Source organism: Arthrobacter sp. UKPF54-2 (assembly GCF_007858535.1).
Lineage (GTDB): Bacteria > Actinomycetota > Actinomycetes > Actinomycetales > Micrococcaceae > Arthrobacter.
In genome coordinates, this window is record NZ_CP040174.1 from 1,248,908 (window position 1) to 1,474,675 (window position 225,768).

Annotated in this window: 205 protein-coding genes, 1 tRNA gene, 6 rRNA genes, 1 pseudogene and 2 riboswitches (2 of these 215 only partly in view); of the genes and pseudogenes, 122 read left to right on the top strand and 91 right to left on the bottom strand. The window is 67.9% G+C overall.

The features are described 5' to 3' along the window. Positions 1-87, top strand: partial view of a DMT family transporter gene (locus E7Y32_RS05625; protein ID WP_146338264.1) — the final stretch only. Its footprint begins 864 nt before the window's first position; the window shows 87 of its 951 coding nt (coding positions 865-951); its start codon lies beyond the left edge, outside the window; its stop codon occupies positions 85-87. A 54-nt stretch (positions 88-141) separates the two neighbouring features. Here E7Y32_RS05625 and E7Y32_RS05630 read toward each other — a convergent pair whose 3' ends face one another. From E7Y32_RS05630 to E7Y32_RS05655, 6 genes are all read right to left on the bottom strand, one after another. After that, positions 142-408, bottom strand: coding sequence for a hypothetical protein (locus E7Y32_RS05630; RefSeq protein ID WP_146336263.1), 267 nt, complete (start codon positions 406-408; stop codon positions 142-144). A 136-nt stretch (positions 409-544) separates the two neighbouring features. Next, positions 545-2,812, bottom strand: coding sequence for a cation-translocating P-type ATPase (locus E7Y32_RS05635; RefSeq protein ID WP_146336264.1), 2,268 nt, complete (start codon positions 2,810-2,812; stop codon positions 545-547). Positions 2,813-2,864: 52 nt separating this feature from the next. Then, positions 2,865-3,095 (bottom strand): heavy-metal-associated domain-containing protein, encoded by a 231-nt coding sequence (locus E7Y32_RS05640; protein ID WP_146336265.1) that lies wholly within the window; start codon positions 3,093-3,095, stop codon positions 2,865-2,867. 64 nt (positions 3,096-3,159) lie between these two features. Beyond that, a complete protein-coding gene (locus tag E7Y32_RS05645; RefSeq protein WP_146336266.1) occupies positions 3,160-3,507 on the bottom strand; it encodes a metal-sensitive transcriptional regulator in 348 nt (115 codons plus the stop codon). Positions 3,508-3,713: 206 nt separating this feature from the next. After that, positions 3,714-3,869 (bottom strand): hypothetical protein, encoded by a 156-nt coding sequence (locus tag E7Y32_RS05650; RefSeq protein ID WP_261382549.1) that lies wholly within the window; start codon positions 3,867-3,869, stop codon positions 3,714-3,716. Positions 3,870-3,928: 59 nt separating this feature from the next. Continuing rightward, complete coding sequence (locus E7Y32_RS05655) at positions 3,929-4,438, bottom strand: universal stress protein (RefSeq protein ID WP_146336267.1); 510 nt, start codon at positions 4,436-4,438, stop codon at positions 3,929-3,931. A gap of 112 nt (positions 4,439-4,550) precedes the next feature. On the opposite strand from E7Y32_RS05655, the gene E7Y32_RS05660 reads away from it, so the two are divergent. From E7Y32_RS05660 to E7Y32_RS05670, 3 genes are read left to right on the top strand one after another with little or no spacing between them, the layout of a single operon-like run. Further along, entirely contained in the window at positions 4,551-4,751 is a 201-nt protein-coding gene (locus E7Y32_RS05660; protein ID WP_146336268.1) for a hypothetical protein, read from the top strand. A 50-nt stretch (positions 4,752-4,801) separates the two neighbouring features. After that, the gene (locus E7Y32_RS05665; protein ID WP_146336269.1) at positions 4,802-5,953 is read left to right on the top strand and encodes a sialidase family protein; all 1,152 of its coding nucleotides are present in this window, start codon (positions 4,802-4,804) and stop codon (positions 5,951-5,953) included. A 9-nt stretch (positions 5,954-5,962) separates the two neighbouring features. Beyond that, positions 5,963-6,250, top strand: coding sequence for a MoaD/ThiS family protein (locus E7Y32_RS05670; protein WP_146336270.1), 288 nt, complete (start codon positions 5,963-5,965; stop codon positions 6,248-6,250). A gap of 4 nt (positions 6,251-6,254) precedes the next feature. Here the strand turns inward: E7Y32_RS05670 and E7Y32_RS05675 are convergent, their stop codons facing one another. Continuing rightward, positions 6,255-6,491: a hypothetical protein gene (locus E7Y32_RS05675; RefSeq protein WP_146336271.1), complete on the bottom strand. Its 237-nt coding sequence runs from the start codon at positions 6,489-6,491 to the stop codon at positions 6,255-6,257. A 198-nt stretch (positions 6,492-6,689) separates the two neighbouring features. On the opposite strand from E7Y32_RS05675, the gene E7Y32_RS05680 reads away from it, so the two are divergent. After that, positions 6,690-7,781, top strand: a complete 1,092-nt coding sequence (locus E7Y32_RS05680; RefSeq protein WP_146336272.1) for an ATP-dependent DNA ligase — start codon at positions 6,690-6,692, stop codon at positions 7,779-7,781. A 153-nt stretch (positions 7,782-7,934) separates the two neighbouring features. On the opposite strand, the gene E7Y32_RS05685 is transcribed toward E7Y32_RS05680, so the two are convergent. After that, positions 7,935-9,254: an MFS transporter gene (locus E7Y32_RS05685; protein ID WP_146336273.1), complete on the bottom strand. Its 1,320-nt coding sequence runs from the start codon at positions 9,252-9,254 to the stop codon at positions 7,935-7,937. 396 nt (positions 9,255-9,650) lie between these two features. Here E7Y32_RS05685 and E7Y32_RS05690 point away from each other — a divergent pair, with 396 nt between their 5' ends. The 12 genes from E7Y32_RS05690 to E7Y32_RS05745 all read left to right on the top strand — a co-directional run bounded on the left by E7Y32_RS05690 (position 9,651) and on the right by E7Y32_RS05745 (position 21,137). Continuing rightward, the gene (locus E7Y32_RS05690) at positions 9,651-10,391 is read left to right on the top strand and encodes an IclR family transcriptional regulator (RefSeq protein WP_146338266.1); all 741 of its coding nucleotides are present in this window, start codon (positions 9,651-9,653) and stop codon (positions 10,389-10,391) included. 128 nt (positions 10,392-10,519) lie between these two features. Further along, positions 10,520-11,401, top strand: coding sequence for a shikimate dehydrogenase (locus E7Y32_RS05695; protein ID WP_146336274.1), 882 nt, complete (start codon positions 10,520-10,522; stop codon positions 11,399-11,401). Further along, the gene (locus E7Y32_RS05700; protein WP_146336275.1) at positions 11,401-13,323 is read left to right on the top strand and encodes a bifunctional sugar phosphate isomerase/epimerase/4-hydroxyphenylpyruvate dioxygenase family protein; all 1,923 of its coding nucleotides are present in this window, start codon (positions 11,401-11,403) and stop codon (positions 13,321-13,323) included. The genes E7Y32_RS05695 and E7Y32_RS05700 overlap by 1 nt, the downstream gene beginning before the upstream one ends. Before the next feature lie 49 nt (positions 13,324-13,372). Continuing rightward, positions 13,373-14,281: a protocatechuate 3,4-dioxygenase subunit beta gene (gene pcaH / locus E7Y32_RS05705; protein ID WP_222433455.1), complete on the top strand. Its 909-nt coding sequence runs from the start codon at positions 13,373-13,375 to the stop codon at positions 14,279-14,281. Then, the gene (gene pcaG / locus E7Y32_RS05710; RefSeq protein WP_146336276.1) at positions 14,274-14,855 is read left to right on the top strand and encodes a protocatechuate 3,4-dioxygenase subunit alpha; all 582 of its coding nucleotides are present in this window, start codon (positions 14,274-14,276) and stop codon (positions 14,853-14,855) included. The genes pcaH and pcaG overlap by 8 nt, the downstream gene beginning before the upstream one ends. After that, on the top strand, positions 14,852-16,354 hold the full coding sequence (locus E7Y32_RS05715) for a lyase family protein (RefSeq protein ID WP_146336277.1): 1,503 nt from the start codon (positions 14,852-14,854) through the stop codon (positions 16,352-16,354). Before pcaG ends, E7Y32_RS05715 begins: the two co-directional genes overlap by 4 nt. After that, on the top strand, positions 16,347-17,165 hold the full coding sequence (locus tag E7Y32_RS05720; protein ID WP_146336278.1) for an alpha/beta fold hydrolase: 819 nt from the start codon (positions 16,347-16,349) through the stop codon (positions 17,163-17,165). Before E7Y32_RS05715 ends, E7Y32_RS05720 begins: the two co-directional genes overlap by 8 nt. 20 nt (positions 17,166-17,185) lie before the next feature. Further along, complete coding sequence (pcaC, locus tag E7Y32_RS05725; RefSeq protein ID WP_146336279.1) at positions 17,186-17,620, top strand: 4-carboxymuconolactone decarboxylase; 435 nt, start codon at positions 17,186-17,188, stop codon at positions 17,618-17,620. A gap of 82 nt (positions 17,621-17,702) precedes the next feature. Beyond that, entirely contained in the window at positions 17,703-18,944 is a 1,242-nt protein-coding gene (locus E7Y32_RS05730) for a thiolase family protein (protein ID WP_146338269.1), read from the top strand. A gap of 3 nt (positions 18,945-18,947) precedes the next feature. After that, the gene (locus E7Y32_RS05735) at positions 18,948-19,607 is read left to right on the top strand and encodes a 3-oxoacid CoA-transferase subunit A (protein ID WP_146336280.1); all 660 of its coding nucleotides are present in this window, start codon (positions 18,948-18,950) and stop codon (positions 19,605-19,607) included. Between the two features lies 1 nt (position 19,608). After that, complete coding sequence (locus E7Y32_RS05740) at positions 19,609-20,295, top strand: 3-oxoacid CoA-transferase subunit B (RefSeq protein ID WP_146336281.1); 687 nt, start codon at positions 19,609-19,611, stop codon at positions 20,293-20,295. A gap of 26 nt (positions 20,296-20,321) precedes the next feature. Continuing rightward, positions 20,322-21,137 (top strand): IclR family transcriptional regulator C-terminal domain-containing protein, encoded by an 816-nt coding sequence (locus tag E7Y32_RS05745; protein WP_146336282.1) that lies wholly within the window; start codon positions 20,322-20,324, stop codon positions 21,135-21,137. 34 nt (positions 21,138-21,171) lie between these two features. Here E7Y32_RS05745 and E7Y32_RS05750 read toward each other — a convergent pair whose 3' ends face one another. Next, positions 21,172-21,804: a hypothetical protein gene (locus tag E7Y32_RS05750; protein ID WP_146336283.1), complete on the bottom strand. Its 633-nt coding sequence runs from the start codon at positions 21,802-21,804 to the stop codon at positions 21,172-21,174. 210 nt (positions 21,805-22,014) lie between these two features. Between E7Y32_RS05750 and E7Y32_RS05755 the strand changes: the two genes are divergently transcribed. Then, positions 22,015-22,974: a diacylglycerol kinase family protein gene (locus E7Y32_RS05755; protein ID WP_146336284.1), complete on the top strand. Its 960-nt coding sequence runs from the start codon at positions 22,015-22,017 to the stop codon at positions 22,972-22,974. Here the strand turns inward: E7Y32_RS05755 and E7Y32_RS05760 are convergent. Together E7Y32_RS05760 and mscL are read right to left on the bottom strand one after the other, a co-directional pair. Continuing rightward, a complete protein-coding gene (locus tag E7Y32_RS05760; protein WP_146336285.1) occupies positions 22,971-23,822 on the bottom strand; it encodes an amino acid-binding protein in 852 nt (283 codons plus the stop codon). The genes E7Y32_RS05755 and E7Y32_RS05760 overlap by 4 nt on opposite strands. Positions 23,823-23,909: 87 nt before the next feature. After that, positions 23,910-24,404 (bottom strand): large conductance mechanosensitive channel protein MscL, encoded by a 495-nt coding sequence (gene mscL, locus E7Y32_RS05765; protein ID WP_146336286.1) that lies wholly within the window; start codon positions 24,402-24,404, stop codon positions 23,910-23,912. A gap of 211 nt (positions 24,405-24,615) precedes the next feature. On the opposite strand from mscL, the gene E7Y32_RS05770 reads away from it, so the two are divergent. The 4 genes from E7Y32_RS05770 to E7Y32_RS05785 all read left to right on the top strand — a co-directional run bounded on the left by E7Y32_RS05770 (position 24,616) and on the right by E7Y32_RS05785 (position 28,259). Then, a complete protein-coding gene (locus tag E7Y32_RS05770) occupies positions 24,616-25,659 on the top strand; it encodes an FUSC family protein (protein ID WP_146338271.1) in 1,044 nt (347 codons plus the stop codon). Between the two features lie 36 nt (positions 25,660-25,695). Further along, positions 25,696-26,475 carry an IclR family transcriptional regulator gene (locus tag E7Y32_RS05775; protein ID WP_146336287.1) on the top strand — a complete coding sequence of 260 codons (780 nt, stop codon included), beginning with the start codon at positions 25,696-25,698 and terminating at the stop codon, positions 26,473-26,475. A 93-nt stretch (positions 26,476-26,568) separates the two neighbouring features. Then, positions 26,569-27,759, top strand: coding sequence for a 4-hydroxybenzoate 3-monooxygenase (locus E7Y32_RS05780; RefSeq protein ID WP_146336288.1), 1,191 nt, complete (start codon positions 26,569-26,571; stop codon positions 27,757-27,759). 107 nt (positions 27,760-27,866) lie between these two features. After that, positions 27,867-28,259 carry a nuclear transport factor 2 family protein gene (locus E7Y32_RS05785; RefSeq protein WP_146336289.1) on the top strand — a complete coding sequence of 131 codons (393 nt, stop codon included), beginning with the start codon at positions 27,867-27,869 and terminating at the stop codon, positions 28,257-28,259. Between the two features lie 16 nt (positions 28,260-28,275). On the opposite strand, the gene E7Y32_RS05790 is transcribed toward E7Y32_RS05785, so the two are convergent. The 8 genes from E7Y32_RS05790 to purB form a co-directional block, all read right to left on the bottom strand. Then, positions 28,276-30,048 carry an iron ABC transporter permease gene (locus tag E7Y32_RS05790; protein WP_146338273.1) on the bottom strand — a complete coding sequence of 591 codons (1,773 nt, stop codon included), beginning with the start codon at positions 30,046-30,048 and terminating at the stop codon, positions 28,276-28,278. Between the two features lie 35 nt (positions 30,049-30,083). Beyond that, positions 30,084-31,148 carry an ABC transporter ATP-binding protein gene (locus tag E7Y32_RS05795; protein WP_146336290.1) on the bottom strand — a complete coding sequence of 355 codons (1,065 nt, stop codon included), beginning with the start codon at positions 31,146-31,148 and terminating at the stop codon, positions 30,084-30,086. Between the two features lie 112 nt (positions 31,149-31,260). Then, a complete protein-coding gene (locus tag E7Y32_RS05800) occupies positions 31,261-32,343 on the bottom strand; it encodes an extracellular solute-binding protein (RefSeq protein ID WP_395940450.1) in 1,083 nt (360 codons plus the stop codon). A gap of 226 nt (positions 32,344-32,569) precedes the next feature. Continuing rightward, entirely contained in the window at positions 32,570-33,757 is a 1,188-nt protein-coding gene (locus E7Y32_RS05805; RefSeq protein ID WP_261382550.1) for an alkaline phosphatase family protein, read from the bottom strand. Between the two features lie 94 nt (positions 33,758-33,851). After that, a complete protein-coding gene (locus tag E7Y32_RS05810; RefSeq protein WP_146336292.1) occupies positions 33,852-34,355 on the bottom strand; it encodes a GNAT family N-acetyltransferase in 504 nt (167 codons plus the stop codon). A 116-nt stretch (positions 34,356-34,471) separates the two neighbouring features. After that, a complete protein-coding gene (locus E7Y32_RS05815; protein ID WP_146336293.1) occupies positions 34,472-35,140 on the bottom strand; it encodes a histidine phosphatase family protein in 669 nt (222 codons plus the stop codon). A 65-nt stretch (positions 35,141-35,205) separates the two neighbouring features. Then, positions 35,206-36,099 carry an endonuclease/exonuclease/phosphatase family protein gene (locus tag E7Y32_RS05820; protein ID WP_222433456.1) on the bottom strand — a complete coding sequence of 298 codons (894 nt, stop codon included), beginning with the start codon at positions 36,097-36,099 and terminating at the stop codon, positions 35,206-35,208. A gap of 110 nt (positions 36,100-36,209) precedes the next feature. Then, positions 36,210-37,652 (bottom strand): adenylosuccinate lyase, encoded by a 1,443-nt coding sequence (purB, locus tag E7Y32_RS05825; RefSeq protein WP_146336294.1) that lies wholly within the window; start codon positions 37,650-37,652, stop codon positions 36,210-36,212. Between the two features lie 202 nt (positions 37,653-37,854). Between purB and E7Y32_RS05830 the strand changes: the two genes are divergently transcribed. Continuing rightward, the gene (locus tag E7Y32_RS05830) at positions 37,855-38,151 is read left to right on the top strand and encodes a hypothetical protein (protein WP_146336295.1); all 297 of its coding nucleotides are present in this window, start codon (positions 37,855-37,857) and stop codon (positions 38,149-38,151) included. Beyond that, on the top strand, positions 38,151-39,569 hold the full coding sequence (locus E7Y32_RS05835; protein WP_146336296.1) for a hypothetical protein: 1,419 nt from the start codon (positions 38,151-38,153) through the stop codon (positions 39,567-39,569). The genes E7Y32_RS05830 and E7Y32_RS05835 overlap by 1 nt, the downstream gene beginning before the upstream one ends. Before the next feature lie 8 nt (positions 39,570-39,577). On the opposite strand, the gene E7Y32_RS05840 is transcribed toward E7Y32_RS05835, so the two are convergent. Then, positions 39,578-40,006 (bottom strand): phage holin family protein, encoded by a 429-nt coding sequence (locus tag E7Y32_RS05840; protein WP_146336297.1) that lies wholly within the window; start codon positions 40,004-40,006, stop codon positions 39,578-39,580. A 59-nt stretch (positions 40,007-40,065) separates the two neighbouring features. On the opposite strand from E7Y32_RS05840, the gene E7Y32_RS05845 reads away from it, so the two are divergent. The 11 genes from E7Y32_RS05845 to E7Y32_RS05895 all read left to right on the top strand — a co-directional run bounded on the left by E7Y32_RS05845 (position 40,066) and on the right by E7Y32_RS05895 (position 51,639). Beyond that, positions 40,066-41,184, top strand: a complete 1,119-nt coding sequence (locus E7Y32_RS05845) for a histidinol-phosphate transaminase (RefSeq protein WP_186467053.1) — start codon at positions 40,066-40,068, stop codon at positions 41,182-41,184. A gap of 147 nt (positions 41,185-41,331) precedes the next feature. After that, positions 41,332-42,579: a pyruvate dehydrogenase (acetyl-transferring) E1 component subunit alpha gene (gene pdhA, locus E7Y32_RS05850; RefSeq protein WP_146336299.1), complete on the top strand. Its 1,248-nt coding sequence runs from the start codon at positions 41,332-41,334 to the stop codon at positions 42,577-42,579. Further along, positions 42,579-43,559: an alpha-ketoacid dehydrogenase subunit beta gene (locus tag E7Y32_RS05855; protein WP_146336300.1), complete on the top strand. Its 981-nt coding sequence runs from the start codon at positions 42,579-42,581 to the stop codon at positions 43,557-43,559. The genes pdhA and E7Y32_RS05855 overlap by 1 nt, the downstream gene beginning before the upstream one ends. Positions 43,560-43,570: 11 nt before the next feature. Next, on the top strand, positions 43,571-45,115 hold the full coding sequence (locus E7Y32_RS05860) for a dihydrolipoamide acetyltransferase family protein (protein ID WP_146336301.1): 1,545 nt from the start codon (positions 43,571-43,573) through the stop codon (positions 45,113-45,115). 147 nt (positions 45,116-45,262) lie between these two features. After that, on the top strand, positions 45,263-46,171 hold the full coding sequence (locus E7Y32_RS05865; RefSeq protein WP_146336302.1) for a LysR substrate-binding domain-containing protein: 909 nt from the start codon (positions 45,263-45,265) through the stop codon (positions 46,169-46,171). Beyond that, complete coding sequence (locus E7Y32_RS05870) at positions 46,161-47,261, top strand: mandelate racemase/muconate lactonizing enzyme family protein (protein WP_146336303.1); 1,101 nt, start codon at positions 46,161-46,163, stop codon at positions 47,259-47,261. The genes E7Y32_RS05865 and E7Y32_RS05870 overlap by 11 nt, the downstream gene beginning before the upstream one ends. 53 nt (positions 47,262-47,314) lie before the next feature. Further along, positions 47,315-47,593: a muconolactone Delta-isomerase gene (gene catC, locus E7Y32_RS05875; protein WP_146336304.1), complete on the top strand. Its 279-nt coding sequence runs from the start codon at positions 47,315-47,317 to the stop codon at positions 47,591-47,593. A 173-nt stretch (positions 47,594-47,766) separates the two neighbouring features. Continuing rightward, positions 47,767-48,615 carry a catechol 1,2-dioxygenase gene (gene catA, locus E7Y32_RS05880; protein WP_146336305.1) on the top strand — a complete coding sequence of 283 codons (849 nt, stop codon included), beginning with the start codon at positions 47,767-47,769 and terminating at the stop codon, positions 48,613-48,615. Between the two features lie 164 nt (positions 48,616-48,779). Then, positions 48,780-50,144: an MFS transporter gene (locus E7Y32_RS05885; protein WP_222433457.1), complete on the top strand. Its 1,365-nt coding sequence runs from the start codon at positions 48,780-48,782 to the stop codon at positions 50,142-50,144. 109 nt (positions 50,145-50,253) lie between these two features. Next, complete coding sequence (locus E7Y32_RS05890) at positions 50,254-51,027, top strand: 1,6-dihydroxycyclohexa-2,4-diene-1-carboxylate dehydrogenase (protein WP_146336306.1); 774 nt, start codon at positions 50,254-50,256, stop codon at positions 51,025-51,027. Positions 51,028-51,066: 39 nt separating this feature from the next. Then, positions 51,067-51,639 carry a flavin reductase family protein gene (locus E7Y32_RS05895; protein WP_146336307.1) on the top strand — a complete coding sequence of 191 codons (573 nt, stop codon included), beginning with the start codon at positions 51,067-51,069 and terminating at the stop codon, positions 51,637-51,639. A gap of 17 nt (positions 51,640-51,656) precedes the next feature. Here the strand turns inward: E7Y32_RS05895 and E7Y32_RS05900 are convergent, their stop codons facing one another. Then, a complete protein-coding gene (locus tag E7Y32_RS05900) occupies positions 51,657-51,995 on the bottom strand; it encodes a hypothetical protein (protein WP_146336308.1) in 339 nt (112 codons plus the stop codon). 228 nt (positions 51,996-52,223) lie between these two features. Between E7Y32_RS05900 and E7Y32_RS05905 the strand changes: the two genes are divergently transcribed. Next, positions 52,224-53,825 (top strand): AMP-binding protein, encoded by a 1,602-nt coding sequence (locus E7Y32_RS05905; RefSeq protein WP_146336309.1) that lies wholly within the window; start codon positions 52,224-52,226, stop codon positions 53,823-53,825. 19 nt (positions 53,826-53,844) lie between these two features. Here the strand turns inward: E7Y32_RS05905 and E7Y32_RS05910 are convergent, their stop codons facing one another. The 3 genes from E7Y32_RS05910 to E7Y32_RS05920 all read right to left on the bottom strand — a co-directional run bounded on the left by E7Y32_RS05910 (position 53,845) and on the right by E7Y32_RS05920 (position 56,322). Then, positions 53,845-54,276, bottom strand: a complete 432-nt coding sequence (locus E7Y32_RS05910; RefSeq protein WP_146336310.1) for a universal stress protein — start codon at positions 54,274-54,276, stop codon at positions 53,845-53,847. A 64-nt stretch (positions 54,277-54,340) separates the two neighbouring features. Then, positions 54,341-55,633, bottom strand: a complete 1,293-nt coding sequence (locus tag E7Y32_RS05915; RefSeq protein ID WP_146336311.1) for a PLP-dependent aminotransferase family protein — start codon at positions 55,631-55,633, stop codon at positions 54,341-54,343. Between the two features lie 125 nt (positions 55,634-55,758). Continuing rightward, positions 55,759-56,322 carry an NAD(P)H-dependent oxidoreductase gene (locus E7Y32_RS05920; protein ID WP_146336312.1) on the bottom strand — a complete coding sequence of 188 codons (564 nt, stop codon included), beginning with the start codon at positions 56,320-56,322 and terminating at the stop codon, positions 55,759-55,761. A gap of 124 nt (positions 56,323-56,446) precedes the next feature. Between E7Y32_RS05920 and E7Y32_RS05925 the strand changes: the two genes are divergently transcribed. The 6 genes from E7Y32_RS05925 (at position 56,447) to E7Y32_RS05950 (ending at position 64,613) form a co-directional block, all read left to right on the top strand. Continuing rightward, positions 56,447-57,094 carry a TetR/AcrR family transcriptional regulator gene (locus E7Y32_RS05925; RefSeq protein ID WP_395940441.1) on the top strand — a complete coding sequence of 216 codons (648 nt, stop codon included), beginning with the start codon at positions 56,447-56,449 and terminating at the stop codon, positions 57,092-57,094. A 369-nt stretch (positions 57,095-57,463) separates the two neighbouring features. Next, a complete protein-coding gene (locus E7Y32_RS05930) occupies positions 57,464-58,450 on the top strand; it encodes an ABC transporter permease (protein ID WP_146336314.1) in 987 nt (328 codons plus the stop codon). 2 nt (positions 58,451-58,452) lie between these two features. Beyond that, positions 58,453-59,418 carry an ABC transporter permease gene (locus E7Y32_RS05935; protein WP_146336315.1) on the top strand — a complete coding sequence of 322 codons (966 nt, stop codon included), beginning with the start codon at positions 58,453-58,455 and terminating at the stop codon, positions 59,416-59,418. Further along, positions 59,415-61,631 (top strand): ABC transporter ATP-binding protein, encoded by a 2,217-nt coding sequence (locus tag E7Y32_RS05940; protein ID WP_146336316.1) that lies wholly within the window; start codon positions 59,415-59,417, stop codon positions 61,629-61,631. Before E7Y32_RS05935 ends, E7Y32_RS05940 begins: the two co-directional genes overlap by 4 nt. Before the next feature lie 49 nt (positions 61,632-61,680). Further along, positions 61,681-63,393 (top strand): ABC transporter family substrate-binding protein, encoded by a 1,713-nt coding sequence (locus E7Y32_RS05945; RefSeq protein WP_146336317.1) that lies wholly within the window; start codon positions 61,681-61,683, stop codon positions 63,391-63,393. A 134-nt stretch (positions 63,394-63,527) separates the two neighbouring features. Continuing rightward, on the top strand, positions 63,528-64,613 hold the full coding sequence (locus E7Y32_RS05950; protein WP_146336318.1) for a Gfo/Idh/MocA family oxidoreductase: 1,086 nt from the start codon (positions 63,528-63,530) through the stop codon (positions 64,611-64,613). Positions 64,614-64,691: 78 nt separating this feature from the next. Here E7Y32_RS05950 and ald read toward each other — a convergent pair whose 3' ends face one another. Continuing rightward, positions 64,692-65,810, bottom strand: a complete 1,119-nt coding sequence (gene ald, locus E7Y32_RS05955) for an alanine dehydrogenase (RefSeq protein WP_146336319.1) — start codon at positions 65,808-65,810, stop codon at positions 64,692-64,694. A gap of 244 nt (positions 65,811-66,054) precedes the next feature. Here ald and E7Y32_RS05960 point away from each other — a divergent pair, with 244 nt between their 5' ends. Beyond that, positions 66,055-67,275: a CdaR family transcriptional regulator gene (locus E7Y32_RS05960; RefSeq protein ID WP_146336320.1), complete on the top strand. Its 1,221-nt coding sequence runs from the start codon at positions 66,055-66,057 to the stop codon at positions 67,273-67,275. A 12-nt stretch (positions 67,276-67,287) separates the two neighbouring features. On the opposite strand, the gene E7Y32_RS05965 is transcribed toward E7Y32_RS05960, so the two are convergent. The 3 genes from E7Y32_RS05965 to ptsP all read right to left on the bottom strand — a co-directional run bounded on the left by E7Y32_RS05965 (position 67,288) and on the right by ptsP (position 69,805). Next, complete coding sequence (locus E7Y32_RS05965; protein ID WP_146336321.1) at positions 67,288-67,557, bottom strand: hypothetical protein; 270 nt, start codon at positions 67,555-67,557, stop codon at positions 67,288-67,290. Between the two features lie 74 nt (positions 67,558-67,631). Beyond that, positions 67,632-68,078, bottom strand: coding sequence for a helix-turn-helix domain-containing protein (locus E7Y32_RS05970; protein ID WP_146336322.1), 447 nt, complete (start codon positions 68,076-68,078; stop codon positions 67,632-67,634). Positions 68,079-68,119: 41 nt separating this feature from the next. Beyond that, positions 68,120-69,805, bottom strand: a complete 1,686-nt coding sequence (gene ptsP / locus E7Y32_RS05975) for a phosphoenolpyruvate--protein phosphotransferase (protein ID WP_146336323.1) — start codon at positions 69,803-69,805, stop codon at positions 68,120-68,122. Positions 69,806-69,895: 90 nt separating this feature from the next. Between ptsP and E7Y32_RS05980 the strand changes: the two genes are divergently transcribed. Genes E7Y32_RS05980 through E7Y32_RS05990 form a run of 3 tightly spaced genes read left to right on the top strand, consistent with a single transcriptional unit; the run spans position 69,896 to position 73,809 of the window. After that, positions 69,896-70,624 carry a TetR/AcrR family transcriptional regulator gene (locus tag E7Y32_RS05980; RefSeq protein WP_146336324.1) on the top strand — a complete coding sequence of 243 codons (729 nt, stop codon included), beginning with the start codon at positions 69,896-69,898 and terminating at the stop codon, positions 70,622-70,624. A 57-nt stretch (positions 70,625-70,681) separates the two neighbouring features. Continuing rightward, entirely contained in the window at positions 70,682-72,661 is a 1,980-nt protein-coding gene (locus E7Y32_RS05985) for a PTS mannitol transporter subunit IICBA (RefSeq protein ID WP_146336325.1), read from the top strand. Next, complete coding sequence (locus tag E7Y32_RS05990; protein ID WP_146336326.1) at positions 72,661-73,809, top strand: mannitol-1-phosphate 5-dehydrogenase; 1,149 nt, start codon at positions 72,661-72,663, stop codon at positions 73,807-73,809. Before E7Y32_RS05985 ends, E7Y32_RS05990 begins: the two co-directional genes overlap by 1 nt. Positions 73,810-74,002: 193 nt before the next feature. Here the strand turns inward: E7Y32_RS05990 and E7Y32_RS05995 are convergent, their stop codons facing one another. Then, complete coding sequence (locus E7Y32_RS05995) at positions 74,003-75,466, bottom strand: amino acid permease (protein WP_146336327.1); 1,464 nt, start codon at positions 75,464-75,466, stop codon at positions 74,003-74,005. A gap of 232 nt (positions 75,467-75,698) precedes the next feature. Between E7Y32_RS05995 and E7Y32_RS16385 the strand changes: the two are divergent. From E7Y32_RS16385 to E7Y32_RS06010, 3 genes and pseudogenes are all read left to right on the top strand, one after another. Beyond that, a pseudogene (locus tag E7Y32_RS16385) lies at positions 75,699-75,809 on the top strand (GNAT family N-acetyltransferase); the annotation flags it as partial. A gap of 59 nt (positions 75,810-75,868) precedes the next feature. Further along, positions 75,869-76,330 carry a MarR family winged helix-turn-helix transcriptional regulator gene (locus E7Y32_RS06005; RefSeq protein WP_146336328.1) on the top strand — a complete coding sequence of 154 codons (462 nt, stop codon included), beginning with the start codon at positions 75,869-75,871 and terminating at the stop codon, positions 76,328-76,330. Between the two features lie 68 nt (positions 76,331-76,398). Continuing rightward, positions 76,399-77,625: an MFS transporter gene (locus E7Y32_RS06010; protein WP_146336329.1), complete on the top strand. Its 1,227-nt coding sequence runs from the start codon at positions 76,399-76,401 to the stop codon at positions 77,623-77,625. 74 nt (positions 77,626-77,699) lie between these two features. Here the strand turns inward: E7Y32_RS06010 and E7Y32_RS06015 are convergent, their stop codons facing one another. The 3 genes from E7Y32_RS06015 to rraA all read right to left on the bottom strand — a co-directional run bounded on the left by E7Y32_RS06015 (position 77,700) and on the right by rraA (position 81,621). Next, complete coding sequence (locus tag E7Y32_RS06015; RefSeq protein ID WP_146336330.1) at positions 77,700-79,139, bottom strand: sugar porter family MFS transporter; 1,440 nt, start codon at positions 79,137-79,139, stop codon at positions 77,700-77,702. A gap of 186 nt (positions 79,140-79,325) precedes the next feature. After that, a complete protein-coding gene (locus E7Y32_RS06020) occupies positions 79,326-80,978 on the bottom strand; it encodes an MDR family MFS transporter (RefSeq protein WP_146336331.1) in 1,653 nt (550 codons plus the stop codon). A 148-nt stretch (positions 80,979-81,126) separates the two neighbouring features. Next, the gene (rraA, locus tag E7Y32_RS06025; protein WP_261382553.1) at positions 81,127-81,621 is read right to left on the bottom strand and encodes a ribonuclease E activity regulator RraA; all 495 of its coding nucleotides are present in this window, start codon (positions 81,619-81,621) and stop codon (positions 81,127-81,129) included. 103 nt (positions 81,622-81,724) lie between these two features. Here rraA and E7Y32_RS06030 point away from each other — a divergent pair, with 103 nt between their 5' ends. The 4 genes from E7Y32_RS06030 (at position 81,725) to E7Y32_RS06045 (ending at position 85,716) form a co-directional block, all read left to right on the top strand. Beyond that, positions 81,725-82,990, top strand: a complete 1,266-nt coding sequence (locus E7Y32_RS06030) for an MFS transporter (RefSeq protein WP_146336333.1) — start codon at positions 81,725-81,727, stop codon at positions 82,988-82,990. 126 nt (positions 82,991-83,116) lie between these two features. Continuing rightward, on the top strand, positions 83,117-83,704 hold the full coding sequence (locus E7Y32_RS06035) for a TetR/AcrR family transcriptional regulator (protein ID WP_146336334.1): 588 nt from the start codon (positions 83,117-83,119) through the stop codon (positions 83,702-83,704). Positions 83,705-83,933: 229 nt separating this feature from the next. Then, positions 83,934-85,157 carry an NADP-dependent malic enzyme gene (locus E7Y32_RS06040; protein ID WP_395940442.1) on the top strand — a complete coding sequence of 408 codons (1,224 nt, stop codon included), beginning with the start codon at positions 83,934-83,936 and terminating at the stop codon, positions 85,155-85,157. 58 nt (positions 85,158-85,215) lie between these two features. Further along, positions 85,216-85,716, top strand: coding sequence for a DUF456 domain-containing protein (locus tag E7Y32_RS06045; protein WP_146336335.1), 501 nt, complete (start codon positions 85,216-85,218; stop codon positions 85,714-85,716). Positions 85,717-85,844: 128 nt separating this feature from the next. On the opposite strand, the gene E7Y32_RS06050 is transcribed toward E7Y32_RS06045, so the two are convergent. Beyond that, positions 85,845-86,519, bottom strand: coding sequence for a LysE family translocator (locus E7Y32_RS06050; RefSeq protein WP_146336336.1), 675 nt, complete (start codon positions 86,517-86,519; stop codon positions 85,845-85,847). A 105-nt stretch (positions 86,520-86,624) separates the two neighbouring features. Here E7Y32_RS06050 and E7Y32_RS06055 point away from each other — a divergent pair, with 105 nt between their 5' ends. After that, complete coding sequence (locus E7Y32_RS06055) at positions 86,625-87,080, top strand: Lrp/AsnC family transcriptional regulator (protein WP_146336337.1); 456 nt, start codon at positions 86,625-86,627, stop codon at positions 87,078-87,080. A gap of 12 nt (positions 87,081-87,092) precedes the next feature. Here the strand turns inward: E7Y32_RS06055 and E7Y32_RS06060 are convergent, their stop codons facing one another. Beyond that, positions 87,093-87,551, bottom strand: coding sequence for an Lrp/AsnC family transcriptional regulator (locus E7Y32_RS06060; RefSeq protein WP_186372297.1), 459 nt, complete (start codon positions 87,549-87,551; stop codon positions 87,093-87,095). Positions 87,552-87,879: 328 nt separating this feature from the next. Between E7Y32_RS06060 and gluQRS the strand changes: the two genes are divergently transcribed. After that, positions 87,880-88,776 (top strand): tRNA glutamyl-Q(34) synthetase GluQRS, encoded by an 897-nt coding sequence (gene gluQRS / locus E7Y32_RS06065; protein WP_146336338.1) that lies wholly within the window; start codon positions 87,880-87,882, stop codon positions 88,774-88,776. A 9-nt stretch (positions 88,777-88,785) separates the two neighbouring features. After that, a complete protein-coding gene (locus E7Y32_RS06070) occupies positions 88,786-89,397 on the top strand; it encodes an HD domain-containing protein (protein WP_146336339.1) in 612 nt (203 codons plus the stop codon). Between the two features lie 14 nt (positions 89,398-89,411). On the opposite strand, the gene E7Y32_RS06075 is transcribed toward E7Y32_RS06070, so the two are convergent. The 6 genes from E7Y32_RS06075 to E7Y32_RS06100 all read right to left on the bottom strand — a co-directional run bounded on the left by E7Y32_RS06075 (position 89,412) and on the right by E7Y32_RS06100 (position 94,625). Beyond that, a complete protein-coding gene (locus E7Y32_RS06075) occupies positions 89,412-90,728 on the bottom strand; it encodes an ATP-binding protein (protein ID WP_146336340.1) in 1,317 nt (438 codons plus the stop codon). Positions 90,729-90,840: 112 nt separating this feature from the next. Then, on the bottom strand, positions 90,841-91,443 hold the full coding sequence (locus E7Y32_RS06080; RefSeq protein WP_186467054.1) for a DUF305 domain-containing protein: 603 nt from the start codon (positions 91,441-91,443) through the stop codon (positions 90,841-90,843). A gap of 111 nt (positions 91,444-91,554) precedes the next feature. Further along, positions 91,555-92,031 (bottom strand): hypothetical protein, encoded by a 477-nt coding sequence (locus E7Y32_RS06085; RefSeq protein WP_146336341.1) that lies wholly within the window; start codon positions 92,029-92,031, stop codon positions 91,555-91,557. A gap of 89 nt (positions 92,032-92,120) precedes the next feature. Then, complete coding sequence (locus E7Y32_RS06090; RefSeq protein WP_146336342.1) at positions 92,121-93,077, bottom strand: L-lactate dehydrogenase; 957 nt, start codon at positions 93,075-93,077, stop codon at positions 92,121-92,123. 21 nt (positions 93,078-93,098) lie between these two features. Next, the gene (locus tag E7Y32_RS06095) at positions 93,099-93,842 is read right to left on the bottom strand and encodes a glucose 1-dehydrogenase (protein ID WP_146336343.1); all 744 of its coding nucleotides are present in this window, start codon (positions 93,840-93,842) and stop codon (positions 93,099-93,101) included. Positions 93,843-94,007: 165 nt separating this feature from the next. Continuing rightward, entirely contained in the window at positions 94,008-94,625 is a 618-nt protein-coding gene (locus E7Y32_RS06100) for a uracil-DNA glycosylase (RefSeq protein WP_146336344.1), read from the bottom strand. A gap of 444 nt (positions 94,626-95,069) precedes the next feature. Between E7Y32_RS06100 and E7Y32_RS06105 the strand changes: the two genes are divergently transcribed. After that, entirely contained in the window at positions 95,070-96,200 is a 1,131-nt protein-coding gene (locus tag E7Y32_RS06105; protein ID WP_261382595.1) for an IS1249 family transposase, read from the top strand. A 102-nt stretch (positions 96,201-96,302) separates the two neighbouring features. Here the strand turns inward: E7Y32_RS06105 and E7Y32_RS06110 are convergent, their stop codons facing one another. Continuing rightward, a complete protein-coding gene (locus E7Y32_RS06110; RefSeq protein ID WP_261382604.1) occupies positions 96,303-97,553 on the bottom strand; it encodes an HNH endonuclease signature motif containing protein in 1,251 nt (416 codons plus the stop codon). Between the two features lie 249 nt (positions 97,554-97,802). On the opposite strand from E7Y32_RS06110, the gene E7Y32_RS06115 reads away from it, so the two are divergent. After that, positions 97,803-98,351 carry a hypothetical protein gene (locus tag E7Y32_RS06115; protein WP_146336346.1) on the top strand — a complete coding sequence of 183 codons (549 nt, stop codon included), beginning with the start codon at positions 97,803-97,805 and terminating at the stop codon, positions 98,349-98,351. A 48-nt stretch (positions 98,352-98,399) separates the two neighbouring features. On the opposite strand, the gene E7Y32_RS06120 is transcribed toward E7Y32_RS06115, so the two are convergent. Then, a complete protein-coding gene (locus E7Y32_RS06120) occupies positions 98,400-99,932 on the bottom strand; it encodes an amidohydrolase (protein WP_146336347.1) in 1,533 nt (510 codons plus the stop codon). 354 nt (positions 99,933-100,286) lie between these two features. Here E7Y32_RS06120 and E7Y32_RS06125 point away from each other — a divergent pair, with 354 nt between their 5' ends. The 5 genes from E7Y32_RS06125 to E7Y32_RS06145 all read left to right on the top strand — a co-directional run bounded on the left by E7Y32_RS06125 (position 100,287) and on the right by E7Y32_RS06145 (position 104,773). Beyond that, positions 100,287-100,667, top strand: coding sequence for a hypothetical protein (locus tag E7Y32_RS06125; protein WP_146336348.1), 381 nt, complete (start codon positions 100,287-100,289; stop codon positions 100,665-100,667). Further along, complete coding sequence (locus E7Y32_RS06130; RefSeq protein WP_146336349.1) at positions 100,664-101,719, top strand: zinc-dependent alcohol dehydrogenase family protein; 1,056 nt, start codon at positions 100,664-100,666, stop codon at positions 101,717-101,719. The genes E7Y32_RS06125 and E7Y32_RS06130 overlap by 4 nt, the downstream gene beginning before the upstream one ends. After that, the gene (locus E7Y32_RS06135; RefSeq protein WP_146336350.1) at positions 101,716-102,165 is read left to right on the top strand and encodes a flavodoxin domain-containing protein; all 450 of its coding nucleotides are present in this window, start codon (positions 101,716-101,718) and stop codon (positions 102,163-102,165) included. Before E7Y32_RS06130 ends, E7Y32_RS06135 begins: the two co-directional genes overlap by 4 nt. Then, complete coding sequence (locus E7Y32_RS06140; protein ID WP_146336351.1) at positions 102,162-103,898, top strand: DUF4389 domain-containing protein; 1,737 nt, start codon at positions 102,162-102,164, stop codon at positions 103,896-103,898. The genes E7Y32_RS06135 and E7Y32_RS06140 overlap by 4 nt, the downstream gene beginning before the upstream one ends. Positions 103,899-103,993: 95 nt before the next feature. After that, the gene (locus E7Y32_RS06145; protein ID WP_146336352.1) at positions 103,994-104,773 is read left to right on the top strand and encodes an SDR family NAD(P)-dependent oxidoreductase; all 780 of its coding nucleotides are present in this window, start codon (positions 103,994-103,996) and stop codon (positions 104,771-104,773) included. A 6-nt stretch (positions 104,774-104,779) separates the two neighbouring features. Here the strand turns inward: E7Y32_RS06145 and E7Y32_RS06150 are convergent, their stop codons facing one another. From E7Y32_RS06150 to E7Y32_RS06165, 4 genes are all read right to left on the bottom strand, one after another. Next, a complete protein-coding gene (locus E7Y32_RS06150; RefSeq protein WP_146336353.1) occupies positions 104,780-105,439 on the bottom strand; it encodes a GntR family transcriptional regulator in 660 nt (219 codons plus the stop codon). Positions 105,440-105,560: 121 nt separating this feature from the next. After that, on the bottom strand, positions 105,561-106,553 hold the full coding sequence (locus E7Y32_RS06155) for a transketolase family protein (RefSeq protein WP_146336354.1): 993 nt from the start codon (positions 106,551-106,553) through the stop codon (positions 105,561-105,563). After that, entirely contained in the window at positions 106,550-107,359 is an 810-nt protein-coding gene (locus E7Y32_RS06160; RefSeq protein WP_395940451.1) for a transketolase, read from the bottom strand. Before E7Y32_RS06160 ends, E7Y32_RS06155 begins: the two co-directional genes overlap by 4 nt. Before the next feature lie 160 nt (positions 107,360-107,519). Continuing rightward, positions 107,520-108,857 carry an MFS transporter gene (locus E7Y32_RS06165; protein WP_146336356.1) on the bottom strand — a complete coding sequence of 446 codons (1,338 nt, stop codon included), beginning with the start codon at positions 108,855-108,857 and terminating at the stop codon, positions 107,520-107,522. A 193-nt stretch (positions 108,858-109,050) separates the two neighbouring features. Between E7Y32_RS06165 and E7Y32_RS06170 the strand changes: the two genes are divergently transcribed. From E7Y32_RS06170 to E7Y32_RS06185, 4 genes are read left to right on the top strand one after another with little or no spacing between them, the layout of a single operon-like run. After that, positions 109,051-109,875 (top strand): sugar phosphate isomerase/epimerase, encoded by an 825-nt coding sequence (locus E7Y32_RS06170; RefSeq protein WP_146338286.1) that lies wholly within the window; start codon positions 109,051-109,053, stop codon positions 109,873-109,875. 37 nt (positions 109,876-109,912) lie between these two features. Next, complete coding sequence (locus E7Y32_RS06175) at positions 109,913-110,689, top strand: SDR family NAD(P)-dependent oxidoreductase (protein ID WP_146336357.1); 777 nt, start codon at positions 109,913-109,915, stop codon at positions 110,687-110,689. 44 nt (positions 110,690-110,733) lie between these two features. Beyond that, positions 110,734-112,476 (top strand): dihydroxyacetone kinase family protein, encoded by a 1,743-nt coding sequence (locus E7Y32_RS06180; RefSeq protein ID WP_146336358.1) that lies wholly within the window; start codon positions 110,734-110,736, stop codon positions 112,474-112,476. Beyond that, the gene (locus E7Y32_RS06185; RefSeq protein ID WP_315897990.1) at positions 112,473-112,955 is read left to right on the top strand and encodes an RpiB/LacA/LacB family sugar-phosphate isomerase; all 483 of its coding nucleotides are present in this window, start codon (positions 112,473-112,475) and stop codon (positions 112,953-112,955) included. The genes E7Y32_RS06180 and E7Y32_RS06185 overlap by 4 nt, the downstream gene beginning before the upstream one ends. 7 nt (positions 112,956-112,962) lie before the next feature. On the opposite strand, the gene E7Y32_RS06190 is transcribed toward E7Y32_RS06185, so the two are convergent. The 4 genes from E7Y32_RS06190 to E7Y32_RS06205 all read right to left on the bottom strand — a co-directional run bounded on the left by E7Y32_RS06190 (position 112,963) and on the right by E7Y32_RS06205 (position 116,677). Then, positions 112,963-114,060, bottom strand: coding sequence for a sulfite oxidase (locus E7Y32_RS06190; protein WP_146338291.1), 1,098 nt, complete (start codon positions 114,058-114,060; stop codon positions 112,963-112,965). A gap of 156 nt (positions 114,061-114,216) precedes the next feature. Next, positions 114,217-115,071, bottom strand: coding sequence for an SDR family oxidoreductase (locus tag E7Y32_RS06195; RefSeq protein WP_146336359.1), 855 nt, complete (start codon positions 115,069-115,071; stop codon positions 114,217-114,219). Between the two features lie 3 nt (positions 115,072-115,074). Continuing rightward, the gene (locus E7Y32_RS06200) at positions 115,075-116,079 is read right to left on the bottom strand and encodes an aldo/keto reductase family protein (protein ID WP_146336360.1); all 1,005 of its coding nucleotides are present in this window, start codon (positions 116,077-116,079) and stop codon (positions 115,075-115,077) included. Between the two features lie 40 nt (positions 116,080-116,119). Then, complete coding sequence (locus tag E7Y32_RS06205) at positions 116,120-116,677, bottom strand: hypothetical protein (protein ID WP_146336361.1); 558 nt, start codon at positions 116,675-116,677, stop codon at positions 116,120-116,122. Between the two features lie 174 nt (positions 116,678-116,851). On the opposite strand from E7Y32_RS06205, the gene E7Y32_RS06210 reads away from it, so the two are divergent. Next, positions 116,852-117,280, top strand: a complete 429-nt coding sequence (locus E7Y32_RS06210; RefSeq protein WP_146336362.1) for a YchJ family protein — start codon at positions 116,852-116,854, stop codon at positions 117,278-117,280. Here the strand turns inward: E7Y32_RS06210 and E7Y32_RS06215 are convergent. The 4 genes from E7Y32_RS06215 to E7Y32_RS06230 all read right to left on the bottom strand — a co-directional run bounded on the left by E7Y32_RS06215 (position 117,277) and on the right by E7Y32_RS06230 (position 121,313). After that, positions 117,277-118,161, bottom strand: a complete 885-nt coding sequence (locus E7Y32_RS06215; RefSeq protein WP_146336363.1) for a TIGR04086 family membrane protein — start codon at positions 118,159-118,161, stop codon at positions 117,277-117,279. The two genes, E7Y32_RS06210 and E7Y32_RS06215, sit on opposite strands and share 4 nt — an antisense overlap. Positions 118,162-118,327: 166 nt before the next feature. Then, positions 118,328-120,328, bottom strand: coding sequence for an acyl-CoA dehydrogenase family protein (locus E7Y32_RS06220; protein ID WP_146336364.1), 2,001 nt, complete (start codon positions 120,326-120,328; stop codon positions 118,328-118,330). Between the two features lie 64 nt (positions 120,329-120,392). Further along, entirely contained in the window at positions 120,393-120,707 is a 315-nt protein-coding gene (locus E7Y32_RS06225) for a hypothetical protein (RefSeq protein ID WP_146336365.1), read from the bottom strand. A gap of 216 nt (positions 120,708-120,923) precedes the next feature. Next, a complete protein-coding gene (locus E7Y32_RS06230; RefSeq protein WP_146336366.1) occupies positions 120,924-121,313 on the bottom strand; it encodes a PepSY domain-containing protein in 390 nt (129 codons plus the stop codon). A 152-nt stretch (positions 121,314-121,465) separates the two neighbouring features. On the opposite strand from E7Y32_RS06230, the gene E7Y32_RS06235 reads away from it, so the two are divergent. From E7Y32_RS06235 to E7Y32_RS06250, 4 genes are all read left to right on the top strand, one after another. After that, complete coding sequence (locus tag E7Y32_RS06235; protein WP_146336367.1) at positions 121,466-122,914, top strand: DUF3375 family protein; 1,449 nt, start codon at positions 121,466-121,468, stop codon at positions 122,912-122,914. A gap of 2 nt (positions 122,915-122,916) precedes the next feature. Continuing rightward, on the top strand, positions 122,917-123,732 hold the full coding sequence (locus E7Y32_RS06240; protein WP_146336368.1) for a DUF4194 domain-containing protein: 816 nt from the start codon (positions 122,917-122,919) through the stop codon (positions 123,730-123,732). Continuing rightward, positions 123,729-127,208 carry an ATP-binding protein gene (locus tag E7Y32_RS06245; RefSeq protein ID WP_146336369.1) on the top strand — a complete coding sequence of 1,160 codons (3,480 nt, stop codon included), beginning with the start codon at positions 123,729-123,731 and terminating at the stop codon, positions 127,206-127,208. The genes E7Y32_RS06240 and E7Y32_RS06245 overlap by 4 nt, the downstream gene beginning before the upstream one ends. 86 nt (positions 127,209-127,294) lie before the next feature. After that, complete coding sequence (locus E7Y32_RS06250; RefSeq protein WP_261382554.1) at positions 127,295-128,119, top strand: SGNH/GDSL hydrolase family protein; 825 nt, start codon at positions 127,295-127,297, stop codon at positions 128,117-128,119. Between the two features lies 1 nt (position 128,120). On the opposite strand, the gene E7Y32_RS06255 is transcribed toward E7Y32_RS06250, so the two are convergent. After that, positions 128,121-128,408 carry a YciI family protein gene (locus tag E7Y32_RS06255; protein ID WP_146336370.1) on the bottom strand — a complete coding sequence of 96 codons (288 nt, stop codon included), beginning with the start codon at positions 128,406-128,408 and terminating at the stop codon, positions 128,121-128,123. A 103-nt stretch (positions 128,409-128,511) separates the two neighbouring features. Between E7Y32_RS06255 and E7Y32_RS06260 the strand changes: the two genes are divergently transcribed. The 3 genes from E7Y32_RS06260 (at position 128,512) to E7Y32_RS06270 (ending at position 131,260) form a co-directional block, all read left to right on the top strand. After that, positions 128,512-129,006: a MarR family winged helix-turn-helix transcriptional regulator gene (locus tag E7Y32_RS06260; protein ID WP_146336371.1), complete on the top strand. Its 495-nt coding sequence runs from the start codon at positions 128,512-128,514 to the stop codon at positions 129,004-129,006. Between the two features lie 72 nt (positions 129,007-129,078). After that, entirely contained in the window at positions 129,079-129,840 is a 762-nt protein-coding gene (locus E7Y32_RS06265) for an SGNH/GDSL hydrolase family protein (RefSeq protein WP_146336372.1), read from the top strand. 19 nt (positions 129,841-129,859) lie between these two features. Continuing rightward, entirely contained in the window at positions 129,860-131,260 is a 1,401-nt protein-coding gene (locus E7Y32_RS06270) for a GH1 family beta-glucosidase (RefSeq protein ID WP_146336373.1), read from the top strand. A gap of 39 nt (positions 131,261-131,299) precedes the next feature. Here the strand turns inward: E7Y32_RS06270 and E7Y32_RS06275 are convergent, their stop codons facing one another. From E7Y32_RS06275 to E7Y32_RS06285, 3 genes are read right to left on the bottom strand one after another with little or no spacing between them, the layout of a single operon-like run. Further along, positions 131,300-132,106, bottom strand: a complete 807-nt coding sequence (locus E7Y32_RS06275) for an FAD:protein FMN transferase (RefSeq protein ID WP_261382555.1) — start codon at positions 132,104-132,106, stop codon at positions 131,300-131,302. Continuing rightward, positions 132,090-132,629 (bottom strand): FMN-binding protein, encoded by a 540-nt coding sequence (locus E7Y32_RS06280; protein ID WP_146336374.1) that lies wholly within the window; start codon positions 132,627-132,629, stop codon positions 132,090-132,092. The genes E7Y32_RS06275 and E7Y32_RS06280 overlap by 17 nt, the downstream gene beginning before the upstream one ends. Continuing rightward, positions 132,626-133,978 carry a ferredoxin reductase family protein gene (locus E7Y32_RS06285; protein WP_261382556.1) on the bottom strand — a complete coding sequence of 451 codons (1,353 nt, stop codon included), beginning with the start codon at positions 133,976-133,978 and terminating at the stop codon, positions 132,626-132,628. Before E7Y32_RS06285 ends, E7Y32_RS06280 begins: the two co-directional genes overlap by 4 nt. Before the next feature lie 559 nt (positions 133,979-134,537). Here E7Y32_RS06285 and rpmB point away from each other — a divergent pair. The 6 genes from rpmB to rrf (E7Y32_RS06315) all read left to right on the top strand — a co-directional run bounded on the left by rpmB (position 134,538) and on the right by rrf (E7Y32_RS06315) (position 141,423). Continuing rightward, positions 134,538-134,774, top strand: a complete 237-nt coding sequence (gene rpmB / locus E7Y32_RS06290) for a 50S ribosomal protein L28 (protein ID WP_011693744.1) — start codon at positions 134,538-134,540, stop codon at positions 134,772-134,774. After that, a complete protein-coding gene (rpmG, locus tag E7Y32_RS06295) occupies positions 134,774-134,941 on the top strand; it encodes a 50S ribosomal protein L33 (RefSeq protein ID WP_056737121.1) in 168 nt (55 codons plus the stop codon). The genes rpmB and rpmG overlap by 1 nt, the downstream gene beginning before the upstream one ends. A 4-nt stretch (positions 134,942-134,945) precedes the next feature. After that, entirely contained in the window at positions 134,946-135,251 is a 306-nt protein-coding gene (gene rpsN / locus E7Y32_RS06300; RefSeq protein WP_043485315.1) for a 30S ribosomal protein S14, read from the top strand. Positions 135,252-135,898: 647 nt separating this feature from the next. Then, a 16S ribosomal RNA gene (locus tag E7Y32_RS06305) occupies positions 135,899-137,424 on the top strand. 535 nt (positions 137,425-137,959) lie between these two features. Continuing rightward, positions 137,960-141,093, top strand: a 23S ribosomal RNA gene (locus tag E7Y32_RS06310). 213 nt (positions 141,094-141,306) lie between these two features. Further along, positions 141,307-141,423 (top strand): 5S ribosomal RNA (gene rrf, locus E7Y32_RS06315). Together the 16S, 23S and 5S rRNA genes form the textbook arrangement of a ribosomal RNA operon. Before the next feature lie 393 nt (positions 141,424-141,816). Here the strand turns inward: rrf (E7Y32_RS06315) and E7Y32_RS06320 are convergent. Continuing rightward, on the bottom strand, positions 141,817-144,117 hold the full coding sequence (locus tag E7Y32_RS06320) for an HAD-IC family P-type ATPase (protein ID WP_261382557.1): 2,301 nt from the start codon (positions 144,115-144,117) through the stop codon (positions 141,817-141,819). 762 nt (positions 144,118-144,879) lie between these two features. On the opposite strand from E7Y32_RS06320, the gene E7Y32_RS06325 reads away from it, so the two are divergent. The 7 genes from E7Y32_RS06325 to E7Y32_RS06355 all read left to right on the top strand — a co-directional run bounded on the left by E7Y32_RS06325 (position 144,880) and on the right by E7Y32_RS06355 (position 155,945). Continuing rightward, positions 144,880-146,405 (top strand): 16S ribosomal RNA (locus tag E7Y32_RS06325). A gap of 536 nt (positions 146,406-146,941) precedes the next feature. Continuing rightward, positions 146,942-150,075: ribosomal RNA gene (locus E7Y32_RS06330) — 23S ribosomal RNA — on the top strand. 213 nt (positions 150,076-150,288) lie between these two features. Next, positions 150,289-150,404 (top strand): 5S ribosomal RNA (gene rrf, locus E7Y32_RS06335). A 331-nt stretch (positions 150,405-150,735) separates the two neighbouring features. Next, complete coding sequence (locus E7Y32_RS06340; protein ID WP_011776355.1) at positions 150,736-151,023, top strand: HU family DNA-binding protein; 288 nt, start codon at positions 150,736-150,738, stop codon at positions 151,021-151,023. Between the two features lie 110 nt (positions 151,024-151,133). Beyond that, positions 151,134-153,272, top strand: a complete 2,139-nt coding sequence (locus tag E7Y32_RS06345; protein WP_146336377.1) for a cytochrome c oxidase assembly protein — start codon at positions 151,134-151,136, stop codon at positions 153,270-153,272. Beyond that, positions 153,272-155,254 carry an NHL domain-containing thioredoxin family protein gene (locus E7Y32_RS06350; protein WP_146336378.1) on the top strand — a complete coding sequence of 661 codons (1,983 nt, stop codon included), beginning with the start codon at positions 153,272-153,274 and terminating at the stop codon, positions 155,252-155,254. Before E7Y32_RS06345 ends, E7Y32_RS06350 begins: the two co-directional genes overlap by 1 nt. 373 nt (positions 155,255-155,627) lie before the next feature. After that, positions 155,628-155,945 carry an endonuclease domain-containing protein gene (locus tag E7Y32_RS06355; RefSeq protein WP_261382558.1) on the top strand — a complete coding sequence of 106 codons (318 nt, stop codon included), beginning with the start codon at positions 155,628-155,630 and terminating at the stop codon, positions 155,943-155,945. A 137-nt stretch (positions 155,946-156,082) separates the two neighbouring features. On the opposite strand, the gene E7Y32_RS06360 is transcribed toward E7Y32_RS06355, so the two are convergent. The 4 genes from E7Y32_RS06360 to E7Y32_RS06375 all read right to left on the bottom strand — a co-directional run bounded on the left by E7Y32_RS06360 (position 156,083) and on the right by E7Y32_RS06375 (position 160,599). Further along, positions 156,083-157,075 carry a hypothetical protein gene (locus tag E7Y32_RS06360; protein WP_146336379.1) on the bottom strand — a complete coding sequence of 331 codons (993 nt, stop codon included), beginning with the start codon at positions 157,073-157,075 and terminating at the stop codon, positions 156,083-156,085. A 106-nt stretch (positions 157,076-157,181) separates the two neighbouring features. Continuing rightward, on the bottom strand, positions 157,182-158,882 hold the full coding sequence (locus E7Y32_RS06365) for a helicase HerA-like domain-containing protein (protein ID WP_146336380.1): 1,701 nt from the start codon (positions 158,880-158,882) through the stop codon (positions 157,182-157,184). 86 nt (positions 158,883-158,968) lie between these two features. Next, on the bottom strand, positions 158,969-159,670 hold the full coding sequence (locus tag E7Y32_RS06370; RefSeq protein WP_146336381.1) for a type 1 glutamine amidotransferase domain-containing protein: 702 nt from the start codon (positions 159,668-159,670) through the stop codon (positions 158,969-158,971). 59 nt (positions 159,671-159,729) lie between these two features. After that, a complete protein-coding gene (locus E7Y32_RS06375; protein WP_146336382.1) occupies positions 159,730-160,599 on the bottom strand; it encodes an aldo/keto reductase in 870 nt (289 codons plus the stop codon). Positions 160,600-160,777: 178 nt separating this feature from the next. Here E7Y32_RS06375 and E7Y32_RS06380 point away from each other — a divergent pair, with 178 nt between their 5' ends. After that, entirely contained in the window at positions 160,778-161,782 is a 1,005-nt protein-coding gene (locus tag E7Y32_RS06380; protein WP_146336383.1) for an LLM class flavin-dependent oxidoreductase, read from the top strand. Positions 161,783-161,870: 88 nt separating this feature from the next. Further along, positions 161,871-163,208 (top strand): hypothetical protein, encoded by a 1,338-nt coding sequence (locus E7Y32_RS06385; RefSeq protein WP_146336384.1) that lies wholly within the window; start codon positions 161,871-161,873, stop codon positions 163,206-163,208. Between the two features lie 9 nt (positions 163,209-163,217). On the opposite strand, the gene E7Y32_RS06390 is transcribed toward E7Y32_RS06385, so the two are convergent. The 4 genes from E7Y32_RS06390 to E7Y32_RS06405 form a co-directional block, all read right to left on the bottom strand. Continuing rightward, positions 163,218-164,363 carry a DUF1524 domain-containing protein gene (locus E7Y32_RS06390; protein WP_222433458.1) on the bottom strand — a complete coding sequence of 382 codons (1,146 nt, stop codon included), beginning with the start codon at positions 164,361-164,363 and terminating at the stop codon, positions 163,218-163,220. 121 nt (positions 164,364-164,484) lie between these two features. Then, positions 164,485-165,411 carry an AEC family transporter gene (locus E7Y32_RS06395; RefSeq protein WP_146336385.1) on the bottom strand — a complete coding sequence of 309 codons (927 nt, stop codon included), beginning with the start codon at positions 165,409-165,411 and terminating at the stop codon, positions 164,485-164,487. A gap of 10 nt (positions 165,412-165,421) precedes the next feature. Next, positions 165,422-165,850, bottom strand: coding sequence for an aspartate 1-decarboxylase (panD, locus tag E7Y32_RS06400; protein WP_186467055.1), 429 nt, complete (start codon positions 165,848-165,850; stop codon positions 165,422-165,424). 117 nt (positions 165,851-165,967) lie between these two features. After that, positions 165,968-166,876: a LysR substrate-binding domain-containing protein gene (locus tag E7Y32_RS06405; RefSeq protein WP_146338299.1), complete on the bottom strand. Its 909-nt coding sequence runs from the start codon at positions 166,874-166,876 to the stop codon at positions 165,968-165,970. Positions 166,877-167,018: 142 nt separating this feature from the next. Between E7Y32_RS06405 and E7Y32_RS06410 the strand changes: the two genes are divergently transcribed. Both E7Y32_RS06410 and E7Y32_RS06415 read left to right on the top strand, forming a co-directional pair. Further along, on the top strand, positions 167,019-168,482 hold the full coding sequence (locus tag E7Y32_RS06410) for an amino acid permease (RefSeq protein WP_146336387.1): 1,464 nt from the start codon (positions 167,019-167,021) through the stop codon (positions 168,480-168,482). Between the two features lie 253 nt (positions 168,483-168,735). Beyond that, entirely contained in the window at positions 168,736-172,266 is a 3,531-nt protein-coding gene (locus E7Y32_RS06415; RefSeq protein WP_186467056.1) for a bifunctional proline dehydrogenase/L-glutamate gamma-semialdehyde dehydrogenase, read from the top strand. Between the two features lie 89 nt (positions 172,267-172,355). Here E7Y32_RS06415 and E7Y32_RS06420 read toward each other — a convergent pair whose 3' ends face one another. After that, positions 172,356-172,640 carry a hypothetical protein gene (locus tag E7Y32_RS06420; protein ID WP_261382559.1) on the bottom strand — a complete coding sequence of 95 codons (285 nt, stop codon included), beginning with the start codon at positions 172,638-172,640 and terminating at the stop codon, positions 172,356-172,358. A 352-nt stretch (positions 172,641-172,992) separates the two neighbouring features. Further along, on the bottom strand, positions 172,993-173,847 hold the full coding sequence (locus tag E7Y32_RS06425) for a LysR substrate-binding domain-containing protein (RefSeq protein ID WP_146336389.1): 855 nt from the start codon (positions 173,845-173,847) through the stop codon (positions 172,993-172,995). A gap of 155 nt (positions 173,848-174,002) precedes the next feature. Here E7Y32_RS06425 and E7Y32_RS06430 point away from each other — a divergent pair, with 155 nt between their 5' ends. Further along, the gene (locus E7Y32_RS06430; RefSeq protein ID WP_186467057.1) at positions 174,003-175,439 is read left to right on the top strand and encodes an MFS transporter; all 1,437 of its coding nucleotides are present in this window, start codon (positions 174,003-174,005) and stop codon (positions 175,437-175,439) included. On the opposite strand, the gene E7Y32_RS06435 is transcribed toward E7Y32_RS06430, so the two are convergent. The 3 genes from E7Y32_RS06435 to E7Y32_RS06440 form a co-directional block, all read right to left on the bottom strand. Further along, positions 175,436-176,596 carry a N(5)-(carboxyethyl)ornithine synthase gene (locus E7Y32_RS06435; protein WP_146336390.1) on the bottom strand — a complete coding sequence of 387 codons (1,161 nt, stop codon included), beginning with the start codon at positions 176,594-176,596 and terminating at the stop codon, positions 175,436-175,438. The two genes, E7Y32_RS06430 and E7Y32_RS06435, sit on opposite strands and share 4 nt — an antisense overlap. Then, positions 176,593-176,742 (bottom strand): hypothetical protein, encoded by a 150-nt coding sequence (locus E7Y32_RS16265; RefSeq protein WP_186372181.1) that lies wholly within the window; start codon positions 176,740-176,742, stop codon positions 176,593-176,595. The genes E7Y32_RS06435 and E7Y32_RS16265 overlap by 4 nt, the downstream gene beginning before the upstream one ends. A 94-nt stretch (positions 176,743-176,836) precedes the next feature. After that, a tRNA-Gly gene (locus tag E7Y32_RS06440) sits at positions 176,837-176,910 on the bottom strand. 408 nt (positions 176,911-177,318) lie between these two features. On the opposite strand from E7Y32_RS06440, the gene E7Y32_RS06445 reads away from it, so the two are divergent. Beyond that, on the top strand, positions 177,319-178,896 hold the full coding sequence (locus tag E7Y32_RS06445; protein ID WP_146336391.1) for a sugar transferase: 1,578 nt from the start codon (positions 177,319-177,321) through the stop codon (positions 178,894-178,896). Positions 178,897-178,940: 44 nt separating this feature from the next. Then, positions 178,941-179,516, top strand: a complete 576-nt coding sequence (gene dcd, locus E7Y32_RS06450) for a dCTP deaminase (RefSeq protein ID WP_146336392.1) — start codon at positions 178,941-178,943, stop codon at positions 179,514-179,516. Positions 179,517-179,528: 12 nt separating this feature from the next. On the opposite strand, the gene E7Y32_RS06455 is transcribed toward dcd, so the two are convergent. From E7Y32_RS06455 to E7Y32_RS06465, 3 genes are read right to left on the bottom strand one after another with little or no spacing between them, the layout of a single operon-like run. Beyond that, positions 179,529-180,725 carry a cation:proton antiporter gene (locus E7Y32_RS06455; protein WP_146336393.1) on the bottom strand — a complete coding sequence of 399 codons (1,197 nt, stop codon included), beginning with the start codon at positions 180,723-180,725 and terminating at the stop codon, positions 179,529-179,531. Between the two features lie 5 nt (positions 180,726-180,730). Further along, positions 180,731-181,213, bottom strand: coding sequence for a cation:proton antiporter regulatory subunit (locus E7Y32_RS06460; RefSeq protein WP_146336394.1), 483 nt, complete (start codon positions 181,211-181,213; stop codon positions 180,731-180,733). Positions 181,214-181,251: 38 nt separating this feature from the next. Then, complete coding sequence (locus tag E7Y32_RS06465; RefSeq protein ID WP_146336395.1) at positions 181,252-182,652, bottom strand: MFS transporter; 1,401 nt, start codon at positions 182,650-182,652, stop codon at positions 181,252-181,254. 175 nt (positions 182,653-182,827) lie between these two features. Between E7Y32_RS06465 and E7Y32_RS06470 the strand changes: the two genes are divergently transcribed. Genes E7Y32_RS06470 through mnhG form a run of 6 tightly spaced genes read left to right on the top strand, consistent with a single transcriptional unit; the run spans position 182,828 to position 189,208 of the window. Further along, positions 182,828-185,857, top strand: a complete 3,030-nt coding sequence (locus tag E7Y32_RS06470) for a Na+/H+ antiporter subunit A (RefSeq protein ID WP_146336396.1) — start codon at positions 182,828-182,830, stop codon at positions 185,855-185,857. Beyond that, positions 185,854-186,396 carry a Na(+)/H(+) antiporter subunit C gene (locus E7Y32_RS06475; protein ID WP_146336397.1) on the top strand — a complete coding sequence of 181 codons (543 nt, stop codon included), beginning with the start codon at positions 185,854-185,856 and terminating at the stop codon, positions 186,394-186,396. Before E7Y32_RS06470 ends, E7Y32_RS06475 begins: the two co-directional genes overlap by 4 nt. Next, positions 186,393-188,003 carry a Na+/H+ antiporter subunit D gene (locus E7Y32_RS06480; RefSeq protein WP_146336398.1) on the top strand — a complete coding sequence of 537 codons (1,611 nt, stop codon included), beginning with the start codon at positions 186,393-186,395 and terminating at the stop codon, positions 188,001-188,003. The genes E7Y32_RS06475 and E7Y32_RS06480 overlap by 4 nt, the downstream gene beginning before the upstream one ends. Further along, on the top strand, positions 188,000-188,545 hold the full coding sequence (locus tag E7Y32_RS06485; protein ID WP_146336399.1) for a Na+/H+ antiporter subunit E: 546 nt from the start codon (positions 188,000-188,002) through the stop codon (positions 188,543-188,545). The genes E7Y32_RS06480 and E7Y32_RS06485 overlap by 4 nt, the downstream gene beginning before the upstream one ends. Next, positions 188,542-188,820: a monovalent cation/H+ antiporter complex subunit F gene (locus E7Y32_RS06490; RefSeq protein ID WP_146336400.1), complete on the top strand. Its 279-nt coding sequence runs from the start codon at positions 188,542-188,544 to the stop codon at positions 188,818-188,820. Before E7Y32_RS06485 ends, E7Y32_RS06490 begins: the two co-directional genes overlap by 4 nt. Then, on the top strand, positions 188,810-189,208 hold the full coding sequence (gene mnhG, locus E7Y32_RS06495; RefSeq protein ID WP_146336401.1) for a monovalent cation/H(+) antiporter subunit G: 399 nt from the start codon (positions 188,810-188,812) through the stop codon (positions 189,206-189,208). Before E7Y32_RS06490 ends, mnhG begins: the two co-directional genes overlap by 11 nt. Positions 189,209-189,245: 37 nt before the next feature. Here the strand turns inward: mnhG and E7Y32_RS06500 are convergent, their stop codons facing one another. Further along, on the bottom strand, positions 189,246-189,509 hold the full coding sequence (locus E7Y32_RS06500) for a DUF4235 domain-containing protein (RefSeq protein WP_146336402.1): 264 nt from the start codon (positions 189,507-189,509) through the stop codon (positions 189,246-189,248). 41 nt (positions 189,510-189,550) lie between these two features. Further along, positions 189,551-190,099 (bottom strand): heme-degrading domain-containing protein, encoded by a 549-nt coding sequence (locus E7Y32_RS06505; protein ID WP_146336403.1) that lies wholly within the window; start codon positions 190,097-190,099, stop codon positions 189,551-189,553. 78 nt (positions 190,100-190,177) lie between these two features. Then, a riboswitch (TPP riboswitch) is annotated at positions 190,178-190,318 on the top strand. A 67-nt stretch (positions 190,319-190,385) separates the two neighbouring features. On the opposite strand from E7Y32_RS06505, the gene E7Y32_RS06510 reads away from it, so the two are divergent. The 5 genes from E7Y32_RS06510 to E7Y32_RS06530 all read left to right on the top strand — a co-directional run bounded on the left by E7Y32_RS06510 (position 190,386) and on the right by E7Y32_RS06530 (position 196,374). Next, complete coding sequence (locus E7Y32_RS06510) at positions 190,386-191,018, top strand: ECF transporter S component (protein ID WP_146336404.1); 633 nt, start codon at positions 190,386-190,388, stop codon at positions 191,016-191,018. Between the two features lie 13 nt (positions 191,019-191,031). Further along, positions 191,032-192,642, top strand: coding sequence for an ABC transporter ATP-binding protein (locus E7Y32_RS06515; RefSeq protein ID WP_146336405.1), 1,611 nt, complete (start codon positions 191,032-191,034; stop codon positions 192,640-192,642). After that, positions 192,639-193,442 carry an energy-coupling factor transporter transmembrane protein EcfT gene (locus E7Y32_RS06520; protein ID WP_146336406.1) on the top strand — a complete coding sequence of 268 codons (804 nt, stop codon included), beginning with the start codon at positions 192,639-192,641 and terminating at the stop codon, positions 193,440-193,442. The genes E7Y32_RS06515 and E7Y32_RS06520 overlap by 4 nt, the downstream gene beginning before the upstream one ends. Positions 193,443-193,569: 127 nt before the next feature. Then, positions 193,570-195,093: a UDP-N-acetylglucosamine 1-carboxyvinyltransferase gene (locus tag E7Y32_RS06525; RefSeq protein ID WP_146336407.1), complete on the top strand. Its 1,524-nt coding sequence runs from the start codon at positions 193,570-193,572 to the stop codon at positions 195,091-195,093. A 63-nt stretch (positions 195,094-195,156) separates the two neighbouring features. Then, entirely contained in the window at positions 195,157-196,374 is a 1,218-nt protein-coding gene (locus E7Y32_RS06530; RefSeq protein ID WP_146336408.1) for a glutamate--cysteine ligase, read from the top strand. On the opposite strand, the gene E7Y32_RS06535 is transcribed toward E7Y32_RS06530, so the two are convergent. The 4 genes from E7Y32_RS06535 to E7Y32_RS06550 form a co-directional block, all read right to left on the bottom strand. Beyond that, positions 196,371-197,579, bottom strand: coding sequence for an O-succinylhomoserine sulfhydrylase (locus tag E7Y32_RS06535; protein ID WP_146336409.1), 1,209 nt, complete (start codon positions 197,577-197,579; stop codon positions 196,371-196,373). The genes E7Y32_RS06530 and E7Y32_RS06535 overlap by 4 nt on opposite strands. Continuing rightward, positions 197,580-197,990 (bottom strand): rhodanese-like domain-containing protein, encoded by a 411-nt coding sequence (locus E7Y32_RS06540; RefSeq protein WP_146336410.1) that lies wholly within the window; start codon positions 197,988-197,990, stop codon positions 197,580-197,582. Then, complete coding sequence (locus E7Y32_RS06545) at positions 197,987-198,271, bottom strand: DUF1737 domain-containing protein (protein ID WP_146336411.1); 285 nt, start codon at positions 198,269-198,271, stop codon at positions 197,987-197,989. The genes E7Y32_RS06540 and E7Y32_RS06545 overlap by 4 nt, the downstream gene beginning before the upstream one ends. Before the next feature lie 37 nt (positions 198,272-198,308). Continuing rightward, positions 198,309-198,422, bottom strand: a riboswitch (SAM riboswitch). Positions 198,423-198,507: 85 nt separating this feature from the next. Beyond that, a complete protein-coding gene (locus E7Y32_RS06550; RefSeq protein ID WP_146336412.1) occupies positions 198,508-199,464 on the bottom strand; it encodes an aminodeoxychorismate lyase in 957 nt (318 codons plus the stop codon). Positions 199,465-199,557: 93 nt separating this feature from the next. On the opposite strand from E7Y32_RS06550, the gene cls reads away from it, so the two are divergent. Beyond that, positions 199,558-201,033, top strand: a complete 1,476-nt coding sequence (cls, locus tag E7Y32_RS06555) for a cardiolipin synthase (protein ID WP_186467059.1) — start codon at positions 199,558-199,560, stop codon at positions 201,031-201,033. Between the two features lie 41 nt (positions 201,034-201,074). Here the strand turns inward: cls and pabB are convergent, their stop codons facing one another. Then, positions 201,075-203,120 carry an aminodeoxychorismate synthase component I gene (gene pabB, locus E7Y32_RS06560; RefSeq protein WP_146336413.1) on the bottom strand — a complete coding sequence of 682 codons (2,046 nt, stop codon included), beginning with the start codon at positions 203,118-203,120 and terminating at the stop codon, positions 201,075-201,077. After that, positions 203,117-203,653 (bottom strand): low molecular weight protein-tyrosine-phosphatase, encoded by a 537-nt coding sequence (locus E7Y32_RS06565; protein WP_146336414.1) that lies wholly within the window; start codon positions 203,651-203,653, stop codon positions 203,117-203,119. Before E7Y32_RS06565 ends, pabB begins: the two co-directional genes overlap by 4 nt. Positions 203,654-203,783: 130 nt before the next feature. Here E7Y32_RS06565 and E7Y32_RS06570 point away from each other — a divergent pair, with 130 nt between their 5' ends. Next, positions 203,784-204,812 carry a S1C family serine protease gene (locus tag E7Y32_RS06570; RefSeq protein WP_186467060.1) on the top strand — a complete coding sequence of 343 codons (1,029 nt, stop codon included), beginning with the start codon at positions 203,784-203,786 and terminating at the stop codon, positions 204,810-204,812. Here E7Y32_RS06570 and E7Y32_RS06575 read toward each other — a convergent pair. Further along, complete coding sequence (locus E7Y32_RS06575; protein ID WP_146336416.1) at positions 204,809-205,285, bottom strand: MarR family winged helix-turn-helix transcriptional regulator; 477 nt, start codon at positions 205,283-205,285, stop codon at positions 204,809-204,811. The genes E7Y32_RS06570 and E7Y32_RS06575 overlap by 4 nt on opposite strands. A 122-nt stretch (positions 205,286-205,407) precedes the next feature. Between E7Y32_RS06575 and E7Y32_RS06580 the strand changes: the two genes are divergently transcribed. The 6 genes from E7Y32_RS06580 to E7Y32_RS06605 all read left to right on the top strand — a co-directional run bounded on the left by E7Y32_RS06580 (position 205,408) and on the right by E7Y32_RS06605 (position 212,017). Further along, positions 205,408-206,343, top strand: a complete 936-nt coding sequence (locus tag E7Y32_RS06580; RefSeq protein ID WP_146336417.1) for an SDR family NAD(P)-dependent oxidoreductase — start codon at positions 205,408-205,410, stop codon at positions 206,341-206,343. Between the two features lies 1 nt (position 206,344). After that, complete coding sequence (locus E7Y32_RS06585) at positions 206,345-207,238, top strand: amidohydrolase family protein (protein WP_146336418.1); 894 nt, start codon at positions 206,345-206,347, stop codon at positions 207,236-207,238. Between the two features lies 1 nt (position 207,239). After that, positions 207,240-208,466, top strand: coding sequence for an acyl-CoA dehydrogenase family protein (locus E7Y32_RS06590; RefSeq protein WP_146336419.1), 1,227 nt, complete (start codon positions 207,240-207,242; stop codon positions 208,464-208,466). 64 nt (positions 208,467-208,530) lie between these two features. Beyond that, positions 208,531-208,986: a MaoC family dehydratase gene (locus E7Y32_RS06595; RefSeq protein WP_146336420.1), complete on the top strand. Its 456-nt coding sequence runs from the start codon at positions 208,531-208,533 to the stop codon at positions 208,984-208,986. 34 nt (positions 208,987-209,020) lie between these two features. Further along, positions 209,021-210,367: an MFS transporter gene (locus tag E7Y32_RS06600; protein ID WP_146336421.1), complete on the top strand. Its 1,347-nt coding sequence runs from the start codon at positions 209,021-209,023 to the stop codon at positions 210,365-210,367. Between the two features lie 42 nt (positions 210,368-210,409). Next, a complete protein-coding gene (locus tag E7Y32_RS06605) occupies positions 210,410-212,017 on the top strand; it encodes a long-chain fatty acid--CoA ligase (protein ID WP_146336422.1) in 1,608 nt (535 codons plus the stop codon). Positions 212,018-212,054: 37 nt separating this feature from the next. Here the strand turns inward: E7Y32_RS06605 and E7Y32_RS06610 are convergent, their stop codons facing one another. The 3 genes from E7Y32_RS06610 to E7Y32_RS06620 all read right to left on the bottom strand — a co-directional run bounded on the left by E7Y32_RS06610 (position 212,055) and on the right by E7Y32_RS06620 (position 213,892). Further along, positions 212,055-212,678, bottom strand: a complete 624-nt coding sequence (locus E7Y32_RS06610; protein WP_146336423.1) for a LysE family transporter — start codon at positions 212,676-212,678, stop codon at positions 212,055-212,057. A 71-nt stretch (positions 212,679-212,749) separates the two neighbouring features. Next, positions 212,750-213,301, bottom strand: a complete 552-nt coding sequence (locus E7Y32_RS06615; RefSeq protein WP_146336424.1) for a dihydrofolate reductase family protein — start codon at positions 213,299-213,301, stop codon at positions 212,750-212,752. Between the two features lie 129 nt (positions 213,302-213,430). Continuing rightward, on the bottom strand, positions 213,431-213,892 hold the full coding sequence (locus E7Y32_RS06620; protein ID WP_146336425.1) for a hypothetical protein: 462 nt from the start codon (positions 213,890-213,892) through the stop codon (positions 213,431-213,433). Between the two features lie 376 nt (positions 213,893-214,268). Between E7Y32_RS06620 and E7Y32_RS06625 the strand changes: the two genes are divergently transcribed. After that, the gene (locus E7Y32_RS06625) at positions 214,269-214,853 is read left to right on the top strand and encodes a PKD domain-containing protein (protein ID WP_146336426.1); all 585 of its coding nucleotides are present in this window, start codon (positions 214,269-214,271) and stop codon (positions 214,851-214,853) included. Positions 214,854-214,878: 25 nt separating this feature from the next. Here the strand turns inward: E7Y32_RS06625 and E7Y32_RS06630 are convergent, their stop codons facing one another. Together E7Y32_RS06630 and E7Y32_RS06635 are read right to left on the bottom strand one after the other, a co-directional pair. Further along, positions 214,879-215,694 (bottom strand): methyltransferase domain-containing protein, encoded by an 816-nt coding sequence (locus E7Y32_RS06630; protein ID WP_146336427.1) that lies wholly within the window; start codon positions 215,692-215,694, stop codon positions 214,879-214,881. A 29-nt stretch (positions 215,695-215,723) separates the two neighbouring features. Further along, entirely contained in the window at positions 215,724-216,215 is a 492-nt protein-coding gene (locus E7Y32_RS06635; protein ID WP_146336428.1) for a MarR family winged helix-turn-helix transcriptional regulator, read from the bottom strand. 173 nt (positions 216,216-216,388) lie between these two features. Between E7Y32_RS06635 and E7Y32_RS06640 the strand changes: the two genes are divergently transcribed. Beyond that, the gene (locus tag E7Y32_RS06640) at positions 216,389-218,596 is read left to right on the top strand and encodes an MMPL family transporter (protein WP_146336429.1); all 2,208 of its coding nucleotides are present in this window, start codon (positions 216,389-216,391) and stop codon (positions 218,594-218,596) included. A 52-nt stretch (positions 218,597-218,648) separates the two neighbouring features. Here E7Y32_RS06640 and E7Y32_RS06645 read toward each other — a convergent pair whose 3' ends face one another. Next, positions 218,649-219,572 (bottom strand): NAD-dependent epimerase/dehydratase family protein, encoded by a 924-nt coding sequence (locus tag E7Y32_RS06645; RefSeq protein WP_146338307.1) that lies wholly within the window; start codon positions 219,570-219,572, stop codon positions 218,649-218,651. 171 nt (positions 219,573-219,743) lie between these two features. On the opposite strand from E7Y32_RS06645, the gene E7Y32_RS06650 reads away from it, so the two are divergent. The 6 genes from E7Y32_RS06650 (at position 219,744) to E7Y32_RS06675 (ending at position 225,625) form a co-directional block, all read left to right on the top strand. Then, positions 219,744-220,487, top strand: coding sequence for a TetR/AcrR family transcriptional regulator (locus E7Y32_RS06650; RefSeq protein ID WP_146336430.1), 744 nt, complete (start codon positions 219,744-219,746; stop codon positions 220,485-220,487). A gap of 116 nt (positions 220,488-220,603) precedes the next feature. After that, on the top strand, positions 220,604-221,050 hold the full coding sequence (locus E7Y32_RS06655) for a hypothetical protein (protein WP_186467061.1): 447 nt from the start codon (positions 220,604-220,606) through the stop codon (positions 221,048-221,050). A gap of 329 nt (positions 221,051-221,379) precedes the next feature. After that, positions 221,380-223,239 (top strand): molecular chaperone DnaK, encoded by a 1,860-nt coding sequence (gene dnaK / locus E7Y32_RS06660; RefSeq protein ID WP_146336431.1) that lies wholly within the window; start codon positions 221,380-221,382, stop codon positions 223,237-223,239. 2 nt (positions 223,240-223,241) lie between these two features. After that, complete coding sequence (locus tag E7Y32_RS06665) at positions 223,242-223,886, top strand: nucleotide exchange factor GrpE (protein WP_146336432.1); 645 nt, start codon at positions 223,242-223,244, stop codon at positions 223,884-223,886. Positions 223,887-224,208: 322 nt separating this feature from the next. Next, positions 224,209-225,189 (top strand): DnaJ C-terminal domain-containing protein, encoded by a 981-nt coding sequence (locus E7Y32_RS06670; protein WP_186467062.1) that lies wholly within the window; start codon positions 224,209-224,211, stop codon positions 225,187-225,189. Between the two features lie 10 nt (positions 225,190-225,199). After that, entirely contained in the window at positions 225,200-225,625 is a 426-nt protein-coding gene (locus E7Y32_RS06675) for a heat shock protein transcriptional repressor HspR (RefSeq protein ID WP_146336433.1), read from the top strand. A 28-nt stretch (positions 225,626-225,653) separates the two neighbouring features. On the opposite strand, the gene E7Y32_RS06680 is transcribed toward E7Y32_RS06675, so the two are convergent. After that, positions 225,654-225,768 carry the end of an HpcH/HpaI aldolase/citrate lyase family protein gene (locus E7Y32_RS06680; RefSeq protein ID WP_186467063.1) on the bottom strand. The gene runs 701 nt beyond the window's last position, so 115 of the gene's 816 nt are visible here — the last part of the coding sequence; the start codon falls outside the window, past its right edge; its stop codon occupies positions 225,654-225,656.

Genomic DNA, 225,768 nt, shown 5'->3' on the forward strand with positions numbered 1-225,768 from the left:
GTGCTGGTCCGGCTGGACGAACTGCGGCGCCCGGCCGCGCTGCCGGCGGAACTGGACCACGCCAACGACGTCGAGCCCGTCCCTTAAACGCAACGGCCCGGACGCGAGGTGCGTCCGGGCCGTCCGTGCGAGCTCCTGGGCCTAGCGGGAAGAAGCGCTCTCCTGGTCGGCGGCGTTGCGCGTGGCCTGCTGGCCCGCTTGCTGCAGGGCCTGGGAAACCCGGGTCAGGGCCGCGGTGTGCTCGCCGTTCCACTCGTTGCGGAACTTCTCCGCGTCCGGGCCCTTCCAGTCGGTTCCGGCCAGGACCTTGGTCAGCAGCGACTTCTGGTTGGCGATCTCCTGCGAACCGGCCTGCAGCTTCGACCCAAGAGTCTTGAGCTGAGCAACGTCTGCACCCCAAATAGCCATTCGAAAAATCTCCTTAGTTCACCGGACCCGAACCCTGTCGGCGTCCCCAGCGGCCCCCGGCTGCTCCGGAAGATCCATTGCCAAGAACCTACCCTGCCGCGCAAAACACTGTCGATGGGCAGCCCTGCCCATCAGGCTACTTGCCGAAGCTGCGCAGCCGCAGCGAGTTGGCCACCACCAGCACGGAGCTCGCCGCCATCGCCGCGCCCGCAATCATCGGGTTGAGCAGGCCAAGCGCGGCCACCGGGATGCCGACAGCGTTGTAGAAGAAGGCCCAGAACAAGTTGGTTTTGATCGTTGCCAGGGTTCGGCGGGACAGTTCGATAGCCTGCCCGACCTGTCCCAGCTCGTTGCCCATCACGGTCAGGTCAGCGGCCTCGATAGCGACGTCCGTGCCGGAGCCCATGGCGATCCCCAGATCCGCCTGCGCCAGGGCCGCGGCGTCGTTGACGCCGTCGCCGGCCATCGCCACGGTGGCCCCTGCGGCCTGCAGGGCCCGTACCGCGTCCACCTTGCCCTCCGGCAGCACCCCCGCGAAGACGTCCTCGGCCGGGATGCCGACGGCGGCGGCAACCTGGCCCGCCACCGCGGCGTTGTCGCCGGTCAGCAGGATGGGCCGCAGCCCCAGTTCGCGGAGCCGCGCGATGGCCGCCGCGGAGCCGGGCTTCAGCGTGTCCCGGAGGCTGATGATGCCGGCCGGTTCCCCGTCCACGGCCACCCAGACGGCGGTGGCTCCGGCGTCCTCCGCGGCGGCCAGAGCGGCCTGCTGCGGGCCGGAGACGGCGACGCCGTTCTCCTTCAACCAGCCGGACCGGCCCACCGTGACGAGGCGGCCGTCCACACTGCCGCGGACACCGCCGCCCGGCGCGGAGTGGAAGCCGGTGACGGCGGGCAGCTCGGCGGCGCCGCCGTCGCTCTGCCGGCTGGCAGCGAGTGCCGCCGCCGCGATGGCCCGGGCGACGGGATGCTCGGAGGCGGCCTCCGCCGCGCCGGCAAGCCGCAGGACGTCGCTTTCGCTAAAGGGGGCGAAGGCGCGGGTGCCGTCCACGGCGAGGTGGCCGGTGGTGACGGTGCCGGTCTTGTCCAGCAGGATGGTGTCCACGGTGCGGGTGTCCTCGAGCACCTGCGGGCCCTTGATCAGGATGCCCATCTGTGCTCCGCGGCCGGTCCCGGTGAGCAGGCCGACCGGGGTGGCCAGACCGAGCGCGCACGGGCAGGCGATGACCAGCACGGCGACGGCGGCGGTGAAAGCGGCGCGGAGCTCGGCGTCGTTGACGGCTGGACCGGCCGCGAGCAGCCAGGCGCCGAAGGTGGCCACGGCGATGGCGAGGACCACGGGGACGAAGACGGCGCTGATCCTGTCCGCCAGCCGGGCGATCGGCGCCTTCCCGGACTGCGCCTGGGAGACCAGCCGGCCCATCTGGGCGAGGGTGGTGTCTGCGCCCACCCGGGTGGCACGGACCAGGATCCGCCCGGAGGTGTTGATCGTGGCGCCGGTGACCGGGCTGTCCGGCCCGACCTCCACCGGCACCGATTCCCCGGTGACGAGCGAGGCGTCCACGGCGGACGTACCCTCGACCACCATCCCGTCGGTGGCGATCTTCTCGCCGGGCCGCACGACCAGGACGTCCCCGACCCGGAGCTTGTCCGCGGGCACCTTGAACTCCAGGCCGTCCCGCAGCACGGCCGCGTCCTTGGCGCCCAGGTCCAGCAGGGCCTTGAGCGCGTCGCCGGCCTTCTGTTTGGCGTTGGCCTCCAGGTAGCGGCCTAACAGCAGGAAGGTGGTGACGACGGAGGCGACCTCGAAGTACAGTCCGCCGGAGCCCATGCCTTCCATGCCCGGGTGCTCGGTGAGGCGGGGATCGGCCAGCAGCTGCCACGCCGAGAAAGCGTAGGCGGCCGTGACTCCGAGTGAGACGAGCGTGTCCATGGTGGAGGACAGGTGCCGGGCGTTCACGGCGGCGGCCCGGTGGAACGGCCACGCCGCCCAGCTGACCACGGGCAACGCCAGGGCACCGGCCACCCAGCCCCAGTTCGGGAACTGGAAGGCCGGGAACATCGAGATTAGGAACACCGGGACGGTCAGGACGGCCGCGGCCGCCAGCCGGGGCCCCAGCGCCGTCGCCGGGCTCGCGGCCGGCGCTTCGGCTGCCGCGTCCCGTGGAGTCTTGAGGGTGGCCTTGTAGCCGGCCGCGTTCACGGTGGCGGTGATTTGCTCGTCCGTGATGCCCGCCGGAACGGTGACCCGGGCGGACTCCAGCGGCAGGTTGACCGAGGCGGTGACGCCGTCGAGCTTTCCGAGCTTGCGTTCGACCCGGCCCACACAGGAGGCGCAGGTCATGCCCTCGATGTCGAGTTCAATCACCCGGCTCCCGGGCTGGTCCAGCAGTTGCGCGTTGCTCACGGTATGTCCCCCTTCGGTCCTGCTCGGTAAGAAGTGCTGCCCGGCGGCGGGCTCAGGCCTCGTTCGCGACCACCAGGTAGCCGGCTTCGGCGACCGCTTCGCCGATCTCGGCGGGCGAGAGCGGCTTGTCCGAGGTGATCGTCACGGTGGAGACGCCGCCGGCGTTCAGGTCGACGTCGACGCTTTCGACGCCGGCCAGCGCCTCGAGTTCCTCGGAGACGGAGGACACGCAGTGCCCGCAGGTCATGCCGGATACCTCAACGGTGGTGGAAACGGTGCTCATGGCTTGCTCCTTGGTGGGGGCCTGGGGGTTGCCCAGCCCGATGGTGTGGTGAGTGGTGTTGCCGCTACCGCAGCAGGCGCCCGATGGCATCGGTGGCCTCCTTCACTTTGAAGTCGATGGCTTCAGCCCGAAGTTCCGGATCCGGCTCCGCGGCCGCACCGACCACGCAGTGGCCGATGTGCTCTTCCACCAGCCCGAGGCTGACGGCGTGCAGGGCCTTGGTGACCGCGGCGACCTGGGTCAGGATGTCGATGCAGTACTTGTCCTCATCGACCATCCGGGCGATGCCGCGGACCTGGCCCTCGATCCGTTTGAGCCGCTTGAGGTAGGCATCCTTGTTGGCGGAGTAGCCGTGCTGCTGGGACTCGGTGTCGTCCAGGGCGGCCGTGGCGGAGGCTTCGGACTCGTTCATGTCCTCAACATATACCCCCTAGGGGTATCTGGCAAGTACCCTCCGGGGGTATCACGGACGGTCCCGGAAATTAAAGAGCTCCGGAGTGCGTTATTGGGGGATACGCACTCCGGAGCAGCTATGGGGTAGGGGGTTTTCCACCTACGAATTAAACCTTACTTGGCGGTAGCGACGATGCGCCAGCACCTCGAATAACTACTTTCGCTTTATTTTCCCGTGCCCGGCCTGGACCCGGATTGCGGGGAGACCGGCCCCTCGGCGGACAGCTGGGCGGCGTGGAAATCGAAGTGGTCAACCGGGTAGGCGTAGACGTCGGCCAGCGACATCCTGGCGCGGAAAAACGGATCCCAGCGCTCGGTCAAAGCGGCCGGAGCTGTCAAAGGCTCCGGAGAGTCCGGGGCGGCCTTCGGGAACGGCGGGGTCAGCTTCCACGGCGGGAGCTGCCCGGTCCGCCGGACCGGGCAGGGACGATCAGGATGGGCCGGTCCTGATGGTGGCTCAGCCAGGCGGCCACCGAGCCGTTCAGGGCGGCGGTGATCCGGTGCCCCAGCCCGGGTTCCGGGGTGCCCACCACAATCATGGCCGCGGCGGCGTCCGCCGCCAGCCGCCCGAGCGCCCGGGCCGGATCCCCCGCCAGGGTCCGCAGGCTCCATTCGACGCCGGGGCCGTCGCAGACGGCGGCAATCTCGGTCCGCAGGCGTTCCGTCTGTGCACGGATTTCCTCGTTGTCCGCCTCGGGATGCAGCGAGAGCCGGTGGGCCGAGCGGGCCGGATCCCACTCCACCAGGTAGCTGGCCTCGTCGACGAACGCGCAGACCAGCGGTGCGGCAAGGACGCGGGCCAGTTCCACGGCGGTTTCGAGCACCTCCGGCGACCGTCCGGGGAGGACACCGACGACCAGCGGTGCGTGGGGCGTGCGCTCTGCGGGCATAGCCCATTCTTGCCCCCGGCGGGGCTGCCCGGCTAGGGCCATCCTGCCCGAGGCAGCCCTTGATCGGCTCCGCCGCCGGGCCTACGGTTGAAGGACAGGGGAGGCGGGCAGCATGGACATCTATATGTGGTGGCTGGACCTGGACCTGGCCAGCAAGGAGTGGCTGCGGGAGAACCTGCGCGCTGCCGAGTTGCCGCTGCCGGTGCTGCAGGGCATCGCCGAGGCCGGCGGACCGCACCCGGACCGGGCCACCGGGGTGCTGAGCGCCGCCGACTGGGACTTCGTAGAGACCCAGTCCGAGTTCGTCGACTGACCCGGGCAAAACCATTGCGGCGGTCCGGCCGGGGTGGTTGCATGTAGGGCATGGCTACCGCAGAGAGTTACCTCCTGGCGATTGGAACCAAAAAAGGCCTGTGGCTGGCAACCAGCCCGGACCGCCAAAACTGGGCCCTGTCCGGCCCGCACTTCCTGATGAGCGAGATCCCCAGCATCGGCATCGACACCCGCGGCGGCCGGACGCGGATCCTGGTCGGGGTCCGCTCGGAGCACTGGGGCCCAACGGTGTTCCACTCCGACGACCTCGGCGACACCTGGCACGAGCCGGAAAACGGCGCCATCCGCTTCCCCGAGGGCACCGACGCCGCGCTGGAGCGGGTCTGGCAGATCCATCCCGACGCCGAGTCCCGCCCCGGCGTCGTCTGGGCCGGCTGCGAGCCGATTTCGGTCTGGAAGTCCACCGACGGCGGTGAGCACTTCGAACTCAACCGCGGCTTGTGGGACCACCCGCACCGCAGCGAATGGGGGGCCGGCTACGGCGGGGCCGCAGCCCACTCGATCGTCGTTGACCCCGGCGGCGAGAAGGTGCACGTCGCGATGAGCACCGGCGGCGTCTACCGCTCGCTCGACGGCGGTTCCTCCTGGGAGCCGCGGAACAAGGGGATCTCGGCCTACTTTATGCCCGATCCGAACCCCGAATTCGGCCAGTGCGTCCACAAGATCGCCGCGGACGCCGCCGTCGAGGGCCGCCTCTACGCCCAGAACCACCACGGCGTCTACCGCAGCGACGACGACGCCGAAAGCTGGGAGTCGATCGCCGAGGGCCTGCCGGCGGACTTCGGCTTTGTGATGCTCACGCATCCGCACCGCGCCGGCACGGCCTGGGTCATCCCGCTGAAGGCCGACGGGGAACGCATCCCGCCGGACGGCAAGCTCGCCGTGCACCGGACCGACGACGCCGGGGCGAGCTGGAAACGGCTGGATGACGGGCTGCCCGGGTTCGAGTTCAACGCTGTGCTCCGCGACGCGGCCTGCGTCGACGGGGCCGAACCCGCCGGGGTCTACTTCGGGACCCGCGGCGGCAGCGTCTACGCCAGCGCCGACGAGGGCGAACACTTCACCGAGGTGGCCTCGCACCTGCCGGACGTACTCTGTGTCCGGGCCGGGGCGCTGTCCGGCGCCCGGGTACAGGGCGGCCAAGACGAGGGCGCCCTCGCCGCGGCCGAGGTTTCCGGGTGAGGCGTCCCTTTGCCTGACATAAGTGTGGTGCTTCCCAGCGTTCTGCAGCCCCTGGCCGGCGGGCAGTCCGTCCTGACTGCGCCCGCCGACGGGGCCGTGAGCGTCCGGTGGCTGCTGGACTCGGTGGCCGCCGACTTCCCTGCGCTGTCCCGGCGGCTGCGGGACGAAACCGGTGCCGTCCGCCGCTTCGTGAATATCTACGTCAACGGGAACGAAATCCGGCGCCTGCAGGGCCTGGGCACCGAAGTGGCGCCGGGCCAGGAAGTGCTGATCATCCAGTCCGTGGCCGGCGGTTAGCCGGTCAGGCCACCCGCCAGAGGCTGCATTCGTCCGTGTTGACGGCCTTGCGGGTGCCCGACTGCCGGTCCAGGATCCAGACGACGCCGATTCCCGGTGCCGTCTCCTGCACGCAGCCGCGGCGGATCACAACGTCGTCGTAGTTCGGTCCCACCCGCAGCCGGGCCTCGATTTCATCGCCGCGGTGCAGCTGGTCAAGGGCGCGGACTCGGGTGATCTGGGCTTTGGCTTCCTTCAACATCGCTGGCCTCCTGGACTGGAGCTGGTGCCTGCTCTTGCCGGCCCTTCCAGTGTCCGGCGCCAATGTTGCCGCCGCGTTTCCGCCCGGTAAGCGCTGGGTTAGTTTTGCGGCCCGTCCCGTTGCGGAGGCTCCGGTTCCCGTCCGGCCGGGCACACCGGGGGATCGACGCGGGCGTTCCGCCGCGCCAGAATAGGGCCCATGCGACTGCCCCTGATGCCCCCGATCGCGCCGATGCTGGCGAAGGCCGTCGGCGCCCTGCCGGACGGGCCGATGAGTTTCGAGCCCAAGTGGGACGGCTTCCGCTCCATCATCTTCCGCGACGGCGACGAGGTGGAGATCGGCAGCCGCAACGGCAAACCCCTGACCCGCTACTTCCCGGAGCTGGTGGAGGCGCTGAAGCTGAACCTTCCGCCGCGCTGTGTGGTCGACGGCGAGATCGTCCTGGTGGGGGCCTCGGGGGACCGCCTCGACTTCGACGCGCTGCAGCAGCGGATCCACCCCGCCGCGAGCCGGGTTCGCCTCCTCGCTGACCAGACCCCCGCGAGCTTCGTCGCGTTCGACCTGCTGGCACTGGGCGAGGAGGATTTCACCGCCCGGCCATTCGAGGAGCGCCGCACGGCCCTCGAACGCGTGCTCGCGGACAGCTCCGCCCCGGTGCACCTGACCGCCGCGACCCTGGACCGGCACACCGCGGAACGGTGGTTCCGGCAGTTCGAGGGCGCCGGCCTGGACGGGATCGTGGCCAAGGCGCTTGCCTCCAGCTACCAGCCGGACAAGCGCACCATGTTCAAGGTCAAGCACGAACGCACCGCGGACTGTGTGCTGGCCGGTTACCGGGTGCACACCTCCGGCCCTGACCGGATCGGTTCACTGTTGCTGGGACTTTACGACGGGGAGGGCATCCTGGCCAGCGTCGGGGTGGTTGGCGCCTTCCCGATGCAGCGCCGCAAGGAACTGTTCGAGGAGCTCCAGCCGCTGGTCACCGATTTCGCCGACCACCCGTGGGCGTGGGACCGGCAGGAGGACGGCACCCGCACCCCGCGCAACGCCGAGGGCAGCCGCTGGAGCGGTGGCAAGGACCTGGGTTTCACGCCGCTGCGCCCGGAACGGGTGGTCGAAGTGAAGTATGACCATATGGAGGGTGAGCGGTTCCGGCACACCACCCAGTTCGTCCGCTGGCGGCCGGACCGGGACCCCGCCTCCTGCACCTACGCGCAGCTGGAGGAACCGGTCAGCTACGATCTGGCCGCGGTGCTGAACGCCGGCGGCCCGGCGTCCGGCGGCGGCTGAACCGCCCGCCGTCGGGCGTGCCGCCTGACGCTCCCGCCCGGTTCCTTCGCTCCCCACCCCGGCAACACGCGGAAAAGCCCGGCGTGTTCCTTGAACACACCGGGCTTTTCCCAAAGTAACCGGGCCGGAACGCACGCCGGGCCGGCGCGGGCCTCAGCGCAGGCCGAGTTCCTTGGTGGGAATCTTGAACGATTCCTTGGCGGTCAGCGCCGAGACGGCGGCGATGGCGCAGATGATCCCGGTGAAGATGGTGATCTGGACCCAGCCGCCGGGCTTGATGCCGCCCATGGCCGCCACGATCGCCGGGGCGAAGCCGGCCATCAGGAAGCCGAGCTGGGTGCCGATCGCCAGGCCGGAGAAGCGGACCTTCGTGCTGAACATCTCCGCGTAGAAGGAGGGCCAGACGGCGTTGGAGGCCGCGTAGCCGAACGAGAAGAAGCCGATTGCGGCCAGGAACATCAGCGCAACGCTGCCGGATTCGAGGCTGAGCAGGAAGACCGGGGTCAGCAGGGCACTGGCCAGCGCGCCGTAGATGAAGACCGGCTTGCGGCCAATCCGGTCGGCGAGCATGCCGAACAGCGGCTGGGTGCCGAGGGCGACCAGGTTGGCGCCCACTACGAGCCAGAGCGTGACCGTGCCGTCCACGTTGGCCACATTCTTGGCATAGCTGATGGCCAGGGTGCCGAACACGGTGGAGACGGCGGCGATGAAGGCGCAGGCGACCACGCGCAGCACATCGCGCCAGTGGTGCTTGAGCAGGTCGGCGACGGGGAGCTTGGAGATCTGGGCGGACTTCTGTGCTTCCTCGAAGGCCGGCGGCTCGTGCAGGGTGCGGCGGATGAAGAACGCGACCACCACAACGACGGCGCTGAGCCAGAACGGGATGCGCCAGCCGATGCCGTACTTGACCTCGTCCGGCAGCGCGAGGACGGGGATGAAGACCAGGGCGGCGAGGATCTGCCCGCCCTGGGTGCCGGTCAGGGTCCAGGAGGTGAAGAAGGAGCGGCGGTTGTCCGGGGCGTGCTCCAGAGTCATCGATGAGGCGCCGGCCTGCTCGCCGGCCGCGGAGAGGCCCTGGCAGAGCCTGGCGAGCACCAGCAGCGCGGGCGCCCACCAGCCGACGGTCTTGAAGTCCGGCAGGCAGCCTATCAGGAACGTGGAGGCGCCCATCAGCAGCAGGGTGAACATCAGGACCTTCCGGCGGCCCACCCGGTCCCCGAAGTGGCCAAGGATGACGGCGCCGACCGGCCGGGCCACGTAGGCGAAGCCGAAGGTGGCGAAGGACATAATCGCCGCGTTGGCGTCCGCGTCCGGGAAAAAGACCTTGGGGAAGATCAAGGCGGCGGCGGAACCGAAGATGAAGAAGTCGTAGTACTCGACGGCGCTGCCCAGGAAGCTGGCGAGGGCTGCCTTCTTTGGTGTCCCGGCCGGTGCGGCAGTGCCCGGCGTCGTAGACGGGAGAGTCTGGCTCATGGTGTTCCTTTGTGTGACGACGTTGTCGCGGATGGATCGGGAGGGTCTCGCCGGCCGGTGGCTTTAAGTGTGCGGCAGCCGGTGGACCGAGGAAAGACCCGGACTAGTAGCCACATGGTGGGAGCTACTTGTGCGATGTAGCAAGCATGGCTGTGACTGCCATCACTTGTCAACAAAAATAATCATCATCTAGCAATAGCTCTCACCATGTGAGAACATCAAGGCATGAGTGTGAACCAAGACACAGAGCCGGCCGCCGCTGCCGAAGCCCCCGGCGGCCCCCTGGGTGCAGCCGTAGATGCAGCCGAGACCTCGTCGACCGCACCTGCTGAGACCCCCGCCGCGCCCCCCGCCCCCGGGACAAAGAAGCCCGCCCGCGAGGACTCCCGCACGGACATGGTGGGCAAGGCCCTGGGGCTGCTGGTCCTGCTGGGGGACGAGCCGCGCGGCGCCAGCGCTGCCGAGCTCTCGCGCCGCGCCGACCTGCCGTTCAGCACCACGTACCGGCTGCTAGGATCGCTGACCCGGGACGGTTTTGTGGACTACGAGCCGGACGGCCGCCGCTACCACCTGGGGCTGCGGGTCTTCCAGCTCGGCCAGCGGGTGTCCAACCACCACGGCTTCGCCGGCACGGCCCTTCCCATCCTGCGCCGCGTCACCGAGGAATCCGGCGAGGCCACCATCCTGTCCGTGCGCGACGGTAACCACCACCTCACCGTCAACAAGGTCGACGGCCCGCAGACCTTCCGCGTCACCTCGGACCCCGGCCACCTGGGCGCCCTGCACACCACGTCGGTGGGCAAGGCTCTCATCGCTTTTGCCGACGACGCCACGCGGCGCCAGCTGGTGGAGGAGCTTGAGCTCGAGCCGCTGACGGAGCTTTCCATTACGGACCGGGACGCCTTCCGGGCCGAGATCGAGCTGGTCCGCCGGCGCGGCTACGCCACCATGGACGAGGAAAACGAGCTCGGCATGCGCGCCGTCGCCGTCCCGGTCTTCAACGCCCAGGGCCACGCCTTCGCCTCACTGGCCACCGCGGTCCCGGTCTTCCGGATGAGCATGGAAGCCCTCGTGGGCCTGGTGCCGCTGCTCCAATCCGCCGCGGCCGAGCTGTCGGCCCGGCTGCCCCAGCAGTAGCTGGTCATGTTCGTAATAAGAACAACAGTGCAATATGTGAACACTTGCGGTAATGTAATCCCCATCACCCGGCCCGCCGCCGTTCGCACCGCGGCCCGCCGAGTGCCGTTGTCAAAGGAGCTAGACGGATGAGCAACCGAGCAGAGTCCTTCCTCGTGGGCCTCGTAGGCGATGGCGTCATGCCGTCGCTCACGCCCCCTATGCACGAACGCGAGGGCGATGTGCAGGGCCTGCGGTACCTCTACCGCCCGATCGACCTCATTGAGCTCGGCCTCCCCGGCCAGGCCATCGGGGACCTCCTCACCTTCGCGCACCGCCTCGGCTTCAACGGCCTGAACGTCACCCACCCCTGCAAACAGCTGGTGCTGGAGCACCTCGACGAGGTCTCCCCGGATGCCCGGCGCCTTGGCGCGGTCAACACCGTGACCATCCGCGACGGCCGCTTCATCGGCCACAACACGGACTTCTCCGGGTTTGCCTCCGCGCTGGCCTCCGGCCTGCCGGGGGCCAAGCTGGACCGCGTGGTGCAGCTGGGAGCCGGCGGCGCCGGATCCGCCGTCGCCTACGCCCTGCTCACCGCCGGAGTCCGCCGCCTGGACCTGGTGGACACCGACGCGGCCCGCTGCGCCGAGCGGGCGGTCGAACTCGCCGGATTCTTCCCGGACAGTGTGGTCACGGCACGGACGACGGCGGAGCTCCCGGAGCTGATGCCGCTCGCCGACGGCCTGGTCCACTGCACGCCGGTGGGCATGGCCGCCCACCCCGGCGTCCCGCTGGAGCCGTCCCTGCTGGAGTCCCGGCACTGGGTCGCGGACATCGTCTACCGGCCCATCGAGACCGAACTGGTCCGCGAGGCCCGCGCCCGGGGTTGCGAGGTGCTCGACGGCGGCCGGATGGCCGTGGGACAGGCCGCCGACGCGTTCCGGATCTTCACCGGCCTCGACGCCGACGCGGACCGGATGCGCGCCCACTTCCTGGAGCTCGTCGCCGCCGAGGAGGTGGCGGCCTGATGCGCACCGGAATCGCCACCGTCTGCCTCGCCGGGACCCTGCGGGAGAAGATGCAGGCCTGCGCTATCGCCGGCTTCGACGGGATCGAGATCTTCGAGCAGGACCTTGTCACCTCGTCGCTGAGCCCGGAGCAGATCCGGTCGATGGCCGCGGACCTGGGCCTGACCCTAGACCTGTACCAGCCGTTCCGCGACTTCGACTCCGTGCCGGAGGAACTGCTCGCCGCCAACCTGCGCCGCGCCGAGGCCAAGTTCCGGCTGATGTCCCGGCTGGGCATGGACACCATCCTGGTCTGCTCCAACGTGGCCACCGCCAGCATCGACGACGACGGGCTGCGCGCCGCCCAGCTGTCCCGGCTCGCCGAACTCGCCGGCGAGCATGGGGTGAGGATCGCCTACGAGGCCCTGGCCTGGGGGAAGTACGTCAACGACTACGAGCACGCCCACCGCTTGGTGGAACTCGTGGACCACCCCTACCTGGGCACCTGCCTGGACTCCTTCCACATCCTGTCCCGGGACTGGGACACGGCGCCGATCGAGCGGTTCAACCCGGAAAAGATCTTCTTTGTGCAGGTGGCGGACGCCCCGAAGCTGTCCATGGACGTGCTGTCCTGGAGCCGGCACCACCGCGTCTTCCCGGGCGAGGGACAGTTCAAGCTCGCCAAGTTCATGGGCCACGTGGTCCGTGCCGGCTACACCGGCCCCGTCTCGCTGGAGGTCTTCAACGACGTCTTCCGGCAGTCCGACGTCGAACGCACCGCGGTGGATGCCATGCGCTCGCTGATCTGGCTCGAGGAACAAAGCGCCAGGTGGTTGGAGGCGAATCCGTCCCCGGCCGAAGCGGCTGCCGGCGCCGGCCGGCGCCGCCATCCGATGGAACTGGCCACGCTGCCGCGGGTGGCCGAGCCGGCCGGGTTCAACTTCGCCGAGGTCCGGGCCGCCGACACCGCTGCCCTGGAGACCCTGCTGGGCCAGCTGGGTTTCGGGTTCAACGGCCGGCACCGGACCAAGAATGTGCAATTGTGGACCATGGGCCACGCACGCGTGATCATCAACGAGGAAGCCCCCGCCGCCGCGGAAACCGCCATCGCCGCGGTCGGCTTCGACGTCGATTCCCCCGTGATTGCCGCCGCCCGGGCGCAGCAGCTGAAAGCCCCCGCGGTGCCGCGCAAGAGCCAGGCGGACGAGGAAGTCTTCCAGGGCTTCGCCGCGCCGGACTCCACCGAGATCTTCCTCTGCCAGGGCAGCCCGGACGGCGCACCCGCCTGGGTCAGCGAATTCGGCCCCGCCGGCGCTGAAACCGGCCCGGCCGCGGCTCCGCAGGCCGTGATCGACCACGTCAACCTCGCCCAGCCCTGGCAGCACTTTGACGAGGCCGTGCTGTTCTACACCAGCGCCCTGGCCCTGGAGCCGCAGCCGTACGCCGAGGTCGCGAGCCCCAGCGGGCTGGTCCGCTCCCAGGTGATGACCACCCGGGACGGGGGCGTGCGGCTGGTGCTGAACCTGGCCCCGCTGCTGCAGCAGGAGGGCGGCCCGGAGCAGGCCGGCACCGCGCCCGCCGGAACCCCGCGCCGGACCTACCAGGAGCACATTGCCTTCGCCGTGGACGACCTCGTGGCCACGGCCCGGGCCGCCCGCGGCCGCGGTTTGGAGTTCCTGCAGATCCCCGCGAACTACTACGAGGACCTGGACGCCCGCTTCGACCTGGACCCGGCGTTCCTGGCCACGCTGCGGGAGCTGAACCTGCTCTACGACCGCGACGCCGACGGCGAGTTCCTGCACTTCTACACCGCCACCGTCGGCAGTGTGTTCTTCGAAATGGTGGAACGCCGCGGCTCCTACGACGGCTACGGGGCACCCAACGCCCCGGTCCGGCACGCCGTCCAGTACGACCACCTGCACCAGCTGAAACTCACCGCCTGACCGCACCCGGCCAGGACAGACCCACCCCACCCAACGAAAGGAGGCTGCTGTGCCAGAAGAGATCAACCTCGAGATTTTCAACGCGGACCCGCTCACCGAGGACGTGTCCGACGCAGCGCCCGAGGCCACGTCAAAGCCCGCCGGCAAGGCGGTCCCGGCCCTGGACACCGCCGCGGAATCGCAGCAGATCCTCAGCGACGAGATGACGGCGCTCGGGGATGCCTACGCGCAGGCGCTCCGGAACGGCGCCCCGGCGGAAACCCAGCCGCGGCTGGACTACCCGCCGTACCGCAGCAGCATCCTCCGCCACCCGACCAAGAGCCTGCAGCACGCGGACCCGGAAACCATCGAGCTTCATTCACCGGCGTTCGGGCACATGGACGTGCACGCGCTCGAAGCCGACCTCACCATCCAGCACAACGGCGAGCCGCTGGGCGAACGGATCATCGTCTCCGGCCGGGTGCTCGACGGCGACGGCCGGCCCGTGGCGGGCCAGCTCGTGGAGATCTGGCAGGCGAACTCCTCCGGCCGCTACATCCACAAGCGCGACCAGCACCCGGCCCCGCTGGACCCGAACTTCACCGGCGTCGGCCGCTGCATCACCGGCGCGGACGGGTCCTACAGCTTCACCACGATCAAGCCCGGCGCCTACCCGTGGAAGAACCACCTGAACGCCTGGCGTCCGGCGCACATCCACTTCTCGCTCTTCGGCCAGGAGTTCACCCAGCGGATTGTCACGCAGATGTACTTCCCGGGCGACCCGCTCTTCGCCCTGGACCCGATCTACCAGTCCATCGTGGACCAGGATGCACGGGACCGGCTCGTGGCCACCTACAACCATGACCAGACCAAACCGGAATGGGCGCTGGCCTACAACTGGGACATTGTCCTGACCGGCTCCAAGCGGACCTGGACCGAGAACGAGGCGCTGGGCGCAGAAGGAGACGACCATGAGTAAGTTGACCCCCACCCCCGGCCAGACCGTGGGCCCGTTCTACGGCTACGCCCTGCCCTACGCCAAGGACCGCGAGCTGCTGGCCCCCGGATCCGCCGGCTCCATCCGGCTCCAGGGCACCGTGTACGACGGCGCCGGCCATCCGGTCCCGGACGCCATCCTGGAGATCTGGCAGGCCGACGCCGAGGGCAACGTCCCGCAGCGCACCGGCTCCCTGGTCCGCGACGGCTACACCTTCACCGGCTTCGGCCGCAGCGCCGTAGGCAACACCGGCGTCTTCACGTTCACCACGGTCAACCCCGGCCCCACCGCCCCCGGCGCCGCGCCGTTCATCTCCGTCGTGGTGTTCGCGCGCGGCCTGATGAACCGGCTCTTCACCCGCGTCTACCTGCCGGAAAACGAGGAAGCCCTCGCGGCCGACCCGCTGCTGGCCTCGCTCGACCCGGACCGCCGCCGGACCCTGATCGCCCGGCGTGACCCCGATGGCGGCCTCAGCTGGGACATCCGGCTGCAGGGCGAGGACGAAACGGTGTTCCTCGACTTCCAGGGCGCCGCGGGCGCGGGGGACGCCACGTGACCTCCCCGCACACCGGGCCCGGCCCGGACGGCGACGTCGGCCTGCTGAGCCCGGTATCGGCGTCGCCCCGGGTCACCGCGCTCACCGGGGACCGGGCGGTGCTCGCCGCCCTGCTCCGGGTCGAAGCCGGCTGGGCTGCCGTCCTGGAAGAGGCAGCCCTGGTCCCGGCCGGCTCCGCCGCCCTCGTGGCGTCGGCGGCCGACGTCGACCGCTACGACATCGCCTCAATCGCCGTCCGCGCCCAGGGCGGCGGCAACCCGGTGATCCCGCTGCTCGCCGACCTCCGGGACCAGGTCACGGCGCTGGACACGGCCGGCCTTGGCGCCGGACGGGCCGTGCACACCTCGCTGACCAGCCAGGACGTGCTGGACACCGCCCTGATGCTGCTGGCTGCCGGCGCCGTGCGCGAACTGCTCACCGAGACCCGCCGCACGACGGCGGCCCTGGCCGCCCTTGCGCAGCGGCACCAGCAGACCCTGTGTGTGGGCCGCAGCCTGACCCAGCACTCGCTGCCGTTCAGCTTCGGCCTGAAAGCCGCGCAGTGGTTCCACGGGCTCGCCGCCGCAGCGCAGCGGCTCGAGGGATTGGAACTGCCCGTCCAGACCGGCGGGGCCGCCGGCACCCTGGCAGCCGGCACCGCGCTGGCCGAAGGACATGCCCTGGGACCCCTCGAGCTGGCCGACCGGCTGGCCGCCCGGCTGGGGCTGGCCGCCGCCACCGCTCCGTGGCACACCAACCGCCTTGCCGTGACCGCACTCGGCGACGCCCTCGCCGCGCTGACGGACGCTGCGGGCAAGATCGCCGCCGACGTATTGTTCCTGAGCCGGCCCGAGGTGGCCGAACTGGCCGAACCCCGGGCCGCCGGCCGCGGCGGCTCCTCGGCCATGCCGCAGAAGCAAAACCCGGTGCTGTCCGTGCTGGTGCGCAGCGCCGCCCTGCAGGCACCGGCGCTGGCAGCCCAGCTGCACTTTGCCGCAGCCAATTTCAACGACGAACGCCCCGACGGCGCCTGGCACACCGAGTGGACCGCGCTGCGCTCGCTGCTGCGCCTGGCCCTCGGCGCGGCGGTGCAGCTGCACGAACTGGCCGAGGGCCTGCAGGTCTTCCCGTCGGCGATGCGGCGGAACCTGGACCTCGCGGGCCCCCTGCTGCTCTCCGAGGCGGTGGGCGCCGCCGTCGGGCCGCTGCTCGGGCAGGACGGCCGGCGCCGGCTCCAGGACGTGGTGGACCGGACCCTCCAGGTGCACACCGCTGAACAGTCCAGCTCCTACCGGAAGCTGCTCCGGGCCGCCGTCCCGGCGGAGCTGCTCTCCGACGAGCGGCTCGAGGAGCTGCTGGATCCGGCCAACTACCTGGGCCAGGCACCGGAAATTTCGCGCCGCATCCTCGCGGCGTGGCCGGCCTTCGCACAAACTGACGCAGCGCAGCCCGGCGCCCCACCCGCCGAACCGACCGAACCCAAAAAAACGACCGCAGAGAAAGGCGCCCACCGTGGCTAGACCAACCCTCAAGGCCGTCCTGCTCTCGCCCGTGCGCGAGCTCGGCGACAAGCCCCTGCTCGTGCTCGGCCCGTCCCTGGGGACCTCCACGCTGCTCTGGAGCCAGGCCGGCGCCCTGCTCGGCGACGACGCCGACGTCGTCGCCTGGGACCTGCCCGGGCACGGAGTCTCCCCGGCCGCGGCGGAGACTTTCACCGTCGCCGAACTGGCCGACGCCGTCGTGGAGCTGGTCGATTCGATCGCCCCCGGCGCCCGGTTCCACTACGCCGGCGTCTCCCTCGGCGGTGCCGCCGGACTGCAGCTGGGCATCAAGCACGGCGAACGGCTCAAGAGCCTGTCCGTGCAGTGCACCGGGGCGAAGATCGGCACCCCCGAAGGCTGGCTGGAACGCGCCGTGACGGTCCGCAACCAGGGCACCGGTGTGATGATCGAGGGCTCCGCCCAGCGCTGGTTCGCGCCGGGCTTTATGGAGCGCGAGCCGGACCGCAGCAGCGGCCTGCTGCACACCCTGCGCGACGCGGACCGCTTCAGCTACGCCTTCTGCTGCGAGGCCCTCGCCGGCTTCGACGTGCGGGAGGAACTGGGCGGCATCCGGGTCCCCACCCAGGCGCTGGCCGGCGTCCAGGACACCGTCGCGCCGCCGTCGCTGGCCCGGGAGATCGTCGACGGCATCACCGCCGGCGGCGGCACGGCCAATGCGGCGACCCTGGAGGGGGTGGCCCACCTGGCGCCTTTCGAGGCGCCCGGCCACGTGGCTGAACTGCTGCGCAGCCTGATCCGCTGGACCGAATCACGCGGAGCCGGCCAGTGAGCCGGCCAGTGACCGGGCCAGTGAGCGGGCCGGAACGGAACGGTGTGGTCCAGCCCGACGCCACCAGCCAGGAGATCTACGACGGCGGCATGGCCGTCCGCCGCGAGGTGCTCGGCGCTGCGCACGTGGACCGGGCCAACGCCGCCAAGGACTCCTTCACCGAAGACTTCCAGGACATGATCACCCGGATCGCCTGGGGCGGGATCTGGACCCGGCCCGGAATCAGCCGGCAGATGCGCTCGGCCGTCACGATCACTGCGATGGTGGCGCACGGGCACTGGGAGGAACTGGCCATGCATATCCGCGCCGCCGTCACCAACGGCCTGAGCAGGGACGAAATCAAGGAAATCCTCCTGCAGACCGCCATCTACTGCGGGGTCCCCTCCGCCAACACCGCCTTCAGGACCGCCCAGCAGGTCTTCCGTTCCATGGACGACACCGCCCCACCCAACTAGCTCGCATTTGTTGTCGTTTTGAGGGCTCAAAACGACAACAACTGCCAGCTACTTGGGATCCACAGAGAATTAAGAGGAAATGATGAACCAGGCTTTTCTGTACGACGCCGTGCGGACCCCGTTCGGGAAGTTCGGCGGCGGGCTCGCCGGCGTGCGGCCGGATGACCTGGCCGCGCACGTGATCGGCGAGGCCGTGAAGCGGGCGCCGGGGCTCGACCCGGAGCGGATCGACGAGGTGGTGTTCGGCAACGCCAACGGCGCGGGCGAGGAGAACCGCAACGTTGCCCGCATGGGCACGCTGTTGGCCGGGCTGCCGGTCTCGGTCCCGGGGACCACGGTGAACCGGCTCTGCGGGTCCTCGCTGGACGCCGCGATCATCGCGTCCCGGCAGATCAACACCGGCGACGCGGACCTGCTGCTTGTCGGCGGGGTCGAATCGATGTCCCGGGCGCCCTGGGTGCTGCCCAAGACCGAGAAACCGTACCCGGCCGGGGACCTCGCCCTGGTCTCCACCACGCTGGGCTGGCGGCTGGTCAACAAGGCCATGCGACCGGACTGGACGGTCTCCCTGGGCGAGGCCACGGAGCGGCTCGCCGAAAAATACGGGATCACCCGCGAGGCGCAGGACGAATTCTCGGCGAATTCGCACAACCTGGCCGCCGCGGCCTGGGACGCGGGCTTCTACGACGCCCTCGTCGCCCCGGTCCCGGGCACCGACCTGGTCCGCGACGAGGGCATCCGCCCCGGCTCCAGCGCGGAAAAGCTCGCCGGGTTGAAGACGGTGTTCCGCGCCGAGGCAGACGGGCCCGACGGCGGGACCGTCACCGCCGGGAATGCCTCCCCGCTCTCGGACGGCGCGTCGGCGGCGTGGCTCGGCTCCGAACAGGCGTCGGGCCTGCTGGGGATGGACCCGCTGGCCCGGATTGCCGGCCGCGGCGCGCACGCGAACGACCCGCAGTTCTTCGGCTACGCCCCGGTGGAAGCCGCGAACAAGGCCCTCGCGAAGGCCGGGATCGGCTGGGACGAGGTGGGCGCCGTCGAACTCAACGAGGCGTTCGCCGCGCAGTCGCTGGCCTGCATCAACGCCTGGGGCATCGACCCGGCGATCGTGAACCGGCACGGCGGCGCGATCGCGATGGGCCACCCCCTCGGCGCTTCCGGGGCGCGGATTCTGGGCACCCTGGCCCGGTCCCTGCAGGCCTCCGGGCAGCGCTGGGGCGTCGCGGCGATCTGCATCGGCGTCGGCCAGGGCCTGGCCGTCGTCCTCGAAAACGTTTCTACCACCGGTCGGCATAATCCGCCGGCACCGGCTGCAAAGGGCTAGGACATGTTGAATTTCATTGACACCGTGGGCGAGGCCGTCGCCGGGATCAAGGACGGCTCCACGGTGATGATCGGCGGTTTCGGCAACGCCGGGCAGCCGTTCGAACTCATCGACGCCCTGCTGGACTGCGGCGCCACCGGCCTCACCGTGGTCAACAACAACGCCGGCCAGGGCGACCAGGGCCTGGCCCTGCTGATCAAGGAGGGCCGGGTGAAGAAGATGATCTGCTCTTTCCCGCGGCAGTCCGACTCGTGGCACTTCGACGCGAAGTTCCGCGCCGGCGAGATCGAGCTGGAGCTGGTGCCGCAGGGCAACCTGGCCGAGCGGATCCGCGCCGCCGGGGCCGGCATCGGCGGCTTCTTCACCCCCACCGGCTACGGCACCATGCTGGCCGAGGGCAAGGAAACCCGCTTCCTGGACGGCAAATGGCAGGTCTTCGAAACGCCCATCCACGCCGACGTCGCGCTGATCAAGGCGCTCACGGCCGACGGGAAGGGCAACCTCGTCTACCGCAAGACCGCCCGCAACTTCGGCCCCATCATGGCGGCCGCCGCGAAACACACGATCGTCCAGGTCTCCGAAATCGTCCCCACCGGCGGCCTGGACCCGGAAAACGTTGTGACCCCCGGAATCTACGTCAACAGCATCGTGAAGGTGGCCTGAGATGAGCCTTAAGACGAGTATCCAGACCTCCGACGCGCCGCTGGGCCGTGACGACCTGGCCCGCCTGGTGGCCCGGGACATCAAACCCGGCTCATTCGTGAACCTTGGCATCGGCCAGCCCACCCTGGTCTCCAACTACCTCGAGCCGGAGCAGAACGTCACGCTCCACACCGAGAACGGCATGCTGGGCATGGGCCCGGAGGCCACGGGCGACCAGGTCGACGGCGACCTCATCAACGCGGGGAAGGTCCCCGTGACCGAGCTGCCGGGCGCGTCCTACTTCCACCACGCCGACTCCTTCGCGATCATGCGCGGCGGGCACCTGGACATTTGCGTGCTCGGCGCCTTCCAGGTCTCCGCGACCGGCGACCTCGCGAACTGGCACACCGGCGCGCCCGACGCGATCCCCGCCGTCGGCGGCGCCATGGACCTGGCGACCGGCGCCAAAGACGTCTTCGTGATGATGACGCTGCTGACCCGCGAGGGGGTGTCCAAGCTGGTGGAGTCCTGCAGCTATCCGCTGACCGGAATCGGCTGCGTGACCAGGGTCTACACGGACAAGGCGGTCTTCCTGACCGGCCCCGACGGGGTGCAGGTGCGCGAGACCTTCGGCTGCACTCTCGAGGATCTGCAGGCGCTGGTGCCGGTGCCGCTCACCGCCGCCGCACCTGGACCTCCGCGCGTATAAAGTGATGCGTGATCGAGAGGCGGTATATGACTGAGGCAGCAAAGGGCACCCGGGCCGACGGGGCGCCCGCAGCCAGCGACCAGTACGTGCAGTCGCTGGCGCGGGGACTGGCGGTGATCCGGTCCTTCGACTCGGAGCACCCGCTGATGACCCTGACCGAGGTGGCGGCCCGGACCGATCTCACCCGTGCCACCGCGCGCCGCTTCCTGCACACCCTCGTGGAGCTCGGGTACGTCCGCACCGACGGCAAGACCTTTGCGCTGACCGCCAAGGTGCTCCAGCTCGGTTACGCCTACCTCTCCGGGCTGTCGCTGCCGCAGATCGCCCAGCCGCACCTGGAGGAGCTCTCGCTCAAGCTGGGGGAGTCGACGTCGGCGGCCGTGCTGGACGGGACGGACATCGCCTACATTGCCCGGGTCGCCACGCGCCGGATCATGACGGTCGGGATCACCGTCGGCACCCGGTTCCCGGCGTACGCCACCTCGATGGGCAGGGTGCTGCTGGCCGCCCTCCCGGCGGACCAGCTCAAGGCGTACCTGGCCGCGGCCGAACTGCGGCCCCTCACACCACGCGCAATCGGCACCCCCGACGAGCTCGTCGCGGAGCTGGACACCGTCCGGGCCCAAGGCTGGTGCCTGCTGGACCAGGAACTGGAGCTGGGGCTGATGTCCCTGGCCGCGCCGATCCACGACGGTCCAAAGGTGGTCGCCGCCATCAACGTCTCGCTGCAGGCCCAGGCCGTCTCGGCGCAGCCGGACCCAGCGGCCTATCTGGAGTCGGTCCGCGAGGCCGCCGTCGCCACCGCGGAGCTCATTTCGGCGGACCTCTCCGCCGGCGGCTGATCCGGCGGCAGATCAGCGGGGCCGGCGCCCGGGCCTAGCCGCGGCGGGCCTGGGCGAACAGCTGCCGCAGCGTAAAGAAGCAGCCCAGGGCGCTGAACAGCAGCGCCATCACGAACTCACCCTTGAGGTCCTCGATGAGGTCCGCGTTGCTGGTCAGGTTGTAGCCCAGCAGGTCCCATGCCTCGGGTTGGGCCAGCATCGCCAGCGGCGAATCGCCCACGTAGTCGGCCAGGTCCACCCAGATGCTGGCCAGGAATGACAGCAGCACCGTCACGATTGTCACGGCCACCACCACCCACGCGCCCTGCTTGGTCATGGTTCCGCCGCGGCCCGCCATGCTGCCGGCGAGATACAGCCGGGCGGCCCCTGCCGCGGTCACGAAGGCCACGATTGACCCCATCCACCCCAGCTTCCACAGGAGCAGCCAGAGTCCGACGCCGACCGGCACCACGGCGAGGGCAAACACCGTGCCGCGGACCGTGCTGTCCAGGGACTCCGGCCGGACCGCGGGATGGGGCAGGGGGAGGGCGGGCAGCTGCGCCTGCCGGTGGTCCGCGGAATCCGGCCAGGGCGCCCCGTCGGGCCACCGCTGGCCGTAGCGCGGCTCGGCCGGGCCAAAGGATTCGGATTTTTTTCCAGCGTCAAAGTCAGCGCGCTCTGTCATCATTCCCCCAAATGAGATGAGTGTCCCGGTCATCGATGTGCCGGTAAGTCCCGCCTAGTCTGGCACAAGGCGGCCCGAATCCGAGGATTTGGGCGGCATTGTTTCGGCCGGGACGGTAAGGCCGTGATTCCCGGAGTAGTTGCGCCGGGTTGCCGCCCCGCCCCGATAGGATTTCCCTGCGGGACCCATCCCGCCCACTTGCCGAAGGACGCCATGCCACAGACCAATGCCGCGCAGGACACCCCCGGCCAGGACACCCCTGTCCAGCCCAAGCGCGCCGCCGTGATCGTCAACCCCATGAAGTCCTCCGGCGAGGACTTCAAAGCCTCTTTCTACCGACTCTGTGAAACGCAGGGCTGGAGCGAGCCGCTCTGGCTTGAGACCACCGCCGAGGACACCGGCCTGGGCCAGGCCCGCCAGGCACTCGAGGCGGGGGTCGACGTCGTGATCGCTGCCGGCGGCGACGGCACGGTCCGCTGCGTGGCCGAGGTCCTCGCGGGCACCGGGACGCCGATGGGCCTGGTCCCGATGGGCACCGGGAACCTGCTGGCCCGCAACATCGGCGTCGACATCACGGATCCCGTGGCCGCCAGCTATGACGTCCTGAACGGCAGCGACATCAAGGTGGACGTGGTGAAGGCCAGCCTGGACCACGCCGAGGACGAACAGGTCTTCCTGGTCATGGCCGGCCTCGGCTACGACGCGGCGATCATGGCGAACACCGTGGACGAGCTCAAGGACCGCGTGGGCTGGCTCGCGTATGTGGAAGCCGGCATCCGGCACCTGCCCGGCAAGCCGGTCAAGGCGCACATCAGCATCGACGGGCAGCACCCGGTCCGGCGCAGGATCCGCAGCGTGATGGTGGGCAACTGCGGCAAGATCACCGGCGGCGTGGAAGTCTTCCCCGACGCCAAGATCGATGACAACATCCTCGACGTCCTGATCCTGGCCCCGGTGGGCAGGCTCGGCTGGTTCAGCGTGCTCGCCGGCATGTTCGGCCGGAAGAACAGCAAGAACAAGTCGGTGGAGTACTTCGCCGGGAAGACCGCGGAAATCAGCCTCGACCATGAGCAGGAGTTCCAGCTCGACGGCGATCACATCGGCAAGGCCAAGCACCTCAAAGTCAGTGTGGAGCACGAGGCCCTGGCCATCAGGATGACGAAGGCGGTTTAGCCCTCCGCGGTCGGGACCTGCCGGTAGGCGAGGATCTCGGCGAGCTCGGCCAGCCGGTGGGCCCGCGCGGATTCCGCGGGGGTGAACGGCTCGCCGGGCCGGACGAAGCTGATCGGGCCGTGCCAGGCCGTGGGAATCCGCAGCAGCGTGCCGTCCCGCGGGTCCTGGAACGGCGGCCCCGGGGCCGCTCCCGGCGGCGCAACGATCCGGGCGCGCAGCAACTCCGCCACGGCCAGCGGCAGCTCGGCGGGATGGGCGGCGATCCGGGCGGCGAGGCTCAGGGCCCCGGTCTGCCCGTCGGCCATGGCCAGGGCGGTGGTGGGCCAGACCTGCGGGTCCCGGCCGCCGCCCTCGCGCAGGGCCCGCAGCAGCCCGGCCTCGCCCACCTCCCCGGGGGCCGACAGGACAAACTCGTCCAGGACTCCGCCCGGCACGTGGTGGACGTGGATGCTGAGGATGTTTGTCTCCAGCCCGGCCAGGGCCTGCGTGAGCTTCTGCAGGGCGCCCGGCCGGTCCCGCAGCACCGTGCGCGCCCGCCACAGGGCCGGTGCTGCGCCGAGCCGGCTGCGGTGCCGCAGGGCCGGGGCATGCAACCAGCGCCGCAGCATGCGCGCCGCCGAGGGCTCGGCCACCCAGATCACCAGCACCGTGGCGGTCAGCGTGAGCACCAGGACTTTGGCCAGGTACGGCAGGTGCGTTTCGACGACGACGGCATGCACCAGCAACTCGATCGGCAGCATCACGGCGACGTTGGCCAGGGTCAGCCGCGCCTTGGTGGGTTCGGGCATTTGGCCGCAGACCTCGCAGCTCAACTCCGCCGGCGTTCCACGGTTTGCTCTGGGCTTCATGCTCCCATCGTGTCCGCCGGCTGTTTCGGGCCGGTTGCCGATGCATGAAGATTTGCGTCCCGGCGCCGGAGTTGCGGGCCGCGCGGGTCAGCGGCTGCGTTCGCCGGAGTACTCGGCCGTCCGGCCGCCGGTGGTGTCCGCAGCGCGGCCGCCGTCGTCGGTGCCCGCGGCCACCCCGCTTCCGGCCAGCGAAGCGAGCAGGTCCCGGATCTCCGCCAGCAGTGCGGTGTCCGGCGGGAGGGGCTTCTCCTCAGGCTCGGCGGTGGCCAGGCGCTGCTTGACCATCCGGTTGATCCGGTTCATCGGCGCCACGAAGATGAAATACACCACCGCGGCCGTGATCATAAAGGTCACGAAGGCCGTCACGACCGCCCCGATATTGACAAAAGTCTTGTCGTTCCCGGGCCAGACGTAGAAGCCGAGCCCGTGCGTCTCAACGCCGCCGGCGGCGGCGATGACCGGGTTGACGATGTTTGTGGTGAAGGCCGTGACCAGCGCGGTAAAGGCCGTGCCGACGACGACGGCGATGGACAGTTCGATCACGTTGCCGCGAAGGATGAAATCCTTGAATCCTTTGAGCATGGAGTCCTCTCGAATGGTGTTTCAACCGCTAGACGCTACCACCTCGACGCCCACCAGGTATTCCGTTGAATGGAATCCTGAGCCCGGATAGCTCCCGTTCCGGCGTAGGATTCAAGCGGATGCCAGCGCCGCCGTCGTTCCCAGAACCGAATGCAAAGGAAGGCCCATCCCGCCCGTGAAGCCCGCGACATTGCTTGCCGACATGTTCACCATGGCTCCGGCCAACAAGGATCACCAGGTCGCGGTCCGGTGCGCCGTCGGCGTCTTTGTCCCGTTGCTCACCCTGGTGCTGCTGGGCCGGCTGGATCTGGCCATTTTTGCCTCTTTTGGCGCCTTCACCGGAATCTACGGACGGAACGAGCCCCACGGCCGGCGGTTGATCCTCCAGTTGCGGGCCGGCACGCTGATGCTGGCCGTGATCCTGCTCGGTGCCCTGACGGCCCGGGCCGGCGAAACATTCGCCCTCACGCCGTCCGGCAGCACCTGGCTGCAGGTCCTCGCCACCACGCTGGTGGCCGGCGGCTGCTCGCTGATTGTCGCCTGGTGGCGGCTCCGGCCGGCGGGATCCCTGTTCCACATCTTCGCCTTCGCGGCAATCGCCTCCATCCACAACCAGCCGCCGCTGTGGCAGGCCATGCTGGTGGCCGTCCTAACGGTCCTCTTCGCGCTATTGATGGGTCTGTCCTCCCGAGTGGTCCCGAGCCGCCGCCAGCCGTGGTCCTGGCCCGCGCCGGCACGGCTCACCGACCGGGAGCGACGCGTCGCCTGGCTGGAGGCGGTGGGATACCTCGTGGCGGCGGGGCTGGCCGGCGCCCTTGCCACCATGATCGGGGAGTGGCTCGGCTTCGGCCACAACTACTGGGCCATGGTGGCCGCCGTCGTCCCGCTGGTGGGGCACTCCACCCGGCACCGCCTCAGCCGAGGCGTGCAGCGCATCATCGGGACCGCCCTGGGACTGGTCCTGCTCGCGCTGATCCTGCTGCTGGAACCCGCCCCCTGGCAGACGGTCCTGGTGATCGCGGCCTGCCAGTTCGGCGCCGAAATGTTCATTGCCCGCCAATACGTGCTGGCCCAGGTCTTCGTCACCCCTCTGGCGCTGATTTCGACCCTGCTGGTGGCCCCGACGCCGGCGGGGACGCTGCTGCGGGACCGGTTCCTGGAGACCGTCATCGGAGCCGCCGTCGGCGTCGCCGTGGTGCTGGCCCCGGCCGTGTGGCGCCGGCTCAGCGTGGGCGGCCATTCAATGGAAGACTGATGCCAGGCACAGCAACGGCTTAGGGAAGCAGGACGGATGGCTAACTCCCGCACCGGGGACTCGGTGGTGGACCGTGTGGTGCGCCTGATCGAGGCGTTCCCGGAGGGCTCGGCGGCCCTGCAGCTTTCCGACCTCGCGGACCGGGCCGGCCTGCCACTGACGACGGCGCACCGGCTGGTCCGGCAGCTGGCCGGGCATGGCCTCGTGGAGCTGGGCGGCGGGGGATCGGTCCGGCTGGGGCTGCGGCTCTGGGAGCTGGTGAACCGGAATTCCCCCACCCTCGCCCTCCGGCAGGCGGCCTTGCCCTTTATGGAGGACATCCAGCAGGTGCTCCACCAGAACGTCAACCTGGCCGTGCTGGATGGCTGGGAGGCTCTTTTCGTGGAGCGGTTGTCCCGCCGCGGCTCCGTGGCGAACCGGGCGAAGATCGCCGGCCGGATGCCCGTGCACCTCTCCTCGGCCGGGCTGGCTTTGATGGCCCACCAGCCGGCGGCGGCGCAGGCGGAGTACCTGCGCCAGTTCACTGATCCCGAGGGCAGGTTGCGCGCCGCGGACGTCCGCGCGCTCCTGGCCGAGGTGGCCGGCCAGGGTTTCGCCGAGCTGGCCGGAGTGGTGGATCCCGACACCTGGGGAATCGCCGTCCCGGTGCTGGACGGCCGGAAGCGGGCCATGGCGGCACTCGGCGTCGTGGTTCCGCTGCGGGAGGTGCGGCTTCAGGCGCTGGTGCCGGCCCTGCAGACCGCTGCGCGGGGGATCGGGCGCCGGCTCGGGGACTCCCGCGCCGCCGTTGATTTCCGTTCAATGGAAGACGTGTAACGCGGATCACCGCTTCGGGCGCACACTGTAGCCAGAGAATCCACCGGCCCCGGACGCCCAGCAGTCCCGGCCCCGCAACGAAGCGAGGACACCATGGCAAACCGCAAAGTCATCACCACCCAGGTCGCGATCGTGGGCGGCGGCCCCGCCGGGCTGATGCTCTCCCACCTCCTGGCAAAGGAAGGCATCGAATCCACCGTGGTCGAGCTGCGCAGCCGGCAGGAGATCTCCGAGACCGTGCGGGCCGGCATCCTCGAGCACGGCACCGTCAACCTCCTCGTGGACAGCGACGTCTCCGACCGTGTGTTGCGCGACGGCGACCGCCACGACGGCATCGAACTGCGGTTCAACGGCGAAAGCCACCGCATCGACTTCCAGGACCTGGTCGGCGAATCGGTCTGGCTCTACCCCCAGACCGACGTCTTTATGGACCTCGCCGCGCGCCGGGAGGCCGACGGCGGGGACGTCCGGTACGGCGTCACGGACACCAGTATCCACGACATTGAGGGCGCGCCGCGGGTGTGGTTCACCGACGCCGACGGCACCGAGTACGAGCTCCAGGCGGACTTCATCGCCGGCGCGGACGGCTCCCGCAGCCACTGCCGCGTCCAGATCCCGGAGGCGGCCCGCAAGTGGTACTTCCACGAGTACCCATTCGCCTGGTTCGGAATCCTCGCGGAGGCCCCGCGCAGTGCCGATGAGCTGATCTACGCCAACTCAGCCAACGGCTTCGCGCTGATCAGCCAGCGGACCGAGACCGTGCAGCGGATGTACTTCCAGTGCGACCCGAACGAGGACGTGCGGAACTGGGACGAGGACCGGATCTGGGAGGCCTTCCGCAGCCGCGTCAACGGCAACGGCTTCGAGCTCAAGGAGGGCCCCGTCATCGACAAGACCGTCCTGAAGTTCCGCAGCTTTGTGCACGCCCCGATGCGGCACGGCAAACTCTTCCTGGCCGGCGACGCCGCCCACACAGTCCCGCCCACCGGCGCCAAGGGCCTGAACCTGGCCATCCACGACGTGCGGGTCCTGTTTGAGGGCCTCGACAGCTTCTACAAGACCGGCTCCAACAAGCTCATGGACCTGTACAGCGACCGCGCCCTGGACCGGGTCTGGAAGGCGCAGCACTTCTCCTACTGGATGACCTCCATGCTCCATACCCCGGCCGACGCCGACGACTTCGCCCGCGCCCGTCAGCTCGGCGAGCTCAGCTCCGTGGTGTCCTCGCGGCACGGCCGCGCCTACCTCGTGGAGGCCTACACCGGCTGGCCCGCAGGGCGCTAGGAACGGCCCCGGGAGGGGGCACAATTCCGTCGACAGCACCCCTGCTCAGGACTAGCCTTTAACCGTCCCAGCATGACCCGACAAGGACGACGGAGAGGTGTCCGATCATGGGAAGCACAGAGAATATCGAGCTGGTCCGGCGGGGGTACGAGGCCTTTAACGCCGGGGATATGGCGACCCTCAGCGAGCTCTTCGCGGAGGACGCAGTCTGGTATGCAGCCGGGAGCGGTGTGCTGTCCGGAACGAAGCAGGGACGGGACGCCGTCCTGGCGTATTTTGGCGAACTGGGAGCGGGCAGCCAAGGCTCGTTCCAGGCCAGCGTCGAGGACATTGTGGGCGGGGAGAATCACACGGTCGCAATCCAGCACGCCCAGGCAACAAGCAACGGGCAGACCCTGGCGATGGGCACCGTCATCGCTTTTGTGGTCCGCGACGGAAAGATCGCCGAGGGCCGCGAGTACTCCGAAGACACCGCCAAGTGGGACGATTTCTGGGCTTGATGGGACAGCCCGAAGGCTAGGGCACCAGCGCAGGACCGGTGCGCCCGGAATCCGCCAAGGCCGCCGCCGGGGTTTCCAGGCCGGGGGCCTTGGCCTTTGCCCGCGTGCCCGGCTTCCGACCGGACCGGCCGTAGACCAAGTACATCGTCACACCAGTGATCACCATCAGCAGCACCGTGTAGACGAAGGTGTTGGACACCCCCTCGATGCCCTCCGCGCCGTCGGTGTTCGCCTTGATGACCAGGCCCAGCGGCTGGAAGAGCGGGTGGGCCAGGAAGATCGCGGTGTCGTAGTCGTCCAGCATGCTGTTGAAGTTCAACGCCGTGACCGCGGCCGCGGCGGGCAGCACGATCGGCAGTAGAATGCGCCGGAAGATGTAGAGCGTTTTCGCGCCCATGATCCCGGCGGCCTCCTCGAGCGAGGAGTTGACCGCGGCGAAGGAGGCCTTGAGCATCCTGAGAGTAAAGGGGATCTTCACGGTTACAAAGGCCACGAGCAGGATCACGGTGGTGCCGGTCAGCACGGCGCCGCCCACCAGCGGATTCGGGTGGTCATAGCTGAGGATCAGGCCCAGGGCCAGCAGCGCCGCCGGCAAAATCCACGGAATGTGCAGCAGGTACTCGACGGCGGTGGTGACCCATTTACGGTACTTCTGCAGGATCCGGGCCACGAACAGCAGACCGCCGACGGCGATCACGGCGGCCACTGCGCTGTAGGCGATGCTGATGAGGAACGGCCGCAGCCCCGACGGCTGGGTGAGAACCCGGACGTAGTTGTCCAGGGTCAGGCTGCCCGGCTGCAGCTGCCCGGTCTGGATGGCGGCGCCGTCGGCAAAGGAGTACAGCACGATCAGGACCACCGGCAGCGTGTAGACCGCGAACAGCAGGTACGCAATGGTGTGCACGACGGCGTTGGCCACGGGGTTGGTGATCTGCTGCTTCTGCAGCCCGGCGGAGACCTTGGACACCGAGAAGTAGGTTCCGCCCTTTTCCAGCCGCGTCATGACGGCGAGCATCAGCATGGTCGCCACGCCCAGGATAACGGCCAGCAGGGCTGCGAGGTCCCGGGAGGTGGGACTGTTGGTGAACGTCAGGATCATCGGTGTGATGGTCTGGAAGTCCCGGCCGCCGAGCACCTGCGGCGCGGAGAGGGCGCCAAGTCCGGTCAGGAAGGAAAGCACTGTCACGGCGAACAGGGTGGGCTTGAGCATCGGCAGCACAATCCGGCGCAGGATGGTCCAGGTGGAGGCGCCCATGTTCCGTGCCGCCTCGATGGTTTGGTAGTCCACCCCCTTGAGGGCATTGGTGACAAACAGCATGTGGTTGGTGGTGGTGGCAAACGTCATGACGGCCAGGACGGCGAAGAACCCGGAAAACCAACCGGGGTCCAGATCCGGGAAGACGGAGACCAGGAACCCGGTGACGATCCCCTTTTCCCCGTAGATGAACTTGTACCCGGCGGCGAGGACGATGCCGCCGTAGATGAAGGTGGTGGCGTAGCCGAGGAACAGGATCCGGGAACCGCGGATCTTGAAGTACTGGGTGACCAGCACAATGAAGATCCCCACCACGTTGACCGTGATGGACAGGGCCACGGCCAGCAGGAAGCTGTTGCCCAGCGATTTCATCGCCCGCTGCGAGGAGAACAGCTTCTCCGCGGCCCGGCCGGAGAACTGCCCGTCCGGGAAGAACGTCTGGATCAGCACATTCGCGTTGGGCCAGACCAGGAAGGCGGTGATAAACCAGGTCAGGACGACGCCGGCCACCAGCACCGCCGGGGAGCGGAGCATGCTCCGGGTGCTGGCGCCGCCGGCGCCGGCCCGGCTCACGCCCGGTTCGCTTCCTGCAGCCGGGCGCCCAGCGAGACGCCGGTCTCCGGGTCGTACTGGAGCACGTGAGCCGGCTGGACGTAGACGGTGGCGGGGCTCCCGGTAACGGGGTGGGCGCCGCCGTCTTCCCTGACCAGGAGCCGGATCTCGGAACCGTGGCAGCGCACGACGTAGCGGCTGTGCAGGCCGTGGTAGGTCCGCGAGATGACGGTGCCGTCCACCGGAACGGCCGAGCCGTCGGCGGCCGGCTCCAGCGACGCCTTCTCCACCCGGAGGTAAGAGTTGGCCGAGGGGTCCAGGGCGTGGCGTGCGAGCCGGTTCAGTTCGGCGACGAGGTCTGCACCCAGGCGCGAGCTGTCGCCGATAAAGTTGCAGACGAACTCGGTGGCGGACTCGTCGTAGATGCTTTGCGGCGTGCCCACCTGCTCTACCACACCCTGGTTGAAGACGGCCATCCGGTCGCTCATGGCCAGCGCCTCGTCCTGGTCATGGGTGACGTAGACCGTGGTGATGCCGAACTCGCTCTGCAGGTCCTTGAGCTGCTGCCGGAGCTGGTGCCGGAGCTTGGCGTCCAGGTTCGAGAGCGGCTCGTCGAGCAGCAGGATCTTCGGCTGCAGCACCAGCGCCCGGGCGACGGCGACGCGCTGCTGCTGGCCGCCGGAGAGTTCGGAGACGTTCTTGTGCAGCTGCTCCTCGGACAGGTCCACGCGCCGGGCGATGTCGCGGACCAGCCGGTCGCTCTCGGACGCCTTCTCCTTGCGGACGCGCAGGCCGAAGGCGATGTTTTCCCAGACACTCATGCTTGGGAACAGGGCATAGTTCTGGAACACCATGCCGACCTGCCGCTTGTCGCTGGGCAGCCGCGTGACCGCCCGGCCGTCGACGTAGACCTCGCCGGCGGAGGGCTCGATGAACCCCGCCAGCGTGCGCAGCGCCGTCGTTTTGCCGCAGCCCGATGGCCCCAGCAGCGTAAAGAACTCGCCCTGCTTCACCTCCAGGTTCAGCCCGGGGATGGCGGTGAAGTCACCGAACGTGACCTCGATGTTTTCGAAACGGATCATGGAACCTGTCTTTTCTGGCGGCGGGGCAGGGTCAGGGGCAGGGCGGCGACGGCGACGGCGGCGACGGCGGGCCCGGCCGGCGCTGCTGCCGGCCGGGCCCCGCCCGCACGGCTCAGCTCATGTATTCCAGTTCGATCTTTTCGACCCACTTGCCCATGTTCGCCTGCACGAAGTTCCAGTCGATGTCCTGCTGCTTGAGCGTCTTGAAGAACTCGACGACCTCGGGCTTGGCCTGGGCCACGGCGGCCGTGTTGACCGGCATGGAGTTGAACTGCTGGGCCCAGGCGCCCTGGGTCTGCGCGCTGCCGAACCAGTTGATGAACTTGAGCGCCTCGTCCTTTTTCTTCGAGCCCTTGACCAGGGCAACCTGCTCGATCGCCAGCGGCACGCCCACGGACGGCATCACGGTGCCCACGGTGACCTTGAAGGACTTCTGCCGTTCGGCGATGATCGAGGACGGCATCTGGCCCATGTCCGTGTCACCGGAGGCGATGCGGGCGAAGAGGTCGGTCTTGGCGACCGCCGGGGTGCCGTTCTTGAAGTACCCCTCGATCTGCTTCCAGCCCTCGTCGGAGATGCCCAGGTCGCCGCCGTCGTCCTTGTAGCGGGTCAGGATGCTGGCGAACACCAGCTGCGCGGTTGCGGTGCCCAGGCCCGTGACGCGCTCGTAGCGGGACTTGAACTTGTCTTGCGTCCAGAGGTCGGTCCAGTCCTTGGGCGCCTGGTCCTTGCTGTACTTGGCGGAGTTGTAGCCGAGCAGGATTGCCTGCTGGACCAGGGGCCAGTACGCCCTGGAATCGGACTTGTCACCCTTGGCGGCATCGACTTCCCCGGACCACGACGGGGTGAACGGCTCAACCGCGCCGGCGGCCTTGATCTGCTCGAAGTACATGTTGTTCAGGCCGAACGCCACGTCGGCGATCGGGTTGTTCTTCTCGGCGATCAGCTTGTTGGTGGCGTCGGCACCGCCGGCGCCTACGATCTGGATCTTGAACCCGGCCTCCGCGGCCTTCTGGGTCAGCCACTCGCCGCGGCCCTCGCCGTTGGAGTTCGTGTAGACCACCAGGGTCTCGCCGGACGGCGGACCGGAGGGGGCGACGGCGGCCGGACCGGCGGCGGCGGAGGAGGACCCGGGGGCGGCGGCGCCGGCGCCGCAGCCGGAGAGCAGGCTGACGGCGACGGCGGCGGCAACCATGGTTTTCAACGTGCGCACAGGTGGGACTCGATTCTGATTGGGATCAGGGGGCATTGTGGGGCCAGCCTATAGCCGCGGGTTGCGGATTGGGGCGATTATGCCTATCGAATCGATAAAATCGTTCGGGCCACGATGTTCGAGTCTGGCCCGCGCGTTGGAACGGTGTGTGCCCGCGGGCTTAACGGGCGTTGAACTCCCGGCGCCGCCCTGGCAGGTCAGGCCAGCGTCAGGACCGGGCGTTGAACACGTCCGTACCGAAGCTCTTCAGGCCCGGTGCCCCGGCGTACCCGAGCCGGGGCAGCGAGAAGATGTCCTCGATGCTGGCCAGCAGGCTGAAGTGGTTGTACGGCGTGTCCGAGGTTGTGCCTCCCCGGGTGAAGGGTGAGAGTACCAAGGCACCGACCCGGCCGCCGGCGGCGCCGCCAGGAATCGCTGCCGAGCCGGTCGTCTGGCCCTCGGTCTCATCGAAGGTGATGACCAGGACGCCGTCCTGCCTGAACGCGGGGGAGTCGATGATGGCCGGGACCTGCTCGCGCAGCCAGCTGTCGCTGGCGGCCAGCCCGCCCGGACTGCCGTCGACGCAAGGGTTGTCGTGCCCGTCATGGCAGAGGTTGGGCGAGATGTAGGCGAGGTTCGGGGTCGTGGCGGCGGACTGCAGATCCCCGGCGAGGGCCGAGAAGTCCACCACATTGCCCTCGCAGTCCGGGGATGAGGTGATCGACGTGAAGTAGACGAAGGGGTTGTGCCGGGTGGCGTACTGATCCCCCGGTTTGGCGCCCTGGTGGTCGTCCTTGGCGCCGGGTTCTGGATGCAAGCAGGGCGTCCCCATGTCCTCCATGTAGCCCTTCCAGGTCTTGCCCGCGGCACTGAGCTGGCCGGCGACGGTGGGGACGGACTCGGGGTAGACGCAGCCGGTGCCCTGCAGCTGTCCCAGCGCGGCCGTCCCGGTCTGGGTGAAGGGTGCATACGTCGGGCAGTCCGCGCGGGTCATCGGATTCGAAGCCTGACCGGAAATCTGGGCAAGGTAGTTCGGGTTGGAGTTGTGCGCGATGCCGTAATACTCCGAGAGCAGCACCCCTTGGGCGCGCAGGGTCCGGGAGAGATACGGAGCCGCGGAGCCCGCCCCCCAGACCTTGTCGTAACCCTTGTTTTCAAGGTTGATGACAAACACGTGGCCGGGTTTACCGGCAGCCTGCGGCCCGCCGGAGGCGGTGGGCGACGTAGGCGCAGAAGACGACGGGGACGACGACGGCGGGGGGCTCGCCGTCGTCGGTGCAGGCGCCGTGGGCGTGCCGCTGCCGGTGGGGCCGGGTGGCTGCGGGGCCGGGATACAGGCCGCGGCCGCGGTAATCAGCGCGCCGGCAAGCAGGAGGCCGGTCATCCGGCGGGCGGGGAGGGCATGGTTCCGGCTCATGCGTTCCGGCTTTCTCTTGACGCGGTGGTCCGTGTCTTAAGCAAAGCCCTTCGCGGCCCCCGGCGACAGCTTCCGGGCGGTATTCACAGGGAGTTCACACCATTGCCGTGCGCGCGGCGCTGTGCGAGTTGATCGCCTTGGCGTAGCAGTACGAGTGTTCCACCCCGACGTAGGGTCCGAAGTTGGGCACGGCAGTGAAGCCTGAACTCTCGTAGAAGTGCCGTCCGTCGGCCTGCACCGACCCCGCCTCCGCAGTCAGGGTGGTGATGCCCAGGGCATGGGCATGTCCTTCCAGCGCCGCCAGGATGGAGCTGGCCACCCCCGAGCCGCGGGTGTACGGCAGCACATACAGCCGTTTGATCTCCGCCGTGCAGTCGTCCAGCAGCCGCAGGCCGCCGCAGCCAACCGGCTGGCCGGAGGCCTTGTCGTGGGCCACCAGAAACACCGCGGTGTCCGTCTCCGACGGCGGCGGTCCGGGCTCGTGGCTGCTGTGGCCGAAGCGGGCGTCCAGTTCGGCCTGCTGGGCTGCCCGCAGGTCGGCGCCCACGGGGTTGGTCCAGGGGACCTGTCGGATGTGGAGCCGCGGGTTGGTCTGCATCGCTGCCTCGATTCGACGAAGGGTTATGCAGACCAAGGCTAGGGAGGCGCGGTTTCGCCGGTGTTTCCGCCGTGTAAGGGCTTCGAGAACTCGGCGGCCCGCGCCCGAAGTGCAGGCTAGGCGGGGCGGCCGGTGGGGTCTTCCGCCGTCGGGTCCGCGAGGGCGAGCCCGCCCACCGGGCTGTCGTCCCAGTGGATCAGCCGCCACCCGGCGTCGGGATCGCCTTCGAGCGCCACGATGCCGGTGTTGGCGAGCACGTGCCGCGCCGCGAACCCGGGATCGACGTTGGCGGCGCGCAGCCCGGCCCAGACCCGGATCGCGGCGCCGTGGCTGACCACGGCCACGGTGGCATCGTCCGCGCCGCTGGAGGCTGCGGCAATCCTCGCGATCGAGTCGTCGTAGCGTTCGAAAAAGTCGTGGCCGCTGGGTCCGGCGGGCATCCGCCGGTCCAGCTCGCCCCCGGCCCAGGCGAACACGGTGCCGAGGTAGCGCAGGTGGGATTCGCGGTCGGTGAGCTTTTCCAAGGCGCCGGCTTCGATTTCCCGCAGCCCGGCGAGCACTTCGATCTCCAAGCCCCGGCTGCCCGCGAGCGGTGTGGCGGTGAGCTGGGTGCGGACCAGGGTGGACGCGTAGAGCAGCTCGATCGGTTCGTTCACCAGGGTACGGGCGAGGGCGGCGGCCTGCCGCTCGCCGAGTTCGGTCAGGCCGGGTCCCGGGTGGGCGGTGTCCAGCTGGCCCAGGACATTGCCGGGGGTCTGCCCGTGGCGGATCAGCAGCAGCCTCATGCCAGCGATCTTACCGGCTGTACATGCCAGCGATTTTACCGGCTGCGCCGGGCGCTGGAGCCCGGTCACTGGAGCCGGACAGTGGCCTGGATGGGCGCGTGGTCGCTGGGGTAGCGGTCGTCCAAGCGGAAGGTGTTGACTGCGGCCTCGGCAACCTGGATGTCGGGCGTCACCGCGATCCAGTCGATCCGGCTCTCGCCGATGACCGGGTCCTTGTAGTTCGGGAACGTGCCGTACTCCGGGGTCAGCCGCTGCTGCGCGGCGGTCCAGGAGTCCCGGAAAGCGCCGCTGCCCACCAGGGTGCTGTACGCCCCGGAGGCGCCGGCGTCGGCGTTGAAGTCCCCCATCAGGACGGTCGGCAGCCCGGGCTCGCGCGTGGCATGCTCGATGATGGCCTCGGCGCTGCGCAGCTGGGCGTTCTCGGACTCGTGGTCGAAGTGGGTGTTGACCACCATCAGCTCACGCCCCGTGCAGCTGTCCTCGAACCGGCCCCACGTGGCGATCCGGGTGACGTCGTTGCCCCATGTCGCCGATCCGGGCACCGTGGGCGTGTCCGAGAGCCAGAACTGGTCCCACATGCGCAGCCGCAGGCGGCGGGAGTCGTAGAAGATGCAGGAGTGCTCGCCCCGGCGGCCGCCCTCGCGGCCGTGGCCGATCATCCGGTAGTGCTCCGGTAAGGCCTCTTCGATCACGGCCAGCTGGTGCTCCAGGCCCTCCTGGATGCCCAGGACTTCCGGGAGTTCCTCGGCCAGCACGGCCTGCAGCGCCGGGACGCGCTCGGGCCAGTAGTCGGCCTGCCCCGGCAGCGTCGCCGCAATGTCGCAGCGGATGTTGAAGCTCATCAGGCTCAGGGCAGCTGCGTCCGCTACAGCTGCGTCCGCTACGGCTGCGTCCGCTGCTGTGCCGGCGCCGGGCTCGGCCAGGACAGTCCGTGCAGTCGACTCGGTGTCGCTCGGCAAGGGGGTCTCCTCGTGTCGGTAACAGTCCCAGCTTCCCGGTGGAAGCTGGCCAGTCCTCGACGGCCGCGTAAACGGCGGCCTGCCGGAAGGTTAACTCGGGGCAAGCAAGGCTAGGCCAGGTGGTCGACCAGCTTGTCGGCGATGCCGGTGTACTTGCCGGGGGTCAGGGCCAGCAGCCGGGCCTCGGCGTCGGCGGACAGGCCCAGCCCCTGGACGAACTCCTGCATCCGGGCGGCGTCCACGCGCTGGCCGCGGGTCAGGTCCTTGAGCCGCTCGTAAGGGTTCTCCATGCCTTCGACGCCGGCGATCGCCTCTGCGCGCATCACCATCTGGATCGCCTCGCCGAGGACCTCCCAGTTGGTGTCCAGATCCTTCGCCAGCACGTCCTCGGCGACGTCGAGGCGGTCCAGGCCCTTGGCCACGTTGGAGATGGCCAGCAGGGAGTGGCCGAACGCGACGCCGATGTTGCGCTGCGAGGAGGAATCGGTGAGGTCGCGCTGCCAGCGGGAGGTGACCAAGGTAGAGCCCAGCACGTCCAGCAGCCCGGAGGAGATCTCCAGGTTGGCCTCGGCGTTCTCAAAGCGGATCGGGTTGACCTTGTGCGGCATCGTGGAAGAGCCGGTGGCGCCGGCCACCGGGATCTGCGCGAAGTAGCCGATCGAGATGTAGCTCCAGATGTCGGTGCAGACATTGTGCAGGATCCGGTTGAAGCGCGCGACGTCGGCGTACAGCTCGGCCTGCCAGTCGTGGCTTTCGATCTGCGTGGTCAGCGGGTTCCAGTCCAGGCCCAGGGACTCGACGAAACTCCGGGCCACCTGCTCCCAGTCGGCGCCCGGCACCGAGGCCACGTGCGCGGCGTAGGTGCCGGTGGCCCCGTTGATCTTGCCGAGGTATTCGGTCCGGGCGATGCGGTCCAGCTGGCGGGTCAGCCGGTGCGCGATGACGGCGAGCTCCTTGCCCAGCGTCGTGGGCGTGGCGGGCTGGCCGTGGGTGCGGGAGAGCATCGGCACCGCGCGGTTGGCCTCGGCCATGGCGCTGATCTGGGCGACGAGCTTGCGCGCCGCGGGCAGCCAGACGTGCTCCACGGCGCCCTTCACGCCGAGCGCGTAGGAGAGGTTGTTGATGTCCTCGGAGGTGCAGCCGAAGTGCACCATGGCGGTCAGGTGCTCGATCCCGATGCCGGGCAGCCGCCGGCCGATGTAGTACTCCACGGCCTTGACGTCGTGCACGGTGACGGCCTCGATGTCGGCCAGCTCGGCGACCGACGCGGCGTCGAACTCGGTCACGATGGCGCGCAACTGCGCCTGCTGCTCCGGGCTCAGCGGGCCGGCGCCCGGCAGCACGCTGTTGCTGGTCAGGTGGATCAGCCATTCAACCTCGACGGCGACCCGGTCGCGGTTGAGGGCAGCCTCGGAGAGGTAGTCCACCAGCGGCGCGACGGCGGGCTGGTAGCGGCCGTCCAGCGGGCCGAGCGCGATCTGGTGGTCGGACGCGGCGAGGGCCAGGCGTCCGGAGGGCGTGCGGGTCTCAGCTGGGGCGGCAGTTTCAGGCATGGTCCGATTCTTTCACGAAGTGCAGCCGGGCCTTAAGCGCGCGGGTGCGTATGACATCCCGGCCGCGGCCGGCGTACCAGGACCCGCGGTGCGGGTCGCGGTCCGCCGGGTTTTCCACATAACCACCCCGGCCGGTTCCGGCCCCCCGCCGGGGTCCCTAGCGTGGGAATCCGGAACGGGAACGTGGAAGGGAGCTTCAGCCATGAGCGGCACGTTGACGGCGGCCGACGCGGCGGCCTGCGCCTCACGCAGCTATGAGGTCCAGCAGTTGGCGGCCAGGGTGGCGTCCTGCGCGGAGCAGGCCGGCGCCGTGCTTGCCGGGCTGGGCCGGCTTGAATTGCAGGACTGGCAATCTCCCGCGGGCCGGGCCTACCGCACCACGCTGTCGCTGCAGGCAGCGTCGCTGCGGCGCGCCCGGGACGCCCTCGCGGATGCGCAGGCGGTGGTGCTGCGCCACGCCCAGAACGTGACACTCTCCTCCGGACAGCCGGGCTACTGATGGCGGAGGTAACTCCTTCGGGCGCCGGCGAGGTTCCGCGCCCGTCGGCGCCGGCCCCCGACGGGATGCTGCGCATCCGCGGCGGGGTAGGCGGCCTCAGCTTCCAGTTCGAGGAGCTGCTGGCGGGCGCGGCTGCCCTGGACGCCGTGGTGCGCCGGCTCTATGCCGTTGAAGGTGACGCCGACGGCATCCGGCGGTCGCTTTTTCAGTACCAGACCGATTCCTACCACAGCGGGAGCGAGGCCATCATCGCCGTCGGGGAGGCGGGCCGGGACGTCGGCCGGGTCCGGGCCGAGCTGGAACACATCGCCGCCCAGGTCCGGGCCAGCCACCGCGAGTACGAGTTCACCGAGGCCCGCAACGCGCTGCTGCTCCGGATGGGTCTCAGCGGCCCGGAGTACGGCTCCGGCCCGGCGCCTTTCGAGCTCCCGGGCGTGCGGGACCAGGTCGAACACGGGGTGGCTGAGGCTCCACGCGGCCTCGCCCTGCTGCTGGGACTGACTTTTCCGCTGGCGGGGACCGTCGGGGTGCTCAGCGGCCCCACCGACGTCCGCCGCGCCGTGCGGGACCTGGCCGCGGCGCCCGGGCTGGAATTCCTGAAACCGAGGCCGGTCAGGGTTGTCGGCAGCGAAACGTTTGCCGCGGACGTGGATGTCTCGCCGGCGGGCCTGCTGCGCCGGGCCGAGGCGGTGGGCCGGACCAGTGGCGACATCGAGGTCATCCGGGTCGACGGCGGCAGCGCACGCGCCTGGGTGGTCATCATTCCGGGCACGCAGCTCGGCGGCCTGCCGGAGGGAACGAACCCCTTCGACACGGCCGGCATCGCCGAGGCGCTCGGCTACGACTCGGAGGCAACCAACGCGGCCATTCGGCAGGCGCTGCGGGAGGCGGGCGCGGAAGCGGGGGAGCAGCTCGCCGTGGTGGGCTACAGCCAGGGCGGCATCCACGCCATGAACCTTAGCCGGGACAAAGCTTTCCTGGCCGAGTTCGACCTCAGGTTCGTGCTGACCGCAGGTTCCCCGGTGGGTGGCATCAGCCCCGAACCCGGGATCGGCAGCCTGCACCTGGAGCACCGGCACGACTGGGTGCCGGGAGCCGACGGGCTGGCCAACGCGGACACCAAGGACCGTGCGACCGTGACCCTGACCAATGACCTGGCGCTTCCGCCGCTGCAAGACTTCCGGCTGGGCCCCGGCCATCGGCTGGAAAACTACGCGGCCGGGGCGGAAGCCGTCTCGGTCAGCAGGGACCCCTCGCTGCAGGCTTCCACCGCAGCGCTCGCGGCGGTGGTCGGGGCCGGGGGTGCCTCGACGGTCACGAGGTTCTCGCTGCGGCGCGAGGCGCTGGCCCCGCAGGGCGTTCCCACGGCGCCGGGCCCGGACCGCAAGAAGCCCGTACCGCTCGGCATGGCCGTGTAGGGCGGCGGTCAGCGCCGGCGGCCGCCCGGGAGCCTGCCGGCGACCAGGGACACGACGGTGATGATGATGGCGGCGAACACCGCCGTCCAGAAGAAGGAGTCGATGGTGAAATGTACCGGTGTGTAGGAGCTCAGCCATGAGGTGAGGTACAGCATGGCGGCGTTGATGACGATCGTGAACAGGCCCAGCGTGAGGATGGTGATCGGCAGCGACAGCAGACTGACCAGCGGCTTGACGAGGGCGTTGACCAGGCCGAAGATCAGCCCGATGAACAGGTACGCCAGGATGATTCCGATCGTGTCCGTGCCCTGCGTGACGCCGCTGTTGGCCACGGCCCCGGTGGTGGCGGTGGTGGAGATATCCATCCCGGGAAGGATCCAGCTGGCGATCCAAAGGGCCAGTGCATTAACGATGACCCGCACGAAGAGTGAGCGCATGGCCCCATGCTGTCACATCCCCGGGCCTCCCGGCAGGAGGTCGAAGTAGGCTAGGTGGCATGACTTCATCAGAGAACCAGGCCGGCGGGATCCGCCCGCGGCCGGTGGTAGACCTCCTTCCCCGTTACGCGGCCGGCAAGCCCCCGGTCCCGGTCGAGGGGCTCGTGAGCTATAAGCTGTCCTCCAACGAGAACCCCCTGCCCCCGATTCCTGCAGTGCAGCAGGCCATTGCGGCGCAGACCGACTTCAACCGCTATCCGGACCCGCTCAGCAGCAAACTGCGAGGCGAGCTGGCCGGCTTCCTGGACGTCCCGGCCGAGGACATCGTTACCGGCGCGGGCAGCCTCGGGGCCCTCAACCAGCTGCTGGCCACCTTCGCCGGCCAGAACGATGACGGCAAGGCCGACGAGGTCATCTACGCGTGGCGGTCCTTCGAGGCCTACCCCATCAGCGTGGGCCTCGCCGGCGCGCAGAGCGTGCAGATTCCCCTGACGGCGGAGGGCCGGCACGACCTGGACGCCATGGCTGCCGCGGTGACGGCGCGCACCCGGATGATCCTGCTCTGCACCCCGAACAACCCCACCGGCCCCATCCTCACCACGGAGGAGACCGAGCGGTTCCTCCAGACAGTGCCCTCGGACATTGTGGTGGTCATCGACGAGGCCTACCAGGAGTTTGTCCGGGCCCAGGACGCCGTGGACGGCATCGAGATGTACCGCAAGTACCCCAACGTGGTGGTGCTGCGGACCTTCTCCAAGGCGCACGGCCTGGCCGGGCTGCGCGTGGGCTACAGCGTCTCCCAGCCGGAGCTCACCCAGCACCTGCGGGTCACCGCCACACCGTTCGCAGTTTCCCAGATCGCCGAGGCGGCGGCGGTGACCTCGCTCCAGCACTTCGGCGAGGTTGTAGAAAGGGTACAAAGCCTAGTCGACGAACGGGACCGCGTGACGGCCGGACTGCGCGACCTTGGGTGGTTCGTACCTGACGCCCAGGGCAACTTCGTCTGGTTGAATCTGGGCAGCAACAGCGCGGAATTCGCCGCACTGGCAGGAGAGCGGGCCCTCTCCGTCCGGGCCTTCGGCAACGAGGGCGTGCGCGTGAGCATCGGTGAACCCGAGGCCAACACCCGGTTCCTCGAATTGTGTGCGATCTATACAAAACCCCCGCAGCGTTCCTAGCGCTTAACATGAAGCCCGCCGGGAACCCGCTGCCGATAAAGTAGGGGACGAGTTAGCCAAATATATGCCGGACCAGGAATGTATTCCTTGCCCCGTATATATCCCAACGATTGCGGCGCATTCGGATGCGGCAGGCAAGGAGACGGTATGGGCGCCACACATCTGCCCTCTACCGAGTTCGACGGAACCGGCGTGGACGACCAGCGGGAGGCGCAGGCCGAAGCCGTGTTGGGCGATCCCGCGGTCCCCATGGTCCAGCTGCTGAGCCCGGACGGAACCCTGGGCACCGATCCGGTGTTCTCCGAATACGCGGCCCGGCTGGACGCCGAAAAGCTCCGCGGGTTCTATGCCGACATGGCGAAAATCCGCCGCTTTGACGTCGAGGCCACGGCCCTGCAGCGGCAAGGCCAGCTGGCGCTGTGGGTCCCGCTGACCGGCCAGGAAGCGGCGCAGATCGGCTCCGGCCGGGCGAGCCAGCCGCAGGACTACATTTTCCCCACTTACCGGGAACACGGCGTCGCGCTCACCCGCAACGTGGACCTGGCCGAACTGCTGCGCCAGTTCCGCGGCGTATCCAACGGCGGCTGGAATCCCAAGGAGACCAACTTCCACCTGTACACCCTGGTCCTGGCCGCCCAGACCCCGCACGCCGTCGGCTACGCGATGGGCATCCAGCGCGACCAGAAGCGCGCCGCAGCCCAGGCGGCAGCCGCGGGGTCCGCCGCCGGGACGCAGGATCCGAAGGCCGCCGTCATGGTCTACTTCGGCGACGGCGCCAGCTCCGAGGGCGATGTGCACGAGTCCATGGTGTTCGCCTCCTCCTACAACGCCCCCGTGGTGTTCTTCTGCCAGAACAACCACTGGGCCATCTCCGTGCCCACTACCGTGCAGACCCGCATCCCGCTCTCCCACCGTGCCAAGGGCTACGGCTTCCCCGGCATCCGGGTGGACGGCAACGACGTGATCGCGGTCCACGCCGTCACCGAATGGGCCCTCGAACGCGCCCGCGAAGGCAAGAGCCCGGTCCTGATCGAGGCCTTCACCTACCGCGTCGGCGCGCACACCACTGCGGATGACCCCACGAAGTACCGCGGCTCCGAGGAGGAAGAGCGGTGGCGGGCGAAGGACCCGCTGGAACGGCTCGAGAAGTACCTCCGCGCCGAGGGCCTTGCCGACGACGCCTTCTTCGACCAGGTCAAGGCCGACGGCGACGAGCTCGCCGCCTACGTCCGCAAGACCACCCACGACCTGGAAACCCCGGACATCCGGACGGCGTTCGCCAACACCTACGCCCAGGCGCACCCGCTGGTGGCCGAAGAGCTGGCCTGGTTCGAGGAGTACAGTGCCGGTTTCGCCGACGAGGCGGAGCCTGCCGACACGGAGGCGGCCAACTGATGACCACCATGACCATTGCCAAGGCCATCAACGAGGGCCTCCGGGCCTCGCTGGCCGGCAACCCCCGCACCCTGCTGATGGGCGAGGACATCGGCCCGCTGGGCGGCGTCTACCGCGTCACGGACGGCCTGATCGGGGAGTTCGGCGCCGACCGCGTCGTCGACACCCCGCTGGCCGAGTCCGGCATCATCGGCACCGCCATCGGCCTGGCGCTGAGCGGCTACCTGCCGGTCTGCGAAATCCAGTTCGACGGCTTTGTGTTCCCGGGCTTCAACCAGATCACCACGCAGCTGGCCAAGATGCATTCGCGCAGCAACGGCAACCTCACCGTCCCCGTTGTCATCCGGATCCCGTACGGCGGCGGTATCGGCTCGATCGAACACCACTCCGAGTCTCCGGAAGCGCTGTTCGCCCACACCGCCGGGCTGCGGATCATCACCCCGTCCAACCCGCACGACGCCTACTGGATGATCCAGCAGGCCATCGACTGCCTGGACCCGGTGATCGTCTTCGAACCGAAGCGGCGCTACTGGCTCAAGGGCGAGGTGGACACCACCTCCCCGGGGCAGTCCGCGGACCCGTTCCAGGCCCACGTCCTGCGCTCCGGAACCGACGCCACCGTTGTGGCATACGGCCCGCTGGTGCCGGTGGCCCTCGCCGCCGCCTCCGCCGCCGCCGAGGACGGCCACAGCGTGGAAGTGATCGACCTGCGCTCCATCTCGCCGATCGACTTCGACACCGTCACCGACTCGGTCCGGAAGACCGGCCGGCTGATCGTGGCGCACGAGGCGCCGACCTTCGGCGGCATCGGCGGCGAGATCGCCGCCCGCGTCAGCGAGCGGGCCTTCCACTCGCTCGAGGCCCCGGTCATGCGCGTCGGCGGCTTCCACATGCCCTACCCGGTGGCCAAGGTGGAGGAAGACTACCTCCCCGACATCGACCGCATCCTTGAGGCGCTGGAACGCGCCCTCGCCTACTGACGGGGATCCCCATGACCGTGAACAAGTTCAACCTTCCCGACGTCGGCGAGGGCCTGACCGAGGCCGAAATCGTCTCGTGGAAGGTCAAGGCCGGCGACACCGTGGCCGTCAACGACGTGCTGTGCGAGATCGAAACGGCCAAGTCCCTTGTGGAGCTCCCGTCCCCGTACGCCGGGACCGTCACCGAGCTGCTGGTCCCCGAGGGGGTGACGGTCGACGTCGGGACGCCGATCATCAGCGTCTCCGACGCCGCGGCGGAGACCGCCCCGGCCCCCGCGCCGGCCGACGCTCCTGCTGTGCCAGAAGCGCCCATGTACGGCACGCTCGAGCCGCAGACCTCCGACGCCGGCGGACCCCCGGCCGGCGGCCCGCTGGTCGGTTCCGGCCCCAAGGCCGACGCCGTCAAGCGCCGACGCCGGATCACCGCGCCCGCTGTTCCGGCAGCCGCCGCCCCGGCGCCCGCGCCGGCCCCTGCATCCGCCCCGGCGCCCGCGCCGGCCCCTGCATCCGCCCCGGCGCCCGCCGTCGAACCCGTCGAGGCGCACGACATCTGGATCAGCCCGGAGGCTGTCGCCAGGGCCGAGCGTCCCGCTCCCGCAGCAGCCGGGGCCGTCGACCCGCGCCCCACGCTCGGCGGCGCCATCACCGGACTGGTAAGCCGTGTCCTGGCCAAGCCCCCGGTCCGGAAGTTCGCCCGCGACCTCGGCATCGATCTGGCCGACGTTGTACCCACCGGCGCGCGCGGCGAGGTGACCCGCGAGGACCTCGTCAGCTACCAGGCCCAGCGCGACGCCGAGCTGGACCAGGCGGATTCGTTCTGGGGCAAGACCGGCCGGCCCCAGGAGCAGCGGATCGAGCGCATCCCGGTCAAGGGCGTGCGCAAGGCCACCGCCCGGGCCATGGTGGAGTCTGCCTTCGCGGCCCCGCACGTGAGCATTTTCGTGGACGTCGATGCCAGCCGCACCATGGAGTTCGTCAAGCGGCTCAAGGCCTCCCGCGACTTCGAGGGCATCAAGGTCTCGCCGTTGCTGATCCTCGCCAAGGCGGTCATCTGGGCCGCGGCGCGCAACCCCAGTGTCAACGCGAGCTGGGTGGATGCCGAGGACGGCAGCGACTCGGCCGAGATCCACGTCAAGCACTTTATGAACCTGGGCATCGCCGCCGCGACCCCGCGCGGCCTGATGGTGCCGAACATCAAGAACGCCCAGGACCTCTCGCTCAAGGAGCTCGCGCTGGCCCTGAACGAGCTCGCCACCACGGCGCGGGCGGGCAAGACCCAGCCGGCGCAGATGCAGGGCGGCACCCTCACGGTCACGAATATCGGCGCCCTGGGCATCGACACGGGCACGCCGATCATCAACCCCGGCGAGGTGGCGATCGTGGCCTTCGGAACGATCAAGCAGAAGCCCTGGGTCCTGGACGGCGAGGTGATCCCGCGCTGGATTACCACCCTCGGCGGGTCCTTCGACCACCGGGTGGTGGACGGGGACCTCTCGGCGCGCTTTATGGCCGACGTCGCGTCCATCCTGGAAGAGCCCGCCCTGCTGCTGGACTGAGCTCCGGCGCGGGCAGGGCCCTCGCCCGGTCTTTGATATGCAAAACGTCCCAAAAGTCTCCAAATAGATATTTCCCCTTACTAAGTGGTCCTCCTAAGCTGATCTGAGCACGGCATTTGGCCTGCTCCGAGCTGCCCGGGAGCTTCAATGGAGACGCGTCACCTCAGGTACTTCATCGCTGTCGCCGAGGAGCGCCATTTCGGCCGCGCAGCCAAGCGACTGCACATGGCCCAGCCTCCGCTGTCCCAGCAGATCCGCCAGCTCGAGGAACAGCTCGGGACGCCCTTGCTGCAGCGCACCACCCGCAAGGTCGACCTCACCCCTGCCGGCCAGGTCCTCCTGGACAGGGGCCGGCTGCTGCTGCAGGAACTGGAGTCTCTCGAAGAGGACGTCAAGCAGGTCGGTGCCGGAGCCACCGGCGTGATCCGCGTGGGCTTCACCGGGACCGCAACCTACCGGCTGATGCCCAGTATCGTGCAGGCGGCCCGGCGCGCCCTTCCCGGCCTCCGGATTACCGTCCAGGGCGAGATGCTGACACCGCAAATGGAGTCCGCCCTGGAGGACGGGCGGATCGACGCCGCTGTCCTGCGACCGCCGGTCCGTTCCGGAAACCTTGCGCTCAAACTGCTGGAACAGGATCAGCTGGTCGCCGCACTTCCCGCCGATTCGCCCCTCGCCGATACGGGGATCCTCGAACTGGCGGACCTCGCCGGCCAGGATTTCATTGGCTATCCCGGCTCCTCCGCCGTCAGCAGCATCGTGGTGGACGCCTGCCGCAAAGCCGGGTTTCAGCCCCGGCTGGTCCAGGAAGCGAGGGAGACCTCTACCCTGCTCTCGCTCGTTGCCGCCGGAATGGGGATCGCACTGGTGCCAATGACGTCCAGAATGTTCTCCTTCCAGGGCGTGGTGTTCCGCCCGCTGCGCAATCCCCCGCCGGTCGACCTCGCCGTCGCCTGGAACCGGAGCACCGAAACACCCCTCCTGCATAGTTTCCTGCAACTCTTCGACTCCCCGCAGCCCGTCGCTGCCGCAAAGGAACTCCGCCGTGAAAATTGAACGCATTGAGGCCATCCCGTACTCGATTCCCTACGCGCGCCCGCTGAAGTTCGCCAGTGGTGAGGTGACCTCCGCGGAGCACGTGCTGCTCCGGATCTACACCGATACCGGCATCTGTGGCGTCGCGGACACTCCGCCGCGGCCGTACACCTACGGCGAAACGCAGGATTCGATCGTCTCGGTGGTGACCAAAGTCTTTGCCCCTCAGCTGATCGGACTGGATCCGTTGGACCGCTCGAAGGTCCGGCAGCTGCTCCGGCGCACGGTCAATAACCCCACGGCTAAGGGCGCCCTGGACATTGCGCTCTGGGATGTCATCGGAATCTCCCTGGGCACGCCGGTGCACAAACTGCTGGGCGGCTTCACGGACAGCATGCGGGTGTCCCACATGCTGGGCTTCAAGCCCGCTGCGGAGCTCCTCGAGGAAGCGCTGCGGTTCCGTGAAACCTACGGCATTAACACGTTCAAGCTGAAGACCGGACGGCGGCCGCTCTCCCTCGACGTCGAGGCCTGCCATGTCCTGCGGGAGGGGCTCGGGACGGATACCGAGATCTACCTCGATGCCAACCGCGGCTGGACAGCGAATGAGGCCATGGAGGTCCTCCGCCGGACCGAGGGCCTCGGCCTGTCCATGCTGGAGGAACCGTGCGACGCCGGAGAGGCCCTGGGCCGCCGCCGGCTCGTCCAGAACTCGAGCATCCCGATCGTTGGCGACGAAAGCGTCCCCACCCTTGGGGACGTATCCCGGGAGCTGCTTTCCGGTGGAAGCAACGCAATTTGCATCAAGACCGCGCGTAGCGGTTTCACCGAAGCCCAGCAGATCCTCGGGCTCTGTGAGGGGCTCGGCGTGGACGTCACCATGGGCAACCAGATCGACACCCAGGTCGGCAGCCTCGCCACGGTTACCTTCGGAGCTGCATTCGAGGCCACCTCCCGGCGTGCCGGGGAACTCTCGAACTACCTGGACATGACGGACGACCTTCTCGCCGAACCGCTGAAGATCGCCGACGGCGCCATCCGCGTCCGTGAGGTTCCCGGCGTCGGCGCGGCCATCGACGCCGACAAACTGCGGAAGTACCGCCGGGACTAGCCCGTCCTGCCCGCATCCTTCCCTCCGATTTCCAAGACCCCAAGGAGAACCACATGCTGTACCTGGTCCGCATGGACGTCAACATCCCCCTGGACATGCCCAAGGAGCGCGCCGACGCCATCAAGGCGGAGGAGCGGGAGTACTCCCAGCGGCTTCAGCGAGACGGACGCTGGGCTCATTTGTGGCGGGTCGTGGGCGAGTACTCCAATTACTCGGTGTTCGACGTCGCGGACAACGACGAGTTGCACACCCTGCTCTCCGGACTGCCGCTCTTCCCGTTCATGGACATCAAGGTGACGCCTCTCGCCAAGCATCCGTCCGCCATCGAATAGGCACCCCCGGATTCATATCCGCAAGCTTTCAATGAAAGCGAAATAGGTATTTCCCCTCGATCAATTCCGGGCCTACCGTGGAAATGACACCGCATGTGATGCACCGCACTGCGCGCCGTCCGGCGACCATCGACATCCGCTCTACCCCTCAGTTCTTTGACAAAGGAGTCATCATGACAACCGAAACCGAAGCCACAGCAGCCTCCTCCGGCGCGGGGGCAACCGCCCGCTTCCGCGAGAACAAGCACATCGCAGCCAGCACCAGCCAGGAGCGCGTCAGCGCCCTTGCCGGCCGGCTGGTCAAGGCTGTCAACGATATTGTCCTCGACGAGAAGGTCACGTACGACGAATACAACGCCTTCAAGGCCTGGCTCATCCAGGTTGGCGAGGACGGCGAATGGCCGCTGTTCCTGGACGTCTGGGTGGAGCACTCCGTCGAGGAGGTCGCCAACGCCAACCGCCACGGCTCCAAGGGCACCATCGAGGGACCGTACTACGTCCCGAACGCCCCCTCGCTCAGTAGCCCCGCAACTCTGCCAATGCGCGACGACGAGCCCGGTACCCCGTTGCTGTTCCAGGGCCAGGTCACGAACGTCGCGGGGGAACCGCTCGCCGGGGCACTGATTGAACTCTGGCACGCCGATGACCTTGGCTTCTACTCCCAATTCGCTCCCGGTCTGCCGGAATGGAACCTCCGCGGCTCCATCACCGCCGACGCCCAGGGCAACTTCCAGATCAACACCATGCAGCCCGCTCCGTACCAGATCCCCACCGACGGCGCCTGCGGCGCGCTCATCGCCGCGGCCGGTTGGCACGCGTGGCGGCCCGCCCACCTGCACCTGAAGGTCTCCGCCCCCGGGCACCAGCTCATCACCACCCAGCTCTACTTCGAAGGCGACGAGCACGTTGCCGACGATATCGCCTCGGCCGTGAAGCCTGAACTCGTCCTCGCGCCCACCGAGCGGGCTGACGGCAAGGGCCGCGAAGTCACGTACAACTTCGTGCTCGACCCCCAGGACTAGGCGCCTTCGCCACCCCCGGGGCCGGAGTCTTCCTGCCCCGGGGGATCGCTCCAAAATTTCACTCCCAACACCGCCGTGCTGCCCCCTGCCCAAAATGCAGTGGCCGCAGCCGCGCGGATCCCAGATCAACCGGATCAGAACATTCACACGAAAGCGAGTTACCGGTGACAAAAACCGCCTATAACGTCCAGGACGTTATCGACAACACGCCCATGGGATTCAAACGATGGTCCATCGTCGTCCTCTGTTTCGTGATCGCATTGCTGGACGGATTCGACACGCAGTCCATTGCCTTCATCGGTCCGGCAATAGCCGAAGACTTTGGTTTGCAGGCCACGGACATGACGTGGGTAATCACGGCCAGCACCGTTGGCATGTGCGTGGGCGCCATGTCGCTCGGTACGTTCGGCGACCGGATCGGTCGTAAGAAAACCATCCTGCTCGCCCTGGCACTTTTTGGCGTGTTTTCCCTTGCTGGTGCCTTCGCTCAATCGCTGGAACAGATTGTCATTCTGCGCTTCCTCATTGGCCTGGGCATGGGCGGCGCCACGCCCGCCCTGCTGGCTTTGACGGCAGAGTACAGCCCCAAATCCCGACGCGGGACGTTCATGACATTGGTGCTCCTGGGCCTGCCTGGCGGTGCGCTGCTCGGCGGCCTTGTGGCGGCGGCCTGGCTCCCCGTCTTGGGCTGGCGCGGAATATTCCTGGCCGGAGGCGTGCTGCCCTTGGCCATGGTCTTGATCTGCCTGAGGATGCTCTCCGAGTCGCCCGTTTTCCTGGCAGCCAAGGGCACGCCCGCAGCCGACGCAGCGGCGCGTCGGATCATGGCGTCGGTCTCCGGCCGCCCGGTCAGCCCGGACGCCTTGCTGACGACAAATGACAAAGCCGAGGAACGCAGTTCCATCGCGGCACTCTTCTCAATCAGGTACCGGATGGTTACCATCGCAGTCTTTGCCACCTACCTGCTCAACTGGATCGCGTGGTTCCTGCTGCTGCTGTGGATGCCCACCGCACTCAAGATGTTGGGGCTGGCAGGCTCCCAGGCCGCCATGGGGACCGTGACCGTCAACGGCGCGTTCATCCTCTTTGCCATCCCGCTGTCCATAATCCTGCCCAAGGTGAACCCAAGGAAGCTGCTGCTGGTCATGTTTGGCGCGGGGATCGTCATCGCGATCGGGCTCGGATTGGCCGGCTCCAATTTTGCGCTGGTGTTCGTGTTGATCGGGCTCGCCGGCTTCGGCATTGGCGGCCAGCAGTTGGCCCTGAATTACCTGATCGCCAACGCCTACCCCACTCAACTTCGTGCCACAGCTACGGGCTGGGGAATCGGCATTGGCCGTCTTGGTTCCATCGTGGGCTCCGCCCTTGGCGGGGTCATCCTTACGGGACTGGGCGTCTCCGGATACTTCATGGCTCTCGCTGTTCCGCTGGTCCTCGCCGGACTGGCCACTCTCCTGGTGCGGAGCAAGGCTGTCGAGGCCGATCCTGCACCGACGGCGACGCCACTGGAACGTGAAGCCGTCAGCTAGCGCGGCAGGAGACAGACAGGCAGGGCCCGCCGCCGCGGTATCAAGACCCGCGGGGCGGGCGCCTGCCAGCCATGAATCGGCTACAACTGACAAGCAAGGACACACAGGAATGCGTTTTACCAACAAGGTTGTCGTAGTGACAGGGGCCGCCCAAGGGATTGGCGCCGTCGTCGCACGGAAGATTGCCGCCGAGGGCGGCAGCGTGGTCCTGGCGGACCGGTCGGAGCTGGTCACGGAGGTGTGTGCCGAGCTGGCTGCCGGTGGAGTTCCCGTCCGGTATTTCCTTTGCAATCTGGAAACATATGCGGGCGCCGCTGACCTGATGGCCTACGCGCTGGCGGAGTTTGGGCGGATTGACATCCTGATCAACAATGTTGGCGGCACGATCTGGGCCAAGCCCTACGAGCACTATCAGGAGGACGAAATCGAGGCCGAAGTGCGGCGCTCCCTGTTCCCGACGCTGTGGTGCTGCCGTGCCGTGCTGCCGCATATGGTCGAGCGGGCGGCCGGGGTCATCGTGAACGTCTCCTCGATCGCCACGCGCAGCATCAACCGCGTGCCGTACGCGGCGGCAAAGGGCGGGGTCAACGCGCTGACCGCCTCGCTGGCGTTCGAAGCTGCCTCACACGGGATCCGCGTAGTGGCGACGGCACCCGGCGGCACAGCGGCCCCGCCGCGAAAGATACCCCGGAATCCCAACGAGCAGTCGGAACAAGAAGCGATGTGGTATCAGCAGATCGTCGACCAGACCACCGAAAGCACTTTGTTCAAGCGGTACGGCACGCTCGACGAGCAAGCCGACCCGATCTTGTTCATGGCCTCTGACGACGCCAGTTACATCACGGGGGTTGTCCTGCCGGTGGGCGGAGGAGACCTCGGATAACTCTGCCCGGTCCGAACACACAGCAGGAAGGAGACGACGATGACGCGAGACGTCATGGGAGGCATCGAAAACCGGGAACTGTGCCAGGTATTCGGCAGTTTCGCCACCGGTGTCACTGTGGTTACCACCCGCACATCCGATGGCATTCCGCACGGGGCAACCGTCACCGCCTTCGCAGCCGTGTCCCTCGACCCGCCGCTGGCGCAAGTCACGCTGACCCGGGCCTCGCGCGCGGCAGGCTACCTGGAGGGTGCCCCGTTCGCCGTAAACATCCTCTCCCTCGAACAAATTGATGCTGCCCGGCACTTTGCCGGCAGCGTCGCTGACACGGAACCGAAATGGACGTTGGACGGCGACGTCCCTGAGCTGGCCGGGAACGCCGCCACCCTGGTGTGCCGGCCATGGAACATTTACGACGGCGGCGACCACATCATCGTCGTCGGTGAGGTCATCGCCATGGACATCACGGAGCGGGAACCGCTCGTCTCCTTCGGCGGGGCGTTCCACACGATGGGACGCCGCGTTGAAGGAGACCGGTGTGATGCCAACGACTCGGGGTGGTTCGCGGGGTCCGAATCTTTCACGCCGTTCCCGGCACCAAAGTCCCTCTAACTAGGCTTGAACGCTCGCTAGCTCCCGGGGTAGGCCGAGAGCAGTTCCGCCATGCCCGGCGCGCTGCCCCAGCCCGCGGCGGCCGCGGCGGCGGCAAACAGCACGCCGGCCAGGCCGAAACTGGCGGCCGTGACGGTGCCGAGGAACTTCCAGTCCTCGCGCAGGACGCTCCGGACCGTGTCGGGCATCCGCAGGGCGGGGGAGATCAGGTTCGGGGCGCTGTCCACCGATCCGTCATCGAGGTAGGCCACCACCCGGCCGCCCGCGCGGTCCACCCGCATGGTGCTGATGTGGTTTCCGTGCCGGGCCAGCAGGATGTCGTGGCCAACGAGCTGGCGGCGCTGAAGAGCGGGCATGGTGTCTCCCGTGAGAAGGGGGCGGATAGAACTGTCCGCACCGTCGGGGGCACCTCCAATTTTACCGCCGCGCCGCTGCCCCCGGCCGGCAAAACCGGCGTGAGACTGCCCACGGGGGCTGGTGACACCGGTCAAATCTTTGGGATTCCTGTCCCCGGCCCGCGCAGCGGCACTAGAGTGGCACCAGCCGCCGCCGAGCCGGCGGACGCCGATCAAAGGAGATTTTGCGTGTTCTCGAGCCCGTTCCCCGCTGTAGATATCCCCGACGTCAGCCTCTACGAGTACCTCTTCGGTGCTCTGGCGGAGCAGGACCTGGACCGGGTCGCCGTGGTCGACGGCACCAGCGGCGCGGAAACGAGCTACCGCGAGCTGCGCGACCGGATCAACGCCCTCGCCGGCGCCGTCGCCGCCCAGGGCCTCGGCGTCCACGGGGTCGCCGCCATCCTGTGCCCGAACATCCCGGCGTTCACCGTGGTCTTCCACGGCCTGCTCCGCGCCGGAGCCACCGTCACCCCCATCAACTCGCTGTACACGGCGGACGAGATCGAAAAGCAGCTCACCGACGCCGGAGCGACCTGGCTGTTCACGGTGTCCGCCCTGCTGCCCGCCGCCCGCGAGGCCGCCGACCGCGTCGGAATCGGGGCGGAGCGGCTGGTGGTGCTCGACGGCGCCGAGGGCCACCCCTCGCTGACAGATTTGCTCACCGCCGGCGCCCCGGCCCCGGACGTCAGCTTCGATCCGGCCACCCACATCGCCGTGCTGCCCTACTCCTCCGGCACCACCGGCCGACCCAAGGGCGTGATGCTCAGCCACCGGAACCTGGTGGCGAACGTGGAACAGTCGCGCGGGCTGCTCAAGGTCACTCCGGAGGACCGGTTGCTGGCCCTGCTGCCGTTCTTCCACATCTACGGACTGACCGTGCTGCTGAACCTGGCCCTGCGGGAGCGGGCCCGCCTGGTGACTATCCCCAGGTTCGACCTCGCGGAATTCCTGCGGATGATCCAGGACCACAAATGCAGCTACCTCTTCATCGCCCCGCCGGTGGCCGTGGCGCTGTCCAAGCACCCGATGGTGGCGGACTACGACGTCAGCTCCGTCCACACCACGCTCTCCGGCGCGGCGCCGCTGGACGGCGAGCTCGGCGCGCGGCTGGCCGAGCGGCTCGGCTGCCGGGTGCTGCAGGGCTACGGCATGACCGAGATGAGCCCCGTGTCCCACCTGATTCCGGTCGACGCAACGGACGTGCCGGTCAGCTCGGTCGGCTACACGGTGCCCAACATGGAATGCAAGCTGCTCGACCCCGCCACGGGGGAGGAGATCGAGGTCCCCACCGAGGGAACCAGCGCCCCGGGACACCTGCTCTGCCGCGGACCGAACGTGATGCTGGGCTACCTGAACCGGCCCGAGGAAACGGCGGACACGCTGGACGCGGACGGGTTCCTGCACACCGGCGACATCGCCACGGTGCGGGCCGACGGCGTTGTGACGGTGGTGGACCGGCTCAAGGAACTGATCAAGTACAAGGGCTACCAGATTGCGCCGGCCGAGCTCGAAGCGCTGCTGCTGACCCACCCCGGCATCGCGGATGCCGCCGTGATCGGAACGGCCGACGCCGACGGCCAGGAGGTGCCGATGGCGTTCGTTGTGCGCCAGCCGGGCCCCGACGGCGAGGCGCTGGACGAGGGAGCCGTGCAGGACTTTGTGGCCGCCAGGGTGGCGCCGTTCAAGAAGGTCCGGCGCGTCGAGTTCATCGACGCCGTGCCGAAGTCCTCCTCCGGAAAGATCCTGCGCCGGATGCTGAAGACTGCACAGCCGGCGCCGCAGGCCTAGCCCGCGCTCCGCCTAAGCCCTAGTCGGCGGTGTCGGTCTTGGCGATGTAAACGTCGCAGGGGGCGTTGTGGGCCACACTGTTCGCAACGCTCCCCAGCACCCGGCCGAGGCCGCGCATCCGGCGGTTTCCGACCACGATCATTTGCGCGCCGGAACGCTCCGCCTCCTGGATCAGGGCCTCCGCCGGCTTGCCCCGGGCGGCGGCGTAGGTGACGTTGATCTCCGCCGTGCGCAGGCTCTCCGCGACCGACTTGGCGACCTTCTCGGCGTCGTCGGCGTCGGAAACGATCCACCGGTCGCTGCCGCTGCTGAACACTTCGGTGCGGTCGCTGTCGAAGGCGCTTACCACGTGCAGCGTGGCACCCAGGGAGGCCGCCAGGTCCCGGGCGGTGTGGGCTGCCTTCAGGGCAGTTTCACTGCCGTCGACGCCGACAACGATGATTCCGGTCATGGGGACTCCTCTGATCAAGCGAAACTAGGGTCAGGCACGGTTCGGGCCACAGCAATGCTTCAGGCTACAACGCCGCGACGGCTTCCCCCAGCACCGGCGCCAGACGCCGGACACCTTCTTCGATGGCGTCGGGAGGGACCGCGCTGTACGCCAGCCGCAGTTTGTTGGACGGCTCATCCGAGGGGGTGAAGGCCGCCCCCGGAATAAAGACGACGCCGGCGTCGATGGCCTTCTGCAGCAGCGGATAGGTGTCGACGCCCTCGGGCAGGGTCACCCAGACGAAGAAACCGCCCTCCGGCCGCGTCCAGCTCAGCCCCTCCGGCATGTACTTTTCCAGGGCGGCGAGCATCGCCTCGCAGCGCTCCTGGTAGAGCCCGCGGTAGGTGGCGATCTGCCCGCGCCAGTCGTAGTCCCGCAGGTACGCGGAGACCAGCATCTGGTTGAGGGTCGGCGGGCACAGGGTGACGGCCTCCGAGGCCAGGTAGTAGCGGCGCTGCAGGTGCGCCGGGACCAGGGCCCAGCCGATCCGCAAGCCCGGGGCGAAGATCTTGGAGAAGGAACCCATGTAGATCACGTCGTCCGGGTTGCCGGCCCGCAACGGGGTCAGCGGCTCGCCGTCAAAGCGCAACAGCCCGTAGGGGTTGTCCTCCAGAATGAGAATATTCGCATTGCGGCATATATCCACGATCTGCTGGCGGCGCTCGGCGGCCAGCGTGATGCCGGACGGGTTGTTGAAGCTCGGGATGGTGTAGAGGAACTTGATGTTTTTGCCCGCGGTCTGCAGGGCGGCGATCTTGGCCTCCAGGAGGTCCGGAACGATGCCGTCCTCGTCCATCGGCACGGTGCCGACATCCACCTGGTACGCCTCGAAGGTGTTCAGCGCCCCGACGTAGGTGGGATCCTCGACCAGCACCACGTCGCCCGGGTCGCAGAAGACCTTGGTGGCCACGTCCTGGGCGGACTGGGAGCCGGCGGTGATGACGATGTTTTCGGGCTTCGCGTCGAGGATGCCCTCGGCCGCCATCACCTCGCAGATCTGCGTGCGCAGCTCCTCGGTACCCTGCCCGCCGCCGTACTGCAGGGCGGTGAGGCCCTGTTCGGCGATAATCTTCGCGGCGGACTGGCCGAGGCGCTCAAGGGGGAGTGACTGCAAGTAGGGGCTGCCGCCGGCCAGCGACACGAGGCCGGGGCGCAGGGAAATGTCAAAGACGTCCCGGACGGCGGATTGCTTGATGTTTGCTGCGCGCTCCGAGAAAAGCCTCTCGTGGCGGTGGGCGGACGTAGCCGCGCGTTCGATTGCGTCAATTGCCTCGGCCGGGAGAAGCTCTGCGGCGGCATCAAGTGTTTCGTGGCTCACAGTCCTAGGATACAGGGCCGCGTTGTCAGTGGGAAAACTTTTGTTCACAAAGCGGCCTGTAGGCCTCCGGATACAGGACACCCCCGGCGATGGGACCGCCGGGGGTGACTGGTGTGCGGTGCGGACTACGCCGCTTCGGTGCCGCGGGCCTCTTCAAGGGCGGCGAAGACGCCCTTGATCTGCTCCACGACCTCGGCGTCGTCCTTCGGGTGGATCTCCGCGAAGCGGACCATGGAGCCGGGAACGGCGAGCTTCACGTCCTCCAGGACCTGAGCGCCGGCGATGCCGACGGCCTTGCGGGCCTCGTCCTGGGCCCAGACGCCGCCATACTGGCCGAAGGCGGTGCCGACGACGGCGGTGGGCTTGCCGCTGAGGGCGCCGGCGCCGAACGGGCGGGACAGCCAGTCGATGGCGTTCTTCAGCGGCGCGGGCACGGTGCCGTTGTACTCCGGGGTGACCAGCAGCAGGGTGTCTGCATCGTTGGCGGCGGCACGCAGGGCGGCTGCGGCGGCGGGAACCTGGCCCTCGACGTCGATGTCCTCGTTGTAGAACGGGATGTTGCCGAGGCTGTCGTGGATAACGACATCCACCTGCTCGGGGGCGTGGAGCTGGATCGCCTCGGCGAGCTGGGCGTTGGTGGAGCCGGCGCGCAGGCTGCCGACCAGGGTGAGAACGGTGTTGGTGCTCATGTGAACTCCTTGTATCGCGCCGCGGAGGTTCCGGCGGCTGGATGATCGCGGAGGCCTTGGGGGCCTTCATCCATCTAAACGGACTGCGGTCCGTTTATTATTCCCCGGCGCTACAATGGGCGCTGTGAGCTTGATCCCAATCCGCCCCGGCGCGCACGCGGGCCCGCCCGACGCCCCGGGCGGCCAGTCGTCGCCGCGCGCGGCCGAGTCGGAGCGCCGGGATGCCGCCCGCAACCGTGAGCTGCTGCTCCGGGCCGCCCGCGAACTCATCGAGGAGTGCGGGGCGGACGGCCTCACCATGGCCACCCTCGCCCAGCGGGCGGGGGTCGGCAAGGGGACCGTGTTCCGCAGGTTCGGCAGCCGGGCGGGGCTGATGATGACCCTGCTCAGTGACGCCGAGGCCAAGTTCCAGGGCAGGTTTATGTTCGGCCCGCCGCCCCTGGGCCCCGGCGCCCCGGCCCTCGAGCGGCTGGTGGCCTTCGGCGCCGAACGCATCGGCTGGGTGCTGGAATACGGCGAGCTCGCCCGCGCCGCGGACGTGTCCGCCTACAACCGCTTTGACGTGCCCGCCGCCGTCCTCTGGCACCGCCACCTGGAGCTGCTCTTGCGCCAGGCAGGGGTGACCGCCGACCCCTGGCTGATGGCCGGTGCCCTGAGCGTGACACTCGAGCCGGAGCGCATCCTGCATTCGGTCCGGGTCCATGGGGTGGCGCCGGCCCGGCTGGTAGAGTCCTGGCGGGAGCTGGCCACCCGCGTGGTCAAAGGCGCGTAGGCTAACCGATCGGATCTCCGGCTGCCAAGTCAAATCTATTCAAATGAGTTATTCATAACGATCTGGTAGTGGGTATCCCGTTTCGTTCCCTTTCGCGCGGTAGCCCGCGAATCCTTTGTGATAGTTTCCTCTGGAATGTGACCCGCAACATAGTCCACAAGGACTCGCCGAAAGGCCTGCGGGGGGCCAGGCACCCGCTGGCCGTGATCCCGGATCGGCAGCGGAAACCCCTCTGCCATATGGGGGGGGACAACGGAAGGATCCATGCTGTGAATCTCGTCAAGACTCCTGCGCCCGGCGCGGCGGAACAGCCCGCCCCGGCACCGGCGGGCACCTTAAAGACACCGGCGATCCAGAACTAGTCGTCCCATGCTCCGATATCTCGCCAAACGTGCCCTCACGTACGTCTTTATGATCTTCCTGACCACCACGGCAGGGTACTTCCTGGCCGTGAACACTCTGCAGCCCGCGCTGCTGGAGCAGGAGCGGATTCCGCGGCCCACCCCCGAGCAGGTGGTCAATTCCTTCCGGCTCAAGGGCCTCGACCCTGAGCTCAGCCCGTGGGAACGTTACGTCGACTGGCTCACGGCGATCGTCACCCGCTGGGACTGGGGACGCAGCCCCAACGGCGCGTTCATCAACGCCGAATTCGGTGACCGTGTCTGGATCTCCACCCGGCTGTTCCTCGCCTCCATCATCCTGACCCTGATCATCGGCGTCGCCCTGGGCGTCTACACCGCGGCCCGGCAGTACAAGGCCTCGGACCGGGTCATCACGTCCTACAGCTACCTGGTCCACATCGTGCCCGCGCCGATCGCCTACTTCCTGGTGCAGCTCGGTGCCATCAACATCAACGAGACGGTCGGCGAACGCATCTTCTTCGTCACCGGCATCTCCACCCCCGGGATGGAGGGCAACGGCTGGGCGCAGTTCATCGACATGCTGGCCCACTACGCGGTGCCGACCTTCGCCATCACCATCGTGGGCTGGGGGACCTACCAGATTGCGCAGCGCCAATACCTGCTGGACAACGTCAACGCCGACTTTGTCCGCACCGCCCGCGCCAAGGGCCTGACCCGCAACCAGGCCATCACCCGGCACGCCCTGCGGGTGTCCTTCATCCCGGTCGCGCAAAGCATCGCCTTCACCATCCCGGCGATCTTCGCCGGCGGTTTCTTCGCGGAGAAGATCTTCGCCTGGCACGGCGTCGGCTCCTGGAGCATCGACGCGATCGCCCTGCAGGACGTCAACGCCGCGACGGCGACCCTCGCCTACGGCTCCGTAATCTTCGCGGTCGGTGCGATCCTCGCGGACTTCGCCACCACGCTGGTCGACCCGAGAGTGCGGGTGCAGTAACCATGACCAACCTCAATGCCATCGACCCCGCCGCAGTCGCCGACGAAGCAAAAATCGAGAACAACGACGTCGTCATTGCCAAGTCCTCGATCATCCTGCGCCGTTTCCTGCGCAATAAGACAGCCGTCGCCGGCCTGGTGATCTTCCTCGCCCTGGCACTCTTTTCCTTTGTGGGCGGCTTCTTCACCAGCTGGGACAAGGAGACGATCGACCCGTTCAACATCGGCATGCCGCCGTCGTCCGAGCATCTGCTCGGCACCTCCCAGGCCGGGATCGACCTCTACGCCCTGACCGTGGAGGGGACCCGGATCTCCATCCTGATCGGCCTCGTCGTCGGCCTCGTCTCGGTCCTGATCGCCGCTGTCTACGGCTGCACCATGGCCTACTTCGGCGGGAAGGTGGACAAGGTCATGCTGTTCATCCTCGAAGCCCTGATCATGATGCCGGCCCTGCTGGTGGTGGCCGTGGCCACGAGCGGCGGGGGCAACGGGCTGCAGCAGACGCTGCCCAGCTGGCTCCTGCTGATCATCGTCCTGCTGGTCTTCAGCTGGATGGGCACCGCCCGCCTCATCCGCTCGCTCTCGATGTCCCTCATGACGCGGGACTTCGTCAAGGCGGCCCAGTACATGGGGATCCAGCCGCGGCGCATCGTCTGGCGCCACCTTGTCCCGAACATCGGCTCGCTGCTGGTGCTGGACATCACCCGCGGCGTCACCGGCGCCATCCTTGCCGAGGTGGCGTTCTCCTTCATCGGCATCGGCATCAAGGTCCCGGACGTCAGCCTGGGTGTGCTGATCGGCCAGGCCACTTCCCAGGTCTCCACCTTCCCGTGGATGTTCTGGGTCCCGCTGACCGTGATGTTCCTGCTGACCGGTTCACTCGCCATGATGAACGACGGCCTGCGTGACGCGTTCGATCCCAGCTCCAGCTCCGTAGGCAGCGCCAAGAAGAAAAAGAAGACGGTATGAGCCACGAAATGACCGCCAGCGGATCCGCCGACCTCTCCACCGCCGAGCGCCTGCACATCGCCGGGCTGCACACCCCGGCGGATGCCGTGCTGTCCGTCCGCGACCTGAACGTCCGGTTCAACACGGAGAACGGGGTGGTGCACGCGGTCCGCGGCATCGACTTCGACCTCCGCGCCGGCAAGACGCTGGGCATCGTGGGTGAGTCGGGCTCCGGAAAGTCCGTCACCTCGATGGCCATCATGGGCCTGCTGCCCCCGACGGCGGAGATCACCGGCTCGGTCCGGCTCCAGGGCAAGGAACTGCTGGGGCTCAGCGACAAGGCCATGTGCCAGTTCCGCGGCAACGATATCGCCATGGTCTTCCAGGACCCGCTGTCCTCGCTGACCCCGGTCTACACGGTCGGCACCCAGATCATCGAGGCGCTCACGGTCCACAACCCCACCATGAGCAAGCAGGCCAAGGAAGCGCGCGCCGTCGAACTGCTCGGCATGGTCGGCATCCCCAGCCCGAAGGACCGGCTCAAGGCCTTCCCGCACGAATTCTCCGGCGGCATGCGCCAGCGCGTGATGATCGCCATCGCCATCGCCAACAACCCGCGCGTGCTGATCGCGGACGAGCCGACGACGGCGCTGGATGTCACCATCCAGGCGCAGGTCCTCGAAGTGCTGCACACCGCGCAGGAGGAAACCGGCGCCGCCGTCGTAATGATCACCCACGACCTGGGCGTAGTGGCCGGCATGGCCGACGACATCATGGTGATGTACGCCGGGAAGCCGGTGGAGACCGGCAGCGTCGACGACATCTACTACAACCCGCGGATGCCCTACACGATCGGCCTGCTCGGCGCGGTGCCGCGCGTCGACGTGGCCGAAAAGACCTCCCTCGTGCCGATCGAGGGAATCCCGCCGAACCTCATCCACACCCCCACCGGCTGCTCCTTCGCCCCGCGCTGCCCGCTGGTGAGCGAGGCCTGCCTGCAGGGCGAGCCGGAGTTGTGGCCGGTCTCCGGCGGGAATGCCGGCGACTCGACGCACCGGGCCGCCTGCATCAAGACCGACTCGCTGGGGGAGGACGTGGACGCCCGCGAGGTGTTCAAGGCCCCCGCGGTGCCGGTGTCGCGTTTTGATGCGATCCCCCGCGCCGACCGCCCCAGCGTGCTGGAACTCCGGGGGGTCAAGAAACACTTCCCGCTGCTCAAGGGCGCCCTGATCAAACGCCGGATCGGCACCGTCAAGGCGGTGGACGGGCTGAGCTTCGACATCCGCGAGGGCGAGTGCTTCTCGATCGTCGGCGAATCCGGCTGCGGCAAAACCACCACCCTGCTGGAAATCATGGAGTTCCATAAGGACCAGGACGGCGAGGTTGTCATCGGCGGCCTCAGCAACAAGCAGGCCTCCGACGCGAAGACCAAAAGCGCCATGCGCAAGGAACTGCAGATGGTGTTCCAGGACCCCACCGGCGCCCTTGACCCGCGGTTCACCGTCTTCGAAGTGCTCTCCGAGCCGCTCGAGAACGCCGGCATGGCCAAACCCCAGATCCGGAAGCGGATCATGGAGCTGATGGAACTGGTGGGTCTCCAGCCGGACCACGTCAACCGGTTCCCGAATCAGTTCTCCGGCGGCCAGCGGCAGCGCATCGGCATTGCCCGGGCCCTCGCCGTGAACCCCAAGCTGGTGGTGCTCGACGAGCCGGTCTCCGCCCTCGACGTCTCCGTCCAGGCCGGCGTGATCAACCTGCTGGATTCGCTCCGCGCGGAACTTGGGCTCAGCTACCTGATGGTGGCCCACGACCTCTCCGTGGTGCGGCACATTTCCAACCGGGTGGCCGTGATGTACCTCGGCAAGATCGTTGAGATCGGCGACGTCAACAGTGTCTTCGACAATCCCCGCCACCCGTACACCCGGGCCCTGCTCTCCGCGATCCCGGTCCCGGACCCCGTCCTGGAACGCACCCGCGAACGCATCATCCTCCAGGGTGACCTGCCCTCGCCGCTGGAAGCGCCCAAGGGCTGCAACTTCGCCACGCGCTGCCCGGTCTTCGCAGCCCTGCCGGCGGCGAAGCAGGAGAAGTGCCTGACCCTGGAGCCCGCGCTGGAAACAGTCAAGGCACCTTCCCCGGCTGCCCCCGCGGCCCCCACAGACCAGCAATTCGCCTGTTTCTACCCGGACGGCGAACTGGACGCGGACATGCTCGTTGTCCACGAAACCACCTGATTTACTCACCCGCATCAACTCGCACCAAAAAAGGAAATAAGGGGAACACATGAAGAATCTGACCAAGATCGGCGGCGTTACCGCCGTCGTGGCAGCGCTTGCGCTCACCGCTTGCGGCGGTGGCGGCGGCGCGGCAAAGGGGCCCGAGGCCGCCAAGGGCCAGGAGGCCGGCAGCGACCTGGCCAAGCTCGTCAGCATCAACGCCAAGGACGCCAAGGACCTGCAGCCGGGCGGCACCGTCACCCTGCCGCTGGGCAACCTCGGCCCAGACTTCAACGGGTTCTCCAACAACGGCAACAGCGCGGACAACACCGCCCTGCACCGCCCGATCGACCAGGCCGGCACCTGGGGCTGCTGGAACTTCGACTTCGACGGCACCGCCTCGCCGAACAAGGATTTCTGCGAAGACGTCAAGAGCGAGGTCAAGGACGGCAAGCAGACCATCACCATCAAGGTGAACCCGAAGGCCACCTACAACGACGGCACGCCGATCGACGTCAAAACCTTCGAAAACACCTGGAACATGCTCAAGGGCACCAACAAGGACATCGACATCGTCAGCTCCGGCGCGTACGAGTTCGTTGACTCCGTCAAGGCCGGCTCCAGCGCCAAGGAAGTCATCGTCACCACCACCCAGCCGGTCTACCCGCTGGACTCCCTCTTCACCGGCTTTGTGCACCCGGCCGTGAACACCCCGGCGATCTTCAACGACGGCTTCACCGGCGAAATGCACCCGGAGTGGATGGCCGGCCCGTTCAAGGTCGACAAGTACGACAGCGCCGCCAAGACGGTCACCCTCGCCCAGAACGACAAGTGGTGGGGTAACAAGCCGGTCCTGGAAAAGGTCGTCTTCCGCCAGCTTGAGAGCAGCGCCGCAATCGCCGCCTTCAAGAACGGTGAAATCGACGGCGTTTCCGCGAACACCATCACCCCGTACAAGCAGCTCGACGGCACCAAGAACTCCGAGATCCGCCGTGGCCAGCGCCTGTTCGCCGGTGGCCTGAACCTCAACGCGCAGAAGGCCCCGTTGACCGACGTCGCCATCCGCAAGGCGATCTTCACCGCCGTCGACCGCCAGGCGCTGCGCAAGGTCCGCTTCAACGGCCTGAACTGGGAAGAAGAGAGCTCCGGCTCGATGATGCTGCTCCCGTTCTCCAAGTACTACCAGGACAACTACCCGGTCAAGGAATCAGGCGCCGACGCAGCCAAGAAGGTCCTGACCGACGCCGGCTACAAGGCCAACGCCGCAGGCATCATGGAAAAGGACGGCGTTCCCGCCGCCTTCAAGATCAGCAACTTCGGTGACGACCCCACCACGCTGGCCTTCGCGCAGACCCTGCAGAACCAGCTCAAGGCGGCCGGCATGGACGTCGGCATCGACCAGCGCGCTTCCGCCGACTTCGGCAAGGTTGTGGGCAGCCGCGACTTCTTCCTGAGCGTCTCCGGCTACACCGTGGGCTCGGACGCAACCGACGCCGTCAAGCAGTTCTACGATTCCAAGACCAACGCCAACAAGCTCGGCGACGCCGAACTCGACGCTGCGATCCAGAAGCTCTCCACGATCCCGGACAACGCCGAGCGCAACAAGGCGGCCATGGACGTTGAGAAGAAGCACATGGAGAAGTACTTCTCCATGGGAGTTGTGATGAACGGTCCGCAGATCTCCTTCGTCCGCACCGGCCTGGCCAACTACGGCCCGTCCCTGTTCAAGAGCCTGTCCCAGGTTCCGGACTGGACCACCATCGGCTGGGAAAAGAAGTAAGTCCTTCCTCCCTTCTGACGCTCCCTCAGCTATAGCGGCTTTTCGGGCGGCGCTCCCTCACCAAGTGGGGGAGCGTCGCCCGATTTGTTGTCAGGGCTGAGGGAGCGTTGGGCGGGGCGGAGTAGCGTGGAACCATGCCAGCCGACTCCGCAGCCCCCGTCCGCGCCGCCTCCATCCCGGCCGTGCCCATCCGCACGGCCATCGCGGGCTTCGGCCTGTCCGGCAGCGTCTTCCACGCCCCGCTGATCGCGGCCAACGCCGCCTACTCGCTGGACGCCATTGCCACCTCCGACGCCGGCCGGCAGGCCGTCGCTGCCGCCCGGCACCCCGGGGCCACCGTTGTGGACACCCCGGCCGATCTCCTCGCCCGCGCCGGTGAGCTGGACCTGCTCATCCTCGGGACCCCGCCGGCCACCCACTATCCGCTCGCCAAGGCGGCGCTGGAAGCCGGCCTCGACATCGTCGTCGACAAGCCCTTCACGGTGCGCAGCGCCGAGGGCGCCGAACTCACCAACCTCGCCGCGCGGCTCGGCCGGGTGCTCACCGTGTTCCAGAACCGGCGCTGGGACGGAGACTTCCTGACCGTCCGCGGCCTACTGCAGCGCGGCCTCCTGGGGACCGTCACGCGCTTCGAATCGCGCTTTGAGCGCTGGTCCCCGGAGGTTACGAAGGCCTGGAAAGCCGCCGCCACGGCGGACGACGGCGGCGGGGTGCTGTCCGACCTCGGCACGCACCTGCTGGACCAGGCCGTGCAGCTCTTTGGTCCCGCCACCGTGATCCACACCGAATTGGCCGCCCGCCGGCCCGGGGAACGGGCGGACGACGACGTTTTTGTGGCCTTGCGGCACGACTCCGGGACCACCAGCCACCTCGCGATGAACCTGCTCTGCGCGCAGCCGGGCCCGCGCTACCGCGTGCTGGGCAGCGGCGGCGGCTTCACCAAGCACGGCGTCGACCCGCAGGAGCCCTTTCTCGCCGCGGGCGGGAGCCCGCTCGACGCAGACTACGGCGTGGAGGACCGCGACTGGGCCGGAATGCTGGGCCGCGACGGCCACCTGGGCCGGCTGCCCACCGAACGCGGCGCCTACCCGGAGTTCTACCGGATCCTTGCGGACAAGATTATCGACGGCGGGGCCAGTTCCCCGCTTCCGCTCCCGGTTGATCCTGCGGCCGCCGTCGAGGTCCTGAAACTGATCGAGCAGGCGCGGGAGCTGGCTTAAAAAACCATCGACTGCTCCGAAACTGCCCTTTTGAAGCTCCAAAAGGGCAGTAACGGAGCAGTCGATGTGTTGTGGAACTTACGCGGAGACGAGCTCGTGCCAGTCGGCGACGAGGGGCAGGTTGTGCGCCTCGGAGACCGAACGGTGCGCCACCTTGCCGCCGGCGATGTTGAGGCCGGCGGCAAGGGAGGCGTCGCGCTCGAACGCGGCCTTGACACCCAGGTTCGCCAGCGAGACGGCGTAGCGCAGCGTGACGTTGGTCAGCGCGTAGGTGGACGTGTTCGGCACAGCGCCGGGCATGTTGGCCACGCAGTAGAAGATCGTGTTGTGGACCTTGTACGTCGGTTCCTGGTGCGTGGTGGGGTGGGTGTCCTCGAAGCAGCCGCCCTGGTCCACCGCGATGTCCACCAGCACGGAACCGGGCTTCATCCGGGACACGAGCTCGTTGGTGACGAGCTTCGGGGCCTTGGCGCCGGGGATCAGCACGGAACCGATCACGAGGTCGGCGTCGACGACGGACTTCTCGATCTCGTAGGCGTTGGAAGCCACGGTCTTCAGGCGGCCCTGGTACTGGGCGTCCAGTTCGCGCAGGCGGTTGATGTTGATGTCCAGGATGGTGACGTCCGCGCCGAGGCCCAGGGCCATCGCGGCGGCGTTGGTCCCGGCCACGCCGGCGCCCAGGACAACCACCTTGGCCGGGCGGACACCCGGGACGCCACCAAGCAGCACACCCTTGCCGCCGGCCGGAGCCATCAGCGAGGTGGCGCCGACCTGCACGGACAGGCGGCCGGCAACCTCGGACATCGGGGCCAGCAGCGGCAGCGCGCGGCCTTCCTGCACGGTTTCGTAGGCGATCGCGGTGACGCCGGAGTTGATGAGTTCCTGGGTCAGTTCCGGCTCGGCGGCCAGGTGCAGGTAGGTGAAGAGGATCAGGCCCTTGCGGAAGCGGTGGTATTCGGCCTTGACCGGCTCCTTGACCTTCATGACCATGTCCGCGCGAGACCACACGTCGTCGGCCTCGGCGACGATTTCGGCGCCGGCAATGGCGTACTCCTCATCCGTGATGCCGGAGCCCAGGCCTGCGCCGCGCTCCACGAGCACGGTGTGGCCGTGGTGGCGGAATTCGTGCACGCCGGCGGCCGTGATGGCCACGCGGAATTCGTTGTTCTTGATCTCTTTGGGGACACCGATGATCATTTGTGGGCTCCAATGGTGGCGGCTTTGTGGGCCGGGATGTGCGGGGAAGTCGTGATTCCAGAATAGGACCGGCTGTGAGGCAGGCGACAGTGCCTCCGGCGCCGTCCGATGCACCGCCCCCGTCATTCCGCGGTTCTGCAAAACACCGGCTCGACAGTTGTCGACTCCCGGAGCGTCAGGTGTCGCCTGCTGTCCGTCGCCGCGCCGCTCGTGGACGGGCCCGGCGGGGCAGTAAGGTGGCAGCATGCAGCAACAGGACGTTGAGCAGCTTGTGGAGAGCGTCGCGCAGCGGCTCGGGCGCGGGCTCTCGCTCGAGGACCTCGACGGCGTCCTGCTCGCCTACAGCTCCAACCAGTCCCAGGCGGACCGGGTCCGGGTCAATTTCCTGCTCAGCAAACGCGTTGCGGTGGACGTCAGCGCCTGGCAACTCTCCCACGGCATCGCGACGGCGGTGCGGCCGGTGGTGGTGCCGGCCAACGAGGAACTCGGCATGCTGGGACGGGTGTGCGTCCCGCTGCTGGTCCGCGGCTTCCGGGTGGGGTACCTCTGGGTCCAGCTCGACGCCGAGGAACCCACCGCCGGCGCCGTCCTGGCCCGGCTCCCGGAGGTGGCACCCGAGCTCGAGCAGCTCTCCGCCCTGCTGCTGGACTCCAATACGGCCGAATCCGAGTTCCGCCGACGGCGTGAACAGGAATTCCTGGCCGCGTGCCGGGGCGAGGTGAACGCCGTCGCCGCCGTCGCGGGCTGGAAGGAAGTCCAGGGCCGCGGGCCGTGGCAGCTGGTGACCGTCCTCGACGCCGACGGCTGGGCCGAGGGCTCGGACCCGATCGCCTCCACCCTGATCCACCGTTCCGCCGCGCTGCAGGCCACCATCGGGGTGGACGCCGCTCTCTTCAGCGCCGGGACCGAGACGCACGCTGTCGTCCTTTTCAAGGAGTCCTCCGGCCGTGCGGCCCACGCCCAGGTCCTGGTCCACTACCAGCTGGAACTGGCCAAACGCGCCGGCCGCCCGGTCCGCCGGATCATCCTTGGCACCTCGGAGGGTTTCTCCCGGCCGCGCGAACTCGCCGAGGCCTACCGCCAGTCCCGCCAGGCGGCGCAGGCCGCGGCGGTGGACCCCCAGCTCGGCGAGCTGGTGGACTGCCGGGCCACCGGCCTGTACCAGCTGCTGGCCTCGGCCGGCGGCGGCGCCGGGGCCTGGGCGGACGCGGGATCGGTGTATTTCAGGATGCTCGAGGACCACGACCGCAACGGGGAGCTGCTGCCCGTGCTGGAGCTCTTTTACGACAACGACAGCTCGGTCCAGGAGGTGGCTGCCAAGCTGCACCTGCACCGGAGCAGCGTCTACAACCGGCTGGGCCGGATCCGGCAGGTGCTCGGCGTCGACCCGCTTAAGGGAATGGTCCGGCTGGAACTGCACGCGGCGCTCAAGGCCAGGCGCTGGGCCGAGCGGCCGCGGATCTGACGTTTCGGGCGCCTAGTGGTCGTCCCGGAGGGCGGGATCCTGCACCGGCTCGTGCGCTGGCTCCCGCGGTGCTTCCCGCGCTGCCTCCCGCTGAGCCTCCCGCTGTGCTTCCCGCCTGCGGCGAGATATCCGGCTGTCGGTCCACAGGGCAACGGCGACGAACGCGACGCAGCTGGCCATAAAGGCCGCCGTGTTGTTCAGCCCCATCACGGTTCCGAGGATGCCGGTGAGCACCATGGCGGCGATACCGGCCAGGATGTGCCACCCTCTGAACTTACCCACAATTCAAGCGTAACCCCGGCCTCCGCCGCGTTTCTGCGCCGGGCCGGGATCGTTGTTTGATCCTTATCACGCCGTCACGAACCATCCGCGCGGCCGTTGTTGTTATCCCCGGCGGAGCCGCCGCCGGCCGGCTCGGCCGCCTTTTCCGCCGCCGTGTTCTTCTTCTGCGTCTCGAGCCACGCCATGATGTCGGCGAGCCGGATCCGCCGGTGCGTTCCGCGGTACTCCACCGGAATCTCGCCGCGGTCCGTCATGTTGCGCAGGTAGGTGTGGGAGATGCCCGCCAGCTCCGCGGCCTTCGAGGTGGTCAGCATTTCCTCAACACTGCTGACCGTGACCGACTCGCCCCGGCTGAAGCGGCCCAGCAGGTCCACGACGGCGTCCCTGGCCGCGGGCGGCACCCGGTGCACGGTGCCGTCGACGAATACTGTGATGTCGCTGCTGCCGCTGAGTGCGTACCGCAACTTTTGTGCATCCTCGGCCGGGAGCCCGGCCGTCACGCGGGGCGCAATCAGTGTCATGGAGTGCATCCTAGCGCCCCGGGCCGGGGCTCACACGCGGGTTACAGGCCGAGGTCTTCGAGCACCGGCAGCTTGGCCCGGACCCAGGCCCGCGCCTCGGTGGCGCTCGGGGCCGACAGGGCCAGCCGGGCCAGCTCCTGCGCCTCGGCCAGGGTGACTGTCTTCAGCACCGCGGCCACCGCGGCGATGGAGCGGGCCGTCATGGACAAGGTGGTGACGCCCAGGCCGGTCAGCACGACGGCGAGGGCCGGGTCCGCCGCGGCCTCGCCGCAAACGCCGACCGGCTTCCCGTGCCCTTCCGCGGCCGAACCCTCCACTGTGAGGCCCACGAGCCGGAGCACGGCCGGCTGCCACGGGGTGTTCAGCGCCGCGAGCGGGCCGAGCTGCCGGTCCGCGGCCATCGCGTACTGGGTCAGGTCGTTGGTGCCCAGGCTAGCGAAGGCCACCTCCCGGAGGATCGCCTCGGCGGTGAGCGCCGCGGACGGGACCTCCACCATAACGCCGGGTGTTTTGATCCCGGCCTCGGCGCACAGCGTCGCAAAGCGCGCGGCTTCCTCCGCCGTCGAAATCATCGGCGCCATCACCCAGACTTCCGCCTCCGAGTCCTGCTCCGCCCGGGCGATCGCCTGCAGCTGGCGTTCCAGCACGCCCGGTGTGGTGAAGTCGGTGCGGTAGCCACGGACGCCCAGGGCCGGGTTCGGCTCGGTGGCGTCGGTCAGGAACGGCAGCGGCTTGTCCGCGCCGGCGTCGAGCGTGCGGAGCACCACCTTCTTACCGGGGAAGGCGTCGAAGACGCCCTTGTACGCGGCGGCCTGCTCGTCCACGGAGGGTTCGGTATCCCGTTCCAGGAAGCAGAACTCGGTGCGGAACAGGCCCACACCCTGGGCGTTGAGCCCGGCGGCGGCCACGGCGTCCTTGGCCCCGCCGACGTTGGCCAGCAGCGGCACCAGGTGGCCGTCCGCCGTCGTGCCGGTGCCGTCAAAGTCCGCCAGCAGCGACGCGGTGGCGGCCCAGTGTTCCGCGGCGGCGCGCTGCGCGTCGTCAGGGTCCGCGGTGATGGTGCCGGCGGCGCCGTCGACGTAGACCTCGGTGCCGTCCGGCAGGGTGTCGACGCCGGCCGCGGCGACGACGGCGGGCAGGCCGAGGGACCGCGCGATGATCGCGGTGTGGGACTGCGGTCCGCCGCCCGCGGTGAGCAGTGCCAGCACCTTCGCCGGATCCAGCGTGGCCGTGTCCGCCGGGGCGAGGTCCTCGGCGATCAGGATGAACGGGGTCGTAGAGGACGGGATGCCCGGGGCGGGCACGCCGCGCAGCGCGGCAACGATCCGCGCCCGGACGTCCAGAACGTCGGTGGCGCGCTCGGCCATGTAGCCGCCCAGGTTGTGCAGCATCTCCGAGACCGAGGCGCCGGCCTCCCAAATGGCCCGCTGGTTGGAGGTGCCACGGCCGATCAGCTTGGCCGCCGACTTCAGCAGCATGGTGTCCGTGGCCATTAGCGCCGTGGCCTCCAGGACGGCCTTGCCGTCGCCGCTGACCGTCTCGGACCGGGCCTTGAGTTCGTCGTGCACGGACTTCGCCGCCGCCTTCAGCGCCGCCGTCGCCTCCTCGGCGGAGACCCCGGCCGGCAGCTGCTCGCCCGCCGGGGGCTCGCTGACCGGCTTCGGCATCTGGCGGATGGTGCCGATGATCCGGCCGGGGCTGACGCCTACTCCTTGGAAGTTCTGCACTGAAAGTCCTCGTTCTCTGCGGTGAGCCAGTAAAGAAAGTGTATGTGATGCACTTCATATAGCGTTGCTATAGGTGCTAGGGTAGCGGTTATGAGTATCGATGGCCAGCTACCGCCCAAGGTCCGGCTGCTCCGCGCAGCGGCGGAACTGCTGGCCAAATCCGGAGGCGCCGCGGTCTCCACCCGCCAGATCACCCAGCTGGCGGGGGTCACCGCTCCCACCCTCTACCACCATTTCGGGGACAAGGAAGGGCTGTTCGACGCCGTCGTCGCCGCCGGCTTCGAGGAATATGTCGCCGGCGAACGCGACTTCGCCCCGTCCGGGGAGCCGCTGGAGGACATCCGGCGCATGTGGGACCAGCACGTGCAGTTCGGGCTCAAGCAGCCCGAGCTGTACCTCGTGATGTTCGGCAACATCCGCCCCGAGAGCCGTCCCGCCGTCGTCGCCGACGCCGAGGCGCTGATGGAGGAAATGCTGAACAAGGCGGCCGTCGCCGGCCAGCTGGCCGTCCCGCCCAAGGAGGCGGCCCGGAGCATCCTGGCCGCGAACGTGGGCGTGACGCTGATGCTCATCACGGAGAAGGCCCCGGAGCGGAACCTTGAGCTCTCCGCCATGACCCGCGACGCGATGATTTTTGCGGTCTCCACCGAGCAGGCGCGCGCTTCCGGGCCGGATGACTCCGGAAAATCCCCGGTGGTGGTCGCGGCGATCGCCCTGAACGCGGCGCTGCAGGCCTCGCATTCGGACCAGCTCTCCAGCTCAGAACTCAAGCTCTTCCTCGAATGGCTTCACCGGATCTCCACCAGTTCCACCAGCTAGCTCGACGAAATATCGGACAATCCTGCGGTGCAGCAGGAATCACGGTTAGGAAATCACATGGCAACAGAGACAGTGGCGAAACCCCGGAGCAGCGTGCGGGTCGGCGTACAGAAATTCGGCACGTTCCTCTCCGGAATGATCATGCCCAACATCGGTGCCTTCATTGCCTGGGGCATCATCACCGCCTTCTTCATCCCGGCGGGCTTCACCCCGAATGCGGACCTGGCCAAGCTGGTGGGGCCGATGATCACCTACCTGCTGCCGCTGCTGATCGGCTACACCGGCGGGCGCATGGTCTACGGGGTTCGCGGCGGCGTCGTCGGCGCGGCCGCGACGATGGGTGTGATCGTCGGTACGGACATCCCGATGTTCATCGGCGCCATGATCATGGGCCCGCTGACGGCCTGGATCATGAAGAAGATCGAAAGCCTCTGGGAGAACAAGGTCAAGCCCGGCTTCGAGATGCTGATCGACAACTTCACCGCCGGCATCGTCGCCGCAGTGATGGCCATCTTCGGCATGCTGGTGATCGGCCCGGTGGTGAAGGCCTTCAGCAACGGCGCCAGCGCCGTCGTCGAGTTCCTGGTCAACAACGGCCTGCTGCCGTTCACCAGCATCTTCATCGAGCCCGCAAAGGTCCTGTTCCTCAACAATGCCGTCAACCACGGGATCCTGACCCCGCTCGGCACCGAGCAGGCGCTTGCCCAGGGCAAGTCCATCCTGTTCCTGCTCGAGGCCAACCCCGGCCCGGGTGTCGGCATTCTGCTCGCCTACATGCTGTTCGGCAAGGGCATGGCCAAGGCGTCGGCTCCCGGCGCCGCGCTGATCCAGTTCGTCGGCGGCATCCACGAAATCTACTTCCCGTTTGTGCTGATGAAGCCGGTCATCATCCTCGCCGCGATCGGCGGCGGCATGACCGGCATCTTCACCCTGGTGCTCACCGGCGCCGGTCTGCGTTCGCCGGCCGCCCCGGGCAGCATCATCGCGGTCTTCGCCGCCACGCCCGCGGACAGCTTCCTCGGGGTGGCACTGTCCGTGCTGATGGCCGCGACCGTGTCCTTCCTGATTGCCTCCGTGATCCTCAAGGCCAGCAAGGATGTCGAGGGGGACGAGCTCGGTGCCGCCACCACCCGGATGGAAGCCATGAAGGGCAAAAAGAGCTCCGTCTCCTCCGCGCTGGCTGGAGCCGGTGCGGGCGGCGTCGCGGTCCTGGCCGGGCCGGTCAAGAACATCGTGTTCGCCTGCGACGCCGGGATGGGTTCCTCCGCGATGGGCGCCTCGGTGCTGCGGAACAAGATCAAGGCCGCCGGCTACCCGGACGTCAAGGTGACCAACTCCGCGATCGCGAACCTGTCCGACACCTACGACGTCGTCATCACGCACCAGGACCTGACCGAAAGGGCCAAGCCCGCCACCTCCAGCGCCGTGCACGTCTCGGTGGACAACTTCATGAATTCGCCGAAGTACGACGAGATCGTGGAACTGGTCAAAAGCAGCAACGCGCCGGCGGATGCCTCCGGCGCGGGAGCGGGGGCTGCTGGGGCGGGCGCCGGCGCAGCCGCGGCGGCGGAAGCCGCGCCCGAGCCCGAAACCGACGCCGGCCCGACCGGCATTCTGGTGGCCGACAGTGTGGTCCTCAGCGGCACCGCCACCACCCGTGACGCCGCGATCGACGAGGCGGGCCGGCTGCTGCTGGACCGTGGCGCCGTCGACGCCGGCTACCTGGACGCCATGCACGAGCGCGAGCGATCCGTCTCCACCTACATGGGCAGCTTCCTCGCGATCCCGCACGGCACCAACGCCGCAAAGGACCACATCATGAAGTCCGCGGTGTCGGTGGTCCGCTACCCGAACGGCATCGACTGGAACGGCAAGGAGGTCAAGTTCGTCGTCGGCGTCGCCGGCATCAACAACGAGCACCTCCAGATCCTGTCCTCGATCGCCAAGGTCTTCACCAACAAAGCCCAGGTCGCGCAGCTGGAGGCGGCCACCACCGTCGACGAAGTGCTCGACCTGTTCGGAAGGGTCAATTCCTAGTGAAGGCTGTTCATTTCGGAGCCGGAAACATCGGCCGCGGGTTTGTCGGGCTGCTGCTGCACGAGGCCGGGTATGAGGTGGTGTTCGCGGACGTCGCGGACGCCCTCATCACCGCGCTCGCCGCGGCGGACAGCTACCAGGTGCACGAGGTGGGGGACACCCCCGCCGTGCGCACCGTGGACAACTTCCGTGCGCTGAACTCCGGCACGCAGGAAGCCGACGTCGTCGCGGAGATCGCGACGGCGGACATCGTCACCACCGCCGTGGGGCCGCACATCCTGAAGTTCGTGGCGCCCGTGATCGCCAAGGGGATCGCGGCCCGGGCGGCGGGGTTGGCGCCGCTGCAGGTGATGGCGTGTGAGAACGCCATCAACGCGACCGACATCCTGAAGTCCGAAATCGCCGCGCAGTGGGATCCGGCGGCCGGTTCCCTGGAGGACGTGGCCGTGTTCGCCAACACGGCCGTGGACCGGATCGTGCCCAACCAGGAGGCGGGGCAGGGCCTGGACGTCACGGTGGAGACGTTCTACGAGTGGGTGATCGACAGGACCCCGTTCGCGGGCAAGGAGCCGGTCATTCCGGGGGCGACCTTCGTGGACGACCTGGCGCCGTACATTGAGCGGAAGCTCTTCACCGTGAACACCGGGCACGCCGCCGCGGCGTACTTCGGGTTCGAGGCCGGGCTGGGCAAGATCTCCGAGGCGATGGCAGACCAGGACGTCGCCGCGGACGTGCGCGCCGTGCTCGACGAGACCAAGGAGCTCCTGGTGGCCAAGCACGGCTTCAACCGCGAGGAGCAGGAAGCCTACGTGCAGAAGATCCTCGGCCGCTTCTCCAACCCGCACCTCCCGGACACCGTGAACCGGGTGGGGCGGGCACCGCTGCGGAAGCTCAGCCGGCACGAGCGCTTCATCGGCCCCGCCGCGGAACTGGCCGAGCGCGGAATCGTCCCCGAGGCGCTGCTCGGTGCGATCGCCGCCGCGCTGCGCTTCAACGACCCCGCCGACGCGGAGGCTGTGGAGCTGGCCCAGCTCCTCAACTCCTCCACCCCGGAGGAAGCCACCACACGGATCACCGGCCTGGACGCGCAGCACCCGCTGTTCCCGGCCGTCCGTGCCCTCGTCGAGGAGGCCAAGGCCGCCGTCTAGCATCGACGCTCCCTCACGTTCGGCGCCGTTGGGGCTGACGCTCCCTCACGTTGGACGGAAGATCGACGGGCCCTCCCTCACATCATGTGAGGGAGGGCCCGTCGTTTAAGTCCCGGATCTGAGGGAGGGTCGCTTTCAGACGTCCCGGATCTGCGGGAGGGGCGCTTCCAGACGGGCCGGATCTGCGGGAGGGTCAGACGCGGGCGGCGGCGGTTTCGGCGTCGGACATGGCCTTCCATTCGGCCACCCGGGCCTGATGCAGCGGCGAGCGGCGGACGACGGCGAACGCCGCGGCCAGGACCGCGAACCAGACCGGCGTGACCAGGAGTGCCACCAGGGTGTCCGGCTGCGTGGTCAGGGCCCAGATGAGGAACGCGAAGAACGCGAACACGACCCAGACCATCGGGACGCCGCCGGGCATCTTGAACGTCGAGGCCGCGTGCAGCGCCGGCCGCCGCTTCCGGAACACGAGGTAGCTGGCCAGGATGATGCTCCAGACGAACATAAAGCAGACCGCGGAGACGGTGGTGACCATGTCGAACGCCACGCCCACGTCCTTGCCCGCGTAGAGCAGGGCGACGCCGGCAAGCAGCAGCACGCAGGACAGGAACAGGGCGTTCTGCGGGACCTTGCGGCTGGAGAGGCGGCCGAAGAGCTTGGGGGCGTCGCCGTCGTTGGCCAGGCCGTAGACCATCCGGGAGGTGGAGTAAATGCCGGAATTTGCCGAGGACATGGCGGAGGTCAGGACCACGAGATTCACCACGGTGGCGGCCATGCCGAGGCCCGCGAGGGAGAACATGGCGATGAACGGGCTCTGGCCGGCCTTGAAACCGGTCCACGGGGTCACCGACATCAAGATGATGAGGGCGCCTACGTAGAAGAGCATAACGCGCAGCGGGATGGCGTTGATGGCCCGCGGCAGGTTGTGCTCCGGGTTCTTGGTCTCGGCCGCAGCGGTTCCCACGAGCTCGATGCCCACGAACGCGAAGACGGCAATCTGGAAGCCGGCCACGAAGCCCATGAATTCCTTGGGGAACAGGCCGCCGTGGCTCCACAGGTTGCTGAAGCTGGCGGCGCCGGCGTGGGACTGGAAGCCGGTGAAGATCATGACCAGGCCCACCGCGATCAGCGCCACGATGGCCACGATCTTGATCAGCGCGAACCAAAATTCCGTCTCGCCGAAGGCCTTGACGGTGGGAAGGTTCAGCAGCAGCAGGATGATGATGGTCGCGATGCCCGGGACCCACAGTTGGATGCCCGGCCAGAGCTGTTCGGCGTAGCCCGCGATCGCAATCACGTCGGCCACGCCCGTGACCACCCAGCAGAACCAGTATGTCCAGCCGGTGAAGAAGCCCGCCCACGGGCCCAGCAGGTCGCCGGCGAAGTCGCTGAAGGACTTGTAGCTCAGGTTGGAGAGCAGCAGCTGGCCCATGGCGCGCATGACGAAGAAGAGCATAAAGCCGATGATCATATACACGAAGATCACGGAGGGGCCGGCGACGGAGATGGTCTTGCCGGAGCCCATAAAGAGGCCCGTGCCGATGGCGCCGCCAATGGCCAGCAGCTGGATGTGCCGGTTGCTCAACGAGCGTGCAAGGTGGGGCTCGGTGTCCCGGCTGGAGGCAGTTCGCTGCTCCGCGGTTGTCTGTTGGGGCATGTCAACAATCCTTAGTGTGGTCCGCCGAAGGTGACGGCGGTTACAAATCAGCCTTTCCAAAGTACAGGCTCCGAAATCGTGGTGCGATATCAACGGTTCCCCGCAGCGTCATGGCAGGCTGGTCGGATGACTTCCACTTCGCCTGGCCAGAACGCACTGCTAACATTCGGCGTCGACGGCGGGACGTTCCGCCTGCGCCGCGCGGTCCGTGCGGACCTGCCGGCCATTCTCCGGCTGTTCGCTGGTGCAGCTCAGCACAGACAAATCGCGGACGGCGGCGCACCGCTTTTACGAGCGGCTGGGTTTCGCGGCCAGCCATGAGGGCATGAAGCTCCCGCTCTAGCTTCCACACCATTCGATTCCATTGACTCTTAGGGTGCCTAACTGTTAGGCTTCCTAACTATGAGTGAAGAACCGCTGCCCGACGCCGGCCTGCTGGCCCTCGCCGGCGATTTCCGCGAGGCCCTGCGCCATAGCATCTACCTGGTCCGGCGCCTCGACGCCGATGGCGAACTCAGCGCCGCGCAGCTGAGCACGCTCAAGATGCTGCTCGACGCCGCTGACCAGGGCGGCGTGCGGGTGGGCGAGATTGCCCGCAACCTCGGCGTCAAGGTGCCGAGCGCCACCGAGCAGATCATCAAGCTCGAACGCGCGGGGTTGGTCCGCCGGGACGCCGATCCGGCCGACTCCCGGGCCGTCCGCGTCAACCTGACCCGCGAGGGCCACGCCGCCGTCGACTCCGCGAACGAGCGCCGCAACGCCGTGATGGCGGGCATTCTCGGTTCCCTCACTGCGGCCGAGCGGGAGGCCCTCGCGGCCGCCATGCCGGTAATCGGCCGTATCAACGCCTCCCTGCAGCCCTGACGGCAGCCCGGGCCCTGCCGGCAACGCACCACAACCACACGAACAACAACACCTGAGGAGCGCCCTCCATGGACGGCCAGCTCACGGCGCCAGCGCCGGAAGCAACATCAACCCTCGAGGCCGAAAAAGCCTCCCTGCTCAAGCAGCCCAAGGCGGTCTGGGCCACGGCCCTCGCCGCGGTGTTCGCCTTTATGGGGATCGGGCTGGTGGACCCCATCCTGCCCGCCATCGCCAAGAACCTCGACGCCACCCCCAGCCAGGTGTCCCTGCTGTTCACCAGCTACTTCCTGGTCACCGCCGTCGCCATGCTGGTCACCGGGTATGTCTCCTCCCGGATCGGCGGCAAACGGACCCTGCTGGCCGGCCTCGCCATCATCGTGGTGTTCGCCTCGCTGTCCGGCTTCTCCGGCAGCGTAAGCGAGCTGGTCGGCTTCCGCGCCGGCTGGGGGCTCGGCAACGCACTGTTCGTCGCCACCGCCCTGGCCGTGATCGTCGGCGTCGCGAGCGGCGGCGCCGGGACCGCCATCATCCTCTACGAGGCCGCGCTGGGCCTGGGCATTTCGCTCGGCCCGCTGCTGGGCGCCCTGCTCGGCGGCTGGCAGTGGCGCGCCCCGTTCTTCGGCACCGCGGTCCTGATGGCCTCGGCCTTCATCGCCCTGATCGCACTGCTGCCCAGGACCCCGTTGCCGGCGCGCAAGGTACGGCTCCGGGACCCGCTGCTGGCCCTGGGCCACAAGGGCCTGCGGACGACGGCGGCCAGCGGGCTGTTCTACAACTACGGCTTCTTCACCATCCTGGCGTTCACCCCGTTCATCCTGGGCATGGACGCGTACGGGATCGGCGCCGTGTTCTTCGGCTGGGGCGTCGCCGTCGCCGTTTTCTCGGTCTTTGTGGCCCCGGTGCTGCAGCGGCGCTTCGGCGCGGTGCGGGCGCTGGCGGGCACCCTGGCGCTGCTGCTCCTGGACCTCGTCGGCCTGGGCCTGGCCGCGGGGCACTCGGTGCCCGTCGTCGTCGTCCTCGTGGTGGCCTCCGGCGCGCTGCTGGGGATCAACAACACGATCTACACCGAGCTGGCGATGGGCGTCTCGGATTCGCCGCGACCGGTCGCGTCCGCCGGCTACAACTTCGTGCGCTGGATGGGCGGCGCGCTGGCCCCGTTCGCCGCGGCCCAGCTGGGCGAGCACTTCGGGCCCCAGGTCCCGTTTTTCGCGGCGGCGGTGGCCATGGCGCTGGCGATCGCGGTGGTCCTCGGCGGCCGCCGCTACCTTAGCTCTCACGAGCCGCACCTGGTCTAGGTTCCCGCAGCAACAAAAACTGAGGCCCATGTTCCGCGGAACATGGGCCTCACCTGTTGTTGGGGCTGCGGCAGCTACTTCTTGGCGGAGCCCTTCGGGACGAAGAGCGTCTCGGCGTGCTCCAGGGCCATGCCGTTGGTCTCCGGCACCTTGAACATCACAAAGAAGAACGACGCCGCCGCGAACAGGGCGTACATGGCGTACGTCAGTGGCAGCGAGGCCGCCGCCATCATCGGGAAGCTCAGCGTGATGGCGAAGTTCGCGGTCCACTGGGCGGCCGCGGCCAGGCCCAGGGCGCGGGCGCGGATGCGGGACGGGAAGATCTCGCCCAGCAGCACCCACACCAGCGGGCCCCAGGAGGCGCCGAAGCTGATGACGAAGACGTTCGCGGCCACCAGCGCGGCGGGGCCCCAGACGCCGGGCAGGGTGATCGCGTCCCCGGAACCGGTGGCGGAACCGAAGGCGACGGCCATGGTCGCCAGGGAAACGGCCATGCCGATGGAGCCCGCCAGCATGATGGGGCGGCGGCCGATCCGGTCCACGAGCGCGATCGCCACGAGGGTCACCAGGATGTTGGTGATTGCGGTGGCCACGGAGATCGTGAGCGAGTCTTTCTCCTGGAACCCCACGGCCTTCCAGAGCGTCGTGGAGTAGTAGAAGATCACGTTGATGCCGACAAACTGCTGGAGCACGGAGAGGATGATGCCGATCCATACCACGGGCTGCAGGCCCAGCGCCTTGCCGCGCAGCGACCCCTTCTGGCCCGCGAGCTGGTCCTCTTCAATGGCCTTCTTGATGTCCCGCAGGTGGCGGTCCGTGTCCTCGTCCGGAGCGATGGACTCAAAGACCTTGAGGGCTTCCTCGTCCTTGCCCTTGAACACCAGGAAACGCGGCGATTCGGGCAGCGTGAAAGCGATCCAGCCGTAGACGACGGCGGGGACGGCGCCGGCGATGAACATCCAGCGCCAGGCCTCGACGCCGAACCACAGATTCTGGTCGGCGCCGCCGGCGAAGTTGGCGAAGACGGCGTCGGAGAGCAGTGCGGCGAAGATACCGGTGGTGATGGCGAGCTGCTGCAGTGACGCCAGCCGGCCGCGGACGTGCCGCGGCGAGATCTCGGAGATGTAGGCCGGGGCGATCACGGAGGCCAGGCCGATGCCCAGGCCGCCGATCAGGCGCCAGAAGATCAGGTGCCAGACGCCGAAGGCGAAGCCGGTGCCGATGGCGCTGACCAGGAACAGCAGGGCGCCGATCTTCATGGCGGGGATCCGGCCGTAGCGGTCCGCGACCTTGCCGGCGAGGTAGGCGCCCGCCGCGCAGCCCAGCAGGGCCACGGCGACGGCGAAGCCGGTCACGCCCTCGCTGAGCGCGAATTCGTCCTTGATGGCGTCGACGGCGCCGTTGACGACCGAGGAATCGAAGCCGAAGAGGAAGCCGCCAACGGCGCCCGCCACGGCCAGCCAGATGACCCGTTTGGGGATCTTGGCGACGGTCTGGTCTTGGGTGGTGGTCATGTGGCTCCCTCGGCAATTCGTGGTCCACGGCTCGCGCCGCAACTACCCAGTCTTACACCGGCGCCGCTGCGGTGCCTGTCACAGGAACGAAAAATGAGAGCAAGCTTACAGTTCCGGCCCGGGCGGCAAACGCCAACGGCAGGCAGTCCAAAAGACTGCCTGCCGTTGGCGTAGGGCCTGGGTCTTCTAGTGCGCCGGGACGGACTCCTTTGCGGCGGCCTTCGGGTCGGTGAGCTTCTTGTTCGGCAGCGCGAAGCTGATCAGGAAGGCGACGCCGGTGAGCACCGCCGCGGTGAGCATCACGGCGTCGATCGACTGGGCGAAGCCCTCGGTGATCGGCCGGGTCAGCGCCGCGTTGGCGGTGTGCAGCCAGCTCGTGTCGTTCAGCGAGTCGTTGCTGGCGCCGTTCCTGAAGAACTCGTAGAGCTTGGCGTTGGCGGGGTCCGCGGCCACGGCCGGGTCCTTAAGCACCTTGAGGTAGTCCGCGTTCTGCACGGCGTCCTTCATCCCGGTGGCGATCTTGTCCGCGGCGAGGCTGAACAGCATCGAGATGAACACGGCCGTGCCCACCGCGCCGCCCATGGAGCGGAAGAATGCGGCGGAGGAGGTGCCCACGCCCATGTCCTTGGCCGGGACGGAGACCTGCATGGCGAGGGTGAGCGGCTGCATGCAGAAGCCCAGGCCGAGGCCGAAGAACACGGCGATCGCGCCGGGCACCCAGAGCGGGGTGTCCACGCCGAGGGAGAGGCCCATCACGACGGCGGCAATCGTCAGGACGGCGGTGCCCAGGATCGGGAAGATCCGGTAGGTGCCCGACGCCGAGATGGTCCGGCCCGCGGTGATGGAGCCGGTGAGGATGCCCACGGTAAACGTGATCATCATCAGGCCCGCCTCGGTGGGGGTCAGGCCCTTGACCAACTGCAGGTACATCGGCAGCATCGCGATGGCGCCGAACATGCCGACGCCAATGATGAAGTTCAGCAGGGACGAGAGCCCGAAGGTGACGTTCTGGAACAGCCGGAGCGGGATCAGGGCGTAGTCGCCTGCGCGTTTCTCGGCGAGCAGGAACGCAATGATGCCGAGCACGCCAAGGCCGTAGCAGAGGAAGGCGCCGGGGGAGGTCCAGCCCCAGGTGCGGCCCTGTTCGGCGACGAGGAGCAGCGGCACGATCGCCAGCGTGATCGCGGCGGCGCCCCAGTAGTCAATCTTCTGCTTCAGGTGCTTGGCCGGCAGGTGCAGGTACAGAAACACGACGGCCAGGGCAGCCAGGCCGATCGGAATGTTGATGAAGAAGACCCAGCGCCACCCGTCGAAGCCCAGGATCGTGGCGGAACCGGCGAAGGCACCGCCGATGACGGGCCCCAGCACGGAGGAGATGCCGAAGACGGACATGAAATAGCCCTGGAACTTGGCGCGGTCCTTGAGCGCCACGATGTCCCCGATGATGGTCAGCGCCAGGGCCAGCAGGCCGCCGGCGCCCATGCCCTGGATGCCGCGGGCAATGGCGAGTTCGGTCATCGAGTGGACGGAGCCGGCGTACAGCGAGCCGGCCAGGAAGATCAGGATCGCGGCGAGGTAGAGCGGGCGGCGGCCAAAGATGTCGCTGAGCTTGCCGTAGAGCGGTGTGCTGACCGTGGAGGTGATCAGGTACGCCGTCGTGGCCCAGGCCTGTAGCGAGAGGCCGTCCAGGTCGTTGGCGATGGTGTAGATCGAGGTGGACACGATGGTCTGGTCCAGCGAGGACAGGAACATGCCGAGCATCAGGCCCACCATGACGGTGATGGTCTGACGGTGGGTCAGGACCTCGCCAGGCAGGCGTGGGGACGGGGTTTTGGACATAACTGCTCCAGGAGGAAGTTTGTGGGGGTCAAGCATGATGGTTGCTTTCAGTAACTATCTTACCGGCTGCTTTGTTCCCGGCTGCACCCTCTTCCGCGTGGCCGCCCGCGTTCCGGCCCCCGCCGCCGCCGGCCAGCGGGGGAGCCGCTCAGCGTTCGAGCAGAATCCCGTCCGGGTCGCACCAGATCCGCTGGCCCGGCCGGACGGCGACGCCGTCGATGTCCAGCTCAACGTCCGTCTCGCCGGCCCCGTCCTTGGCGCTCTTGCGCGGGTTGCTGCCGAGTGCCTTAACCCCGAGCGGCAGTCCGGCGATCGCCACCCGGTCCCGGATGGCGCCGTTGAGCACGACGCCGGCCCAGCCGTTCTCCACCGCGCTCGCCGCGATCATGTCCCCCATCAGCGCTGTGCGGAGCGAGCCGCCGCCGTCGACCACCAGCACCGCGCCGTTGCCCGGTGTGCCGAGCATGGTCTTGACCAAGGCGTTGTCCTCCCGGCAGCGGATGGTCCGGACGGGACCGCTGAAGTGGGTGAGGCCGCCGAGCGACTGGAACTGCAGGGCAATGGAGTCCAGCTCCTCGCCCCGCTCGTCGAACAGGTCGGCGGTGTTGATCTGGTTCGCGGGGTTCACGGGGGAGTCGGGCACGGGTTCTCCTGGTTCTCGGCAATAGCTGGCGGGTGTTGATGCCCACGATAGTCTGGGCCCACACTGATCTTCAGCTGCAGTCATCAGTTCCGGGGGGAACCACATGAGCCTGTCCGACACCGCTCCGGCGGCCCTTGCCGAACCGGAACGCCGCGTCCGCCCGGTGTGGACGGCCGGCGTCGTGCTGGTCAACGTGGGGATCAATGCGGCGTTCTTTGGCCCGCTCCAGGTGCTCCTCGGCCAGCAGGCCGCGGCCTTCAACGAGGGCGAGAAAGAGGCCATCCTCGCGCTCGTGACCGGGGCCGGAGCGGCGGTGTCGCTCGTGGCCAACCCGCTGTTCGGCGCGCTCAGCGACCGGACCGTTGCCCGCCGCGGCCGCCGGGTGCCGTGGGTGCTCTTCGGCGCCATCCTCGGCGCGGCCGCCCTGATTGCGCTCGCCGGCGCCCCGAACGTCGCCCTGATGACGATCCTCTGGTGCCTCGTGCAGGCCGGCTGCAACGGCGCCTACGCCGCCATCACGGCCGCCATTCCGGACCGGGTGCCGGCCCCGCAGCGCGGCACGGTGGGAGGCCTCGCCGCGATGGGCCAGACGGTCGGCATCCTCGCCGGCGCGGTGATCGCCGCCGTCGTCTCCGGCAACTTCGCCCTCGGCTACCTGGTGTGCGCGCTGGCGCTGCTGGCCGGCGTCGTGCTGTATTTCTTCAAGAACGACGACGTCGCGCTGCCGCGGGACGGGCGGCCGCCCTTCCGGCTGGCGGAATTTGCCATGAACTTCTGGATTTCCCCGGCCAGGTACCCGGACTTCGCCTGGGCCTGGCTGACCCGGCTGCTGGTGAACATCGGCAACCACATGATCACGCTGTACCTCCTGTTCTTCCTCACCGACGCGGTGCGCCTGCCCCAGACGCAGGGCCTCGCGGCGGAGACCGGCGTCCTGATCCTCACCGGCCTGTACGCCGTTATGGTCATCATCACCAGCGTGATCGGCGGCCGGCTGAGCGACCGGATGGGCCGGCGCAAACCGCTCGTTATCCTCTCCTCCACCGTCATCGCCGCGGCCGCGCTGGTCCTGGCCGTCGCCCCCACCTGGGCCGGGGCGCTGATCGGGGCCTCGGTGCTGGGCATCGGCTTCGGCGCCTACCTGGCCGTCGACTTCGCCCTGATCACCGAGGTGCTGCCCACCGCGCTGAACCGGGGCAAGGACCTGGGGGTCATCAACATCGCCAATTCGCTGCCCCAGGTGATCGCGCCACTCATCGCCTACCCGTTTGTGGCGCTCTGGGGCGGGTACGTTTCGCTCTACTTGGCGGCCGCGGTAATCGGGCTGCTGGGCGCCGTGTTTGTGGTGAAGATCAAGGGCGTGGACTAGGCCGTCCGGGTCCCGTTTGACTGGCATCGGCCCCGGTGCCGTGCCGTATAGTGGACGGGATTCCCGCGGCAGCGCTGTGGACTGAACGTCCCGGCTGCCGAGAAAGACGACCCCGGAACGCTGCTGATGCCTGAATTCCCTTCGGATCTTCCGCCAATGGCCCCGCCGCCCACCCTGCCCCGGCAGCGGCGTCGTTATGCGCGGATTCTTGAGGTCGCAGCCGGTTTTGCCCGGAAGGGCCTGGACTCCGTGGTGCTCTCCGAAGTGGCGGCCAAGGCCGACGTACCGCTGGGCACGCTGTACCGCTATTTCCCCTCCTCGACCCAGCTGATGCTGGCCCTCTACCGCAAGCAGCTGGGCGAACTGCACCTCGGCGAGTGGCCGTCCGGCGCCCGGGCGCCGGCGCACGCGCTGGTGGGTGTGGTGATGGAGATTTTCCACATGCGCCTGATGCAGCCGGCCGTGGAGCAATGCCTGAACCGGGTGGTTTACGCCAAGGACACGGACACCACCCGGCTGCTCCGGGACATCGACGCGACCGCTGAGAACGCCGTCACTGTGGTCAGCGGCGACCCCGCCGTGTCCCGGGTCCTGCTGCTCACCGTCACGGGCCTGGTCCAGTCCGTCCGCTGCCGCCGGCTCTCGCTCTTCGAGGCGGAGGAGGACCTGAAGAAGGCCTGCTCCCTGCTCTCCCGGGGGCGCGGGGCCGCGTAGCCGGTCTAGACCAATTACCCGAATGTGTCCGGGTGAATCTTCGCCGCGGCCCTGCGTTGTCTACCATGGCAGAACCGGAGCGGCGCGAGCCAGCACTTCCGGGAGCTTCGCCGCAGGCCCGCCACCCCGGGGCCGCCCGCGATGTTCCCCCCGACCATCTGGGGCGCCGCCGCGCGTGCCCCAGCAGCCAAGTGCCGTACGCCCACGGTGAGCCCCAGGAGACAGCGACGTGTCCATTGAAACCATCATTCCCGCCAATTCCACCTCCCCGGACTCGGCCGCAGATGCGCCCGTAGCGGCGCTCAGCGACGAGGAAATTTTCGCTTCCCACCAGGGCGGCAAGCTCTCCATCGCCAGCACCGTCCCCCTCGCAAGCAAGCGCGATCTCTCCATCGCCTACACGCCCGGCGTCGCCCAGGTCAGCCGTGCCATCGCGGCCGACCCCGAGCTGGCCAAGACCCTCACCTGGGCCCAGCGCCTGGTGGTTGTGGTCAGCGACGGCACCGCCGTGCTGGGCCTCGGCGACATCGGCCCCAGCGCCTCGCTACCGGTTATGGAAGGCAAGTCTGCCCTCTTCAAGGCCTTCGGCGAGCTGGACTCCATTCCGCTGGTCCTCAACACCACCGACGTCGACGAGATTGTCGAGACCCTGGTCCGGTTGCGGCCGAGCTTCGGCGCGGTCAACCTCGAGGACGTCTCGGCGCCGCGCTGCTTCGAACTTGAGGAAAAGCTGATCGAAGCGCTCGAATGCCCGGTCATGCACGATGACCAGCACGGCACCGCCGTCGTTGTCCTCGCCGCGCTGACCGGCGCCGCCAAGGTCACCGCCCGCGAGCTCGAGGGGCTCCGCGTGGTGGTCTCCGGCGCCGGCGCCGCCGGCATCGCCGTCGCCGAAATCCTGCTGACCGCCGGCATCGACGACGTCGTGCTGCTGGACTCCCGCGGCGTGATCAACCGGGACCGCGCGGACATTGCCGCGGACCCGGCCAGCAAAAAGGCCCAGCTTGCTGCCCGCAGCAACCCCCGCGGCGTGACCGGCGGCCCCGGCGAGGCCCTGCTCGGCGCGGACGTGTTCATCGGCGTCTCCTCCTCCCGGCTGGACGAGGAGCACCTCAAGCTGATGAACCACAGCGCGATCGTCTTTGCCCTCTCCAACCCGGACCCCGAGGTGCTGCCGGAAGTTGCATCCAAGTACGCGGCCGTCGTCGCCACCGGCCGCAGCGACTTCCCCAACCAGATCAACAACGTGCTGGCCTTCCCCGGCATCTTCCGCGGCGCCCTCGACGCCGGTGCCCGCCGGATCACCCCGGCGATGAAGCTGGCCGCGGCCCGCGCCATCGCCGAACTCGCCGAGGGCGAGCTCTCCGCCGATTACATCGTGCCGAGCCCGCTGGACCCGCGCGTCGCCCCGGCCGTCTCGGCCGCCGTCGCCGCCGCGGTGCTGGCCCAGTAGGGCTGCGCTCGCGGGCCGGCGGACCGGCCGGCACAGCAGCCGGCCATAGACTGGGGCGATGAATCCCGAGACTGTGGTGACGGTCCTCTGCGGCCTGGCCATCCTGGTGGGCGTGGCCGGCATCATCATCCCCGTGCTGCCAGGCAGCATCCTGATCGCCCTGAGCCTGCTGGCCTGGGCCATCTGGGGCGGAGACGGCACCACCGGATGGGTGGTCTTCGGGATCGGCCTGCTGCTCGTGCTGGCCGGGATGGCCGCCAGTGCCGTGCTGACCGGCCGGAAGCTTAAGCAGCACAGCATTCCCGGCCGGTCCGTCGTCGCCGGCCTGGTGTTCGGCGTCGTCGGGATGTTCCTCATTCCGGTGGTGGGGCTCTTCGTTGGTTTCGCGGCCGGGCTGCTGCTGAGTGAACTGCACCGCACCCGCGCATGGCGGACCGCGGTCACCTCCAGCTGGGCGGCGCTGAAAGCCACCGGCCTGGGCATGATCGCCGAGTTCGGGCTGGCGTGCCTGGCCGCGAGCACCTGGGTGATCGGCGTCTGGGTGGCGGCCGCCGCCTGACTGTGGGCCTTGGCCGTTTGAGTGGACCGTGTTGGGCTCCGACGGCGGCCGGGGCCTTCGTGCAGGGCGTCACCGTCTACGCCGGCGGCAGCCGGACCTACGACATTCTGTGGGTGATCGGGCGGCGCTTACCCGGCCGCGGCGAGCCTGCCCAGCAGCGGGGCCAGTTGCTCGGTCAGCAGCACTACGCCTAGGCCCACCATGATGACCCCGCTGGCCAGTGTCACCCGCCGTGCCGCGCCGGGCCGGGAGTGCAGGAGCTTGCGGGCCAGCAGCGCCACGCAGCTGTAGATCACGGCCACGAGCAGAACAAAGGTGAGGCCAAGCAGGCCGGATTGCAGCGGCACCGGCAGGGCGGCGTCCGTGCTGACGAACTGCGGGACCAGGGCGAGGAAGAACAGCAGCCCCTTCGGGTTGATGCCGCTGGTACCCATGCCCTGCAGGAAGATCCGGAACTGGTTAGCGGATGCCGCGGCGTCCGCCCGGGCGGACGCCGGAGCGTCGGCCGCACCGAAGCTGGCGCCCCGCCACGACCGGACCGTGCCGGCGCCCAGCCACAGCAGGTAGGCCGCACCCGCCACCGTCAGCCAGCCGAGGAGCCCGGGCATGCCGGTGATCACCGCGGCCAGGCCGGCGGTCAGGAGCGCCGTGTGCACGACGTACCCGCCGCACAGGCCGGCAACGGCCGGCACTAAGCTGCGCTCCCTTAGCCCGGCCGCGATCGAGTAGGCCCAGTCCACGCCCGGCGTGCAGGCGAGGGCCACGGCGACGCCAATGAAAGCGAGAAAGAGCTGGGGGTTCATGGGGGTCTCCTGAGGCTGCGGCTACAGAGCCCATCCTAGGAATTTCCAGCCCATAAGTGTTCACTGTTTTCGCGCAGAACCCCGCGCCGACGGTAAGGTTATTGCGTGATCGACCACATCGACAGAAGTATTTTGCGCCACCTGCGCGAGGACGGCCGGATGACTGCCACCGCGCTCGCCGCGAAGGTGGGCCTAACCGTGGCTCCGTGCCACCGCAGGCTCCGTGAACTGGAGGCCACCGGCGTGATCCGGGGCTACCGCGCCGACATCGACCCGGCCGCCGTCGGCCTTGGCTTCGAAGCCATTGTCTTTGTCACGCTGCGGCAGGTGGACCGCGCCACCATGGAGATCTTCGAGAACCGGGTGGCGGAAAACCCCAACATCGTCGAGGCCCAGCGGCTCTTCGGCGAACCCGACTACCTGCTGAAGGTCATTGCGGAGGACCTGCCGGCGTACCAGCGATTTTACGACGCCGAGCTCACCTCGCTGCCCGGCGTCGAGCGGCTGACCTCCACGCTGGTGATGAAAAACCTGAAGGCATACGCCGGGCCACCGGTCTGAGCGGTCCCCCGCTCACCCGTCCAGCAGTGCCGTGGTCCGGTAGGGGATGACCTCGCGCAGGAACATGCTCGTCGAAGTCCGCACAATGCCGGGGCAGAGGCGGATTTCCTCGGAGACCCGGTAAAGGTCGTCCGGGCTCGTGGCCACGACCCGGATCAGCAGGTCGGTGTCGCCTGCGGGCGCGTGGCACTCCAGCACCTCCGGGATGTTCCGCAGCGCGGCGATCGCCTCATTCAGGTGGCTCTGGTCCAGCTCTGCACTCACCGCCGCCGCCACTCCGCGGCCCAGTGCGGCCGGAAGCACCCTGCTGCTGTTGGGCCGTAGCGCGCCCGACGCCGTCATCCGCTCCAGGCGGGACTGGACCGTCCCGCGGGCCAGGCCGAGTCTCTGGGCCAGGACCATGATGGGGACCCGCGGGTCCGCGTCCAGCGCGAGGAGGATCCGCCGGTCCGTCGCGTCCAGTTGCTGCAATCTGACCACTTCCTGCCACTCGTTAGGATGTCACTTGGACAGTCTGACCAGTCAGCGAGTTGTCCGTTGCACCAACTGTATGGCTCCTGCTCAAATAGTGGCAACAAGGGATGCGGGCCACCGCCGGCACCCGAAGGCTACGGATCCCCCGGTACACCACCCGGATTCCCGATGAGGCCCCCGCAAGGAGCCCGCCGCTGATTGACTCTTGTTCACGCATCGTCATTCCGCACACCCTTTCGGCAAGAGCCCCTGAGCCCCCGACGTCGGATCTCCGAAGTCATCGGTGGCTGAGGGGCTCTTGTGTTGTCCGGCATAGGCTGGAGTCATGACAGCAGCCGGTCGTTTCGCCCCCAGCCCCTCCGGCGAACTGCACGTGGGCAACCTGCGCACCGCGATCCTGGCCTGGCTCTTCGCCCGGTCCACCGGCCGACGCTTCCTGATGCGGGTAGAAGACCTGGACCGCGCCCGGGCCGGCGCCGAGGCGGAACAGCTCCGCGACCTGGCGGCGATCGGCGTGGACTGGGACGGCGGCGTCGTCCGCCAGACCGAGCGTGAACACCTCTACACGGAGGCCATCGAGCGGCTCACCGCGGCCGGACTGACCTACGAATGCTTCTGCACCCGCCGCGAAATCCACGAGGCACCCTCCGCCCCGCACGCCCCGCAGGGCGCGTACCCTGGCACCTGCCGGGACCTTTCCGAGGCTGACCGCGAGGCGAAGCGCGCCGTCCGGCCCGCCGCGGTCCGGCTCCGCGCGGCGGTTACCGAGGCGTCCGTGCAGGACGTGCTGCACGGCAGCTTCACCGGCGTCGTGGATGACTTTGTGCTCCGCCGTAACGACGGCGTCACGGCGTACAACCTGGCCGTCGTGGTGGATGACGCCGCGCAGGGCATTGACCAGGTGGTCCGCGGCGACGACCTGCTGCCCTCCACCCCGCGACAGGCGTATCTCGCCACCCTTTTGCATATTCCAGTTCCGGAATATGCCCACGTTCCGCTGGTGCTGAACGCCGACGGCGCCCGCCTCGCCAAGCGCGACGGGGCGGTCACGCTGGCGGATCTGGCCGCCGCCGGGGTTCCCGTGGAGGAGGTGCGGGATGCGCTGCTGGCCTCGCTCGGGCTGCCCGCGGGATCCCTGGAGAACGCGCTGGCCGCGTTCGAGCCGGCGGCGCTGCCGCGGGAGCCGTGGGTGTGGACGGGGCTGGGCGGGCACGGCGCGTAGGCTGGAAACATGTCAGAACCAGAGTTCAGCGAAGCGCCCACCCCGCGGCCAGGATTTACCGTCGAGACCGCCAAGGTCCTCGCAGAGGTGGCCCACAATCGGCAAAAGGACAAGCTCAAGCGGCCCTACCGCGAGCACGTGATCGCCGTCGGCGACGCGCTGGCCGACTTCGACGACGACATCCGGATCGCCGGGTACCTGCACGACATCGCGGAGGACACCCCGATGACCCGGCAGGCGCTGCTGGACATGGGCGTGTCAGAACGGGCTGTGGACATCATCGAGCGGGTCACGAAGCGCCTGCACGAAAACCCGGACGACTACCAGGCCGGCATCCGGTACATCGCCGAGGACCACGACGCCACCCTGGTCAAAATTGCGGACAACGCGCACAACTCCCTGCCCGAACGGGTCCAGGCGCTGGCCGAGAAGTGGCCGGACAAGCCGCCGGTCACCCGCTACGCTGACGCCCGGCCGGTGCTCTACGCCGCGGTCCCGGTGGAGGAAACCCGCAAGATCCTGGCCCGGATCAACCCCTGGCTGCTGGAGGAGCTCGACGACATGCTCGACGAGGCCGACGACACCGACTACGAGAACCTGTCCTACGACAGCACCCCGTAGGGAAGCCCCGAAGGCTAGACGCGGCCCAGCAGGTCGATGTCTTCGAGGAATTCCTGCTGCACCTCGGCGCTGACCGTGGTCCGGGTGTCCCCGATCGCATCGAGGTAATCCTGCGTCGCGGGTCCCTTCCGGACCGCGTCGCGGACCGATGCCGTTCCCGCCGAAGCCGCCCCGCCGTCGTCGTACACCGCTTTTTCCAGCGCCCGCTGGGAGGCGCTCCGGGCCGCATATTCGATGTCCGCGGGGGAGAAGCCCTCGGTGCGGTCCACCAGCAGCTCCACGTCCACGTCGTCCACCACCGTGGCGGGGATGAAGCGCTGCCACATGGCCTCGCGGGCCAGGCGGTCCGGCAGGCCGATCGGAATGACGTAGTCGAAGCGGCCGTGGCGCAGGAACGCGGAGTCCAGGGCGCGGATGAAGTTGGTGGCGCAGACCAGCAGCCGGCCTGGCTGTTCGCGGAACGCCGGGATGATTTTCAGCAGCTCGTTGGTGACGCCCTGCAGCGGCGACGGCGGATCCCCGGCCCGCTGCGAGGCGATCTCCTCCACCTCGTCGATGAACACCACGGCGTGCTCCAGCTCGGCGATCTCCAGGAAGGTCTCACGCAGCGCCCCGGCGAGGCCCTTGGGATCGGAGGCCAGTCGGGAGGGGAACACTTCCACAAACGGCCACTCCAGACGGGAGGCGATCGCCTTGGCGAAGGTGGTCTTGCCGGTGCCGGGCGGGCCGAACAGCACCACGGCGCGCGGCGGGACCACACCGTACTCGTCGGCGAGGTCCGCCTCGGCCAGCGGCAACACCAGTCGGCGCTCCAGGAGTTCCTTCTCGTTCCGCATGCCGGCGACATTTTCCCAGAGGTCGCGGGCCAGGATCCGGCCGCCGAGCTGGCTCAGCGGCTCGAGTTCCTGGCGTTGGACCGGGATTTTTCGTTCGAAGTAGCGCAGGTTCTTCTTCAGCACGAAGCCGCGGCTCAGGAAGGCCTCGACGCGGGTTTCGGATTCCGGCATGAGCGCGGAGAGCTTGTTCAGCCCGTGCGGGGCCATCCGGTTTTCCACCGCGGCCAGCAGCGAGGTGCCGATCCCGCGGCCGCGGAACTCAGGGAGGGTGGCGAGGAAGACGATCCAGCCCTGGTCGTGCGCGGCGCGGCCGACGGCGGCGCCCACCACCTGGTCGCCCTGCACCGCGACGACGGCGTGGTCCTTCTCGCAGGAGGCGAGGACCTCGGAGAGCGCGTAGACGGGCTCGACGTTGGTGGCCTTAAGGGATTCCCAGAGGTGCAGGATCCCGTCCAGGTCGGCCGAGTGGAAATCCCTGATTCGCCAGTTGGTCATGAGGTGTCTCCCGGGTGGTTCGTCGCTGAGCCAGGTGGAACTTCTTTCCTCCGAGCTTAGGCGAACCGGGAGGCGGCCGCGCTTGGTTACGCCGCCGCCTCCCCCGCCGGGACTAGAGCGCGGCCAGCAGGCCCTTCATTTCCTTGATCTCGTCCGTCTGGGACGCCGCGACGTCCTTGGCCAGCTTGATCGCCTCCGGGTTCTTGCCGCCGCGGACCTCGGCGTTGGCCATCTCGACGGCGCCCTCGTGGTGGGCGATCATCTGCGTCAGGAACAGCTTGGCAGCCTCGGTGCCGGTGGCGGCGTCGAGCTTTTTGAGCTCGTCGTCGCCCAGCATGCCGGACATTGCATGGCCGCCCGGCATCTGGGTCGATTCGTTCCAGTCACGGAGCCAGCCGGTCATCCGGTCGATCTCCGGGCCTTGGGCCGCCTTGATCCGGCTGGCCAGGGCGGTCACCTTGGCGTCGATGCCGGGCTTCTTGAGCATCATCTCGCTCATCTGGACGGCCTGGGCGTGGTGCGGGATCATCCCCTGGGCGAACATGGTGTCCGGGGCGTTGTGGTCGGCGGCGGCACTTGCGCCGGGCATTGCCTGCCCGGAGCTGTGGTCCATCCCGGGCATGCTGCTGCCGCCGGAACCGGAACCGGTCGAGCAGCCGGCCAGGGCGATGACGGCGGCCAGGGCGGTGGCGGAAATTGTCAGTGCTTTGTTCACGAGAAATCTGTCCTTTGGGAATCCGGCAGGTGCCGGCGTCGGACGGCGCGCGGCATAGGGTGCGCGCACCGGGAGGGCATGGGTGCCGGCGGAGAGCGGCACGGCGTCCCTTTATGTCCGGCTGATGGACAGCTCAAGCGGCGTGGGCGTCGCCGGTTGGTGGGAGTGGGCGGTGGCCGGCTCGGCTGAAGGCGCGGTGCGGGCCTGGACCGCCAGCAGCGTGGTCCCGGGAGCCGGGGCGCTCAGGGAGGCCCCCGACGGCGCGGGGGTGCAAGAGACGTGCGCGGAGCTCTGGCCGCCGCAATCTCCGCCGCAGCCGCACGACGGCGGGGCGGGAGTTTCGTGGCTGGGTGACGCGCCGGCGTGCTTGGCGGCGGCGTGCCCGGAATCGGTGTGCCCGGCGGCGGAGTGCTCCGCTGCGGCCAGCGCCACTTCCCCGAACGGCGCTCCGGCCGCGGACGCGTGTGCGGCGTGGGACGCCGAAAATACATGCATGCCCAGCAGGCCCGCGAGCACGGCGAGGACTGTGGCAAGGAGGGCGGCCCGGACGAGCCCCGCGGCGTGATGCCGGGTAAGTGCTGCGACCATGAGCTACCTCCGTCCGGTCCGTTGTTCCGCAGTTCAGGCTACCGCTGTTCAACGACGGACCCGGGAATTGTGTTCCCGGCCAGGCTGGCTCAGATCCCGAGGGAGGCGAGGCTCTGCCGGAGGGTCTCGGCTGAGTGGTGCAGCGAGGCCAGTTCGCCCTCGTCCATCGGGGTCTCCAGCACCGCACGCACGCCGCCGTGGCCCACGATGCTGGGCAGGGACAGGGCCACGCCGTCGATCCCGTACTGGCCGGCCAGCACGGTGGAGACCGGCAGCACCGCGTTCTCGGAGCGCAGCAGCGCCTCCACGATCCGGGCGCCGGAGAGCCCGATCGCGTAATTCGTCGCGCCCTTGCCGGCGATCACCTTGTAGGCGGCCTGGGTGACCTCGCGGGCGGTCTCGCTGAGGTAGCCGGGGGTGAAGATGCGCTCGCCGTCGACCTTCCAGCCCCGGATCGGGACCGGGCCGATCGTCGCGCCGGACCAGACCGGGAACTCGGTGTCGCCGTGCTCGCCTACCATGCTGGCGTGGACGCTGCTCACCGACACCCCGGCGCGGTGGGCCAGCAGCCAGCGCAGCCGCGAGGTGTCCAGCACGGTGCCGGAGGAGAAAATCCGCGACGTCGGCAGCCCGGTGATCTTCTGGGCGGCGACGGTCAGCACGTCGCAGGGGTTGGTGACCAGCACGTACACCGCGTCCGGGGCGTGTTCGAGCAGTTGCGGCATGAGTTGTTCGAGGATGCGGACGTTGGTCCCGGCCAAGTCGAGGCGGGTCTGGCCGGGAGCCTGTTTAGCCCCGGCGGTAATGACCACGACGTCGGCGCCGTCCGTGACGCTGATGTCCGCGCCGCCATTGACGGTGGCCGCGGCCGCGGTGAACTGGGTGCCGTGGGCCAGGTCCAGGACCTCGGCTTCCGCCTTGGCCGCGTTGACGTCGTAGAGGGCAACGTGGCTGGCCGAACCGCGGATCAGGGCGGCGTACGCCAGCGAGGTGCCGACGCTGCCGGCGCCCACGACGGCGAGTTTGGAACCGGTTTGCGCGGACATCAGCCTCTCCACCGTACGCGGTCAGCCGGCCGGGGTAACGACGGTGCCGGCCGTCTCGCCGCCGTCGATGACGAACTCGGCGCCGGTGACAAAGGAGGATTCGTCGCCGGCCAGGTACACGGCCAGGTCGGCGATCTCCGTGGGCTGGCCGATCCGGTGCAGCGGGACGTGGCCGGTGTCGAAGGTCATGCCTTCGGTCATGGGGGTCTGGATGACGCCGGGGTGCACGGAATTGACCCGGGTGCCGTCCCGACCCAGGTCCAGCGCCGCGGCCTTGGTCAGGCCCCGCACGCCGAACTTCGAGGCGGTGTACCCGGCGAGGCTCTCGTAGCCGCGCAGGCCCGCGATGGAGGAGACGTTGATGATGGAGGACGCGCTGGCCTTGGCCAGTGCCGGGGCGGCGGCCTTGATGCCGTTGAAGACGCCGGTGAGGTTCACGTCGATGATCCGGGCCCACTGTTCGTGCGGGTACTCGTCGATCCGGCCGAAGTTCACGATGCCGGCGTTGTTCACCAGTACGCTCAGGCCACCGAACGCTGTGACCGCCTCGCTGACCGCGGCCTCCCAGTCCGCCGGCTTCGTCACGTCCAGGTGCACGTAACGGACGCCGTCGCCGAGTTCCGCAAGCAGCCGGGCGCCGTCGTCGTCCAGGACGTCGCCGACGACGGCTCTCGCCCCCTCGGCCAGGAAACGCCGCGCGATGGCCGCGCCGATGCCGCGGGCGCCGCCGCTGATGAGGGCGACTTTGCCGTCCAACCGTCCCATGCTGGTCCCTTCCGAGCCGCAACCGTCAGCGCTCCGGGAGTCCGCGACGGGCCGGCCGACATCCGGCCAGCCCTCCCAGCATGGCCACGGAAGGCGGGGTTGGGCAGGGCCGTTGGGCCCAAGGCCGACGGCGGCAGGCGCGTGCGGGCCGGCGTCGTGGCTTTGTTAGAGGTGCTGGATCCCGGCCCGCTGCATCGCGTCCTGGTAGACGGCGACGTTCTTGGCCAGGAGCTCCTCCTGCTTGGCCGGGGAGACGGCGAAGGCACGGCCGCCGAGGGCGGTGGCCTTGTAGATCTTCACGCCGCGGTTCTTCAGCGAGGAGTGGTAGGTCTTTTCGAAGAGCGTCAGGAAGGCGTGGGCGTCGGCGCCGTGCGCGATGATCGCCGAGGTGCGCTTGTTGATCTTCATAAACTGGCGGAAGGGGCGCAGTCCGTCGGTCTTTTCCTGGACGTTCAAGGCGGAGGGGAGCTCCGGGTCGCGGACCCAGGGGTAGGCGTTCCACGGCATCACGTAGCGCGGGTCGAGCTCGACGGCCTCGTAGATGGAGGTGGCGCGGCGGGCGGCCTCGTCCTCGTTGAAGTGCGAGACGAACCCTGATTCGCAGCCCTTTCCGGGCGCGGTATGGAGGCTGACGATCCGGCACTCGTCCTCGTCATGGACAGGGTCGATGTAAGGAACCACGGATCCCGGCTTCTTCTCCATCAGTTCGTCGCAAAGTTGGGTCACAGCCGCGATGTTCGGTTCCTGCAGCAGGGTCTTCTTTTCGTCCCAGTCAATCGTCACGATTTCTCCCTCAGCACTCGGCGTCCAGAATCAGGCGTCTTGTTCCACTCTACGCTTCTGTTTCCGGGCGCGTTCCCGGCCGTCACGGAAGAGGCTCCGGACCCCTAGCCACGGCCCCGAGAGCGGGCGTACGCTTAAAGCGCCTGCAGGTAACCACTTGATTAAGCCGGGCTGATCAGGACATGAAAGTGTCCGGGCCGTCTCATAGCGAGATCGCGAAGGTACCTGCAGGTCCTGTGTTTAAGGGAGGTCTACGCCGCTTCAGCAACACTGACCCTCGCCCCCTCAGCACCTCAGCGTCTTGACGATTCGCCGGATTTCGGGGTTATAGGACAAAATGTGTGTCTGCGTGAGGCCTGCTTCCTAGTGCCGGGGCGGTAATGCGGGGTTTGCTATGCCCTGAGACTCGTAGTTGTGGCTGGTGCTGGGAATTCCTCGCGTTGTGTGCTCTGTGGTTCTGGACTCAAGCGGAACGGTAAGACCTCCGCCGGGCGGACCCGGTGGAGATGTACGGGGTGCGGTGCGAGCAGCACCAGGACCCGGCCCGATGTGGAACGCCGGGCCCAACTGGGCGCCTTTCTCGGCTGGCTCATGGGCAAGAGCTCCCAGGTCGAGTGTGTCCGGGAAGGCGCCGACCGGTCCTTCCGCCGCCGGACGGGCTGGTGCTGGAATATCGCCCCACAGATTCCCGTCACCGGCGAGGTCCACGACCAGATCCAGGTCGACGGGATTTACGTCGGCTCGTGGTGCTGCCTGATCGCGGTCGCCGGCGATTACGTCCTCGGGTGGCAATGGTGCGACACCGAGAAAAAGGCTGCGTGGGCGGCCCTGCTGGCAAGGTTCCCCGCGCCCACGGTCGTGATCACCGACGGCGGCGCCGGGATTGCCGCCGCCCTGTCTGAATGCTGGTCCGAGACCGCGGTCCAGCGCTGCCAGGTGCACGTCCAACGCAACGTCCGCACCTACCTGACCGGCCGGCCCAGAACCGAGGCCGGCAAAGCGCTCCTGCGCCTTGGCCGTGCCCTGACCAGAATCACCACGGCGACCGAAGCCGCGGCCTGGCTCGGAGGCCTGAACGACTGGTATCAGGACCACGGGCACCTCGTCCGGGCCAGGACCTACCGCAACGGCACCGCCCTCGTGCCGGGATGGGTGCGGGCAAACCAAAGCTGGTGGTTCACCCACGACCGGCTGCGCAAGGCCTACCGGCTCCTCGAACGCCTCAGCCGGGCCGGGACTCTCTTCACGTACCTGCGTGCCGAACACGCCGGGCTCAACATTGCACCCACAACCAACCGAATCGAAGGCGGCACGAACGCCCAGCTCCGTCTAATCCTCCGGGCCCACCGCGGGATGAGCGAAGAGCACCAAAAGCGCGCCATCGAGTGGTACCTCTACCTCCACAGCGAAAACCCGCTACCGCCGGCCGAGCTGATCGCGGCGCACCACTACGAGCTCCCGCGGCCGAAGCGAACGGTGATCACGGACGGTACTCCGGGCCCGGAACGTTATAGCGCCGGTCTCAGCGCCGAAGAAGGCCTCTGGGCCAGAAAAGGCTGGGCAGGACGCACCTAACACGCCCGAAAAAGACACACATTTTGTCCTATAACCCCGTTATAGCGCCGGTCTCAGCGCCGAAGAAGGCCTCTGGGCCAGAAAAGGCTGGGCAGGACGCACCTAACACGCCCGAAAAAGACACACATTTTGTCCTATAACCCGGATTTCGCGGCGCTGGCGGGGCGCCGCCAGCAATGCCGTTCCCGGAAGCGGTGGTGCGGTGGAGTGGTAAGTGTGGCCGGTCGGCGTCGTGAGTTGGAGGGTGTGGCGGGGTCCGGGGCGGGTCTGGGCGCTCCAGCCGGGGGTTTCTTTGGTGTGGTTGCAGGCTTCGCAGAGGCCAGCGCCGTTGCTGCGGCTGGTGGTGCCACCGTTGTGCCAGGGGACGATGTGGTCCAGGTGGCGGATGGGGGCGTCGCAGTAGGGGGTGCGGCAGGTGTGGTCGCGGGCCTGGATGAAGCGGCGCAGTCCGGGCGGGAAGAGCCGGGCACGGGAATCCATGGCGACGAGGTCGCCTGTGGCGGGGGCCGTGTAAAGCCGCCGCAGCCAGACCCTCATCGCCTCGTTCCGGTTCTGGCCCGGGCCGGCCAATGTCCGCGCCCAGCCGGCGGGGACAATCCCATAGCCGGGGAGGCGGGCCGGTTCGCTGTCGCCCTGGAACAGGGTGCGGTCGGTCATAACGAGCTGGATTTTGATGCCGCTGATCCCGCCGGCCTTGCCGGTGGTGCGTTCGACGAGGGTGTCGGCCATCAGCTGGCCGCGGGAGCGGGTGTCCCCGTCGGAGTGGGCGGTGTCCGCGGCCCGGGTGAGCGCCGAATGGACGGCCACCCCTGCGGCGACGGGGAGCAGGGCCGTGAGGTAGCACATGGTGTCCGGGGCCGGGCGGAGACTGACGTGGCGTTCGGTAGCAGCATGCGCGGCACGCTCGGTAACCGAGTGCGGGTCCCGGCGGTAGGCGGAGGCGCGGACCGCGGTGACGATGGCCCGGTCGCCCGCCCCGCCGAAAGTCCCGGCGTCGGCCGCCAGTTCCTCGTCCACGGCGGTCCGGTCGGCCGCGGATAGGCAGGCGGTCTCACGGACCAGGAGGGTGGCGCGCCATTCGTTGAGCTGGCCGGTTTCGAGGGCGGCGAGGGTGTGCGGCATCTCGGCGACGAGGGCCTTGGCGAGGCCGAGGAGCCGGCCGCCGCGGGCGGGGGATTCGCGCCGGGCGAGGGCGATCTGCGCCCCGACGCCGGCCCCGAGCTGGTCGGCGGGCAAACCGGCGTCGGCTTGTTCGCGGCGCTGGAGCATATCGAACGCGACCGACAGACGGGCCTGCCGGGCGGCCAACGCACACTTCCGGTCTTCCAGTGCCCGGATTTCAGCGATCAGCATGGCGCCGTCGGCGTTCGGCGCGACGCCGGACGTGACTGCGGCTTCCGCGTGCAGCGTCACGGCCGCGCCAGGCGTTGCTGGCGTCACCTCGCAACTGCAGGCGCAGGTGCACCCCTGTATTGCCGGAGCCTCCGCGGACCACTGCTTGCCGTCCATAGAAACACGCTATCGGGCACCTGTGACAATAAAAGCGGCCCCGGAATCCGCCTATCCGTAAGCTTTACGTAAGCGCCTCCAACCAAGGAATCCATGCCGACCAACAGACAGTCACTAAAACAGGACGGCTTCACCGGATTCCGGCCGATCGGGGAGCTGGACATCAACCGGATCCCGCAGAAACCCGGCATCTTCGCGGTGCTGCGGCCGGACACCAGCGCACCCGGCAGCGCGACAGGAGCCCCAGCGCCTAGCCTCAGCCCCCAGTTCCTCGCCAAAAGCACGGCAGGCGTCTTCAAAAAGAAGGACCCCAGCCTGAAGCCGGAAGCGCTCGACGCCGAATGGGTCGACGGAGCCGACGTCCTCTATGTGGGCAAGGCTGGCCCGGGGAGCAAGGGCAACCGCGGGCTGCGCCGGCAGATCCAGGAATTCGTCGACTTCGGCCGGGGCAAGCCGCCGGGCCACTGGGACGGGCGGCTCATCTGGCAGCTCGCCGCCGCCAACAAACTGGTCATCGCGTGGAAGGAGCTGCCCGTGGAGCAGCTCGCCGCGGCCGAGGCCGGGTACCACGCCGCGTTCGTCGAGGAATACGGCAGGCTGCCCTTCGCGAACCTGGTCCAGGCACGCGTCAAGGGGGCCTAGCCAGCAAGGGCGCCCAGCCGTCCAAGGAGCCCGGCCGAACGCCGCCAGCTACACCCCGCCCCGGTACGTAAACTGCCCGGCCACCAGCGTCGCTGCCACCGGCATCGCGGCGAACTCGGCGTCGGAGACGGCCAGCGGATCGGCGTCGAGCACCACGACGTCGGCCGGGTCGCCGACGCTGATCCGCCGCCGCCCGCGCGACGATGCCGCCAGCGCCTCCTGCCGGGTGAGGGCCTGCTCCGGGTGCCAGGGCTCCCGCCAGGGTTCCCGGCCGTCCTGCCGGGCGCGGGTGGCGGCGGCGGACATCGCCGTCCACGGTTCCAGCGGCGCCACCGGAGCGTCGGAACCCAGCGCCAGCGTCGCCCCGGCGTCGAGCAGGGACCGCAGCGGGAACGCCCGTTCCGTCCGTCCGGCCCAGTTGGAGTCCGCCGCATCGCGGTCATCGAGTGCGTGGGCGGGCTGCACGCTGGCGGTGATGCCCAGTTCGCCGAACCGCGCAAAGTCCTGCCGCCGGACAAACTGGGCATGCTCAATCCGGCCGCGGACACCGGCCGCCGCGAAGGCATTCAGCGCCACCTCGTTGGCGCCGTCGCCGATCGCGTGCACCGCCGGGACAAACCCGGCCGCGCGGGCCTTGACCAGCAGGCCCAGCAGCTCCGGCTCGCTGACGGTGAGCAGGCCGCGGCCGCCGTGCGGGTACGGGTCCACGCAGTAGGCCGTGCGCGTGTTCAGGGAACCATCGATCAGCACCTTCAGCGGCCCCACCCGCAGCAGTTTGGCCCCTCCCGGCACGGGCTGCCCGGTCCGCATCCCCTCGCCAATGGCCCGGTCCAGGTCCTGCGGATAGACGCCGGCGTCCACCCGGAAGGAATCAAAGCCCGCCGCGATCCGCCGGAGCCAGGTGTCCCGGTTCCAGACCATTTCGAAGTCGACAATCCCCACAATTCCGCGGGCCGCGGCCGCCCGCCCGGCGTCGCGGACCATGGCGTCCACCGCCGGGTCGGGCAGGCGCCCCAGTTCCCGGGTCAGTTCAAAGGCCGGATCCTCGCGGACCAGCCCGTCCGCGCCCACCGCTACCCCATAGCGGGCGGCCGCCGCGCTGTTGAGCCACACGCAGTGCAGATCATGGCTGATCAGCGCCGTCGGGACGCCTCCCGTCGCGGCGTCGAGCAGTTCAAGACTCGGCGTGTCGGCCCAGACGGCGTCTCGGAAACCGACCCCCACCAGCGTCCGTCCGCCGTCCGTCTCGCCGCCGTCCGCCGGGGTGGAACCTTCCAGGCGGGAACGCACGACGGCGGCCGCCTCGTGCGCCGACGTCGCGCCGGAGAGGTCGATCCGGCCGGCGGCCAAGGCCCACTGGGTCATGTGGACATGCTCATCCCAGAGTCCGGGAATGACGCAGCGCCCGTCCAGGTCCACCACCGGTGACCCGGCCGGAATCACTGCCGGCGACCCCGATGGCACAATCTGCGCAACCCGGCCGTTTGTAATGAAAATGTCACATAGCGTTTTTTCGCCGAGCTGTCGGGCCGCAGCGAGAACAAGGCCTGATGTGGCGGTGGAGGAGGCGGATTTCGGCATAGGGACAAGGCTAGGGGCGCATCCGGGCGGCAGCAATCCGGGCCACACTGGCCACAGCTCCCACACCGCTCCCAACCCGACCGCGCGGCAGGGCCCGCAAGGGACTTTTGCCCCCTTGCCCATCGGGGAGGGTGCGCTCATTCTGGAACTGGGTCGGTTCCTGCATGGCAATTGGGGGAGGAACCGCTCGAAGCGAAGTATCGGTCTCGCTAGTACCTAGGGTAAGGAAATGGCAATTGCACTTTCCAGCTTGGGCAGGAAAGGCAGGAGACCGGCCATCATGCGTACCGAATTCCCAACAACATTTGATCATCCAACAGCAGCGGTCCTCGGCGCCCGGAGCGCTGATGCCCTGTGAGCCCGCTGCGCCACCTCAACCACGCGAGCCGGGCCCGCGCCTACCACGCGCACCCCTCCCACGGTGATCCGCGGATCAAGGTCGTCATCCGGATCGATACCGCGGAGGAGTCCGCGCGGGTGGAGGTGCGAGGCGTCGTCACCACCGCCAACATCCGCGCCCTTTACGTCGTCTGCCGCCGCGTCGCGTCCAAACTCGCTGGCTACGAACTTGTCGTGGACCTGGCCCATGCCCGGGTCACCGCCGCCGCTTTCGAGGAACTCCGTGAGCATGCTCGCCAGTCGATCGTCTCCTCCGGCATCGACACCTCGGTCACCCCGTGCCGCCTGCGGATCGTCGATCCGCCGGTCATCCTCCGAACCAAGGAGCTTGCGTGAAAGCACTCGTGTACGGCGGCCCGGGCCAGAAATCCTGGACGGACGTCCCTGATCCGACGATCCAGCATCCGTCGGACGTAATCGTCAAGGTGGACACCACCACCATCTGCGGCACAGACCTGCACATCCTCAAGGGCGACGTGCCCGCCGTGGCCAAGGGCCGGATCCTCGGCCACGAGGGCGTCGGCACCATCACCGAGACCGGGTCCTCCGTGACCGGACTCAAGGTGGGGGACCGGGTCATCATTTCCTGCATCAAGTCCTGCGGACACTGCGCCAACTGCAAGACCGGCCTCTACTCGCACTGCATGGGCGAGGAGGGGCAAGCCGGAATAGGCTGGGTCTTCGGCCACCTGATCGACGGCACGCAGGCCGAATACGTCCGCGTCCCGTACGCGGAAAACTCGCTGCACCTGCTGCCGGCGGGCGTGAGCGATGAACAGGCCGTGATGCTCTCCGACATCCTGCCCACAGGGTTTGAAATCGGCGTGCAGTATGGCCGAGTCAAGCCAGGGGACACCGTAGCCGTGATCGGTGCGGGCCCGGTGGGCCTTGCCGCCATCGCCACCGCGGGCCTCTACGGCGCGGCCACCATCATCGCCGTCGACCTTGACGCGAACCGGCTGGAAAAGTCCCGCGAGTTCGGCGCCACCGACGTTGTGCTCTCCGGCGACGCCGACTGGAAGGGCCAGGTCCTGGCCCTCACCGACGGGCAGGGGGTGGATGTGGCCATCGAGGCCGTCGGCATCCCGGCCACGTTCAGCATGTGCACCGACATCGTCCGGCCCGGCGGCAACGTGGCCAACGTGGGGGTGCACGGCAAGCCTGTGGAACTGCACGTCGAAAACCTCTGGATCCAGAACATCAACATCAGCATGGGCCTGGTCAATGCCAACACCACCCCGATGCTGCTGAAACTCGTGGCCCAGAAGAAGGTGCCGGCGGAGAAGTTCGCCACCCACCATTTCACCTTCGACCAGTTCCTGGACGCCTATGACACCTTTGCCCGTGCCGCTGAAACGAAAGCCTTGAAAGTGGTGATCACGGCATGAAGGCGCACATCGTCTACGACTCGGCGTTTGGCAACACCAAGTCCGTGGCGGAGGCCGTCGCCGGCTCGCTCGGCGACCTCGACGCCACCCCCGTAGCCGTCAGCGACTTCCGTCCCGACGACCTGGCCGCGGGGGACCTGCTGGTCCTCGGCAGCCCCATCAACGGCTGGCGCCCGACGCCGAAAATCACCCAACTGCTCTCCACCCTTGGCGACGGCCACCTCAAAGGCGTCAAGGCGGCCGCTTTCGACACCCGCGTGCGGATGTTCATCCACGGCGACGCGGCGAAGAAGATGGCGCACGCGCTGCGGGACAGCGGCGCCGACATCATCTCCGAGCCCATGCCGTTCTACGTCCAGGGCAGCGAGGGGCCGTTGCGTCCCGGCGAAATTGAGAAGGCGAAACTATGGGGCAAGTCACTGCTGGAGGCGTTGGAACGGCCATGAAACCGGGCCGGATCGTCATGCTGGTGCTCGGCACGCTTTCCGCGTTGCTGGGCCTGGGACTCCTGGCCGGCGCCGGCTTCACCGGCTGGGCCAATTATCAGCAGCGCGACGGCGGTTTCTTCACCACCCCGTCGGAACGGTACTCCTCGGACTCCTACGCCTTGACCTCGCCGCGGCTGGACATCATGACCGAAGCCCGGCCCGGGATCGACCCGGGCGTGGTCCCCGGCAGCGTGATGCTCCGCGGCTCCACGGCCGACTCGGCGAAGCAGATCTTCATCGGCATCGCGCCGCAGGCGGATGTGGCACGGTACCTGACTGACGTCAGGCACTCCGAGCTTACCGAGGTCCGCTTCTCGCCCTTCCGGGCCGAATACCGGGAGGTGTCCGGCACCCAACCGCCAGCCCGGCCTGCCGACCAGACGTTCTGGACTGCCTCGGCCACCGGCGCCGGCAGCCAGGAACTCAAGTGGGACCTGCGCCCCGGGAACTGGGCCGTGGTGATCATGAATGCCGACGCGAGCAGCCCGGTCTCCGTCGACCTCCGCGGCGGCGCGCGTTCGGACCTGCTCTGGCCGGTTTTCCTCGGGCTGCTGATCGGCGGCATCGTGCTGCTGGCCCTCGGCGTCCCGCTGATTGTGGCCGGGGCGGCCGGGCTGGGCCGCGGACACCCGCCGCAGGGGCCGGGACCGGGGCCGCAACCCGGGGTTGCCTACGCGGCTTCGGCGGGTGAGCCATACGGCGGGGTCCAGCCGCCGGCTGGTGGCTACGGCGCCGCCCCATACGCGGCGCCACCGCCCGGCAGTCCGAGGCCGGGAGGCTACGTCTATCCGGCGCGCCTCAGCGGCTATCTTGACCCGCACCTGTCCCGCTGGCTGTGGCTGGTCAAGTGGTTCCTGGCCATTCCGCACTACATTGTGCTGTTCTTCCTGTGGTTCGCCTTCGTTATCACCACGATTGTGGCCGGGTTCGCGATCCTCTTCACCGGCCGCTACCCGCGCTCGCTGTTCAACTTCAATGTGGGGGTGATCCGCTGGAGCTGGCGCGTGGCCTTCTACTCCTACTCGGCGATCGGCACGGACCAGTATCCGCCCTTCACCCTCGCCCGCACCGGGTACCCGGCAGACTTCGACGTCGACTACCCCGAGAAGCTCTCCCACGGCCTGGTGCTGGTGAAGTCCTGGCTGTTGGCGATCCCGCACCTGCTGATCGTCGGAGTGCTGACAGGGACCATGCGCGGCTGGGGCGGCCGCGAGGGATACTGGGCGGACGGCCAGTGGATCCAGCAAAACACCGGGATCTCGCTGATCGGACTCCTGGTGCTCATCGCCGGCGTCATCCTGCTGTTCACCGGCCAGTACTGGCGGGGCCTGTTTGACCTGCTGATGGGCCTGAACCGTTGGATCTACCGGGTCCTCACCTACGTCGCCCTGATGCGCGACGAGTACCCGCCGTTCCATCTGGACATGGGCCCCACCGACCCCGGTGACCTGCAGCCGCTGGCGCCCGCCGGGCCCCCGGCCGCCCCCGCCTACGGCCAGACCGCCTCTGCGTACGGCGAAACGGCGCCTGCCGCGGGCCCGCCGCAGCCGGGCCAGTCGTCACAGCCCCCGGGGTTCTACGGCATCGGGGGTCCTCCCGCGTCAGTTCCGCCGGAGGTCCGTGAAGGCCGCGGCCCGGAAAGTCCCCAGCCGGGTCCAGAGTCCGGACCGGAGGCCCCGCGACGCCCCTGACCCGGCCAGGCTGCCCGCCCACCCCCCTTGCCACCGGACCCCGTCGAGAACATAGTTGAGGGAATTCACCACTCCGCGGCGGGAGGCAGGGACAGATGCTGACTAACCAGGTGCCGGCCGGCGGCCTGCTGCAGGGCAAAACCGCGCTGATCTACGGGGCCGGGGGAGCGATCGGGGGAGCGGTGTCCCGGTCCTTCGCCGCCGAAGGCGCCACTGTCTACCTCGCCGGACGCACCGAGCCCAGGCTGGAGAAAGTCGCCCGGGACATCCGGGACGACGGCGGACGGGCGGAAACCGCCGTCGTGGATGCGCTGGACGAACAGCAGGTGGACGCCTTCGTGGATGCCGCGGCCAAAAAGGCCAAGCGGATCGACATCTCGTTCAATGCCATTTCCTTCGGCGACATCCAGCAGCCGCTGATGGAAATCGACGTCAACGACTTCACCCAGCCGATCACCCTGGCCACCCGCACCCACTTCCTCACCACCAGGGCCGCGGCGGGGCACATGCTCAAGCAGAAGTCCGGCGTGGTGCTGATGTTCGGCGGTTCCGGCCCGCAGACCATGGCCGGCCTCGGCGGGTTCAAGGTGGCCCTGGATGCGATGGAGGGGCTGCGGCGGCAGTGGGCGCTGGAGCTGGGGAAGTACGGCGTTCGTGTTGTCACCATGGTGAGCGGCGGCATCGTCGAGACCATTCCCTGGCAGGTGGAGGGCCGGGAGGAAATCGTGGTGGAGATCGCCAAGGCCGCGCACCTGAACCGCACGGCCACCCTGGCGGACGTCGGCAACGTGGCAAGCTTTATCGCCTCGGACAAGGCCGGCGCCATCACGGATGCCACCATCAACATCTCCAGCGGCGCCATCGTGGACTACTGACCTTGGTTAGGCCACGAGGTTGGACGCCGCACCTTCCATGTGTTCGAGAATCGTTGTGCGGGCCAGGGCGGCGTCGCCGGTCTCGATCGCGGCGATGATGTCGTGGTGCCGGTCCACGCTCATGTTCTTCACGGCCCGATCGACCCCGGCATACATGATGGACATTCGGATGGATCCCTCCAGTGATTCCCAGGAGTGCAGCAGCGTCTCGTTTCCGGTGAGACGGCACAGCGTCCGGTGAAATTCGAGATCGGATTCGATCCGTTCCTCCAAGGTGCCCTCGGCGGCGGCGGCCATGGCGTCGATCGCGGAACGCAGGGATATGATCACGGCGGCCCGGTCCGGGAGTTCGCACAGCGCCCTTACCGCCAGCGACTCGAGTGCCGCCCGAACGGCGAAGATGTCACGGATTTCCTTGGCGTCCAGATGCCGCACGGACAGTCGGCCGCGTGCTCCGGCCGAAAGCAGCCCTTCCTGCTCCAACTGGCGCAGGGCTTCACGGAGTGTTCCGCGGCTGATCTGGAGCATCTCTGAAAGCTCGGTCTCCACCAGATGGCGGCCGGGTTCGAGTTCACCGCTGGTGATGGCCGTGCGCAAAGCGGACAGCGCCTGCTCGCGGAGGCTTTTCTTTTCCAGGCCCAGAAGCGGGGCTGTTAGTCCGGCCATGGTCGTCCTCACTGTCAGTGGTCAACTGTTTACAGTTGGTTTGTTAACAGTTGATGGTACGGCACGCGGGCGGGGTCGGCACTTGCCCGGCCCCGTCCGCGTCCCCAGACCGACCTTGCCCTCAGCCGAGTTCGGCGAGCACCTGGGCGACGATCCGCTGCACCGTGAGCCCGTAGCGTTCGTGCAGGGTGGGTAGCGCGCCGGCGTCGAGGAACTCATCGGGCAGCGCCACCGGCACTACGCGCTTGCCCAGGCCCGCCGCGACCACGGCCGAGGCGACGGTCTCGAAGAGGCCGCCCACCACACTGTGGTTCTCCAGGGTCACGGCGAGGCGGTCGGTATTCAGCTCGGCGAGGACTGTCGCGGAGTCGAACGGCTTGATCGTCGGAGCATGGACCACCGCGACGTCCACGTGGTGGGCCGCCAGCGCCTCGGCAGCCTGCAGTGCCCGCATGGACATAAGTCCGCTGGAGACGAAGACGACGTCGTTGCCTCCGCGTAGGACTTTGGCTTTGCCGAGTTCGAAGGTGTAGTCGTACTCGTCCAGCACCGTGGGGACGTTCCCGCGCAGCAGCCGCAAATATGTGGGTCCTTCACTGGCGGCCAGTTGCGGCACGGCCTGCTCGATATCGAGGGAGTCGCACGGATCCACAATGGTCAGGTTGGGCATGCCGCGGAAGATCGCCATGTCCTCGGTCGCCTGGTGGCTCGGGCCGTAGCCGGTGGTCAGCCCGGGAAGCCCACCGACGATGTTGACATTGAGGTTCGGTTCGGCGGCGTCCAGGCACAGGAAGTCGTAGGCGCGCCGGGCGGCGAACACTGAGTACGTGGACGCGAACGGGACCAGGCCGGTCTCGGCAAGGCCGGCCGCGGCACCGAAGAGCAGCTGCTCGGCCATGCCCATCTGGAAGAAGCGGTCCGGAAAAGCCTGGGCGAAGATGTGCATGTCCGTGTACTTGCCCAAGTCCGCCGTCAGGCCCACGATCCTGTCGTTCTCCTGGGCGGCCTTGACCAGGGCGTGCCCGAACGGTGCGGGCGCAGTTTTCTGGCCCGGATCCGCGAAGGATGCGATCATGGCCGAGGTCTTGAGCTTCGGCGTGGTGGCGGTGCTCATTCGACGGCCTTTCCTTCGAATCCTGCGGTCAGCTGCTCGCGGCAGGTCTGCCATTCGTGTTCTTCGATGCGCATGAAGTGAGCCTTTTCGCGGCCCTCGAGCAGTGGGACGCCGCGGCCCACCTTCGTGTCGCACAGGACCACCGAGGGGCGTCCGACGGCGTCGGCCTGGGCGGCCGCGTTGTCGAAAGCGGCCAGCAGCGCGCCGACGTCGTTCCCGTCCACGCGCTGGGTGTACCAGCCGAAGGCCTCCCACTTTTCGGTGACAGGCTCGGTCCGCAGCACCGTGTCGGTCTTCCCGTCGGCTTGCAGGGCGTTGATATCCACCATGGCGGTGAGGTTGCCGAGCTGGTGGTGGTGTGCGCCCATGGCCGCCTCCCAGGTGGAGCCCTCGTCGAGTTCGCCGTCGGAGAGGAAGTTGTAGACCCGGGCGGTCGAGCCCTGGTACCGCAGGCCCAGAGCGGTCCCGACAGCGATGGAGAGGCCGTGGCCCAGGGAGCCGCCGGAGATTTCCATGCCGGGGGTGTAGGTGGACATCCCGGACATCGGAAGCCGGGAATCGTCGGAGCCGTAGGTTTCCAGCTCCGTGACCGGAATGATCCCGGCCTCGGCGAGGGCGGCGTAATGGCCGATCGCGTAGTGGCCGGTGGAGAGCAGGAACCTGTCTCGCTGGGTCCACTCCGGATCCTCGGCGCGGAACCGGAGCTGGTCCGCATAGACAACCGCGAGCATGTCCGCGGCGCCCAGCGCCTGGCCCACATAGCCCTGGCCCTGGACTTCGCCCATGTTCAGGGCATGGTGACGGATCCGGAAGGCGGCGCGGGTGACCCGGCCTAGGCGGTCCGCCTCTTGTCCGAAGGCTGCGCCCCCGGCTGTTTTATCCTGTGTGAGAACCACAAGTCTGCCTTTCAAGAATGTGATGTGAGGAGCGTGGGGGGAGGCCTGCGACGGCCTCCCGTCGGTCTTCCTAAGCGCTCACGGAGACGGGAGTGCTTTTGGTGGCCTCGTCCCCGAGGTCGCGTTCGCGCTTGCCCCAGGTTTCACGGGTGGCTACGGCAGCCCACAGGCCGATGGCGGCGTACGTTCCGAAGAGAAGGGCCGGGCCCATCCACCCGAAGCTGACGAAGAGCAGCGTGGTGATGAACGGGGTGAATCCGGACACCATGGCCGAGATCTGGTAGGCCAGCGAGGCGCCGGAAGCGCGGGTTTTGGCCTGGAAGAGCTCAGGGAACCAGGCGCCCTGGGCGCCGGCGAGCGAGTTCTGGCACACGGCGTAGGAGATCACGAGGGTGGCGATGATGAAGATGAACAGCCCGGTGTTGACCAGGAGGAACATGGGCACTGCGAACGCCACCGCGAAGGCGCAGGACCAGATGTAGAGCGGGCGCCGCCCGATCCGGTCGGTCAGCCTGGCCCAAGCCTGCGTGGCGAAAATGCCGATGGCGGAAGCGATGCACAGTGCTACGAGCGTTTGGGTCTTGTCCGCCAGGTGCTGGCTGTTCAGGTAGGAAATCATGTACGTGATGGACACCGCGTACCCAGCGGTCTCGGCGATGCGCAGGCCGATGCCCTTAACGATGTTCCGCCAGTCGGTCTTGAGGACCTCCACGATCGGCGCCTTCACGATGTTGCCGCTGTCCTTGACCTCGTCGAAGACGGGGGATTCGGGGACCTTGGAGCGGATGATCAGGCCGACGACGACCAGCACGATGCTGGCAAGGAATGGAACGCGCCAGGCGAGTTCGCCGCCGAGCTGGACGCTGACGAGGAAGACGAGGTTGGCCAGCAGGAGCCCGACCGGGAAGCCGGCCTGGACAATGCCGGTGTACTTGCCTTTGGACTTCCACGGGGCGTGCTCGTAGCTCATCAGGATGGCGCCGCCCCACTCGGCGCCGAAGGCCAGTCCCTGGACGATGCGGACGAAGACGAGCAGTGCAGGGGCGAGCAGGCCGACCTGGCTGTAGGTGGGGAGCAGGCCGATCAGGAACGTTGCGACGCCCATGAGGATCAGGGATGCGACCAGGACAGGTTTCCGGCCGAGCTTGTCGCCCAGATGGCCGCCGATTATGCCGCCGATGGGGCGGGCTGCGAAGCCGACGCCGAGTGTGGCGAAGGCGGCAAGGGTTCCGGTGACCGGGTCCCCGGTGGGGAAGAACGCGGTCCCGAAGTAGAGGGCGGCTGCCGTGCCAAAACCGATGAAGTCGTAGGTTTCGATGACTGCGCCAACGCCGGAGCCGATGGCGACCCGCTTTGCGTCCTTCGTGCCGTGGACCGGGCCCCGCAAGGTGAGAGCTTCGTTGCTCATGTCAATCCCTTTCGAAGAGAGCTGCTGGCGACCAGGCGCCAACACTGTCGACTGTTAACAGATGATACGCCAGTGTGACCCGCGCCATAAACAATGTCAACAGTCAACTTCAAAGGTTGACTGTTGACAGTCGAACTCGTAACGTGGTCCACATCACTACCGCCTTCGGGGCGCGACCAGAGGAACGACAATGATGTTCAATTCCCGACTTGGCTGCTCTTCCATCAGCTTCCGCCATCAGGACCTGCCCACCGCCTTGCGCACTATCGCGGAGCTGGGATTCGACGAAATTGACCTCGGGGCCCTCCCCGGGGTCTGCGACCACGTCCCCTACGACCTTGATGCGGCGGCCGTCGCAGCCGTAACGGCCGAGGTTGCTGACTCGGGCCTGCGGGTCCGTTCAGTCAACGGGGACATCGGGGACCTGAACGCCGTGCTCGACGCCGGCACGCAATCCGCCCGCGACCGCCACCTCGACGCCCTGCTCTCCCTCGCGGCAGGCACCGGCGCCCGGGCCTTGGTGCTGCCCTGCGGGGCCCTCAGCCACGACCCGGTCCACAGCATCGGGGAGGACCTGGACACCATCGCCGCGCAGCTCATCAGGGCTCAGGGGCGGGCGAGGAAGTTCGGCGTCGAGCTCTGGACGGAGTCTTTGCATTTCCTGCGCTTCTGCTGGAACCTCGAGCGCGCGGAACTGCTGGCGCAGCGGCTGGACGCATCCGGCGTCGGGATCGTCATGGACTTCAGCCACATCGTTGCCGCCGGCGAGGACCCGCTGGTCTACCTAGAGCGCCACAGGGGCCGGATTGCCCACGTCCACCTGCGCGATGCCGTGCCGGGCAACATCAATCTCAGCCTCGGCAACGGCGACGCAGATTTCGCCGCCGGGCTGCGCACCCTCGCCGCCGACGGGTACACCGGCCACTTCTCCCTCGAGCTGGAGACCCGCGACGTCACCCACGCCGAACGCCCGGCCGCCGCGGCCAAGGCCGCCAGCTTGATCACCGACCTCATCTGAACCAGCCTCAATCACCAACAGCAACCCAAGGAGCATCATGAGCACCACCATTCAGCGCACCGCAGTCCTCACCGGCGCAACGTCGGACCGAGGCATCGGCCTCACCACCGCCCGCCGCTACGCCAGCCAGGGCTGGGCGGTGGTGATCCTGGACCTCGACGGCGAGAAGTCGGCCAAGGTCGCTGCGGAGATCGGCAACGACTTCAACGTCCCCGCCTTTGGCCACGAGATCGACGTCGCCAACGAGGGCTCCGTCAATGCCGCCTACCAGGCCGTGGCCGCGGAAGTCAGCGCCGGCAATCTCCCCGCCGTCGGTGCCGTGGCCAACATCGCCGGCATCACCTCGCCGGTGCCGTTCCTCGAGACCACCCTGGACCTCTGGAACAAAGTCATGGCGGTGAACGCCACCGGAACCTACCTGGTCACCAAGGCATTCCTGCCGGACATGATCGCCAGCGGCTGGGGCCGGATCGTGAACATGTCCTCCGTCTCGGCCCAGCGCGGCGGCGGGGTCTTCGGCAAGGTCCCGTACTCCGCCGCCAAGGCCGCGATCCTGGGCTTCACCAAGGCACTCGCCCGCGAAATCGGCAGCACCGGCGTGACTGTCAACGCGATCACCCCGGGCGCCGTGGACACGAACATCCGGGTGGGCAGCACCGAGGAGCAGGAGGCAGCCATTAACGCCGGCATCCCGCTGGGACGCAACGCCACCACCGAGGAAATCGCCGCCGTCATCACGTTCCTGTCCTCCGAGGAATCCGCCTACCTCACGGGCACCACCATCGACATCAACGGCGGAAGCCACCTCCACTAGCGAAAACGCCACAACAGACAACCGAGTGCAGCCGGGAGCCCGCCATGACCAAAATATTCAACGATCCGTCCGCTTTTGCCGAGGAAGCCCTCGCCGGCTTCTGCGATGTCCACGCGGACCTGGTCCGCCAGGTGCCGGGCGGCGCCGTCCGGCGACGCCGCTCCGACCACCCCAAGGTGGCTGTCCTGGCCGGGGGCGGCTCGGGCCACTACCCTGCCTTCGCCGGGCTGGTCGGGGCCGGGCTGGCCGACGGCGCCGTTGTAGGCAACATCTTCACCTCGCCGTCCGCACAGCAGGCCTACTCCGTGGCGAAAGCCGCAGAGAGCGGGGCCGGCGTGGTGTTCGCTTACGGCAACTACGCCGGGGACGTGATGAACTTCGGCCTGGCCAGCGAACGGCTGGCCGCCGAGGGGATCGCCGTGGAGAACGTCCTGGTCACGGACGACATCGCCAGCGCGCCGCCGTCGGAATCCGCCAAACGCCGCGGCATCGCCGGGGATTTCACCGTCTTCAAGATCATGGGGGCCGCCGCCGAAGCCGGCGCGAGCCTGGCCGACGTTGTCCGCCTGGGCCGGAAGGCCAACGACAGGACACGCAGCCTCGGCAGCGCCTTCAGCGGATGCACCTTCCCCGGCGCCGCCGCGCCGCTCTTCACCCTCGACGACAAGATGATGGGTCTTGGCCTGGGCATCCACGGCGAGCCCGGACTGTTCGACACCGAACTGCCGCCGGCGCGGGAACTGGGCCGGGAACTGGTGGCCCGCCTGCTGGCCGAAACGCCCCACGGCGCCGGGCAGCGGATCGCCGTGCTTCTGAACGGGCTCGGCTCCACAAAACAGGAAGAGCTGTTCGTGTTGTGGCTGACGGTCGCCCCGCTGCTCCGTGAAGCCGGCTATACCCTGGTGATGCCGGAGGTCGGCGAACTCGTCACGAGCCTGGACATGGCCGGGGTCTCGCTGACCGTCACCTGGCTCGACGACGAACTCGAAGCACTCTGGGCCGCTCCCGCGGAGTCGCCCGCGTACCGGCGGGGGAACGCCGCCCGCCCCGGCGGCGAGACGGACGAGCCGACGCCGGCCGAGGATTCGGCGGCCCCGGAAACCTTCGCGGCGTCCAACGCGTCCCGTGACTACGCGCGCCACTGCGTCGCCGCCTTGGCGGCGGCACGCGAGACACTACATGACGCCGAGGAATCCCTTGGCCACCTCGACGCCATAGCCGGCGACGGCGACCACGGGCGGGGCATGGTCCGCGGCATCGATGCGGCGTATGCCGCAGCCGCGGGCGCAGCGGCCCGCGGCGCTGGCGCCGGAGATGTCCTCCGTTCCGCCGGAGACGAGTGGGCGGACACCGCCGGCGGTACCTCCGGCGTACTCTGGGGCGCCGGGTTGAGGGCCTTCGGCGATTCCCTCGGCAACGACCAGGCGCCGGATACGGCCGCCCTTGTGGCAGCTCTGGCGTCCTTCGCCGCACGGATCACGGAGCTCGGCAAAGCCGACGTCGGCGACAAGACCATGGTGGACGCGCTCGCCCCGTTCGTCGCAACCTTCAACCGGCTTGCCGGCGAGGGAGCCGGTGCGGACGCGGGCTGGGCGGCCGCGGCGCGGGAAGCCACCGCCGCAGCGAAGGCCACAGCGGCGCTGCGCCCGCTGAAGGGTCGGGCGCGCCCCCTGGCAGAAAAGAGCGTGGGCACGCCCGATCCGGGGGCCACGTCGCTGGCGATGGTGTTTGCGGTGTTCGGCCAGCACCTCACTGCTGTGCGGCAGCCGGCAGGAGCACGCGCGTGAGCCCGGCGATCGGACTCCGGCTGATTGTGGGCGCGGACGAAGCCGGCGTCGACTACAAGGACCAGATCCTGGCGGACCTGAGGGCGGATCCGCGGATCGCGGAGATCATCGACATCGGGGTCAACCGCGGGGACGCCCCGGAACTGTTCACCAAGGCCTACCCGTATGTCGGCATCGCCGCGGGGGAGCTGATTCGGGACGGGCAAGCGGACCGGGCCATCCTGTTCTGCGGGACAGGGATCGGCGTCGCCATTGCGGCCAACAAGGTGGACGGCATCCGGGCCGCGACCGCCCATGACTCCTTCAGCGTGGAGCGCTCGGTGCTCTCCAACGACTGCCAGGTCCTCACCATGGGCCAGCGCGTGGTGGGGTTGGAGCTGGCACGGCGGCTGGCGCGGGAATGGGTCGGTTACACCTTCGATCCCTTGTCCGCCTCGGCGGACAAGGTCAAGGTGCTCACCGACTTTGAGGGGTGTTGAACCTGGCCTACTCCACCATCACCTTGATCCGCTGCACCACGTTGTTCCCCATGCCCTGGTAGTTCCACACCGGCTCGAGGGGCTGGGTGGCACCGCTGGCATCAGTGGCCCGGCAGGACAGCTCGTGCTGACCAGGATCCGCCACCCACGGCATCGACCAGGCCGACCACGCGAAGGGCGCCGCGGGGTGCTCCAGCTGAGCCGGGGACCATTGCCCATCGATTCCCACCTCCACCCGGACGACCGCGCCGTGGCCGGACCAGGCCCGCCCGGTCAGCATCACGGGCCCGGGCGGCAGGAACCGTTGCCGGGTGAAGAAATCCGGAACTCCCGGCGGAACCATCAGTGAGCGGACCTTGATCCACGTGACCGGAGTGCCGGCGTCGTCCGCGTCCTGCTGGTAGCGGTAGGCGACGGACTGCTGGAAACCGTCGAAGGGCTTGTCCAGCACCTTGATCGAGGCGAGCCACTTGACGCTGGCCATGCCGTACCAGCCAGGGACCACCAGCCGCAGCGGGTAGCCGTGCTGCGGCGGCAGAGCGGCGCCGTTCATCTCGTACGCCAGCACGACGTCGGGCCGTAGCGCCTCGCTGACCGGCAGGCTTCGCGCGTACTGCTGGCGCACTCCGCCCTGGATGCCGGCGTCGGCCCCGGTGAAGGCGACCTCGACGGCGTCCTCATCCACTCCGGCCTGGGTCAGCAGGTAGGCCAGGGGCACCCCCCTCCAGACGGCGGTGCCGACGCCCTCCATCATCCAGGGCTGGCTCAGCGGCCGCGGCTTCAGCAGCGACCGGCCGTTGCCGGCGCATTCCAGGGTGACCGGGACGCTGATGCTCGGCGCCCGGTGCAGGGCCCGAAGGTTCAGTTCCAGCGACCGCTGCACGGCACCGCCGATCCGCAGGTGCCACCCTTCCCCGTCGATGGCCGGGATGTCGAAGTGGTCCAGCAGGTAGTGCAGCCCGGGCGGTGTCACGTCGTTGCGGAGGGCCTCGAGCGGCATCGAATGGTTCCGGACCGCGAGCTGCAACTCCTCGGCCGTGAGGGGTCCGTGGCTCGGTTCGCCGGGGTGCGCTGCCAGCTGCTGCGTCTGCCGGCGCCGGGCCATAACAGGAGAGGTGTGCTTGGACAATTGCTTGGGCATGGGACTGCGATTCTGTTCCGGACCAGCCCGGTTATGGACCGGTGTCACCGTCTTCAGGTCTACGCCGCGGCCCGGAAGCCGTCAATACCGTCCCTGCGCCCCCGCCCCGCGGCGGCCCGGCTACAGGGTGCGCGCCTCGGCGAGGAAATCGGCCAGCCCCAGCGGTTCGCGCCCGGTCAGTTCGTGGACGGACGACGTCGGCCCCGCCAGTTCACCGGCGGCAATGGCGGTGTAGGTGCTGACCCAGGCGTCCACCTGCCAGGGTGGTGCCCCGTAGGGTTCCCGGGAGGCGTACGCCTCGTCCAGAGTCTCGTTGTGGTAGCTGATGGTGCGTCCGGTGCCGGCGGTCAGCAACTCCGCGGCGGTCGCCAGTGAGAGGTTTTCCGGCCCGGTCAGGTCGTAGCTCCGGCCCACGTGCAGCGCGGGATCGCGCAGCACCGTCAGGGCGGAGCGCGCAATGTCCGCGCGGGCAACGGCCGCCATCAGGCCTTCCCCGGCCGGGCCGCGGATCACCCCGTCCTCGCCGGCCAGCAGCGGCAGGAAGTCCAGATAGAAGTTGTCCCGCAGGATCGTGTAATCCATACCGGACGCCTTGATCCGTTCCTCGGTGGCGTAGTGGTCCCGGCCCAGCGTGAAGGTGCAGTCGGGGGCGGCCCCGAAGAACGAGGTGTACACGATGTGCTGCACGCCGGCCTCCGCCGCCGCGTCGACGAAGGCGTAGTGCTGGTGCAGGCGGTCCTCGGCCTCGGCGGCGGAGACCATAAACAGGGTCTTCACCCCGGCCAGGGCCGCCCTGGACTGGGCCGGGTCCGCGTAGCTGGCGACGACCGGCGCGGCGCCCTCAAGGTCGGGGGCGCGGGAGGTGTCGCGGACCAGCAGCCGTTGGGGGCTTCCCGCCGCCGCGAGCAACCGGGCCACCTGCCCGCCGAGCTGGCCGGTGGCCCCGGTGACGGCGAGGTCCGGAAGCGTCCCCACGGCTCAGGCCTCGCGCGACGCGGGCGACTTGGTCTGGGCCGGGTCGCGCTCGGCGAGGGATCCGACGGCGGCGTCGATCTTGTCCATGATGGCCGGGTCCAGTTTCACGCCGGCCGCGGCCACGTTTCCGGCAATCTGTTCCGGGCGGGAGGCGCCCATGATCGCCGAGGCCACGTTCTTGTTCTGCAGCACCCAGGCGATGCTCAGCTGCGCCATGGTCAGCCCGGCCTCCTCGGCGATCGGCTTGAGCTGCTGGACCCCGGTGAGGACCTCGTCGGACATCCAGCGCTCGATCATCCGGGCGCCGCCCTTGGCATCCGTGGCACGGCTGCCCTCGGGAGCAGGCTTACCCGGGTGGTACTTGCCGCTGAGCACACCCTGGGCCATGGGGGACCAGACAATCTGGGACAGGCCGAGCTCCTCGGAAGTCGGGACCACTTCGGCCTCGATCACGCGCCACAGCATGGAGTACTGCGGCTGGTTGGAGATCAGCTGGAAACCAAGGTCCTTGGCGAGGGCGTGGCCGGCGCGGATCTGGCTGGCGGTCCACTCGCTCACACCGATGTACAGCGCCTTGCCCTGCCGGACGATGTCGGCGAAGGCCTGCATGGTCTCTTCCAGCGGCGTCTCGTAGTCGTAGCGGTGCGCCTGGTAGAGGTCCACGTAATCGGTCTGCAGGCGGGTCAGCGAGCCGTTGATGGATTCCATGATGTGCTTGCGGGAGAGCCCAAGGTCGTTGTGGCCCTTGGGGCCGGTGGGGCCGAAGACTTTGGTGAAGATTTCCAGCGATTCGCGCCGCTCGTCCTTCAGGGCCTCGCCGAGGACTTTCTCCGCCGCCGTGTTGGCGTAGACATCCGCCGTGTCGAAGGTGCTGATCCCGGCGTCGAGCGCTGCCCGCACGCATTGGGTGGCGACGTCGTTCGCTACCTGTGACCCGTGCGTGAGCCAATTGCCGAAGGTGATTTCCGAAATCTTGAAACCGCTGTGACCGAGGTATCTGAATTCCATGGGTTCCAACGTAGCCCAGATGGTCGCCGGGGGTAAGGGCTCAGCTGGCCTTGCGCTGCTGGTCCTGGCGCTGGGCAGGCTGCGGCCGCTGGTGCTTGAGGGCGGTAAGCGATCCGGTGTCCAGCACCGGGCTCGCTGCCGGCAGCGGGGGCTTCGTGAAGGCCCGCGGCGTAGCGGTGAGGACGCCGTTAAGGTCCGTCGCGGACTCGATCAGCGGTCCGACTTCCTTGATCTCGCGCACCGGAGCCTGGGGGCTGGGCAGTTCGCGGACCGAAACCTTGACCTCCGGCGCGGCTTCCGCCCGGGCCCGGGCGCTCGCACGGGCATCGGCGCGGGCGACGGCGGCGGCCCACTCGGGGGACAGTTGCGGTTCCTTGCGGGCCGGAGTTGGGGTGCGTGCAGGTTTTGGGGACGCCGGCTGGGGAGTGGCCCGCCGGGCGCGCAACAGGGCGGCAATGCCCGTGGCGAGCAGCCGTCCGAGTCCGGCCAGCAGCAGGGTGACCACAAAGGCGAGGAAGACGCCGAGGAACATAACCAGGCCCACCCCGAGGGTGCCGAAGAACGTCAGGTTCATGGCGATCGTCGTCGGGTCTTCCACTTCGCCTCTCCTCTTCCAGCCTGCAGCGAGGTCCGTGCCGTCATGGTCGCGCCGGGCTACGGCCCCTGTTAACCATACGGACAATCTCCAACTGACACGCGGGCAAAGCGGCCGGTCAGGCAGGATGTGTCCAAGCCGATACCTTTGGCTGGCGTCTATAGTCGGAAGCAGCCCATGCCGGAGGTCTCCGGCCAGCTGGAAGGACCCCTTTTGACGTCACACCAGGGACATTGCCCATGCCTGTCCGGCGAGCAGTACGAAGCCTGCTGCGGCCGGTACCACCGCGGTGAAGCGGCGGCACCGACCGCGGAGCAGCTGATGCGCTCCCGCTACAGCGCCTTTGTGGTGCTCGACGCCGATTACCTGCTGCGCACCTGGCATCCGGACACCCGGCCCGCCGTCCTGGAGCCCGATCCGGCCATGCAGTGGCGGCGCCTGGACATTGTCTCCACAAGCCGCGGCGGCCCACTGGATACGGAAGGCACCGTCGAGTTCAAGGCCTATTTCCGGCACGACGGCGAACCCGGCGTCCACCACGAAACCAGCCGGTTCCGGCGCGAGGACCGCCGCTGGTACTACGTCGATGCGCTTACGCTCGCTTAGCGCTCTTCGACGGTCTCCACCGGAGTGAAGCCCGCGCGGTCCACCTTGCGGTGGAAGCGCATGCCGGCCAGGCCGCCGAGCACGGCGCCGATCAGGGCAACCACCGCGACGACGACCGCGGCGACAATGCTGGTGGTGGTGAGGTCGCCCTCGTTGACGGGGATGCGGGGGAAGCTGTTCAGGTTGGCCAGAACGTTGTACTGCTGGCCGGCGGTCAGGGCCAGGACGGCCACGATGATCGCCGCGATCAGTGCCCAGATCCACACCATCAGGCCCTGCCGGGCGCCGTTGAAGCGGGCCATCCGGCCGGCCACATAGCCGCCGCAGTAGTAGGACACGAACAGGATCACGAGCAGCGTGATGATGCCTGCGATCCCGACGCTTTGATTGCGCGAGGCTTGGTTGACGGCGTCGTTGACGTTCGTGTTGGTGGCGAGGCCGACGGCGGTGCCGGCGGTGGCGACCAGCGCGGTCAGCAGCACGGCCATGCCGGTGGCGGCGAGCCAGCCGAAGAACGCGGACCCAATCTTGATGCCCCCGAACTGCTCCTTCTCGCGGGCCACCACCGTCTCGCGGGTGGGCACCTCTTCCACAACCACGTCGTGATGGCGGTCGTGGTCGTCGCGGGTCCCGTGGATCACCCGGTTGTCACGGTTGGCTGCGGCGCCCGCGGTGGAAACGGCGGCGGCGCCGGCCAGGGGTGCAGCGGGGAAGGCGCGGGTGTCGTTGGCACGGTCGGCGCGGTCCTCGGCCACAACGGGACCTTCCGGGGTCACGCCGTCCTGGCGTGCGTCGTGGATTCGGGCGTCCCGGTCCGGGGTTCCGTTTTCCTCGCGTGCGCGGCGGGGGGTGCGGTCTTCGGGGCCTGCTGTGCTGCTCATGATGGCTGCTCGCTTTCATTGATTGACCCGAACTCAGTGTTTGAGCCGGGCACGGCAATGCTTCGACCGTCATCAGGTCTTGGCACCACCTAACCACGGCACCGCATCAATAGCAAGGATGCTTACTATCTAGCCGGCGGCGCTGCAGCGCAGGCATCGGCGCACGTCAGCGGTACTTTCGGTGCAGGTTCTCCTTCACCGAGGCGCGCGGGCCGGCGTCCGCAATCCACGGCCCGGTCCCCTCGGACTGGTCCAGCACGCCAGCCTCGAGCCACTCATAGTCGCCGGCGAGCACCGCGCGCGTAAGGGCGCGGTCGCCGTCGTCGGTGTTGCGCCAGAGCTGGTCGAAATACTCCTCGATCCGGACCCGGGCCTGCTCGCAGTAGGCGTCGGCGAGTTCATAGGCGGAGGCGCCCCGTTCCGGGGAGGTCCGCAGCAGCATTTCCGCCCGCGAGCAGCACGCCGCCATCGCGAACAGCTCCGCGCCGATGTCCACGATCCGGCCCAGGAAGGCCTGCTTGTGCTCCAGCTTCGCCTGCCAGCGGCCCATGCCGTAGAAGGTCTGCCGTGCCAGCCGCCGCGATGCCCGTTCCACAAAGCGCAGGTGCCTCGCGAGCCGGCCGAAATCGCCGTAGGAGCGCGGATCCATGCCGGTGCCGGCCACCAGCTTCGGCAGCCACCGCGCGTAAAAGCCGGAAGCGCCGACGGCGGCCTTCGCCTTCTCGGACAGGCTGGCGTCCTCCGAGGCGAGGGCTCCGGCCGCGGCCAGGTGGGCGTCCACGGCCTCGCGTGCGATCAGGAGCCGCATGATTTCCGAGGAGCCCTCGAAGATCCGGTTGATCCGCAGGTCCCGCAGCTGCTGCTCGGCCGGGACCGCGCGCTCCCCGCGGGCCGCGAGCGAGTCGGCCGTTTCAAAGCCGCGCCCGCCGCGGATCTGCACCAGTTCATCGGCGATCCGGCAGCTGATCTCAGTGGACCAGAGCTTCGCGAGGGCCGCCTCGATCCGCACGTCCTTTTGCCCGGCGTCGGCCAGCTCGGCGGAGAGCTCGAACACGGCGTCCAGGGCGAAGGCGCTCGCGGCAATGAAAGCGATCTTCTTGCCCACCGCCTCGTGCTGGCCCACCGGGCGGCCCCACTGGGTGCGGGCGTTGGACCATTCGCGGGCGATCTTCAGGCTCCAGCGGCCGGACGCCACGCAGAGCGCGGGAATGGAGAGCCGGCCGGTGTTCAGCGTGGTGAGCGCGATTTTCAGGCCCTGGCCCTCGCGGCCCAGCCGGTTGGCGGCCGGCACCCGGACCTGGTGGAAGCGGGTGACGCCGTTTTCGATGCCACGCAGGCCCATAAAGGCGTTGCGGTTCTCCACCGTGATGCCGGGGGAGTCCATCTCCACCACAAAGGCGCTGATGCCGCCCTTGTGTTCGGTGCCGTCCATGCCGGTGTGCGCGGGGACCAGCGCCATCACCACCACAAGTTCGGCGATCACGCCGTTGGTAGTCCACAGCTTCACGCCGTCCAGCACGTACGACTGCCCGTCCTCCGACGGTACGGCGGTGCTGCCCATCCGGGCCGGGTCGCTGCCGACGTCGGGCTCGGTGAGCAGGAATGCGGTCACGGCGCCGGCAGCGCAGCGCGGCAGGTACTCCCGCTTCTGCTCGGGCGTGCCGAACACCTTCACCGGCTCTGGAACGCCGATCGACTGGTGCGCGGAGAGCAGCGCCCCGAGGCTGGGGTGCACCGAGCCCAGCAGGGCCAGGGCGCGGCCGTAGTACACCAGCGACAGGCCGAGGCCGCCGTAGTCGCGGGGGATCTTCATGCCGAAGACGCCGAGGCCGGCCAGCCCGGAGAGGTATTCGTCGGGGATCCTGGCGTCGCGCTCGATCCGGCGCCCGGACATGGTGCGGCAGTATGCGGTCAGGCGCTCCATAAACGCTTCGCCGCGTTCGACGTCGTCCGCGGGCGCCTGCGGCCAGGGGTGGATGAGGCTGAGGTCGAAGCTGCCCAGGTACAGGCCCTTGGCGAAGCTGGGCCGGTCCCAGCTAGTGTCGCGGGCGGCCTCGGCGATGGCCCGGGCGTCGGCCGCGGTGGCCTCGGGCCCGATCTTCTGCGCGGCCACCGGCACCTCGGTGGCGGGATCTTCGGTGGCGGGGTTATCGACGGCGGAGCTCACGGGGCATCTCCTCTAACCGGGTTGGCCGGCTCGAGCCCTGGATCCGCCGCGGGTGGTGGACCCTTCAGCTGTCCCGCAATACTACCCGCGGGTAGGTGCCGGTACTAGGGGAGGGCTGCCCTATTAGCTCGCCGGGGAAATCGCCCGGGAGCTCAACGCTGCCCGCGTGGTGGACCAGCCGGTCCCAGGCGTGGTTGATGCCGTGGATCGCGCCGAGCAGGAGGCTCACCGCCATGAACCAGGCCAGCCGGCCGACGCCCAGCAGGACCAGCGCTGCGAACGCCGCCGTCATGATGAAAAACGTCAGAAGGAGGGCGAAAAGCAGGGTCCCAAAGAACACCATGGTGGCGGTTTCCACCGCGCTGAGATCGAACTGCATTCTTCCTCCTGCACCGTCGCTTCGGCTGAATCAGTAGCCCGAGCGTAGGGTGCCGGAAGGGGGCCCAGCCAGAGTCGCGGGGCGCGTCGGAGGGTCTTGATACGGGATCGAAATGCTACCCGGGCGTAGGTCACGGCGAGGTCGCGGAAACCTCACCAGCAACAGGGGTAACAGAGGCGCCGGCGTTGGCGGCGCCCTCGGTGGACCCGGGACGCGTCAGTCGTCCAGCTCGGGCGCGCCCTGCGCCAGGACGTTAAAGTCCGAGCCGAGCTGGACCTCCACCGTCCGTCCGTCGTCGAGGCGGACCTTCACCTCGTACGCGGTGCTGCCGTCGTTTTCCCGCTCCACTTCCGTGACGCTGCCCTGCCCGACCCTGGCCAGTGCCGCGCTCGCGGCCTGGTCCCGGTCCGCGCCGGTGAGGGGCGCCAGACCGGCGTCGTCCGCGTCGGAATCGTGCGAGTCGTCGTCCGGCTGCGGCGCGATGCTCACGCCCGGTACCGGGTTGCCCGGGCCCAGCAGGCCGTCCGCCGCGACGGCCACCGTGGCGCCGCCCAGGACCACCGCCGTCGTCGCCGCTCCTATGATCCATGCAGTCTTGGTCCGCATGACGGTCTCCTCCCACGTGGTACTCCCAGTGTGCTCCCGCGGCGCCGCAGGTTCAACGGTTTTTCGCCGGCCCCTGCGTTAACCTAGGAACTGGCAGTTTTTTCTTTGATCCGCTGCCCGACCCCACACCCCGGCAGCGATTGGAGAACTGCGTGTCCCGTTCCGCCGTGTCCTCCGCCGATGCCATCAGTGCCCGGCTCCGGGACCTCGAACTGCTCACCAAGGGGCCCGCGTGGGCGCTGACCCGCTCGGCGCCGTGGGTGATCGCCGTGCTGCAGGCCTCCTTCACCCGCACCCGGCCGCAGCTTCCGCTGGAACAGTTCCACGCCGACGTCGACGCCTTCCTTGAGCAGCTCCGCCGCCAGGACCCGGGGCTGGGTGGTACCGCCAACGGCAAGGGTTTTGGCGACGAGTGGACCCGCAAGAACTTCCTGACCAGGCGCAACCAGTCCGGCCAGATCGTCTACGAGGTCACCGAGCCCGCGGCCCGCGTCCTGGCCTTCCTGGACAGCCTCTCCAGCGAACGCTCCACGCTGAACGGTTCCCGCCTCGGCACCCTGCTGGGCGACGTCGAAAAGCTCGCCAATGAGACCAACCCGGACCAGAGCGCCCGGCTGGAGTCCCTCGAGGAGGAGATCGGCGAACGCCGCCAGCTGATCGAGGAGATCAGTTCCGGCGAGTTCGACGGGCTGCTCGACGACGAGGAAGCCGTAGAGGCGGCAGGGAACATCCTGGATCTCGCCGCGAGCCTGCCTGCGGACTACAAGAAGATGCGTGACCGGATCGAGGAGCTGGTGGGCGAGCTGCGCAACCAGATCATCGAGGAGTCACTGAGCAAGGGCGCCACCATGGCGCAGGTGCTGGAGGCGGACAAGCGGCTTCGGCAAAGCCCTGAAGGCAGGACCTTCCGGTCCTTCACCGCGTTCCTGGAGGACCCGCAGCAGCAGCTCCGCTTCCGTTCCGCGATCGGGGAGGTGCTCAGCCGGCAGTTCGCCGACGAGCTCAGCCAGGACGAACGCGAGACACTGAAGAACCTGGTGGCGGAGCTCAGGACCCAGCACAGCCAGATTCAGCGGATTTACGGCAAGCTCAGCGAAAGCCTCAACACCTACGTCCAGAGCGACGACTACCGTCAGTCCGTTCGGCTCCGCAAGGTGTTGCGCGAGGCCGAGCAGGCGATTCGCTCGCTGCCCTACGAACGGGAACGGCCCGGCCTGGTCCGCGGCCCGGTGCTCTTCAATGCCGGCTTCGAGTCCCTGGCCATGGTGAAGCTCTTCGATCCCGACGAGTTCGCCGCGCCGCCGAAGCTGGCGGACCCGATCGCGTTCAGCGACTCGGACCGGGTGCGATCGCCGCGGACCGGCAAGGCCAGCCCCGAGGCCATCCGCGCCGCCGCAGCCGGGGCGTCCACCCTCGCCGAGGCCTGGGAACAGCTCCCGGAGGACGAACGCCACATCAACTCCATCCGCGCCCTGCTCTCGCACGCGCTGCACCAGGGCGCCGGCTTCGACCGGGACGCCTGGGAACCGCTGGACTTCGAACAGATCGACGGCTCCACGCGCACCGCGTACCTGCCCGTCGTCACGCTCAAGAAGGATTGACAATGACCGAAGAGACCACGACGGCGGCAGCGGACCCGGAGCACGTCCACGCTGCCCCCTTCACCGTCACCCCCCGCGACACCTTCGTCGACGGCGCCGCCCTCTTCCCGGGCGACACAGGCGTGCTCCCAATGAAGGTCCGCCAGGCCCTCGTTAAGCTCCTGAAGGGGCCGTACATCGACGGCGGCCGGGACGAAAAACTCTGGACCACCCTGCTGGACAACCAGCTGATCCTGCGCAGCCGCCTCTCCGAGCTCTTCCTGACGCTGCAGCTGGACCACGACCGCAAGGTGGCCGTGCTGCGCCCGGTGGATCCCGAAGCGATCGGCGGCAGCACCCGCTCCAGCATCCTGCGCCAGCAGCGGGCCCTGAGCCGGGTGGAAACCATCGTGCTGCTGCGCCTGCGCCTGCTCCTGGACCGCCACGTCACCGCCCAGACGGACCCCACGATCACGCGCGAAGAGATCGCCGACCTCGTCGCCCACTACCAGCCCGCAGGCCAGCAGGACGCCCTCCGCGATTCCGACGTCGTTACCCGCGCCATCACCAAACTCCTGGCCCGCCAGCTCCTCCTCACCACCGGCCTGGACGAGGTCTACACCATCTCCAACGCCCTCCCGCTGGCCCTGCCCTTCGAAAACATCGGCGACATCCCGGCCCAAATCGAAGCCCTGATCGCCGCCTCCACCGACCCCTCCGGCACCGAACCCCTCCTCGACCTCGACGGCGAGACGGCAGCCCCGGGTGAAGAAGACTCGGACGACGACGGCGATGCCGCGATAGGCGACCACACTGAAGCAACCGAGGAACAGAAATGAGCATCGCAACCATGCTCCCGCTGGGCGAGCTCACCAACCCCGGCCAGATGCGCCTCGCCCTCGTCCAGGTCGTCAACTGGGGCACCTTCCATGGCGCCCACACAATGCACGTGGACCGCAACGGCACCCTGCTGACCGGCAATTCCGGTGTCGGCAAGTCCACGCTGTTCGACGCAATGCTGCGGGTCTTCGACGCCCGGCCGCGGTCCAACGAGGCGGCCGCCCAGCGCGCCGGCGGCGCGGTGGAGGACAAACGGACCACGTTCACGTACATGCGCGGCAAGGTGGGGGACAAGGCCGTTGGCGAGGGCTCGGCCAGTGCCTTCCAGCGGCCCGGGGCGACCTGGTCCGCCGTCGCGCTGACCTTCGACAACGCCGCCGGCACCCGCGTCACCATTTCCGCGCTCTTTGACCTGCCCAAGAACGGCACCGAGTCGAGCGTCGGCCGGTACTACCTGATCGACAACAAGCCGCTGGACCTGGCCGCGGTCGAGGGCATCGCGGAGAAGCGCTTCACCAAGTCGGCGCTGGACGCGATCTTCCCGGACGCCCAGGTCTTCGACGTGCACAAGGCCTTCGCGGAACGGTTCCGGCGCCTGCTCGGCATCAACTCGGACCAGGCCCTGCCGCTGTTGCGCGTCATCCAGGCCGGCAAGGGCCTGGGCGGCAGCGTCAACACGTTCTTCCGCGACCAGGTCCTGGACGCGCCCGCGACGCTGGCCGCCGCGGACGACGTCGTCGAGGAATTCAGCAACCTGATGTCCATCCGGCAGCGGCTCGAGGACGTCCGGCAGCAACGCGACCAGCTGGCACCGGTTCCGGGACTGAACAAGGAGTACGCCCAGTCCCTGCTCGACGCGAACCGGCTCCGGGACCTCGCCGGCGAAGAATTCGAGGCCTACAAGCAGCGGCTGGCCGTCACGGTGCACGAGAAGACGCTGGAGCGCTTCAAGGCGCTGGCCCAGGCCAAAGCCAAGGAGCTCGGCGCCGAACGCGGCGTCCGGGATTCCCTCGCCAAGGAGCTCCGCCAGCTTGAGGCGGACTACAACAACCAGGGCGGCAACGCGATCTCCGCGATCGAGCAGTCGCTGGACAACGCCCGGGTGGGCCTCAAGCTCCGCCAGCAGGTCGAGGAATCCGCACGGAAGGCCCTGACTGACGCCGGCCTGGAGCTCGAGTGGACCGCCGCCGGCTGGGAGCAGGCGCACGAGCACGCCGCCGCCCGCTCGGCCGAGCTGAAGGACGACTCGGAAGCGCTCAAGGAACTGCGCTTCGAGGCGTTCGACGGCCACGCCACCAGGAAACGCGAGCTCGCCGCGGCCCAGCAGGAACTCGTCTCGCTCAAGACGCGCAAGTCGCTGCTGCCGCCGTCGAGCATCGAAAACCGCAGCGCCATCGCGGCGGCCACCGGCGTCCCGGAGGAGCAGATGCCGTTCGGCGGCGAGCTGATCGACCTCGCCGAGGGGCAGGACCAGTGGCGGCCTGCCGCCGAGCGTGCGCTGCGCAGCCTCGCCACCACGCTGCTGGTCCCCGGCGAGCACTTCGCCGCCGTCACCCGCTACCTGAACGACCACCCCGTCCGCGGTGCGCTCCGCGCCGTGGACGTCTCCAAGCCGCTCGCCGGCGGTGCCCTGGCCGTGGAGGACGCTGCCGACGGGGACCTGCTGACCAAGCTCGACATCCTCACCGCCGGTCCCGCCGCCGAGGCGGGCGAGTGGATCCGCGAGAGGATCGCCCTGGACTTCGCCTACCCCTGCGTCGAGGACCCGGACGAGCTGGCCCGGCTGGACAAGGGCCTGAGCCTGGGCGGCGTGGTCAAGCGCAACCGCCACACCGTGGAAAAGGACGACCGCTTCACCTCACGGCAGGACTACGTCCTGGGCTTCGACAACGCCGCCAAACTTGAACTCGTCGCCGCGCAGGTGGAGGACCTCCAGCAGGAACTCGCCAAGGCCGCCGAACTGGCGCAGAGCCGGGAAGAGTCGCACCAGGGCATGACGCGCCAGCTCGAGGCCCTGCGCCGGGTGGCCGAGGACCACCGGCCCTGGGAGCAGGTCTCGGCCGCGGTGGCCGCGGACGAGCTCGCACGGATCGAACAGCGGCTCAAGGACGCCCTCGCCGCGCAGGCGGACCTGGAACCGCTGCGCGCCAACATCGAGGCTGCCCGGCACAAGCACCAGTCCAGCACCGAAGCCGCCGCTGTGCTCCAGAGCGAGTACAAGGCCCTCGACTCGCAGCTGACCACGGCGGACTCGCTGCTCGACGCCGCGCGGACGCGGCTGGAGCAGGCGCCGCCGTCGGAGGCCACCGCCGTCGCGCTGGAACCGTACTTCGCGGACTTCGGCGAGGTGCTGGAGATGCACGAGCTGGACAACCTCGCCAACCAGGTCCGGACCCGGCTGCTGGCCGAACTGCACACGGCCGAATCCCGCGGGCAGGCCACCTCGGAGCGGCTCACCCGGATCTTCGAGGGGTTCGTCCGCGAATGGGGCACGGCCATCTCGGCCGACCACGGCACCTCGATCGGCGCCGCGGGCGAGTTCGAAGCCCGCTACCACGCGATTGTCAGCGACGGGCTGCCCGCGCAGGAGGCCGAGTTCCGGCAGTTCTTCAACCAGCGCACGCACGAATCCTTCTCCACCCTGCTGCACCTGCTGGACGAGGAACGCCGCTCCATCACCAGCCGGATCCTGCCGCTGAACGGGATCCTCTCCGAGGTGAACTTCCACGAAGGCAGCTTCCTGGAACTGGACATCAAGCAGACCCTGCCCGCCACGGCCAAACAGTTCAAGGACGCCATCCAGAACGCGCTCAAGGTCCGGCACACCCGGCCCGGGAAGGCCGCCGCGTCGTCGTCCGGAACCGGAGCGGAACAGGACGACGACGCCGAGCTCACCAACCGCTACAAATCGCTCGAAACGCTCGTGAAGCGCCTCGGCTCGCAGACGCCCGAGGACCGGCGCTGGCGGGCCGAGGTGCTGGACGTCCGCGGCCACCTGTTCATCCAGTGCAAGGAGCACCGCGAGGTGCAGGCGCCGGCGTCCAAGGCAGCGAAGCGCGGCGGCAAACGGACCGAGGTGTTTATGCACGCGGACACCGGCTCGATGTCCGGCGGCGAGCGGCAGCGCTTCACCGCCTTCATCATGGCCGCGGCGCTGAGCTACCAGCTGGGCATCGCCGAGCAGGGCTTCACCACCTACGGGACGGTCATGATGGACGAGGCCTTTGTGCTGGCCTCGGAGGAATTCGCGGGTGCCGGCATCAAGGCCCTGCACGAATTCGGCTTCCAGTTGCTCCTGGCCGCGCCGGAAAACGTGATCGACCTGTCGAGGCACCTCGGCTCGGTCACCGAGATCCTGCGGGACAAGCGCACCAACCGCTCCGGCGTCCTCACGGCCCCGGTGATCGCCCCGGGCGCCGGCTCCGGCGGGAGCTGGCGGTCCGAGGCGAACCCGGTGGACATCGTCCTGCGCTGACGTCTGCGTTGCTGGTCCGCGCTACTGTCCCCGGCTGTTTACCCTGCCGTTCCTTGCCGGCCGGATGGGCTGGTTAGCGTGGAGGAGTGGCCGAGAACCTTTTGACTCCGGGTCCGAACGGGCGGCGCGTCTTCGTTGCCCTCGGGGACTCCTTCACCGAGGGTGTGGGGGACCGCAGCAACAGGCTGCCCAACGGGGTCCGGGGCTGGGCCGACCGCGTGGCCGAGAAACTGGCGAAGGCGGAGCCGGGGTGGGAGTACGCCAATCTCGCCATCCGCAGCAAGCGCCTGCGCCACATCATCGCGGAGCAGCTGGAACCGGCACTGGCCATGGAACCGACCCTGGTTACCCTGTACGCCGGCGGGAACGACATCCTGGACTTCGGCACGGACATCGAAGACCTGATGGATGACTATGAGTACCTCGTCTCAAGGCTTGCCGCCAGCGAGGCGACCGTGGTGCTGTTCACGGGCTTCGACGTCAAGGTCTCGGTCCTGCTCGAGCCGCTGAAGAGGCGCAACACCCTCTATAACCGGCGCGTCCGCGAGCTGGCCAACTGGTACGGCGCGGTGCTGGTGGACTACTGGTGCTTCGAGGCTTTCCACGATCCGCGCATGTGGGACACGGACCGGCTGCACATGTCCAAGGCCGGCCATAAGTATCTCGCCGCGCAGGTGTTGGACCATCTGGGTGTGCCGCACAACATCAGCCCCAAAGAATGGGAGCCCCCGGCCAGGCTCGGGCTGCGGGACTGGGAGCGGCGGCAGCGCCGCTGGGTGCATGACTGGGTGCTCCCGCTCTTTGGCCGTAAACTCCGCGGCGTCACGCTGGGGGACCAGCTCAACCCGCGGTGGCCCCAACCGGTGAAGGTCCCCCGCAAGGGCGGGCTGAAAAAGCTGCTGCCGGGGTGAGTTAGCTGTCCAGCAGGTTTTCGTACCCCGGTGCGACGCGGCTGGCGTGGAACTCCTCGACGTCGAAGTCCGCCACGCCGTTGACGTAGAAGGGGTCCTGTTCCAGCGCCGCGTTCAGATCGGCGCGGTCCGCGTTGGAGAGCAGGAGGCCGCCGGTGCGAGGGATCTTGCGGCCCGCCACCATAAAGACTCCGCGGTCGAAGGCGTCCTGCAGCCAGGCGACGTGCGCCGGCAGGTGGAAGTCGACGATCTCTTCAGGCACCTTGTAGGTCAGGGAGACTACGTACATAGCGCCAGCCTACCGCCTGCACGGGGCCGGCCGGAGGGTACTTTGGCCGCCCGGTCCTGCGCCTAGTTGAAACCTCAAGCATCGAGTCTCCTAGAATGGTGCCATGACCGAACCGCGCTGGCTCAATGCCGACGAACGCCGTGCCTGGCTGGCCCAGCTGAGCATCAACACGCTGCTGCCGGCCGCGCTGGACACGCAGCTGCACGCCGCCGGAAAGCTCTCCCTGTTCGACTACAACGTCCTGGCCATGCTTTCCGAGGCGGAGGGGCGCTACCTGCCCATGAGCGAACTCGCCGCACGCACCAGTGCCTCGCTGTCGCGGCTCTCCCACGTGGTGACCAAACTCCAAAACCGCGGATGGCTGGAGCGCCGGCCGCATCCCGGCGACGCCCGCGTCACCACGGCACACCTCACCGACGCCGGCATGGCCACCATTGTGGGGCTCGCGCCCGGCCACGTGGAGGCCGTCCGGACGCTCTTCCTGGATGCCCTCGACCCGGACGACGTTGCGGCCCTGGCCCGGATCGGCGAGAAGATCGTGTCCCGTCTCGACACCGACCACTGGATCCTGCGCGACAGCACGCCTCCCCCCGCCTAGCGGCTCAGTACACCTAGCGCAGCCCGCCCGGCCCCTTGGTTGCTCTCAGCAACCGATGGCAAACTTGGGTCCATGGATTTCACTGCCCGCTATGTTGCACTCGGAGACTCCTTCACGGAAGGCGTCGGCGACGACGACCCGGCCCGCCCCAACGGGGTGCGTGGCTGGGCGGACCGCGTCGCAGAGCAGCTGGGCGCGGCCGATCCGGGTTTCGGGTACGCGAACCTCGCCATCCGCGGGCGGAAGCTTCGCCAGATCATGGCCGAGCAGGTGGACGCCGCCGTCGCGCTGAACCCCACCCTGGTGACCATCTACGCCGGCGCCAATGACATCCTCCGTCCCAAAATCGACATCGATGACCTGCTGGTGGAATACGACGCGGGCATCCGCAAACTGAAGGCCACCGGCGCCACCGTGGTGATGTTCACCGGCTTCGACGCCCGCGGCTCCAAGGTTTTTGGGACCATGCGCGGCCGGACCGCGATCTACAACGAACTGGTCCGCGGCATCGCCGGGGACCACGGTGCCCTGCTGGTGGATTACTGGCGGTTCAGCGAGTACTACGACTGGGGCATGTGGGCCACCGACCGGATGCACATGTCCGCCGCCGGGCACGCCAACATGGCCAAGCGCGTCCTCACCGTGCTGGAGCACGACCACTCGATCGACGTCCCGCCGATGACGCCGGTCCCGGAACTCAGCCGTTCCGAGGCGATCCGCGCGAACGCCCGCTGGGTGCGCGAATTCGCCGGCCCGTGGGTGGTGCGCCGCGTCACGGGGAAGTCCTCCGGCGACGGGCTCTCGCCGCGGTATCCTCAGCTCACCCGTCTTTAGCAACGCAAGGAGCAACAGGATGACCCGCAGCGACCTCAGCTTCCCGGCCGGTTTCCTGTGGGGAGCCGCCACCGCCGCCTACCAGATCGAGGGCGCCGCACGGGAGGGGGGCCGCGGGGAATCCATCTGGGACGTCTTCTGCCGGGTGCCGGGGGCCGTCGCGGATGGCCAGAACGGCGATGTCGCCTGCGACCACTACCACCGCACGGCCGAGGACATCGCGCTGATGAAGGACCTGAACCTGGCCGCCTACCGGTTCTCCATCTCCTGGGCCCGCTGCATGCCCGACGGCGTGACGCCGAATCCCGAAGGCATCGCGTTCTACTCGCGGCTGGTCGATCAGCTGCTCGACGCGGGCATCACCCCCTGGGTCACCCTGTACCACTGGGACCTGCCGCAGGCGCTGGAGGACAAGGGCGGCTGGGCGTCGCGGGACACAGCGGAGCGTTTCGCCGCCTACGCCGCACTCATGCAGGAGGCGCTTGGGGACCGGGTGCGGATTTGGACCACCCTCAACGAACCCTGGGTTTCGGCGTTCCTTGGGTACGCCGCAGGCATCCACGCCCCGGGGCGGCGGGACCCGGCCGCGGCGCTCGCCGCCGTCCACCACCTGCTGCTGGGGCACGGTCTGGCCGTCCGGGAGCTCCGCCGGAGGGATCCGGAGGCGACGATGGGCATCACCTTGAACCTGACGGTGGCCGATCCTGCCGATCCGGACCGGGAAGGGGATGTGGACGCGGCCCGCAGGGTGGATGGGCAGTCGAACCGGCTGTTCCTGGACCCTATCTTTCGCGGCTCATACCCGGCGGACGTGCTGGACGACGTCGCGCACCTCGGCATGGACGACGTCGTCCGGCCGGGGGACCTCGAGGTGATTTCGGCACCCGTCGACGTGCTGGGCGTCAACTACTACCACGGCGACGCCTTCACCACCGACCCCGAGCCGCGGCCCGCGCAGCCGGCGTCACCGCTGGTTGCGGCCGACGGCGTCCGGCAGGTTCCGCGCGGTCTGCCCGTCACCGGGATGGGCTGGGAGGTGCAGCCCGAGGGCCTCCGCCGGCTGCTGAACCGGCTGCAACGCGAGTACACCGGCCCGGCCGGCGTCCCGATCTACATCACGGAAAACGGCGCCGCCTTCGAGGACGTTCCGGATGCCGCGGGATTTGTCGATGACCAGGCGCGGCTTGCCTTCTTCGACGAGCATCTTCGGGCCCTGCACGCGTCGTTGGCTGATGGCGTGGACGTCCGCGGCTACTTCGCCTGGTCCCTGCTGGACAACTTCGAATGGGCCTTCGGCTACCACCAGCGCTTCGGGCTGATCCGGGTGGACTACGACACCCAGCGCCGCATCCCGAAGGCCAGCGGCCTGTGGTACTCCCGCGTTGCCGCGTCCAATGCCCTGCCGGTGACGGACGAATAGCCTGCCCCTGCCCGGGAACCCCGGCCAGCGCAGACGGGCCTAGGCGCGGAACCCCGGTGTGGCGAGGATGCCGCCGTCGTTCCGGATGGCGAGTACCTGAACGTCCCAGCCGCTTGTGGCCCGGTTGAGCATGGGAACCCCGCCGGCCACGATGGCCGTCGCGAGCACATCGGCGGTGACGATGTCCGCCGCGGCGACCGAGACCTGCCGGAAGGCACTGACACCGGCGCCGCTGGTCCAGATGTGGTCGCCCCGCTCGGCGGAACCGGAGGTGGCCAGCGCCCCGATGCCGGTGCCGCCGCCCAGCGGGTAGGCGGCGATCAGGGTCGTGCGGTCCTCCGGGTCGACGATCCCGGCCTGCCAGGCGGCCCGGCTGCCGGCGATGGGCGAACCGGTCACGAGCACATCGCCGCCGGCATTCAGGCACCAGTCGCCGAGCCCCAGCGACTGCAGGGCGGCTCCGGCCTCTTTGATTGCGAAGCCCTTGACCAGCCCGGACAGGTCCGGAAGACCGTCGGGCCGTTCCGGCGTGAAGGCGCCCTCGGTCAGGAGTCGCCATTGGGCGGCCTCGGCATAGCGGTCCCGGAAGTCCTGCGAGGCCGCCCGCAGCGTCAGTTCCCCGCGGGCAAGCCTGCTGGCCTCGGATTCCGGCCGGTACAGGCTGAAGCGGGCGTCGAGGTCCTGGAAGAGCCGTTCGACGACGTCGGTGGCGTCCGCCAGTGCGCTGTCCGCCGCGGCGTTCCAGTTGCCGGGGGCGGCCGGAACGGTGAGGCTGATGACTGTCCCCATGCACCGGAAGGTCTTCGCCTTCAGCGCTGGCTGGCCGAGGTCAGAGGTTTGCTGCATCGATGGCTGCCTGGAGCGATGTCAGGTACGCGGAACTGGTGACAGTGGCGCCGCTGATGGTCTGGACCTTGGCCGATTGGGCCTTGAGGACCGCGGCGCGCAGCAGCGGGGCGGCGCGGTTGCTGATCTGGACCGAGCTGCGGTCCTCGTCTGTGAGCTGGAGCGCCTTCACGTCGGTGATGGTGCCGGCGCTGACAGTGATCTGCACCTGCACCGCGCCGAAGCGGGTCTGCACAACCTTGCCGGCAAAGGTTCCGGCGGCGTTCGCGCCGGTGCCCGAGGAACCGGACGAGCCGGCGGACCCGGAGGCGGCCGCGGAGCTCCCCGCGGACCCACTCGAGCCCTTGCTGCTCGACCCGGATCCCGACGCGGTTGAGCCGCCGGCGGTCCCGGCGCCTGTAGACCCGGCGGGCCCGGCCGTGGTGGCGCTGGCCGTGTCCGCCACGTGGGTTCCCGACTGCCAGCCGGCCACCAGGATCCCGGCGGAGGCCAGGGTTGCTGAAACAATTGCGCGGATTCTCACCAGTCGAACCTTTCGTAGTGGAGTTGCTCTTCCCGCACGCCGGCCCGGCGTGCGTCATCGAGGACGTTGAGGGCCCATCCGGCCGGCCCGCAGACGTAGACGTCGGAGTCGGCCAGGTCCGGCGCGTAGCTTGCCAGCCGGTAGCCGGCGCGCTCCTCGCTCTCCGGCAGCCATGTCTGCGCTCCCGACGGCCGGCGCCCGGTCAGGTGGAACAGGGTTGCGCCGCGGCGCTGGCAGAGCTCGAGGATCTCGTCGCCGAGGTACAGCCCGGACGGGCTGTGGCCGCGGAGGATCACGGTGGCGTCCCCTGGCTCGAACGGAGTCCGCTCCAGCAGGGCGCGGATGGGAGTGATGCCGATGCCGGCGCCGATCATCACGACGTGCCGGCGGCTGCGGGCCGCGGTGCTGAACAGCCCGTATGGTCCTTCGACCGCAACCCGGGTGCCCGGCTTCAGCCTCGCCAGCGCCGCCGAGCCCCGGCCGAGGTTGCGGACCGTGATCCGCAACCGTCCGCCGCCGTCGGCGTCCACCTGCAGCGGCTCCGCGGAGAGGCTGAACGGATGCGGGTGCCACCACTGCCCGGGGGCGAGAAACCGCCAGATAAAGAACCGGCCGCCGCTGCCGGACAGCTCGTCGAGGTGCCGGCCCGCCATTTCGATGCTGACCACCCCATGGCCCACGCCCACCACCCTGCTGACGCGCAGCTGGTGCCGGAGCGTGGCGACGACCGGCTCGAGGACCCGGTAGTGCACCAGCGCGGCGCCCGTGCCGATGCAGACCGCAAGCCAGTACCAGCGCTGCCAGGTGCCCTCCGCAAAGAGTCCGCCAACGCTGAACTGGTGGGGCAGCGACGTCAGCACCGCGGCGTAGGTCAGCAGGTGGACGGCGTACCAGAACTCGTAGGGAAAACGACGGCGGACGGCCACCAGCGAGGTCACGACGACGGCGATGAACAACGCCAGCGAGACGAACGCGAGCCACATGTCGGGCACGAGCACCCACAGGGCCACCGCTTCGCTGACCGGGTCGAGGCCCTCGGCCAGCCCGTAGCCGGTCGCGAGCAGCACGCCGTGTGCCAGCAAGAGGTAGAGGGACGGTTTTCCGAGTTTGCGGTGGAATTCAAGGGCGCGGTCATGGCCCACGGCGCCGTCGATGACGGGCAGGCGGGCCGCGAGGAGCAGCATCAGCAGCACCAGGTCCATCCCGGCGAGACCGGCCACAATCCCCAGTGCCGTGACGGCTCCGGCAACGCTCGAGAAGCCCGCGGCACCGCCGTCGGCGAGCCACAACGCCACGGCCCCGGCCAGGGAGGCCCAGGCAATCACCGTCAGGAGGTCTGCTTGAATCATCCGCCGGCGGTGTTGTCCCTTGAAAGGGTTACCGGGGGCCCGTCGGACCGCGGGGCGCAAGGCGGTCTGGGTTGATGTGTTCATGCAACCAAGACTCTGCCCGTTGCCTATCATTTTGCTGTGAAAGGACTGCGCCCCTGTTATGACTTCGCTGCGGGGGCCGCCGCCGCTTATACACCCCGGAGACCCGGATTGGTCTTTAATTCGCCAAACTCGTAGACTTGGTAGGCGCTAGGTGGCGCGGAGCGTGTGCAATTGCTCCGGTTGGCGGGAAAGTCTGCGAAATCAGGCACTCCCGGTGGCCGGTAGTTAGGGGCTCAAGTTGCGTGCACTCCTGTATTCGCCCAGTATCCGGGCACTCCGCGGTGGTTACTTCAAGAGTTTCCTCCGCCCCGTGCCCGAGACTCACAATCGTCGCCGCAGTGATGACTGCAACCGGTTCAGCCGGCTGCCGCAGCACCGCCGGACGCATGTGGGAGCTGGATGCGGACGCTGCCGATCGCACGGTTATGCGGAACTCCGCCAGCCGTTTCATTTTATTTTCACGAGGAGAGTCGTCATGGCAGCACACTGCCAGGTGACCGGAGCCGAGCCGGGCTTTGGACACAGCATTTCGCACTCGCACCGCCGCAACAAGCGCCGGTTCGACCCGAACATCCAGAAGAAGCGCTACTGGGTTCCGTCCCTGCGCCGTAATGTCACCCTGCAGGTCTCTGCACGTGGCATCAAGACCATCGACGTACGCGGCATCGACGTAGTCGTCGCCGCCATCCTGGCACGAGGAGTGAAGCTCTAGTGGCAAAGGACAAGGACGTACGTCCGATCATCAAGCTCAAGTCGACCGCGGGCACGGGTTACACCTACGTGACGCGTAAGAACCGTCGTAACGACCCGGACCGTATGGTCCTGCGGAAGTACGATCCCAAGATCCGCCAGCACGTCGAATTCCGAGAGGAGCGCTAAACACATGGCTAAGAAGTCAATGATCGCTAAGAACGAACAGCGTAAAGTCATCGTCGAGCGTTACGCTGCAAAGCGCCTCGAACTGAAGAAGGCTCTGGTTGACCCCAACTCAACCGACGAAGCACGCGAAGCCGCACGCCTCGGCCTGCAGAAGCTGCCCCGCAACGCCTCGCCGGTCCGCCTGCGTAACCGCGACATCATCGACGGCCGCCCCCGCGGTACGTTCCAGAAGTTCGGTATCTCCCGTGTTCGCTTCCGCGACATGGCTCACCGCGGTGAGCTCCCGGGCATCACGAAGTCTTCCTGGTAATTCGGTACTCCTGAATCCAGTGGCTTGAAAAGGGCCGGCACCCGTTTGGGTGCCGGCCCTTCTTGCGTTGAGCGCCGTTCCCGCCATGCGGCTTCGCCGACGGCGCTGTGGTGACGGAGCACACGCGCCAACTTTCGACGTCGGCTGCCCCGGAAGGGGAGCTGTCGACCCGTTTAGGCCCGTCTTTCCGCGGATCTTCGTGCCTGGGGGGCCGATTTGTTTGGGGTCGGGTTGGTGTGTAAAGTAGATCGAGTCGCCGCCGCTGATGCGGAAAGATAGCGACCGACCCCCTTCTAAACAGCCTGAAAATGGTTCGCAAATTTGCGCGCTGAATAATGGCGGGGACCTGCTGTGTGGGACTGGAAATCGCGGAAACGCCGATTTGCTTCAGGCCACGGATGCGGGTAAGTTTGAAAAGTTGCTCCGGAGCGATCTGCGGCCCTGAGGGGTTGTGGTGGTGCCGGGTGTGTCTGTTGTTTGAGAACTCAATAGTGTGCCAAGTTTGTTGATACCAATTTTTTGTATTGAATTGGTTGATTGTGCCGGATTGTCCACCCCGTGGATGGTCTGGTGTTTTTAGCTGGTTTCAAATTTTGTGCAGTGTGTGTTCCCGTTTTCCCGGGGGCGGATGCTGTGTCTGTTTTTCTTCAACGGAGAGTTTGATCCTGGCTCAGGATGAACGCTGGCGGCGTGCTTAACACATGCAAGTCGAACGATGATCCGGTGCTTGCGCCGGGGATTAGTGGCGAACGGGTGAGTAACACGTGAGTAACCTGCCCTTAACTCTGGGATAAGCCTGGGAAACTGGGTCTAATACCGGATATGACTCCTCATCGCATGGTGGGGGGTGGAAAGCTTTATTGTGGTTTTGGATGGACTCGCGGCCTATCAGCTTGTTGGTGAGGTAATGGCTCACCAAGGCGACGACGGGTAGCCGGCCTGAGAGGGTGACCGGCCACACTGGGACTGAGACACGGCCCAGACTCCTACGGGAGGCAGCAGTGGGGAATATTGCACAATGGGCGCAAGCCTGATGCAGCGACGCCGCGTGAGGGATGACGGCCTTCGGGTTGTAAACCTCTTTCAGTAGGGAAGAAGCGAAAGTGACGGTACCTGCAGAAGAAGCGCCGGCTAACTACGTGCCAGCAGCCGCGGTAATACGTAGGGCGCAAGCGTTATCCGGAATTATTGGGCGTAAAGAGCTCGTAGGCGGTTTGTCGCGTCTGCCGTGAAAGTCCGGGGCTCAACTCCGGATCTGCGGTGGGTACGGGCAGACTAGAGTGATGTAGGGGAGACTGGAATTCCTGGTGTAGCGGTGAAATGCGCAGATATCAGGAGGAACACCGATGGCGAAGGCAGGTCTCTGGGCATTAACTGACGCTGAGGAGCGAAAGCATGGGGAGCGAACAGGATTAGATACCCTGGTAGTCCATGCCGTAAACGTTGGGCACTAGGTGTGGGGGACATTCCACGTTTTCCGCGCCGTAGCTAACGCATTAAGTGCCCCGCCTGGGGAGTACGGCCGCAAGGCTAAAACTCAAAGGAATTGACGGGGGCCCGCACAAGCGGCGGAGCATGCGGATTAATTCGATGCAACGCGAAGAACCTTACCAAGGCTTGACATGAACCGGTAATACCTGGAAACAGGTGCCCCGCTTGCGGTCGGTTCACAGGTGGTGCATGGTTGTCGTCAGCTCGTGTCGTGAGATGTTGGGTTAAGTCCCGCAACGAGCGCAACCCTCGTTCCATGTTGCCAGCGCGTAATGGCGGGGACTCATGGGAGACTGCCGGGGTCAACTCGGAGGAAGGTGGGGACGACGTCAAATCATCATGCCCCTTATGTCTTGGGCTTCACGCATGCTACAATGGCCGGTACAAAGGGTTGCGATACTGTGAGGTGGAGCTAATCCCAAAAAGCCGGTCTCAGTTCGGATTGGGGTCTGCAACTCGACCCCATGAAGTCGGAGTCGCTAGTAATCGCAGATCAGCAACGCTGCGGTGAATACGTTCCCGGGCCTTGTACACACCGCCCGTCAAGTCACGAAAGTTGGTAACACCCGAAGCCGGTGGCCTAACCCCTTGTGGGAGGGAGCTGTCGAAGGTGGGACTGGCGATTGGGACTAAGTCGTAACAAGGTAGCCGTACCGGAAGGTGCGGCTGGATCACCTCCTTTCTAAGGAGCACCTACAACAACCCCGCCCCGCGTTTCGTGGGTGTGGTGGTGTTGTCAGGAGTAACGCCCGTTGCGCAGACGCAAGTTCTGCGGCGGGTGCTCACGGGTGGAATATCAACAAATAGCGGCCGCTGCGTTTCCTCCGGCACCCAGTACGGAACCACCCTTGTGTGGGTCCTGGAACGGTGTGTGAGGGTTCGGGCGGTTTAGTGTTTGGCACACTGTTGGGTCCTGAGACAACAGGACCGGTTGCTACGGCCTTCGGGTGGTGGTGTCCGGGACTTGTGTTTCTGGTTTCCCGGCTGCGGCGTTTCATGCACTGTGTGGGTCCCTTTGGGGTCCGGGTGTGTGGGGTGTGTGGTACGGGGTTGTTGTTTGAGAACTACATAGTGGACGCGAGCATCTTTTATAAGAAGCAATTTCCAAGAATATGAACCTGGATCTGGCTGCGCGTGATGGTGTCACTCTTTTGGGGTGGTGTTGTTGGGTGTGGTTGGTTTCGTGGTTCTCTCGAAATTACTCCTTGATCTTTTGTGGTCAAGTTTTTAAGAGCACACGGTGGATGCCTTGGCATTAGGAGCCGAAGAAGGACGTAGGAATCTGCGATAAGCCTGGGGGAGTCGATAACCGGACTGTGATCCCAGGGTGTCCGAATGGGGAAACCCCGCCAGACGCGCGAGTGATCTGGTGACCCGCATCTGAACACATAGGGTGCGTGGAGGGAACGCGGGGAAGTGAAACATCTCAGTACCCGCAGGAAGAGAAAACAATAGTGATTCCGTTAGTAGTGGCGAGCGAACGTGGATCAGGCTAAACCGTTCCATGTGTGATAGCCGGCGGGCGTTGCATGGTCGGGGTTGTGGGACTTTCCGTTCTGTCTCTGCCGGGACAGTGGGGTGAGAGCATGTGCATAGGTGAACGGTCTTGAAAGGCCGGCCAGAGAGGGTGTGAGCCCCGTAACCGAAATGTAGTGTGCCGCCTGGGAAGTATCCCAAGTAGCACGGGGCCCGAGAAATCCCGTGCGAATCTGTCAGGACCACCTGATAAGCCTAAATACTCCCTAATGACCGATAGCGGACCAGTACCGTGAGGGAAAGGTGAAAAGTACCCCGGGAGGGGAGTGAAACAGTACCTGAAACCGTGTGCTTACAATCCGTCGGAGCCTCCGCAGCTTGCTGTGTTGGGGTGACGGCGTGCCTTTTGAAGAATGAGCCTGCGAGTTAGTGTTACGTCGCGAGGTTAACCCGTGTGGGGAAGCCGTAGCGAAAGCGAGTCTGAACAGGGCGTTGCAGTGGCGTGATCTAGACCCGAAGCGAAGTGATCTACCCATGGCCAGGTTGAAGCGACGGTAAGACGTCGTGGAGGACCGAACCCACTTCAGTTGAAAATGGAGGGGATGAGCTGTGGGTAGGGGTGAAAGGCCAATCAAACTTCGTGATAGCTGGTTCTCCCCGAAATGCATTTAGGTGCAGCGTTGCGTGTTTCTTACCGGAGGTAGAGCTACTGGATGGCTAATGGGCCCTACAAGGTTACTGACGTCAGCCAAACTCCGAATGCCGGTAAGTGAGAGCGCAGCAGTGAGACTGTGGGGGATAAGCTTCATAGTCGAGAGGGAAACAGCCCAGACCACCAACTAAGGCCCCTAAGCGTGTGCTAAGTGGGAAAGGATGTGGAGTTGCGAAGACAACCAGGAGGTTGGCTTAGAAGCAGCCATCCTTAAAAGAGTGCGTAATAGCTCACTGGTCAAGTGATTCCGCGCCGACAATGTAGCGGGGCTCAAGTACACCGCCGAAGTTGTGGCATTCAGATAGTAGCTAAGCCCTTGTGGTTCAGGCGTCTGGATGGGTAGGGGAGCGTCGTGTGGGCAGTGAAGTCGCGGTGGAAACCAGCGGTGGAGCCTACACGAGTGAGAATGCAGGCATGAGTAGCGAAAGACGGGTGAGAAACCCGTCCGCCGAATGATCAAGGGTTCCAGGGTCAAGCTAATCTGCCCTGGGTAAGTCGGGACCTAAGGCGAGGCCGACAGGCGTAGTCGATGGACAACGGGTTGATATTCCCGTACCGGCGAAAAACCGCCCATGCTGAACAGGGGATACTAACCGCCCGAGACCTGCCCGACACCCCTTGTGGGTGAAGGGTTTTGGTGGAGCGCGGGACCGAAACCTGGGAGGCAAGCGTATTAACAGGTGTGACGCAGGAAGGTAGCCGAGCCGGGCGATGGTTGTCCCGGTCTAAGGATGTAGGGCGAACGGTAGGCAAATCCGCCGTTCATGATGCCTGAGACCCGACGGGACCCCCGTATGGGGGGATTCGGTGATCCTATGCTGCCTAGAAAAGCATCGACGCGAGGTTTTAGCCGCCCGTACCCCAAACCGACACAGGTGATCAGGTAGAGAATACTAAGGCGATCGAGAGAATTATGGTTAAGGAACTCGGCAAAATGCCCCCGTAACTTCGGGAGAAGGGGGGCCCCTATCGTGATGGACACTTGCTGTCCGGAGCGTGCAGGGGCCGCAGAGACCAGGGGGAAGCGACTGTTTACTAAAAACACAGGTCCGTGCGAAGTCGCAAGACGATGTATACGGACTGACTCCTGCCCGGTGCTGGAAGGTTAAGAGGACCGGTTAGCCGCAAGGCGAAGCTGAGAATTTAAGCCCCAGTAAACGGCGGTGGTAACTATAACCATCCTAAGGTAGCGAAATTCCTTGTCGGGTAAGTTCCGACCTGCACGAATGGAGTAACGACTTCCCCGCTGTCTCAACCATAAACTCGGCGAAATTGCAGTACGAGTAAAGATGCTCGTTACGCGCAGCAGGACGGAAAGACCCCGAGACCTTTACTATAGTTTGGTATTGGTGTTCGGAGTGGCTTGTGTAGGATAGGTGGGAGACGTTGAAGCCCGGACGCCAGTTCGGGTGGAGTCATCGTTGAAATACCACTCTGGTCACTTTGGACATCTAACTTCGGCCCGTAATCCGGGTCAGGGACAGTGCCTGATGGGTAGTTTAACTGGGGCGGTTGCCTCCTAAAAAGTAACGGAGGCGCCCAAAGGTTCCCTCAGCCTGGTTGGCAATCAGGTGTCGAGTGTAAGTGCACAAGGGAGCTTGACTGTGAGAGAGACATCTCGAGCAGGGACGAAAGTCGGGACTAGTGATCCGGCGGTACATTGTGGAATGGCCGTCGCTCAACGGATAAAAGGTACCTCGGGGATAACAGGCTGATCTTGCCCAAGAGTCCATATCGACGGCATGGTTTGGCACCTCGATGTCGGCTCGTCGCATCCTGGGGCTGGAGTAGGTCCCAAGGGTTGGGCTGTTCGCCCATTAAAGCGGTACGCGAGCTGGGTTTAGAACGTCGTGAGACAGTTCGGTCCCTATCCGCTGCGCGCGCAGGAAATTTGAGAAGGGCTGTCCTTAGTACGAGAGGACCGGGACGGACGAACCTCTGGTGTGTCAGTTGTACTGCCAAGTGCACCGCTGATTAGCTACGTTCGGATGGGATAACCGCTGAAAGCATCTAAGCGGGAAGCTCGCTTCGAGATGAGATTTCCATACACCTTGCGTGTGAGAGGCCCCCAGCCAGACCACTGGGTTGATAGGCCGGATGTGGAAGCGAGGACTAACGACTCGTGAAGCTGACCGGTACTAATAGGCCGATAACTTACACCACACACCCCTCCCGCGAACCAACATCAAAAGGGGTTCGCACCACGGGAAGGGTACAAAGAAACAAGACTGCTTGCGTCCACTATGTGGTTCCCAAACAACAAACCCGTCGCCAGACGAAACGTTGCACAGGAACCAAAACAACTGAATACAACACCACAAGTTGTAACCACAGATTTCCCACCCCAGGCCCCCGGCCAGGGCGCGGACACAGGGTTACGGCGGTCATAGCGTGGGGGAAACGCCCGGTCCCATTCCGAACCCGGAAGCTAAGACCCACAGCGCCGATGGTACTGCACCCGGGAGGGTGTGGGAGAGTAGGTCACCGCCGGAACATCATTGAGGTCGAGAGCCTCCAACCACCAGGTTGGAGGCTCTCCCCCTTTAACCCCCAAACCACCCACCGAACCCTCCCGCAGCACTGACACTCATCCGACTGACCCTCCCGCAGATCCTGCCGGCACGACACCAACCCTCCCGCACTTCCGTGGCCTAACGTCGGAACCCTCCTGCAGCAGCGTGTGCCCCCGCGTCGGTCGAGGCACTCCAGAGGTGAGGGAGCGTTGGGCAGAAACGTGCCAGAGGTGCGGGAGCGTTGGGGAGAAGCGTGCCACATGTGCGGGAGCGTCCGGCCGAAGTATGTCAGAGGTGAGGGAGCGTTGGGGAGAAGCGTGCCAAACGTGAGGGAGCGTCGGGAGGGAAGCCGCGACGATCGCCGTCGGCCGCGTCAGCGGGGAAACTTTCGGCCGTGAAGCCAGGCCAGGAGCTCGATGGCGAGACCGCCGGCAATGCCGGCGGCCAGCGCGGCCAGCAGCAGCCCGGTCGGCGGCCAGGACAGGATGAAGAACTCCTGTGCCAGGGGGAGGTTGAGCAGGATCACGAGCGCAGCGCACATCGCCGCCAACACCCCCACCCGGCCTACGTTGAGCGGCCGGGACACGACCGCAAGGATCCAGAGCCCAATCACCGAGAGGGTGAGGACGGAAGCGGATCCCACGGTCTCCGGCGTCGTTCGTCCCAATAGCGCGATACCGTTCAGCGCCAAAAGTGCGGCCGCGACGATTAGCCCCGCCGGCACGGAGAACCAGAGGGAACGGCGCAGGAAACCCGGCTTGTATCGGCGGGCGTTGGGCATCAGCGCCAGGAAGAAGGCCGGGATGCCGATTGTCAGGCCGTCGGTGAAGGACAGCTGGCGGGGCAGGAACGGGAAGGGCCACTGCATCAGCCCGAACGTCACCGCGATGGCGATCGAATAGGCGGTCTTGCTGAGAAAAAGGCTCGAGACCCGTTCGATGTTAGCGATGACCCGCCGGCCTTCCGCCAGCACCTCCGGGAGCCGGTCGAAGCGCCCGTCGAGCAGGACCAAACGCGACACTGCTTTGGTGGCGGGTGCGGCGGAATCCATGGCTATGCCAAGGTCCGCCGTCTTGAGGGCGAGGGCGTCGTTGACCCCGTCCCCGGTCATGGCCACGGTATGTCCAAGCCGTTGAAGGGCGGAGACCATGTCCTTTTTCTGGTCGGGGCTGACCCTGCCGAACACCGTGTTGCTGCCCATCACCTCTTCGAGGAGCGCCGGGTCCTCCGGCAGCTCGCGGGCGTCGTAGCCATCCGCCACGTCGAGGCCAACCCGGCGGGCGATGGCGGCGACGGTCCGGGGATCGTCGCCGGAAATGATCTTCACCTCGACCCCCTCGGTGCGGAAGAATTCCAGGGTCTCGCGGGCGTCCGAACGGGGTTGCTCCCGGAACGTCAGGAGCGCTACGGGCCGGAGTCCGGTAGGCAGTGTCGCCACCTTGCCCGCTTCCGGCAACCCGTCAGCTCCGGCCAGAAGCAGCGTTCGCAGTCCCGCCCGGGCCAGCTCGCCGGCTTGTTCCAGGACGCCGGCGTGGCCGGCGGGTGCCAGGACCATTTCCGGTGCACCCAGAATCCAGGTGGGCGTTGTGCCGTTGTTGCCGCCGAAGGAGACCCCGCTCCACTTCCGGGAGGACGAAAAGGGAACATAGGAGACCGACTGGAATCCGCCGTCGTCCTCGAAAGCGCTGGCCAGGCTCCGTGCCGTCGCGTTCGCCTCCGGCTCGGTGGCAAACCACCCGAGGGCCTGCTGCCAGCCGGGGTCGGGCGAGGGAGTTAGCTGGTGGACGGCCTCGAACCTGAGACCCCCCTCGGTCAGGGTTCCGGTCTTGTCCATGCACAGGATGTCGACCCGGGCGAGTCCTTCCACGGCTGCGAGCTCCTGAATGAGCACCTTGTGTCCGGCCAGCCGGAGGCCCCCGACGGCAAACGCCACGCTGGCCAGCAGCACGAGACCCAGCGGAACCATGGCAATGACACTGGCGATGACGCCCACCATGGCCCCGGTCCAGGCGCCGGTGGCAAGGGCGTCCTGCCAGCCGCCCCGCGCCTGCAGTTCGCCGTTGATCACCACGACGGCGACCGGGAGGATCCCCCACGCGATCCAGCGGAGGACCCGGTTGAGGCTGTTACGGATCTCCGAGTTCACCAGCGAGAAGCGGCGCGCATCCGCCGTGAGCCGGCTGGCGAAGGATTCGGCCCCCACCCTGATCACCCGCGCCTTGCCGTGGCCGGCCACGATGATGGATCCCGAAAGCACCTCGGCGCCGGCATCCTTGTCGATCGGATCCGATTCGCCGGTAAGGAGGGATTCGTCGGCCTCCAGGCCGGCCGCGTCGAGCACCGAGGCGTCCGCGGTGACCTGGTCCCCGGCGCGCAGGACCAGAACGTCATCCCGCACGACGTCGGCCGTGGCGATCTCAAGGATCTGGCCGTCGCGAAGCACCCTGGCCCGCGGGGCGTCCAACACCGCGAGGCGGTCCAGGGATCTCTTCGCCCTGAACTCCTGGACGACCCCGATCACGGCGTTGCCCGCGGCGGCCAGCCCAAAGAGGGCATCCTGCCAGCGGCCCAGGAGCAGCAACACCAGGAAACTGGTGCCGACGATCGCGTTGAAGAGCGTCAGGACATTGGCCCGGAAAATTTGCCAAAGGCTCCGGCTAGTCTTGTCGGGCAAACGGTTGTCCAGGCCGCTTTCAATACGGGCAGCTACCTCGTGGCGCGAAAGCCCGTTCACGGCGGGGCCGGACACACGCCGATGGAGCAAAGCGGGGTTCTGGCGCCGGCGTTGTGCCCTCACCCCCCCGATGGTAACGGCCCGGGGGCCGGACGTGATGGAGCTTACGGCCCTGATCCCTCCGGAAATCGATGACGCCGGCCACCCCGGGCGGGTGCGCGGAGCCCGGCGCGCCCCCGTGTGCGGCGGAACGGCGGGGATGTCGCGGCCGTTGCGCAAATGGAGGAGAGGCTCCGGGGCGGGTTTGCGATTGGCGTCGGCTGGGTGTATTGTTTTCTAAGTCGCCACGAGGGAGACCAGCGGAAATGCTGGAGTACCGGAGGCGGCCAACCCCCCAAAATAATTCAAAACCAAGGTCTCCCGTCGCCTCAGGCGCCAGGAGAATTCTGGTGGGGCTGGTTCGTCTGCTGATGCAGGTCGCGGAAACGCTGATTTGCTTCGCAGGGTGGGACCGGGTAAGTTTGAAAAGTTGCTCCGGAGCGATCTGCGGCCCTGTTGAGGGGTTGTGGTGGTGCCGGGTGTGTCTGTTGTTTGAGAACTCAATAGTGTGCCAAGTTTGTTGATACCAATTTTTTGTATTGAATTGGTTGATTGTGCCGGATTGTCCACCCCGTGGATGGTCTGGTGTTTTTAGCTGGTTTCAAATTTTGTGCAGCCGGGTTTCCGCGTTTTCCCGTGGTTCCTGGTTGTGTCTGTTTTTCTTCAACGGAGAGTTTGATCCTGGCTCAGGATGAACGCTGGCGGCGTGCTTAACACATGCAAGTCGAACGATGATCCGGTGCTTGCATCGGGGATTAGTGGCGAACGGGTGAGTAACACGTGAGTAACCTGCCCTTAACTCTGGGATAAGCCTGGGAAACTGGGTCTAATACCGGATATGACTCCTCATCGCATGGTGGGGGGTGGAAAGCTTTATTGTGGTTTTGGATGGACTCGCGGCCTATCAGCTTGTTGGTGAGGTAATGGCTCACCAAGGCGACGACGGGTAGCCGGCCTGAGAGGGTGACCGGCCACACTGGGACTGAGACACGGCCCAGACTCCTACGGGAGGCAGCAGTGGGGAATATTGCACAATGGGCGCAAGCCTGATGCAGCGACGCCGCGTGAGGGATGACGGCCTTCGGGTTGTAAACCTCTTTCAGTAGGGAAGAAGCGAAAGTGACGGTACCTGCAGAAGAAGCGCCGGCTAACTACGTGCCAGCAGCCGCGGTAATACGTAGGGCGCAAGCGTTATCCGGAATTATTGGGCGTAAAGAGCTCGTAGGCGGTTTGTCGCGTCTGCCGTGAAAGTCCGGGGCTCAACTCCGGATCTGCGGTGGGTACGGGCAGACTAGAGTGATGTAGGGGAGACTGGAATTCCTGGTGTAGCGGTGAAATGCGCAGATATCAGGAGGAACACCGATGGCGAAGGCAGGTCTCTGGGCATTAACTGACGCTGAGGAGCGAAAGCATGGGGAGCGAACAGGATTAGATACCCTGGTAGTCCATGCCGTAAACGTTGGGCACTAGGTGTGGGGGACATTCCACGTTTTCCGCGCCGTAGCTAACGCATTAAGTGCCCCGCCTGGGGAGTACGGCCGCAAGGCTAAAACTCAAAGGAATTGACGGGGGCCCGCACAAGCGGCGGAGCATGCGGATTAATTCGATGCAACGCGAAGAACCTTACCAAGGCTTGACATGAACCGGTAATACCTGGAAACAGGTGCCCCGCTTGCGGTCGGTTCACAGGTGGTGCATGGTTGTCGTCAGCTCGTGTCGTGAGATGTTGGGTTAAGTCCCGCAACGAGCGCAACCCTCGTTCCATGTTGCCAGCGCGTAATGGCGGGGACTCATGGGAGACTGCCGGGGTCAACTCGGAGGAAGGTGGGGACGACGTCAAATCATCATGCCCCTTATGTCTTGGGCTTCACGCATGCTACAATGGCCGGTACAAAGGGTTGCGATACTGTGAGGTGGAGCTAATCCCAAAAAGCCGGTCTCAGTTCGGATTGGGGTCTGCAACTCGACCCCATGAAGTCGGAGTCGCTAGTAATCGCAGATCAGCAACGCTGCGGTGAATACGTTCCCGGGCCTTGTACACACCGCCCGTCAAGTCACGAAAGTTGGTAACACCCGAAGCCGGTGGCCTAACCCCTTGTGGGAGGGAGCTGTCGAAGGTGGGACTGGCGATTGGGACTAAGTCGTAACAAGGTAGCCGTACCGGAAGGTGCGGCTGGATCACCTCCTTTCTAAGGAGCACCTACAACAACCCCGCCCCGCGTTTCGTGGGTGTGGTGGTGTTGTCAGGAGTAACGCCCGTTGCGCAGACGCAAGTTCTGCGGCGGGTGCTCACGGGTGGAATATCAACAAATAGCGGCCGCTGCGTTTCCTCCGGCACCCAGTACGGAACCACCCTTGTGTGGGTCCTGGAACGGTGTGTGAGGGTTCGGGCGGTTTAGTGTTTGGCACACTGTTGGGTCCTGAGACAACAGGACCGGTTGCTACGGCCTTCGGGTGGTGGTGTCCGGGACTTGTGTTTCTGGTTTCCCGGCTGCGGCGTTTCATGCACTGTGTGGGTCCCTTGTGGGGTCCGGGTGTGTGGGGTGTGTGGTACGGGGTTGTTGTTTGAGAACTACATAGTGGACGCGAGCATCTTTTATAAGAAGCAATTTCCAAGAATATGAACCTGGATCTGGCTGCGCGTGATGGTGTCACTCTTTTGGGGTGGTGTTGTTGGGTGTGGTTGGTTTCGTGGTTCTCTCGAAATTACTCCTTGATCTTTTGTGGTCAAGTTTTTAAGAGCACACGGTGGATGCCTTGGCATTAGGAGCCGAAGAAGGACGTAGGAATCTGCGATAAGCCTGGGGGAGTCGATAACCGGACTGTGATCCCAGGGTGTCCGAATGGGGAAACCCCGCCAGACGCGCGAGTGATCTGGTGACCCGCATCTGAACACATAGGGTGCGTGGAGGGAACGCGGGGAAGTGAAACATCTCAGTACCCGCAGGAAGAGAAAACAATAGTGATTCCGTTAGTAGTGGCGAGCGAACGCGGATCAGGCTAAACCGTTCCATGTGTGATAGCCGGCGGGCGTTGCATGGTCGGGGTTGTGGGACTTTCCGTTCTGTCTCTGCCGGGACAGTGGGGTGAGAGCATGTGCATAGGTGAACGGTCTTGAAAGGCCGGCCAGAGAGGGTGTGAGCCCCGTAACCGAAATGTAGTGTGCCGCCTGGGAAGTATCCCAAGTAGCACGGGGCCCGAGAAATCCCGTGCGAATCTGTCAGGACCACCTGATAAGCCTAAATACTCCCTAATGACCGATAGCGGACCAGTACCGTGAGGGAAAGGTGAAAAGTACCCCGGGAGGGGAGTGAAACAGTACCTGAAACCGTGTGCTTACAATCCGTCGGAGCCTCCGCAGCTTGCTGTGTTGGGGTGACGGCGTGCCTTTTGAAGAATGAGCCTGCGAGTTAGTGTTACGTCGCGAGGTTAACCCGTGTGGGGAAGCCGTAGCGAAAGCGAGTCTGAACAGGGCGTTGCAGTGGCGTGATCTAGACCCGAAGCGAAGTGATCTACCCATGGCCAGGTTGAAGCGACGGTAAGACGTCGTGGAGGACCGAACCCACTTCAGTTGAAAATGGAGGGGATGAGCTGTGGGTAGGGGTGAAAGGCCAATCAAACTTCGTGATAGCTGGTTCTCCCCGAAATGCATTTAGGTGCAGCGTTGCGTGTTTCTTACCGGAGGTAGAGCTACTGGATGGCTAATGGGCCCTACAAGGTTACTGACGTCAGCCAAACTCCGAATGCCGGTAAGTGAGAGCGCAGCAGTGAGACTGTGGGGGATAAGCTTCATAGTCGAGAGGGAAACAGCCCAGACCACCAACTAAGGCCCCTAAGCGTGTGCTAAGTGGGAAAGGATGTGGAGTTGCGAAGACAACCAGGAGGTTGGCTTAGAAGCAGCCATCCTTAAAAGAGTGCGTAATAGCTCACTGGTCAAGTGATTCCGCGCCGACAATGTAGCGGGGCTCAAGTACACCGCCGAAGTTGTGGCATTCAGATAGTAGCTAAGCCCTTGTGGTTCAGGCGTCTGGATGGGTAGGGGAGCGTCGTGTGGGCAGTGAAGTCGCGGTGGAAACCAGCGGTGGAGCCTACACGAGTGAGAATGCAGGCATGAGTAGCGAAAGACGGGTGAGAAACCCGTCCGCCGAATGATCAAGGGTTCCAGGGTCAAGCTAATCTGCCCTGGGTAAGTCGGGACCTAAGGCGAGGCCGACAGGCGTAGTCGATGGACAACGGGTTGATATTCCCGTACCGGCGAAAAACCGCCCATGCTGAACAGGGGATACTAACCGCCCGAGACCTGCCCGACACCCCTTGTGGGTGAAGGGTTTTGGTGGAGCGCGGGACCGAAACCTGGGAGGCAAGCGTATTAACAGGTGTGACGCAGGAAGGTAGCCGAGCCGGGCGATGGTTGTCCCGGTCTAAGGATGTAGGGCGAACGGTAGGCAAATCCGCCGTTCATGATGCCTGAGACCCGACGGGACCCCCGTATGGGGGGATTCGGTGATCCTATGCTGCCTAGAAAAGCATCGACGCGAGGTTTTAGCCGCCCGTACCCCAAACCGACACAGGTGATCAGGTAGAGAATACTAAGGCGATCGAGAGAATTATGGTTAAGGAACTCGGCAAAATGCCCCCGTAACTTCGGGAGAAGGGGGGCCCCTATCGTGATGGACACTTGCTGTCCGGAGCGTGCAGGGGCCGCAGAGACCAGGGGGAAGCGACTGTTTACTAAAAACACAGGTCCGTGCGAAGTCGCAAGACGATGTATACGGACTGACTCCTGCCCGGTGCTGGAAGGTTAAGAGGACCGGTTAGCCGCAAGGCGAAGCTGAGAATTTAAGCCCCAGTAAACGGCGGTGGTAACTATAACCATCCTAAGGTAGCGAAATTCCTTGTCGGGTAAGTTCCGACCTGCACGAATGGAGTAACGACTTCCCCGCTGTCTCAACCATAAACTCGGCGAAATTGCAGTACGAGTAAAGATGCTCGTTACGCGCAGCAGGACGGAAAGACCCCGAGACCTTTACTATAGTTTGGTATTGGTGTTCGGAGTGGCTTGTGTAGGATAGGTGGGAGACGTTGAAGCCCGGACGCCAGTTCGGGTGGAGTCATCGTTGAAATACCACTCTGGTCACTTTGGACATCTAACTTCGGCCCGTAATCCGGGTCAGGGACAGTGCCTGATGGGTAGTTTAACTGGGGCGGTTGCCTCCTAAAAAGTAACGGAGGCGCCCAAAGGTTCCCTCAGCCTGGTTGGCAATCAGGTGTCGAGTGTAAGTGCACAAGGGAGCTTGACTGTGAGAGAGACATCTCGAGCAGGGACGAAAGTCGGGACTAGTGATCCGGCGGTACATTGTGGAATGGCCGTCGCTCAACGGATAAAAGGTACCTCGGGGATAACAGGCTGATCTTGCCCAAGAGTCCATATCGACGGCATGGTTTGGCACCTCGATGTCGGCTCGTCGCATCCTGGGGCTGGAGTAGGTCCCAAGGGTTGGGCTGTTCGCCCATTAAAGCGGTACGCGAGCTGGGTTTAGAACGTCGTGAGACAGTTCGGTCCCTATCCGCTGCGCGCGCAGGAAATTTGAGAAGGGCTGTCCTTAGTACGAGAGGACCGGGACGGACGAACCTCTGGTGTGTCAGTTGTACTGCCAAGTGCACCGCTGATTAGCTACGTTCGGATGGGATAACCGCTGAAAGCATCTAAGCGGGAAGCTCGCTTCGAGATGAGATTTCCATACACCTTGCGTGTGAGAGGCCCCCAGCCAGACCACTGGGTTGATAGGCCGGATGTGGAAGCGAGGACTAACGACTCGTGAAGCTGACCGGTACTAATAGGCCGATAACTTACACCACACACCCCTCCCGCGAACCAACATCAAAAGGGGTTCGCACCACGGGAAGGGTACAAAGAAACAAGACTGCTTGCGTCCACTATGTGGTTCCCAAACAACAAACCCGTCGCCAGACGAAACGTTGCACAGGAACCAAAACAACTGAATACAACACCACATGTTGTAACCACAGATTTCCCACCCCAGGCCCCCGGCCAGGGCGCGGACACAGGGTTACGGCGGTCATAGCGTGGGGGAAACGCCCGGTCCCATTCCGAACCCGGAAGCTAAGACCCACAGCGCCGATGGTACTGCACCCGGGAGGTGTGGGAGAGTAGGTCACCGCCGGAACATCATTGAGGTCGAGAGCCTCCAACCACCAGGTTGGAGGCTCTCCCCCTTTAACCCCAAAACCACCCACCGCCGTCGCGCGTAGAAGCCGCGGCGCCGCCGCCGCGAAGGGGCCGCTTCCGTTGCCGGCGCCCGGTGGGCGGTTGGCGCGTCCGCTGTTGGCTGAAAAGCGGCGTCCAAGGCCCTCGAAACCCGGAACTTTTCCCAAAAAAGGGCGAAAACACGCGGAATTTGCCACCTTGGCGGCGGCAAGCTGGTAAGTTTTCGAAGAGTGGCTTGCACGCATGCCGCGTGCAGGCTTCAGAAATTAGAACAGTCCAGGAGGACATAAATGGCTAAGAACCGTAGTGAACTTGTTGCAGAGGTAGCTGGCAAGGCCGGCACCAGCCAGGCAGCCGTCAACTCCGTGCTCGATGCACTGTTCGAGGTTTTCGAGACCTCTGTCGCCGCGGGCGAGAAGATCACCATCCCCGGCTGGCTTGCCGTCGAGCGCACCGACCGTGCAGCCCGCACCGGCCGCAACCCGCAGACCGGCGAGACCATCCAGATCGCCGCTGGCCACAGCGTCAAGCTGACCGCCGGCTCCAAGCTGAAGGCTGCAGTCGCCAAGAAGAAGTAGTCTTCTTCGAACGCTTGAAAGGAGCGGCAACCTACGGGTTGCCGCTCCTTTTGCGTTAACCCCCGCCGCCAGGATTCGGTGCGCGGGCGGCCGTAGCGGACAATGGAGTTGTGCCTTCCGCAGCAAAACCCCGAACTTCAGCAGCGCCTTCCCCGAGCGGGGGAGCGTCCGGCTCCGCTGCCGGAGCTACGGGGATTGGCCGGCCCTGGCAGCTCGCCGGCCTGGCCGCTGTCTTCGTGGGACTGGCGGCTGCGCTGCTGTTCTCCGGCGCTGCGGGTGCCCGCGCGGTCTCGGACCCCGGAGCGCTGGTCCGCTGGGGTCTCCCGGTCAGCAAAGCCGTCCACAACGTAGCCCTTGCCACGGTGATCGGCGGCCTGATCTTTGCCGTCGGGATCCTGCCCAGAAATCTCAATGGTGCTCGTTCCAGGGACAGCGACGCCCCGGAACATCCCGCGTTCACCCGCGTCCTGGCCGTCGCCGCCGCAGCCGGCGTCGCCTGGACCCTCTCCGCCGTCGCTGTACTGGTGCTGAGCTACTCCGACATCGCGGGCCAGGCGATCTCTGGGGACCCGGAATTCACCAGGTCCCTCGTCTACTTCATGACCGACATTGAGACCGGGCGGGCCTGGTTGGCGGTCGTCATCATCGCCGCGGTGGTCACCACCGCGCTGTTCGGCGTCCGCTCGCGCGGCGCCCTGGTGCTCACCCTGATTCTGTCGCTGGCGGGACTGGCCCCGGCGGCGCTGATCGGGCACTCCTCCAGCTCAAGCGACCATGAGGGCGCCATCAACTCCCTGGGCCTCCACCTGGTGGGTGTCTCGGCCTGGCTGGGCGGGATCATCGTGCTGACGCTCCTTTCCGGCATCCTGTCCGCTCCCGCCGGCAAGGCCGACATCACCGAGCCCACCCTCCGCCGTTTCTCCGCCGTGGCCGGATTCGCCTTCGCCTTGGTCTTCGCCTCCGGCGTGATCAACGCGAGCATCCGGGTGGGCAGCTGGGCCGACCTCACCGGGTCGACGTACGGGCAGCTTATCGTCGCGAAAGCGTCAGCCACGCTGGTCCTGGGCGGCGTCGGGTTCATGCACCGCCGCTGGGTTATCCCCCAGCTGGGCGCTAAGGGCGCCGGCCTGTCTGCCCGACGGGTGCTCTGGCAACTGGTGCTCGTGGAACTGCTGGTGATGGGCGCGACGTCGGGCATCGCCGTCGCGCTTGGCCGCTCCGCTCCGCCGCAGGGCGAGACGCCCGCCCAGAACGCCTCCCCGGCCTTCATCCTCTCCGGCTACGAGCTGCCGCCGGAGCTGACACCGCAGCGCTGGCTCACCGAGTGGCGGTTCGACTGGCTGTGGGTCGCCGTCGCCGTCGTTGGCCTGGTGACCTACGTGCTGGGCATCCGCAAGGTCCGCCAGCGCGGCGATTCCTGGTCCTGGTTCCGGACCGTCAACTGGGTGATCGGCCTGGCGGTCCTCACGTACGTGACATCCGGGCCGCCGTCGGTCTACGGCCGGGTGCTGTTCTCGGCGCACATGGTCGACCATATGGCGCTGACCATGGTGGCACCGATCTTCCTGGTCTTGGGCGCCCCCGTCACCTTGGCGCTGCGCGCGCTGACCCCGCGGCGGGATAGTTCCCGCGGGCCGCGGGAATGGCTGCTGGTCTTTGTGCACTCCAAGTTCTCACAGCTCGTCACGCATCCGCTGTTCGCAGCGGCCAACTTTGCCGGGTCGATTGTGCTGTTCTACTACTCGGACGCTTTCGGCTACGCCATGCGCGACCACGTGGGCCACGAGCTGATGAACCTGCACTTCGCGCTGACCGGCTATATCTTTGTGCTGACCATGATCGGCACGGACCCCCTGCCCCGGCGGGCGCCGTACCCGATGCGGCTGCTGCTGTTGCTGGCCACCATGGGCTTCCACGCATTCTTTGGCGTCGCGATCATGGGAGGCACCGGCCTGCTGGCCGCCGACTACTTCGGAAACCTGGGCCGCACCTGGGGTCCCTCGGCCCTGCTGGACCAGCAGATGGGCGGCGCGGTGGCGTGGGGGATCGGCGAAGTGCCCACCCTGCTCGTGGCGATCGGCGTCGCCGTGATGTGGTCCCGCTCCGACGCGCGGGAGTCCAAGCGCACCGACCGCGCCGCGGACAGGAATAACGACGCCGATCTCACCGCTTACAACGATATGTTTGCCAAGCTCGCCGAGCGCGATGCGAAGCTGGCCGAACGCAATTCAAAGCTGGAAGGACGCTGATGAGCGAAACCGTACGCACCCACCTCCGGGTCCGGGCCTCCGAACTCGTAGGCCGCGGCTGGCTGAACACCGGCGGCAAATCCCTGGACCTCGAATCCCTGCGCGGCAAAATTGTGCTGCTCGACTTCTGGACCTTTTGCTGCATCAACTGCCTGCACGTCCTGGACGAACTCCGCCCGCTCGAGCAGAAATACTCCGACGTCCTGGTGACCGTCGGCGTGCACTCGCCCAAGTTCGAGCACGAAGCGGACCCGGTGGCGCTGGCCGCCGCCGTCGAACGCTACGAGATCCACCACCCGGTCCTGGATGACCCGGAGCTGGAGACCTGGAAGGCCTACACCGCCCGCGCCTGGCCCACCCTGGTGGTCATCGACCCCGAGGGCTACATCGTGGCGCACCTCTCCGGCGAGGGCCACGCGGACGGCCTGGCTGTGCTGATCCCCGAGCTGATCGCAGAACACGAGGCCAAGGGCACGCTGCACCGCGGCGACGGCCCCTACGTGGCGCCGGAACCGACGTCGGGCACACTCCGGTTCCCGGGCAAGGCGCTGTACCTGCCGGCCGGCCGTGGCAGTTCCGCCGCAGCGGCCGACGCCGGGCAGGAGAAACCGGCCGGAACCTGGCTGGTCACCGACACCGGCCACCACCGGCTGGTTGAACTGGGCACCGACTTCGAGACGGTGCTGGGCACCTACGGATCGGGCGAGAAGGGCCACGCCGACGGCGGCGCCGCCGACGCCCGCTTCAACGAGCCGCAGGGCCTGGTGCTGTTGCCGGAGGACGTGGCCGCGAAGGCCGGCTACGACGTCGTGGTTGCCGACTCGGTCAACCACCGGCTCCGCGGGCTCTCCCTCGCGGACGGCACCACCACCACTCTTGCCGGCAACGGGGTCCAGCGGCTCCTTGAGACCGGCCCGGCCCGAGTGGACGAGGAGGGCGCCGCATACGGTGCCCGGCTCGAGGCCGATCCGCTGCAGGTCTCGCTGAGCTCACCCTGGGATGTCGTGTGGTCCAGCAAGCTCAACGCCGTCGTGGTGGCCATGGCCGGGGTGCACCAGATCTTCAGCTTCGACCCGGTCACGGGCGCGGTGTCCATCATCGCCGGCAACGGCCTGGAGGGCCTGCTCGACGGCCCGGCCGCCGAAGCCTGGTTCGCCCAGTCGTCCGGCCTGGCCGAGGACGCGGAGGGCAACATCTGGGTTGCCGACTCCGAGACCTCCGCGCTGCGCAAGCTCGTCATCGCCGACGGCGGTGCCATCACGGTGGAGTCCGCCGTGGGCAAGGGTTTGTTCGACTTTGGCTTCCGGGACGGCCCTGCCGCCGACGCACGGCTCCAGCACCCGCTGGGCGTGACGGTGCTGCCGGACGGCTCCGTCGCGATCGCCGACACGTACAACGGTGCCGTGCGCCGCTACGACCCCGCCACGGGCACGGTCTCCACGCTTGCGCGCGGGCTGTCCGAACCCTCGGACGTCATTGTGGACCACACGCACGTGGCCGGCGCCGAACCGCTGCTGGTGGTGGTCGAGGCGAACAAGCACCAGCTCGTCTACGTTCCGATCCCCAAGGAGGCGCAGCAGGTGGACGAGGGGGCCGTGCAGACGCACCGTCCGAAGAGCCCGGTGGCGCCCGGGCTGCTGTCCCTGGCGGTACGCTTCACCGCCCCGACCGGGCAGAAGCTCGATGACCGCTGGGGCGACCCGACGCAGCTGAAGATCTCATCCACGCCGCCGGAACTGCTGGTGGCCGGGGGCGGGACCTCGGTGGGCCTGCTCCGCACCCTGGAGCTCTCCTCCGACGTCCCCGAGGGCGTGCTGCACATTACCGCCCGCGCCGCGGCCTGCGACGGCCCGGAAACCGAGGACGGCGAAATCCCGGACCACGCGGCCTGCCACCTGTACCAGCAGGACTGGGGCATCCCGGTGGTGCTGCAGGCCGACGGGGACACCGAGCTGGTCCTGGACCTGCGCGGCATGGACTGAAGCTGAGCGGACGCTGACTTAGGGCTGCCGTCCGTGGCTTAAGTGTCACGGACGGCAGCCTTTTGTGTGCCGCGGGGCACTCCCGCCGTGGTTTCTCGCGGGTCTTCGGCCTTGGCGAGGGCAAAAGGCTGCGGGGAATGACGCCGGGATGTCCACATAGGGCGTCCGGGGCGCGCCTCTCAGTCCCGGCAGCCGGGAACCTTGCCTGATGGGGACTGTGGGCAATCAACGCCGTCGGTCCCGGCCATGTACACCATCGCCGCGGCGAGACGGTCGCTGGGGAGACTCACCACGGGGGCCTGCTCTTTGAACCACACCCGCATCGGCCAGTGGCGGCCCTGGTCGATGTAAGGCCCGTCAGGTACTTGACTGGGTGGACCGCGGGGCCGAGTCCCTGCTGGAAACTCTGGCCCGGACTTACTTCCGGCAGGCCGGGATCACGGTGGAGCCGCAGGTCTACATTGACGGGGTCGGATACGTGGACCTTCTCGTGGAGGGCAGACTCATCGTGGAACTGGACGGCCGCCACCATGGCAGCTGGGCCCAGATCAAGAAGGATCAACGCCGCAACAACGTGTCTGTTGTTCGCGGCTATGCAGTGCTCCGCTACCACTACGACGACGTGGTACACCGCCCCGCGCAGATGGTGGCCGAAGTCCTGGCCGTGCTGGCCCGGCGGCCGTCCGCATGAGGTGTCACGCCGTGCATGTTATTTTGCGTCCGATACTTGGGAATCCCCGCAGTACCGCGGACGGTCGACCATGGCTGACGCAAAAGACTGTGTGGCGTGACGGTCAGTGGCTAAAAACAGCCCCGGCGGCCGGACGCCTAGTTGCTCAGCTGCGGCGTGAGCTTCACCGTGTCGCCGTCGATGTCCAGGCGGGTGGTGAAGCTAAAGTCGTGGACCGCGTTGAGCTCGGTGACGGCGCCGGTGAAGAGGTCCGTCTGCCGCGCCTTGATCCGGGCCTTGCCGTCCAGCGGAGCTACTACCCAGCGGCCGCCGAAGGGCTCGATCTTGACGACGGGATAGTCGGTGATGCTCCAGTCGATGGTCCCGTCCGCCACGCGGTTGTTGGTGGTGTGGTAGAACGGGCAGTCCGGCTGCAGCTGCTGTTTCTTGTCCGCCTGGTCGGCGCAGTCGTCGAGGAACTGCTTGACCTTGGCGCTGACCGCGTCCTTGAGGCCGTCGGTGGCTTGGGTGAGCAGGTTCAACGGGGCCGGGGGAGTGTCCCGTCCGGAGAGGGTTGCCCGGGTCGCCGGGGCGGCGAAGAACTGCCCGTTCAGGGTCGCCTCGTACTCGCCCGGGTAGAACACGGCGAAGGTGTTGCGGCCGTTGGGCATGTTCACGGGAACCCCGTTGAGCGTGGCCTGGTTCGAGTTGACGACGGTGACGCTCAGGGTCGGCAGTTCGGCCGGGACAAAGGACCAGTCGTGGAAGAACAGCCACTGGGTGCCGGAGCGTTGGAGCAGGAACTCGGTGTGGAGCTGGGCGCCGTTGATGGTGTAGTCGATCGGGACCATAACCTGGTCCCCGCCGCGGTCCTCCGCGTCGCCGAATTTGACCCCGGAGATCCGCGCGGCGGCGGTCTTCAGCGCCTCGCCGTCGAGCATGGCGGGGTTGCTTTGCGGCACGGTGGCGTGCAGCAGGCCCAGCGCTTTCCCGCCTTCACCCTTTTGCAGGGCGTCCAGATACTCGCGGACCGGCTGCTGTGGGCTGGCAAGGGAGTTGTTCACCAGGTTGATGGCGACGACGGCGCCGGCCACGGCGAGCATCAGGCCCATCAGCCACCCGGCTGCAGTCCTGACCAACGCCTGACTCATCTGCACGTCTCTTACGTTACCTGCACGCCCACTGAATACATGTGTCACAGGGGTCACGTGTGACGCGCACCATCACCGCCGGACGCGTCCGGCGGTGACAGCGCGCCTAGCGGCGTCGGCGCCGGGATGCGGTTCCGAAGACGCCGCGCAGCAGTTCCCGGCCGATCTGGGTGCCCAGCGAGCGAGCCATGCTTTTGAGGCCGCCGCCGAGGGCCCCGCCCAGGGCGCCGGCGAGATCTCCGGCCATTCCTCCGCCGGAGTCCTGCGGCTGGGACCGCCGCTGCGGTGCGCGTTCCGGTTCGGGCGCCGGGGCGGGACGGCTGCTGGGGCGGCCGAGGATTTCTTCCTCGATCCGGCGGGCATCCGCGTCGACGGCGTTGGGGTCCAGTCCGGCCCCGGCGCCCGTGGGCGGCTGCGCCGCGGAGCCGCCGGCGGCGGGGCCGGTGGACGACGCCGCCCGGCCGGTCAGCTTCTCGTAGGCGGAGACGTTGTCCACGGCCGTGCCGTACTTGGCGAGCAGGGCGGATCCGGCCACGGTGCTGGCGATAAGCGCGTCCTCACTCGGGCCCATCACGGACTCCGGCGCACGCAGCCGGGTGAGGGCCACAGGGGTGGGTGCGCCCTTCTCGTTCATCACGGTGATGACGGCCTCGCCGATTCCGGCCGAGGTGAGGGTCTCCTCGAGGTCGTAGTCACTCATCGGGAAGGTGGACACCGTCGCCTTGAGCGCCTTGGCGTCCTCCGGGGTGAACGCGCGCAGGGCGTGCTGGACCCGGTTGGCCAGCTGGCCCAGGACCTCCGCCGGCACATCCTTCGGTGTCTGCGTCACGAAGAAGATGCCTACACCCTTGGAGCGGATCAGCCGGACCGTGGTGGTAATCGCGTCCAGGAAGGCTTTGGAGGCGCCGTTGAACAGCAGGTGCGCCTCGTCCAGGAAGAAGACGAGTTTGGGCTTGTCCAGGTCGCCCGCCTCGGGCAGGTCCTCGAACAGGTCGGCCAGCAGCCACATCAGGAAGGTCGAGAACAGCATCGGCTTGGTCTGCAGCGTCGGCAGTTCCAGGCAGGTGACGACGCCGCGGCCGTCCGGGGCGGTCCGCAGCAGTTCGGCGGTGTCGAACTCCGGCTCGCCGAAGAACTTCTCCATCCCCTGCGCCTCGAGGGTGATCAGTTCGCGGAGGATAACGCCAGCGGTGGACTTGGAGAGGCCGCCCAGGTTCTCGAGTTCGTCCTTGCCCTCGTCCGAGGTCAGGAACTGGATAACCGCCCGCAGGTCCTTCAAATCGATCAGCTCGAGGTTGTTTTTGTCCGCGAAGTGGAAGACCAGTTGCAGGCTGGACTCCTGGGTCTCGTTGAGCTCCATCACGCGGGAGAGCAGGATGGGGCCGAACGAGGTGATGGTGGACCGGACCGGGATGCCGGCGCCGTCGCCGCCGAGGGCCAGGAACTCCACCGGGAACGTCTTGCCGGACCAGGCCTGGCCGATGCTGTCCGTGCGGGCCTTCAGCTTCTCCGAACCGGAAGCGGCCGTGGCGAGGCCGGAGAGGTCGCCCTTGATGTCAGCGAGGAACACCGGGACGCCGGCGGTGGAGAGTTGTTCCGCCATCATGTGCAGGGTCACGGTCTTGCCGGTGCCGGTCGCGCCGGCCACCAGCCCGTGCCGGTTCATCATCGACAGTGGCAGCCTGACGGGGGCCTCTTTGTGGAGTTCGCCGTCGACGATCGCGGCTCCCAGCTCGATCGTGGGCCCCTCCAGGGTGTAACCCTTCTGGATGGTGGCGACTTTGTCTGCAGTGGATTTGATGGCCATGCCGTTAGCTTAGCCGGGTCCGGCGGCGCGGACCCGGCATCGGCTTGGCTTTGTTGCGGCGGCTTTGTTGCGACGGAGCGGGGGCTCTAGTCGGCGAGGGCCTTGAGGACCTCCTGCGCCACGTCCTCGCTGGACTGCGGGTTCTGCCCGGTGATGAGGTTGCCGTCGATGACCACGTTGGAGCTCCAGGCCGCACCGTTGTCGATGACGGAACCCTTCTCCTTCAGCACGTCTTCGACGAACCAGGGCGTGTTCTCCCCGGTGCCCCCGCCGAGCTCCTCTTCGTTGGTGAAGACGGTGAGGCGGCGCCCTGAGAAGGCGAAGTTTCCGGCGTCGTCGACGGCTTTCAGCAGCCCTGCCGGGCCGTGGCAGAACGGCGCGATGACCTTGCCGGCCGTGTTCGCCTCGATCAGCAGCCGGCCGAGGTCCGCGTCCTCGAACAGGTCGGCCATGGGCCCGTGGCCGCCGGGCATCACGATCGCGTCGTAGCCGGCAAGGTCGACGTCGGCGAGCACCAGCGGGGCGGAGAGTTCGGCGTCGATGTCGGCCAGGTACGCGCGGAAAGCGTCGGCCCGGTCCTGGCCGCCCGCCGATTCCGCGGCGAGGCTGACCTCGTCCACAGTGGGCTTGGCGCCGCCGGGGGTCGCGATGTGGACGGTGTGCCCGGCGCCGCGCAGGGTCTGGTGCGAGACGACGAGTTCCTCGGCCCAGTAGCCGGTGGGGTGCTTGGTGCCGTCGCGCATGGTGAGGGAATCTGCTGCGGATACGACCATAAGGATGTTAGCCATGTTGTGCTCCTGTTCCGCCGGCGTGGAAGCCGGCCGCGGGGGTGGGATAGGGGATGGGCCTAGCGTGCGGCGTCGAGCTCCGCGAAGGTGGCGTCATCGAGGACGACGCCGGCGGCGGCAAGGTTCTCCTCGAGGTGCGTGACGGACCCGGTGCCAGGGATCGGCATCATGACGGGGGAGCGGCGCAACAGCCACGCGAGGGCAACCTGGGAGGTGGTGGCGCCCAGCCGGGTGGCCGCGTTGTCCAGCGGGCCGCCGGGCCGGGCGAGTTCGCCGGCCGAGATGGGGGCCCACGGGATAAAGCCGATGCCGTTCTCCTCGGCGTAGCCCAGGACATCCTCGGAGCTGCGGTCGATGAGGTTGTAGCGGTTCTGCACGGTGGAGACGGTGAAGTAGCGCGCGGCCAGCTCAAGCTCGGCCACGCTGACCTGGGACAACCCCAGCGCCTTGACCTTGCCTTCCTTCTGGAGGTCGCGAAGCACGCTGAACTGCTCCTCCGGGTCCACCTTGGGATCAATCCGGTGCAGCTGAAGCAGGTCCAGCGCATCGACCTTGAGCTTGCGCAGGCTCAGCTCGGTCTGCTGGCGCAGGTATTCGGGGCGGCCCAACGGCACCCATTCGTTCGGGCCGGTGCGGGTGAAACCGACCTTGGTGGCGATTTTCAGGCCGTCCCGGTAGGGGTGCAGCGCCTCGGCGAGGATCTCCTCGCTGATGTTGGGGCCGTAGGAATCGGCGGTGTCGATGAAGTCGACGCCGAGCTCGACGGCGCGGCGGACGACGGCGACGGCCGCGTCCCGGTCGGCAGGTTCGCCCCAGACGCCGTCGCCGACGATGCGCATGGCGCCAAAGCCCAGGCGGTGCACGGTTCCTAGGTCCTTAAGCTCAATCGTTGCCAATGGTTCCGGATGCTGTGAGGTGTCGTGGCTCATAAGGGCGGCAACAAGCTAAGGGTGCTGAGTATTCCTCGCCGTCGGCCCTGCCGGTGTTTCCCGCCCGCAGAAATAAGCCGGGCGGCGGCGTCGTTGGCATCAGTGTGCGTCCGCCGGCATCCCGGCGTGGCCGCCCCCTGATCTTGATCATGCTCCGCAACGAAAGGCCGGCTTTTCCGTGACTGTTCCGCTTTCCATCCTTGACCTGGCAATCATCGGCAAGGGCCAGAGCGCGGCGGACAGCTTCGCCGGCAGCGTGGCCATGGCGCAGCGCGCCGAGGAACTGGGCTACCGCCGCATCTGGTACGCCGAGCACCACAACATGTCCTCCATCGCTTCCTCCGCGACCAGCGTGCTGATCGCCCACATTGCCGCGCAGACCAAGAGCATCCGGCTCGGGGCGGGCGGGGTGATGCTGCCCAATCACTCGCCGCTGACCATCGCCGAGCAGTTCGGCACGCTCGAGACCCTGCACCCGGGACGGATCGACCTGGGCCTGGGCCGCGCCCCCGGCAGCGACCAGAACACCATGCGGGCACTCCGCCGGGACCCGATGAGCGCGGACAGCTTCCCGCAGGATGTCCTGGAGCTGCAGGGCTACCTGAGCGGACCCACCCGCATCCCCGGCGTCGAGGCCACGCCGGGCAAGGGCACCAACGTGCCGCTGTACATCCTGGGGTCCTCCCTGTTCGGGGCGAAGCTGGCCGCGCAGCTCGGGCTGCCCTATGCCTTCGCCTCGCACTTTGCCCCGAACGCGCTGCAGGACGCAGTGGCCTTGTACCGCCGCGAGTTCCGACCTTCCGCGCAGCTGGACGCCCCGCACGTGATCGCCGGCGTCAACGTGATTGCCGCGGACTCCGCCGCGGATGCGCAGGAGATGTTCCGGGCCACCAAGCGGGCCCGGGTGTCGCTGTTCTTTGGCAACGGCCGCGTTTTCAGCGATGACGAGGCGGACATGATCCTGGATTCGCCGCAGGGCCAGCACATGGCGCAGATGATGAAGTACTCCGCGGTGGGCACCCCGGGCGCCGTGGTCGACTACCTCGAGGAGTTCACGGCGCACGCCGACGCCGACGAACTGATCGTCGCGCACCAGAGCGCCCGGGTGGAGGACAGGCTCCGGTCCGTGGAACTCCTCGCGGAGGCCGCCGGAATCGTTGACTTGGCAGCAGGGCGCCCCTAGCGTTAAGCCTGCCGCGGGCTGCACTCCGGCCACCGGCCACAATGCCGCTTTGCGGTCCGGATTCATCTTCAGAAGTCCAGGTGTCACTATGAAGATCAAGTCCATAGCTGCACCCCTGCTGGTGGTCCTCGTGCTGCTGGGAGGTTCCCTTGCGGGAAGCTGGGCGCCGGCCGCCGCCGCAGGCACCACCTACTTCCTCAGCGTTGACGGCAACGACGACAGCGACGGCACTTCCCCCGGCTCGGCCTGGCAGTCCCTGCTGAAGCTCAACACCACGGTGCTGCAGGCTGGTGACTCCGTGAGTTTCCGGCGGGGCGACACCTGGACAGGCAGCATCGTGGTCAACCAGAGCGGCACGGCCGACGCCGCCATCACCCTGACCGGCTACGGCGCCGGCAGCACGCCGACCATCACCGGCGGCGAATCCAGCGGGCAGGGCGCGAACTGCGTCACGATCAACGGGAACTTCATCACCGTGGACGGCCTGCGCGCCGATTCCTGCGGGTACGCAGGGTTCAGCGTCTCCGGCGACCACAACACCCTTAAGAACTCCACGGCGACCCACAACGCCGCCGGCATCAAGGTGGGCCAGGGCTCGGATTTCGGCCACTATGTGAACAACAACCTCGCCAACAATGACGTGATGAACGTCAACACGCCCGGGATCAACTGCGGTACCCCGCAGTCCGTGAGCTGCAACGACGATTCGGGCGCCTTCGGCGTGCTGATCAACGGGAGCGACAACGAGTTCACCGGCAACACCGTCACCGGATCCACCGCGAAGTCCTACGATTTTTCCCACGACGGTAGCGCCTTCGAAATCTTCAACGGGAACCGGAACAGCATTCACCACAACGTGGCCGTGGACAACAACGTGTTCTCGGAGATCGGCCGCTCACCCGGGGCCACCGCAGACGGCAACACCTACCGCTACAACCTGATCCGCTCCAGCTGCGGCGAAAACTGCTCCCAGGCCACCGGCCTGATCGCCCGGGGACCGAAGTCATCCTTCGGTCCAACGGACGGCACCGTCTTTGAATTCAACACCGTATGGCTGGATGGCCCCGAGTCCCAGGCCGTGGTGTGCCACGCGGCGTGCCCCGCCTCCACGGTCATCCGGGGCAACATCCTCGTCGCCGTGCGGAATTCGCTCTGGATCGACGGCACGGGCTGGACCGAACAGGAGAACGTCCTCAACGGGCCCAGCTCGGTGGAACCCGGCGGCACCTCAACACGGGAGGCGGCAGACTTCGTGGACGCCCCCACCGACCTCCACCCGACCAGCCTGAGTCCCGCGATTGACCGCGCAGGCACCAGTCCCTTCACCGTAGACCTCGACGGGCAGCCCGTCGCCCAGAACGGCGACTGCCAGGGTGACGCGGGGGCCGACGCCGGAGCCTACGAGTACCAGGCTCCGGCCTGCTAGCCGGCGCGGCTACTCGCAGGCCACCCCGTCGCCGTCGCGGTCCAGTTTGCTGCTGTATCCGGGCTGCCCGCGGCGGATGGGCGCCGCGCCCGCGGCCCGCACGGCGGCGCAGTTGGCGTAGACCACCGCGGCCGGGACGACCGCCGCCGGCGGGACGGGAGCGGGGGCCGGGGCAGGTGCTGCCTGGGCCGGGGCCGCGGGCGGTGCGGCGGCCTGGGCCGGCGGAGCCGCCGCGACTGGTGCGGGGGCCGGCGGCTGCTCGCTGGTGGGGGCCAGGGAGTCCGGGCAGCTGCCCAGGATCCGGGCCATGGCGTCGTGCTCGGCCTGGGTCACCCAGAGTGCGTAGCTGGCCTTGACCGAGATCTGACGGGCCACGTAGGCGCAGCGGTAGGACTTGTTCGGCGGCAGCCAGGTGGCGGCGTCGCCGTCGCTCTTTTGCATGTTCGCGGGGCCGTCCACGGCCAGGAGGTTGAGCGGATCATTGGCGAAGGCGAGCCGCTGGGCCGGGCTGAGCTGCTGGGCGCCCTTCTGCCAGGCGTCGCTGAGCGCCACGACGTGGTCGATCTGGACGGCGGCGCTGGTGTTGTTGCCGCGGACGAAGTTGATCAGCTTGGCGGTGTAGGGGTCGTTCAGGGCGCCGGAGAGCACAACGCAGTCGCGGGTTCCGGCCTTGAGCGCCACCGCCGTGAGGTCGCGGCGGAGCGTGTCGTTGCGGGTATCGCAGCCGTTGCGGTCGACGTCGGCCCAGGCCTGGCCGAACTGGTCGCGGGAGTACCCGGTCTTGGGCGCCCTGCCCTTGACCGGCAAGGTGGCGAGCACGTCGAGGGCCTTGCTGGCGTAGGCCGGCTGCTGGCGCGGAGCCGAGGCCCCGGCCAGGCCGGCGGCGGGGGCGGTGTCCGGATCCAGGGGGGCGCCGGCGTCGGCCGATGGGCTCGGCGTGGGCGAGGGTGTGGCGGCGGGGGCGGCCGCCGTGGCCGACGTGCTCTGCGCAACCGGGGCCGTTGTTTCCGCGGCCGGGGCCGGGCCGGCGCAGGCGGTGGACGAGACCAGCAGCAGCCCGGCCACGCCGCAGGCGATCCAGTCCACGCCCCGGCGGCGCGCCGTTTCCGGTGCCGTGCCGCCCGACGGGCCGTCTACGGCGCTATTCTTGCGCAATCATTCCCCCAGTTTGTGCCTGTTTCCGGGCCGGTTTTTCGCCCTTTCACAGCCTACCGGCGCCGGTGCCCGAGCCCGGGCAGGCCACGCGGGCCCCGTGCCCGGTGAGGGCCCGGCGGCCTCAGGCCAATAGCACCGCCACCCCGATCATGGCGGGGACCGCGACGACGGTGGTGATGAGGACGGTGTCCTTGGCGACCGTGAGTCCGGTCCGGTAGCGGTTGGCCACCACGTAGACGTTCTGCGCCGTGGGCAGGGCGGAGGTGACCACTACGGCGAACAGCGCCGTGCCCTGCAGGCCGAGGGCGGAGCGGGCGAAGAGGAAGGCGAGCAGCGGGTGGACGATGAGCTTGAAGCTACTGGCCAGCAGGGTGTCGGTCCGCCGCGCGGCCGAGGCCTGCAGCGGCCGGGACCCGTTGAGGCTCATGCCGAAAGACAACAGCATGGCCGGGATCGCGGCCCCGCCGATCAGGTGGATGGGCTGCAGGATGAGCGCCGGTACCTCCCAGCCGGCCCCGGCGACGAGCAGTCCCAGGCCGGAGCCCACGATCATCGGGTTGCGCAGGATCATCAGGACGAAGCTCACGGGGGTGGTGCGGTGCGCGCTGGTGGTGGCATCGAGGATCAGCAGGTACATCGGGGTGAAGAAGGCGAGCTGGAAGATCAGCAACGGCGCCACATAGCTGGCATCGCCGAGCACGTAGACGGCGATCGGAATGCCGAGGTTGGCGGAGTTGGCCAGGGAGGCGCTCATGGAGGACACCAGGGCCTCCGGGAGCTGCCGTTTCAGGACGAACCGCACGAGAGCGAAGTAGAGGGCCGCCGTCGTGATGGCACCCACCGCGGTCACCAGCAGGGGCGCCGCGAAGATGTCGTGGAGGCGGGCTTTGCTGAGCGTCTCGAACAGCAGGGCCGGGCTCGCCACAAAAAAGGTCAGGGCGCTGAGGACGGAGCGGGCGTTTTCGCCCAGGATGTTGCGCCGGCCGACGAACATGCCGACGAGGATGATGAACCAGACGACGAAGAATCCAGCCAGGACGCCTAGCACTCCGGCGCTGCTAGTTCAGCGTGGCGTTGTTCAACGCGTGCGGCGGGCGCAGGAGCCCGGCCGTGTGGCTTTCCGCCGGATCGTTGCCGATCTGGACCACCTTGTTGTCCTTGTCCACGTGGACCACCCTGGGGTTGTAGGCCTTGGCCTCTTCCGTGGTCATTTGCGCGTACGTGATCAGGATGACGATGTCGTTTTCGTGCATCAGGTGCGCAGCCGCACCGTTGATGCCGATGACGCCGGATCCGCGCTCGCCGGCGATGGTGTACGTTTCCAGCCGCGCGCCGTTGGTGACGTCGACGATCGCGACCAGTTCTCCGGGCAGGATGTCGGCGGCCTCGAGCAGGTCCAGGTCCACGGTGACCGAGCCGACATAGTGAAGGTCCGCGTGGGTGACCGTGGCGCGGTGGATTTTGGATTTGAACATTGTTCGATTCATAACGTCAACAGTCTAGCGCCGGCGCCGCGGCTGCGCTGTGAGCCAGGGAACACCGACGTCGGGGTCCGGGCCCGGGCGGCGTGCACGGCTTCAGGCGGCCAGGCCCGGCGTCGGGGGTCAGGCGGCTGGGGTGATCGACGCGGCGGTCTCGGCGAGGATTTCGCGCGCCGCGACGATCGCGGGCCGCTTGGCGCTGGAGCGGCGCACGGACGTGAAGACGGTGCGGTGCGGACTGCCGGGGAGCTCGATCAGCTGGGCCGTGGTGCCCCGGCCGGTCCAGACCAGGTCCGGCATCAGCGCCACCGCGTTGCCCGACTCGATCAGCCGGATCTGCGCCTGCAGGTCGGCGGTTTCAAAGCGCACATCGGGCTCGAACCCGGCACTCCGGCAGGCCTGCTCGGCCCAGTGCCGGGACGCGGCGCCCCGAGGTTCCATCACCCAGGACAGTCCGTTGGTGTCGGCGAGGGAGGTGATCGCGGGGCGGCCCGGGGACGCCGGCGGAACGGCCAGCCGGATCGCGTCGCCGGTCAGGCGGACCCGGTCCAGTTCGGCGTAGCGTGGCGCGGCGTGGCCCGGGTACTGCTCGGCGATGACCAGGTCGAAGTCACGCGCCCACGTCTCGTGGAGGGCGGTCTCGGGCTCCCGCTGCACCATTTCGATCCGGACTTCCGGGTAGCTGGCGGACATCCGGGTCAGGGCGTCGGGCATCAGGGCCAGCGCCGCGGACTGGAACACGGCGATCCGCACCGTCCCGGTCACCGTGGTCAGCGAGGCGGCCAGATCGGCCTCCGCCTGCTCCAAGGTTTCCAGCAGCTGGGCGGTGTGGGTGACCAGCACCTCGGCCTGCGGGGTGAGCTGTACGCGGCGGCCCGTTTTCCTCAAGAGTTCGACGCCGGCTTCCTTCTCCAGCAGCGCCAGTTGCTGCGAGACCGACGACGGGCTGTACTGCAGCGCCTCGGCCACCTCGGCCAGCGTGCCCCGGATCTTGAGTTCGCGCAGCAGGCGTAACCGCCGGACGTCGAGCATCACTATTCCTTTGTGAATTCTAATGGTTATTGATTAGGAGAATTCACTTTATCTAATGGGATCCGGCTTGCATACTGTTGTGATCCAGTAACCCCCATCACAGGGCGGATTGATGGGCGACACCCCACTGCAGGAGACCCTGATGAGCACCAGAGATGTGACCCGATCGATCATGCGGCGCAAGCCCATCGACGACATTGAAGAGGAAAACAAGCACAGCGGCCTGTTCAAGAGCCTGGGCCTCTGGCAACTGACGGCCATCGGCGTTGGCGGCATTATCGGCGTCGGCATCTTCTCGCTGGCGGGCCTGGTGGCCCACGGAAGCGAGAGCGAACCCGGGGTGGGCCCCGCGGTGCTGTTCTCCTTCCTGATCGCGGGGCTGGCGTCCGCCGCCGCCGCGCTGTCCTACGCCGAATTCGCGGGCATGATCCCGCGGGCCGGCTCGGCCTACACCTACGGGTATGTGGCACTGGGCGAGGTGATCGGCTGGTTCATCGGCTGGGACCTGCTGCTGGAGTACATCGCAATCGTGGCGGTGGTGGCCATCGGCATCTCCGGCTACTTCGACGCGTTCCTCTCCGGCATCGGCCTCCACATGCCCGCCTGGATGACCTCCACGGTGGATGAGGGCAAGGGCGGCGTCGTGAACATCCCCGCGATTGCCGTCTGCCTGCTCGTGACCTGGATCCTCTCCCGCGGCACCAAGACCTTCGGCCGCTTCGAGCTGGTGGCCGTGGCCATCAAGGTGGTCCTGATCCTGTTCATCATCGGCCTGGGCATCTTCTACATCAACACCAACAACTACAACCCGTTTATGCCCAGCGGGTTCGGTCCGGTGTTGGCGGGCTCGGCAACGGTGTTCTTCGCCGTGTTCGGCTACGACGCGATGAGTACGGCGGCGGAGGAGGCCACGGACGGCAAGAAGCACATGCCCAAGGCGATCATCCTGTCCCTGATCGTGGCCATGCTCCTCTATGTCGCCGCGACCCTGGTGCTCACCGGCATGCAGAACTACCAGGACATCGACCCGAAGGCCGGTTTCGCCTCCGCCTTCAACGGCGTGGGCCTGCCGGTCATCGCCACGATCATCTCCGTCTTTGCGGTACTCTCCATCCTCACCGTGATGCTGACCTTCCTGCTCGGTGTCACCCGCGTCTGGTTCTCGATGAGCCGGGACGGGCTGCTCCCGGGCTGGTTTGCCAAGACGGACCGCCACGGCACCCCGCAGCGCGTCACCTGGATCGGCGGCGTGGCCTCGGCCCTGCTGGCCGGCGTCTTCCCGATCAAGGCCGTCGCCGACCTGACCAACATCGGCATCCTGGCCGCGTTCGTCGTCGTCTGCCTTTCCGTGATCATCTTCCGCTACAAGAAGCCCGATGCCCCGCGCACCTTCCGGCTGCCGCTGATGCCGGTGGTTCCGCTCTTCGGGATGCTGGCCTCGGCGTTCCTGATGCTGCAGCTGCACTGGGAGACGTGGGTCCGCTTCGGCGTCTGGCTGGTCATCGGCCTGGCCATCTACTTCGGCTACGGCCGCAAACACTCCCTGATGAATCCGGAGAGCCCGCGGCACCAGGAGGCCGTGGAAATGCACCGGCACGTCGGCTAGCTGCCCGCGCCCCCGCGCTCCCTGCGGCGCTGCCCGGACGCTCCCTCAGGTCCGGCCCGATTCCGACGAACCCTCCCGCACCCGCTGCGGGAGGGTTCGTCGTTTTGGTGCCAAAGGTGAGGGAGGATCGCCCCGCGAAAGCTTCGATTTTTCTAACCAGTATTGCTCAGAAAACATCGCTTTATCTTATGAGAATTTGCTCTCATACTGATTTCAAGAACGGTCCACATATTGAGAAAGAACGAGTGCCACCATGACCAAAACCTCAACGGAATCCGGCCTGGCCAGGGGCGCGGATGCGGGCAACGAAGCCACGCACGCCGCCGTTTCGGAGGGCTCGCCCGTGCTTGAGGCCGCAGCCTTGGCCGAGGAGACGATCACCCTGGTGCGCCGCTGGCTCACCGAAGCCGCCGAAGTCCCGGTGGACGCCTCCGCGGAGCAGCTCGCCGGGGTCCTGAAAGACCCCAACGGCCTGGACTTCACCGTCGGGTTCGTCGACGGCGTCGTCCGTCCCGAGGACCTGCAGGTGGCCGCGCGCAACCTCGCCGCCCTGGCGCCCAAGGTCCCGGCCTTCCTGCCCTGGTACATGCGCAGCGCCGTCCGCCTTGGCGGCACCATGGCCCCGGTCCTGCCGCAGGTGGTCATCCCGATTGCCCGCCGCGTGCTCCGTGAAATGGTCGGCCACCTGATCGTCGACGCGACCGACGCCAAGCTGGGCCCGGCCATCGCCAAGATCCGCCGGGACGGCATCAAGCTCAACGTCAACCTTCTCGGCGAGGCGGTGCTCGGCGAGCACGAGGCCTCCCGCCGGCTCGAGGGCACCCACACCCTGCTCGCCCGCCCCGACGTGGACTACGTCTCGATCAAGGTCTCCTCCACCGTTGCCCCCCACTCGGCCTGGGCCTTCGACGAGGCCGTGGAGCACGTGGTGGAGAAGCTCACTCCGCTCTTCACCCGCGCCGCGTCCTTCGCCACCGGCGGCAAGAAGGCCAAGTTCATCAACCTGGACATGGAAGAGTACAAGGACCTGGACATGACCATCGCGGTCTTCACCCGGATCCTGGACAAGCCCGAGTTCAAGAACCTCGAGGCCGGCATTGTGCTGCAGGCCTACCTGCCGGATGCCCTCGCCGCGATGATCCGCCTGCAGGACTGGGCAGCGGCCCGCCGCGCCGAGGGCGGCGCCGCGATCAAGGTCCGCGTCGTCAAGGGCGCCAACCTGCCGATGGAACAGGTCGAGGCCTCCCTGCACGACTGGCCGCTCGCCACCTGGAACACCAAGCAGGACTCGGACACCAACTACAAGCGCGTCATCAATTACGCGCTGCACCCGGACCGGATCGGCAACATCCGGATCGGCGTCGCAGGCCACAACCTCTTCGACATCGCCTTCGCGTGGCTGCTGGCTAAGCAGCGCGGGGTGGAGTCCGGCATCGAGTTCGAGATGCTGCTCGGCATGGCCCAGGGCCAGGCCGAAGCCGTCAAGCAGGACGTCGGCTCGCTCCTGCTCTACACCCCGGTGGTCCACCCCGCCGAGTTCGACGTCGCGATCGCCTACCTGATCCGCCGCCTGGAAGAAGGCGCCAGCCAGGACAACTTCATGTCCGCGGTCTTCGAACTCAGCGAAAACGAAACCCTGTTCGAGCGTGAGAAGCAGCGCTTCCTCGCCTCGCTCGCCAAGCTCGACGACGAGGTCCCGGCCCCGAACCGCCGGCAGAACCGCAGCCTCCCGGCCGCGCCGCTGCCGCACGACTCCTTCGAGAACACCCCGGACACCGACCCGTCACTGCCGGCCAACCGCGACTGGGGCCGCGCCATCCTGGGCCGTGTGACCACCTCCACGCTGGGCAACGCCGCCGTCGAGGCCGCCACCATCAACGACGCCGAGACCCTGAACACCGTCATCACCACAGCCGTTGAAAAGGGCAAGGCCTGGGGCGCCCTCACCGGCGCCGAGCGCGCCGAGATCCTGCACCGCGCCGGCGACGTCCTTGAGGCCCGCCGCGCCGACCTTCTTGAGGTCATGGCGTCCGAGACCGGCAAGACCATCGACCAGGGCGATCCCGAGGTCAGCGAGGCGGTGGACTTCGCGCACTACTACGCCGAATCGGCCCGCAAGCTCGACGACGTCGACGGCGCCAGCTTCGTCCCGGCCAAGCTCACCGTGGTGACGCCGCCGTGGAACTTCCCGGTGGCCATCCCGGCCGGCTCCACCCTCGCGGCGCTCGCCGCCGGATCCGCCGTCGTGATCAAGCCGGCCAAGCAGGCCGCCCGCAGCGGCGCCGTCATGATCGAGGCGCTCTGGGAAGCCGGCGTGCCGCGCGACGTGCTGACCATGGTGCAGCTGGGCGAACGCGAACTGGGCCAGCAGCTGATCTCGCACCCGGCCGTGGACCGCGTCATCCTGACCGGCGGCTACGAGACCGCCGAGCTGTTCCGTTCCTTCCGCAAGGACCTGCCGCTGCTGGCCGAAACCAGCGGCAAAAACGCTATCATCGTCACCCCGAGCGCCGACCTGGACCTCGCGGCCAAGGACGTCGCGTACTCCGCGTTCGGCCACGCCGGCCAGAAGTGCTCCGCGGCCTCGCTGGTGATCCTGGTAGGGTCCGTGGCGAAGTCCAAGCGCTTCCACAACCAGCTGATCGACGCCGTCACCTCGCTCAAGGTCGGCTACCCCGAGGATCCGGCCAGCCAGATGGGCCCGATCATCGAGCCCGCCAGCGGCAAGCTCCTCAACGCCCTGACCACCCTCGGCGAGGGTGAGGCCTGGGCCGTGGAACCGAAGCAGCTGGACGACTCCGGCAAGCTCTGGAGCCCGGGCGTGCGCTCAGGTGTGCGGCGCGGGTCCTACTTCCACCTCACCGAGTTCTTCGGCCCGGTCCTGGGCGTGATGACCGCAGAAACCCTGGAGGAGGCCATCGCCATCCAGAACCAGATCGAGTACGGCCTGACCTCCGGCCTGCACTCGCTCAACGCCGACGAACTGGCCCTCTGGCTGGACACTGTCCAGGCCGGCAACCTCTACGTCAACCGCGGCATCACCGGCGCCATCGTGCAGCGCCAGCCCTTCGGCGGCTGGAAGAAATCAGCCGTTGGTGCCGGCACCAAGGCAGGCGGCCCCAACTACCTCGCCGGGCTCGGCGACTGGGCCAGCAAGCCCAGCGCCGCCGCGGCCACCTCGGCGCACTCCGGCGTGCGCCGGATCGAGGAAACGGCCAAGGGCTTCCTGACTGCCGAGGAACTGGCCCCGCTGCAGCGCTCGCTGGCCTCCGACGCCCTTGCCTGGGCCGAGGAATTCGGCACCGCCAAGGATGTCTCCGGGCTGAGCGCCGAACGCAACGTCTTCCGCTACCGTCCGTTGCCGGTTACGGTGCGGCTCTCCCGCGGCGAACCGCTCGGCGCGCTGGTCCGGGTGGTTGCCGCCGGCGTCCAGGCAGGATCGGAGCTCACGGTGTCCAGCGCCGTCGAACTGCCGTCCCAACTGCGCGCGGTGCTGTCCGGCCTGGGCGTTGACATCACCGTGGAGGACGACGCCGCGTGGCTGGCGTCCGCGGCCCGGCTGGCAGGGGCTGCAAAGCTCTCCGTCACGCGGATCCGGCTGATCGGCGGCGACGCCAAGGCGCTGGCCGAGGCGACCGGCGGCCGGCCCGACTTGGCTGTCTACTCGCACCCGGTCACCGAAGCCGGACGGGTGGAACTCCTGCCGTTCCTGCACGAGCAGGCCGTCAGCATCACGGCGCACCGCTTCGGCACCGCCAACCACCTCTCGGACGGCCTAATCTAGGCGGTCCTCCGGGCCGCACCCGGCAGACAGCGTCGCCGCCGTGACCGCAGGAATACTGTGGGCACGGCGGCGACAGCCGTTTAAGGCTCTCAGCCCAGGTACCAGCCCGGCGGCACCCAGGACGCGGGGACGGCGTGTGCGGAGAAATCCTCGCAGCTGGAGCAAAAGTACGCCACTTCTCCCAGTTTGCTGACCGAGCCGTCGCGGCGGTGCTTGGCGGGAACAAAGGACTCGAGGTACACGAACTCATCCGTCCCGCACCGCTCGCAGAACGGGATGCCCACGTAGTCCGCGTCGGTGCGAACGGAAGTGGCATGCGGGTCGAGGCGGCCAAGCGGCGGATGCGGCGCGCTTTCCAGCGGCGGCACAGTCACTGGCGGCGGGGCAGCCAGTGGCGGGGCGGCCGCCAGCGGCCGGGCCGCAGTCAACGGCCGGCCGTGCCGCACCGGGCCCGGTCGCATGGCGGGATGGGGACGATGTGTGACTGGCGTCATGGCTGGCCTATCCCGAACGCTCCCCGCAGCCTGCCGCCATAGCCGAATGGCAGCAGCCAGCGACAGCGTTCGTTGTCTCGAAATCGTTGTGGCGGGCCTCTGCTTGACCTTCAACACAGTCAGGATAGGACAAGTACCACCCGCGTTCAATGGCTGCGTATTGACCCGGCCAGCCAAGTATTTTGCGGCAGGTAGCGGGGTGGGACTGAGTAGGTACATGGGAGGGCGCGGACTAGGTGGAGCGGTTCAGGGCGCGTCCCACTATGGTCTGGGTCAGGGCTTCGATGACCTCGGTGTTGGCCAGCGGATTGCGGATCAGGGTGAAATCGACGTCCCCGACGCTGGGCAGGTCGAAGCGCCGGGTGATGATCTTCAGGTCCTCCGGCACCAGCGACGACGGCATCACCGCGACGCCGATCCCGGCGCGCACGGCGGCCAGCACCCCGCTGATCTGCCGCGTGGTGCAGGTGATCCGCCAGGTCCGGCCGGTTGCCTCAAGCGCATCGATGGCCAGCTTCCGGCTCAGGCTGGGCGCGGGGTAGGCGATCAGCGGCACGGGATGGCCCGGGTCCAGGGAAGTCTGCTCAAGCCCCACCCAGGCGAAGGAGTCCTGCTGCACCACGGTGCCGTCCTTGGCGCCGGCGACCCACTTGACGAAGACCAGGTCCAGTTGCCCGGCGTTGAGCCGCTTGTAGAGCTGGTCGCTCTGTCCCACCGTGAGTTCGAGGTTGATCTGGGGGTAGATCTGGCGGAACTCGCGCAGGATCCGGGGCAGCCCGGTGATGGCCAGGTCGTCCGCGGTGCCGAAGCGCAGCCGGCCCCGCATCGCCGAACCGGAGAAGTAGCGGGCCGCGGAGTCGTGCGCGGCGAGGATGCTGCGCGCGAAGCCCGCCATGGCGTCGCCGTTGTCCGTCAGGCGCACGTCGCGGGTGTCGCGGGCGATCAGGGTCCGCCGGGCGGCGGCTTCCAGTTTGCGGACGTGCTGGCTGACGGTCGGCTGCGCCAGCCCCAGGCGCTCGGCGGCCCGCGTGAAGCTGAGCGTCTCGGCCACGGCCAGGAAGGAGCGGAGCTGGGCGGGTTCAAACATGCGGCCTCCCGGCCCGGTGGTCAGAGTCTCGGTCCATCCTTTGTCCCCCATTGCGATTCGTGATGCTAGTTATATGCGGAATAGCCTTCCATAATCGACTGGGGCCAGCATAGCGTTAAGGCAACCCCGTAGACCCGCTCCCTTGAGGACTTTCCGTGGCACCCCCTCCGCCTTTCCAGGCCACCGAACCGCATCACGCACAGCCCCGGCAGGCCCCCCTGCCGCCAACCGTCCAGAGCGCCCCCGCCCCGTCTTCCACCGCACAGCCTTCCACCGCACAGATCGGCGTCGTCAGTCAGCGGCTGCCGTGGCGGCACACCTTCATTTCACTCAAGGTCCGCAACTTCCGGATCTTCGCGATCGGGCACTTTGTGGCCGTGGTGGCGCTTTGGATGCAGCGCATCGCCCAGGACTGGCTGGTCCTGCAGCTCTCCGGCTCCGTCACCGCCGTCGGCGTCACCGTGGCCCTGCAGTTCCTGCCCTCGCTGTTCCTCGGCCCCTGGGCGGGCGTGATGGCGGACCGGTTCGCCAAGCGCCGGATCCTGATGCTGTGCCAGTCCGTGGCCGCCGTCCTCGCGGCGCTCCTCGCCGTCCTGGCGCTGACGCAGCGGATCGAGGTGTGGCACGTCTACGCGATCGCACTGACCCTGGGCCTGGTCACGGTGCTGGACCAGCCGGCCCGGCAGGTCTTCGTCAACGAGCTGGTGGGTCCGGCCTACCTGCGCAATGCCATCAGTGTGAACTCCACGATCTTCCAGCTCGGCGGCCTGATCGGGCCGGCCTTTGCGGGCGTGCTGCTGGGCGCCGTCGGCGCAGGCTGGGCCTTTGCCGCCAACGCCGTCGCGTGCTGCTTCACGGTGACCATGCTGCTGGTCCTGCGCAAGGATGAGCTGCACCTCACGCTGCCGGCTGCCAAACGGAAAGGCATGCTCAGGGAAGGGCTGCGGTACGCCCTGGCCAAGCCCACCATCTACTGGCCCTGGCTGATGGCCGGCTTCGTCGCGGTGTTTGCGATGAGCCTGCCGGTGCTGCTGGCGGCCTTCGCGGACCGCGTGTACGACGCCGGTGCCGGCGGCTACGGCCTGCTCAACGCGCTGGTGGCGCTCGGGGCGCTGGCCGGGGCCATTACGTCCGCCCGGCGGCGCCAGCTCCAGCTGCGCTCCGTGGTGCTCGGCGCCGGGATGTACGGGCTGATGCTCTGCCTGGCCGCTGCGGCGCCCACGATGGAATGGTTCGGCGCGGCGATGGTGCTGGCAGGCTTCTGGTGCCTGATGTTCCTGACCGCCGCCAACCAGCTGGTCCAGGTCAGCGCCAACATGGGGATCCGCGGCCGGGTCATGAGCCTCTACATCATGGTGCTGATCGGGGGCCAGGCCATCGGGGGGCCGCTGATGGGCTTGCTGGCCGAGCATCTGAACCCGCCGACGGCGATCCTCGTCTCCGGCGGGGTGCCGGCGCTGGCGGCGGCGGCAGTCGCCGTCGTACTGGCCCGGCGCGGGCAGCTGATGCTGAAGGTGGACCTGAAGGACCGGCGGCGGCTGCTGCGGATAGTCCGGAACCGGCGCGAAAATCTGGAAGCGGCGCGAACCTAGCCGGCCAGCGGCAGATGCGGGTAGGCGGGCTGCCGGCGCTGGAACTCCAGGACATCCGGGTTCAGCACCACGCCGTCACGGATCTCGATGGCCCGGCGGATGGTCTCGTTGCCGTCCCAGGCCGCGGGCCCGGAGAGCACCGTCGCCAGGAACGGTAACAGCGCCTCGCTGATTTCCCAGCTGGCTGAGTTCCAGAGGTAGGACGGGCTGTGGTCCACCGCGTAGTAGTCGATGTGGTCGCCCACGGTGAACATCGGCTCGGCGAAGGTGGTGGTCCTCGCCCAGCTAAAGCCCATGCCCTCATCGCAGGACACGTCCACAATCAGGCTGCCGGGCTGGAAGGCTGCCAGGTCGTCGGTTCGCAGGTAGGTCAGCGGAGCGTTCGGATCCTGCAGGGTGCAGTTGACCACGATGTCGCTCTCCGCGAGGAAGGGCGCCAGCGGCACCCGGCCGCGTTCGGTGATGACCTCGCTGAGGAACGGCGCCTTGCTGTCGTGGTCGAACTGCGCAATCCGCACCGAGTGGATGGGCGAACCAACTGCGGCGACCCCACGGTTGGTCAGCACCTGCACATCGTGGACGCCGTGGGCGTTGAGGGCCGTGACGGCGCCGCGGGCGGTGGCCCCGAATCCGATCACGACGGCGCTCAGCCGGCGGCCGTAGTCCCCGGTGGACCCGGTCAGGGCCAGGGCGTGCAGCACCGAGCAGTAGCCGGCGAGCTCGTTGTTCTTGTGGAAGACGTGCAGGCCGAAGCCGCCGTCGCTGGCCCAGTGGTTCATTGCCTCGAAGGCGATCAAAGTGAGTTTCTTGTCGATCCCGAGCTGGGTGATTGCCGCGTCCTGGACGCAGTGCGGCCAGCCCCAAAGGACCTGCCCGTCGCGGAGCTCGGCCAGGTCCTCGGGCTGCGGCTTGGGCAGGAGGACCACGTCGGCCTCGGCCAGGAGATGGGCCCGCGGCGCGAGCCTGCCAACAAGGCCGGCCAGGTGGGCGTCCGAGACGCCGAAGCGCTCGCCGTAGCCCTCTTCCAGGATCAGCCGCTGCCTGAGCTCCGGGGCAATGCGTTCAAAGTGGCGGGGATGGATGGGAAGGCGGCGCTCGTCCGGCTTTCGCGTGGTGGCGAGGACGCCGAGCGTGAGACGGTTCGGGGAACCGGTCACTTCTTTTTGGGGCTTGCCGTCTTGGCGGCGGTCACCTTGTCGAGGGAGCTGGGCGGCGCTGCGGCGGCCCTCTTGTCGGCGCGCTTTTCCTTGATGGACTTGGCGGATTTCTTGGATGCTGCTTGACGGGGGGATTTGTCAGCCATGATTGCTCCTGTAGCGGAACCGAAGAGGTTCCTGACTCCTGACGATACAGGTAGCCACCTAACCGGCTCCGGCGGGGGCAGGCAGGGGGAGGACTGGAGCGGCTGACGGGAATCGAACCCGCGTATCAAGCTTGGGAAGCTAGCGCTCTACCATTGAGCTACAGCCGCATCGGGACTGTCCAGAATGCTGGATCTGGTCCCGGTGAACAACGAGATTTACCTTACCCCAGTCGGGGGACTTCCCAGAACAGCGACGCTCTTCCGTTGTGCTGCCACGGCGCCAGGGTGGGTAACCGAGCCCCTGGCCCGCGTACTACCTGCCGGCGATGGAAGCTTTCATCTGGCGAAGATGAGTAGCCCACACCCGTGTGCCCACGAAAGCGATCTATTTAACTTGGGGGACCGCAGCCAACAAAACTAAACGCTAGAGGGTCCAACTATGCTTTTTCGGACGTCAATAGGTGTCACTGCTTTCCGGACCATGGGTGGAGTCCGCCGGCCAATTACCGCGTGCAGGGAGATTCGGGCCGCCGTCCATAACCTGGGGGACCCTGCCGGCACCACGCTGAGGCCGTGATGAGCGAACTCAAGCAGCGCCGGCATTTCCATGCAACCGCCCGAGTGGCCGCTCCGCCAAGGTCCGCGAACCGCCTGCACACTGCGCTGCGGCATCAGCACTCGGTGCGGGAGGACGAACCCGGTCATGCCCTCGAGGCCTCGAGGGCCGTGGTCTCCCGGATGTGGAGGAACTTCGCAAACCGGCTCCGTCTCACCGACGCCGCCGGAATTGCAGTGGCGGTGACGTCGGCGTATTTGCTCAGGTTCGACAGCGACGCTGCGGCTCCCGCGGGGGATGGATTCGAGGCCAGGTACGTGGTGGTCTCCGTGCTGCTCTTGGGTGGGTGGCTCGCTGTTTTGGAGATTTTCCACACCCGGGACCGGCGGACCTTAGGCGTCGGCGGCGCCGAATATAAACGCGTGATCCAAGCAACGCTCAAATTGTTCGGGGCCTTGGCTATCGCGATGGTCTTCGTCCGTTTCGATGCGCTGCGTGGCTACTTTGCCGTCGCCTTACCCCTGGGGATCGTCCTGCTGACCGGCAGCCGCTGGCTCTGGCGCAAGTGGCTGAACCGCAAGCGCTCCGAGGGCCGATACTTATCCCGGGTCATCGTGATCGGGGACAGGGCCGACGTCGAGTACATCATCAGCCAGTTTGAAAAGAACCCCAGCGCGGGGTACGAGATTTCCGGGGTGGGGCTGCCGACTCTGGACCAATCCATGGAACTCCGGCCGCCTTGGTACCGGATCCCGGTGGTTTCGACCCTGGCGGATGTTTCGAAAGCCGTGGAGCTCGCGAGGGCAGACGCCGTCGTGGTGGCCGGCCATGTTCCGGGCGGCAGCACCTACATTCGGGAACTGGGATGGAACCTAGAGGCGACCGGAACGGAACTCGTCCTGGCCTCCAGCCTCACCAACGTCGCCGGCCCCCGGATCCACTTCCGCCCCGTCGACGGGTTGCCGCTGGTACACGTCGAGCTGCCGCAATATTTCGGCGGTAAGCATGTCCTCAAAAGAGTCATCGATATCGCCGTGGCCGCTCTGGCGCTCGTAGCGCTGTCGCCACTCATGCTGGTCGTCGCCCTCATCGTCAAACGCGACAGCCCAGGACCGGTTCTCTTTCGCCAGCAGAGGGCAGGCAAAAATGGCGCCCCCTTCCAGATGCTGAAGTTCCGTTCGATGGTCGAGACCGCCGAAGCGGACCTGGATGCCCTCAGGGAGCTCAACGAAGGTTGCGGACCCTTGTTCAAGATCCGTAACGATCCGCGGATCAGCCGGTGCGGGCGATGGATGCGGAAGTACTCCCTCGACGAACTCCCGCAGCTATGGAACGTGCTTACCGGCGAAATGAGCCTGGTTGGCCCCCGGCCGCCGCTGCCTTCCGAGGTTGAACGCTACGAAAGATTCACCAGCCGCCGTTTGCTCATCAAACCCGGCATCACGGGGCTGTGGCAGGTCAACGGTCGCTCCACGCTCCCTTGGGAGGAAAGCATCCGTCTGGACCTCTACTACGTGGAGAATTGGTCGCTTACCGGTGACCTGATCATCATGTGGAGAACTTTTAGGGCCATACGCACCTCAACAGGGGCTTACTGACGGGACGATGTGGACGCCGCCCGGAGTGGGGTATTTTTGAACCTGTGCTGATCTCTGACCGCGACATTCGTACCGAAATCGATTCCCAGCGGATTGTGCTGGAGCCGTTCGACCCCGCCATGGTCCAGCCCTCGTCGGTGGACGTGCGGATTGACCGGTATTTCCGGCTGTTCGACAACCACAAGTACGCGCACATCGACCCGGCCGAGGACCAGCCCGAGCTGACGCGCCTGGTGGAGGTGGATCAGGGGGAGCCGTTTATCCTGCACCCGGGCGAGTTTGTCCTGGGCTCCACCTACGAGACGGTCACCCTGCCGGATGACATCGCGGCGCGGCTCGAGGGCAAGTCCTCGCTGGGCCGCCTCGGCCTCCTGACGCACTCGACGGCGGGGTTTATCGATCCGGGGTTCTCCGGCCACGTGACCCTGGAGCTCTCCAACATGGCGACGCTGCCGATCAAGCTCTGGCCGGGGATGAAGATCGGCCAGCTGTGCTTCTTCCGCCTGAGCTCGGCGGCCGAGCACCCCTATGGCTCCGGTGAGTACGGCAACCGCTACCAGGGCCAGCGCGGCCCGACGGCGAGCCGCAGCCACTTGAACTTCCACCGCACCGACATCTAGGCCGGCCGGACCTCAGCCGGCCGGACGGACCGGGAGCGTCGCGCGCCGGGCCGGCCGCCGCAGCATCCGCACCACGGGCTCGACGAAGCGGGCTGCCAGCGGACCCATGATGGCCATGATCAGCACGTAAGCGGTGGCCAGGGCGGCGAGCTCGCGGGGCACCACGCCGGAGGCCACGGCGAGCCCGGCGATCACAATCGAGAACTCGCCGCGGGCAATCAGGGCCGCCCCGGCACGGAAGCGCCCGGCGATGGCGATTCCGGCCCGCTTGGCTGCCCAGACTCCGGTGATGATCTTCGTGGCCGCCGTCAGGACGGCCAGGACCAGCGCCCAACCGAGGACCGGCGGAATGGATGCAGGATCCGTGTTCAGGCCAAAGACGACAAAGAAGATTGCCGCGAACAGGTCCCGCAACGGCTCCAGGATCCGTGTAGCGCTGTGCGCGGTGGCGCCCGAGATCGCAATCCCGAGCATAAAGGCGCCCACCGCCGCCGAGACCTGCATCGCGGCGGCCAGCCCCGCGACGAGCAGGGCCGCGCCGAGCAGGTTGAGCAGGAAGACCTCGGAGTTTTCGCTGTGGACGGCCTTGGACACGTGGTGGCCGTGGCGAAGGGCGACCACCAGCACCAGCGTGACGACGGCGAGCGAGATTCCTACGGTCTGCAGGCCCACCAGGAACGTCACCCCCGCGAGGGTGGCGGTCAGGATCGGCAGGTAGATGGCCATGGCCAGGTCCTCGAACACCAGGATGGACAGGATCACCGGTGTCTCGCGGTTACCGATCCGCCCCAGATCGGTGATGACCTTTGCTGCGATTCCCGACGAGGAGATGTAGGTGACGCCGCCCATCACCATGGCTCCCACCAATCCCCAGCCGAGCATCAGCGCCAGGGCCGCCCCCGGGACGAAGTTCAGGACGAGGTCCAGCACGCCGGCCTGCCAGGAGCGCCGGAGGCCGGTGACGAGCTCGGCCGCCGTATATTCCAGTCCGAGCATAAGCAGGAGGAGGATGACACCGATTTCACTGGAGAGATGGGCAAACTCGTGCATCCCCTCGAGCTTGACGACCCCGCCGGCGCCGAAAAACAGGCCGCCGACCAGGTAGAGCGGGATGGGGGACATGCCGATCCGCCCGGCCAGCCTGGCCAGCAGGCCAAGGCAGAACACGACAGCCCCCAGTTCGATGAGGGTCAGGGCGAGCGGATCCATGCCGCTTATCCGTTGCGCAGGATGCTGGCTGCCGTGTCCAGGCCCTCCTGCGTGCCCACCGCGACCAGCAGGTCACCGGGGTGCAGGACGACGTCGGGGCCGGGGGAGGGGAGGACTTCGCCTTCGCGCATGATGGCAACAATGGAGGCACCGCTGCGTGTCCGGATGCAGGCATTCCCCATCGGCTGGTTCTGGAAGGGGGAGTCCGCGGCGATGGAGAACTGCCGGGTGACGATCCCCGGGACCTCCCGGTGCGCCTCGGACAACTGCATGGCCAGGCGCTGCCCGCCCAGCAGATTGCCGAGCGCGGCGGCCTCGTCGGCGGTCAGCGGAATGGACGCCTGGCAGGTGTCCGGGTCGTCCCAGGTCGAGACGATCAGCTCGGTCTGGCCTTCGCGGTACTCGACGACGCCGATCCGGCGCCCCGAGGCGGTCATGAAGTCCTTGCGCCGGCCCAGGCCGGGAAGGTCTGTCTCATCCACGTTCATGCCTCCAGCCTAGTGCGCCTGCCGGGTTTTGGGGCGGTTCAGGCCGGGGGCACGACGGCGATTTCGGTCTTTCCCGGCGGCTTGACCGGCAGCATCACCAGCAGCCCGGCCAGCAGCACCACCATGATCCCGAGGATGCCCCAGCGCTGAGCTTCGCCGGGGGCAACGAGGGGCGTCGCGATGGTGATGCACAGGGTGAAGAGCGCCGGCGCCAGGAAGCTGACGGCCCGGCCGGTGGTGGCGTACAAGCCAAACAGTTCGCCGGATTCTCCGTGCGGGGCGAGCCGGGCCAGGTAGGCGCGGGACGAGGACTGGGCCGGGCCCACAAACAGGCACAGGAAAAGACCGAACACCCAGAACGTGGTGCTGCCGGCCCACTCCATGCCGAGGAAGGAATACTTTCCGTTCCCCAGGGCCAGGAGGACGCTGCCCGCGACCAGCAGGCCGGCCAGCGAGCCGATGATGACCGCCTTGGGTCCCGCCTTGTCGTCGAGGAAGCCGCCCAGCAGGGCGCCGAGCGCGGCAACCACGTTGCCGAAGATGGCGAAGAAGATGACCTGTTTGAGCTCAAAGCCAAAGGTCCCGGCGGCGATGATGCCGCCGAAGGTGAATACTGCGGCGAGCCCGTCGCGGAAGATCGCGCTGGCGAGCAGGAAGAAGATCGTGTGCGGGCTGGTCCGGTAGATGGCGCGGATCCGGCGCACCAGCAGTCCGTAGGAGGCGAAGAATCCCAGGCCGGCCTGCCGGGCCTTGGGCAGCTCGGGGACCGCGAACATGACCGGAATGGCGAAGGCCAGGAACCAGAGGGCGGAGAACACCGCCACGAGGCGGATGTTCAGGCTGTCCGCGGTGGAGGCGCCGAACCAGTCGATGCTGGGCTGGACGAAGAGCTGCAGCACAATTAGCAACGCCACGATGCCCCCGAGGTAGCCCGAGGCCCAGCCGAAGCCGCTGATCTTTCCGATATTGGCGGGGGTGGAGATCTGGGCCAGCATGGCGTTGTAGATGACGCCGGCGAATTCGAAGAACACGTTGCCCAGCGCGATCAGCGTCACTCCCAGGAGCAGGAACTCCGGGCGGGGGAAGACGAAGAAACAGAGCCCGGTCAGCAGGGCGACCGCGGCGGTGTTGACGCCAAGCCAGAGCTTGCGCCGGCCGCCGGTGTCCGAGCGCTGCCCGGTGACCGGGGCCAGCAGGGCGATGGCCAACCCCGCGATGGCCAGGGCACCGCCCAGGACCGCCGAGGCTTCGTCTTCGCCGCCGAAGGCCTTGGAGGTCAGGTAGACGGTAAAGACAAAGGTGGTCATCACCGCGTTGAAGGCAGCGGAACCCCAGTCCCAGGCGGCCCACGCAACGACCTTGCCTTTGCTTGTGGCGTGGCTGCCGGACTCGAGTTCCGAGGCCGGGCGCATGGCCTCGGGGGCGGTGGCGGAGTTCATAGCCTGATGTTAGCCGTCCGGTCCGGCCCGGCCGCGGAGGAAACGGCGCGGCCGCGGCACCGTCATGCGGAAAAGAATTTGTGCACGCTTGGTAAACTTGCCGCACCGAACCTAACCAATGCCCCGCCTGCTCCAACTTTTTGACAATCGAGTTCCTGACGTTGCGGAGATACCAGTGATCACAGTCCTTGCCGTGCACTTCGCGGTGGCTGCTGTGGCGCCGTTCCTCTTCCGCCGGCTGGGCCGGAACGCGTTCTCCGCGCTGGCCGCGGTGCCCGCGGGGTCGTTTGTCTGGCTGGCCTTCCAGCACGATGCCGTGTATTCCGACGCAGGGTCCACCTCTGCGGTGCTGCCCTGGATCCCGGACCTCCAGCTGGAGCTGGCCTTCCGGATGGATGCCCTGGCCTGGGTCATGTCGCTGCTGATCCTGGGCGTTGGGGCGCTGGTCCTGGTCTACTGTGCCCGCTACTTCAAGGACAAGGACAGCTACCTGGGGGGGTTCGGCGCCCAGCTGCTGGCTTTCGCCGGGGCGATGTTTGGCCTGGTCACCGCCGACGACCTGCTCCTGATGTTCGTCTTCTGGGAACTGACCACGGTGCTGTCCTACCTGCTGATCGGCTACGCCCGCACCCGGTTGTCGGCCCGCCGCTCGGCGCTGCAGGCCCTGGTGGTCACCACCGCCGGGGGCCTGGCCATGCTGGTCGGGCTGATCATGCTCGGAGCCGCCGCGGGAACCTACCGGATCTCGGCGCTCCTGGCGATGGCGCCGGAGCTGGTGACCGGCCCCGCCGCAGACGCGGTGGCGGCCGCCGTCGTGCTGGTCCTGCCAGGGGCGATCACGAAGTCCGCGCTGGTCCCCTTCCACTTCTGGCTTCCCGGGGCGATGGCCGCGCCGACGCCGGTGAGTGCGTACCTGCACGCCGCTGCCATGGTCAAGGCGGGCATCTACCTCGTGGCGAGGCTCGCCCCCGGGTTCGCCGAGACGGCGTTCTGGCTCCCGGTGGTGCTCGGCCTGGGGCTGGCCACCATGCTGGTGGGCGGCTACCGCGCCCTGCGCCAGACCGACATCAAGCTCATCCTCGCCTACGGCACCGTCAGCCAGCTGGGCTTCCTGACCATGGTGGTGGGCCTCGGCCAACCCGACGCGGCGCTCGCCGGACTCGCCCTGCTGCTGGCGCACGGACTCTTCAAAGCCACCTTGTTCCTGGTGGTCGGCATTATCGACCACCAGGCCGGGACCCGCGACATCCGCAAGCTCTCCGGGGTGTACCGCTCCTCCCGCGCCCTGGCCATCGTGGCCGCCGTCGGCGCGGCCTCCATGGCCGGCATCCCGCCGCTGGCCGGCTTCGTGGCCAAGGAATCCGTCTTCGAGGCGTTCGTGCACTACGGCACCGGCGCCGCGGCAGGCCCGTGGGGGCCCGTGCTCCTCGTCGGGCTGGTCGTGGGCTCCGTCCTGACCTTTGCCTACAGCGCACGGTTCATGTGGGGCGCCTTCGCGGTGAAGCCCGGCGTAGAGACCACCCCGTTCAAAGCCGTTGAGCCCGCCTTCCTGGCGGCCCCCGCCGTCCTGAGCCTGCTGACCATCCTCTACGGGCTGTGGCCTGCCGCGGCGGATGCGTGGATCCAGCCCTACGCCGCGCTGTTCGTGCCCGACGGCGAGGATCCGGCGGCCGTGGCCGGGCACCTGACGCTGTGGCACGGGCTCACCCCGGCGCTGGGGATGACCGCGATCACGTTCGCCCTCGGTGCGGCCATGTTCTACGGACGGAACGCGGTCGCCCGCGCCCAGGGGCTGGTCCCCGGCTGGGTCGACGGCGACCGCGCCTACCAGCTCACCATCGGCGCCCTCGACGATGCCGCGGTCTGGGTCACCGGCCGCACCCAGCGCGGTTCGCTCTTCTTCTACCTGGCCGTCATCCTGAGCGTCGCCTTTGTCCTGCCGCTCACCGCGCTGCTGCTTTCCAACAAGCCGCTGCCCGGGGGCCTGTACTTCATCGACCCGGGCTCGCCGCTGCAGCCGGTGATCGGCGCCGGCATCGTGATCGGAGCGCTCGCCGCGGTGCGGGCCAATAAGCGTTTCCTGGCCGTGCTGATGGTCTCGGTCACCGGCTACGGGATCGCCTTGATGTTCGCGCTCCAAGGCGCCCCGGACCTCGCCCTGACGCAGATGCTGGTGGAGACCATCATCCTGGTGGCCTTCGTCCTCGCCATGCGCAGCCTGCCGGCCGAACTGCGCGACCGCACCGGCGGCAAGTACCGGGTGGTCCGGGTGATCATCGGCGCGGCGTTCGGCCTCACGATGATCTTCGTCGCGATCCACGCCCTGGGTGCGCGGGTGGCCACCCCGGTCTCGCTGGAGTTCCCCCGCCTGGCCTATGAAGGCGGCGGCGGCCTGAACATCGTCAACGTCACCCTCGTGGACATCCGGGCCTGGGACACCTTCGGCGAGATCTCGGTCCTGGCCCTCGCGGCCACCGGCGTCGCCAGCCTGATTTTCGTCCGCGGCCGCGGTGACCGTATTGGACGGTCCGCCTCGGTGGCCGAGGGGACGGTCGGGCGTCGCGCGGGCGTGGCCGGCAACACCCGGGACAACGCTGCGCTGGCCATGAGCCGGCGTTTCGCCGCGTCAGCGCGCGACGCATGGCTGGTGGCCGGCCGGACCATGGCTCCCGAACGCCGCTCGATCATCTTCGAGGTGGTCACCCGGCTGATCTTCCACTCGATGATCGTCTTCTCCCTTTACCTGCTGCTCGCCGGGCACAACCTGCCCGGCGGTGGCTTCGCCGGCGGCCTCACCGCCGGCCTGGCGCTGGCCATCCGCTACCTGGCCGGGGGCCGCTTCGAACTCCGTGAGGCCACGCCGGTCAGCGCCGGGGCGCTGCTGGGGATCGGCCTCGCCACCGCCGCGGCGTCCGGGGTCGCACCGCTGCTGCTGGGCGGCCAGGTCTTCCAGAGCGCCGTGATCGAGCTCTGGCTGCCGGTCTTCGGCGACATCAAATTCGTCACGTCCACGATCTTCGACATCGGCGTCTACGTCGTCGTCGTCGGCCTGGCCCTGGACGTGCTGCGCAGCCTGGGCGCGAAAATCGACGAACATTTCGAAGAACGGCCGGAAGACCAGCCGGACGAGCAGCCTGGGGTGCTCTTCGACGACGATCAGCCTGACGGCGTCCCGGCCGAAACCACCGCCAAGGGGAGAACATGAGCGTCAACCTGACCCTGCTGACGGTGATGGGAGCCCTGTACGCCTGCGGCATCTACCTGCTCCTGGAACGCAGCCTCACCCGGGTCCTGCTCGGCCTGATGCTGCTGGCCAACGCCACCAACCTGCTGATCCTGGCCACCGGGGGCTACGCCGGGCTCGCCCCGCTCTTCAGCAAGGACACCCCCGCGGGGGACTACAGTGACCCGCTGCCGCAGGCGCTGATCCTGACCTCGATCGTGATCTCCTTCGCGGTCACAGCTTTTATGCTGGGCATCATCTACCGCACCTGGGTGCTGGCCCGGCAGGATGAAATCCAGGACGACGCCGAGGACCGCCGCGTGGCCGAAACCCCCAGCTTCGACGCGGAGGACGACGCCGTCATCCCCGCCGAGACCTCCGAGTTCCCGCTCGTATCCGCCGCCGGAAGCGACGACGTCGTGCTGGCCGGTGCCCGCCTGATGCCTGCCGCGGACGCCGCGGCCGAGGAACAGCCCGGCTCCCAAAACCTCGACGCCGGCCCGGACGGAGGGACCACGTGAACATCGCCAGCTTCGCCCCCCTCGCCGTCGTCCTCCCCATCCTCGGGGCCGCCCTGACCTTCCTCCTCATCCGGCATTCGAGGGCCCAGCGGACCGTGAGCATCGCGCTGCTGTCGCTGACCCTGCTGCTGGAATGCTGGCTGCTGGCCTCCGTCTGGGAGGGCGGCACGGCAGCGGTAAACATCGGCGGCTGGCTGCCGCCCTGGGGCATCGTGATGGTGGTGGACCAGTTCTCCTCGCTCATGCTGGTGGTGTCCTCGGCCGTCAGCCTCGCCGTGCTGGTCTACGCCACCGGCCAGGGCATGGCCGACGGGGACAGCGACGCCCCCGTGTCGATCTTCCACCCCACCTACCTGATCCTCGTCGCGGGCGTGTCCAACGCCTTCCTCTCCGGCGATCTCTTCAATCTCTATGTGGGCTTCGAGATCCTGCTGACCGCCAGTTACGTGCTGATGACCCTCGGTGGGACGGGACCCAGGATCCGCGCCGGCGTGACCTACGTGGTGGTCTCGGTGGTCTCCTCCGTGCTCTTCCTGATCGCGATCGCCATGATCTACGGCGCCACCGGCACCATCAACATGGCGGACCTCGCCATCAAGCTCGCCGACCTGGACCAGGGGACCCGAAATCTCCTGCACGTGCTGCTGCTCGTGGCATTCGGCATCAAGGCCGCCGTGTTCCCGCTGAGTTTCTGGCTCCCCGACTCGTATCCGACGGCGCCGGCCCCGGTCACCGCCGTGTTCGCCGGGCTGCTCACCAAGGTGGGTGTCTACGCGATCGTCCGCACCGAGACCCTGCTTTTTCCCGGGGACACCTTCAATACCCCGCTAATGGTCGCGGCGCTGCTGACCATGGTGGTGGGCATCCTGGGCGCCCTGGCGCAGAGTGACATCAAACGGTTGCTCTCCTTCACCCTGGTCAGCCATATCGGCTACATGGTGTTCGGTCTGGCCATGTCCTCGGTCGCGGGGCTCGGGGCTGCGGTGTTTTACGTGGCGCACCACATCACCATCCAGACCAGCCTGTTCCTTGTGACCGGCCTGATCGAGCGCCGCGCCGGGAGTTCCTCGGTGGACCGGATCGCCGGCCTGGCCAAACTCTCGCCGCTGCTGGCCGTGCTGTTCTTTGTGCCGGCCATGAACCTGGCCGGCATCCCGCCGCTCTCCGGCTTCCTCGGCAAGCTGGGCCTGCTGCAGGCCGGTGTTGCCCTGGGGACCCCGCTGGCCTACGCCCTCGTGGCCGGCGGCGTGCTGACCAGCCTGCTGACCCTGCTGGCCGTCGCCAGAGTCTGGAACCGTGCGTTCTGGCGCGAGCCCGAGGACGCCGAACACCCGGATCCCGTGCTGCTCGCGGCCCCCGGGGACCAGGCCACCGGCGACCGCGCCGGCCAGCAGAACGTGACCCTGCTGCCCCGCACCATGGTGGGCTCCACGCTTGCCCTGGTGCTGCTGGGGGTGGCGTTGACGGTCTTCGCCGGGCCGCTGTTCCGGGTCGCCGGGCAATCGGCCTCCGAGATGCTGGACCGGTCCTCCTACATCCAGGCCGTGCTGGGTGACGAGGCCCCGGTGCCGGTGATCGCGCAGCAGCGGCAGGAGGGGGCACCATGACGCGCAAGCGGGTCTCGCTGCGCCAGGAGCTGCCACTGCTGGTCTGGCTCGTCATCGTCTGGGGCGCCCTCTGGCAGGACTTCAGTGCCGGCAACCTGCTTTTCGGCGCCCTGATCGCCGTCGTGGTGGCGCGGGTGTTCTACCTGCCCCCGGTGGAACTGGGCGGCCGCTTCAACGTGCTGCGTGCCGTGCCGTTCGCCCTGGTGTTCCTTGCCAAGGTGGTGGCGGCCAGCTTCCAGGTCCTGTTCCTGGCCCTGGCCCGGGGCCCGCGGGTGATCAGCGCCGTCGTCGCTGTCCCGCTCCGGAGCCACTCCGACCTGCTGGTGACCGCCACCGGGCATGTCATCTCACTGATCCCGGGGTCGCTGGTGGTGGAGGTGGACCGGTCGACGTCCACGCTGTACATCCACGGCATCAACGTCCGCGACGCCGAGGATGCCGCCAAGGTCCGCAAGGAAGTCCGCGACACGGAGGCCGGTCTGATCCGGATCATGGGCACCAAGGCCGAACTCTCCGCCCTGAAACAGGAGGTGGGCGCATGATGCCCCTGGTCCTGGCCATTACCGCCGTCGTGCTGTCCCTCGCCGCCGGCGGGGCGATCATCCGCATCGCGCGCGGACCCTCGCTCCTGGACCGGGTGCTCGCCGCCGACGTGCTGCTCGCCATCCTCGGCGCGGCGCTGTGCATCGACATGGCCGTGAACCGGCACCTGAACAACCTGATGCTCCTGGTGGCCATCTCGATCATCGGCTTTGTGGGCTCGGTGACGGTGGCCCGTTTTGTGGCGGACCGGAGGAAGCAGCCCAATGAATCCTGAGACGTTCCCCGCCGACGCCGTGATCGACGCCGTCTCGGCCGTGTTTATGGTGCTCGGGGCGGTGATGTCCCTCGGCGCGGCGATCGGCCTGCTGCGATTCCCGGACCTGATGAGCCGGATGCACGCCGCGACCAAGCCGCAGGTGCTGGGGCTGTTCCTGCTGCTCTGCGCCGTGGGGCTGCAGCTGCGCACCTGGTGGGTGTGGCCGGTGCTGGTGGTGGCGTGGATCTTCCAGCTGCTGACGGTGCCGGTCTCGGCCCACATGGTGGGACGGGCCGGCTACCGCACCAAACACCTGCACCCGGAGCTGCTCAGCGCGGACGAGCTGGAGGCCGTGGTGCAGCAGGCGGCCGGGAAGAGCGGGTTCACCGACGACGACGTCGAGTGACGCCGCCGCCGGGACACGCGGCTCTCTACGAGGCGGCTTAGACCAGATCCTGGGTCTTCGCGAAGCGGGTGATCGCGCGCTGCGTGCCGCGGTTGGCGAGGACCTGGATGATGGCGCTGACCGAGGCCGAAATCAGGGCGAAGGTCAGGGCCTGGCGCAGCGTGGTGGGAACGTCGTCGTCGTGGCCCTTGGGCGGCTTGTTGCCGGTGGTCTTTTCCCAGACGGTGTCAACCACCTTGGTGCCGACGAAACCGGCGACGAGGCTGATGCCGGTGCCAAGCAGTTTGATGAAGATGTTCATGCGTCGTACTCCTTGCGGGAGGGAACAGGGCTTCCCCTAGCCTAGCCTCCCCTGGCGCCCCGGCCGCCGAGGAATTCGGTCAGGGCCTCGACCACCAGCTCGTGGTCGGCCTTCTGCGGCAGCCCCGAGACCGTGACCGTGCCCACCGCCCCGGTTCCGCGCAGGTAGATGGGGAACGAGCCTCCGTGGGCGGCGAACTCCTGCTGGTCGAACCAGGCGTTGTCCTCGATCCTGCGCCCGGCAGCCCGGGCACGCAGGCCCACCAGCAGCGACGGGACCTCATACCGCGAGGCCGTGCGCTGCTTGGCCCTGATCCAGCGCTCGTTGTCAGGGGTGGCGCCCTCGAGGGCCGCGTGGAAGAGCACCTGCTCACCCTTGGTGATGTCGATGGCGATGGGGTGGGAACGCTGCCGGCCGAGTTCCACCAGCAGGAACCCGAGCTCAAGCGCGTCATCCTTGCTGAAGGATTCGAACTGCAGTTCGTCGATTTCCGTCAGGATCCGGCCGATGAGCGCGGCCAGGGCTCCCGGCGGCTGCGGATCCGCGGAGTCCGGGTCGTAGTCGGGGGAAGGCGCTGGTGCGTCGCTCATGGGACTCAGCTTCCGTTACGTTCTGCCGCTGCGCAAGCCTTACCGGGTGTAAACTGGCCCAGCCCACAAGGGCGATTTTAAATACGACAGGGGAGCGCCGCCGTCGGCAATCCGGAGCAGTCCGGGGATCCACAGGTGGGCGCTGAGAGTGCGGACAGCCGCAGACCCTCGAACCTGATCCGGTTAGTACCGGCGCAAGGGAGTCGAGTTCTCAGGGTGCCCGGCACCACGGCGGAAGCCGCGCTCAGCCGGACCACCCTCCCCTCCTGTACCTCAGGAGGACGATATGACTGATATTTCTGCGAAGCAGACACTGGCCACCGGCAAATACCACTGGCGTGTGGTCGACATTGTGCTGGCAGCGTTGATCGCCGTTGCCGGCGGCGTGATCTTCTGGGCCTGGTCCCAGGGCTCCAACCTCGTAGCCGTGCCGCTCAACGCGGTCTACCCGCCGCTGACCGGGCTCTACGCCGGCGGCTGGATGATCCCGGCGGTGCTCGGCATGCTGGTCATCCGCAAGCCGGGGGCCGCGCTGTTCTGCGAGACCGTGGCCGCCACGGGCGAGCTGATCATGGGCTCGCAGTACGGCGCGTCCGTGCTGTTCTCCGGCTTCGTCCAGGGCCTCGGCGCTGAACTGATCTTCGCCGCCTTCCTCTACAAGCGGTTCAACCTGCCGGTGTCCCTGCTGGCCGGCGCCGGCGCGGGCCTGTTCTGCGGCCTCAACGACTCCTTCCTGCCCTGGGGCTGGAACATCGCCTACGAGGCCGGTGACAAGGCCGCCTACATCGTCTTCTGCGCCGTCTCCGGTGCCGTGATCGCCGGCGGACTGTCCTGGCTGGCCACCCGCGGGCTCGCCAAGACCGGGGTGCTCGCCTCGTTCGCGTCCCGCAAGGCGGCATCGGAACCCGTGTTCTCCTGATGCCCGCACACGCATGACATCCCTCGACGCCGGCCGCCCAGCCGCGGTCACCGCCCGCGGCTGGGGCTGGCGGCACGCCGGCCGGCCCCGGCCCGCCGTCAGCGGACTGGACCTGGAGATCCGCCCGGGAGAGCGTGTGCTGCTGCTGGGCCCCTCCGGCGCCGGCAAGTCCACGCTGCTGTACGCCCTGGCCGGGGTGCTGGGGGAGGGGCCCGGCCCGTCCGCAGCCGCTTCCGCCGACGCGGACGACGCCGACGAGACCGGCAGCCTGCTGATCGACGGTGTCCCGCCCCGGGCCGCGCGCGGACGGGCCGGCCTGGTGCAGCAGGACCCGGAAACCCAGGTGGTGCTCTCCCGGGTCGGCGACGACGTCGCCTTCGGGGCCGAGAACCTTGCCGTTCCCCCGGCGGAGATCTGGCGGCGGGTGGCGGAAGCGCTCGACGACGTCGGGCTCGGCGGGCTTCCGTTGGAGCACCCGACGTCGGCGCTCTCCGGCGGCCAGAAACAGCGGCTGGCGCTCGCCGGCATCCTCGCGATGAGGCCCGGGCTGCTGCTGCTGGACGAACCCACCGCCAACCTCGACCCCGCCGGTGTCCTGGAGGTCCGCGACGCCGTGGGGCGCTGCCTGGACAAGACCGGGGCCACGCTGGTGGTGGTGGAACACCGCGTCGCCGTCTGGAAAGACCTCGTGGACCGCATCGTTGTGCTGCAGCCGGGGTCCGCCGCGGACTCCGCCGTGCTCTTGGACGGGCCGCCCGACCAGGTCCTGGAGCAGGCGCGGGACCTGCTCATCGCCGCCGGCGTCTGGGTGCCCGGCCACGTCCCGGCCACGCGGGCGCGCAGCGCGGGCACCCGCGGTGGCGGCCCGGCGGGCTCAAATGCCGGGCAGCTGCTGCTCGCCGCCGAGAAACTGGCCGTCTCCCGCGAACGGCCCCGCCGCGCCGGCCTGCGCGGGGGCTTCCGGACCGTCCCGCCGCAACCGGTGCAGTCCGGGATCACGGCCCAGGTCCGGGCCGGGCAGGCCCTGACCATCACCGGCCCCAACGGCTCAGGCAAATCGACGTTCGCCCTGACCCTGGCCGGGCTGCTGGCGCCGGTTGCGGGGGCCGTCTCCGCCACCACCGGGCTGAGCGCCGGCGCCGGCATTGATCCGTACAAGTGGAAGGCCCAGCAACTGATCGCCAGGATCGGCACGGTGTTCCAGGAACCCGAGCACCAGTTCGTCACCGGCCGGGTGCTGGACGAACTGATGTTCGGCCCCCGCCATCTGGGCCGCGGCGAAGAGCGGGTGGACGAACTGCTGGAGCGCCTGCGGCTGCGCGACCTCGTGGACGCCAACCCCTACACGCTCTCCGGTGGCGAAAAACGTCGGCTCTCGGTGGCCACCGTGCTCGCCGCGCACCCGCAGGTGCTGGTGCTGGACGAACCCACCTTCGGCCAGGACGCCAACACGTGGGCCGAGCTGGCCTCCTTTCTTTCCGAGCTGCTCGACGCCGGCACGGCCGTGGTCTCCGTGACCCACGACGCCGAATTCAGCCAGGTCCTTGGCGGCGCCGAACTCGCCCTCGGCGCCCCGCAGCCCGGACTGCCCGGCCGGGCGGCCCCGGGGGTGGCTGCGCCGTGAGGGACACCCTGACCCTGCGCGGCAACCAGGCCCTGCTCACCCGCGCCAACCCGCTGGCCAAGTTCTCCGGCGTCCTGCTCATCACCGTGGCGCTGGCGCTGTCCATCGACTGGGTCTCCGCGTCCCTGGCGCTCGCCTTCGAGCTCCTGCTGTTCCCGCTCGCCGGGCTGACGCTGGCCCTGCTCTGGCAGCGCGGCTGGCCGCTGATCCTCGCCGCGGCCGTGGGCGGCTGGAGCACCGCGATCCTGGCGGCAGACCACGGGCGGACACTGCTCGACGTCGGCGTCTGGTCCATCAGCGAGGGTTCACTGCAGCTCGGGATCGGGTTCCTGCTGCGCGGCCTCGCGATCGCCCTGCCCGCCGTCCTGCTGATGAGCTGCACGGACCCGACAGATTTGGCCGACGCCCTGGCGCAGCAGGCGAAACTGCCGCACCGCTTTGTCTTGGGCACCCTGGCCGCGCTGCGGCTGGTGGGGCTGATGGCCGAGGAATGGCAGACCATCGGCATGGCCCGCCGCGCCCGCGGGGTGGGCTCGCACGGAAACCCCGTGCAGCGGCTGAAGGCCACGCTGGGGCAGAGCTTCGGGCTGCTGGTCCAAGCGGTCCGCCGCGCCTCCCGGCTCGCGGTGACCATGGAAGCGCGGGGTTTCGGCGGCGCACAGCGGACCTGGGCGCGGAAGGCGACGTTCAGCCGGCTGGACGTCTGGGTGCTGCTCGGGGGCGTGCTGATCGCCGCCGCCGCGGTGGCCACGGCGATCGCGGCCGGCACCTGGAACATGGTGTTCCTGGGTCAGCAGTAGCCGCCCGGCCGGCCCCGGATCCGGGCATGGGAGTCGATATATCGCACGAGGTGAATATTTTGTGAGATTGACTGCTATTCGCGCGGCCAGAAGAGGTCCAATAGCTCATCCGTGATATTTGTTGGATATGACTCAACAGACTGCAGAATACGTTGGCGCCGTGCTCCGGGATGCCCGCGGCGAGAAAGGCTGGACCCAGGGACAGCTCGCCGCCGAGCTGGGAACCAGCCAGAGCGCCATCGCCCGGATGGAGCAGGGCAAGCAGAACCTGAGCCTGAAAATGATCCAGCGGCTCGAATCGATCTTCGGCCGCACCATCGTCAAGGTGGGCCGGCCCGCCATGACGCACCTCCGGGTGGAGGGCGGCCGCACGCTCTCCGGTGCCGTGGACGTGAACAGCAGCAAAAACGCCGGCGTCGCGCTGCTCTGCGCCAGCCTGATCAACCGCGGCACCACGGTGCTGCGCCGGCTGGCCCGGATCGAGGAGGTCAACCGGATCGTCGAGGTCCTGACCAGCATCGGCGTCGAATGCACCTGGCTCAACGCCAACGACCTGCAGATCCGCCGCCCGGCCGTGCTGGACCTGGACTCGATGGACGTCGAGGCGGCCCGCCGCACCCGGAGCGTCATCATGCTCCTGGGCCCGCTGCTCGATGAGTCCACCGAATACCGGCTGCCCTACGCCGGCGGCTGCGACCTCGGCACCCGTACCGTGGAGCCGCACATGCAGGCCCTGCGCCAGTTCGGCCTCAGCGTGGACGCGAAATCGGGCTTCTACAGCGTGCAGGCGCCGCCCTCGGACGGCCACGACCGCTCCTTCGTGCTGAGCGAACGCGGCGACACCGTCACCGAGAACGCCATCATGGCCGCCGCCCACCGCCGCGGCACCACGATCATCCGCAACGCCAGCCCGAACTACATGGTCCAGGACCTCTGCTTCTACCTGCAGATGCTGGGCGTGGAGATCGACGGCGTGGGCACCACCACGCTGAAGATCGTCGGCCGCCCGTCGATCGAGGCCGACATCGAGTACTTCCCGTCGGAGGACCCGATCGAGGCGATGAGCCTGATCACCGCCGGCATCGTGACCAACTCCGAGGTCACCATCCGCCGGGTCCCGATCGAGTTCATGGAGATCGAACTCGCGACGCTCGAGCAGATGGGCCAGCGGCTGGAGGTGTCCGCCGAATACGTCGCCCGGAACGGCCGCACCCGGCTGGTGGACGTCACCACCCAGCCCTCGGAGCTGCGGGCGCCGGAGGACAAGATCCACCCGATGCCCTTCCCCGGGCTGAACATCGACAACCTGCCGTTCTTCGCCGTGATCGCCGCCAACGCCCACGGCCAGACCATGATCCACGACTGGGTCTACGAGAACCGGGCCATCTACCTGACCGAGCTGAACAAGCTCGGCGCCCAGGTCCAGCTCCTGGATCCGCACCGGATCTACGTCAACGGGCCCACCAAGTGGCGGGCCGCCGAGGTAGGCTGCCCGCCGGCCCTCCGCCCGGCGGCCTGCCTGCTGCTGGCCATGCTGGCGGCCCGCGGCGTGTCCGAGCTGCGCAACATCTACGTGATCGAGCGCGGCTATGAGGACCTGGCCGAACGGCTCAACACGATCGGCGCCAAGATCGAGTACTTCCAGGACTGAACTCTCTGATGCCCGGCCGTTGGGGGTAGCGCGACGGGGGAGGTGCTGGCGGACAATGGTTCCATGCGCACCTTTGGCGTTGAGGAGGAACTGCTGATCGTGGATCCCGCCACCGGGGTCCCGTTGGCGCTGGCCGACGCGCTGCTGGGCGGTCTGAAGCCGGCCGCCGCCGGGGCGGCGGCGGCCGCGGCCACGGAGCCCGCCCACGACGATTCGGGGTACAGCTTCGAGCTCAAGCTGGAGCAGATCGAAACCCAGACGCTGCCCTGCCTGGAGTACGGCGCCCTGCTCCGGCAGATCCGGCAGGCCCGGGCTTTCACCGACCGGGCCGCCCGGGCGCACGGCGCCCGGGTGGCGGCCCTGGCCACGTCGCCGCTGGCCTCCGTTACGCACACCACGCCCAACCCGCGCTACGCCACTATGCAGAAGCGTTTCGGCCTCACCGTGCAGGAGCAGCTGACCTGCGGGTTCCACGTCCACACGTTTGTGGAGTCCCCGGAGGAGGCGGTGGCGGTGCTGGACCGGATCCGGGACAAGCTCGCCGTGCTGATCGCACTCAGCGCCAACTCGCCCTACTGGAACGGCACGGAGACCGGGTTCGAAAGCTACCGGACGCAGGCGTGGAACCGCTGGCCGGGGTCCGGGCCCACCATGATCTTCGGCAGCCTGCCGGTTTACCGCCGGGTGGTGAATCGGCTGGTGGACACCGGCGTGCTGATGGACGAGGGGATGGTCTACTTCGATTCGCGGCTGTGCCGGCACCACCCCACCGTGGAGGTCCGGGTCGCCGACGTCTGCCTGCGGGCCGAGGATGCGGCGCTGATCGCCGTCCTGGTGCGGGCGCTGGTCGAGACGGCGGCCCGGGAATGGGACGACGGCGTCGACCCCGCCCCGGTGCCGACGCTGCTGCTGCGGATGGCCGCCTGGCAGGCCAGCAACTGCGGGCTGCGCGGGCAGCTGCTGGACTTCGGAACCTTCACCCCCGCCCCGGCCGCCGAGGTGGTGCATGCCCTGGTGGACTTCCTGGCCCCCGTGCTGGCGGAGCAGGGCGAACTGGACCTGGCGCGCCGCGGTGTCAACCGGATCCTGGCGGACGGCACGGGGTCGGAGCAACAGCGGCAGGCGCTCAGCGCCCCGGGCCGGGAGACCCCCGCCGACGACGCCGGGCTGGCCGCCGTCGTCGCCCACGCGGTGCGGGTCTCCACACGCGGCGCGGAGACTGAGGAGATGGAGGGCGCGGCGGAACCGGCCCCCACACTGTCCCGGGTCCGCCGGAGCTAAACCTGCTTGAGTGCGTGCCCGAGGTCCAGGATCAGGTCCTCCACGTCTTCCAGGCCCACCGACAACCGCACCACGCCGTCGCTCAGCCCGATCGCCGCGCGGCCCTCCGGGCCCATGGCACGGTGCGTCGTGGTGGCCGGATGGGTGATCAGCGACTTGGAGTCGCCCAGGTTGTTGGAGATGTCGATGATCCTCAGCGCGTCCAGCAGCGCGAAGGCGGCCTCTTTCGCCGAACGCCCCGGGGAGGGGGACAGCTCGAAGGTCAGCACGGTGCCGCCGGCCTTCATCTGCCGGGCGGCGAGTTCGTGCTGCGGGTGGGAGGGCAGCAGCGGGTACTTGACCCAGCTGACCGCGGGCTGCTCCTCAAGCCAGCCGGCCAGCCGCAGCGCGGAGGCGGAGGAGTGGTTCACCCGAAGGCCCATGGTCTCCAGGCCCTTGGTGAGTACCCAGGCGTTGAAGGCGGAGAGTGCCGGTCCGGTGTGGCGCATCAGCTGCTTGACCGGGCCCTCGATGAACTCTTTGGTGCCCAGGATCGCGCCGCCGAGCACCCGGCCCTGGCCGTCGATGTGTTTGGTGCCGGAGTAGACGATCACGTCCGCGCCGAGGTCGCCGCAGCGCTGCAGCAGCGGGGTGGCAAAAACATTGTCGACGACGACCGTCGCGCCGGCGGCGTGGGCCAGCCCGCTCACCGCGGCGATGTCCACGATTTCCTGCATCGGGTTCGAGGGGGATTCGAAGAAGACCGCCGTCGTCGGCTCCGAGAGCGCGGCGCGCCACTGCTCCAGGTCCGGGCCGTCGACAAAGACGGTCTCCACACCCCAGCGGGGAAGGATCTCGTTGAGGATCACAAAACAGGAGCCGAACAGCGAGCGGGCCGCGACCACCCGGTCGCCGGCGGCCAGCAGCGCCCCGAGCGCGGTGAACACCGCGGACATGCCCGAGGCGGTCGCGAAGCATGCCTCGGTGCCCTCGAGCAGCCGGAGCCGCTCCTGGAACGTGGCCACCGAGGGGTTGCCGTAGCGGGAGTAGACAAAGCGCTCGTCCTCGCCGGTGAAGGCACGCTCCGCCGCTGCCGCGGATTCGTAGACGAAGCCGGAGTTCAGGAAGATCGGCTCGGTGGTCTCCTGGAAACCGGTGCGGTCCAGCCCGCCGCGGACGGCCTGGGTATCCGGGCTCCAGCCCTGGGCGTCGGGATTGAAGCCCACTTAGTGCTTTCCGGGGTTGGTGGGGAGGCCGCGGTTCTTCCAGCCATTCACGGTGCGGGCGCCGGAGGCGTCCGGTTCGCCCTCGAAGCCCTCCAGGACGTTGTAGGCGGTGAAGCCGGCGGCCGTGGCGGCGGTGGCTGCCGCCACGGAACGCGCGCCGGAGCGGCACAGGAAGATGAGGTCGGCGCCGTCGTGGTCCGGTAGTTGCGCCCGCAGCTGGTCCAGGAACTGCCGGTTGGGGTACCCACCGGCCAACGTCCACTGGATGAACAGCGGCTCCCGGCGTCCGCCCGCGGTGTCGGGGACGCCAATGTGCGCCCACTCGCCCTCGGTCCGGACGTCCACCAGGACAGCGCCGGCCGCAAGCCGTTCCCAGGCCTCCTGCGGGGTCAAGTCTCCGGCGTAGCTCACGCGTGGCCTTCGCCCTCGAACTCGACGGCGTCGAGTTCGTCCACGGCGTTCGCGACGGCCGCGTCGGCGCTGGCGATCGCGGCGGGCAGCACCACGGCCTGCGCCACAATGACGGTGCTGCCGTTGAAGGTGGCGGAGGGGCTGCCATGCAGGACGTAGCCTTCGGCCAGCGCGGCGGACACGCGCTCGCAAAAGGCGCGGTCGTCGGGGCCCGTGAACAGGCGGTAAGCCAGCTTCTCCTCGGCGCCGGCGGGGGACGATGCGGTTGCTGTATCAGGCACAGCGGGGGCGGACGCGTCAGGCACGACGGATCTCCTTCTTTCACGCTTGCAGCTCGAATTTCGATATGCCGAGTATTCACCTGAGGCACCCCGCCGCGAAAGGGAGGGTTGCCGACCGGCCAGTCAGGGCTTGGCGCCGGGTCTCATTACTCACCAAAAACGTAACACCCGCGACGCCGGCCCGCAGAGCCGCCGTCGTCATGTTAAGTAACCGGACCCGCGCCGGCGCCTGGACCTTACTCGATCGTGGCGTACAGCGCGTTCAGCTCGGCCGTCAGCTGCCGGCGCAGTTCGGGTGTTCCGATTTCCTTGCCGTCGATGTGGTTTACCGGCGCAAGGAGCCGGATGCTGGAGATGAGCCACACGGCGTCGGCGTCGTAGAGGTCGGCGGGTACCAGCGGGCCGTAGCCCAGTTCCCAGCCGGCGGCCTTGGCCGCGGTGAACAGGGCGCCCTGCGAGGTGCCGGGAAGGATGCCGCTGTCCAGCTGCGGGGTGATCAGCCGGCGCACGGTGCGGACCCCGCCCGCGCCGTCGTCGGAAGTCTCCAGGTGCGCCAGCAGGACGGTCGACGTCGGGCCCTCCAGCACCCTGCCGTCGGCGGAGGTGAAGATGACGTCGTCCGCGCCCTGGTGGTGGGCGTAGCGGAGCGCCGCCATGTTCACGGCGTAGGACAGGGTCTTGGCGCCCAGCAGCAGCCACGGCGCGCGTTCGCCGACCTCGCTGTCATAGCCGCGGTCGAGCAGGAGGACGTCGATGCCGCTCTCGCGCTGCTGGCGCCCGGCGGCCGGGGGCGGGGAGGCCTGGACCCAGCAGGTGGGGGTGGCGGCGCCTTCGACGCCGCGGGTGGCGAGGAGTTTCACCACCAGTTCGTCTGTCCCGTCGGCGTCGCCGCCGGACCGGCTGCGGAACTCGCTGATCGCGGTCCCGATCGCGCGGCGCCAGGCGTCCTCGGCCGGGATTTCCAGCTCCAGTGCCCGGGCGGAGCCGGCCAGCCGGCTCAGGTGGGCCTGCAGCTTCCGCGGCGTACCGCCCACCGCCAGCAGCGACTCGAAGACGCCGTCGCCGCGGGTGGCCCCTTGGTCCGTGGCCATCAGTTGCGGCCGGGACGAGTCGGCGATCCGGCCGTTCTCGTGCGCGGGATCGAGGAACACCAGCACCGTGGCGGGGGCGGGAACAGAGGCGGAGGCAGTCATGCCTTCAGCTTAGTGCGGCCCGCGGCGGGATAAGCTGTGCGGGTTGCCCGTTCCGGAACTGTTCCGCGGGTCTGGAGCTTGAGGGGTACGCCTGTGCTGTGGCCGTTTCCGCTGACCGGGATATTGCCGTCCTGGGTGATTCTGATCCTGACGGTGATTGATCTCGTCATCCGTGTGCTGGCGTTGGGCATCATTCCCGGCAACCGCCGGCCCACCACCGCGATGGCCTGGCTGCTGGGCATCTTCTTTGTGCCGGCCCTTGGCCTGGTGCTGTTCCTGCTGTTCGGCAACTTCCGGCTCTCCCGCCGCCGCCGCGCGCAGCAGGAGGCGGTGAACACGCGGGTGCGGGCCGGGACCTCGGCCTTGGCCGCCGCTGAAAGCAACTATGACGGGCCCGAGTGGGTGGCGTCCGCCGCGGAACTGAACAAGACCCTCGGCTCGCTGCCGATGGTGGACGGCAACAGCGTGGAGCTGCTGCCCGGCTACCCGGATTCCATCAAGGCAATGGCCGCGGCGGTCCGGGAGGCCAAATCGTTCGTCAACGCCGAGTTCTACATCATGAGCTCGGACCACGTCACCGACGATCTGCTGACGGCCCTGGAGGACGCCGCCGAGCGCGGCGTCGAGGTCCGGATCCTGTTCGACCACCTTGGCACGTTGCGCATCAAGGGGTACCGCAAGCTGATTGCACGGCTCGAGGCGAGCAAAATCCGCTGGCGGCCCATGCTGCCGCTGCGGCCGGTGCACGGCCAGTGGCGCCGGCCCGATCTGCGCAACCACCGCAAAATCATGGTGATCGACGGCGAGGTGGCCTTCACCGGATCGCAGAACCTGATCGAACCGTCCTACAACAACCCGAAGCACCGCAAGGTGGGCCGCGAGTGGGTCGAGCTGATGACCTGCATGCGCGGCCAGATCGTCACCACCCTCAACGTGGTGTTCGCCACCGACTGGCTCAGTGAGACGGATGAGTCGCTGGAACACCAGCTGGCCCACCAGCCCGAATCCGCCCCGGGCCATGTCACCGCCCAGGTGGTGCCCAGCGGCCCGGGGTTCATCACCGAGAACAACCTGCGGCTGTTCAACACGCTGATCTACTCGGCGCAGCACAAGCTCTCGATCTGCAGCCCGTACTTTGTCCCGGACGACTCGCTGCTCTACGCGGTGACGACGGCAGCCCAGCGCGGGGTCGACGTCGAACTGTTCGTTTCGGAGAAGGGTGACCAGTTCCTGGTCCACCACGCCCAGCAGTCCTACTATGAGGCGCTGCTGGAGGCCGGGGTGCGGATCTACCTCTACAAGGCGCCTTTTGTGCTGCACGCCAAGCACTTCACGGTGGACGACGAGGTGGCCGTGCTGGGCTCGAGCAACATGGACATGCGCTCGTTCTCGCTCAACCTTGAGGTCTCCGTGATGCTGCTCGGCGAGGACATCGTGCAGCGGATCCGCGCCGTGGAGGACACCTACCGGGGCATTTCGCGCGAGCTCAAGCTCGAGGAATGGGTCAAGCGGCCAATGGGCGTCAAGTACGTGGACAATGTCGCCCGGCTCACGGCCACCCTGCAGTAACCCGCCGCGGCCCCGGTGCGGCCTCAGGCTTAGGCATGCACCTAGCCCGGGGGGAACTCAGCGCCGAGCGCCGAAAGAACCCCGAAGGCCTTGGTCCTGATCTCCTCGTACTCTTCCTGCGGGGAGGAATCTGCGGTGATCGCACCGCCGACGCCGAGGCTCACGGTGTCGCGGTCCGGGCCGGAGGCGACCACCAGGGTGCGGATGGCCACCGCGAGGTCGGTGGCGCCGCTGAGCGAGAAGTAGCCGATCGCGCCGGAGTAGACGCCGCGCGGCGCGGCCTCGAGCCGGTCCAGGATGGCCATGGTGCTGACCTTGGGCGCCCCGGTCATGGAGCCGGCCGGGAAGCAGGCCGCGACGGCCTCGGCCCGCGGCATCCCGGGCCGGAGCCGTGCGTCGATGGTGCTGACCATCTGGTGGACCGTGGCGTAGCTTTCGATCGCGCACAGCCGGGTGACTGACACCGAGCCGGGCACAGCGAAATGGCTGAGGTCGTTGCGCAGCAGGTCGACGATCATGATGTTCTCTGCCCGGTCTTTGGGCGAGGATTCGAGGTCGTGGCGCAGTCTCTCGTCGAGGGCGGCGTCGGAGTCCCGGCCGCGGGTGCCCTTGATCGGCTCGGCCCGCATCGCGCCGTCGGCGCAGATGCGCAGGAAGCGCTCCGGCGAGGTGCTGGCCACGGTGAGGTCCGCCAGCCGCAGGAAGCTCGCGAAGGGCGCCGGGTTGCGGCGCCGCAGCGCCAGGTAGGTCTGCCACGGGTCGATCTCCCCGGCAGCCACGGTGGCGGTCAGAGCAGTGGTGAGGCAGACCTCGTAGCTGTTGCCCTCGGTGATCTCGTGCTGCGCCGCGGCGATCTTGGCCTTGTACGCGGCCTCGGAGTCCCGTGCGCCGAAGTCCAGGGCGGTCCCGGCCGAAGGTCCGACGCCGCTGCTCCCGCCGGCAGCGGACCCGAGGACCTGCTCCGCCGCCGCGACGGCGGCGCGGGCCGTGGCCAGCCACTCGCCTGCATCCGGGGTGTCGAGGGCGAGCAGCCACGCGGTGCGTTCGAGGTGGTCCAGGACCACGGCGCGGCCGGCGAAGATCAGGCTGGCATCCGGGGTCGCGGCGTCCACTTTGCTGCCGCCGGTCTCGCGTTTGAGTTCGTAGCCGAGGTAGCCGAGCCAGCCGAGGGTGAACTCGCACGGGTAGCCCTCAGGGGCGCGCAGTGCTCGGCGGCCCCACACGCCGTCAAGCCAGCGGAAAAACCCGCCATCGGTCTGCACGGTGGAGTTGCCGACGGTCACCCAGGTCCGGCCCGAACGGTGCCGGACGGACTGGCCGTAGCTGCCGCCGTCGTCGGCCAGGATGCTGAAGCGGCTGCGTTCGGCGGCGGCGCCGCCCTCGGCCAGCGAGGAATCGAGCCACACGGCGTTCGGCGAGCCGCCGTAGAGCAGTTCGAAGAGCCTGGCCGCGTGGGGCGCGGCGTCGATCCGCTCGGCCGCCAGCTGCAGCCCCCGGCGTGCCGAGAGCTCCGGGAGCAGCGCCGGGGCCACGGCGGGAAGGTATTGGAGGGCCTGCAGCACCTCGGCCGGGGCGGCGCCGTCGGCAAGGTTGAGGACCCGCACGTCGGCCCGGGACGGGACATTGTCCGCGGCCAGCCATTCGTCTTCCTGCCGCGCCCACTGCTCCCAGTAGGGGCCGTAGCTCTCGCCGTCGCGGGCCAGCGCCCGGGTTTGGCGGTCCTCGTCGGGGGAGTCGGCCCAGATCACGGCGTCAAGATAGGGTGCGGCGGCCGCGGCAGCCGCACCGACACCCTCGACCAGGACGATCTCGGCCGGCTGGGTCAGCCGTGTTTCGCCGTCGTAATGCCGTTCCCAGTCCCAGCTGACCCAGCGGGCCGCCTCGCCGCGGCGTAGCGGGGCCAGCACGGTGGCGGCGTAGCGATCGATGCCCGCGGCAAGCCCGTTCCAGCCGGGGTAGATGTCTTCGAGGTGGAAGAGGGAGACCTTGTGGTGTTCGCGGAGCCGGGCCGCGAGTTCGATCGCCAGGGTAGTTTTGCCAGCGCCCGAGCGTCCGTCGATGGCGATGATGACGGGTGCGGGGCTCATGAAGTAGAGCGTACCGGGTGCACTGTGTGCTGCCGGGCGGCGCGGACGTGCTCGAGGATGCCCGGGACCGCGGCGTGGATCAGGTCCCAGGTGAGGTCGAAGTCGGCATGGCCGCCGTACCAGGGGTCCTCGATGCCTTGCTCCAGCGGATCCCTGCCGGCGACTGCGGGGTCGAAGCTGCGCAGCATCCGGATCTTCGCCAGCGAGGCCGGATCCGGCGCGGCCTGCCGCAGCCAGCCGTAATGGTCCACATCCAGGGCCAGGATCAGCTCGCGGGAGTGGAACCAGTCGCTGCGCCACTCGCGGGCGACGTGCAGCTCGGAGCCAATATGGTGGGCGGCCAGCTTGCGGGCGGCGCGGGGGTCGATCGGCCGGCCCACCTCGTAGGCGGTGATGCCCGCTGAATCGACCTGGACGCCGGTGAGCTGCGCCGCGGACGCGGCCTCCGCCAGCATCAGCTCGGCCATCGGGGACCGGCAGATGTTTCCGGTGCAGACCGTGATGATCCGGTACTGGCTCGACATTGAGGTCATGATTAAGCATGAGGGATTCGGTGGCGGCTTGGCCAGTTGTGCCGGTCCGCCAGGCAGCGCGGCCGGGCCCGGCCTGCCGGCGGGTCCTTTGGCTCTGGACCGCCGGCCGGGGCCGCTTCAGACTGGGCTTATGACGGATCAGGAGCCGCCGGCCTTCCGGACGTCCGGATACGGCCCTGAGCCCTGGGCCGCGGACGGGGATGCGCCCTACGGGTCTCCGCCGGGGGAACCTGCGCTCGAACGCGAGGGGCCGCCGCCGTCGGAGAATGTACCAGCGCGGCGGGACCCGCCGCCCCCCGAGGGCAGGAATCCCAGCCGGCGGGCGAAGCGGTTCTCGCTGGGGTTCCTGCAGCTGCTGGGACTCGTCCTGGTCGCTGCGCTGGCCGGCGCCGGATCATCCCTGCTGGTCGCGCGGTTCAGCGGCTGGGGAACCCCGACCGTGGTCAAGCAGTATGTCAGCACCGGCGGCGCGGTGTCCGACCACCCCACTGACATCAAGGGGCTGCTGGCAACCTCGCTGCCGGCCGTGGTCTCGGTGAAGGCCACCACCACCCAGTCCAACCCGTTCCTGGATCCGAGCGGCGCAACCCGGGTGACGGCCGAGGGGACCGGCATTGTGATCGGGAGTGCCGGGGAGATCCTCACCAATGCCCATGTGGTCCGGGGCGTGGTCAGCGGCGCGTCGACCGTGAGCGTGACCTTCCACGACTCTAGCCGGCGCGCGGCCCAGATTATCGCCTCCGACAGCGGGAACGACTTGGCGCTGTTGAAGGTTACCGGCATAGCGGGCCTGACCGTGCTGGAACTGGGCGATTCGGGGGCTATGGCGCCCGGCGACCCGGTCATCGCGATCGGCTACGCCCTGGGGCTGGACGGCGGCCCCAGCGTCACCACCGGCATCATCTCGGCAACCGGGCGGACGACGACCACCGAGACCGGTTTCGGCACAGACTCCCGGCTCACCAATCTGCTGCAGACCGATGCGCCCATCAGCTCGGGTGACTCCGGCGGCCCGCTGCTCAACACCGAGGGCCAGGTGATCGGCATCAACACCATGGTGGCCACATCCACCTCGCAGACCGCCGCGAACGGCATTGGCTTCGCGATCGCTGCGGACACGGTGAAAGCACTGCTGCCGGCCCTCCGCGCGGGCGGTTAGTCCCGGTTCCAGAGCGCCTTGCGGAGCAGTCCCTTCAGCGCGCTGATTTCGTCGCCGCTGAGCCCGGCCAGGGCCGCCGCTTCCGCGGCCCGCGCGGCGGCTTCAGCCTGCCGGAAGAGCGCCGCTCCGTCCGCGGTGGCGGAGACAATCTTGGCCCGCCGGTCCAGCCGGCCCGGCGCGCGGACCACCAGGCCGCGCTGCTCCAGCTCGTCAATGAGCGAAACAATCTGGCTGGGGTCGAGGCTGAGGAACTCGGCCATTTCGCGCTGGGTGGGCTCCAGCTCGCTGTTGGCCAGGGCCAGGACAGAATACGAGCGTTCCTTGAGGCCGAACTCGGCCAGCGCGCGGTTGTTCAGGACCGAGCCGGCGGCGTGCAGCTTCGCCAGCAGGAAGCCCGCATCCCGGCTGATGGAAGCCGCCACGAGCTTGTCCTCCGGCCGGGTATCCGGCTGGGCGTCTACTTCGGTCGTCATGCGGGCTCCAATAGTCTAAAAAATAAATCGTTGACATTTTCAATTATCCATACTTTCATGGATGCAGAACAGCATCCCACGCCGGACGGCCGGATGCACACGGCAGCTAGCAAAGGAGCAGCATGAGCCTGTCAGGAAAAGTAGCAATCGTCACCGGAAGCGGCCGTGGCCTCGGCCTGGCCTACGCCCGGGAGCTGGCCCGCCAGGGCGCCGCCGTCGTCGTCAACGACGTGGACGCGGCGGTCGCCGAAGAGGCGGTCCGGACCATTGCCTCCGACGGCGGCCGGGCAGCGGCCGTCGTGGCCCCGGTGGGCAGCTCCGAGGTCGCCAAGCAGCTGGTCCAGGCCGCCGTCACCGAGTTCGGCCGGCTCGACATCCTGGTCACCAACGCCGGGATCCTGCGGGACAAGAGCCTGCTGAAGATGACGGACGAGGACTTCGACGCCGTGATCAACGTCCACCTCAAGGGCACCTTCACCTGCGCCCGGGAAGCATTCGGGTACTTCAAGGAGAACGGCATTGCCGGCCGCATCATCACCATCGGCTCGCCCACCGGCCAGCGCGGCAACTTCGGCCAGACCAACTACGCGGCCGCCAAGGCCGGGATCGTCGGCATGGTCCGCACCTGGGCGCTGGAGATGAAAAAGGCCGGTGTCACCGCCAACGCCGTCATCCCGGTTGCTGCCACCGCCATGACCAAGACCGTCCCGTACTTCCAGAAGGCTGTGGAGGCCGACGAGCGCGGTGAGGCCATGCCGGCCTTCTTCCGCCACGACCTCGGCTTCGGAACCGCCGACGACGTCGCCGGGCTGGTCGCGTTCCTCGCCTCCGACGCCGCCGCCGGAGTCACCGGCCAGGCCATCGGCGCGGGCGGTGACCGTCTGCAGCTCTGGACCCATCCCGAGGCGGCCGCCACCGAATACCGCGAAGGCGGCTGGGGCTACGCGGACCTCGTCGAGAACTTCGGGGCGCTCTTCGGGGACAAACTGCAGAGTGTGGGCGAGGAGTTCCTGCCGCTGCCGGAGGACCTGCAGCCCGAACCGGCCCAGGTCCGCTGAGATGGCCAACGCACGCTACGAACTCGGTATCGACGCCGCAAAGCTCGCTGCGATCGACATGCACGTCCACCTCGAGGTGGACGGCCACGGCCACGGTTCGCTGCCGGCCGAGCTCACCGAGGCCTCTGCCAAGTACTTCAAGGCCGAGGACCGGACGCCGTCGCTGGACCGGATCGCGGAGCTCTACCGCGAACTGAACATGGCCGCCGTCGTCTTCACCGTCGACGCCCGGACCCAGCTCAAGCACGAGCCCAACAGCATCCCCGAACTGATCGCCGGGGCCGCCCGGAACAACGACGTGCTAATTCCGTTCGGGAGCGTCGACCCGCGCACCGGCGCCGAGGCCATCCAAGGCGCCAAACACCAGGCCGTGGACCTGGGCGCCCGGGGCTTCAAGTTCCACCCGAGCCTGCAGGGCTTCGACCCCTCCAACGAGCAGTTCTACCCGCTCTGGGAAACGCTGCAGGAACTGGGCCTGCCGGCGATCTTCCACACCGGCCAGAACGGCATGGGCGCGGGCCTGCCCGGCGGTTTCGGCATCAAGCTGGCCTACTCCAACCCGCTGCTGCTCGACGCCGTGGCCGCCGACTTCCCCGAGCTGCAGATCATTATGGCCCACCCCTCGGTGCCGTGGCAGGACGAAGCCAACTCCATCGCCACGCACAAGACCAATGTGTTCATCGACCTGTCCGGCTGGTCCCCGAAATACTTCCCCGAGTCGCTGGTGAAGATGTCCAACTCGGTGCTGCAGGACAAGGTGCTGTTCGGCACCGACTTCCCGCTGATCACCCCGCAGAAATGGCTGGCCGCCTTCGCGGACCTGCCGCTCAAGGACGAAGTCCGGCCCAAGATCCTCAAGGGCAACGCCGTCCGCCTGCTCGGGCTGGAGGGCTGAGATGGATACGACGACGGCGGAACCCTCAGTGAGTGCCCCGCAACGGCTTTTCGAGGTGGCTGACTTCTACGATGCGGAATCCCTCCTGACCGACAGCGAGCGCCGCGTGCTGGGCAGGCTCCGCACTTTCCTTGACGAGAAGGCACGCCCGCTCCTGGCGGAGTACTGGGAACGCGGGGAATTTCCCGACCAGCTGGCCCGTCCTCTGATCGACCTGGACCTGATGGAGCCGGCCGAACTGACCGCTGATGCTCCGGCACGCGGGATCTATCAAGGCTTCCGGATCTTCGAACTTGCCCGCACGGACGCCTCGCTGGCCACCTGGTACACGTCCCAGGCGGGCCTGTTCCGCACGGCCATCCGCGTGGGCGCTTCGGAAGAGCAAAAACGCGAGTGGATGCCCAAGGTGATCGACTTCTCGCTTAAGGGTGTCTTCTCATTGACCGAGCCCGAGTCCGGTTCGGACATCGCCGGCGGCCTGTCCACGACGGCCCGCTTCGAAGAGGACGCCGACGGCGGCACCTGGGTTCTGGATGGCGCCAAACGCTGGATCGGGGGCGCGGCCACCGCCGACGTCCTGGCCGTCTTCGCCCGCGACGAAGCCGACGGGCAGGTCAAGGCCTTCCTCGTGGAGCGCGAGGCCCCCGGCGTGACCCTGGAGAAAATCCACGGCAAGACCGCGCTGCGGATGATGCAGAACGCGCACATCACCCTCGACGGCGTCCGCGTCCCGGAGTCGATGCGCCTGCACAACGTCAACTCCTTCAAGGACGTGGCCGCGATGCTGCGGGCCATGCGCTCGGATGTGGCCTGGATCGCCACCGGCATGGCCGCGGGCGCCTTCGAGGCCGCGCTGCGCTACGTCACGCAGCGGGAACAGTTCGGCCGGCCCGTGGGGTCCTTCCAGCTCGTCCAGGAAAAACTGGCCCGGATGCTCGGCAACGTCACCTCGGCCCTGTCCCTTGTGGTCCGGCTGACCGAGCAGCAGGCCAAGGGCATCTACCGGGACCCGGACTCTGCGCTCGCCAAGATGCAGACCTCCCTGCTGATGCGCGAGACCGTGGCGCTGGCCCGCGAGGTGGTGGGCGGCAACGGCATCACCCTCGAGACCGACGTCGCCCGCTTCCACGCCGACGCCGAGGCCGTCTACTCCTACGAGGGCACCCACGAAATCAACGCCCTGATCATCGGCCGCGCCCTCACCGGCCACAGCGCCTTCACCCGCTAGACCCCGACGCCGGCCCGTCCCGCCGCCGTCGATCCGCTCAGCCCAACCACCAGAGGAGCCCAAGATGCCCAACCTCGTCGTCGACTTCGACAAACTGCTCACCCTCTCCGGCACCGACCTCGGCGCCACCGAATACCGAGAAATCAGCCAGGAACAAATCAACAAATTCGCCGACGCCACCGGTGACGACCAGTGGATCCACGTGGACCCGGAACGCGCCAAGGACGGGCCCTTCGGTGCCCCGATCGCGCACGGCTTCCTCACCCTCTCGCTGATCATCCCGTTCTGGGGCGAGCTGTTCGACGTCGAGGGCGTCACCACCAAGGTCAACTACGGCTTGGACAAGGTCCGCTTCACGTCCCCGGTCAAGGTCGGCTCGAGGATCCGGATGCGCGCCACGATCGCCGAAGTCACCGAGGTCAAGGGCGGCGCCCAGATCAAGGTCGCCAACACCATCGAGATCGAGGGCCAGGAACGGCCCGCCGTCGTGGCCGAATTCCTCGCCCGCTTCTACAAGTAGACCCGCCACCCCCCTCTGCCCCTAAGGAACAACGATGTCCCAGATTTCGCAGTTGCAGGCCATGGACGTGGGCACACGCCGCCGGGAAGCCCGGACCGTCATCGCCTCCAGCTACCTCGGCAGCACCATCGAGTACTACGACTTCCTGCTCTACGCCACGGCTGCGGCCGTGGTCTTTCCCAAGGTGTTCTTCACCGGCATGGACGACTGGGTCGGCGTCGTGGCCGCCTACGGCACCTTCGCCGCGGGCTACGTCGCGAGGCCCCTGGGCGGCATCATCTTCGGCCACTTCGGCGACAAACTCGGCCGCAAGGGCATGCTGATTGTCTCGATGCTGGTCATGGGCATCGCGTCCACACTGATCGGGCTCGTCCCGGACGCCTCCGTGGCCGGCCCCTGGGGCGCCGTCCTGCTGGCGATCCTGCGCGTATTCCAGGGCATCGCCGTCGGCGGCGAATGGGGCGGGGCGGCGCTGATGGCACTGGAGCACTCCGAGTCCGGCAAACGCGGCTTCGCGGCCTCCTTCGTCAATGCCGGCGCCCCCACCGGCGCGGTGCTCGGCACCCTAGTGATGGGCGCCTTCTCCGCCCTGCCGAACGCGCAGTTCCTGGCTTGGGGCTGGCGCGTGCCGTTCCTGCTGTCCTTCGTGCTGCTGGGCGTGGGCATGTTCGTCCGGCTCAAGGTCTCCGAGAGCCCGATCTTCAAGGCCGCGCTGGAGAAGGAGCAAGCCGAGGAGGCGGCGCAGGGAGCGGCGGCCCGCCGTGAGGTCCCGCTGCTGCAGGTCCTGCGGCGGCCGAAGACCCTGATCTTCACCATGCTGGCCGGAGCCGCCGGGTTCGCGCTGCAGGTGGTGCTGGCTACTTTCTCCGTCACCTACGCGGTGTCCAAGGGCGCCGACCGCCAGGGCGTGCTCTACGCGTTCGCGGCGGCGTCGTTTGTCTCGATCATCTTTGTGGTCATGGGCGGCCGGCTCTCCGACAAGCTGGGCCGGCGGCCCGTGATGATCGGCGGCCTGGTGCTCTTCATCGCCTACCTCGTCCCGATGTTCCAGCTGCTCTCCTCCAACAACATCGGCCTGATCTTCGTAGCGTTCGCGGTGGGCCTGATGATCCACTCCACGCTGTTCGGCCCGCTCGCGGCCTTTGTCTCCGAGCAGTTCGGCACCACCTCCCGCTACACCGGGGCCTCGCTGGGCTACCAGCCGGCCACCCTCCTGGGCGCAGGGTTCACCCCCGGGATCGTGGCGCAGATCTTCAAGGACTCGGGACAAAACACCTCCTCCGTGGTCTGGTACCTCGCCATCATGTCGGTCGTGTCGATCATCTTCATCCTGCTGACCCGGGAGCCGAAGAATAACGATCTGGAAGCCGTCCGGTCCTAACCGGCCCGGCAGGCACTACCGTCGAACTAGAAAGGATTTGCCATGGAGAATCTTGGCATCGGCTCCTGGCTGCAACGTCGCAGGCCAAAGTCGGGCACAAAGGCCGCCGTTATCGCCGGAACCCGGGAGCTCAGCTACGAGGCGTTCGCCCGGCGCGCCGCCCGGCTGGCGAACGCCCTGCGGGACCGCGGGGTGGCCAAGGGCGACCGGGTGGCGTACCTCGGTGAGAACGATCCGTCCTTCTTGGAGACCCTCTTTGCGGCAGGGCTGCTCGGTGCGGTGTTCGTGCCGCTCAACACCCGGCTGGCTCCGCCCGAAATCCAGTTCCAGCTCCAGGACAGCGGAGCGGTGCTGCTGGTCCATGCGGCCGCCCTCGCCGGCCTCGCCGAGCGCGGCTCGGCGGGGACGGCGGTGCGTGGCCGTGTTGTCGTCGCCGACGACGCGACGGCCGCCGGCGCGGCGGTGCCCGACGGAGGCGGCGCAGCCCCCGCATCCGGAGCTTCCGCTTCTGCCGCGTCGGTCGAGGAGTTCGAGGCGGTGCTGGCCTCCGGCGCCGAGCCGGCCCCCGACGTGCCCGTGGGGCTCGACGACCCGGCCATGATCCTCTACACCTCGGGAACCACCGGCAACCCCAAGGGGGCCCTCCTGACGCACGCCAACATCACCTGGAACTGCATCAACGTGCTGGTCGACTTCGACTTCTCCTCCGCCGACGTGGCCCTGATGATCTCGCCTATGTTCCATGTGGCCTCCCTGGACATGGGCGTCCTGCCCACGCTCCTGAAGGGCGGCACCGTGGTCCTGGAACCCAGGTTCGACCCCCGCCGTACTCTGGAGCTGATCCAGCAGCACCGCGCCACCACCATCAGCGGAGTACCCACCACCTACCAGATGCTCTGCGAGCACCCGGACTGGGATTCCACCGACCTCAGCTCGCTGAACAAACTCACCTGCGGCGGGTCCGCAGTCCCGATGCGGGTCCTGGAGGCCTACGAGCAGCGGGGCCTGCGGTTTTCCAACGGCTACGGCATGACCGAGACCGCCCCCGGCGCCACCACCCTGCCGGCCGCCCGGTCCCGGGACAAGGCCGGATCCTCCGGCCTGCCGCACTTCTTCACGGACGTCCGGGTGGCCGATCCGCTGGACCCGGAGGCCGGCCAGGCCCCGCCGGGCACCGTGGGGGAGATCCAGATCAAAGGGCCCAACGTCATCGACCAGTACTGGAACCGGCCCGAGGCGACGGCCGATTCGTACACCGCCGATGGCTGGTTCAAATCCGGCGACATGGGCTACAAGGACCCGGACGGATTCGTGTTCATCTCCGACCGGCTCAAGGACATGATCATCTCCGGCGGGGAAAACATCTACCCCGCCGAGGTGGAGCAGGCCATCGCCGAGCTCGACGCCGTCGGAAGCGTCGCCGTGATCGGCGTGCCGGACGAGAAGTGGGGCGAGGTGCCCCGGGCCGTGGTGCTGCTGCGGGAGGGGGCCCGCCTCACGGAGGATCAGCTGCGCGCCCACCTGGACGGCCGGCTCGCGCGGTACAAGATCCCCAAGTCCGTGGTGTTCGTGGACGAAATGCCCCGGACCGCCAGCGGCAAGATCCGGAAGGCCGATCTGCGGAAACTGGCACCCGCCACGGGGCAATAAGCGCGAACGGACATTTGCGGCCCCGGAACCGCCGCGACTAGTGGAGCAGGGCCAGCAGGACGCCGACGGCCATAAACAGCACACCGAAGGTCCGGTTGAGGATCCGCTGGCCCCGGGCATCGTGCGTGAAGCGCTGGAAGGTGGTGGCCGCCGCCGCAAAGAAGAACCACATGACCAGGATGTCGATCACGATCACGGTGGCGGCGAGGACCAGGTACTGCGCCAGCAGCGGCTGTTCCGGCCGGATGAACTGGGGCATAAAGGCCAGGAAGAAGACGATCGCCTTCGGGTTGAGCAGGTTGACCCAGAGGCCTCGGCGGAACATCGAGAACGCGGGTTCGTTGCGCAGCGCCGCGGCCTTCTCCTGGTCCAGGTCGGGCTTGTGCCGGAACTGCTGGATGCCCAGGTAGACCAGGTAGGCGGCGCCGGCGTACCGGATGATGTTGAAGGCCAGCGGCGAGCTCGCGACGAGCACCCCGACGCCGAGGGCCACAACGAGGATGTGCACCACCAGCGCTGCCTGCTGCCCCAGGATGCCCCAGATGGAGCGCCGGAAGCCGGAGTTCAGGGAGTTGCTCATGGTGTTGATCGCGCCCGCGCCCGGAGTGAAGCTGATCAGGACACCGGCGCCGGCCAGGGCGAGCCAAAGGGAGAGTTGCACCTGCCAAGTTTACGGTTCCGGCCCTGCCCGGCCCGCCTTGATGACGGGCCGGGCCCATGGGCGGGCCGGGTTCAGCCCTGGCGGATGCCGTATTCGAGGATCATGTTGCCCTTGCTGGTCTGCTGGGACGACTGCAGCTCGAGCCGGGTCAGGGGGTCGCCGTCGTTGAACAGCCGCCGGCCGCTGCCGGCAATCACCGGATGGACGATCAGCATCAGGCTGTCGAGCAGTCCGGCGAACAGCAACTGGCGGACCAGGGAGATGCTGCTGAAGACGCCGATGTCGCCGCCGTCGCCGTTCTTCAGGTCCGCCACGAAGTCCTCCAGCGGCCGGTCGATCAGCCGGGAGTTTTGCCACTCCAGCTCGCCGGTCAGGGTCCGGGAGGCCACGAATTTGGGCAGCGGATTGATGAAGCCGCCGAAGTCGGCGTCGGCTTCGGCGTTCGGCCAGTACTGGGCCCACTGCTGGTAGCCGACGCGGCCCAGGATCCCGGCGTCGATCCGGCCCATCATCTCGCCCATCCCCGCTCCCAGCTCCGCGTCGAAGCTGTCGAACTGCCACAGGAACGGGTCTTCCACCACACCGTCCACGGAACTGAACAGGCCGGCCGTCACCTTGCGCATACTTTCTCCTCACCGTTGGGTACTTGACTGCACCCTAGCGGCAGTCGGGATGACGGGGAAAGGGCCGCAGGAAGATGCTCCGGACCGCGGCGCCGCCGGGGTCCGGAGCCTTTCCGAGCGGGGTGCGGGTCAGCCGTTGGCCGCGGACCCGTCCGAATCCGCGTCGCCGGGGCCGCCGTGCCCGCCCGGGCCCTGGCCCTCCTGGGTGCCGGTCACGGCGAAGTTGTCATCCAGCAGCACGGTGGCACGCGTGCCGTCGGCCTTGGTGATGTGCGCTTCGTACGTCGCGCCGTCGGCGTCGGTCTCCATCCGCTCGATCGTCGCACCGGGCTGGTCTGCCTTCACCGCCGCTTCGACCTTCGCGGCGGTGTCACCGGTGAGGATCTCCTCCGTTTTGCCGTTGGCCTGGTGCGGACCGTGCGCGGCCGCGCCGCTCCCCGCCGTTCCGCTGCCGGTGGCTGCGGTTGTGCTTGACGACGTCGTCCCGGCCGCGTCGTCGGCCATCGCCGGGAGGGCCGAGACGCCGATCGCGCCGCCGCCGATGACCGCTGCAAGCATGAGTGCCGCTGTGCCTTTGTTGATCTTTGCCATGGTGCTGCTCCTTCGCTGGGGTCCGGGATTCCGGGCCGGCCGACGTTTGCGGCTGTAACCAGAGTGGTACGCGCAGATTTGGCAGGACTTTGGCGGCACTGTAGCGCCGCTGTGAAGGCAGCGGAGCCGGCACGGCTCCGCCCGCGCGCGTGGAGACAACCAGGGCGCTGGACGTTACGATGCTCTCAATCGTGCGGCATCAGTGCGGCAGCCAGGCTTGGGGGAGTCGATGGACAGGATCGTCGGAACGATGGTTGCCGGAGCCTTACTGCTTACCGCGTCGTCCTGCGCGCTGCCCGGGGCCGGACCGCCGTCGTCGTCCGCACCGCCACTGTCCGCTACGCCCCCATCTACCACGCCCCGGTCCGTGCCGGCCGTGAGCTCGGCGGGCCCGTCCGCCGTGCCCGGGCTTCGGTTCGCCAACCCCGACTACTACGCCATGCCCGGCCAGACAGTCACTTTCAGCGTCTCCGCATCGCTGCCCCGCGGGGTCAACATTGCGCAGTACGAATGGGATTTCGACGGCAACGGGGTCGTTGACCAGGTGGGGCCGATCCCGGTGGCGACCCACAGCTATCCCGCCCTGTTCGAGGGCACTGCGACGGTGCGGATCACCCATGCCACCGGGGGACTGTCGACGGCCTCGACGGGCGTCCACATCGGCCGCGGCCCCAGGGACGGGCTGCCCGTCGCCCCCGTCAACGTAACCGTGGCGGTGACCGCCCATTCCAACGGCATCAGCACCGTGCAGATAACCTGGGAACCGGGCGGCCCGGAGCCCTACCGGTGGGCCCTCACCGTGGACGGCATCCCCGCGGGCATGGTGGAGGGCGCGGCGCGGTCAGCGACCATCACGGACGTGCACCGGGCCAGGGACGTAAGGATCGGGGTTGTGGGTTTCACCCAGAACCAGGGCATGGGGGACCCGGCCGCGGTGACGCTTCCCGCACTTTCCTACTAGGCTCCCGCTCCACGCCCGCAGGGTCTCAGGCCCGGGCGATCACCTCGCCGTTCGGGATCAGGAACCAGCCGTCGTCCGTGGAGCCCCAGCGGTGCCAGCCCGCGGAGATCCGGGCGAGGTCCGCGGCGGTGGCGAACCCGTACTCGAGCGCCTGGTCTGCGAACGCCGAATGCAGCACCCGCTCGCCCCACACCCGGGCCTGCCAGCGGCGCTGCTGGCCGGTCGCGTAGAGCCAGTTGCTGCTCGACGGCGCGACGTCGGTGAACCCGGCGGCCTGCGCCCAGGACACGAGCCGCCGCCCGGCGTCGGGCTCGGCACCGTTCCGGCGCGCGATGCGCTGGTAGAGCTCCATCCACTCATCCAGTTCGGGGACGGCGGGGTACCAGCTCATGCCGTGGAAGTCGGCGTCGCGCACCGCCACGATTCCGCCGGCCTTGGCGACCCGGCGCATCTCCCGGAGGGCGGCCACCGGATCGGTGAGGTGCTGCAGTACCTGGTGGGCGTGGACGACGTCGAACGTCTCGTCCCCGAAGCCAAGGTCGTAGATGTTGCCGGCGACGAACTCGACGCTCTGTACGCCGCGCTCGGCCGCGAGGGCAGCGGCATGGCCGATCACCTCGGTGGAGCGGTCCAGCCCGGTGACTTTCCCGGCGGACACAAGCCCGGCGAAATCGCACGTGATGCTGCCGGGTCCGCAGCCGACGTCGAGCACCGACACCCCCGGGGCGAGGTGCGGAAGGACGAACGCCGCTGAGTTCTCCGCCGTGCGGGAAGCGTGGGCGCGGACCACGGATTCGTGGTGGCCGTGGGTGTAGACGTCGTCGGGCTGCTGGGCGCTCATAAGGAAACGCTACGCCGACCGCGGCCGGATTAGGGGCCGGTGGCGGCTTCTTCGCCGGCCTTGACCGTTGCGTCGATCATCGCGTGCATAAACCGGGTGGCGAGTTCGAGCTCCTCGGGCGTGAAGCCCGCAAGTGCGGCGGCCATGTGCCGGGCGAGCGGCGCGAACATGGCGCCGCCGTCGCGGTAGGCCTTGGGGGTCATCCGGAGCTGGACCTGGCGGCGGTCCGTGCCCTGCCGTTCCCGGACCACGTGGCCGGACTTGTCGAGCCGGTCGATCAGGGCGGTGGTGGCGGGGGAAGAGAGGTGGAGCTCCCGGCGCAGCACCCCGGGCGTGACCACCTGGTTCCTGGAGGTGTGCTGCATGATCACGGACAGGGCGTTGAGGTCGGTGCGGTGCATGTCATTGCGGGCGCCGGCCGCGTCCGCAAAGCGGTTGGCTTCCAGGCTGAACTCCTGCAACAGGCTGACCAGCGGCGGCGGGCCTGCGGCGTCGGGGCGTCCCGGCGGTTCAGTTGACATCTCACCCCTCCTGCTCCGCCCCGCGGGGCTTGCGCGGTTTGCGCCATCCGGAGTTTACTCCAGCCCGTCCGCCGGACCGGCGAAATTATTTCTAGACTGTCACTTATATCCATGATGGAGATAATCTATGATTTACTAAATTCTACTCCGCGTCACCACCCGAGAAGGACACCATGAAACACAGCCGGCAAAATCCCCACCGAGTCCCGTTCTGGCTGCGCTGGCTCGTGCCCGCCGTGCTGGTGGTCGCCTGGCTGGCCATCGCTGGCATCGGCGGCCCCACCTTTGGCCGGCTCAGCGAGGTCTCCTCCAACGACCAGGCCTCATTCCTCCCCGCGGGGGCCGAGGCCACGGAGGCGCAGGATTGGCAGGCCAAGTTCCGCGACTCCAAGGAGATCCCCGCGGTCATCGTGATCGAGAGCGATTCCGCGTTCACCCCCGCGCAGCTCGGTGAAGCCGCCGCCATCAAGGGCAAGCTGGAAGAGCTCAAGGCCGGCAGCAGCGTGATCGGGCCGATCCCCTCCAAAGACGCCAAGGCCGTGCAGTTTGTGGTCCCCATTGCCTCCTCGGACGAGGTCAAGAACGTGATCAAGGAGGTCCGCGACGAGGTCAAGGCCTCGGCGCCGGAGGGCATGCGGACCTTCGTCACCGGCCCGGCGGGCCTCACGGCAGACCTGGTCAGCGCCTTCGGCGGCATCGACGGCATCCTGCTGCTCGTGGCGCTCGGGGCCGTGTTCGTGATCCTGCTGGTGGTCTACCGGTCCCTGCTGCTGCCGATCGCGGTGCTGTTCACCTCGGTTTTCGCGCTCTGCGCCGCCATTCTGCTGGTGTTCGGCATGGCGAAGCTGGGCTGGATCCAGCTCAACGGCCAGAGCCAGGGCATCCTGTCCATCCTGGTGATCGGCGCCGCGACGGACTACGCGCTGCTCTACGTGGCACGGTTCCGCGAGGCCCTGACGCACACCACCAACCGCACCGCGGCTGCCCTCACCGCCTGGAAAGCTGCGTGGGAGCCGATCCTGGCCTCCGGCGCCACGGTGATCATTGCGCTGCTCTGCCTGCTATTCTCCGACCTGAACTCGAACAAGGCACTGGGCCCGGTGGCGGCCGCTGGCATCCTCTGCTCGCTCTTCGCCGCGCTCACCCTGCTGCCGGCCATGATGGCGCTGCTCGGCCGCACCGCGTTCTGGCCGTTCCGGCCCAAGTTGCTCCCCGAGGAGGAGCGCGAGCCTGAATTCGTCACCGGTCTCGAGGGCCAGAGGGGCCTGTGGCGGGCCACCGGCACGCTGGTTTCCCGCCGCCCGCGCACTGTCTGGGTGGCCTCGGTACTGCTGCTGGTGGTGGCCGCCGCGGGCGTGCTCCAGCTCAAGGCCAACGGCGTCCCGCAGACCGCCGTCATCCTCTCCGCCTCCAACGCGGTAGACGGACAGAAGGCCTTGGCCCGCCACTTCGACGCCGGCAGCGGCAGCCCCGCCGTGATCGTCACCGACCAGGCCAAGGCCCAGGACGTGCTGGCCAAGACCAAGGACACCGACGGCGTGGGCGACGCCTATCTGGTGGCCGACTCCGGCGCCCCCGTTATCCCCGGCGCCCCCGGTGCCGCCACCAAACCCGCGGTCCGCGACGGCCGGGTCCTCATCAACGCCACCCTGAACGACGCGGCCGACTCCAACGAGGCCGAGAACGTCGTCGTCCAACTCCGCACGGAACTCAAGACCATCGACAGCGGCGCGCTCGTCGGCGGGGTAACCGCCACGGCGCTGGATACCAACACCACCGCCCAGCGCGACCTGGTCACCATCATCCCGGTGGTTCTGGCCGTCATCCTGGTCATCCTGATGCTGCTGCTCCGCTCGATTCTGGCGCCGGTGCTGCTGGTGGCCTCGGTGGTGCTCTCCTACGGCGCCGCGATGGGCGTCTCCGCCGTCGTGTTCAACCACATCTTCGGCTTCCCCGGGGCGGACGCCACCGTTCCGCTCTTCGGCTTCGTCTTCCTCGTCGCCCTCGGCGTGGACTACAACATCTTCCTGATGAGCAGGGTCCGCGAGGAGTCCATCAAACACGGCACCCGGCCGGGCATCCTGCGCGGCCTCGGCGTCACCGGAGGGGTCATCACCTCGGCCGGCGTGGTGTTGGCGGCGACCTTCGCGGCCCTGGGCGTCATCCCCATCATGTTCCTGGTGCAGCTTGCCTTCATCGTGGCGTTCGGGGTGTTGCTGGACACCGTCCTGGTCCGCTCCCTACTGGTCCCGGCCCTCGCCTATGACATCGGCCCGCGGATTTGGTGGCCGGGCAAGCTCGGACGCCCCGACGCGGACGCGGCCGGGCGTGAGCTCCCGGCCGCCCCGGAGCCGGAAACCGCCGAGGCGGGAATCCGCTAGCCGAATCCCCGCCAGCCGAAACCGCCCGCGGCACCCTCCGCCGCAGCCGCCGTCACCGTCCCTGGTTCCCCCACCAGGCCACGGTTGCGGCGGCTGCTTGCGCAAGTGGCGTCGGCTGCAGGCCCAGCGCCGCCTCACTTGCCTGCGAGTCCATCACGAAGGGGTACTCGAACTGGTACAGGGTTTCGGCCAGTTCCCGGGTGCCGGGAGAGACTGCCCCCAAGGCCCGCAGCGCCCAGCCCGGGACACCCGCCACCCGGGGGCCCCGCATCCCGGCAGCGGCGGCGAATGCTGCGGCCATCGCGCGCTGGCTCGCCGCGGGTCCGGTGGGCGCATGCCACACCCGGTTCCACAGCGAAGGATCCTGTGCCGCCCTGATCATGGCGGCGGCCAGATCCGGCACATAGGTGAACGAGTGCGGTTGGTCCGCGCTGCCGACCACCAGCAGGCGCCTGCCTGCCAGCACCGGCTTCAGCATGCGCTCGCCGGCGTGCGCGCCGAGCACCCGGGGACCAAAGAAGTCGCTGGCCACCACGCTGACGGTGTCCGTGGCGGACGCGGCCCGCGCCCTGAGCAGTGCGGTGCGGATCCCGCGCTTGCCGCCGCGGGCCTCTCGCGGACTGTCTTCGCGCATCGTCCGGGCAGGTTCGCTGTAGGAGTACAGGCTCTCGGGGAAGACGACGACGGCTCCGGCTTCGGCTGCCGCCGCCAGCACCGTCTGCTCCGCGCCCGGAAGCTCGGCTGCCCAGGCGTTGGCCGTGTACTGCGAACCGTGGATGCAGTGGAAGACGGCTCTGGCGTCCCTGAACAGCTCGCCCAGCCGCGCCGGGCTGGAGACGTCTACGGCGATTCGCTCGACGCGCGGATGGATCGGCCCGCTGCCGGAGCGGGTGAGCACCCGCACCCGGTGGCCGGCCGCGGCAAGTTGCTCGGCAACCGTCCAGCCGACCGGACCGGCGCCGGTGACGACAAACATTGCAGGGCCCGGGACGCCGGGGAAGCCGGAGGGGGACATGGTCTTCTCACTTTCGCTGCTACGGTCATTGAGAGCAGTGCTCTCTCAGTCAGAATGCGGCGAGTTAGGGCAAAAGTCAAGAGCAGTGCTCACATTTGTTGACACTGCTCCGGGCTGTGGAATGCTGGAGGCATGCCGCAGACTGCCTCCGCTCCGCCCGTCGAGCCCTCCATCACGCCCTCCACGCCGCGCGCGCGGGCCCGGGAGCGGACCATCCAGGACATCGTGCGCATCGGCCGGGAGCATCTGGCCCTGCACGGCGCCGCCGCGCTGTCCCTGCGCGCCGTCGCCAGGGAGCTCGGCGTCGTTTCGTCAGCCGTGTACCGGTATGTCGAGAGCCGCGAGGAACTGCTGACCCTGCTGCTGGTCGATGCCTACAACGAGCTGGGGGATGCGGTGGACGCCGCCGTGGGGGCTCGCCCGGAGGGCGATTTCGAGGGGAGGTTCGAGGCGCTAGGAGGGGCGGTTCGGGCCTGGGCGGTGGCGCAGCCGGCCAGCTACGCGCTGCTCTTCGGCAGTCCGGTACCCGGCTACCAGGCTCCGTCGGAGCGGACCATGGTGCCGGGGACGAGGGTCATCAACTCCCTCATGACACTGCTTGACGGCGCCTACCGCTCCGGCCTGCTGGCGGTGCCCGACGACCGGGCCGCCGTCGTGCCGGCGCTTGCCGCTGACCTGGAGCGGATCCGCAGCGAGGCCGGACTGGAAGTGCCGGACGAGCTGCTGGCGCGTGGTGCCTTGGTCTGGACCTCGCTGTTCGGCGCCATCAGTTTCGAAGTGTTCGGCCAGTACGGCGCAGACACCTTCGCGGCCCGGGATGAGCTGTTCGCGCATCATCTTGCCGTCCTCGCCGGGATTGCCGGGCTGCGATCCTAGGTGTACGTCCGCGCCGGGCTGCGCGTCGGCGCGGACCCCTGTTGCCTCCCGGTGGTGCTCGATAGACTGCGACTGCGCCAACGCCGGCGCCCACCGCCTGCAGGAGGGATCCACACATGTCTGAAAACAGTGAGTTTGATCGAACGGCAGCACAGCAGCGCCCCGGCGCCGCCCCGGTCCCGGCTGCCGCCGAGCCCGCAGCCGACGCCGACGCCGGCCAGTACGTTGAGGGCGACTACGGCAAAGCGGGCGTTGCGGGCGAGAACCCGGCAGACGCGCCCGAGGGCGAATACCCGGAGGGTGACTACGGCAAGGCGGGGGTGGCCAGCGGCACGCGCGTAGGCGACGAAGCGGGCGACTACCCCGAGGGTGACTATGGGCGCGCCGGCGCAACCGGACCGGACACCGTCGTCGGCGAGGAAGGCGAGTACCCCGAAGGCGATTACGGCACGGCGGGCGCCGCCGGTCCTCGGCGTGCAGGGCACCGGGCCGAGGGTGCCGCGGAGGAACCGGCGGGGCGCGACGGCGCAGTCAGGGACGACGCGGGCCGCGAGGACACCTAGGCCGCCCGAACTCACTTCGCTCCTCCACCCGGCGTTCTCGCACAGCGAAACCAGCCGCCACGGCGCCTCGTCGCGCCCAAAACCCGCGGAAATTCGGGGCCTTGAGAAGGACTTGGCGCGCCCGAATCGCCCCTGCGCCCAGAGTTGAGTGAACCAGACTCAACTTCGGATTGACTTCTCCCCGGTGCTGGGTAAAGTTGAGTGCAGAGCGCTCAATAAGTGGGCGCGCCTCGTCCTCGACGGGCTCGAACTCCGGGTATGCCCCGGCCGCCGGGCACCCGCCCGACAGCCGGGGCCAGCAAGTTTCCAAGGAAAGAAGGAAGCAACACATGTCACGTGCAGTAGGTATCGACCTCGGAACCACCAACTCCGTCGTCTCCGTTCTCGAAGGTGGCGAGCCCACCGTCATTGCCAACGCCGAGGGTGGCCGCACCACGCCGTCGGTTGTTGCGTTCTCCAAGTCCGGCGAGGTCCTGGTCGGCGAGATCGCCAAGCGCCAGGCCGTCAACAACATCGACCGCACCATCGCCTCCGTCAAGCGCCACATGGGCACCGACTGGACCGTCGCGATCGACGACAAGAAGTACACCGCGCAGGAAATTTCCGCGCGCATCCTGATGAAGCTCAAGAACGACGCCGAGTCCTACCTCGGCGAAAAGGTCACCGATGCCGTGATCACCGTTCCCGCGTACTTCAACGACGCCGAGCGCCAGGCCACCAAGGAGGCCGGCGAGATCGCGGGCCTCAAGGTGCTGCGCATCGTCAACGAGCCCACCGCGGCAGCCCTGGCCTACGGCCTGGACAAGGGCAAGGAAGACGAGCTCATCCTCGTCTTCGACCTCGGTGGCGGAACCTTCGACGTCTCCCTCCTCGAGGTCGGCAAGGACGAAGACGACTTCTCCACCATCCAGGTCCGCGCCACCGCGGGTGACAACCGCCTCGGCGGCGACGACTGGGACCAGCGCGTCGTCGACTACCTGCTGAACCAGCTCAAGGTCAAGGGCATCGACCTCTCCAAGGACAAGATCGCCCTGCAGCGCCTGCGTGAGGCTGCCGAGCAGGCCAAGAAGGAACTTTCCTCCTCGACCAGCACTAACGTCTCCCTCCAGTACCTCTCCGTCACCCCCGACGGCCCGGTCCACCTGGACGAACAGCTGACCCGCGCCAAGTTCCAGGACCTCACCAAGGACCTGCTGGAGCGCACCAAGAAGCCGTTCCACGATGTCATCAAGGAAGCCGGCATCAAGCTCTCCGACATCGACCACATCGTGCTGGTCGGCGGCTCCACCCGTATGCCGGCCGTCTCCGATCTGGTCAAGGAGCTCGCCGGCGGCAAGGAGCCGAACAAGGGCGTCAACCCGGATGAGGTCGTCGCCGTGGGCGCCGCACTGCAGGCCGGTGTCCTCAAGGGCGAGCGCAAGGACGTGCTGCTGATCGACGTCACCCCGCTCTCCCTCGGCATCGAGACCAAGGGCGGCATCATGACGCACCTGATCGAGCGCAACACCGCCATCCCCACCAAGCGCAGCGAGACCTTCACCACGGCGGACGACAACCAGCCGTCCGTGGCCATCCAGGTCTTCCAGGGCGAGCGTGAATTCACCCGCGACAACAAGCCGCTGGGCACGTTCGAACTGACCGGCATCGCTCCCGCCCCGCGCGGCGTTCCGCAGGTCGAGGTCACCTTCGACATCGACGCGAACGGCATTGTGCACGTCTCCGCGAAGGACAAGGGCACCGGCAAGGAACAGTCGATGACCATCACCGGCGGCTCCAGCCTCTCGAAGGAAGACATCGACCGGATGGTCCGCGACGCCGAGGAGCACGCCGCCGAGGACAAGGCCCGCCGCGAGGCGACCGACACCCGCAATACGGCCGAGCAGCTCGCCTACTCCGTGGACAAGCTGATCGCCGACAACGCCGACAAGCTGCCCGAAGAGGTCAAGACCGAGGTTCAGGCCGACGTCGACGCCCTCAAGGCCGCGCTCGAGGGCACTGATGACGCCGCCGTCAAGACCGCGTTTGAGAAGCTCCAGGCTTCGCAGACCAAGCTCGGCGAGGCCATCTACGCCCAGCCCGGTTCCCCGGACGGCGCCGCCGGCGCCCAGGGTGCCCCGGCCGGCGAGCAGGCAGCTTCCGACGAAGACATCGTTGACGCCGAGATCGTTGACGAAGACGAGAAGAAGTAGTCATGCCGCACCACGGTAACGAAGAAGAGCACGCTGGCGAGGGCCGGGACGAGAACCAGAAGCCGGTGATCCACGACAACCGCAAGGTTGATCCGAAGACCGGCCAGGCCCGCCACCCCGACCAGGAACGCGCGGGGGACGCCGACGCCGGGGACGCGCTGTCCCAGGCCGAGGACATCCTCAACAGCGTCGACGTTCCGGCAGCGGAGTCGGTGGCCCAGGGCGTCGACGCCGGGGAGGCGGAGGAACTGAAGAACGACCTCCGCCGCCTGCAGGCCGAGTACGTCAACTACCGCAAGCGGGTTGAACGCGACCGTGCCGTGGCAGGGGAGATGGCCGTCATCGGCGTCCTGAACGCCCTGCTCCCGGTGCTCGACGACGTCGACGCCGCCCGGCAGCACGGTGACCTCGCGGACGGACCGTTCGCCGCGATCGCCGCCAAGCTGGAGAATGCGCTGAAGACCTACGGCTTGGTGCGCATTGATGAGACCGGCGTGGAGTTCGATCCCACGATCCACGAGGCCCTCATCCAGCAGCCCGGCCCGGACGTCGTCACCGACACCGTCAGCCAGGTCCTGCGCTCCGGCTACAAGTCCGGCGACCGGGTGCTCCGCGCAGCCCAGGTCATCGTGTCTGTTCCGGCGTAGTCACCTTTGGCGCCTCCACGCCTTCGCGGATGAGGGGGCCCCGCCCCTCCGCGTGGAGGCTATGGTCCTGCGGACCACAGCCTCCACGCTCCGGCAGGCCCGAAGCCACACCCGGGCCCCCTCATCCGCTACGGCGTTCAGCTTTCGGGTCACCTAAGGTGAGATGATCACAAGCTCGCAGCGATACATGGGCCCCGGGAGTGGCATCGGGCCTGTCGGAGCCGGGTGTCTTGGGATCGCAGATCCCAAGACACCCGGCGAAGGGGCGGGGGCCCATGTATCGCGGAGAGCTCGGTAAGAACAGATTTGAAAGGAAACGCCAGTGGCTAGCCAGGACTGGGTGGACAAGGACTTCTACAAGATCCTTGGAGTCGCCAAGGACGCTTCCGACGCCGACATCAAGAAGGCCTACCGGAAGCTTGCTCGGCAGCACCACCCGGATACGAACGCCGGTGACACCGCGTCGGAGAAGAAGTTCAAGGACATCTCCGAGGCGTACTCCGTGCTGTCCGACCCGGACGAGCGCCAGCAGTACGACGCCATCCGCGCCATGGGCGGCGGCGCGCGCTTCGCCCCCGGCGGCGCCGGTGGGGCCGGTGGCGGCGCGGGGTTCGAGGACCTCTTCGGCGGCCTGTTCACCGGCGGCGGCGGACGGCACTCCGGCGGCTACAGCACCGCGGGCGGCATTCCGCCCGAATTCGCCGACCTCTTCGGCGGCGGGGGCTTTGGCGGTGGCCAGTCCTTCCAGCGCGGCCCGCAGAAGGGCGCCGACCGCACCGCGTCGACCAGCATCTCCTTCGCCGGGTCCATCCGCGGCACCACCATCGGCCTGCGCGAGCCCGACGGCGAGGTCATTGACGTGCGGATCCCGGCCGGAATCAAGGACGGCCAGAAGGTCCGCGTCCGCGGCAAGGGCCAGTACGGTCCGGCCGGCAACGGCGACCTGATGGTCACCGTGTCCGTGAAGCCGCACGATTTCTACACCCGTGACGGGGACAACCTGCGCATCCATGTCCCGGTCACGTTCCCGGAAGCCGCGCTCGGCGCCGACATCGAGGTCCCGACCATCGACGGCGACAAGGTCAAGGTCCGGGTGCCGGCCGGGACGCCGTCGGGCCGGACCCTGCGCGTCAAGGGGCGCGGTGTGAAGCACACCAAGGCCACCGGCGATCTGCTGGTCACCATCGACGTCGCCGTGCCCAAGAAGCTGGACAAGGCCGCCGAGGAAGCGGTGAAGGCCTTCGCCGCGGCCACCTCCGGCGAGGACGTCCGCGCCGGCCTGGCAGCCAAGGCCCGGCTGTAGGAGTCCTGGCATGGACATCGAGTTCGACCAGCCGATCTTCGTCATCTCCGTCGCCGCGGAGCTGGCGGACATGCACCCGCAGACGCTGCGCCAATACGACCGGCTCGGCATCGTCTCGCCCAGCCGCGCCCCCGGCAAGTCCCGGCGGTATTCGCAGCGTGACGTCAACATGCTCCGTGAGGTGCAGCGGCTCTCCCATGAGGGGGTCTCGCTGGAGGGTATCAAGCGGATTCTGCAGCTGGAGAACCAGGTCGCGGCGCTGCAGCGCCGCGTTGCCGAGCTGACTGAGGAGCTAGGCCGGCGCCGGCAGCCATTGGATTCCCGGATATTCGCCGCGGGGGCAGCGGGCGACGTCGTCACGCTGGCCCGCGGCCAGCGGCCCCGCGCCCGTTCGCAGGCCCTGGTCGTGTGGCGACCCGGAGCGTTGGACCACTAAGCGCCGCTATCCGGGACGCCGACCGGGGTCAGTAACTGGCGGGGGAGTCGCCGTCGGCCGACCGCACAAATTGCGCGGCAAGGGCCTCGGAGCCCCGGGCCAGCAGTGCGACGTCGGCCCCCACCAGGATGAAACCGGCACCG

What these genes read in the sequence shown, in the direction of transcription:
- E7Y32_RS05630 (WP_146336263.1), bottom strand. Translation starts at nt 408, where the DNA reads ATGGCTATTTGGGGTGCAGACGTTGCTCAGCTCAAGACTCTTGGGTCG.
- E7Y32_RS05640 (WP_146336265.1), bottom strand. Translation starts at nt 3,095, where the DNA reads ATGAGCACCGTTTCCACCACCGTTGAGGTATCCGGCATGACCTGCGGG.
- E7Y32_RS05645 (WP_146336266.1), bottom strand. Translation starts at nt 3,507, where the DNA reads ATGAACGAGTCCGAAGCCTCCGCCACGGCCGCCCTGGACGACACCGAG.
- E7Y32_RS05655 (WP_146336267.1), bottom strand. Translation starts at nt 4,438, where the DNA reads ATGCCCGCAGAGCGCACGCCCCACGCACCGCTGGTCGTCGGTGTCCTC.
- E7Y32_RS05660 (WP_146336268.1), top strand. Translation starts at nt 4,551, where the DNA reads ATGGACATCTATATGTGGTGGCTGGACCTGGACCTGGCCAGCAAGGAG.
- E7Y32_RS05665 (WP_146336269.1), top strand. Translation starts at nt 4,802, where the DNA reads ATGGCTACCGCAGAGAGTTACCTCCTGGCGATTGGAACCAAAAAAGGC.
- E7Y32_RS05675 (WP_146336271.1), bottom strand. Translation starts at nt 6,491, where the DNA reads ATGTTGAAGGAAGCCAAAGCCCAGATCACCCGAGTCCGCGCCCTTGAC.
- E7Y32_RS05680 (WP_146336272.1), top strand. Translation starts at nt 6,690, where the DNA reads ATGCGACTGCCCCTGATGCCCCCGATCGCGCCGATGCTGGCGAAGGCC.
- E7Y32_RS05685 (WP_146336273.1), bottom strand. Translation starts at nt 9,254, where the DNA reads ATGAGCCAGACTCTCCCGTCTACGACGCCGGGCACTGCCGCACCGGCC.
- E7Y32_RS05690 (WP_146338266.1), top strand. Translation starts at nt 9,651, where the DNA reads ATGGTGGGCAAGGCCCTGGGGCTGCTGGTCCTGCTGGGGGACGAGCCG.
- E7Y32_RS05695 (WP_146336274.1), top strand. Translation starts at nt 10,520, where the DNA reads ATGAGCAACCGAGCAGAGTCCTTCCTCGTGGGCCTCGTAGGCGATGGC.
- E7Y32_RS05700 (WP_146336275.1), top strand. Translation starts at nt 11,401, where the DNA reads ATGCGCACCGGAATCGCCACCGTCTGCCTCGCCGGGACCCTGCGGGAG.
- pcaG (WP_146336276.1), top strand. Translation starts at nt 14,274, where the DNA reads ATGAGTAAGTTGACCCCCACCCCCGGCCAGACCGTGGGCCCGTTCTAC.
- E7Y32_RS05730 (WP_146338269.1), top strand. Translation starts at nt 17,703, where the DNA reads ATGAACCAGGCTTTTCTGTACGACGCCGTGCGGACCCCGTTCGGGAAG.
- E7Y32_RS05735 (WP_146336280.1), top strand. Translation starts at nt 18,948, where the DNA reads ATGTTGAATTTCATTGACACCGTGGGCGAGGCCGTCGCCGGGATCAAG.
- E7Y32_RS05740 (WP_146336281.1), top strand. Translation starts at nt 19,609, where the DNA reads ATGAGCCTTAAGACGAGTATCCAGACCTCCGACGCGCCGCTGGGCCGT.
- E7Y32_RS05745 (WP_146336282.1), top strand. Translation starts at nt 20,322, where the DNA reads ATGACTGAGGCAGCAAAGGGCACCCGGGCCGACGGGGCGCCCGCAGCC.
- E7Y32_RS05750 (WP_146336283.1), bottom strand. Translation starts at nt 21,804, where the DNA reads ATGATGACAGAGCGCGCTGACTTTGACGCTGGAAAAAAATCCGAATCC.
- E7Y32_RS05755 (WP_146336284.1), top strand. Translation starts at nt 22,015, where the DNA reads ATGCCACAGACCAATGCCGCGCAGGACACCCCCGGCCAGGACACCCCT.
- E7Y32_RS05760 (WP_146336285.1), bottom strand. Translation starts at nt 23,822, where the DNA reads ATGAAGCCCAGAGCAAACCGTGGAACGCCGGCGGAGTTGAGCTGCGAG.
- mscL (WP_146336286.1), bottom strand. Translation starts at nt 24,404, where the DNA reads ATGCTCAAAGGATTCAAGGATTTCATCCTTCGCGGCAACGTGATCGAA.
- E7Y32_RS05770 (WP_146338271.1), top strand. Translation starts at nt 24,616, where the DNA reads ATGGCTCCGGCCAACAAGGATCACCAGGTCGCGGTCCGGTGCGCCGTC.
- E7Y32_RS05775 (WP_146336287.1), top strand. Translation starts at nt 25,696, where the DNA reads ATGGCTAACTCCCGCACCGGGGACTCGGTGGTGGACCGTGTGGTGCGC.
- E7Y32_RS05780 (WP_146336288.1), top strand. Translation starts at nt 26,569, where the DNA reads ATGGCAAACCGCAAAGTCATCACCACCCAGGTCGCGATCGTGGGCGGC.
- E7Y32_RS05785 (WP_146336289.1), top strand. Translation starts at nt 27,867, where the DNA reads ATGGGAAGCACAGAGAATATCGAGCTGGTCCGGCGGGGGTACGAGGCC.
- E7Y32_RS05790 (WP_146338273.1), bottom strand. Translation starts at nt 30,048, where the DNA reads ATGCTCCGCTCCCCGGCGGTGCTGGTGGCCGGCGTCGTCCTGACCTGG.
- E7Y32_RS05795 (WP_146336290.1), bottom strand. Translation starts at nt 31,148, where the DNA reads ATGATCCGTTTCGAAAACATCGAGGTCACGTTCGGTGACTTCACCGCC.
- E7Y32_RS05800 (WP_395940450.1), bottom strand. Translation starts at nt 32,343, where the DNA reads ATGGTTGCCGCCGCCGTCGCCGTCAGCCTGCTCTCCGGCTGCGGCGCC.
- E7Y32_RS05805 (WP_261382550.1), bottom strand. Translation starts at nt 33,757, where the DNA reads ATGAGCCGGAACCATGCCCTCCCCGCCCGCCGGATGACCGGCCTCCTG.
- E7Y32_RS05810 (WP_146336292.1), bottom strand. Translation starts at nt 34,355, where the DNA reads ATGCAGACCAACCCGCGGCTCCACATCCGACAGGTCCCCTGGACCAAC.
- E7Y32_RS05815 (WP_146336293.1), bottom strand. Translation starts at nt 35,140, where the DNA reads ATGAGGCTGCTGCTGATCCGCCACGGGCAGACCCCCGGCAATGTCCTG.
- purB (WP_146336294.1), bottom strand. Translation starts at nt 37,652, where the DNA reads ATGCCTGAAACTGCCGCCCCAGCTGAGACCCGCACGCCCTCCGGACGC.
- E7Y32_RS05830 (WP_146336295.1), top strand. Translation starts at nt 37,855, where the DNA reads ATGAGCGGCACGTTGACGGCGGCCGACGCGGCGGCCTGCGCCTCACGC.
- E7Y32_RS05835 (WP_146336296.1), top strand. Translation starts at nt 38,151, where the DNA reads ATGGCGGAGGTAACTCCTTCGGGCGCCGGCGAGGTTCCGCGCCCGTCG.
- E7Y32_RS05840 (WP_146336297.1), bottom strand. Translation starts at nt 40,006, where the DNA reads ATGCGCTCACTCTTCGTGCGGGTCATCGTTAATGCACTGGCCCTTTGG.
- E7Y32_RS05845 (WP_186467053.1), top strand. Translation starts at nt 40,066, where the DNA reads ATGACTTCATCAGAGAACCAGGCCGGCGGGATCCGCCCGCGGCCGGTG.
- pdhA (WP_146336299.1), top strand. Translation starts at nt 41,332, where the DNA reads ATGGGCGCCACACATCTGCCCTCTACCGAGTTCGACGGAACCGGCGTG.
- E7Y32_RS05855 (WP_146336300.1), top strand. Translation starts at nt 42,579, where the DNA reads ATGACCACCATGACCATTGCCAAGGCCATCAACGAGGGCCTCCGGGCC.
- E7Y32_RS05860 (WP_146336301.1), top strand. Translation starts at nt 43,571, where the DNA reads ATGACCGTGAACAAGTTCAACCTTCCCGACGTCGGCGAGGGCCTGACC.
- E7Y32_RS05865 (WP_146336302.1), top strand. Translation starts at nt 45,263, where the DNA reads ATGGAGACGCGTCACCTCAGGTACTTCATCGCTGTCGCCGAGGAGCGC.
- catC (WP_146336304.1), top strand. Translation starts at nt 47,315, where the DNA reads ATGCTGTACCTGGTCCGCATGGACGTCAACATCCCCCTGGACATGCCC.
- catA (WP_146336305.1), top strand. Translation starts at nt 47,767, where the DNA reads ATGACAACCGAAACCGAAGCCACAGCAGCCTCCTCCGGCGCGGGGGCA.
- E7Y32_RS05890 (WP_146336306.1), top strand. Translation starts at nt 50,254, where the DNA reads ATGCGTTTTACCAACAAGGTTGTCGTAGTGACAGGGGCCGCCCAAGGG.
- E7Y32_RS05895 (WP_146336307.1), top strand. Translation starts at nt 51,067, where the DNA reads ATGACGCGAGACGTCATGGGAGGCATCGAAAACCGGGAACTGTGCCAG.
- E7Y32_RS05900 (WP_146336308.1), bottom strand. Translation starts at nt 51,995, where the DNA reads ATGCCCGCTCTTCAGCGCCGCCAGCTCGTTGGCCACGACATCCTGCTG.
- E7Y32_RS05910 (WP_146336310.1), bottom strand. Translation starts at nt 54,276, where the DNA reads ATGACCGGAATCATCGTTGTCGGCGTCGACGGCAGTGAAACTGCCCTG.
- E7Y32_RS05920 (WP_146336312.1), bottom strand. Translation starts at nt 56,322, where the DNA reads ATGAGCACCAACACCGTTCTCACCCTGGTCGGCAGCCTGCGCGCCGGC.
- E7Y32_RS05930 (WP_146336314.1), top strand. Translation starts at nt 57,464, where the DNA reads ATGCTCCGATATCTCGCCAAACGTGCCCTCACGTACGTCTTTATGATC.
- E7Y32_RS05935 (WP_146336315.1), top strand. Translation starts at nt 58,453, where the DNA reads ATGACCAACCTCAATGCCATCGACCCCGCCGCAGTCGCCGACGAAGCA.
- E7Y32_RS05940 (WP_146336316.1), top strand. Translation starts at nt 59,415, where the DNA reads ATGAGCCACGAAATGACCGCCAGCGGATCCGCCGACCTCTCCACCGCC.
- E7Y32_RS05945 (WP_146336317.1), top strand. Translation starts at nt 61,681, where the DNA reads ATGAAGAATCTGACCAAGATCGGCGGCGTTACCGCCGTCGTGGCAGCG.
- E7Y32_RS05950 (WP_146336318.1), top strand. Translation starts at nt 63,528, where the DNA reads ATGCCAGCCGACTCCGCAGCCCCCGTCCGCGCCGCCTCCATCCCGGCC.
- ald (WP_146336319.1), bottom strand. Translation starts at nt 65,810, where the DNA reads ATGATCATCGGTGTCCCCAAAGAGATCAAGAACAACGAATTCCGCGTG.
- E7Y32_RS05960 (WP_146336320.1), top strand. Translation starts at nt 66,055, where the DNA reads ATGCAGCAACAGGACGTTGAGCAGCTTGTGGAGAGCGTCGCGCAGCGG.
- E7Y32_RS05970 (WP_146336322.1), bottom strand. Translation starts at nt 68,078, where the DNA reads ATGACACTGATTGCGCCCCGCGTGACGGCCGGGCTCCCGGCCGAGGAT.
- E7Y32_RS05980 (WP_146336324.1), top strand. Translation starts at nt 69,896, where the DNA reads ATGAGTATCGATGGCCAGCTACCGCCCAAGGTCCGGCTGCTCCGCGCA.
- E7Y32_RS05985 (WP_146336325.1), top strand. Translation starts at nt 70,682, where the DNA reads ATGGCAACAGAGACAGTGGCGAAACCCCGGAGCAGCGTGCGGGTCGGC.
- E7Y32_RS05995 (WP_146336327.1), bottom strand. Translation starts at nt 75,466, where the DNA reads ATGCCCCAACAGACAACCGCGGAGCAGCGAACTGCCTCCAGCCGGGAC.
- E7Y32_RS06005 (WP_146336328.1), top strand. Translation starts at nt 75,869, where the DNA reads ATGAGTGAAGAACCGCTGCCCGACGCCGGCCTGCTGGCCCTCGCCGGC.
- E7Y32_RS06010 (WP_146336329.1), top strand. Translation starts at nt 76,399, where the DNA reads ATGGACGGCCAGCTCACGGCGCCAGCGCCGGAAGCAACATCAACCCTC.
- E7Y32_RS06015 (WP_146336330.1), bottom strand. Translation starts at nt 79,139, where the DNA reads ATGACCACCACCCAAGACCAGACCGTCGCCAAGATCCCCAAACGGGTC.
- E7Y32_RS06020 (WP_146336331.1), bottom strand. Translation starts at nt 80,978, where the DNA reads ATGTCCAAAACCCCGTCCCCACGCCTGCCTGGCGAGGTCCTGACCCAC.
- E7Y32_RS06030 (WP_146336333.1), top strand. Translation starts at nt 81,725, where the DNA reads ATGAGCCTGTCCGACACCGCTCCGGCGGCCCTTGCCGAACCGGAACGC.
- E7Y32_RS06035 (WP_146336334.1), top strand. Translation starts at nt 83,117, where the DNA reads ATGCCTGAATTCCCTTCGGATCTTCCGCCAATGGCCCCGCCGCCCACC.
- E7Y32_RS06045 (WP_146336335.1), top strand. Translation starts at nt 85,216, where the DNA reads ATGAATCCCGAGACTGTGGTGACGGTCCTCTGCGGCCTGGCCATCCTG.
- E7Y32_RS06050 (WP_146336336.1), bottom strand. Translation starts at nt 86,519, where the DNA reads ATGAACCCCCAGCTCTTTCTCGCTTTCATTGGCGTCGCCGTGGCCCTC.
- gluQRS (WP_146336338.1), top strand. Translation starts at nt 87,880, where the DNA reads ATGACAGCAGCCGGTCGTTTCGCCCCCAGCCCCTCCGGCGAACTGCAC.
- E7Y32_RS06070 (WP_146336339.1), top strand. Translation starts at nt 88,786, where the DNA reads ATGTCAGAACCAGAGTTCAGCGAAGCGCCCACCCCGCGGCCAGGATTT.
- E7Y32_RS06075 (WP_146336340.1), bottom strand. Translation starts at nt 90,728, where the DNA reads ATGACCAACTGGCGAATCAGGGATTTCCACTCGGCCGACCTGGACGGG.
- E7Y32_RS06085 (WP_146336341.1), bottom strand. Translation starts at nt 92,031, where the DNA reads ATGGTCGCAGCACTTACCCGGCATCACGCCGCGGGGCTCGTCCGGGCC.
- E7Y32_RS06090 (WP_146336342.1), bottom strand. Translation starts at nt 93,077, where the DNA reads ATGTCCGCGCAAACCGGTTCCAAACTCGCCGTCGTGGGCGCCGGCAGC.
- E7Y32_RS06095 (WP_146336343.1), bottom strand. Translation starts at nt 93,842, where the DNA reads ATGGGACGGTTGGACGGCAAAGTCGCCCTCATCAGCGGCGGCGCCCGC.
- E7Y32_RS06110 (WP_261382604.1), bottom strand. Translation starts at nt 97,553, where the DNA reads ATGCTGATCGCTGAAATCCGGGCACTGGAAGACCGGAAGTGTGCGTTG.
- E7Y32_RS06115 (WP_146336346.1), top strand. Translation starts at nt 97,803, where the DNA reads ATGCCGACCAACAGACAGTCACTAAAACAGGACGGCTTCACCGGATTC.
- E7Y32_RS06120 (WP_146336347.1), bottom strand. Translation starts at nt 99,932, where the DNA reads ATGCCGAAATCCGCCTCCTCCACCGCCACATCAGGCCTTGTTCTCGCT.
- E7Y32_RS06135 (WP_146336350.1), top strand. Translation starts at nt 101,716, where the DNA reads ATGAAGGCGCACATCGTCTACGACTCGGCGTTTGGCAACACCAAGTCC.
- E7Y32_RS06140 (WP_146336351.1), top strand. Translation starts at nt 102,162, where the DNA reads ATGAAACCGGGCCGGATCGTCATGCTGGTGCTCGGCACGCTTTCCGCG.
- E7Y32_RS06145 (WP_146336352.1), top strand. Translation starts at nt 103,994, where the DNA reads ATGCTGACTAACCAGGTGCCGGCCGGCGGCCTGCTGCAGGGCAAAACC.
- E7Y32_RS06150 (WP_146336353.1), bottom strand. Translation starts at nt 105,439, where the DNA reads ATGGCCGGACTAACAGCCCCGCTTCTGGGCCTGGAAAAGAAAAGCCTC.
- E7Y32_RS06155 (WP_146336354.1), bottom strand. Translation starts at nt 106,553, where the DNA reads ATGAGCACCGCCACCACGCCGAAGCTCAAGACCTCGGCCATGATCGCA.
- E7Y32_RS06165 (WP_146336356.1), bottom strand. Translation starts at nt 108,857, where the DNA reads ATGAGCAACGAAGCTCTCACCTTGCGGGGCCCGGTCCACGGCACGAAG.
- E7Y32_RS06170 (WP_146338286.1), top strand. Translation starts at nt 109,051, where the DNA reads ATGTTCAATTCCCGACTTGGCTGCTCTTCCATCAGCTTCCGCCATCAG.
- E7Y32_RS06175 (WP_146336357.1), top strand. Translation starts at nt 109,913, where the DNA reads ATGAGCACCACCATTCAGCGCACCGCAGTCCTCACCGGCGCAACGTCG.
- E7Y32_RS06180 (WP_146336358.1), top strand. Translation starts at nt 110,734, where the DNA reads ATGACCAAAATATTCAACGATCCGTCCGCTTTTGCCGAGGAAGCCCTC.
- E7Y32_RS06190 (WP_146338291.1), bottom strand. Translation starts at nt 114,060, where the DNA reads ATGGCCCGGCGCCGGCAGACGCAGCAGCTGGCAGCGCACCCCGGCGAA.
- E7Y32_RS06200 (WP_146336360.1), bottom strand. Translation starts at nt 116,079, where the DNA reads ATGGAATTCAGATACCTCGGTCACAGCGGTTTCAAGATTTCGGAAATC.
- E7Y32_RS06210 (WP_146336362.1), top strand. Translation starts at nt 116,852, where the DNA reads ATGCCGGAGGTCTCCGGCCAGCTGGAAGGACCCCTTTTGACGTCACAC.
- E7Y32_RS06215 (WP_146336363.1), bottom strand. Translation starts at nt 118,161, where the DNA reads ATGAGCAGCACAGCAGGCCCCGAAGACCGCACCCCCCGCCGCGCACGC.
- E7Y32_RS06225 (WP_146336365.1), bottom strand. Translation starts at nt 120,707, where the DNA reads ATGCAGTTCGATCTCAGCGCGGTGGAAACCGCCACCATGGTGTTCTTT.
- E7Y32_RS06230 (WP_146336366.1), bottom strand. Translation starts at nt 121,313, where the DNA reads ATGCGGACCAAGACTGCATGGATCATAGGAGCGGCGACGACGGCGGTG.
- E7Y32_RS06240 (WP_146336368.1), top strand. Translation starts at nt 122,917, where the DNA reads ATGACCGAAGAGACCACGACGGCGGCAGCGGACCCGGAGCACGTCCAC.
- E7Y32_RS06245 (WP_146336369.1), top strand. Translation starts at nt 123,729, where the DNA reads ATGAGCATCGCAACCATGCTCCCGCTGGGCGAGCTCACCAACCCCGGC.
- E7Y32_RS06255 (WP_146336370.1), bottom strand. Translation starts at nt 128,408, where the DNA reads ATGTACGTAGTCTCCCTGACCTACAAGGTGCCTGAAGAGATCGTCGAC.
- E7Y32_RS06260 (WP_146336371.1), top strand. Translation starts at nt 128,512, where the DNA reads ATGACCGAACCGCGCTGGCTCAATGCCGACGAACGCCGTGCCTGGCTG.
- E7Y32_RS06265 (WP_146336372.1), top strand. Translation starts at nt 129,079, where the DNA reads ATGGATTTCACTGCCCGCTATGTTGCACTCGGAGACTCCTTCACGGAA.
- E7Y32_RS06270 (WP_146336373.1), top strand. Translation starts at nt 129,860, where the DNA reads ATGACCCGCAGCGACCTCAGCTTCCCGGCCGGTTTCCTGTGGGGAGCC.
- E7Y32_RS06275 (WP_261382555.1), bottom strand. Translation starts at nt 132,106, where the DNA reads ATGCAGCAAACCTCTGACCTCGGCCAGCCAGCGCTGAAGGCGAAGACC.
- E7Y32_RS06285 (WP_261382556.1), bottom strand. Translation starts at nt 133,978, where the DNA reads ATGATTCAAGCAGACCTCCTGACGGTGATTGCCTGGGCCTCCCTGGCC.
- rpmB (WP_011693744.1), top strand. Translation starts at nt 134,538, where the DNA reads ATGGCAGCACACTGCCAGGTGACCGGAGCCGAGCCGGGCTTTGGACAC.
- rpsN (WP_043485315.1), top strand. Translation starts at nt 134,946, where the DNA reads ATGGCTAAGAAGTCAATGATCGCTAAGAACGAACAGCGTAAAGTCATC.
- E7Y32_RS06340 (WP_011776355.1), top strand. Translation starts at nt 150,736, where the DNA reads ATGGCTAAGAACCGTAGTGAACTTGTTGCAGAGGTAGCTGGCAAGGCC.
- E7Y32_RS06350 (WP_146336378.1), top strand. Translation starts at nt 153,272, where the DNA reads ATGAGCGAAACCGTACGCACCCACCTCCGGGTCCGGGCCTCCGAACTC.
- E7Y32_RS06360 (WP_146336379.1), bottom strand. Translation starts at nt 157,075, where the DNA reads ATGAGTCAGGCGTTGGTCAGGACTGCAGCCGGGTGGCTGATGGGCCTG.
- E7Y32_RS06365 (WP_146336380.1), bottom strand. Translation starts at nt 158,882, where the DNA reads ATGGCCATCAAATCCACTGCAGACAAAGTCGCCACCATCCAGAAGGGT.
- E7Y32_RS06370 (WP_146336381.1), bottom strand. Translation starts at nt 159,670, where the DNA reads ATGGCTAACATCCTTATGGTCGTATCCGCAGCAGATTCCCTCACCATG.
- E7Y32_RS06375 (WP_146336382.1), bottom strand. Translation starts at nt 160,599, where the DNA reads ATGAGCCACGACACCTCACAGCATCCGGAACCATTGGCAACGATTGAG.
- E7Y32_RS06385 (WP_146336384.1), top strand. Translation starts at nt 161,871, where the DNA reads ATGAAGATCAAGTCCATAGCTGCACCCCTGCTGGTGGTCCTCGTGCTG.
- panD (WP_186467055.1), bottom strand. Translation starts at nt 165,850, where the DNA reads ATGAATCGAACAATGTTCAAATCCAAAATCCACCGCGCCACGGTCACC.
- E7Y32_RS06405 (WP_146338299.1), bottom strand. Translation starts at nt 166,876, where the DNA reads ATGCTCGACGTCCGGCGGTTACGCCTGCTGCGCGAACTCAAGATCCGG.
- E7Y32_RS06410 (WP_146336387.1), top strand. Translation starts at nt 167,019, where the DNA reads ATGAGCACCAGAGATGTGACCCGATCGATCATGCGGCGCAAGCCCATC.
- E7Y32_RS06415 (WP_186467056.1), top strand. Translation starts at nt 168,736, where the DNA reads ATGACCAAAACCTCAACGGAATCCGGCCTGGCCAGGGGCGCGGATGCG.
- E7Y32_RS06425 (WP_146336389.1), bottom strand. Translation starts at nt 173,847, where the DNA reads ATGTTTGAACCCGCCCAGCTCCGCTCCTTCCTGGCCGTGGCCGAGACG.
- E7Y32_RS16265 (WP_186372181.1), bottom strand. Translation starts at nt 176,742, where the DNA reads ATGGCTGACAAATCCCCCCGTCAAGCAGCATCCAAGAAATCCGCCAAG.
- E7Y32_RS06445 (WP_146336391.1), top strand. Translation starts at nt 177,319, where the DNA reads ATGAGCGAACTCAAGCAGCGCCGGCATTTCCATGCAACCGCCCGAGTG.
- E7Y32_RS06455 (WP_146336393.1), bottom strand. Translation starts at nt 180,725, where the DNA reads ATGGATCCGCTCGCCCTGACCCTCATCGAACTGGGGGCTGTCGTGTTC.
- E7Y32_RS06460 (WP_146336394.1), bottom strand. Translation starts at nt 181,213, where the DNA reads ATGAACGTGGATGAGACAGACCTTCCCGGCCTGGGCCGGCGCAAGGAC.
- E7Y32_RS06465 (WP_146336395.1), bottom strand. Translation starts at nt 182,652, where the DNA reads ATGAACTCCGCCACCGCCCCCGAGGCCATGCGCCCGGCCTCGGAACTC.
- E7Y32_RS06475 (WP_146336397.1), top strand. Translation starts at nt 185,854, where the DNA reads ATGAGCGTCAACCTGACCCTGCTGACGGTGATGGGAGCCCTGTACGCC.
- E7Y32_RS06485 (WP_146336399.1), top strand. Translation starts at nt 188,000, where the DNA reads ATGACGCGCAAGCGGGTCTCGCTGCGCCAGGAGCTGCCACTGCTGGTC.
- E7Y32_RS06490 (WP_146336400.1), top strand. Translation starts at nt 188,542, where the DNA reads ATGATGCCCCTGGTCCTGGCCATTACCGCCGTCGTGCTGTCCCTCGCC.
- mnhG (WP_146336401.1), top strand. Translation starts at nt 188,810, where the DNA reads ATGAATCCTGAGACGTTCCCCGCCGACGCCGTGATCGACGCCGTCTCG.
- E7Y32_RS06500 (WP_146336402.1), bottom strand. Translation starts at nt 189,509, where the DNA reads ATGAACATCTTCATCAAACTGCTTGGCACCGGCATCAGCCTCGTCGCC.
- E7Y32_RS06505 (WP_146336403.1), bottom strand. Translation starts at nt 190,099, where the DNA reads ATGAGCGACGCACCAGCGCCTTCCCCCGACTACGACCCGGACTCCGCG.
- E7Y32_RS06510 (WP_146336404.1), top strand. Translation starts at nt 190,386, where the DNA reads ATGACTGATATTTCTGCGAAGCAGACACTGGCCACCGGCAAATACCAC.
- E7Y32_RS06515 (WP_146336405.1), top strand. Translation starts at nt 191,032, where the DNA reads ATGACATCCCTCGACGCCGGCCGCCCAGCCGCGGTCACCGCCCGCGGC.
- E7Y32_RS06525 (WP_146336407.1), top strand. Translation starts at nt 193,570, where the DNA reads ATGACTCAACAGACTGCAGAATACGTTGGCGCCGTGCTCCGGGATGCC.
- E7Y32_RS06530 (WP_146336408.1), top strand. Translation starts at nt 195,157, where the DNA reads ATGCGCACCTTTGGCGTTGAGGAGGAACTGCTGATCGTGGATCCCGCC.
- E7Y32_RS06550 (WP_146336412.1), bottom strand. Translation starts at nt 199,464, where the DNA reads ATGACTGCCTCCGCCTCTGTTCCCGCCCCCGCCACGGTGCTGGTGTTC.
- pabB (WP_146336413.1), bottom strand. Translation starts at nt 203,120, where the DNA reads ATGAGCCCCGCACCCGTCATCATCGCCATCGACGGACGCTCGGGCGCT.
- E7Y32_RS06565 (WP_146336414.1), bottom strand. Translation starts at nt 203,653, where the DNA reads ATGACCTCAATGTCGAGCCAGTACCGGATCATCACGGTCTGCACCGGA.
- E7Y32_RS06570 (WP_186467060.1), top strand. Translation starts at nt 203,784, where the DNA reads ATGACGGATCAGGAGCCGCCGGCCTTCCGGACGTCCGGATACGGCCCT.
- E7Y32_RS06575 (WP_146336416.1), bottom strand. Translation starts at nt 205,285, where the DNA reads ATGACGACCGAAGTAGACGCCCAGCCGGATACCCGGCCGGAGGACAAG.
- E7Y32_RS06580 (WP_146336417.1), top strand. Translation starts at nt 205,408, where the DNA reads ATGAGCCTGTCAGGAAAAGTAGCAATCGTCACCGGAAGCGGCCGTGGC.
- E7Y32_RS06585 (WP_146336418.1), top strand. Translation starts at nt 206,345, where the DNA reads ATGGCCAACGCACGCTACGAACTCGGTATCGACGCCGCAAAGCTCGCT.
- E7Y32_RS06590 (WP_146336419.1), top strand. Translation starts at nt 207,240, where the DNA reads ATGGATACGACGACGGCGGAACCCTCAGTGAGTGCCCCGCAACGGCTT.
- E7Y32_RS06595 (WP_146336420.1), top strand. Translation starts at nt 208,531, where the DNA reads ATGCCCAACCTCGTCGTCGACTTCGACAAACTGCTCACCCTCTCCGGC.
- E7Y32_RS06600 (WP_146336421.1), top strand. Translation starts at nt 209,021, where the DNA reads ATGTCCCAGATTTCGCAGTTGCAGGCCATGGACGTGGGCACACGCCGC.
- E7Y32_RS06605 (WP_146336422.1), top strand. Translation starts at nt 210,410, where the DNA reads ATGGAGAATCTTGGCATCGGCTCCTGGCTGCAACGTCGCAGGCCAAAG.
- E7Y32_RS06615 (WP_146336424.1), bottom strand. Translation starts at nt 213,301, where the DNA reads ATGCGCAAGGTGACGGCCGGCCTGTTCAGTTCCGTGGACGGTGTGGTG.
- E7Y32_RS06620 (WP_146336425.1), bottom strand. Translation starts at nt 213,892, where the DNA reads ATGGCAAAGATCAACAAAGGCACAGCGGCACTCATGCTTGCAGCGGTC.
- E7Y32_RS06630 (WP_146336427.1), bottom strand. Translation starts at nt 215,694, where the DNA reads ATGAGCGCCCAGCAGCCCGACGACGTCTACACCCACGGCCACCACGAA.
- E7Y32_RS06635 (WP_146336428.1), bottom strand. Translation starts at nt 216,215, where the DNA reads ATGTCAACTGAACCGCCGGGACGCCCCGACGCCGCAGGCCCGCCGCCG.
- E7Y32_RS06640 (WP_146336429.1), top strand. Translation starts at nt 216,389, where the DNA reads ATGAAACACAGCCGGCAAAATCCCCACCGAGTCCCGTTCTGGCTGCGC.
- E7Y32_RS06645 (WP_146338307.1), bottom strand. Translation starts at nt 219,572, where the DNA reads ATGTTTGTCGTCACCGGCGCCGGTCCGGTCGGCTGGACGGTTGCCGAG.
- E7Y32_RS06650 (WP_146336430.1), top strand. Translation starts at nt 219,744, where the DNA reads ATGCCGCAGACTGCCTCCGCTCCGCCCGTCGAGCCCTCCATCACGCCC.
- E7Y32_RS06655 (WP_186467061.1), top strand. Translation starts at nt 220,604, where the DNA reads ATGTCTGAAAACAGTGAGTTTGATCGAACGGCAGCACAGCAGCGCCCC.
- dnaK (WP_146336431.1), top strand. Translation starts at nt 221,380, where the DNA reads ATGTCACGTGCAGTAGGTATCGACCTCGGAACCACCAACTCCGTCGTC.
- E7Y32_RS06665 (WP_146336432.1), top strand. Translation starts at nt 223,242, where the DNA reads ATGCCGCACCACGGTAACGAAGAAGAGCACGCTGGCGAGGGCCGGGAC.
- E7Y32_RS06675 (WP_146336433.1), top strand. Translation starts at nt 225,200, where the DNA reads ATGGACATCGAGTTCGACCAGCCGATCTTCGTCATCTCCGTCGCCGCG.